The sequence below is a fragment of the Isoptericola sp. Y581 genome, from assembly GCF_059445475.1.
Genome location: NZ_JCAIUK010000008.1, coordinates 1 through 222,395 on the forward strand (window position 1 = coordinate 1; position 222,395 = coordinate 222,395).

The 222,395-nt window shown below is 73.2% G+C and carries 219 protein-coding genes and 2 pseudogenes (1 of these 221 running past the window's edge); 128 read left to right on the top strand and 93 right to left on the bottom strand.

The features are described from left to right. Positions 1-91: 91 nt before the first annotated feature. From AC1C2W_RS15460 to AC1C2W_RS15470, 3 genes are all read left to right on the top strand, one after another. Positions 92-625 (top strand): barstar family protein, encoded by a 534-nt coding sequence (locus AC1C2W_RS15460; RefSeq protein WP_495413598.1) that lies wholly within the window; start codon positions 92-94, stop codon positions 623-625. 439 nt (positions 626-1,064) lie between these two features. Next, on the top strand, positions 1,065-1,379 hold the full coding sequence (locus tag AC1C2W_RS15465) for a hypothetical protein (RefSeq protein ID WP_495413599.1): 315 nt from the start codon (positions 1,065-1,067) through the stop codon (positions 1,377-1,379). 339 nt (positions 1,380-1,718) lie between these two features. Beyond that, a complete protein-coding gene (locus AC1C2W_RS15470; protein ID WP_495413600.1) occupies positions 1,719-2,213 on the top strand; it encodes a hypothetical protein in 495 nt (164 codons plus the stop codon). Positions 2,214-2,296: 83 nt separating this feature from the next. Here the strand turns inward: AC1C2W_RS15470 and AC1C2W_RS15475 are convergent, their stop codons facing one another. Further along, positions 2,297-3,040: a ThuA domain-containing protein gene (locus AC1C2W_RS15475; protein WP_495413601.1), complete on the bottom strand. Its 744-nt coding sequence runs from the start codon at positions 3,038-3,040 to the stop codon at positions 2,297-2,299. Further along, positions 3,037-4,143 (bottom strand): Gfo/Idh/MocA family protein, encoded by a 1,107-nt coding sequence (locus AC1C2W_RS15480; RefSeq protein WP_495413602.1) that lies wholly within the window; start codon positions 4,141-4,143, stop codon positions 3,037-3,039. Before AC1C2W_RS15480 ends, AC1C2W_RS15475 begins: the two co-directional genes overlap by 4 nt. Positions 4,144-4,419: 276 nt before the next feature. Between AC1C2W_RS15480 and AC1C2W_RS15485 the strand changes: the two are divergent. Further along, a pseudogene (locus AC1C2W_RS15485) lies at positions 4,420-4,551 on the top strand (AAA family ATPase); the annotation flags it as partial. Between the two features lie 415 nt (positions 4,552-4,966). Here AC1C2W_RS15485 and AC1C2W_RS15490 read toward each other — a convergent pair. Further along, complete coding sequence (locus AC1C2W_RS15490; protein ID WP_495413603.1) at positions 4,967-5,839, bottom strand: aminoglycoside phosphotransferase family protein; 873 nt, start codon at positions 5,837-5,839, stop codon at positions 4,967-4,969. Positions 5,840-6,303: 464 nt separating this feature from the next. Between AC1C2W_RS15490 and AC1C2W_RS15495 the strand changes: the two genes are divergently transcribed. Next, on the top strand, positions 6,304-7,050 hold the full coding sequence (locus AC1C2W_RS15495) for a dienelactone hydrolase family protein (RefSeq protein ID WP_495390844.1): 747 nt from the start codon (positions 6,304-6,306) through the stop codon (positions 7,048-7,050). Positions 7,051-7,095: 45 nt separating this feature from the next. On the opposite strand, the gene AC1C2W_RS15500 is transcribed toward AC1C2W_RS15495, so the two are convergent. Next, positions 7,096-8,178, bottom strand: a complete 1,083-nt coding sequence (locus AC1C2W_RS15500; protein ID WP_495413604.1) for a flavin-containing monooxygenase — start codon at positions 8,176-8,178, stop codon at positions 7,096-7,098. Between the two features lie 53 nt (positions 8,179-8,231). Between AC1C2W_RS15500 and AC1C2W_RS15505 the strand changes: the two genes are divergently transcribed. Next, positions 8,232-8,861, top strand: coding sequence for a TetR/AcrR family transcriptional regulator (locus AC1C2W_RS15505; protein ID WP_495390846.1), 630 nt, complete (start codon positions 8,232-8,234; stop codon positions 8,859-8,861). A gap of 76 nt (positions 8,862-8,937) precedes the next feature. Here AC1C2W_RS15505 and AC1C2W_RS15510 read toward each other — a convergent pair whose 3' ends face one another. The 4 genes from AC1C2W_RS15510 to AC1C2W_RS15525 form a co-directional block, all read right to left on the bottom strand. Next, a complete protein-coding gene (locus AC1C2W_RS15510) occupies positions 8,938-10,017 on the bottom strand; it encodes a sensor histidine kinase (RefSeq protein ID WP_495390847.1) in 1,080 nt (359 codons plus the stop codon). After that, entirely contained in the window at positions 10,010-10,702 is a 693-nt protein-coding gene (locus AC1C2W_RS15515; protein ID WP_495390848.1) for a response regulator transcription factor, read from the bottom strand. The genes AC1C2W_RS15510 and AC1C2W_RS15515 overlap by 8 nt, the downstream gene beginning before the upstream one ends. A 94-nt stretch (positions 10,703-10,796) precedes the next feature. Further along, positions 10,797-11,705: an NADP-dependent oxidoreductase gene (locus tag AC1C2W_RS15520; protein ID WP_495413605.1), complete on the bottom strand. Its 909-nt coding sequence runs from the start codon at positions 11,703-11,705 to the stop codon at positions 10,797-10,799. 40 nt (positions 11,706-11,745) lie between these two features. After that, on the bottom strand, positions 11,746-12,201 hold the full coding sequence (locus tag AC1C2W_RS15525) for a nitroreductase/quinone reductase family protein (RefSeq protein WP_495390850.1): 456 nt from the start codon (positions 12,199-12,201) through the stop codon (positions 11,746-11,748). Between the two features lie 85 nt (positions 12,202-12,286). Between AC1C2W_RS15525 and AC1C2W_RS15530 the strand changes: the two genes are divergently transcribed. Next, complete coding sequence (locus AC1C2W_RS15530) at positions 12,287-12,766, top strand: MarR family winged helix-turn-helix transcriptional regulator (protein WP_495413606.1); 480 nt, start codon at positions 12,287-12,289, stop codon at positions 12,764-12,766. A gap of 49 nt (positions 12,767-12,815) precedes the next feature. Here the strand turns inward: AC1C2W_RS15530 and AC1C2W_RS15535 are convergent, their stop codons facing one another. Further along, the gene (locus AC1C2W_RS15535; protein WP_495413607.1) at positions 12,816-15,344 is read right to left on the bottom strand and encodes a beta-glucosidase family protein; all 2,529 of its coding nucleotides are present in this window, start codon (positions 15,342-15,344) and stop codon (positions 12,816-12,818) included. Between the two features lie 432 nt (positions 15,345-15,776). Here AC1C2W_RS15535 and AC1C2W_RS15540 point away from each other — a divergent pair, with 432 nt between their 5' ends. Further along, the gene (locus tag AC1C2W_RS15540) at positions 15,777-16,064 is read left to right on the top strand and encodes a DUF6412 domain-containing protein (protein ID WP_495390853.1); all 288 of its coding nucleotides are present in this window, start codon (positions 15,777-15,779) and stop codon (positions 16,062-16,064) included. 130 nt (positions 16,065-16,194) lie between these two features. Next, positions 16,195-16,989, top strand: a complete 795-nt coding sequence (locus AC1C2W_RS15545; RefSeq protein WP_495413608.1) for a YidC/Oxa1 family membrane protein insertase — start codon at positions 16,195-16,197, stop codon at positions 16,987-16,989. 13 nt (positions 16,990-17,002) lie between these two features. Here the strand turns inward: AC1C2W_RS15545 and AC1C2W_RS15550 are convergent, their stop codons facing one another. Continuing rightward, the gene (locus AC1C2W_RS15550; RefSeq protein ID WP_495413609.1) at positions 17,003-18,004 is read right to left on the bottom strand and encodes a M15 family metallopeptidase; all 1,002 of its coding nucleotides are present in this window, start codon (positions 18,002-18,004) and stop codon (positions 17,003-17,005) included. 224 nt (positions 18,005-18,228) lie between these two features. Between AC1C2W_RS15550 and AC1C2W_RS15555 the strand changes: the two genes are divergently transcribed. Beyond that, positions 18,229-18,549 carry a DUF4235 domain-containing protein gene (locus tag AC1C2W_RS15555; RefSeq protein ID WP_495390856.1) on the top strand — a complete coding sequence of 107 codons (321 nt, stop codon included), beginning with the start codon at positions 18,229-18,231 and terminating at the stop codon, positions 18,547-18,549. A gap of 32 nt (positions 18,550-18,581) precedes the next feature. After that, entirely contained in the window at positions 18,582-19,376 is a 795-nt protein-coding gene (locus AC1C2W_RS15560; protein ID WP_495413610.1) for a hypothetical protein, read from the top strand. Between the two features lie 46 nt (positions 19,377-19,422). On the opposite strand, the gene AC1C2W_RS15565 is transcribed toward AC1C2W_RS15560, so the two are convergent. From AC1C2W_RS15565 to AC1C2W_RS15575, 3 genes are all read right to left on the bottom strand, one after another. Beyond that, positions 19,423-19,716 carry a DUF4287 domain-containing protein gene (locus AC1C2W_RS15565; RefSeq protein WP_495413611.1) on the bottom strand — a complete coding sequence of 98 codons (294 nt, stop codon included), beginning with the start codon at positions 19,714-19,716 and terminating at the stop codon, positions 19,423-19,425. Then, the gene (locus AC1C2W_RS15570) at positions 19,716-20,084 is read right to left on the bottom strand and encodes a cupin domain-containing protein (RefSeq protein ID WP_495413612.1); all 369 of its coding nucleotides are present in this window, start codon (positions 20,082-20,084) and stop codon (positions 19,716-19,718) included. The genes AC1C2W_RS15565 and AC1C2W_RS15570 overlap by 1 nt, the downstream gene beginning before the upstream one ends. A gap of 112 nt (positions 20,085-20,196) precedes the next feature. Further along, on the bottom strand, positions 20,197-20,814 hold the full coding sequence (locus AC1C2W_RS15575; RefSeq protein ID WP_495390860.1) for a TetR/AcrR family transcriptional regulator: 618 nt from the start codon (positions 20,812-20,814) through the stop codon (positions 20,197-20,199). 76 nt (positions 20,815-20,890) lie between these two features. On the opposite strand from AC1C2W_RS15575, the gene AC1C2W_RS15580 reads away from it, so the two are divergent. From AC1C2W_RS15580 to AC1C2W_RS15610, 7 genes are all read left to right on the top strand, one after another. Continuing rightward, positions 20,891-21,736: an alpha/beta fold hydrolase gene (locus AC1C2W_RS15580; protein WP_495390861.1), complete on the top strand. Its 846-nt coding sequence runs from the start codon at positions 20,891-20,893 to the stop codon at positions 21,734-21,736. 46 nt (positions 21,737-21,782) lie between these two features. Then, entirely contained in the window at positions 21,783-22,958 is a 1,176-nt protein-coding gene (locus tag AC1C2W_RS15585; protein ID WP_495413613.1) for an ROK family protein, read from the top strand. Between the two features lie 37 nt (positions 22,959-22,995). Next, positions 22,996-24,243, top strand: coding sequence for a Gfo/Idh/MocA family protein (locus AC1C2W_RS15590; protein WP_495413614.1), 1,248 nt, complete (start codon positions 22,996-22,998; stop codon positions 24,241-24,243). 75 nt (positions 24,244-24,318) lie between these two features. Continuing rightward, positions 24,319-25,224 carry a carbohydrate ABC transporter permease gene (locus AC1C2W_RS15595; protein WP_495390864.1) on the top strand — a complete coding sequence of 302 codons (906 nt, stop codon included), beginning with the start codon at positions 24,319-24,321 and terminating at the stop codon, positions 25,222-25,224. A 13-nt stretch (positions 25,225-25,237) separates the two neighbouring features. Further along, positions 25,238-26,197, top strand: coding sequence for a carbohydrate ABC transporter permease (locus AC1C2W_RS15600; RefSeq protein WP_495390865.1), 960 nt, complete (start codon positions 25,238-25,240; stop codon positions 26,195-26,197). Between the two features lie 11 nt (positions 26,198-26,208). Further along, positions 26,209-27,570: an ABC transporter substrate-binding protein gene (locus tag AC1C2W_RS15605; protein ID WP_495413615.1), complete on the top strand. Its 1,362-nt coding sequence runs from the start codon at positions 26,209-26,211 to the stop codon at positions 27,568-27,570. A gap of 35 nt (positions 27,571-27,605) precedes the next feature. After that, on the top strand, positions 27,606-27,908 hold the full coding sequence (locus tag AC1C2W_RS15610) for a hypothetical protein (protein WP_495413616.1): 303 nt from the start codon (positions 27,606-27,608) through the stop codon (positions 27,906-27,908). Here the strand turns inward: AC1C2W_RS15610 and AC1C2W_RS15615 are convergent. Beyond that, positions 27,871-29,019, bottom strand: coding sequence for a LacI family DNA-binding transcriptional regulator (locus AC1C2W_RS15615; protein WP_495390868.1), 1,149 nt, complete (start codon positions 29,017-29,019; stop codon positions 27,871-27,873). The genes AC1C2W_RS15610 and AC1C2W_RS15615 overlap by 38 nt on opposite strands. Before the next feature lie 168 nt (positions 29,020-29,187). On the opposite strand from AC1C2W_RS15615, the gene AC1C2W_RS15620 reads away from it, so the two are divergent. From AC1C2W_RS15620 to AC1C2W_RS15645, 6 genes are all read left to right on the top strand, one after another. Then, positions 29,188-30,009: a carbohydrate ABC transporter permease gene (locus AC1C2W_RS15620; RefSeq protein WP_495390882.1), complete on the top strand. Its 822-nt coding sequence runs from the start codon at positions 29,188-29,190 to the stop codon at positions 30,007-30,009. A gap of 3 nt (positions 30,010-30,012) precedes the next feature. Then, entirely contained in the window at positions 30,013-30,927 is a 915-nt protein-coding gene (locus AC1C2W_RS15625; RefSeq protein WP_495390869.1) for a carbohydrate ABC transporter permease, read from the top strand. Positions 30,928-30,986: 59 nt separating this feature from the next. Then, the gene (locus AC1C2W_RS15630) at positions 30,987-32,339 is read left to right on the top strand and encodes an ABC transporter substrate-binding protein (RefSeq protein ID WP_495390870.1); all 1,353 of its coding nucleotides are present in this window, start codon (positions 30,987-30,989) and stop codon (positions 32,337-32,339) included. Positions 32,340-32,397: 58 nt separating this feature from the next. Continuing rightward, a complete protein-coding gene (locus AC1C2W_RS15635) occupies positions 32,398-34,206 on the top strand; it encodes a glycoside hydrolase family 35 protein (protein ID WP_495390871.1) in 1,809 nt (602 codons plus the stop codon). A 45-nt stretch (positions 34,207-34,251) separates the two neighbouring features. Continuing rightward, a complete protein-coding gene (locus AC1C2W_RS15640; protein WP_495390872.1) occupies positions 34,252-35,481 on the top strand; it encodes an MFS transporter in 1,230 nt (409 codons plus the stop codon). 62 nt (positions 35,482-35,543) lie between these two features. Continuing rightward, positions 35,544-35,900, top strand: coding sequence for a DUF5808 domain-containing protein (locus tag AC1C2W_RS15645; RefSeq protein ID WP_495413617.1), 357 nt, complete (start codon positions 35,544-35,546; stop codon positions 35,898-35,900). A gap of 27 nt (positions 35,901-35,927) precedes the next feature. On the opposite strand, the gene AC1C2W_RS15650 is transcribed toward AC1C2W_RS15645, so the two are convergent. Continuing rightward, positions 35,928-36,806: a thioesterase family protein gene (locus AC1C2W_RS15650; RefSeq protein WP_495390874.1), complete on the bottom strand. Its 879-nt coding sequence runs from the start codon at positions 36,804-36,806 to the stop codon at positions 35,928-35,930. Positions 36,807-36,837: 31 nt separating this feature from the next. Next, entirely contained in the window at positions 36,838-37,200 is a 363-nt protein-coding gene (locus tag AC1C2W_RS15655; protein ID WP_495390444.1) for a nuclear transport factor 2 family protein, read from the bottom strand. A 269-nt stretch (positions 37,201-37,469) separates the two neighbouring features. On the opposite strand from AC1C2W_RS15655, the gene AC1C2W_RS15660 reads away from it, so the two are divergent. Next, complete coding sequence (locus tag AC1C2W_RS15660; protein WP_495413618.1) at positions 37,470-38,489, top strand: zinc-dependent alcohol dehydrogenase family protein; 1,020 nt, start codon at positions 37,470-37,472, stop codon at positions 38,487-38,489. 74 nt (positions 38,490-38,563) lie between these two features. Here the strand turns inward: AC1C2W_RS15660 and AC1C2W_RS15665 are convergent, their stop codons facing one another. From AC1C2W_RS15665 to AC1C2W_RS15695, 7 genes are all read right to left on the bottom strand, one after another. After that, positions 38,564-38,923 (bottom strand): LapA family protein, encoded by a 360-nt coding sequence (locus AC1C2W_RS15665; protein ID WP_495390446.1) that lies wholly within the window; start codon positions 38,921-38,923, stop codon positions 38,564-38,566. 80 nt (positions 38,924-39,003) lie between these two features. After that, positions 39,004-40,092: a fatty acid desaturase family protein gene (locus tag AC1C2W_RS15670; RefSeq protein WP_495413619.1), complete on the bottom strand. Its 1,089-nt coding sequence runs from the start codon at positions 40,090-40,092 to the stop codon at positions 39,004-39,006. A gap of 184 nt (positions 40,093-40,276) precedes the next feature. Next, positions 40,277-40,918: a LysE family translocator gene (locus AC1C2W_RS15675; protein ID WP_495413620.1), complete on the bottom strand. Its 642-nt coding sequence runs from the start codon at positions 40,916-40,918 to the stop codon at positions 40,277-40,279. Positions 40,919-40,927: 9 nt separating this feature from the next. Further along, a complete protein-coding gene (locus AC1C2W_RS15680) occupies positions 40,928-42,049 on the bottom strand; it encodes an NAD(P)/FAD-dependent oxidoreductase (protein WP_495413621.1) in 1,122 nt (373 codons plus the stop codon). Beyond that, positions 42,042-42,266: a helix-turn-helix domain-containing protein gene (locus tag AC1C2W_RS15685; RefSeq protein ID WP_495390450.1), complete on the bottom strand. Its 225-nt coding sequence runs from the start codon at positions 42,264-42,266 to the stop codon at positions 42,042-42,044. Before AC1C2W_RS15685 ends, AC1C2W_RS15680 begins: the two co-directional genes overlap by 8 nt. Next, on the bottom strand, positions 42,266-42,757 hold the full coding sequence (locus tag AC1C2W_RS15690) for a DUF2975 domain-containing protein (RefSeq protein ID WP_495413622.1): 492 nt from the start codon (positions 42,755-42,757) through the stop codon (positions 42,266-42,268). Before AC1C2W_RS15690 ends, AC1C2W_RS15685 begins: the two co-directional genes overlap by 1 nt. Positions 42,758-42,845: 88 nt before the next feature. Continuing rightward, positions 42,846-43,505 (bottom strand): hypothetical protein, encoded by a 660-nt coding sequence (locus AC1C2W_RS15695; protein ID WP_495390452.1) that lies wholly within the window; start codon positions 43,503-43,505, stop codon positions 42,846-42,848. A 79-nt stretch (positions 43,506-43,584) separates the two neighbouring features. Here AC1C2W_RS15695 and AC1C2W_RS15700 point away from each other — a divergent pair, with 79 nt between their 5' ends. After that, a complete protein-coding gene (locus AC1C2W_RS15700) occupies positions 43,585-44,823 on the top strand; it encodes a low temperature requirement protein A (RefSeq protein ID WP_495390453.1) in 1,239 nt (412 codons plus the stop codon). Here the strand turns inward: AC1C2W_RS15700 and AC1C2W_RS15705 are convergent. Beyond that, entirely contained in the window at positions 44,747-45,595 is an 849-nt protein-coding gene (locus AC1C2W_RS15705) for an alpha/beta fold hydrolase (protein WP_495413623.1), read from the bottom strand. The genes AC1C2W_RS15700 and AC1C2W_RS15705 overlap by 77 nt on opposite strands. Before the next feature lie 189 nt (positions 45,596-45,784). Here AC1C2W_RS15705 and AC1C2W_RS15710 point away from each other — a divergent pair, with 189 nt between their 5' ends. The 3 genes from AC1C2W_RS15710 to AC1C2W_RS15720 are packed head-to-tail and all read left to right on the top strand — an operon-like array spanning position 45,785 to position 48,814. Continuing rightward, a complete protein-coding gene (locus AC1C2W_RS15710; protein ID WP_495413624.1) occupies positions 45,785-46,363 on the top strand; it encodes a TetR/AcrR family transcriptional regulator in 579 nt (192 codons plus the stop codon). Then, entirely contained in the window at positions 46,360-47,601 is a 1,242-nt protein-coding gene (locus AC1C2W_RS15715) for an MFS transporter (protein ID WP_495413625.1), read from the top strand. The genes AC1C2W_RS15710 and AC1C2W_RS15715 overlap by 4 nt, the downstream gene beginning before the upstream one ends. Further along, entirely contained in the window at positions 47,594-48,814 is a 1,221-nt protein-coding gene (locus AC1C2W_RS15720) for an MFS transporter (RefSeq protein WP_495413626.1), read from the top strand. Before AC1C2W_RS15715 ends, AC1C2W_RS15720 begins: the two co-directional genes overlap by 8 nt. A gap of 4 nt (positions 48,815-48,818) precedes the next feature. Here the strand turns inward: AC1C2W_RS15720 and AC1C2W_RS15725 are convergent, their stop codons facing one another. Then, positions 48,819-49,238 (bottom strand): VOC family protein, encoded by a 420-nt coding sequence (locus AC1C2W_RS15725; protein WP_495413627.1) that lies wholly within the window; start codon positions 49,236-49,238, stop codon positions 48,819-48,821. A 142-nt stretch (positions 49,239-49,380) separates the two neighbouring features. After that, complete coding sequence (locus AC1C2W_RS15730; RefSeq protein ID WP_495413628.1) at positions 49,381-50,865, bottom strand: MFS transporter; 1,485 nt, start codon at positions 50,863-50,865, stop codon at positions 49,381-49,383. 106 nt (positions 50,866-50,971) lie between these two features. On the opposite strand from AC1C2W_RS15730, the gene AC1C2W_RS15735 reads away from it, so the two are divergent. The 6 genes from AC1C2W_RS15735 (at position 50,972) to AC1C2W_RS15760 (ending at position 55,932) form a co-directional block, all read left to right on the top strand. Next, positions 50,972-51,460, top strand: a complete 489-nt coding sequence (locus AC1C2W_RS15735) for a MarR family winged helix-turn-helix transcriptional regulator (RefSeq protein ID WP_495413629.1) — start codon at positions 50,972-50,974, stop codon at positions 51,458-51,460. Positions 51,461-51,581: 121 nt separating this feature from the next. Continuing rightward, positions 51,582-52,622 (top strand): YdcF family protein, encoded by a 1,041-nt coding sequence (locus AC1C2W_RS15740; RefSeq protein ID WP_495413630.1) that lies wholly within the window; start codon positions 51,582-51,584, stop codon positions 52,620-52,622. A 61-nt stretch (positions 52,623-52,683) separates the two neighbouring features. Then, a complete protein-coding gene (locus AC1C2W_RS15745) occupies positions 52,684-52,944 on the top strand; it encodes a hypothetical protein (RefSeq protein WP_495390462.1) in 261 nt (86 codons plus the stop codon). A gap of 13 nt (positions 52,945-52,957) precedes the next feature. Next, complete coding sequence (gene glmS, locus AC1C2W_RS15750; RefSeq protein ID WP_495390463.1) at positions 52,958-54,808, top strand: glutamine--fructose-6-phosphate transaminase (isomerizing); 1,851 nt, start codon at positions 52,958-52,960, stop codon at positions 54,806-54,808. A gap of 290 nt (positions 54,809-55,098) precedes the next feature. Next, positions 55,099-55,458, top strand: coding sequence for an AAA family ATPase (locus AC1C2W_RS15755; protein ID WP_495413631.1), 360 nt, complete (start codon positions 55,099-55,101; stop codon positions 55,456-55,458). 12 nt (positions 55,459-55,470) lie between these two features. Continuing rightward, on the top strand, positions 55,471-55,932 hold the full coding sequence (locus tag AC1C2W_RS15760) for a DUF4143 domain-containing protein (RefSeq protein ID WP_495413632.1): 462 nt from the start codon (positions 55,471-55,473) through the stop codon (positions 55,930-55,932). Positions 55,933-55,987: 55 nt separating this feature from the next. Here the strand turns inward: AC1C2W_RS15760 and AC1C2W_RS15765 are convergent, their stop codons facing one another. Continuing rightward, entirely contained in the window at positions 55,988-56,572 is a 585-nt protein-coding gene (locus AC1C2W_RS15765) for a hypothetical protein (RefSeq protein ID WP_495413633.1), read from the bottom strand. A 104-nt stretch (positions 56,573-56,676) separates the two neighbouring features. Beyond that, positions 56,677-57,474: an alpha/beta fold hydrolase gene (locus AC1C2W_RS15770; RefSeq protein WP_495413634.1), complete on the bottom strand. Its 798-nt coding sequence runs from the start codon at positions 57,472-57,474 to the stop codon at positions 56,677-56,679. Between the two features lie 84 nt (positions 57,475-57,558). Here AC1C2W_RS15770 and AC1C2W_RS15775 point away from each other — a divergent pair, with 84 nt between their 5' ends. Beyond that, a complete protein-coding gene (locus tag AC1C2W_RS15775) occupies positions 57,559-58,860 on the top strand; it encodes an MFS transporter (protein WP_495413635.1) in 1,302 nt (433 codons plus the stop codon). Positions 58,861-58,865: 5 nt separating this feature from the next. Here AC1C2W_RS15775 and AC1C2W_RS15780 read toward each other — a convergent pair whose 3' ends face one another. Beyond that, positions 58,866-60,596, bottom strand: a complete 1,731-nt coding sequence (locus AC1C2W_RS15780; RefSeq protein ID WP_495413636.1) for an HNH endonuclease signature motif containing protein — start codon at positions 60,594-60,596, stop codon at positions 58,866-58,868. Positions 60,597-60,862: 266 nt separating this feature from the next. Between AC1C2W_RS15780 and AC1C2W_RS15785 the strand changes: the two genes are divergently transcribed. Next, positions 60,863-62,002 carry an MFS transporter gene (locus AC1C2W_RS15785; RefSeq protein ID WP_495413637.1) on the top strand — a complete coding sequence of 380 codons (1,140 nt, stop codon included), beginning with the start codon at positions 60,863-60,865 and terminating at the stop codon, positions 62,000-62,002. 24 nt (positions 62,003-62,026) lie between these two features. On the opposite strand, the gene AC1C2W_RS15790 is transcribed toward AC1C2W_RS15785, so the two are convergent. Continuing rightward, complete coding sequence (locus AC1C2W_RS15790; RefSeq protein WP_495413638.1) at positions 62,027-62,887, bottom strand: hypothetical protein; 861 nt, start codon at positions 62,885-62,887, stop codon at positions 62,027-62,029. A 96-nt stretch (positions 62,888-62,983) separates the two neighbouring features. Here AC1C2W_RS15790 and AC1C2W_RS15795 point away from each other — a divergent pair, with 96 nt between their 5' ends. After that, positions 62,984-63,205: a hypothetical protein gene (locus AC1C2W_RS15795; RefSeq protein ID WP_495413639.1), complete on the top strand. Its 222-nt coding sequence runs from the start codon at positions 62,984-62,986 to the stop codon at positions 63,203-63,205. A 68-nt stretch (positions 63,206-63,273) separates the two neighbouring features. After that, positions 63,274-63,372 (top strand): annotated as a pseudogene (locus AC1C2W_RS15800) (oxidoreductase dimerization domain-containing protein); the annotation flags it as partial. Positions 63,373-63,478: 106 nt separating this feature from the next. Here the strand turns inward: AC1C2W_RS15800 and nhaA are convergent. After that, positions 63,479-65,302, bottom strand: coding sequence for a Na+/H+ antiporter NhaA (nhaA, locus tag AC1C2W_RS15805; protein ID WP_495413640.1), 1,824 nt, complete (start codon positions 65,300-65,302; stop codon positions 63,479-63,481). Between the two features lie 253 nt (positions 65,303-65,555). Between nhaA and rpmG the strand changes: the two genes are divergently transcribed. The 3 genes from rpmG (at position 65,556) to AC1C2W_RS15820 (ending at position 67,498) form a co-directional block, all read left to right on the top strand. Further along, positions 65,556-65,723 (top strand): 50S ribosomal protein L33, encoded by a 168-nt coding sequence (rpmG, locus tag AC1C2W_RS15810; protein WP_495390474.1) that lies wholly within the window; start codon positions 65,556-65,558, stop codon positions 65,721-65,723. Continuing rightward, positions 65,720-66,001, top strand: coding sequence for a type B 50S ribosomal protein L31 (locus tag AC1C2W_RS15815; RefSeq protein ID WP_495390706.1), 282 nt, complete (start codon positions 65,720-65,722; stop codon positions 65,999-66,001). The genes rpmG and AC1C2W_RS15815 overlap by 4 nt, the downstream gene beginning before the upstream one ends. A gap of 168 nt (positions 66,002-66,169) precedes the next feature. Further along, complete coding sequence (locus AC1C2W_RS15820; protein ID WP_495413641.1) at positions 66,170-67,498, top strand: glycoside hydrolase family 125 protein; 1,329 nt, start codon at positions 66,170-66,172, stop codon at positions 67,496-67,498. A 211-nt stretch (positions 67,499-67,709) separates the two neighbouring features. Here AC1C2W_RS15820 and AC1C2W_RS15825 read toward each other — a convergent pair whose 3' ends face one another. Next, positions 67,710-68,819, bottom strand: coding sequence for a GntR family transcriptional regulator (locus AC1C2W_RS15825; RefSeq protein ID WP_495413642.1), 1,110 nt, complete (start codon positions 68,817-68,819; stop codon positions 67,710-67,712). A gap of 183 nt (positions 68,820-69,002) precedes the next feature. Between AC1C2W_RS15825 and AC1C2W_RS15830 the strand changes: the two genes are divergently transcribed. Beyond that, the gene (locus tag AC1C2W_RS15830) at positions 69,003-71,579 is read left to right on the top strand and encodes a family 78 glycoside hydrolase catalytic domain (RefSeq protein WP_495413643.1); all 2,577 of its coding nucleotides are present in this window, start codon (positions 69,003-69,005) and stop codon (positions 71,577-71,579) included. An 88-nt stretch (positions 71,580-71,667) separates the two neighbouring features. On the opposite strand, the gene AC1C2W_RS15835 is transcribed toward AC1C2W_RS15830, so the two are convergent. After that, on the bottom strand, positions 71,668-72,861 hold the full coding sequence (locus tag AC1C2W_RS15835) for an alpha/beta hydrolase-fold protein (protein ID WP_495413644.1): 1,194 nt from the start codon (positions 72,859-72,861) through the stop codon (positions 71,668-71,670). An 80-nt stretch (positions 72,862-72,941) separates the two neighbouring features. Next, on the bottom strand, positions 72,942-73,226 hold the full coding sequence (locus AC1C2W_RS15840) for a UBP-type zinc finger domain-containing protein (RefSeq protein WP_495390479.1): 285 nt from the start codon (positions 73,224-73,226) through the stop codon (positions 72,942-72,944). 152 nt (positions 73,227-73,378) lie between these two features. On the opposite strand from AC1C2W_RS15840, the gene AC1C2W_RS15845 reads away from it, so the two are divergent. Both AC1C2W_RS15845 and AC1C2W_RS15850 read left to right on the top strand, forming a co-directional pair. Then, positions 73,379-75,106, top strand: coding sequence for an NAD(P)/FAD-dependent oxidoreductase (locus tag AC1C2W_RS15845; RefSeq protein WP_495390480.1), 1,728 nt, complete (start codon positions 73,379-73,381; stop codon positions 75,104-75,106). A 49-nt stretch (positions 75,107-75,155) separates the two neighbouring features. Continuing rightward, entirely contained in the window at positions 75,156-77,945 is a 2,790-nt protein-coding gene (locus AC1C2W_RS15850) for a cation-translocating P-type ATPase (RefSeq protein ID WP_495413645.1), read from the top strand. Here AC1C2W_RS15850 and AC1C2W_RS15855 read toward each other — a convergent pair. Further along, a complete protein-coding gene (locus AC1C2W_RS15855; protein ID WP_495413646.1) occupies positions 77,917-79,116 on the bottom strand; it encodes an epoxide hydrolase family protein in 1,200 nt (399 codons plus the stop codon). The genes AC1C2W_RS15850 and AC1C2W_RS15855 overlap by 29 nt on opposite strands. Positions 79,117-79,219: 103 nt before the next feature. On the opposite strand from AC1C2W_RS15855, the gene AC1C2W_RS15860 reads away from it, so the two are divergent. The 6 genes from AC1C2W_RS15860 to AC1C2W_RS15885 all read left to right on the top strand — a co-directional run bounded on the left by AC1C2W_RS15860 (position 79,220) and on the right by AC1C2W_RS15885 (position 84,173). Next, positions 79,220-79,828: a CGNR zinc finger domain-containing protein gene (locus AC1C2W_RS15860; RefSeq protein ID WP_495413647.1), complete on the top strand. Its 609-nt coding sequence runs from the start codon at positions 79,220-79,222 to the stop codon at positions 79,826-79,828. Positions 79,829-79,926: 98 nt separating this feature from the next. After that, on the top strand, positions 79,927-80,229 hold the full coding sequence (locus AC1C2W_RS15865; RefSeq protein WP_495413648.1) for a hypothetical protein: 303 nt from the start codon (positions 79,927-79,929) through the stop codon (positions 80,227-80,229). Between the two features lie 115 nt (positions 80,230-80,344). Next, positions 80,345-81,805: a basic amino acid/polyamine antiporter gene (locus AC1C2W_RS15870; RefSeq protein ID WP_495413759.1), complete on the top strand. Its 1,461-nt coding sequence runs from the start codon at positions 80,345-80,347 to the stop codon at positions 81,803-81,805. Between the two features lie 63 nt (positions 81,806-81,868). Beyond that, complete coding sequence (locus tag AC1C2W_RS15875; RefSeq protein WP_495413649.1) at positions 81,869-83,131, top strand: arginine deiminase; 1,263 nt, start codon at positions 81,869-81,871, stop codon at positions 83,129-83,131. Between the two features lie 29 nt (positions 83,132-83,160). Then, positions 83,161-83,649 carry an isochorismatase family protein gene (locus AC1C2W_RS15880; protein ID WP_495413650.1) on the top strand — a complete coding sequence of 163 codons (489 nt, stop codon included), beginning with the start codon at positions 83,161-83,163 and terminating at the stop codon, positions 83,647-83,649. 59 nt (positions 83,650-83,708) lie between these two features. Then, positions 83,709-84,173 (top strand): DUF2255 family protein, encoded by a 465-nt coding sequence (locus AC1C2W_RS15885; protein ID WP_495390487.1) that lies wholly within the window; start codon positions 83,709-83,711, stop codon positions 84,171-84,173. On the opposite strand, the gene AC1C2W_RS15890 is transcribed toward AC1C2W_RS15885, so the two are convergent. Then, entirely contained in the window at positions 84,140-84,379 is a 240-nt protein-coding gene (locus AC1C2W_RS15890; protein ID WP_495413651.1) for a hypothetical protein, read from the bottom strand. The two genes, AC1C2W_RS15885 and AC1C2W_RS15890, sit on opposite strands and share 34 nt — an antisense overlap. Positions 84,380-84,538: 159 nt before the next feature. On the opposite strand from AC1C2W_RS15890, the gene AC1C2W_RS15895 reads away from it, so the two are divergent. Continuing rightward, on the top strand, positions 84,539-85,093 hold the full coding sequence (locus AC1C2W_RS15895) for a sensor histidine kinase (RefSeq protein ID WP_495413652.1): 555 nt from the start codon (positions 84,539-84,541) through the stop codon (positions 85,091-85,093). On the opposite strand, the gene AC1C2W_RS15900 is transcribed toward AC1C2W_RS15895, so the two are convergent. Continuing rightward, on the bottom strand, positions 85,083-86,585 hold the full coding sequence (locus AC1C2W_RS15900) for an HNH endonuclease signature motif containing protein (protein ID WP_495413653.1): 1,503 nt from the start codon (positions 86,583-86,585) through the stop codon (positions 85,083-85,085). The two genes, AC1C2W_RS15895 and AC1C2W_RS15900, sit on opposite strands and share 11 nt — an antisense overlap. A gap of 160 nt (positions 86,586-86,745) precedes the next feature. Between AC1C2W_RS15900 and AC1C2W_RS15905 the strand changes: the two genes are divergently transcribed. Together AC1C2W_RS15905 and AC1C2W_RS15910 are read left to right on the top strand one after the other, a co-directional pair. Further along, on the top strand, positions 86,746-87,804 hold the full coding sequence (locus tag AC1C2W_RS15905) for a S66 family peptidase (protein ID WP_495413654.1): 1,059 nt from the start codon (positions 86,746-86,748) through the stop codon (positions 87,802-87,804). A 136-nt stretch (positions 87,805-87,940) separates the two neighbouring features. Next, complete coding sequence (locus AC1C2W_RS15910) at positions 87,941-88,174, top strand: hypothetical protein (RefSeq protein ID WP_495413655.1); 234 nt, start codon at positions 87,941-87,943, stop codon at positions 88,172-88,174. Between the two features lie 44 nt (positions 88,175-88,218). Here AC1C2W_RS15910 and AC1C2W_RS15915 read toward each other — a convergent pair whose 3' ends face one another. Next, positions 88,219-88,716 carry a MarR family winged helix-turn-helix transcriptional regulator gene (locus AC1C2W_RS15915; protein ID WP_495390494.1) on the bottom strand — a complete coding sequence of 166 codons (498 nt, stop codon included), beginning with the start codon at positions 88,714-88,716 and terminating at the stop codon, positions 88,219-88,221. Positions 88,717-88,832: 116 nt separating this feature from the next. On the opposite strand from AC1C2W_RS15915, the gene AC1C2W_RS15920 reads away from it, so the two are divergent. Then, positions 88,833-89,465, top strand: a complete 633-nt coding sequence (locus AC1C2W_RS15920) for an FMN-dependent NADH-azoreductase (RefSeq protein WP_495390495.1) — start codon at positions 88,833-88,835, stop codon at positions 89,463-89,465. A 22-nt stretch (positions 89,466-89,487) separates the two neighbouring features. Here AC1C2W_RS15920 and AC1C2W_RS15925 read toward each other — a convergent pair whose 3' ends face one another. Next, positions 89,488-90,087: a TetR/AcrR family transcriptional regulator gene (locus AC1C2W_RS15925; RefSeq protein WP_495390496.1), complete on the bottom strand. Its 600-nt coding sequence runs from the start codon at positions 90,085-90,087 to the stop codon at positions 89,488-89,490. A gap of 127 nt (positions 90,088-90,214) precedes the next feature. On the opposite strand from AC1C2W_RS15925, the gene AC1C2W_RS15930 reads away from it, so the two are divergent. The 4 genes from AC1C2W_RS15930 (at position 90,215) to AC1C2W_RS15945 (ending at position 94,277) form a co-directional block, all read left to right on the top strand. Further along, complete coding sequence (locus AC1C2W_RS15930; RefSeq protein ID WP_495413656.1) at positions 90,215-92,062, top strand: flavin-containing monooxygenase; 1,848 nt, start codon at positions 90,215-90,217, stop codon at positions 92,060-92,062. A gap of 3 nt (positions 92,063-92,065) precedes the next feature. Continuing rightward, positions 92,066-93,103 carry an SMP-30/gluconolactonase/LRE family protein gene (locus AC1C2W_RS15935; protein ID WP_495413657.1) on the top strand — a complete coding sequence of 346 codons (1,038 nt, stop codon included), beginning with the start codon at positions 92,066-92,068 and terminating at the stop codon, positions 93,101-93,103. A 49-nt stretch (positions 93,104-93,152) separates the two neighbouring features. Beyond that, entirely contained in the window at positions 93,153-93,809 is a 657-nt protein-coding gene (locus AC1C2W_RS15940) for a glutamine amidotransferase-related protein (protein ID WP_495413658.1), read from the top strand. A gap of 78 nt (positions 93,810-93,887) precedes the next feature. Further along, positions 93,888-94,277, top strand: a complete 390-nt coding sequence (locus AC1C2W_RS15945) for a nuclear transport factor 2 family protein (RefSeq protein ID WP_495390500.1) — start codon at positions 93,888-93,890, stop codon at positions 94,275-94,277. Between the two features lie 4 nt (positions 94,278-94,281). Here AC1C2W_RS15945 and AC1C2W_RS15950 read toward each other — a convergent pair whose 3' ends face one another. After that, positions 94,282-95,082, bottom strand: a complete 801-nt coding sequence (locus AC1C2W_RS15950) for an isocitrate lyase/PEP mutase family protein (protein ID WP_495413659.1) — start codon at positions 95,080-95,082, stop codon at positions 94,282-94,284. Between the two features lie 118 nt (positions 95,083-95,200). Here AC1C2W_RS15950 and AC1C2W_RS15955 point away from each other — a divergent pair, with 118 nt between their 5' ends. Continuing rightward, positions 95,201-95,563: a YidH family protein gene (locus AC1C2W_RS15955; RefSeq protein WP_495390502.1), complete on the top strand. Its 363-nt coding sequence runs from the start codon at positions 95,201-95,203 to the stop codon at positions 95,561-95,563. Between the two features lie 10 nt (positions 95,564-95,573). Further along, positions 95,574-95,918: a DUF202 domain-containing protein gene (locus AC1C2W_RS15960; RefSeq protein ID WP_495390503.1), complete on the top strand. Its 345-nt coding sequence runs from the start codon at positions 95,574-95,576 to the stop codon at positions 95,916-95,918. 194 nt (positions 95,919-96,112) lie between these two features. On the opposite strand, the gene AC1C2W_RS15965 is transcribed toward AC1C2W_RS15960, so the two are convergent. Next, a complete protein-coding gene (locus AC1C2W_RS15965; protein WP_495390504.1) occupies positions 96,113-96,532 on the bottom strand; it encodes a hypothetical protein in 420 nt (139 codons plus the stop codon). Between the two features lie 65 nt (positions 96,533-96,597). Here AC1C2W_RS15965 and AC1C2W_RS15970 point away from each other — a divergent pair, with 65 nt between their 5' ends. Next, a complete protein-coding gene (locus tag AC1C2W_RS15970) occupies positions 96,598-97,335 on the top strand; it encodes a metalloregulator ArsR/SmtB family transcription factor (protein WP_495413660.1) in 738 nt (245 codons plus the stop codon). A gap of 143 nt (positions 97,336-97,478) precedes the next feature. Continuing rightward, positions 97,479-97,757 (top strand): GlsB/YeaQ/YmgE family stress response membrane protein, encoded by a 279-nt coding sequence (locus AC1C2W_RS15975; RefSeq protein ID WP_495390506.1) that lies wholly within the window; start codon positions 97,479-97,481, stop codon positions 97,755-97,757. Between the two features lie 13 nt (positions 97,758-97,770). Here the strand turns inward: AC1C2W_RS15975 and AC1C2W_RS15980 are convergent, their stop codons facing one another. After that, positions 97,771-98,190, bottom strand: coding sequence for a transferase (locus AC1C2W_RS15980; RefSeq protein ID WP_495390507.1), 420 nt, complete (start codon positions 98,188-98,190; stop codon positions 97,771-97,773). 377 nt (positions 98,191-98,567) lie between these two features. Further along, on the bottom strand, positions 98,568-100,718 hold the full coding sequence (locus AC1C2W_RS15985; RefSeq protein ID WP_495413661.1) for a bifunctional lysylphosphatidylglycerol flippase/synthetase MprF: 2,151 nt from the start codon (positions 100,716-100,718) through the stop codon (positions 98,568-98,570). Positions 100,719-100,827: 109 nt separating this feature from the next. On the opposite strand from AC1C2W_RS15985, the gene AC1C2W_RS15990 reads away from it, so the two are divergent. The 4 genes from AC1C2W_RS15990 to AC1C2W_RS16005 all read left to right on the top strand — a co-directional run bounded on the left by AC1C2W_RS15990 (position 100,828) and on the right by AC1C2W_RS16005 (position 104,918). After that, positions 100,828-101,589 (top strand): GH25 family lysozyme, encoded by a 762-nt coding sequence (locus AC1C2W_RS15990; RefSeq protein WP_495390509.1) that lies wholly within the window; start codon positions 100,828-100,830, stop codon positions 101,587-101,589. A gap of 124 nt (positions 101,590-101,713) precedes the next feature. After that, positions 101,714-102,895, top strand: coding sequence for a VanZ family protein (locus AC1C2W_RS15995; RefSeq protein WP_495390510.1), 1,182 nt, complete (start codon positions 101,714-101,716; stop codon positions 102,893-102,895). Between the two features lie 10 nt (positions 102,896-102,905). Then, positions 102,906-103,316: a nitroreductase/quinone reductase family protein gene (locus AC1C2W_RS16000; RefSeq protein WP_495390511.1), complete on the top strand. Its 411-nt coding sequence runs from the start codon at positions 102,906-102,908 to the stop codon at positions 103,314-103,316. A gap of 117 nt (positions 103,317-103,433) precedes the next feature. Further along, on the top strand, positions 103,434-104,918 hold the full coding sequence (locus AC1C2W_RS16005; RefSeq protein WP_495390512.1) for a mannitol dehydrogenase family protein: 1,485 nt from the start codon (positions 103,434-103,436) through the stop codon (positions 104,916-104,918). Between the two features lie 85 nt (positions 104,919-105,003). Here AC1C2W_RS16005 and AC1C2W_RS16010 read toward each other — a convergent pair whose 3' ends face one another. Both AC1C2W_RS16010 and AC1C2W_RS16015 read right to left on the bottom strand, forming a co-directional pair. Beyond that, on the bottom strand, positions 105,004-106,113 hold the full coding sequence (locus AC1C2W_RS16010; protein WP_495413662.1) for a YihY/virulence factor BrkB family protein: 1,110 nt from the start codon (positions 106,111-106,113) through the stop codon (positions 105,004-105,006). Between the two features lie 83 nt (positions 106,114-106,196). Then, positions 106,197-107,153 carry a sugar-binding transcriptional regulator gene (locus AC1C2W_RS16015; protein WP_495390514.1) on the bottom strand — a complete coding sequence of 319 codons (957 nt, stop codon included), beginning with the start codon at positions 107,151-107,153 and terminating at the stop codon, positions 106,197-106,199. Between the two features lie 261 nt (positions 107,154-107,414). Here AC1C2W_RS16015 and AC1C2W_RS16020 point away from each other — a divergent pair, with 261 nt between their 5' ends. From AC1C2W_RS16020 to AC1C2W_RS16040, 5 genes are read left to right on the top strand one after another with little or no spacing between them, the layout of a single operon-like run. Further along, complete coding sequence (locus AC1C2W_RS16020) at positions 107,415-108,788, top strand: ABC transporter substrate-binding protein (RefSeq protein ID WP_495413663.1); 1,374 nt, start codon at positions 107,415-107,417, stop codon at positions 108,786-108,788. Beyond that, positions 108,785-109,738, top strand: a complete 954-nt coding sequence (locus AC1C2W_RS16025) for a carbohydrate ABC transporter permease (RefSeq protein WP_495413664.1) — start codon at positions 108,785-108,787, stop codon at positions 109,736-109,738. The genes AC1C2W_RS16020 and AC1C2W_RS16025 overlap by 4 nt, the downstream gene beginning before the upstream one ends. Before the next feature lie 2 nt (positions 109,739-109,740). Beyond that, on the top strand, positions 109,741-110,619 hold the full coding sequence (locus tag AC1C2W_RS16030; protein WP_495390517.1) for a carbohydrate ABC transporter permease: 879 nt from the start codon (positions 109,741-109,743) through the stop codon (positions 110,617-110,619). A 20-nt stretch (positions 110,620-110,639) separates the two neighbouring features. Further along, a complete protein-coding gene (locus AC1C2W_RS16035) occupies positions 110,640-111,638 on the top strand; it encodes an FUSC family protein (protein ID WP_495390518.1) in 999 nt (332 codons plus the stop codon). Continuing rightward, a complete protein-coding gene (locus AC1C2W_RS16040) occupies positions 111,635-112,129 on the top strand; it encodes a pyridoxamine 5'-phosphate oxidase family protein (protein WP_495390519.1) in 495 nt (164 codons plus the stop codon). Before AC1C2W_RS16035 ends, AC1C2W_RS16040 begins: the two co-directional genes overlap by 4 nt. A gap of 20 nt (positions 112,130-112,149) precedes the next feature. On the opposite strand, the gene AC1C2W_RS16045 is transcribed toward AC1C2W_RS16040, so the two are convergent. Beyond that, positions 112,150-112,884 (bottom strand): RDD family protein, encoded by a 735-nt coding sequence (locus AC1C2W_RS16045; RefSeq protein WP_495413665.1) that lies wholly within the window; start codon positions 112,882-112,884, stop codon positions 112,150-112,152. A 55-nt stretch (positions 112,885-112,939) separates the two neighbouring features. Next, positions 112,940-114,229, bottom strand: a complete 1,290-nt coding sequence (locus AC1C2W_RS16050; protein ID WP_495413666.1) for a PEP/pyruvate-binding domain-containing protein — start codon at positions 114,227-114,229, stop codon at positions 112,940-112,942. A 193-nt stretch (positions 114,230-114,422) separates the two neighbouring features. Between AC1C2W_RS16050 and AC1C2W_RS16055 the strand changes: the two genes are divergently transcribed. The 3 genes from AC1C2W_RS16055 to AC1C2W_RS16065 all read left to right on the top strand — a co-directional run bounded on the left by AC1C2W_RS16055 (position 114,423) and on the right by AC1C2W_RS16065 (position 116,345). Further along, on the top strand, positions 114,423-114,845 hold the full coding sequence (locus AC1C2W_RS16055; protein ID WP_495390522.1) for a DNA-binding protein: 423 nt from the start codon (positions 114,423-114,425) through the stop codon (positions 114,843-114,845). Continuing rightward, positions 114,842-115,483, top strand: a complete 642-nt coding sequence (locus AC1C2W_RS16060; RefSeq protein ID WP_495413667.1) for a transcriptional regulator — start codon at positions 114,842-114,844, stop codon at positions 115,481-115,483. Before AC1C2W_RS16055 ends, AC1C2W_RS16060 begins: the two co-directional genes overlap by 4 nt. 79 nt (positions 115,484-115,562) lie before the next feature. Further along, on the top strand, positions 115,563-116,345 hold the full coding sequence (locus tag AC1C2W_RS16065; protein WP_495390524.1) for a helix-turn-helix domain-containing protein: 783 nt from the start codon (positions 115,563-115,565) through the stop codon (positions 116,343-116,345). A 70-nt stretch (positions 116,346-116,415) separates the two neighbouring features. Here AC1C2W_RS16065 and AC1C2W_RS16070 read toward each other — a convergent pair whose 3' ends face one another. Beyond that, positions 116,416-116,811, bottom strand: a complete 396-nt coding sequence (locus tag AC1C2W_RS16070; RefSeq protein WP_495413668.1) for a DUF1330 domain-containing protein — start codon at positions 116,809-116,811, stop codon at positions 116,416-116,418. Positions 116,812-116,877: 66 nt separating this feature from the next. Here AC1C2W_RS16070 and AC1C2W_RS16075 point away from each other — a divergent pair, with 66 nt between their 5' ends. After that, positions 116,878-117,708 carry an SDR family NAD(P)-dependent oxidoreductase gene (locus AC1C2W_RS16075; RefSeq protein WP_495413669.1) on the top strand — a complete coding sequence of 277 codons (831 nt, stop codon included), beginning with the start codon at positions 116,878-116,880 and terminating at the stop codon, positions 117,706-117,708. Here AC1C2W_RS16075 and AC1C2W_RS16080 read toward each other — a convergent pair. Next, positions 117,650-118,027, bottom strand: a complete 378-nt coding sequence (locus tag AC1C2W_RS16080) for a DMT family transporter (RefSeq protein WP_495390527.1) — start codon at positions 118,025-118,027, stop codon at positions 117,650-117,652. The genes AC1C2W_RS16075 and AC1C2W_RS16080 overlap by 59 nt on opposite strands. 13 nt (positions 118,028-118,040) lie before the next feature. Further along, positions 118,041-118,355: a DMT family transporter gene (locus tag AC1C2W_RS16085; protein ID WP_495413670.1), complete on the bottom strand. Its 315-nt coding sequence runs from the start codon at positions 118,353-118,355 to the stop codon at positions 118,041-118,043. Positions 118,356-118,447: 92 nt separating this feature from the next. Here AC1C2W_RS16085 and AC1C2W_RS16090 point away from each other — a divergent pair, with 92 nt between their 5' ends. Beyond that, positions 118,448-119,023 carry a TetR/AcrR family transcriptional regulator gene (locus AC1C2W_RS16090; RefSeq protein WP_495413671.1) on the top strand — a complete coding sequence of 192 codons (576 nt, stop codon included), beginning with the start codon at positions 118,448-118,450 and terminating at the stop codon, positions 119,021-119,023. A gap of 7 nt (positions 119,024-119,030) precedes the next feature. Here AC1C2W_RS16090 and AC1C2W_RS16095 read toward each other — a convergent pair whose 3' ends face one another. Further along, positions 119,031-120,005 carry an ArsR/SmtB family transcription factor gene (locus AC1C2W_RS16095; protein WP_495413672.1) on the bottom strand — a complete coding sequence of 325 codons (975 nt, stop codon included), beginning with the start codon at positions 120,003-120,005 and terminating at the stop codon, positions 119,031-119,033. A 113-nt stretch (positions 120,006-120,118) separates the two neighbouring features. Between AC1C2W_RS16095 and AC1C2W_RS16100 the strand changes: the two genes are divergently transcribed. Then, positions 120,119-121,390 (top strand): MFS transporter, encoded by a 1,272-nt coding sequence (locus AC1C2W_RS16100; protein ID WP_495413673.1) that lies wholly within the window; start codon positions 120,119-120,121, stop codon positions 121,388-121,390. Between the two features lie 52 nt (positions 121,391-121,442). Here AC1C2W_RS16100 and AC1C2W_RS16105 read toward each other — a convergent pair whose 3' ends face one another. Together AC1C2W_RS16105 and AC1C2W_RS16110 are read right to left on the bottom strand one after the other, a co-directional pair. Next, a complete protein-coding gene (locus AC1C2W_RS16105; protein ID WP_495390532.1) occupies positions 121,443-121,853 on the bottom strand; it encodes a GntR family transcriptional regulator in 411 nt (136 codons plus the stop codon). Beyond that, positions 121,850-122,794: a hypothetical protein gene (locus AC1C2W_RS16110; protein ID WP_495413674.1), complete on the bottom strand. Its 945-nt coding sequence runs from the start codon at positions 122,792-122,794 to the stop codon at positions 121,850-121,852. Before AC1C2W_RS16110 ends, AC1C2W_RS16105 begins: the two co-directional genes overlap by 4 nt. Before the next feature lie 115 nt (positions 122,795-122,909). On the opposite strand from AC1C2W_RS16110, the gene AC1C2W_RS16115 reads away from it, so the two are divergent. From AC1C2W_RS16115 to AC1C2W_RS16130, 4 genes are all read left to right on the top strand, one after another. After that, positions 122,910-123,896 (top strand): CorA family divalent cation transporter, encoded by a 987-nt coding sequence (locus AC1C2W_RS16115; RefSeq protein WP_495390534.1) that lies wholly within the window; start codon positions 122,910-122,912, stop codon positions 123,894-123,896. Positions 123,897-123,983: 87 nt separating this feature from the next. Further along, positions 123,984-124,745, top strand: a complete 762-nt coding sequence (locus AC1C2W_RS16120) for a response regulator transcription factor (RefSeq protein WP_495413675.1) — start codon at positions 123,984-123,986, stop codon at positions 124,743-124,745. A gap of 6 nt (positions 124,746-124,751) precedes the next feature. Then, positions 124,752-126,170 carry a sensor histidine kinase gene (locus tag AC1C2W_RS16125; protein ID WP_495413676.1) on the top strand — a complete coding sequence of 473 codons (1,419 nt, stop codon included), beginning with the start codon at positions 124,752-124,754 and terminating at the stop codon, positions 126,168-126,170. After that, positions 126,167-127,174 carry a TAXI family TRAP transporter solute-binding subunit gene (locus AC1C2W_RS16130; RefSeq protein ID WP_495413677.1) on the top strand — a complete coding sequence of 336 codons (1,008 nt, stop codon included), beginning with the start codon at positions 126,167-126,169 and terminating at the stop codon, positions 127,172-127,174. The genes AC1C2W_RS16125 and AC1C2W_RS16130 overlap by 4 nt, the downstream gene beginning before the upstream one ends. Positions 127,175-127,231: 57 nt before the next feature. Here the strand turns inward: AC1C2W_RS16130 and galE are convergent, their stop codons facing one another. The 3 genes from galE to AC1C2W_RS16145 all read right to left on the bottom strand — a co-directional run bounded on the left by galE (position 127,232) and on the right by AC1C2W_RS16145 (position 131,525). Continuing rightward, entirely contained in the window at positions 127,232-128,335 is a 1,104-nt protein-coding gene (galE, locus tag AC1C2W_RS16135; RefSeq protein WP_495413678.1) for a UDP-glucose 4-epimerase GalE, read from the bottom strand. Between the two features lie 205 nt (positions 128,336-128,540). Beyond that, positions 128,541-130,721, bottom strand: coding sequence for a HelD family protein (locus AC1C2W_RS16140; protein ID WP_495413679.1), 2,181 nt, complete (start codon positions 130,719-130,721; stop codon positions 128,541-128,543). Between the two features lie 153 nt (positions 130,722-130,874). Next, positions 130,875-131,525, bottom strand: coding sequence for a CatB-related O-acetyltransferase (locus tag AC1C2W_RS16145; protein ID WP_495390540.1), 651 nt, complete (start codon positions 131,523-131,525; stop codon positions 130,875-130,877). A 187-nt stretch (positions 131,526-131,712) separates the two neighbouring features. Here AC1C2W_RS16145 and AC1C2W_RS16150 point away from each other — a divergent pair, with 187 nt between their 5' ends. After that, complete coding sequence (locus tag AC1C2W_RS16150) at positions 131,713-133,860, top strand: heavy metal translocating P-type ATPase (protein WP_495413680.1); 2,148 nt, start codon at positions 131,713-131,715, stop codon at positions 133,858-133,860. 58 nt (positions 133,861-133,918) lie between these two features. Here AC1C2W_RS16150 and AC1C2W_RS16155 read toward each other — a convergent pair whose 3' ends face one another. The 4 genes from AC1C2W_RS16155 to hpaD form a co-directional block, all read right to left on the bottom strand. After that, the gene (locus AC1C2W_RS16155; RefSeq protein WP_495390542.1) at positions 133,919-134,329 is read right to left on the bottom strand and encodes a Rid family hydrolase; all 411 of its coding nucleotides are present in this window, start codon (positions 134,327-134,329) and stop codon (positions 133,919-133,921) included. Between the two features lie 143 nt (positions 134,330-134,472). Then, on the bottom strand, positions 134,473-135,996 hold the full coding sequence (locus tag AC1C2W_RS16160; RefSeq protein WP_495413681.1) for an alpha-N-arabinofuranosidase: 1,524 nt from the start codon (positions 135,994-135,996) through the stop codon (positions 134,473-134,475). A 234-nt stretch (positions 135,997-136,230) separates the two neighbouring features. Beyond that, complete coding sequence (locus AC1C2W_RS16165) at positions 136,231-136,998, bottom strand: aldolase/citrate lyase family protein (protein ID WP_495413682.1); 768 nt, start codon at positions 136,996-136,998, stop codon at positions 136,231-136,233. After that, complete coding sequence (gene hpaD, locus AC1C2W_RS16170) at positions 136,998-138,005, bottom strand: 3,4-dihydroxyphenylacetate 2,3-dioxygenase (RefSeq protein WP_495390545.1); 1,008 nt, start codon at positions 138,003-138,005, stop codon at positions 136,998-137,000. The genes AC1C2W_RS16165 and hpaD overlap by 1 nt, the downstream gene beginning before the upstream one ends. Positions 138,006-138,106: 101 nt before the next feature. Between hpaD and AC1C2W_RS16175 the strand changes: the two genes are divergently transcribed. Both AC1C2W_RS16175 and AC1C2W_RS16180 read left to right on the top strand, forming a co-directional pair. After that, positions 138,107-139,030: a LysR family transcriptional regulator gene (locus tag AC1C2W_RS16175; protein WP_495390546.1), complete on the top strand. Its 924-nt coding sequence runs from the start codon at positions 138,107-138,109 to the stop codon at positions 139,028-139,030. Positions 139,031-139,136: 106 nt separating this feature from the next. Next, positions 139,137-139,811 carry a GntR family transcriptional regulator gene (locus AC1C2W_RS16180; RefSeq protein WP_495413683.1) on the top strand — a complete coding sequence of 225 codons (675 nt, stop codon included), beginning with the start codon at positions 139,137-139,139 and terminating at the stop codon, positions 139,809-139,811. A 43-nt stretch (positions 139,812-139,854) separates the two neighbouring features. Here AC1C2W_RS16180 and AC1C2W_RS16185 read toward each other — a convergent pair whose 3' ends face one another. Genes AC1C2W_RS16185 through AC1C2W_RS16210 form a run of 6 tightly spaced genes read right to left on the bottom strand, consistent with a single transcriptional unit; the run spans position 139,855 to position 147,438 of the window. Further along, a complete protein-coding gene (locus tag AC1C2W_RS16185; RefSeq protein WP_495413684.1) occupies positions 139,855-141,135 on the bottom strand; it encodes a DUF3500 domain-containing protein in 1,281 nt (426 codons plus the stop codon). Continuing rightward, positions 141,132-142,001: an ATP-binding cassette domain-containing protein gene (locus AC1C2W_RS16190; RefSeq protein ID WP_495413685.1), complete on the bottom strand. Its 870-nt coding sequence runs from the start codon at positions 141,999-142,001 to the stop codon at positions 141,132-141,134. Before AC1C2W_RS16190 ends, AC1C2W_RS16185 begins: the two co-directional genes overlap by 4 nt. Next, entirely contained in the window at positions 141,998-143,854 is a 1,857-nt protein-coding gene (locus tag AC1C2W_RS16195) for a dipeptide/oligopeptide/nickel ABC transporter permease/ATP-binding protein (RefSeq protein WP_495413686.1), read from the bottom strand. The genes AC1C2W_RS16190 and AC1C2W_RS16195 overlap by 4 nt, the downstream gene beginning before the upstream one ends. Further along, positions 143,851-144,795: an ABC transporter permease gene (locus AC1C2W_RS16200; RefSeq protein ID WP_495390551.1), complete on the bottom strand. Its 945-nt coding sequence runs from the start codon at positions 144,793-144,795 to the stop codon at positions 143,851-143,853. Before AC1C2W_RS16200 ends, AC1C2W_RS16195 begins: the two co-directional genes overlap by 4 nt. Beyond that, entirely contained in the window at positions 144,795-146,342 is a 1,548-nt protein-coding gene (locus AC1C2W_RS16205) for an ABC transporter substrate-binding protein (protein ID WP_495413687.1), read from the bottom strand. The genes AC1C2W_RS16200 and AC1C2W_RS16205 overlap by 1 nt, the downstream gene beginning before the upstream one ends. Before the next feature lie 49 nt (positions 146,343-146,391). Continuing rightward, complete coding sequence (locus AC1C2W_RS16210) at positions 146,392-147,438, bottom strand: amidohydrolase family protein (RefSeq protein ID WP_495413688.1); 1,047 nt, start codon at positions 147,436-147,438, stop codon at positions 146,392-146,394. Between the two features lie 381 nt (positions 147,439-147,819). On the opposite strand from AC1C2W_RS16210, the gene AC1C2W_RS16215 reads away from it, so the two are divergent. The 5 genes from AC1C2W_RS16215 to AC1C2W_RS16235 are packed head-to-tail and all read left to right on the top strand — an operon-like array spanning position 147,820 to position 151,709. Beyond that, the gene (locus AC1C2W_RS16215; protein WP_495413689.1) at positions 147,820-148,575 is read left to right on the top strand and encodes a dienelactone hydrolase family protein; all 756 of its coding nucleotides are present in this window, start codon (positions 147,820-147,822) and stop codon (positions 148,573-148,575) included. Between the two features lie 58 nt (positions 148,576-148,633). Then, positions 148,634-149,917 (top strand): FAD-dependent monooxygenase, encoded by a 1,284-nt coding sequence (locus tag AC1C2W_RS16220; protein WP_495390555.1) that lies wholly within the window; start codon positions 148,634-148,636, stop codon positions 149,915-149,917. A 26-nt stretch (positions 149,918-149,943) separates the two neighbouring features. Further along, positions 149,944-150,426, top strand: a complete 483-nt coding sequence (locus AC1C2W_RS16225) for a YybH family protein (protein ID WP_495413690.1) — start codon at positions 149,944-149,946, stop codon at positions 150,424-150,426. Continuing rightward, the gene (locus tag AC1C2W_RS16230; protein ID WP_495390557.1) at positions 150,423-151,298 is read left to right on the top strand and encodes a fumarylacetoacetate hydrolase family protein; all 876 of its coding nucleotides are present in this window, start codon (positions 150,423-150,425) and stop codon (positions 151,296-151,298) included. The genes AC1C2W_RS16225 and AC1C2W_RS16230 overlap by 4 nt, the downstream gene beginning before the upstream one ends. A 27-nt stretch (positions 151,299-151,325) precedes the next feature. Continuing rightward, positions 151,326-151,709 (top strand): RidA family protein, encoded by a 384-nt coding sequence (locus AC1C2W_RS16235; RefSeq protein ID WP_495413691.1) that lies wholly within the window; start codon positions 151,326-151,328, stop codon positions 151,707-151,709. A gap of 78 nt (positions 151,710-151,787) precedes the next feature. On the opposite strand, the gene AC1C2W_RS16240 is transcribed toward AC1C2W_RS16235, so the two are convergent. The 5 genes from AC1C2W_RS16240 to AC1C2W_RS16260 all read right to left on the bottom strand — a co-directional run bounded on the left by AC1C2W_RS16240 (position 151,788) and on the right by AC1C2W_RS16260 (position 157,725). Further along, positions 151,788-152,522, bottom strand: coding sequence for a VIT1/CCC1 transporter family protein (locus tag AC1C2W_RS16240; RefSeq protein WP_495390559.1), 735 nt, complete (start codon positions 152,520-152,522; stop codon positions 151,788-151,790). Between the two features lie 62 nt (positions 152,523-152,584). Beyond that, positions 152,585-155,347: a multicopper oxidase domain-containing protein gene (locus tag AC1C2W_RS16245; RefSeq protein WP_495413692.1), complete on the bottom strand. Its 2,763-nt coding sequence runs from the start codon at positions 155,345-155,347 to the stop codon at positions 152,585-152,587. An 82-nt stretch (positions 155,348-155,429) separates the two neighbouring features. Then, the gene (locus AC1C2W_RS16250) at positions 155,430-156,347 is read right to left on the bottom strand and encodes a cation diffusion facilitator family transporter (protein ID WP_495390561.1); all 918 of its coding nucleotides are present in this window, start codon (positions 156,345-156,347) and stop codon (positions 155,430-155,432) included. Then, positions 156,344-156,712 carry an ArsR/SmtB family transcription factor gene (locus tag AC1C2W_RS16255; RefSeq protein WP_495390562.1) on the bottom strand — a complete coding sequence of 123 codons (369 nt, stop codon included), beginning with the start codon at positions 156,710-156,712 and terminating at the stop codon, positions 156,344-156,346. The genes AC1C2W_RS16250 and AC1C2W_RS16255 overlap by 4 nt, the downstream gene beginning before the upstream one ends. A 68-nt stretch (positions 156,713-156,780) precedes the next feature. Next, positions 156,781-157,725 carry an oxidoreductase gene (locus tag AC1C2W_RS16260; protein WP_495390563.1) on the bottom strand — a complete coding sequence of 315 codons (945 nt, stop codon included), beginning with the start codon at positions 157,723-157,725 and terminating at the stop codon, positions 156,781-156,783. Between the two features lie 96 nt (positions 157,726-157,821). Here AC1C2W_RS16260 and AC1C2W_RS16265 point away from each other — a divergent pair, with 96 nt between their 5' ends. Continuing rightward, the gene (locus AC1C2W_RS16265; protein WP_495413693.1) at positions 157,822-158,478 is read left to right on the top strand and encodes a DNA-binding response regulator; all 657 of its coding nucleotides are present in this window, start codon (positions 157,822-157,824) and stop codon (positions 158,476-158,478) included. A 7-nt stretch (positions 158,479-158,485) separates the two neighbouring features. Here AC1C2W_RS16265 and AC1C2W_RS16270 read toward each other — a convergent pair whose 3' ends face one another. Then, positions 158,486-158,935 (bottom strand): GNAT family N-acetyltransferase, encoded by a 450-nt coding sequence (locus AC1C2W_RS16270; RefSeq protein ID WP_495413694.1) that lies wholly within the window; start codon positions 158,933-158,935, stop codon positions 158,486-158,488. A 114-nt stretch (positions 158,936-159,049) separates the two neighbouring features. Here AC1C2W_RS16270 and AC1C2W_RS16275 point away from each other — a divergent pair, with 114 nt between their 5' ends. Beyond that, complete coding sequence (locus tag AC1C2W_RS16275) at positions 159,050-159,460, top strand: hypothetical protein (protein ID WP_495413695.1); 411 nt, start codon at positions 159,050-159,052, stop codon at positions 159,458-159,460. Between the two features lie 19 nt (positions 159,461-159,479). Here AC1C2W_RS16275 and AC1C2W_RS16280 read toward each other — a convergent pair whose 3' ends face one another. After that, entirely contained in the window at positions 159,480-160,136 is a 657-nt protein-coding gene (locus AC1C2W_RS16280; RefSeq protein ID WP_495390567.1) for a response regulator, read from the bottom strand. Positions 160,137-160,252: 116 nt separating this feature from the next. After that, the gene (locus AC1C2W_RS16285; RefSeq protein ID WP_495413696.1) at positions 160,253-161,434 is read right to left on the bottom strand and encodes a sensor histidine kinase; all 1,182 of its coding nucleotides are present in this window, start codon (positions 161,432-161,434) and stop codon (positions 160,253-160,255) included. Between the two features lie 119 nt (positions 161,435-161,553). Here AC1C2W_RS16285 and AC1C2W_RS16290 point away from each other — a divergent pair, with 119 nt between their 5' ends. The 8 genes from AC1C2W_RS16290 (at position 161,554) to AC1C2W_RS16325 (ending at position 169,343) form a co-directional block, all read left to right on the top strand. Further along, positions 161,554-161,982 carry a hypothetical protein gene (locus tag AC1C2W_RS16290; protein WP_495390569.1) on the top strand — a complete coding sequence of 143 codons (429 nt, stop codon included), beginning with the start codon at positions 161,554-161,556 and terminating at the stop codon, positions 161,980-161,982. Next, a complete protein-coding gene (locus tag AC1C2W_RS16295) occupies positions 161,979-163,601 on the top strand; it encodes a multicopper oxidase family protein (protein ID WP_495413697.1) in 1,623 nt (540 codons plus the stop codon). Before AC1C2W_RS16290 ends, AC1C2W_RS16295 begins: the two co-directional genes overlap by 4 nt. A 96-nt stretch (positions 163,602-163,697) precedes the next feature. After that, on the top strand, positions 163,698-164,270 hold the full coding sequence (locus tag AC1C2W_RS16300; RefSeq protein WP_495413698.1) for a GNAT family N-acetyltransferase: 573 nt from the start codon (positions 163,698-163,700) through the stop codon (positions 164,268-164,270). A 75-nt stretch (positions 164,271-164,345) separates the two neighbouring features. Continuing rightward, a complete protein-coding gene (locus AC1C2W_RS16305; RefSeq protein ID WP_495390572.1) occupies positions 164,346-164,792 on the top strand; it encodes a helix-turn-helix transcriptional regulator in 447 nt (148 codons plus the stop codon). 5 nt (positions 164,793-164,797) lie between these two features. Beyond that, positions 164,798-165,208, top strand: coding sequence for a VOC family protein (locus tag AC1C2W_RS16310; protein WP_495413699.1), 411 nt, complete (start codon positions 164,798-164,800; stop codon positions 165,206-165,208). Positions 165,209-165,213: 5 nt separating this feature from the next. Further along, a complete protein-coding gene (locus AC1C2W_RS16315; protein ID WP_495390574.1) occupies positions 165,214-165,681 on the top strand; it encodes a nitroreductase family deazaflavin-dependent oxidoreductase in 468 nt (155 codons plus the stop codon). Between the two features lie 186 nt (positions 165,682-165,867). After that, entirely contained in the window at positions 165,868-168,258 is a 2,391-nt protein-coding gene (locus tag AC1C2W_RS16320; RefSeq protein WP_495413700.1) for an ATP-binding cassette domain-containing protein, read from the top strand. A gap of 293 nt (positions 168,259-168,551) precedes the next feature. Then, positions 168,552-169,343 (top strand): SDR family oxidoreductase, encoded by a 792-nt coding sequence (locus AC1C2W_RS16325; protein WP_495413701.1) that lies wholly within the window; start codon positions 168,552-168,554, stop codon positions 169,341-169,343. Between the two features lies 1 nt (position 169,344). Here AC1C2W_RS16325 and AC1C2W_RS16330 read toward each other — a convergent pair whose 3' ends face one another. After that, complete coding sequence (locus AC1C2W_RS16330; protein WP_495413702.1) at positions 169,345-169,944, bottom strand: GNAT family N-acetyltransferase; 600 nt, start codon at positions 169,942-169,944, stop codon at positions 169,345-169,347. 37 nt (positions 169,945-169,981) lie between these two features. Further along, positions 169,982-170,536, bottom strand: a complete 555-nt coding sequence (locus tag AC1C2W_RS16335; protein WP_495390582.1) for a GNAT family N-acetyltransferase — start codon at positions 170,534-170,536, stop codon at positions 169,982-169,984. Positions 170,537-170,618: 82 nt separating this feature from the next. Here AC1C2W_RS16335 and AC1C2W_RS16340 point away from each other — a divergent pair, with 82 nt between their 5' ends. Next, positions 170,619-171,863: a winged helix DNA-binding domain-containing protein gene (locus tag AC1C2W_RS16340; protein ID WP_495413703.1), complete on the top strand. Its 1,245-nt coding sequence runs from the start codon at positions 170,619-170,621 to the stop codon at positions 171,861-171,863. 32 nt (positions 171,864-171,895) lie between these two features. Continuing rightward, positions 171,896-173,059 carry a GNAT family N-acetyltransferase gene (locus tag AC1C2W_RS16345; protein WP_495413704.1) on the top strand — a complete coding sequence of 388 codons (1,164 nt, stop codon included), beginning with the start codon at positions 171,896-171,898 and terminating at the stop codon, positions 173,057-173,059. Positions 173,060-173,154: 95 nt separating this feature from the next. Here AC1C2W_RS16345 and AC1C2W_RS16350 read toward each other — a convergent pair whose 3' ends face one another. From AC1C2W_RS16350 to AC1C2W_RS16360, 3 genes are read right to left on the bottom strand one after another with little or no spacing between them, the layout of a single operon-like run. Beyond that, a complete protein-coding gene (locus AC1C2W_RS16350; protein ID WP_495413705.1) occupies positions 173,155-173,820 on the bottom strand; it encodes an MBL fold metallo-hydrolase in 666 nt (221 codons plus the stop codon). 18 nt (positions 173,821-173,838) lie between these two features. Then, the gene (locus AC1C2W_RS16355) at positions 173,839-174,816 is read right to left on the bottom strand and encodes an alpha/beta fold hydrolase (RefSeq protein ID WP_495413706.1); all 978 of its coding nucleotides are present in this window, start codon (positions 174,814-174,816) and stop codon (positions 173,839-173,841) included. A 57-nt stretch (positions 174,817-174,873) separates the two neighbouring features. Further along, positions 174,874-175,845, bottom strand: coding sequence for an endonuclease/exonuclease/phosphatase family protein (locus AC1C2W_RS16360; protein WP_495413707.1), 972 nt, complete (start codon positions 175,843-175,845; stop codon positions 174,874-174,876). 175 nt (positions 175,846-176,020) lie between these two features. Between AC1C2W_RS16360 and AC1C2W_RS16365 the strand changes: the two genes are divergently transcribed. Together AC1C2W_RS16365 and AC1C2W_RS16370 are read left to right on the top strand one after the other, a co-directional pair. Next, on the top strand, positions 176,021-176,566 hold the full coding sequence (locus AC1C2W_RS16365; RefSeq protein ID WP_495413708.1) for a hemerythrin domain-containing protein: 546 nt from the start codon (positions 176,021-176,023) through the stop codon (positions 176,564-176,566). 92 nt (positions 176,567-176,658) lie between these two features. After that, entirely contained in the window at positions 176,659-177,042 is a 384-nt protein-coding gene (locus AC1C2W_RS16370; protein WP_495413709.1) for a DUF3817 domain-containing protein, read from the top strand. A gap of 51 nt (positions 177,043-177,093) precedes the next feature. Here AC1C2W_RS16370 and AC1C2W_RS16375 read toward each other — a convergent pair whose 3' ends face one another. Next, entirely contained in the window at positions 177,094-177,690 is a 597-nt protein-coding gene (locus tag AC1C2W_RS16375; protein WP_495413710.1) for a dihydrofolate reductase family protein, read from the bottom strand. Positions 177,691-177,819: 129 nt separating this feature from the next. Here AC1C2W_RS16375 and AC1C2W_RS16380 point away from each other — a divergent pair, with 129 nt between their 5' ends. Next, on the top strand, positions 177,820-180,147 hold the full coding sequence (locus AC1C2W_RS16380; RefSeq protein ID WP_495413711.1) for a bifunctional metallophosphatase/5'-nucleotidase: 2,328 nt from the start codon (positions 177,820-177,822) through the stop codon (positions 180,145-180,147). A 72-nt stretch (positions 180,148-180,219) separates the two neighbouring features. Continuing rightward, positions 180,220-180,798, top strand: coding sequence for a DapH/DapD/GlmU-related protein (locus tag AC1C2W_RS16385; RefSeq protein WP_495413712.1), 579 nt, complete (start codon positions 180,220-180,222; stop codon positions 180,796-180,798). 78 nt (positions 180,799-180,876) lie between these two features. On the opposite strand, the gene AC1C2W_RS16390 is transcribed toward AC1C2W_RS16385, so the two are convergent. The 3 genes from AC1C2W_RS16390 to AC1C2W_RS16400 all read right to left on the bottom strand — a co-directional run bounded on the left by AC1C2W_RS16390 (position 180,877) and on the right by AC1C2W_RS16400 (position 184,632). Further along, complete coding sequence (locus tag AC1C2W_RS16390) at positions 180,877-183,057, bottom strand: hypothetical protein (protein ID WP_495413713.1); 2,181 nt, start codon at positions 183,055-183,057, stop codon at positions 180,877-180,879. Between the two features lie 164 nt (positions 183,058-183,221). Continuing rightward, positions 183,222-184,166 carry a hypothetical protein gene (locus AC1C2W_RS16395; protein ID WP_495413714.1) on the bottom strand — a complete coding sequence of 315 codons (945 nt, stop codon included), beginning with the start codon at positions 184,164-184,166 and terminating at the stop codon, positions 183,222-183,224. Position 184,167: 1 nt separating this feature from the next. Then, a complete protein-coding gene (locus AC1C2W_RS16400) occupies positions 184,168-184,632 on the bottom strand; it encodes an Lrp/AsnC family transcriptional regulator (protein WP_495390594.1) in 465 nt (154 codons plus the stop codon). Positions 184,633-184,745: 113 nt separating this feature from the next. On the opposite strand from AC1C2W_RS16400, the gene ddaH reads away from it, so the two are divergent. From ddaH to AC1C2W_RS16415, 3 genes are all read left to right on the top strand, one after another. Continuing rightward, a complete protein-coding gene (ddaH, locus tag AC1C2W_RS16405; protein WP_495413715.1) occupies positions 184,746-185,714 on the top strand; it encodes a dimethylargininase in 969 nt (322 codons plus the stop codon). After that, positions 185,711-186,841: an ornithine cyclodeaminase gene (ocd, locus tag AC1C2W_RS16410; RefSeq protein ID WP_495413716.1), complete on the top strand. Its 1,131-nt coding sequence runs from the start codon at positions 185,711-185,713 to the stop codon at positions 186,839-186,841. Before ddaH ends, ocd begins: the two co-directional genes overlap by 4 nt. A 138-nt stretch (positions 186,842-186,979) precedes the next feature. Then, complete coding sequence (locus tag AC1C2W_RS16415) at positions 186,980-188,386, top strand: zf-HC2 domain-containing protein (protein ID WP_495413717.1); 1,407 nt, start codon at positions 186,980-186,982, stop codon at positions 188,384-188,386. A 120-nt stretch (positions 188,387-188,506) separates the two neighbouring features. Here AC1C2W_RS16415 and AC1C2W_RS16420 read toward each other — a convergent pair whose 3' ends face one another. From AC1C2W_RS16420 to AC1C2W_RS16440, 5 genes are all read right to left on the bottom strand, one after another. Beyond that, positions 188,507-190,123, bottom strand: coding sequence for a M20/M25/M40 family metallo-hydrolase (locus AC1C2W_RS16420; RefSeq protein WP_495413718.1), 1,617 nt, complete (start codon positions 190,121-190,123; stop codon positions 188,507-188,509). A gap of 128 nt (positions 190,124-190,251) precedes the next feature. Continuing rightward, a complete protein-coding gene (rlmC, locus tag AC1C2W_RS16425) occupies positions 190,252-191,499 on the bottom strand; it encodes a 23S rRNA (uracil(747)-C(5))-methyltransferase RlmC (protein ID WP_495413719.1) in 1,248 nt (415 codons plus the stop codon). Positions 191,500-191,535: 36 nt separating this feature from the next. Continuing rightward, positions 191,536-192,402 (bottom strand): DUF1028 domain-containing protein, encoded by an 867-nt coding sequence (locus AC1C2W_RS16430; protein ID WP_495413720.1) that lies wholly within the window; start codon positions 192,400-192,402, stop codon positions 191,536-191,538. A gap of 10 nt (positions 192,403-192,412) precedes the next feature. Further along, the gene (locus tag AC1C2W_RS16435) at positions 192,413-192,844 is read right to left on the bottom strand and encodes a VOC family protein (protein ID WP_495390601.1); all 432 of its coding nucleotides are present in this window, start codon (positions 192,842-192,844) and stop codon (positions 192,413-192,415) included. Next, positions 192,841-193,464: a DinB family protein gene (locus AC1C2W_RS16440; RefSeq protein ID WP_495413721.1), complete on the bottom strand. Its 624-nt coding sequence runs from the start codon at positions 193,462-193,464 to the stop codon at positions 192,841-192,843. Before AC1C2W_RS16440 ends, AC1C2W_RS16435 begins: the two co-directional genes overlap by 4 nt. Before the next feature lie 302 nt (positions 193,465-193,766). Here AC1C2W_RS16440 and AC1C2W_RS16445 point away from each other — a divergent pair, with 302 nt between their 5' ends. Continuing rightward, on the top strand, positions 193,767-194,432 hold the full coding sequence (locus AC1C2W_RS16445; RefSeq protein WP_495390603.1) for a biliverdin-producing heme oxygenase: 666 nt from the start codon (positions 193,767-193,769) through the stop codon (positions 194,430-194,432). A gap of 160 nt (positions 194,433-194,592) precedes the next feature. Here the strand turns inward: AC1C2W_RS16445 and AC1C2W_RS16450 are convergent, their stop codons facing one another. Next, entirely contained in the window at positions 194,593-196,344 is a 1,752-nt protein-coding gene (locus AC1C2W_RS16450; protein WP_495413722.1) for a SpoIIE family protein phosphatase, read from the bottom strand. Positions 196,345-196,431: 87 nt separating this feature from the next. On the opposite strand from AC1C2W_RS16450, the gene AC1C2W_RS16455 reads away from it, so the two are divergent. Together AC1C2W_RS16455 and AC1C2W_RS16460 are read left to right on the top strand one after the other, a co-directional pair. Further along, positions 196,432-197,298 carry a CPBP family glutamic-type intramembrane protease gene (locus AC1C2W_RS16455; RefSeq protein ID WP_495390605.1) on the top strand — a complete coding sequence of 289 codons (867 nt, stop codon included), beginning with the start codon at positions 196,432-196,434 and terminating at the stop codon, positions 197,296-197,298. Between the two features lie 87 nt (positions 197,299-197,385). Then, positions 197,386-199,593 (top strand): SpoIIE family protein phosphatase, encoded by a 2,208-nt coding sequence (locus tag AC1C2W_RS16460; RefSeq protein ID WP_495413723.1) that lies wholly within the window; start codon positions 197,386-197,388, stop codon positions 199,591-199,593. Positions 199,594-199,596: 3 nt separating this feature from the next. On the opposite strand, the gene AC1C2W_RS16465 is transcribed toward AC1C2W_RS16460, so the two are convergent. Beyond that, positions 199,597-200,331, bottom strand: a complete 735-nt coding sequence (locus tag AC1C2W_RS16465; protein WP_495413724.1) for a DUF305 domain-containing protein — start codon at positions 200,329-200,331, stop codon at positions 199,597-199,599. 141 nt (positions 200,332-200,472) lie between these two features. On the opposite strand from AC1C2W_RS16465, the gene AC1C2W_RS16470 reads away from it, so the two are divergent. From AC1C2W_RS16470 to AC1C2W_RS16495, 6 genes are all read left to right on the top strand, one after another. Further along, positions 200,473-201,885 carry an LVIVD repeat-containing protein gene (locus AC1C2W_RS16470; protein WP_495413725.1) on the top strand — a complete coding sequence of 471 codons (1,413 nt, stop codon included), beginning with the start codon at positions 200,473-200,475 and terminating at the stop codon, positions 201,883-201,885. 672 nt (positions 201,886-202,557) lie between these two features. Next, positions 202,558-203,541 (top strand): ABC transporter permease, encoded by a 984-nt coding sequence (locus AC1C2W_RS16475; RefSeq protein ID WP_495413726.1) that lies wholly within the window; start codon positions 202,558-202,560, stop codon positions 203,539-203,541. A gap of 17 nt (positions 203,542-203,558) precedes the next feature. Continuing rightward, complete coding sequence (locus tag AC1C2W_RS16480) at positions 203,559-204,494, top strand: ABC transporter permease (protein WP_495413727.1); 936 nt, start codon at positions 203,559-203,561, stop codon at positions 204,492-204,494. After that, positions 204,491-206,575, top strand: coding sequence for an ABC transporter ATP-binding protein (locus AC1C2W_RS16485; protein ID WP_495413728.1), 2,085 nt, complete (start codon positions 204,491-204,493; stop codon positions 206,573-206,575). The genes AC1C2W_RS16480 and AC1C2W_RS16485 overlap by 4 nt, the downstream gene beginning before the upstream one ends. A 47-nt stretch (positions 206,576-206,622) precedes the next feature. Next, a complete protein-coding gene (locus AC1C2W_RS16490) occupies positions 206,623-208,383 on the top strand; it encodes an ABC transporter family substrate-binding protein (RefSeq protein WP_495413729.1) in 1,761 nt (586 codons plus the stop codon). A 118-nt stretch (positions 208,384-208,501) separates the two neighbouring features. Next, positions 208,502-208,639, top strand: coding sequence for a hypothetical protein (locus tag AC1C2W_RS16495; RefSeq protein ID WP_495413730.1), 138 nt, complete (start codon positions 208,502-208,504; stop codon positions 208,637-208,639). A 99-nt stretch (positions 208,640-208,738) separates the two neighbouring features. On the opposite strand, the gene AC1C2W_RS16500 is transcribed toward AC1C2W_RS16495, so the two are convergent. After that, positions 208,739-208,963, bottom strand: coding sequence for a DMT family transporter (locus tag AC1C2W_RS16500; RefSeq protein ID WP_495413731.1), 225 nt, complete (start codon positions 208,961-208,963; stop codon positions 208,739-208,741). Positions 208,964-209,017: 54 nt separating this feature from the next. Next, positions 209,018-209,878, bottom strand: a complete 861-nt coding sequence (locus AC1C2W_RS16505; protein WP_495413732.1) for an MBL fold metallo-hydrolase — start codon at positions 209,876-209,878, stop codon at positions 209,018-209,020. Between the two features lie 63 nt (positions 209,879-209,941). On the opposite strand from AC1C2W_RS16505, the gene AC1C2W_RS16510 reads away from it, so the two are divergent. The 9 genes from AC1C2W_RS16510 to AC1C2W_RS16550 all read left to right on the top strand — a co-directional run bounded on the left by AC1C2W_RS16510 (position 209,942) and on the right by AC1C2W_RS16550 (position 221,286). Continuing rightward, positions 209,942-211,348 (top strand): sensor histidine kinase, encoded by a 1,407-nt coding sequence (locus AC1C2W_RS16510; RefSeq protein WP_495413733.1) that lies wholly within the window; start codon positions 209,942-209,944, stop codon positions 211,346-211,348. A gap of 83 nt (positions 211,349-211,431) precedes the next feature. Then, positions 211,432-212,067: a response regulator gene (locus AC1C2W_RS16515; RefSeq protein ID WP_495413760.1), complete on the top strand. Its 636-nt coding sequence runs from the start codon at positions 211,432-211,434 to the stop codon at positions 212,065-212,067. Positions 212,068-212,855: 788 nt separating this feature from the next. Next, positions 212,856-213,287 carry a MerR family transcriptional regulator gene (locus tag AC1C2W_RS16520; protein ID WP_495413734.1) on the top strand — a complete coding sequence of 144 codons (432 nt, stop codon included), beginning with the start codon at positions 212,856-212,858 and terminating at the stop codon, positions 213,285-213,287. Then, positions 213,284-214,294: an aldo/keto reductase gene (locus AC1C2W_RS16525; RefSeq protein WP_495413735.1), complete on the top strand. Its 1,011-nt coding sequence runs from the start codon at positions 213,284-213,286 to the stop codon at positions 214,292-214,294. The genes AC1C2W_RS16520 and AC1C2W_RS16525 overlap by 4 nt, the downstream gene beginning before the upstream one ends. A gap of 102 nt (positions 214,295-214,396) precedes the next feature. Further along, complete coding sequence (locus AC1C2W_RS16530) at positions 214,397-215,335, top strand: ABC transporter ATP-binding protein (protein ID WP_495390618.1); 939 nt, start codon at positions 214,397-214,399, stop codon at positions 215,333-215,335. Further along, a complete protein-coding gene (locus tag AC1C2W_RS16535) occupies positions 215,332-216,597 on the top strand; it encodes an ABC transporter permease (RefSeq protein WP_495413736.1) in 1,266 nt (421 codons plus the stop codon). The genes AC1C2W_RS16530 and AC1C2W_RS16535 overlap by 4 nt, the downstream gene beginning before the upstream one ends. A gap of 214 nt (positions 216,598-216,811) precedes the next feature. Beyond that, positions 216,812-218,158 (top strand): cytochrome ubiquinol oxidase subunit I, encoded by a 1,347-nt coding sequence (locus AC1C2W_RS16540; RefSeq protein WP_495413737.1) that lies wholly within the window; start codon positions 216,812-216,814, stop codon positions 218,156-218,158. Continuing rightward, the gene (locus AC1C2W_RS16545) at positions 218,155-219,141 is read left to right on the top strand and encodes a cytochrome d ubiquinol oxidase subunit II (RefSeq protein WP_495390621.1); all 987 of its coding nucleotides are present in this window, start codon (positions 218,155-218,157) and stop codon (positions 219,139-219,141) included. The genes AC1C2W_RS16540 and AC1C2W_RS16545 overlap by 4 nt, the downstream gene beginning before the upstream one ends. A gap of 282 nt (positions 219,142-219,423) precedes the next feature. Further along, on the top strand, positions 219,424-221,286 hold the full coding sequence (locus AC1C2W_RS16550) for a hypothetical protein (RefSeq protein WP_495413738.1): 1,863 nt from the start codon (positions 219,424-219,426) through the stop codon (positions 221,284-221,286). Here the strand turns inward: AC1C2W_RS16550 and AC1C2W_RS16555 are convergent. Next, positions 221,257-221,982, bottom strand: coding sequence for a PadR family transcriptional regulator (locus tag AC1C2W_RS16555; RefSeq protein ID WP_495390623.1), 726 nt, complete (start codon positions 221,980-221,982; stop codon positions 221,257-221,259). The genes AC1C2W_RS16550 and AC1C2W_RS16555 overlap by 30 nt on opposite strands. 189 nt (positions 221,983-222,171) lie before the next feature. On the opposite strand from AC1C2W_RS16555, the gene AC1C2W_RS16560 reads away from it, so the two are divergent. Then, on the top strand, positions 222,172-222,395 hold the 5' end (the start) of the coding sequence (locus AC1C2W_RS16560; RefSeq protein WP_495413739.1) for a cation:proton antiporter. 1,693 nt of this gene lie beyond the right edge of the window; only the first 224 of its 1,917 coding nucleotides appear in the window; its start codon is at positions 222,172-222,174; its stop codon lies off the right edge, out of view.

The window sequence follows — 222,395 nt, forward strand, 5'->3', positions numbered from 1 at the left end:
ACCCGCCGGACGAACCGCAGGTCAGCGCACCGTCGCGCCGATCAGCTCACTGTCCCTGGTGAGAACACCTCTCTGTCGAGATACTCGTCTGGTGGTTCACTTCGACAGCGCCGCGGAGCGCGCTCCACAGCTCGACCTCGTCCTGCTGAGGAACGGGCCCGTCAGTCTCTTCTGTGACCTCGCGGTGCTCGAGAGGGCGTGTGCGACGCTGGCCTCGCTCGACTATCACGTCGTCCGCCTGGACGCCGGCTCCTGGGCTGATGGAAACACCATGCTCGACGGCGTCGCCGGAGCGCTGGAGTTCCCAGCCTACTTCGGCCGGAACCTCGACGCCCTCAACGACTGTCTCTCCGACGTGGCGTCCGGTGACTACGGCGTGCCAGCGGACTCCGCCGGACTCGTTCTCGTCCTCACCGGCTACAACGTGTTTGCGTCGGCGGAGCCGGCCGCGGCTCACGCCCTCGTCGACGTGTACGCGAGAAGTTCGCGCTACGCGATGCTGTTCGGACGGCGAATGCTGTGCCTTCTTCAAAGCGAGGACCCGCGCATCATGGTGCCCCCGGTCGGCGCGACAATCGTCTCCTGGAACCCCGCCGAGTGGCTGGACTCCACGCGAGGCCTGTGACCTGTGTAGCGGAACGCGCGCTCTTGAGCCGGGCGTGTCGCCGCTTCCATATTTGACCGGGCGGCCTGTACTGAATCCCCCGGGTTCGGTAGAGGCGCTCAATCCAGGAAGGATGAGAGTCTTGGCGGCACCGAAGAAGTACAGCGGGGAGCTGCGCGAGCGGTCCGCGCGGATGGCGTTGGACGCGATCGCGGTCAAGGGGCAGCGGATGGTCGTGATGCGCCGTGGGGCGGGCCGGCTGAGCGTGCGTCCGGTACGTCGATTGGTTCAACCACCGGCGCCTGAACGGCGAGATCGGACTCGTGCCCCCGGTCGAGCTCGAGGAGAAGTTCTGGTAGCACCACTACGCTCCAGGCAACCGGTCGAAGTTACGGCCGGAGCCAGATGAACCAAGCCTCTACCGAAACCGGGGCGATTCATGCCGCAGGGTGATGCGGACGTGGCCGTCGGCGAACGACCCCAGGTGGTGTGCCTGTGCGGCTCGCTGCGCTTCCAGACCCTCTTTGAAGCGGAGCGCCGACGGCTGACCGCCCGAGGCGTGATCGTGCTCGGTCCCGAGGCGATCAGCGAGGAACTGACGCCACCCAGGCGCGAGGCTCTGCGCGAGCTGCACCTCAGGCGGATCGACCTGGCGGACAAGGTTCGTGTGGTGAGCGAAGGCGGCTACGTGGGGGCGGCGACGCGCCGCGAGATCGCGTACGCCCGGGAGAAGGGCAAGGTCATCAGCTGCCTGGAGCCGACTCTCGCCCTGTGATCCTGCGGCATGCACGGCCTCAGCGCTCGGCTCGGCCGTAGGGTGCCGTGCATGTGCTGCACTCCCGCCGCCGAGGTCCTGGACGACGTGGCCCGCGCGGTCGGGGCAGAGGTCACTCTTCTCGGTCGCCTCCCCGGGGGCGTCAACGGGGGCGCCGTGCGCGTCCAGCTGGGCCGGCAGGGCAGACGCAGTGCTCAAAGCAGTGCCCCGGGCACACCCCGACCACCTGGACGAGACGTTGCGGGCCCAGCGAGTGTGGTCGAGCACATGCGGGGGCGCGGCTATCCCACCCCGGCCTGGCTCGGGGTGGGGGCCACGGCCACACACGTGTGGCATCTGATGGACTTCGTCGACGCGGCTCCCGCGCCCGAGCTGACCCCGTCCCTCATCGAGCAGCTGATGGAGATCATCGAGCTCCAGGCAGGCCAGGCCTCCGAGCCCTACGACCACTGGTCGTACGCCTGGCGGGTCGCCACCGGGCAGGAACCGGGACCCGCCGGGCCGGATCTCGACGAGACACCGGAGCAGTCGGGTCTTCGCCAGTCCCTGGCCAGGCTCCCGGAGTATTCCTCCGTGGTGTCGGCCTTGGTCGGGCGCGTGTGGCTCGTGTGTGCCGGCGCCCCACCACCGCCAGGGGCACCTGACATGGTCCACGCCGATCTCGCTACCCCCAGCAATGTCCTGGTCCGTGACGGAGCGGTGGTGGCGGTGCTCGCAGCGGCGCAGGTCCTCCACATGCTCGAGATTCCCATCCGCCAGGGGCACCACGACCTCGTCCCAGGGGTGGTCGAGCGCGGCCATCGCGCCCTCGACGAGCTGGACGCGCTGAGCTGACTGCCGCCTGTTGCTGCACGACTGGGGCCGGTGAGCGAAGCGCGCACCGGCCCCGGTACGCGTGTCCCGACGTGCCCTGTGTGTCAGACCGGCTGGGCCAGCCAGTCGTGGCGCGCGGGGTTGGTCACCTCGGGCACGAGGCGCTCCCCGTCGGTCGGGGCCGCCCAGCGCACGGCGTTCGCGAGCACCCTGCGGATCTGCGGGTGGAAGTAGACCGGGTACTCCTGGTCGCCGGGGCTGAAGTAGAAGACCCGGCCGCGGCCGCGCGTGAACGTCACGCCGGAGCGGAACACCTCTCCGCCCTCGAACGAGCTGATGAACACCACCTCGTCAGGGGTGGGGATGTCGAAGTGCTCTCCGTACATCTCCTGGTGCTCGACGACGACCGGCTGTTCGATGCCGGCGGCGATCGGGTGGCCGGGGGCCGTGGTCCACACCAGCTCGCGCTCGGCGTCGTTGCGCCAGGCCAGCGAGCACGTGGTCCCCATGAGGCGGATGAAGATCTTCGAGAAGTGACCCGAGTGCAGCACCAGCAGCCCCAACCCGCCGAGCACGTGGCGCTGCACCCGGGCGACGACCTCGTCGTCCACCTGGTCGTGCGCCATGTGCCCCCACCACAGCAGCACGTCGGTGCCGGCGAGCGACTCCTCGGTGAGGCCGTGCTCAGGGTCGGCGAGCGTCGCGGTGCGCACCTCGACGTCGTCCCCCAGCAGGTCGGTCAGTCCCGCGGCGATCGCGCCGTGAATGCCGTCGGGGTAGATCGCCCGGATCTCCGGCTGGGTCGTCTCGTGGACGTTCTCGTTCCACACGAGCACACGAATGGTCACGCGGCACCTCCGATGATGTTCAGGTTCTCGTCCAGGGCGACCTCGCGGCCCGCGGCCGCGGAGGTGTAGGCGGCGTCCACGATCTTCGCGCGGCTCAGCCCGACGGTGCCGTCGTGCTCGGCCCAGGTCCGGGGATCGCGCACGTGCTCGAGGAAGGTGTCGACGACCGCGACGTGTCCACGCCCCGCCTCGGCGGTGACCGGGGTGTCGAGCTGGTCTGCGCCGTGACCGGAGAAGATCGTCAGGCGCCCCGCCGGCGCGTAGTCGACGACGGACAGGTCGGCGCCGCCCTCGGTGCCGTACAGCGTGATGCCGAACTCGTCGGGGGTGGCCCGGTGCGTGGCCCAGCTCGTCTCGAGCACGACGGAACCGCCCCCCTCGAGGCGCAGCAGCGCGGTGGCCAGGTCCTCTACCTCGTAGGCCGACCCGGTGCCGTGCTTGACGTCGCCCGACCCGCCCAGGCCGCGGGGGCCGAGCTCGGCGTGGGTGACGGCGGACACCGCGGTCACGCGGGGCTCGCCCATCAGGTGCAGCGTCCAGTCGAGGACGTGGACGCCGAGGTCCACGAGCGGGCCGCCGCCGGCCATCTCGGCGTTGGTGAACCAGCTGCCCAGCGCAGGGATACCAGCCCGGCGCAGCCACATCGCCCTGGCGTGGTACGGGTGGCCGATGGTGCCGTCGTCGACGGCGGCACGGATGGCCTCGACGTCGCCGCGGCGACGGTGGTTGAAGGTGATCTCCAAGACGCGGCCCGCCTCGCGCGCGGCATCGACCATGGCCTGCCCCTCCGCCGCGGTCCGCGCGATGGGCTTCTCGCACAGCACGTGGGCTCCTGCGCGGAGCGCGCCGATGCTGATCGGCGCGTGCAGGAACGTCGGCACCGCGACGCTCACGATGTCGAGGTCGCCCCTCGTGACGAGCTCCTCCCAGTTCTCGTAGGTGGCGACGCCGTACTGCTCCGCGAGGGCGGTGCGAGCGTCGGCCTCCTTGCCCGCGACGGCCACGAGCTCGACACCCGCTGCCTCGTGATAGGCGGCCATGTGCTGTTGGCCCGCCCAGCCGAGGCCGACGACTCCCGCGCGGATGACACCGTTGTCTGACATGGGGCTTGGACTCCTCTGTCTGATGATGCGTGATGATTCGAGATCAGAATTTAATCAGGTTGTGAGGTTAGTGAAGGACGGACGACGGGTCAACGCCGCAGCCGGCGCGGTGGGCCGCAAGCACGAGCCCGGCCAGTGCACAGGCTCCGTCCGGGCGCCGCGCGGCATGATGCCCACGTGGACTTCTCGCAGCCGCCCGTGGTCCGGATCGCGCCGGACGCCGAGCGCCCACTACCCGCAGGCGTGTGGTCGCGTACCATTCCCGCCGTCGAACAGGTGCTGCGCGGCGGGCTCGAGCTCGCGCCGGGCGTGACGTTCCTGGTCGGGGAGAACGGCAGCGGCAAGTCGACGCTCGTGGAGGCCGTGGCGGTCGCCTTGGCCTCTCGCCCGAGGGCGGCACCGCGCACGGACGGCACCCGACCCGCGACTCCGAGTCACCGCTGCACCATGCCGTGCGGCTGCAGCGCGGGGTCGGGTCGGGGCGGCGGGGCTTCTCCTGCGCGCCGAGACGATGCACGGCTGGTAAACGTTCCTCGAGGAGCACCCGGGCCCGAGCGACCCGGTGTTCCACGAGATGAGCTACGGCGAGTCCTTCCTCGCCGTCTCGAGTCCCGGTTCGACGGGCCGGGCCTGTTCTGCCTCGACGAGCCCGAGGCCGCGCTGAGCTTCGCCTCGACCCTGAGCCTCAGAGGGGCGGTACTCGCCGGAGGCGCTGCAGGCGGCCCTGGAGGGGCTCGGCACCTACCTCGCCGGTCTGTTGGGGGTTGCCTGAGTCGACGATCCTGTGGGCAGCCTCAGTCGACCGGACGTCGGCAAGCCTCCATCAGACCCGGGGCGGAGCACCCAGTCGCTCGACCACGGCGTCGAGGGTGGGCCAGGGGGGTCCCGCATGCAGCAGACGGAGGAGCTCCTCCCCGAATTGCAGCCCGTTCGGGAACTGGTCCCCCTTCTCCCAACGCCACGCTGCAACCATGGCAAGCACGAGCTGACGGCAGTGGTCGAGGAGCTCGTGGTCGATACCCCGGTAGCGCTCGGAGACCTCTTCGGGGACGTGAGCAAGGTCGAACTCCACGGGTCCGCGGCAGCACGTCTCGAAATCGATGAAGAGCGGACCGTCGCGCGTGCTCAGGATGTTGCCTGGATGGGGCTCACCGTGGAGCAGCTGCTCGCGCCCGTTCTCATCGATCGCCTCGTGCAACCATCGGAGCCTGCTGCCGAGGAACGCACGCTCGACGTCGGATAGCTCAGGGGAAAGGTCCGGCTCGGCAACTATCCGTTCCGCCTCGGCGATCCGATCGGTGAAGGGTGGGAACGTGCCTTCGACGCCGCGCATCCCGGCGTGCAGGCGTTCCAACGCCTGGGCGTATTCGCCCGGGGCGACCGTAGGCGTCACCGGCTCGTAGTACACCCACAGTGTCACCGCGAAGCCGTCGCGGGTGTAGACCAGCGGGTCCACCCGAGGCTCCAGGGCGCCGACGGGAGCCCCGAGGTCGGCGAGCTGTCGAGCAAGCGCGACCTCCAGCTGCGCGACCTCCTGTCCGACACGAGCGACCCGAGCCATCACCCCACACGGCTTCAGGTGCAGTGCGAGCTTGTTGGAGTTGTGGAGAACGGTCACGTCGTCAGCCGGTAGACCCAGGGAGACGGCAATGGCGGTCGTCGCGTCGATCGCTCGCGCCAGGTATGGCATGTCCATACGACGGATCATGCCATCGTGACCCGGGTGGAGGAGGGCCTGCCCGGAGTCAGTCGAAGCACGGTGACCGGACCTCCAGCGCGGGCTCGGAAACGCAGCCATCCAGGGTTGAGGCGCAATGCCTTGCTGAACGCCGCGTCCCGGTCGGTGCCATGGAGGTCGACCACGGTGTACTGGCCCGTGCCTTCAGCCGCCTCGACGTCGACCACGGGTGTGGTGAGCGCGTTGTGTACGCCGCCGCGGTTGTCACCGACCGGATGTGAGGGCCGACGGCGCGGTGAGCAACGTCAGAAATGCGTTGCCGGGCCGTGGTGACCACTGCTAGCTTTCCGGAGGCCGTGCGAGAGGACGAGGAGGTGGTACCCGTGAACGCAGTAACGACATGGGTGCTCCCCTCCGGGGTCACGGTCGGGCGATAGGTCGTCCGGGAGCGCCGTCCACGAGCACTCCCGAAAGGCACGACCATGCACTTCACCTCCGAACAGCGCCTCGACGACGACGTCCTCGAACGCGAGTTCACCCTCGGCGAGATCCCCGGCATCCTGTGGACGCCCGCATCCGCCTCCGCAGCCGCACCGGTGCCGCTGATCCTGCTCGGCCATCCCGGCGGGACGAGCAGGATGTACCCCCGGCTGGCGGGCCGGGCCCGGCACGCCGCGGCGGACGGGTTCGCCACCGCCACGATCGAGGGCCCGGGCAGCGGCGACCGGCCCCCATCGGCCGACGCCGAGCAGGCCCGCGCCGACCTCCGCCGGGCGCTCGCGGCCGGTGAGCCGGTCGACGACGACGTCGTCGACCGGCTGGTCCTTCCGCTGGTCGAGCAGGCGGTCCCGGAGTGGCAGGCCACCCTGGACGCACTCCTGGCACTGCCCGAGATCGGCGGCCGGGTCGGGTACTCGGGCGGGGTGATCGCCGTCGGGGTCCGGCTGGCGCTGGTCGAGCCGCGCATCGCGGCCGCCGGTCTGTACGCCGGGAGCTTCGTGCCCCACGCGATCCTCGACGAGGCCCGTCAGGTCACGATCCCCGTGCACGTCCTGCTGCAGTGGGACGACGAATGGAACGACCGGCAGCAGGCGCTGGACCTGTTCGACGCTTTCGGCTCCCAGGAGAAGACGCTGCAGGCCAATGTGGGCGGGCACACCGGCGTCCCGGCGCACGCGGGGGAGGACGCGGGCAGGTTCTTCGTCCGGCATCTGGCGGGCTGGAGATGATCGCCGCGGCGCTCAGGGCGCTCGGTGCCGACTTCCTGACCCTGGTCAGGCTGAACCTGCTGCTGCTCTAGGTGCCGCCAGCGCCGCCGCGAGGAAACCGGCGTCCCGGCCCGCGCCGCCGATGAGCGTGGACGTGAGGCCGTACTGGAACGGCAGCCCCAGGAAGGCCAGGCCGTCGATCGTCGTGGAGACGCCGCGCTCGTGCCGGGGGAGGCCGAGCTCGTCCAGGGGCAGGTCGTCGATCCACCCGAACGCGGGCCGGTATCCGGTGGCCCAGAGCACGGCGCCGACGTCGAGCACGCGACCGTCGGCGAGCAGCGGCTTCCCGTCCGCCACGCCGGTCAGGCGCGGGCGGCGCTCGGCGCCGGCGTGGTCGAGGAGCCGGGGACTGATGCCGATCAGCGGGGCGCCCGAGGTCAGCATCCGTGGCGCGGCCCTGCGGCCGAGGGGGGTGGCGCGCGTGAGCATCCGATGCAGGAAGGCGAACCAGGCCCCGCCGGCGACGGCCAGGAGCGGGCGGGGGATCGCCGTCGTCGGCGTCCCCGCCACGGTGACGCGCCGCCCCGCGTGGGCGAGCTCGAGGCCGAGCTGCAGGCCGGAGGTGCCGCACCCGACGACGAGGACGTGCCCCTCGGGCAGGTCGTCCGGCCGCCGATACCGCGAGGTGTGCAGCTGCACGATCGCGCCGTCGAGCTCGGCGGCCTGGGGCGGGACCCGTGCGGTGCCGTCCCCGCCGGTGGCGACGACGACGCGCCGGGCCCGCCACGTCGCCCCGTCGGTGGCCGCGTCGGTGGCTGCGGAGAACCCGCCGCCGAGCACCGCCGTCAGGCGCGTGACCCGCGTGCGCGGGTGCAGGGGGACGTCGAAGCGCTCGGCGTACCCGTCGAGGTAGTCGGCGAACTCCGTGGCGGTGGGGCGCGCCCGGGGTGGTGCCGGGTACGGCAGCCCGGGCAGGCCGTCGAAGCGGGCGGGTGTGAACAGCCGCAAGGAGTCCCAGCGCTCCCGCCACGCGTCGCCGGGGGCGGCGCGCGCGTCGAGCACCTCGTGCGGGATCCCTCGCCGCCGCAGGTCGCGGCTCAGGGTCAGGCCGCACTGGCCGGCCCCGATGACCAGGACGTCGGTCTCCATCGCGCCACCAACTTAGAATCATCGTCAATTCAGTGGAATGCTATTCTACGTCCATGCCGTCGACGCCCACAAGACCCCCGAACCGTCGGCAGGCCCAGCGGGCCGCCACGCGGGAGGCCGTCGTCGAGGCCGCCGATCGTCTGTTCCGCCGGGACGGGTACGTCGCGACGACGATCGGCGCGATCTCGCGCGAGGCGGGCGCGGCCGTGCAGACCGTCTACAACACGGTGGGGGACAAGGCCGCGGTGCTCTCGGCCGTGCTCGATCGAAGCGCGTCCGGCCCGGAGGGTCGACCGGTGCTGGAGTTCCTCGGCGAACGGCTCGATGCCGCGGTCGACGCGGCGTCGGCGGTCGATGCGCTGGCCGACTGGTTCGCGGAGGTGAACCCGCGCACCATGCCCGTGAACCGCATCATCGACCAGGGGGCGGCGGTCGACCCGCAGATCGCCGAGCTGCGGAAGCGTCGCGGCCAGCAGCGGCTGGAACGGTACCGACAGGTCGAGACGCTGCTGCGCGAGCGCGGCCGCCTGCGCGCCGGTCTGGACGCGGACGCGGTGGGCGCCGTCGTCTGGTCCATCGGCTCGCCCGCGACCTACGAGGCGCTGGTCGTGCAGGCGGGCTGGTCGCTCCGCAGGTATCGCGATTGGGCGGAACGGACACTGGCCGCGGCCCTCCTGGAATGACGACGACGGCGTTCTCGAGAAATCCTGAGAAGCTCTGGCGGTCGGCGGAACCGCAGCTGATCCTGCGTCGGGCGGTTCACGGCGCGGCGGGCAGGTGCACCGAGACCCGGAGCCCGCCGCCGTCCCGGGCGATGAGGAAGAGTGCCCCGTCGTGCGCCCGGGTAATGCTCTTGACGATCGCCAGCCCGAGGCCGACGCCGGCCTGGTCACCGTGGATGCGCTCGGTGCCGCGCTGGAACGGCTCGGTGAGCGTCGATACCAGGCCCGGGGCGAGCCTCTCGCCGGTGTTCTCGACGGTGAGCACGACCTCGGCGGCGCGGGTCGTGGTGTTGACCCGCACGGTACCGCCGGCGGGGACGTTGTGGACGATCCCGTTGTGCACGAGGTTCGTGGTGAGCTGCAGCAGGAGCGCCTCGGACCCGAATGCCGGGGTGACTTCGCCGGAGGTCTCGAGGGTGATGCCCCGCTTCTCCGCGAGGGGGAGGAGCGTCTCGGCGGCCTCTTCCGCGAGGAGCGACAGGTCGACTCGCTCGCGGGTGAACGCCCGCTGGTCGGCGCGGCTGAGCAGCAGCAGGGCCTCGGTGAGGCCGATCGCCCGGGTGCTGACGGCGGTGAGTCGTTCGATGAGCTCGTCGGTGTCGCGATCGGGGTCGTGGCGGGCGACGTCGAGCAGGGTCTGCGTGATCGCCAGCGGCGTGCGCAGCTCGTGGGAGGCGTTGGCCGCGAACCTCCGCTGCTCGGCCACCTGCGCCTCCAGCCGCGCCAGCATGGTGTCGAAGGCGTCGGCGAGCTCGCGGAACTCGTCGTTGGTGCCCGGCAGCCGGATGCGGTGGGAGAGCGACCCCGTCGTGGCCGTGTGCGTGGCGCCCGTGATGCGCGTCAGCGGGGCGAGCATGCGACCGGCGAGGATCCAGCCGCCCAGCAGGCCGAAGACCAGCAGGGCGACCAACGCCCAGCCCACCCGCGGGGCGAAGGCCGCCGTCAGGTCGGATCGGTTGGGGACGAACCGGCCGAGAGTCCTGATCTCGCCGTCGGGCACGTAGCGCAGGAGGAACACCCACACGACCGTGAGGAGCAGCGCGCCGGCGACCATGAGGAACGCGGCGTAGCTGAGGGTGAACTTGAGCCGGACGCTCGGCCCGGAGGCCCTAGCCATGTCCGCCGTCGTCGTCTCCGGCCGGCCCGGTCTCGATGCGGTAGCCGACGCCGGGCACGGTGGCGATGACCCACGGCTTCCCGAGCCGCTTGCGCAGCGCCGAGACGGTGATGCGCACGGCGTTGGTGAACGGGTCGGTGTCCTCGTCCCAGGCCCGCTCGAGGAGCTGCTCGGTGCTGACGACACCGCCCTCGGCGCCGACGAGGACCTCGAACACGGCGAACTGCTTCCTGGTCAGCGCGACGTACCGGCCGTCGCGATAGACCTCGCGGCGGAACGGGTCCAGGCGCACGCCGGCGATTTCCCGCACGGGCGGCCTGATGTGGGCGCGGCGACGGTCGAGCGCCCGGAGCCGGAGCACGAGCTCGCGCAGCGCGAACGGCTTGGTGAGGTAGTCGTCGGCGCCGAGCTCGAACCCGGAGGCCTTGTCGTCGAGACGGTCGGCGGCGGTGAGCATGAGGATCGGCATGCCGCTGCCAGACGCGACGATGCGCTCGGCGATCTCGTCGCCGGAGGGGCCGGGGACGTCGCGGTCGAGGACGGCGATGTCGTAGGCGATGATGCTCAGCATTTCCAGGGCGGTGCGGCCGTCGCCGGCGGTGTCGGCAGCGATCGCTTCCAGGCGCAGGCCGTCGCGGACGGCCTCGGCCAGGTCGGGCTCGTCCTCGACGATCAGCACGCGCACGCCCCCGATGCTACGAGGCGACGCAAATCGCTCGGGCTATCGGGAAGCCGGGCCACGGCGCCGGGACGATCGATCCTCGCCGCCGATCCCCTGGTCAGGCAGCGTCGACGACCAGCACGACCTTGCCGCGCACGCGACCGCCCTCGCCCTGGCGGTGCGCCTCCGCGACCTCGGTGAGCGGGAAGGTCCGCGCGACCGGGAGCGCGAAGCGACGGGACTCGATCAGCTCGCCGATCTCGGCGAGCACGTGGAGCGCCCGGCCGGTGTCGCCGCGGCTGAACCGCACGCCGTGCTCCTGCGCGCCGCGGAAGTCGGCGATCGTCACGACTCGCTCCGGGCCGCCGGCGAGCCCGATGAGCTCGGGCAGGACGCCGCTGCCGGCGGCGTCCAGCGCCAGGTCGACGCCGCCGGGCGAGAGCGCGCGCACCCGCTCGACGAACCCGTCGCCGTAGGTGACGGGCCGGGCGCCCAGGGCGCGGAGGTAGTCCTGGTTCGTCGCGCCGGCGGAACCGATGACGTGCGCGCCGCGCGCCACCGCGAGCTGGACGGCGGCGCTGCCGACGGTCCCGGAGGCGCCGTTGACGAGCAGCGTGCTTCCCTCGACGACGCCGAGCTGGTCGAGCGCGCGCGTGGCGGTCTCGATGGCGGCCGGCAGCGCGGCGGCCGCGGGGAAGTCGAGCGGCGGAGGGATCCGGGCATAGCTGGACAGCACCGCGAGCTCGGCCTGGGCCGCACCGTCGGAGGAGAAGCCGAACGCCCGGTCGCCGACGGCCACGTCCGTCACGCCCTCGCCGAGCTCGTCGACCACCCCGGCGGCCTCGTAGCCCAGCGTCTGCGGCAGCTCCTCGTCCATCTCGCCCTGGCGCCTCTTCCAGTCGCTCGCGTTGACGCCCGCCGCGCGCACCGCGACCCGGACCTCGCCGGGGGCCGGGTGCGGGTCGGGGAGGTCGACGATCTCGAGGACGTCCGGGCCCCCGAACTGGTGGAACTGTGCTGCCTTCATCGTCGCTCCGATACCTTGCACAGCCTCGTGGTCGTGCGCGTCAGCGCCGGGCGAGGCGGATGACGGGCAGCTCGCGGTCCGTCTTCTCCTCGTACCGGGCGAACCCGGGCGCCGTCGCCTTGATCGTCGTCCAGACGGCGGCGCGCTCCTCGCCGTGCAGCTGGGTCGCCGAGACGGGGATCTTCTCGCCCGCCACCTCGATCGTCACGCGGTCGGGGTGGGCGGCCAGGTTGTTGTACCAGGCGGGGTTCTTCGGCGCGCCGCCGGCGGAGGCCACGATGATCCAGGTGTCGTCCTCACCCGGGAACGACGCGACCGGGACGGTCCGCTCCTCGCCGCTCCTGCGGCCGATCGTCGTCAGCGCCAGCGCGTCCCCGCCGCCGGCCTTGCCGCCCTTGGAGCGGATCCGGTTCGCCATGCGCCGGTTCATCCAGGCGAGGAGACGCCCGCGCGGCTGCCGTGCGCCGCGGGTGCCCTGGGGGTGGGTGAAGGTCATCGTTTCCTCCGTCGTCGGTCGTCCGTCCGTACGCGCTGACGACTGTACAGGGCACGAACTATCTGTGGTGTGTACCGTTGGCCCGGTGAGCGAGACGACCGGCCGCAAGGATCCCTGCCGGCCCGGCGCCGACCCGCTCCCGGCGCTGGTCGAGCTCGCCCTCCTGGTCAAGGCGACGGTCGGCGGCGTCGCCGAACGGTACGAGCTCACCCCCGCCCAGAGCCGGATGCTGTACGTCCTGGCCGCCGAGGGCCCGCTGCGGATGGCCGACCTGGGCCGGCACCTGGCCGTGGAGAAGGCCGCGCTCACCGGGCTGGTCGACCGCGCGGAGCGGCGCTCGCTGGTGGAGCGCCGAGCCGTCCCGGGCGACCGCCGCTCGGTCGACGTCGCGCTGACTGACGCCGGAGCCTCGGCGTTCGCCGTGTTCCGGACCGACGTCACCGCCGCCCTCGACGCGATGCTCGACCGGCTCTCCGACGACGAGCGGGCCGCCTTCCAGCGGATGACGGACACCGTCGTCGTCGGCGCGGCGGAGGGGTGCCCGGCGACGAGGGCGCCGTCGTGACGACGGCGCCCTCGTCGATGTTCTCCTCTCGTCGTGCGACGGTCAGGTGTCAGCGCCCGCCGCCGTGCCACCCTCCCCACCGCTTGCCGACGCGGATCTCGCCCGTCTCGCGGATGTCCGTCGACGACGAGCCGACGTAGACCGGGACGGTGCCGCGCGGCGTGGTCCACCGGTCACGGTCGACGTCCCAGTACGCGAGGGACTCCGGGTCGAGCGTGACGGTGACCGTCCGACGCTCGCCCGGCCGGAGGGTGATCTCGCGCCATCCGGCGAGGGCCAGCGGCGCAGTGTCGACGCGCTGCGTGGGCAGCTCACCGACATACACCTGGACGGTCTCGGTGCCCTTCACCTCGCCCGTGTTGCGCACCCGGACGGAGACCGCAACGTCCTTGTCCCGGTGCCTCGTGCCGCCGTGGTGGTCCATTGCCGTGCGCAGCCTGCTGTAGTCGAACGTCGTGTACGACAGGCCGTGCCCGAACGGATAGCTCGGCTGGATGCCGAGCGCCTCGTAACCCCGGTACCCGACGAAGATGCCCTCGGTGAACTGCTGGTCGAGACCGTCGCCGGGGTACTGCTCGGGGCTGCTGACCGGTGTGGACTGCTCGTCGACGGGGATGGTCACGGGCAGCTTCCCGGAGGGGTTGACATCGCCGAACAGGAGCCGCGCGATGGCGTTGCCCTGCTCCTGGCCGCCGTACCAGTTGTGCAGCACAGCGGGGACGGCGTCCTCCCAGTCGGAGGTCTGGACCGCGGCACCCGCCGTGACGACCACCACCGTGCGGGAGTTGGCCGCCGCGACCTGACGGATGAGCTCGGCCTGGTCGTTCGGCAGGTCGAGCGTGGGGCGGTCCCCACCCTCGGTGGAGTAGTCGCGCACCACCACGACCGCGGCGTCCGCGTCCGCCGCGGTCTCTGCCGCGTCGGTGATGCCCGGCTGGACGAAGCCCTCGGGGGGAACCCAGCCCAGCTTGAATGCGGCGCCGGAGTCGGTGCCGGACGCTCCGATCGCGAACTCGGCGCGCACGTCGTACTGCGCGCCCGCCTCGAGCGTCACGTCGGCCGTGGAGATGTTGGCGGACAGCGGGTCCGCCGTCGGCTCCGTCGTGAGCACGGCGACGTCGTCGAGGTAGACGGTCGACGTGCCGTTCGAGGTGACCGAGAGCTGATAGCTCCCGTCCACCGGTGCGGTGAGCGTTCCCGTCCACCGGATCGACGACGTGTTGTCGTTGGTCTGCGTCGGGAAGTGCGGCGACGCGGAGTTGAAGCCCGGGTTGAAGTAGAAGCCGCCGTTGATGCCCGCGTACGGCTCGGTCCGGTCGAGCGCCGGAGCCCCGGACAGGTCCGGGTTCGCGAAGTACTCGACCCGGAACCCCGGTGCGCCGTCGCCGGCGGAGGTGAGGACGTCGGACGGGATGGGGTCGGGACCCGCCAGCAGCGCCGTAGAGGTCACGGGGTCGGTCCCCGGGACGTGGGTCACGGTCGCGCCGGCGGCACGGTCAGCGATCCCGTCGAGGGGGCTCACGGAGTATGTCGGCAGGACCTGGGAGCTCCCCCCGCCCTGGACGGTCGCGTCGGCGTCCGTCCCGATGACGGCGATCGAGTCCTCGTCGTCCAGGGGCAGGATCGGACCGTCGTTCTTCAGCAGCACGCTGGCCTGCTCGGAGACCTCGCGCGCGAAGCTGCCGTTCTCCTCCTCCGGCAGCGGTCGGACGGTCGGGGGCTCGTCGAAGAGCCCGAGACCGAACATCGGTCGCAGGATGCGCAGCACGGCGTCGTCGATCCGGGACATGGGCACCTGCCCGGAGCTCACCGCGTCGACCAGCGGCGCGCAGAAGAAGCAGTCGTTCCCGCCGTAGTTGCCGGGCATCTCCTGGTCCAGCCCGCCCTGGATGGACGCCTCCGTGCTGTGGGTGGCGCCGTAGTCGCTCATGAGCCAGCCCTCGAACTCGAGCTGGACCTTGAGGATCTCGTTGAGCAGCACGTCGTTCTCGCACGCGAACGCGCCGTTCACCTTGTTGAAGGAGCACATCGCGGAGCCCGGGTGGGCCTTGTCGATCGCGATGTCGAAGGGACGGGTGTAGATCTCCTGCAGCGTCCGCTCGTCGAGCACGGCGTTGCCACCGAGGAGGCGGTTGGCCTCCTGCGTGTAGACGTTGTAGTGCTTGATGTCCGCGACGACGGGGTTCTCCTGGATGCCGCGGGTGATGGCGGCGCCCATCAGGCCCGAGACCAGCGGGTCCTCGCCGAACGCCTCGAAGGCCCGGCCCGCCAGCGAGACGCGCGCGATGTCCATCGCGGGCGCGAGCAGCACGTTGTGGCCCGTGCGGTGCGCCTCGTCGCCGGCGCGCAGGCCGTACTCCTCGGCGAGGTCGGTGTCCCACGTGGCGGCCAGTGCGAGCGGCGAGGGCAGCTCGGTGGCCCGTTGGTCGTTGACGCCGGGGTTGGCGATCCGCACGCCGGCGGGGCCGTCGGCCATCGTGAGGGCCGGGATCCCGAGCCGCTCGATGGGGGCGTTGTAGAAGCCGTAGAAGTTGTTGAGCTCCCCGTGCAGCATGTCGACCTTCTCCTCGACGGTCATCTGCCGCAGGAGTGCCCGGGCGCGACGGTCCGCGGACCGCGAGTCGTCCCACCATCTCTGGCCGTGCGAGGAGGAACCTCGCTGGAGCTGGGCAGTGGAGGAGGGCGATGGAGAGGCCGTTCGAGCGGCCTGGTCTGCCGTGGCTGTTGCCCCGAGGGGGAGGAGCAGACCGACGGCGCACGTGATGCTGAGGGCCGCTGCTCGTAGCGACCGGTGCGTTCGCGAGGGAGTCATGCGAAACACTTCCTTGTGTTCTCTGGGCGACTCGCCGCCGCTCCCCGGCGTCCGGCGAGCACTTCCAGTAGACGCCGCCACCGGGTCCTCGCAACCCCCGGTGGCGAGGCTTGCCGGGGCACGGCGATGCGCCCCCCGGGGGCAATCGTGAGGTGGCACGGCCGCCCACTTCGGCCGTGCGCGACGAGGGGAGACGGGGTGGGCGACCCCCTGCTCGCGCTGGTGCGCGACGCGACCGCGTCGCTCGCGCTCCTGCTCGGCACGCAGACCCTGACGACGGTGCTCGTCCTGGTCGGGGCGACCACCCTGGCGGCGGTCGCGCTGGCGTTCGTCGCCCGCGCGACGACGGCCGCCTCGCTCGGCGTGGCGCCGGTGGGGGCCCACCGCACGCGGCACGACGTCGACGAGCGCCCGTTCGTCTCCCAGAGCGACCCCCATGCCCCCGGCCGGCCGCGGCCCAGGGCGCCAGGCGCCGTCCTCGGCTGATCGCCCGGCCCGGGACACCTGACCTTCGACGCCCGACCGTCGGCGCTGCGCGCACGCGCAGCGTGCCCTGCCTCGTCCCCCCGGGGTGATCGGCGAACGCGTACCCAGCCGTTCGACCGAGGACACCACCATGGACCTGTTTGCCTTCCCGCCCGTCGCCGCCGTGCTCGACACGGCCTACCGCGCCCTGATGGCGCTGTCGCACCTGCTCGAACCCGCCCTGGGCGTCACCGCCGCCGCGGTCGCCGTCGTCGCCGTCACGCTGGCCGTGCGTGCCGTCCTGATCCCCGTCGGCATCTCGCAGGCCAAGGGCGAGCGCACCCGGGCGCGCCTCGCGCCCCGGCTCGCCGAGCTGCAGCGCCGCCACCGGAACGACCCCGAGAAGCTGCAGCGCGCGACGGTGCAGCTCTACGCCGACGAGGGCACGAGCCCGTTCGCCGGCTGCCTGCCGATGCTGCTCCAGGCGCCCGTCGTCGGCGTCATCTACGCGCTGTTCATCCATGGGCAGATCGCCGGGCACGGGAACGCGCTGCTCGGCCACACCTTCTTGGGCGTGCCGCTCGGGTCGAGCCTCGTCGGCGCGATCTCCGGCGGCGCGGCCGCCCTCTCGACGATCGCCGTGCTCGGGGCGCTCGTGCTCGCCGTCGCGCTCGTGGGTGAGCTGACGCGGCGGGCGACGCTGCCGGGCGGCCCGCTGGCCGCGCCCGCGGCGCCGGTCGCGACGTCGGCCTCCCCGGCCGGCCCACCCCACCCGCTCGCCGGGCCGCGCGGGAAGCGCGCGCTCGGTGCGCTGCAGTTCGTGACGGCCGTGATCGCGTGCTTCGTGCCGCTCGCCGCGGGGCTCTACCTGCTGGTGACGGTGGCGTGGACCCTGGGCCAGCGGCTGGTCCTGCGGCGGCGGTACCCGCTCGAGGTCCGGGCGTAGCCCGCCCGGTGGGTCAGGAGCCGCCCATCTGGGCGACGGCTTCCATCCACTCCCAGTGCCACGGCTCGTACTTGGACCCGCCGGACCGGGCCCAGTCGGGGTTGTCCCACCCGAACGCCGGGGCGTTCGCGGCGAGCCAGTCCCAGCGGCCGCCCGCGTACGACTCGGCGCAGATGTCCACGGCGAGGCCCCAGCCGTGGTTCGACGTGCCCGGCGTGGCCGCGAGGTACCCCTTGGTGGCCTTCGTCGAGACCTGCTGGGAGTAGCTGCGGTAGCCGTCCGTGATGCACATGGCCTCGCCGAACTGCGCGATGTACGCCTTGTTGAGGTTGGCCAGGGCGACTCCCGCGTCGGCGCGCGCCTGGGTGTGCCCGTCCCAGAGCACGCACAGCTCGCTGCTCGGCACCTGGCCGTTCGACCCGAGCGACGCGGCCTCGCCGTCGCAGCCGGGCAGGACGGGCGGCGGGGGCGCCGGGGCGATCTTCCCGCCGTCCAGCGTCTCGACGGCCATGCGCGCGTCGTCGGCGACACTGACCTGGGCGCCGCCCCCGACGGCGCCCGCCCCGGGAGCGGTGCGTGCCTTGCTGCGCGACGCCCCGCCGTCGCGGTCGTCGGCCGCGGCGGCCGCGGTGATCGCCTCGAGGGTGCCGGTGGTGGGCCGGTCGTCGGCCTCCGGCGCGGCGGCCTGGGGCGCGGCCGTGGTGAGGGCCGTCGTCGTGGCGACCGCCACGGTCAGCCCGATCCCGATGCCCGCCCAGCGGCCCGGCGTACGCGTGCGGGCGGTCTTGGCGGTGGTCGTCCGGGTGGTCGTCCGGGTGGTCGCCCGGGTGGTCGCCCGGACCGCCTGGGGGGCGGGCTTGGTGGCGGAGGCGGGGGCGGCCTCGGTGGCGCGGCGTCGCGCAGGGGCCGGGTGTCGGCTCTTGCCGCCGCGGCCGGGGTCGCGGCGGCTCGGGGCGGGTACGCCTGGGGTGCGGAGGTCGGTCGGGGAGGCCGGCGCGGCGTGCTCGTGCGTCATCGTGCCGTCCGCCCGCGGTGGCGGGTCGAGCCTGCGGCGCCGTGCTGCGTGGTGCCCCGGAGTACCTGGGTTGTCATGCGACCTCTCTTGATACCTGAACCGCCACCGGGCAGGAACGTATCGCATCGACCCACCAAAAGTCACGAAACGATTACGGACCGGTCGTGACGGGCGGCGCGCCGGTGTCCCGTGCGTGATGCGTCGACCCGGCCTAGCGTCGAGGGATGAGCGAGGACACGAGTAGCGACGCCCGCGGCGAGAAGAGCGGCGGCAAGGCGGCGAAGATCCTGTACCGCCCCATCGGCATCGTGAGCTCGATCGTGGGCGGGATCGTCGCGGGCCAGGTCTTCAAGCAGGTGTACAAACGGGTCACGCCCGGCGACCGTCAGGACGCGCCGAAGCCGCTGGAGTCCGAGTACCGCCTGCGCGAGATCCTCGTCGCGGCCCTGCTGCAGGGCGCGATCTTCTCCGTGGTGAAGGCGATCATCGACCGGGGTGGGGCGCGGGCGTTCGAGAAGTGGACGGGGGAGTGGCCGGGCGACTGACGGCGACGGCCCGCGCGTGCTTCGATGGCTCGATGGCCGCCGACGACGCGCGCACCCGCCCCGCCGACCGGGCGTGGCGGCGGCTGCCCGCGGACGCCCGGGCGCTCCTGGAGAGCGACCTGCCGGGCACTGACCTGCGCACGCTGCTGCTCGACGTCGCGGCCGCCCGCGCCGCCGCGACCCGGCCGGCCGACGTCCTCGCGCAGTGGCGTCGCGATCGCATGGTGCGACCGTCCGCCGCCGACCCGCGTCGCCTGTGGCAGCTGGAGGCCCGGCTGTGGGAGGCCCTGCCGGGCGAGTTCGAGGCCGTCGAGCCGGCGCCCGTCGCCCCGCTCGCGACGGCCGCTGCGCTCGGCGGTGTCAGCCAGCACCGGGTGGTCGCGACGACGCGGCTCACCGAGGTGGTGAGCGACTCCAGCAACGTGCTCGCCGTCGAGGCGGCGGACGGCCGGTCGGCCCGCCCGCGCGACGCGGTCGTCCACCTCGCGGCGATTCGCGCGTGGCAACGGCTGCTGGGCGCCACGGCCGCGCACCTCCGGCCGCGGATCGAGGTCACCGTGTGGGACGACGGCGCGGTGGCGGAGCGGGTCGCGGACACCGTGCTGCCCGCCGTGCGCGACGGCGCCGTGCGGGTGGTCGAGGACTCGACCCGGGAGCGCGCCCGCGGCTACTACGCCGGTGTCGTCGTCCGGATCGTCGCCGAGGACGGACGCGAGATCGGCGACGGCGGCCTCACGACCTGGACCGCCCAGCTCCTCGCCGACCGCAAGGAGCGGTGCCTCGTCTCGTGCGTCGCCACGGAGCAGCTGGTCACGCCGGCCGCGTGACGTCCGGCGCGCCGGATCAGCAACGGCCCTCGACGAGCACGCCCTCTCACCAGTCCGCGGGGCGCGAGTCCTTGCCGTCGAGCCACAGCCGGTCGCTCGAGTCGCGGTGGGTGCCGTCCGTGCCGACGTGTTTGCTGCTGATCCGGTCGCCCTTGGTGATGACGTGCACCACGGCCATCGCGTGACCGTGGCCGAGGGCGTAGGTCTCCTTGAGCCACGCGGCGACGGGCGTCGCCTTGCTGCCCGGGCCGAAGCCCAGCTCGGCGGCGGCCTCGACGAGCTGCCGGGGCGTGAGGCCGGTCTTGGTCTCGACGTTGTCGAGGTAGGACTGGAACGACATCAGCGGCTCTCCTTGCTCTCGGTGCCCTTGTTCTGCTGGATCATCGTGGCGGACGCGTGGATGCACCTCATGCGCAGCGCGTCGGCGCCGGTGTTGGTGAAGCCGTGCCAGACGTCGGGCCCGACGACGGCGGTGTCGCCCGCGTGGGCGACGACGGTCTCGTCGCCGATCCGGATCGTGGCCTCGCCCTCGAGCACGGACCACGTCTCGGAGTAGGGGTGCCGGTGCAGGTCGGGGCCCTGGCCGGGGTCGTTGGTGACCAGGAAGAACGAGACGCCCGAGCCGTGCGGGCGCCCCTCGAAGCGCAACGTGCGCGAGCCCGGGATGCGGATCGTGTCGGCGGGGATCACTGAGGCCACTGAGACCATGACTCCTCCTGCGTGTCGGTCGACGTCGGGGCGACGTCGTTGCGGCAAGCCTCGCGAGGAGCCGGCGGGGCCACGACCCTTTCGACGAGGGTCGAAGGGGTCGGCGCAGACCTCAGCGCGCCGCCTCGACCAGTGCGGCCATGCTGCGGCCTGCGGCGCGCATCGGCTCCGGGTCGCGGGTGGTGCGGCTGAGCAGGAACGCGCCCTCGACGACCATGACCATGGCCAGCGCCAGGTCGCGCGCCCGGTCGGGGGCGACGTGCCGGGAGAACCAGGCGGTGCCGCCCTCGACCCAGTTGGCGAACACGTCCGCGGCGGCCTCGCGCAGCGGCTCGTGGGTGCTCGCCACGTCGAGCGCCATCGTCGCGACGGGGCACCCGTCGGCGTAGTCGCCGGCGACGAGGTCGCGCGCCGCGGAGTCGAAGGCGTGCACGACGGCCTCGACCGGGTCGTCGCGCTCCTCCAGCAGGCCGAGCACGAGCGTCATGAACTGCGGGCCGGTGGTGCGGATCATGTCCTCCGCCAGCGCGTCCTTGCCGCCGGGGAAGAAGTGGTAGATCGACCCGAACGGCGCGGCGGCGTCCGTGGCCACCTGCTTGAGGCCGGTCCCGGCGTACCCGCGCCGCGCGAACAGCCGCGCCGCCGCGTGCCGGATGCGGGTGCGGGTGCCGGCGCCGGCGGGGGGCTCCGCGAAGAGCGGGGGCTGGTTCGAGGGGGTTGCCGTGGCCATGGCGCCAGCCTACGGTGGACTGACTAGAACGATCTATCAACAACCCTGTCCATCGCGTGACTCCGAAGGGATCGACATGGCCGTGGTCGAGCTGGAGGCAGGGCCCGTCGCCTACGAGGACACGGGCGGCGAGGGGCCGGTGGTCGTGCTCGGCCACGGCCCACCGATGGACTCCCGCACCTGGCGCAAGGTCGTGCCGCTGCTCCCGGGGTTCCGCGTGATCACGCCGACCCTGCCGCTCGGCGGGCACACCACGCCGATGCACCCCGACGCCGACCTGTCCCAGCGCGGCACGGCGCGCCTCCTCGGTGACCTGCTCGACGCCCTCGACCTCGAGGACGTCACGCTGGTGCTGAACGACTGGGGCGGCGGGCAGTTCCTGATCAACGACGGCCGCACCGACCGCATCGGCCGGCTGGTGCTGGCCGCGTGCGAGGCGTTCGACAACTTCCCGCCGGGCCCCGCCAAGGCGCTCGGCACGGCTGCCGCGATCCCCGGCGGCATGTGGCTCACGCTGCAGCTCTTCCGGGTGCGCGCGTTCCGACGCATGCGCAGCGGCTACGGCGGGATGTCGGTGGTCGGCATCCCGGACGACCTCCTCGTGGACTGGTTCGCACCCGCCACGCGCGACCGGCTGATCCGCCGCGACTTCGCGAAGTTCGCCCGCGGCGCCCCGAAGCGCGACGAGCTCCTGCGGCTCGCGGCGGGCTGGCGCGACTTCACCAAGCCCGTGCTGGTCGTGTGGACCGACCAGGACCCGCTCATGCCGCCCGAGCACGGGCCGCGGCTCGCCGCCCTCTACCCGGACGCGCGCCTCGAGGTGCTCGCGAACTGCGGCACCCTCGTCGGCGAGGACCAGCCCGAACGCTTCGCCCAGCTCCTCGCCGAGTTCGCCGTGCAGGAGGTCTCGCCGCATCTCTGACGTCCTTTCATTGACAGGGTGAAGGAATAGACGCCAGAGTGTCCGGGTGCAGCGCCGCTCAGACGTTCCCCGCCTCGGCTCGCTCGGGCCCTCCGCCCGGGCGGTGGTGCGCGCCCTGCTGCTGGCCGGGCCGCTCTCCCGGGCGGAGCTCGCGCGGCGCCTGGAGCGCTCCCCGGCGAGCCTCACCAAGATGACGCAGCCGCTGCTGGCAGCCGGCCTGATCTGCGAGGACACAGCCCCGCTCGCCGAGAGCCGCGGGCGCCCGGGCGCTCCGCTGGTGCTGCAGGCCTCGCGGCACCTGTTCCTCGGCATCAAGGTCACCGCGGGTGAGCTGTACGCGGTGCGGGCGGACGCCTCCGGACGGGTGGAGGCGAGCGGGCACCGCGTGCTGGCCGACATCGATCAGGCGACGGTCGTGGCACAGATCATTGAACTGGTGAAGGAACTCGGCGACGCGGGGCCGATCCAGGCGCTCGGCATCGGCCTGGCCGGCCAGATGTCCCGGTTCGACCACGCCGTGCGCGGCAACGGCTACCTCGGCTGGGACCAGGTGCCGCTGGCGCGGTTGCTGGAACAGGCCACCGGCATCCCCACCGTCCTCAGCGGGGACGCCCGGGCGCTGACCGCCGGGGTCCAGTGGTCCGGACCGGGCCGGGGGATGAGCGACTTCGCGGTGCTGACCGTCGGCGTCGGGGTCGGCCTGGGCATCGTCGTCGAGGACAAGGTGCTCGCGGGCCCCACCGGCAAGGTGGGCCTGGTCGGGCACCAACGAGTCTCCGACTCCGGCCCGCTGTGCGCCCGTGGGCATCGCGGCTGCGCCTCGGCCTTCCTCACCACGAGGGCCATCACCCAGGGCATCGGGGTGCCGCTCGGCCGCGCCGACCTGGACCTGGACGCGGCGCTCGGGCTCGCGGAGGCGGGCGACGACGTCGCCCTGCGCGTCTTCGCCGACGCCGGCCGCGCCCTGGGCGCGCTGATCGCGCAGCTCGTGAACGTCCTCGGCCTGCCCGCGGTGATCCTGGCCGGAGACGGGCTGGGCATGCTCGCCCATGCCCGGCCCGCGATGGAGGCCGCGATCGCCGAGCACCTCCACCCGAATGCCACCGCGCCGGAGGTGGTGGCCTTCACCTCCGGCTTCGACGAGTGGGCGCGCGGCGCGGCCGTGGTCGCCTGCCAATGGATGCTCGTCGACCCGCCCACCCGTCACCCCGAACCGGCCTGACCCACCACCCATGACCCACGACTTCCAGGAGGAAGCCTTGACCGCACTGCCCCTCGACCCCACCGCCCCGCTCCAGAAGGACGCCGGCTCGATCAGCATCGGCATCGTCGGCGCCGGCCAGTTCTCGCGGAGCTTCGCGACGCTCTGGGACCTGCACCCGAACGTCGACCGGCTCACGATCACCGACCTGGTGCCGGAGCGGGCCAAGTCGCTGGCGGACCGCTACGAGCGTGCGACCGTGGTCGACAGCTTCGAGGAGATGCTCGACTCGGACGTCGACGCCGTCGCCATCTTCACCCAGCGCTGGACGCACGCACCCCTGGTGCTGGCCGCGCTGGAGGCCGGCAAGCATGTCTACTCGGCGGTGCCGATGGCCACCGAGATCACCGACATCGAGGCGATCATCGCCGCCGTCGAGCGCACGGGCCGCACCTACATGATGGGCGAGACGAGCTACTACAACCCGGCCACCGTCTTCATCCGCGAGAAGGTGCGCGAGGGCGCGCTCGGCCAGGTCTTCTACGCCGAGGGCGACTACGTCCACGACATGGACCTCGGCTTCTACGCCGCGTACCAGTACAGCGGCGGGGAGAACTGGAAGTCCACCGCCAGCTACCCGCCGATGCTCTACCCGACCCACGCGATCGGTGGCGTCCTCGGCGCCCTGCCTACCCGCGCCGTCAGCGTGAGCTGCCTCGGCGTGGAGGACCGGCGCGGGGACGGCGTCTTCGACCGGGAGGTCAGCCAGTTCGGGAACAGCTTCTCCAACGCCACGGCGCTCTTCGAGCTGTCCGACGGCGGGGCGATGCGCACCAACGAGATGCGCCGCGTGGGCTACCCGTCCCACATCCGGGAGTCGCGGTTCCGCTTCTTCGGCACCGAGGCCAGCTTCGAGCAGCTCGCCCACCAGAGCGTCTGGAACGACAAGGAGACCTCCACGGACGTTTCCGCCGACTTCGTCCCGGTCCGAAGCGGGGCCGACGAGGCCGACCTCGCGGACGTCGACCCGGCGCTGCGCGAGGCGTTCACCTCGGGGTCCACGCCGGTGCACGACCGTTCTCGGCTGCCCGCCTCCTACGCCGACGCCCCGAACGGGCACGAGGGCTCGCACCACTTCCTCGCCGACGACTTCGTGCGCGGCGTGGTCACCGGTGAGCACCCGCCGGTGGACGCCTGGCGGTCCGCGGTGTTCACCGCGCCCGGCATCGTGGCGCACGCCTCCGCGCTCGCGGGCGGCCAGCGGCTGCCCATCCCCGACTTCGGGAGCCGGCCCGCGCGCGACTGAGCGCACCCGGCCCGGCGTCATCGACGACGCCGGGCCGTTCGAGCACCGCCTGCAACGAAGCAAAGGAGGTATCTCATGTCAGCACCGTCCGTCCCCAGGGAGCGGATGGGACGACGCCGGGACGACACCCGGCTCGCCCTGGCGTTCATCCTGCCGGCCGCCATAGGGCTGGTCGTCTTCTACTTCTGGCCGCTGGTCCGCGGCATCTGGCTGAGCTTCACGTCCTGGGACCTGCTCAGCCCGGCCGAGTTCGTCGGCCTGGACAACTACCGGACCATGGTCGCGGACCCGGTGTTCTGGAACGCCGTGCGGGTCACGCTGCTGTACGTGGTGATCAACATCGTGCTGCAGACCGCGGTGGCCCTGGTGATCGCGGTGCTGATGCAGCGGCTCAGCCAGTCCACGCTGCTGCGGTCGCTCGTGCTCGCCCCGTACCTGGTCTCCAACGTGGTCGCCGCCCTGGTGTTCCTGTGGATCCTCGACTTCCAGCTGGGCATCGGCAACCAGGTGCTGGAGTGGATCGGGCTGGACCGGATCGGGTTCTTCACCTCCGACGCCTGGGCCATCCCGACCATCGCCGTGGTGAACGTCTGGCGACACATGGGCTACACGGCCCTGCTGATCTTCGCCGGCCTGCAGACCATCCCGCACACCACGTACGAGGCGGCCAAGGTCGACGGCGCCTCGGAGACGCGGATGTTCTTCGGTATCACCCTGCCGCTGCTGCGCCCGATCCTCGGCCTGGTGCTGATCATCTCGGTGATCGGCTCGTTCCAGGTGTTCGACACCGTGGCGGTCACCACCAACGGCGGGCCGGTGGACGCCAGCCGGGTGCTGCAGCTCTACATCTACGACAAGGCGTTCGCCCAGTTCGACTTCGGGTACGCCTCCGCACTGAGCGTGGCCATGCTGCTGATCCTGGTGGTGGTCACCTTCTTCCAGTACCGCGTGACGCGGGCCGGCCAGACGGACCTGAACTAGGGAGGCGGCGACCATGACCGAGACCAAGGCACCAGCCGAACCCACGATCGTCGAGGCGACCGCCCCGCACCACGAGGCGCCCCCGCGACGCCGCCGTCGCCGACCCAGCCCCGGCCGGGTAGTGGCGTGGGTGGTGATGATCCTGCTCCTGCTCGTCACGCTGTTCCCGTTCTACTGGATGCTGCGCACGGCGCTGTCCAGCAACGGGGCGCTGTACGCCAACTCCACCTCCCTGCTGCCGGTCGACTTCAGCTGGGGCGGGTTCGAGCGCGTCTTCGGGCTGCAGACCACGGAGGAGGCCATCGCGCAGGGAGGCTCTGGGGCCTCCATCGACTTCTGGCTCTACCTGCGTAACTCGGTGGTGGTGGCCACCGTGGTCACCGCATGCCAGGTGTTCTTCTCCGCGATGGCGGCGTACGCGTTCGCGCGGCTGCGCTGGCGGGGGCGCAACCTCGTGTTCAGCGTCTTCCTGCTCTCGCTGATGGTTCCGGTGATCTTCACCCTGCTGCCGAACTTCATCCTGATCAAAGAGCTGGGGCTGATCGACTCGCTGCTCGGCATCATGCTGCCGGGGCTGTTCATGACCCCGTTCGCCATCTTCTTCCTGCGGCAGTTCTTCATGAACGTCTCCACCGAGGTGGAGGAGGCCGCGCTCATCGACGGCGCCAGCAAGATCAGGGTGTTCTTCGCGATCATCATCCCGATGTCCGTGGGACCGATCGCGACCATCTCGATCCTGACCTACATCGGGTCGTGGAACGACTACTTCTGGCCGCTGATGGTCAGCTACACCGACGAGTCCCGGGTGCTCACCGTGGCCCTGGGCAACTTCAACGCGCAGACCCCGCAGACGGGGCCGGACTGGGCTGGGCTGATGGCCGCGACCCTGGTGGCCGCGCTGCCGATGATCCTGCTCTTCCTCGCGTTCGCGAAGCGGATCGTCAACTCCATCGGCTTCAACGGGATCAAGTGAGGCGGCAGATCGTGCACACATATCGCAAGGCCGGGGCCCTGGCCGCGGGACTGGCTGCCGGCGCTCTCGTCCTCGCCGGGTGCGCGGGGCCCGCCACCGGCGGTCCCGGCACCGCGGAGGACTCCGTCACCCTGGACTACTGGCTCTGGGACGCCAACCAGCTGCCCGCCTACCAGCGGTGCGCGGACGAGTTCGAGGAGCAGAACCCGGACCTGCAGGTGCGGATCAGCCAATACGGCTGGGGCGACTACTGGCGCAAGCTCACCGCGGGGTTCGTGGCCGGCGCCGGTCCGGACGCGTTCACCGACCACCTCACCCAGTACCCCAGCTTCGCCAAGAAGGGCCTGCTGCGGGACCTGAACACGCTGGAGGCCACGGCCGACGTCGACTACGCCGGGTTCCAGGAGGGCCTGTCCGACCTCTGGGTGGGCCAGGACGGCGCGCAGTACGGCATGCCCAAGGACTTCGACACAGTCGCGATGTTCTACGACAACGCCGTCATCGCCGACGCCGGGCTGAGCCCGGAGGACCTCGAGGGCCTCGACTGGAACTCGGAGGACGGCGGCACCTTCGAGAAGCTGCTGGCCCACCTCAGCGTGGACGAGAACGGGGTGCGCGGCGACGAGGAGGGCTTCGACCCCGACCACATCGCGGTCTACGGCCTTGCCTCGAACGGGTCGGGCGGCACCGCCGGGCAGACGACCTGGTCCTGGCTGGCGGGGGCGACCGGCTGGACGTTCACCGACGCCGACGTGTGGGGCACCGAGTACCACTTCGACGACCCGCGGGTGCAGGACTCCATCGGGTGGCTGTTCGGCCTGGTGGAGAAGGGCTACATGGCGCCGTATGAGGAGGTCGGCACCGAGCCCAACCCGCAGCAGGCCCTCGGCTCGGGCCGCGCGGCGATCTCGCCGAACGGGTCCTGGATGCTCGGCACCTACGCCGGCCTGGAAGGCGTGGACCTGGGCATCGCCTCCCTGCCGAGCGGCCCCGTGGGCCACCCGGTGTCGATGTACAACGGCCTCGCCGACTCTGTCAGCGCCCAGTCCCCGAACCCCGAGGAGGCCGCCCGGTGGGTGGAGTTCCTCGGGTCGGACGACTGCCAGCGGCTGGTGGGGGAGGCCGGCGTGGTCTTCCCCGCGCGGCCCGCCGGTACCGAGGCGGCGATCGAGGCGTTCGGCGACCGTGGCCTGGACGCCTCGGTGTTCACGGACCTGGTCGAGAAGAATCAGACGCTCTTCCACCCGGTGACCGAGCAGTACGGCGCGATCGACGCGATCATGACGCCGATCATGGACGAGATCTACATCGGCGACCGGGACGTCAGCACGCTCACGGAGGTGAACGACCAGATCAACGGGCTCCTGAAGTGAGGTCGAGGTGAGGACGGCCCCGCTACGGTGACGCCGTGCCCCGCAGCAGCCGTGACCGCACCGTGGAGTTCCGCCTCGCCCCCGACGACGTCTCGGCGATCCGGTTCGGCGTCTCGCCCGGCCACGAGCTCGCGCACGCGATCCGGGTGCTCGTGCAGCCGCACTACCACCCGCTGCAGTGGGGCTGGCTGCGTCGAACGCGCGGGCACGCCCCCGCCCGCGCGTTCGACCTGCTGCGCCTTGGGGGAGGCGCTGGTCGGGGGCTGACGCCGCGCCGCGACCGCCGCGGTTCCCGGTCGTTCAGCGCGGGGCTGGTCCCGTGCTCTGCCGCACGATGAGCCGCACGGGCACGGTCTCGTGCGTGCCGCTCAGGTCGACGCCGTCCCGCACCTGCCGCAGCAGGAGGTCCACGAGGCGCTTGCCGATCCGGGCGAAGTCCTGCTCCACCGTGGTCAGCGGCGGCCACAGGTGCTCGGCGAGGGTGATGCCGTCGAAGCCGACGACGGACACGTCCTGCGGCACTCGCCGGCCCGCCTCGTGCAGCGCGTGCAGCACGCCGGTGGCGGTCTCGTCGTTGGCGCAGAAGACGGCGGTGACGTCGGGGTCGGCGGCGAGCGCCCGGCCCGCCGCGTACCCGGTCCGCGCCGACCAGTCGCCGTGCAGCGGCTCCGGGACGGGGCGGACGGCCGCGCGCAGCGCGTCGCGCCAGGCGTCGGTGCGGCTCTGCGCGGGTACGGAGTCGTCGGGCCCGGCGACGTGGTGCACGGTGCGGTGCCCCAGGCTCAGCAGGTGCTCGACGGCGAGCCGGGCGCCGGCGGCCTGGTCGGCGCGGACCGCGGGGTGGCGCCCCACGAACCGGGAGTCGGACACGACCACGGGGAGCTGCGGCGGCAGCACCAGCGTGTCGGGGGTGGCGGTCTCGGCGCGCACGATGACGAGGCCGTCGATCGCCTGGTGCGAGAGGCGCGCGACGGCCGCCGACACGTCGTCGGGCGACGGGCTCTCGAGGTCGACGATCGTGACGGTGTAGCCCTCGGCCCGCGCCGCCTCCACGACGGCCTCGACCGTGCGGGACTCGCCGGTGCGGGCGAGCCGGTGGGCGATCACCCCTAACGTGCGGAAGCTGCCGTAGCGCAGGGCGCGCGCCGCGTTGTTGGGGGCGTAGCCCAGCTCGGCCATGGCGGCGAGGACGCGGTCGCGCGTCGCGGGCCGCACGTTGTCGAGGCCCATGGACACGCGCGAGACCGTCTGCGAGGACACGCCGGCGAGCGCCGCGACCTCGGCCAGCGAGGGGGCCGACCGCGGGCGCGCCCCGCCCCGGGAGCGCTCGTCGCGCGCCCCGCCCACCCCCGCCGTCTCCGCCGTCGCCGCCATCGCCGCCCCCGTCCGGTCGTCGTCGCCCCGAGCCGTACCGCCAGGGCTGTGACCTGCGGTCGGCTTGACATCCATGCAACCCCGCGACACTCTAATGCGGCCAGGATGTTTACGTAAACATTCGGCCCGTCCCCTGGGAGTAGCTTCGTGACCGCAGACGCTTCGGCTTCCGCGCCGTCCCTCGTGACCGCCGTGCGCCGCAGCCGTCGCCGGTGGACCGGCTGGACGTTCGTCGGGCCGTTCATGCTCGTCTTCGCGCTGGTGTTCCTGGCCCCGATCGCCTACTCGCTGTACCTGTCGGTATTCCGCACGCAATTGGTGGGCGGCACCACCTTCGTGGGTCTGGACAACTATGCGCAGGCGCTCCAGGACCCGCGGTTCTGGGAGGGCCTCGGCCGCGTGTCACTGTTCCTGCTGGTGCAGGTGCCGATCATGCTCGGCCTCGCCCTGCTCGTGGCCCTCGCGATCGACAGCGGCCGGCTGTACGGCAAGAGCTTCTTCCGTATCTCGATCTTCATGCCGTACGCGGTGCCCGCCGTGGTCGCGTCCCTCATGTGGGGGTTCATGTACGGCACGCGGTTCGGTCTGGTGGGCAACATCAACGACGCCCTCGGTATCAGCCTGCCGGACCCGCTGTCCCCGGACCTGGTGCTCGCGTCGATCGGCAACATCGTCACGTGGGAGTTCGTCGGCTACAACATGCTGATCTTCTACGCCGCGCTGCGCGTGATCCCGCACTCGCTGTACGAGGCGGCGGAGATCGACGGGGCCGGCCAGTGGCGCGTCGTCGGGGCCATCAAGCTGCCTGCCATCCGCGGCGCCCTCGTCATCGCCACGATCTTCTCGATCATCGGCAGCTTCCAGCTGTTCAACGAGCCCAGCATCCTGCAGTCGCTCGCCCCGAACGTCATCACGACGTCGTTCACGCCCAACCTGTACGCCTACTCGCTGTCGTTCTCCGGCCAGCAGTACAACTACTCCGCGACCGTGGCCATCATCATGGGCCTGATCACCATGGTGATCGCCTACGTGGTGCAGCTGCGCGGCATGCGCAAGGAGGCGTGACCCGTGTCGACGCTGACCGCTCGCCCGGCCCGCCCCGCGCCCCGGCTGCGCACGCCCCGCCACCACTCCGTCGCCCGACCGCGGCGCAGCCCGCTGCTCACCGTGCTCACCGCGGTCGTCCTGGTGTACTCGCTGTTGCCGCTCGCGTGGCTGCTCATCAACGCCACGAAGACGCAGGAGAGCCTGTTCTCCTCGTTCGGCCTCTGGTTCGCCGGCGACTTCTCCCTCTGGGAGAACATCCGCGCCACGCTGACCTACGACGACGGCGTCTTCGTGCGCTGGCTCGGCAACACCGTGCTGTACGTGGTGGTGGGCGCCGGCGGGGCCACGTTCCTTGCGATCCTCGGCGGCTACGCCTTGGCGAAGTTCGACTTCCCCGGCAAGCGCGGCGTCTTCGCCCTCGTCATCGGCGCGGTGGCCGTGCCCGGCACGGCGCTCGCCGTCCCGACGTTCCTCATGTTCAGCCAGATGGGGCTCACGGACACGCCGTGGGCCGTGATCATCCCGACGCTGATCTCGCCGTTCGGGCTGTACCTCATGTGGACGTTCGCCGCCGAGGCGGTACCCGGCGAGCTGCTCGAGGCCGCTCGGATCGACGGGGCGGGGGAGTTCCGCACGTTCTTCCGCGTGAGCCTGCCGCTTCTGTCCCCGGGGATCGTCACCGTGCTGCTGTTCACCATGGTCGCGACCTGGAACAACTACTTCCTGCCGCTGATCATGCTGCGCGACTCGTCGTGGTACCCGCTCACGCTCGGCCTCAACGCCTGGAACGCGCAGGCAGCCACGGCCGGCGGTGAGGCGGTCTTCAACCTCGTGATCACGGGGGCGCTGCTGACGATCCTGCCGCTCGTGGTCGCCTTCCTGCTGCTGCAGCGCTTCTGGCAGTCCGGCCTGGCCGCCGGGAGCGTCAAGGAATGACCTCCTGGCGCAGGCTCAACCACCGATTTTCAGCGTCTGACGACGAAGTGAGGAAACCTATGAACACACGATCCCGCCACCTGACGCGCGGCGCCGCTCTCGCCGGGGTGCTGGCCCTGGGCCTCGCGGCCTGCGGCTCCTCGGACGACGGAGGGACGGGCGGGGGCGACGACGTCGCGCCCGTCGACACCGCCGCCGTCCTCGAGAAGGGCGGGGAGATCACCGTCTGGTCGTGGGAGCCCACGCTCGAGGACGTGGTGAAGAGCTTCGAGGAGCAGTACCCGAACGTCACGGTGAACCTGGAGAACGTCGGCACGTCCAACGACCAGTACACGGCGCTGCAGAACGCGATCGCGGCCGGCGACGGCGTGCCCGACGTCGCGCAGATCGAGTACTTCGCGGTGTCGCAGTTCGCCATCTCAGAGGCGCTCACCGACCTTGCCCCGCTCGGCGCGGCCGAGCTGGACGACACGTTCACCATCGGGCCGTGGAGCTCCGTGCAGAGCGGAAAGGGCACCTACGGCCTGCCGATGGACTCGGGCCCGATGGCGCTGTTCTACAACGAGGAGGCCTTCGACGAGTACGGCGTCGACGTGCCGACCACGTGGGACGAGTTCCTCGAGGCTGCGCGCTCCATCCACAAACAGGACCCGAACGCCTACATCACCAACGACAACGGCGACGCCGGCTTCACTACCAGCATGATCTGGCAGGCCGGCGGGGAGCCCTACACGGTCGACGGCACCGGGGTGTCGATCGACTTCAGCGGCGACCCGGGCACCCAGAAGTTCGCCGAGGTGTGGCAGAAGCTCATCGACGAGGACCTGCTCGCCCCCGTCGGCTCGTGGAGCGACGAGTGGTACCAGGGCCTGGGCGACGGCAGCATCGCGTCGCTCGCCACCGGCGCCTGGATGCCCGCCAACCTCGAGTCCGGCGTCCCGCAGGGGTCGGGCAAGTGGCGCGTGGCCGAGCTGCCGCAGTGGGACGTCAGGGAGCACGCGTCGGCCGAGAACGGCGGCTCCTCGCTGACCGTCCCCGCGGCCAGCCAGAACACCGAGCTCGCGTACGCGTTCGTCGACTACGCCACCGCCGGCGACGGCGTGCAGACCCGCATCGACGGCGGCGCGTTCCCCGCCACCACGGCCGACCTCGAGTCGGACGAGTTCCGCGGCACGGAGTCCGAGTACTTCGGCGGGCAGAAGATCAACGAGGTGCTCGCCGACTCGGCCGCCGACGTCGTGGACGGCTGGAACTACCTGCCCTTCCAGGTGTACGCGAACGCGATCTTCAACGACACGGTGGGCAAGGCGTACGTCTCCGACACCACGCTGACCGACGGGCTCGCGACGTGGCAGGAGCAGTCGACCACGTACGGCAACGGACAGGGCTTCACGGTCAACGAGCAGCCGTAGTCCCGGCGAGAGCCCTCGCAGCACCCGACCCGGAGAGGTGGCACGCACGTTGCCCACGTTGACGACGTTCGAGATCGGCGAGCGGGACTTCCTGCTCGACGGCCGCCCCTTCCAGGTGATCAGCGGGGCGCTGCACTACTTCCGGGTGCACCCGGACCAGTGGGCGGACCGGATCCGCAAGGCCCGGCTCATGGGGCTGAACACGATCGAGACGTACGTCGCGTGGAACTTCCACGCATCCGAGGCCGACGAGTTCGACCTCACGGGGCGTCGCGACCTGGGCCGCTTCCTCGACCTGGTCGCCGCGGAGGGGCTGCACGCGATCGTGCGGCCTGGCCCGTACATCTGCGCCGAGTGGGACGGCGGCGGGCTGCCGGCCTGGCTCTTCGCCGGCGATCCCACCGGGCAGCCCGCCGGCGTGCGCCGGTACGACGCGCGGTTCCTCGAGGCCATCGGCACGTACTTCGCGCGGCTGCTGCCGGTGGTCGCCGAGCGGCAGGTGACGTGCGGCGGCCCGGTGCTCATGGTGCAGGTGGAGAACGAGTACGGCGCGTACCCGGGCGTGCCCGCCGACGAACGCACCCGCTACCTGCGTGCGCTCGTGGACCTGACCCGCGAGCAGGGCATCGACGTGCCCCTGTTCACGTCCGACCAGGCCGACGACGAGCACCTGTCGCGCGGCGGGCTGCCCGAGCTGCACAAGACGGCGAACTTCGGCTCGCGGTCCCTCGAGCGGCTCGCCGTGCTGCGCCGCCACCAGCCCACCGGGCCGCTCATGTGCACGGAGTTCTGGGACGGCTGGTTCGACTCGTGGGGCCTGGAGCACCACGTCACCGCCCCGGAGACGACGGCCCAGGACCTGGACGACCTGCTGGGCGCGGGCGCGTCGGTGAACCTGTACATGTTCCACGGCGGCACCAACCTGGGCCTCACCAACGGGGCCAACGACAAGGGCACGTACCTGCCCATCACCACGTCGTACGACTACGACGCACCGCTGTCCGAGCACGGCGCCGCGACCGCCAAGTTCCACGCCCTGCGCGCGGTGATCGGCAAGCACGCCCCGGTGCCGGACGAGCTGCCGACCGAGCCGGGCCCGGCGCCCGAGCTCGACGTCGTCCTCGAGGGCCGCGTGCCCCTCGCCGACGTGCAGCACCTGCTGGCGCCGCGGGGCGCCGTCCGGTCGGACGGCCCGCCGCCGACCATTCCGACGATGGACGCGCTGCGGCACTGGTCGGGGTTCGCCCAGTACTCCACGACCGTCGAGGCCGACGACGCTGTGCTCGTCGTCGACGAGGTGCGCGACCGCGCGATCGTCGCGCTCGACGGCGACCCGGTCGGCGTGCTCGACCGCGCCACCCACGCGTACTCCCTCCCGCTCCCGCGGCGGTCCGGCACGCTGACGCTGCTCGTCGAGGACCGGGGCCGGGTGAACTACGGCCCCCGCATCGGCGAGCCGAAGGGGCTGATCGGGCCGGTGCGCACCGCGACCCGGGAGCTCACGGCCTGGGAGGCGATGCCGTTGCGGCTGCAGGAGGCACCGACGCTGCTGACCGACGCCGCGTGGACGGGCGGCGCCGACGACACCGCGCCGTTCGCCGGGCCGTCGTTCCACCGCGGCACGTTCGACTCGGTGGCGGGCGTCGACCACTTCCTGCGCCTGGACGGCTGGTCCCGCGGCCTGGCGTGGGTCAACGGCGAGCTGCTGGGCCGGTACTCGAGCCAGGGGCCCACCGAGACGCTCTATGTGCCCGGGCCGCTCGTCCGGGCGGGCGGCAACGAGCTGCTGCTGCTCGAGCTGCGCGGTGCGGCCGGGGCGCGCGCCCGGTTCGTCGCCGCACCCGACCTCGGCCCGACGGAGGCCTGAGCCGCGCCGACGACCCGGACCTGCGCGCACGATAGATTGCCCGGGATGCGCCGCCCCGCCCCTGAGTCCTCGTCGTCCGTCGCTCGCGTCCCGGGGTTCCGGCCGCTGCTGGCGATGTCGGCGCTGGGCTTCTCGGGCTACGCGCTGCTGCTGCCCGCCGCGCCGCTGTGGGCGGTGCACGGCGGCGCGGGCGAGGGCGGCGCCGGCCTGGTCAACGCGGTGCTCATGCTGGCCACGGTGCTCACGCAGACCACGGTGCCGTGGCTTCTGCACCGGGTGGGCTGGCGGCTCACGATGTCCGTGGGAGTCGTCCTGCTCGGCATCCCGTCGCTGCTGTTCATGGCCACCGACCACCTCCCGTGGCTGCTCGCGTTCTCCGCGGTGCGCGGCATGGGGTTCGCCGTCCTGACCGTCTGCGGGTCGAGCGCCGTCGCCGCCCTGGTGGACGGGCCGCGGCACGGCCGGGCGATCGGGCTCTACGGCCTGTCGATCGCCTTCCCGCAGCTGGTGCTCCTGCCGAGCGCGGCCTGGGTCGCCGAGACCCTCGACTTCGGCGTCGTCTTCGCCCTCGGCGCCCTGCCGGTGCTCGCGGTGCCATTCGCGGTGTTGCTGGGCCGCCGGCTCGACGCCGTCGACGCGGACCGCGCGGCCGAGGACGCCGCGGCGCCCGCCGTGGTCGACCAGGCTGGTGCGGCGGTTCGACGACGTGGGCGCACCCTGCTCGCGCTGGTGATGCCGTCGCTCGTGCTGCTCGCGGTGACGACGCCGGGCGGGGCGCTGCTGACCTTCGCGCCGCAGTTCGCCGGCGGCGCGGGCGGGGGAGCTGGCGCCGCCGTGGCGGGGCTGCTCGGCTTCACGGCCGCGACGGCGCTGGCCCGCTGGGGCGTGGGCGGGTTCGCCGACCGGTTCGGGCCGCGCGTGTTCCTCGCGCCGCTGCTCGCCGTCTGCGCGGGCGGGCTGGCGCTGTGCGCGTGGGCGATCGCGGCGGGCGGCGTGCGGCCGGCCGTCCTCGTGCTGGGCATGACGATCGTCGGCGTCTCCTACGGCAGCCTGCAGAACCTCACCCTCGTCGCCGCGTTCGCCGCCGTGCCGCAGCGGCAGCACAGCACCGCGAGCGCCGTGTGGAACATCGGGTTCGACGCCGGCACCGGGCTCGGGTCGCTCGTCGTCGGGTTCATCGCCGCCGGGACGAGCTTCTCCGTGGGGCTGCTGACGACGGCGGCGGTGTGCGTCGTCGCGGCCGGGGCCGTACTGCTGGGCCGGCGTCTCCGCTGAACTTGCCCCCCGCCGGGTGCAGGATGGGTTCGGGGGCAGCGACGCGACGGGCGGAGGCCGAGATGGGCAAGCAGCGGCACGGCAAGGAGCAGGGCAAGGAGCACGGCAAACAGCACGGCCGCAAGAAGGGCGGGCCGAGCCTGTACCAGCTGGTGATCCTCGGCCTCGCGGTCGCGGCCGTCACCAAGGAGCTGCGGAAGGACAAGGACGAGCGCACCTGGCACGGCACCGTCGCGGGCTTCGTCCCGTACGAGTTCCGGATGCCCACCGTCGAACGCATCCGCGAGCGGGTGTGGGATCCGGACGCCGAGCACCTGCTCGGCCCGCACGTCTTCGGCGTCGGGTGGACCGTGAACGTGGGGCGCGTGGTGGAGCTGGTACGGCGTCGGATCGACGACGGGCGCGAAACCGCTGGTTGAGCTTGTCGAAGCCAGGTTTCGACAGGTTCAACCAGCGAGGGACCGGACGACAAGCCCCTGCGCGAGGGCGCCGAACGAGCCGTGGACGTCGTGCAGCACGCTGCTGGTGAGGCCCGTGCCCGTGGCGCCGAAGGTGACCGTGGTGTCGAGGCCCAGCCACTCGCCCTCGGGGGCGCGGTGCAGGTGCGCGGCCAGGTCGAGGTTGGGGAATGCGACCTGGCGCGGGTCGGCGCGCACCGACATGCCGTTGGCGAGGTCGAGCAGCCCGACGGTCCGGGCGAGGCCGCCCACCTCCTCGTCCTCGACGAGCGCGTGGTCGGTGCGGACCCAGACCGTGCCCCGGCCGGGCTCGGCCAGCGTGCGGCGCACGTCGATCGACTCGACGAAGGCGCCCGGCCAGTCTTCGCTAGGCTTCCACGCCGCGTGCTCGTCGGGCCCCGGCACGGGCGCGGGTGCGCCGCCCGCCAGGTCGGCGGTGTCGCCCACGGCAGCGAGCCACGCGCGGAGCGTCACGACCGTGCGACCGCCGCAGGCCACCGTCGCCTCCACCAGCTCGACGCCGCGCCCCGGGCGCAGCACCCGTACGTCGGTGGTCATCTCCTCGAGCCGGTACGGGCCCCAGATGTCGAAGGCCAGCCGCGTGGCCGCCAGCTCGTGCCGGCCCCGCGCCGCGCGGTCGAGCTCCACCAGGTGCGTGAGGAGTCCGAGCGTCGGCGCCACGTGCTGCTCGTCGGTCTTCCACGCCCCGCCCACGTGCTCCGTGGGGTGGAACGTCGTCGCGCCTGTGCGCAGGAAGTAGGCCATGGTCCGTCCGTCCTTCGTGGGGAGAGACGGCCATCCTGCCAGGGCCGCCGGCCTGCCGGGGCCGCCGGCGACGGCAGCGTCCCAGAACGGTGCGCCGCGCATGGCCCACGTCTGCAGCAGGCTCCGGGAACACCTAGGCAGGCTCACCGGCTGGTACGAGCGTGGCAGCCAGAACCAGCCAACCCTCATCTGCACGCACCCAGAGGCGCGTGTAGATCAACCGCGCGGAAACGGCGGTGCCGCCCTGGATCGCATCCACGGCGGCGACCAGCCTGGTCACTCCGCTCAAGGCGTCCTCCTGGACGTCTAGCGATTCCTCCTCCAGGCGGGTGATCTGCAGCAAACCCGAGCGGTAGCTCTCCAGGTCGTCTTCCTTGGAGAAGACACCGTCTGGGCCGGCGCCGACGCAACGAGGATGCAGCAATGCCTCCAGTGCGTTGACGTCGCCGGCACGCTGGGCGGCTTGGAGCGCGTGCTCTGCAGCGAGAAGACTCATCGCCCGAGTTTACGTACCGGGACCTGTACCTGCCGGCGCTGCCCGCGCTGACGGCGGAGCGCGGGGCGGCGACGTCGGTCGCGCAGCTCACGGTGACGGCGTGCCTCGTGGGTCTCGCAGTGGGGCAGCTGGTCGCCGGGCCGCGTCGCGCTCCTCACTCTGGCGGCGCGGCCGCGGCCCGCCGTCGACACCCCCAGCCCGGACCCCCGCGTTGCTACCGACACGGAGCTCGCCCACTCTTGAGACGACCGAAGGAACGGAGTACCACCATGCGCGGAGTCATCCTGCACGCCCCCGGCGACGTACGGGTCGAGGAGCGCGAGGACCCGACGATCGTCGAGTCCACCGACGCGATCATCCGGGTCACCTCGACCTGCATCTGCGGGTCCGACCTGTGGCCCTACCGCGGGGTCGAGCCCGTCCACGACGCCGTGATGGGACATGAGTACGTGGGTGTGGTCGAGGAGATCGGCGCCGACGTGCAGACCGTCAAGGCGGGCGACTTCGTCGTCGGCTCGTTCTGGGCCTCGGACAACACGTGCGAGATCTGCCGGGCCGGATACCAGGCCTACTGCGTGCACCGGGTGCCCATGGGCTCCCTCGGCACCCAGTCCGAGCGGGCCCGCATCCCCCTGGCGGACGGCACGCTGGTCGCCACGCCTGGGATGCCGGACGACGACCTGGTGCCCTCGCTGCTCGCCGCCTCCGACGTGCTCGGCACCGGCTGGTTCGCCGCCGTGGCCGCCGAGGCGGGACCCGGCAAGACCGTCGCCGTGGTGGGCGACGGCGCGGTCGGGCTGCTCGGCATCCTCGCTGCGAAGCAGCTCGGGGCCGAGCGCATCATCGCGATGTCGCGGCATGCCGACCGGCAGGCCCTGGCCCGCCGGTTCGGCGCCACCGACATCGTCGAGGAGCGCGGCGACGCGGGCGTGGCACGGATCAAGGAGCTGACGGACGGGCTCGGCGCCCACTCGGTGATCGAGGCCGTCGGCACGCAGGAGTCGATGATGCAGGCCGTCCACTCCACCCGGCCCGGTGGCCACATGGGCTTCGTCGGTGTCTCCCACGACGTCGCGCTGCCCGGCGACGACATGTTCATGGCGGGTATCCACCTGCACGGCGGCCCTGCCCCCGTGCGCCGCTTCCTGCCCCAGCTGGTCCAGCTCATCTGGGACCGGAAGATCGACCCGGGCCAGGTCTTCGACCTGACCCTGCCGCTGGACCAGGCCGCCGAGGGCTACGCGGCCATGGACGAGCGCAGGGCCACCAAGGTCCTGCTCACCGTGTGACGCGCACGAGACCCACGACCGCAGCTCTCGCGGGCGGCGTCGCCCTGCTCGGCCTCCTCGCCGGGGACGAGCGCTCAGTCGCCCTGGTGGAGGTGCCGTCGCAGCTGGGCGATGCGGACGGTGCCGATGACGAGGGCGATGATGCCGACGCCGACCCCCGCGATGAGGAGGGCGCCGGCGAGCGGGACGGTGCCCCGCATCCCCAGGAACGAGACCAGCACCAGCTGGGTGTTCTGGAGCATGAAGACGATCAGCGCGACCAGCACGACCGCCGCGATGCAGGTGCCGACCCAGACGGCGCCGGCACGGCTGCGCGGGGCACGTTCGGTACGGCGGGTGCTCGCGCGGGTGTCGCGAGGCCGTGCGCTCGTCCCGGACGGCGGCTTGCGGGGGTTCCCGTTGGTCGCGGACGCGACCGGGGGTGTGGTGGCCATGACGGCCTCCCAACGGTTCCGGGCCCGCGCACCTCGGGTGGGGGGCACGTTCGCCGCGGATCCTTCGATCGTACGCTCGGTCAGCGGCCGAGCTGGGCTGCGAGCGGGCAGGCGAACGGGTCGCGCGCCCGGTGCTCGACGTCGTTCAGGTAGCCGACGACGATCCGGTAGGACGTGAAGAAGCCGACCTCGGTGTAGTCGACGCCGAGGGTGGAGCAGTACTCGCGCACGAGGGGCTGCACGCGCCGGAGGCTCGGTCGCGGCATGCTCGGGAAGAGGTGGTGCTCGATCTGACGGTTGAGCCCGCCCATGAAGAAGTCGACGACGAGGTTGCCGCGGATGTTGCGCGACATGAGCACCTGCCGGCGCAGGAAGTCGACGTCGGCGTCGGCCGGGACGATGGGCATCCCCTTGTGGTTCGGGGCGAAAGCGCCGCCGAGGAGCACGCCGAACAGGCCGAGCTGCACGGCGAGGAAGGTGCCCGCGATGGCGGGCGGCAGCAGCACGACGAGCACGGCGACGTAGAGGACGAGGCGGACCAGGAGTAGCGGGGCCTCCACCCCGCGGTGCGGCACGGCGCCCCGGCCGAGCACGGTGCGCACGCTCGCCACGTGGAGGTTCAGACCCTCGAGCGTCAGCAGCGGGAAGAAGAACCAGCCCTGCCGGCGGGCGAACCAGCGGCGCCATCCCTGGCGGCTCGCCAGGACCGCTGGCGTGAAGGCGATCACCCCGGGCGAGATGTCCGGGTCGCGCTCCTCCTGGTTCGGCGCCGTGTGGTGGGCGTCGTGCTTCCTGGTCCACCACGCGTGGCTCAGGCCGACGAACACGTTCGCCAGGATGCGGCCGGTCCAGTCGTTCCACGCCCGCGACCGGAAGATCTGGCGGTGCGAGCTGTCGTGCCCGAGAAACGCCAGCTGCGCCAGGACGACGGCCAGCGCCGCGGCGAGCAGGAGCTGCCACCAGGTGTCGCCGAGCAGCACGATTCCGACCCAGACCAGGGCGAACGCGGCGACCGTGGCGAGGAGCCGCGTCCAGTAGTACGCGTAGCGTCGCCGGTGCAGACCCGACTCGCGCACGACCTTCGCCAGCACCGAGTAGTCGCGCGTCACCCGGCGGGCGGGGTTGCGGCGGGTCGTCTCGGCCGCCGGCCGGTCACTCGGGCTGGTCATCGTCTGCCTCGGCCCCGCCGTCGTCGTCCCACCGCGCCAACGACCGCGCTCTCGACGCGTCCTCGTCGGTAGCGGAGGGCCGTCCCTCCGTCCGCGAGCGTTCTTGATCGGCCTCGTACGGGCCGATTCGTTGATCCCCCACGATTCGACGCTACACCCGGGGACCGGGCGCGTCCCGGGAAGGTCAGGCCTTGTTCTGCGCCAGCGCGAGGCTGCCGGCCAGCCCGATCATCATGCCGCCGCCGGTGGCGCGGATCGCCGACAGACGCCGCGGCGACCGCGCGAACCACTCCCTTGCCGACCCGGCCAGCAGCGCCCAGGCGCCGTCGCACACCAGCGCGATCACCGTGAACACCAGGCCGAGCACCAGCATCTGCACCGGCACGCCGCCGCCGTGGAAGTCGACGAACTGGGGGAGCGCGGCCACGAAGAACACGATCGTCTTGGGGTTGGTCGCCCCGACGACGAAGCCCTGCCGCAGCAGCGTCCACGACGAGGCGTGCCGCGCCCTGGCGTCCGTCGCCGCGTCGATCCCGCCGCGACGGTGGCGGATCGCCTGGACGCCGAGGTAGGCGAGGTAGCCGGCGCCGAGCAGCTTCACGACGGTGAACAGGACTATCGACTGGGCGACGACCGAGCCGACGCCCAGGGCGACCGCAGCGATCGGGACGAGCGCCCCCAGCTCATTGCCGAGCACGCTCAGCAGCCCGCCCCGGCGGCCCAGCGACAGCGACCGGCCGACCACGAACAGCACGCTCGGGCCCGGGATCGCGATCAGGATCACCGAGGCGAGGGCGAAGGCGAGGAGGGAGTCCGTCGGCGGCACACCGGCAATCTAGCCCCGCCGCGTGTCGGGGAACGACCCGTGCCCGAAGAGGATGCGCCGGGCAGCGGCGCGGCCGGGCGGGGTGTGCAGCAGCGCGAACCCGGCGGTCGCCGCGGCCCGGGTGCGCACGAGCGAGAGCCCGTGCCGCATGGTGAGCCGCCCGCGGAACCGGGCGCGCAGGGCGGCGCCGTCGTACCGGGCGAGCGCGCGGGCGTCGCCGGTGCGCAGGGCCTCATCGAGGACGTCGACGGCGTGCGCGGACAACCGCAGGCACGGGTCCAGGCCGCCGGCGGTGAGCGGGGAGACGGCGCCGGCGGCGTCGCCGACCAGCAGCCCGTCGGGGCCGGCGATGCGCCGCAGCAGCCCGCCGACGGGGATGGGGCCGGCGCGCCGCTCGACTGACTCGGGCCGGACGATGCCCTCGAGACCGGGCGCCGTCGCGACGAACCGCCGCAGCGCCTCCCGCATGCCGTGCGGGAACCGGTCGGCGTACCCGGCGACGCCCACGTGGGTGTGCCGGCCGTCGTCGAGCACCCAAGCGAGATAGCCGGGCGCGAGGCGCGGGTCGAGCACGCAGTGGAATGTCGGCACCGTCGCGGAGTCTCGCGGCGGCAGCTCGAAGACCTCCTCGGCGCCGATCAGCAGCTCGCGGTTGCGGTCGAGGCCGAGCTCCCGCGCGACGACCGACCGGGCGCCGTCGGCCCCGACGACGTACCGCGCCCGCACCGCGACCGGGCCGCCGGGCCCGTGCAGCAGGTGGGCGCCGTCGCGCCGGCCGAGGTAGCGGGTGCCCAGCTCGAGCCGCACGCCCGCGGCGACCGCCTGCGCGGAGAGCGTCACGTACAGCGGGGCCATGTCGCCCACGCGGAACTCGTCGTGCGGGCTGTCGAGGGTCACCGGCCGGCGCAGCGACGGCGGGTAGAGCATCATGCGCCGGATCGGCGGGCCGAGGTGCTCCGGCGGCAGGTCGAAGTCCTCCAGCGTGCGACGCACGAAGATCCCCGTGGTGCGCACGGTGGCGTCGAGGCGGGTGCGGCGCTCGGCAAGGACGACGTCGTGCCCCCGTCGGGCGAGCTCGTTGGCCGTCCACAGCCCGGCCAGCCCGGCCCCGACGACGAGGACGTCAGGCATCGGGGTCGGCACTGTCGTCCACCCACTCGAGCAGGTCGCCCGGCTGGCAGCCGAGCACCCGGCACATGGCGTCGAGCGTGGCGAAGCGGACCGCCTTGGCCCGGCCGTTCTTGAGCACCGCGACGTTGGCCGGCGTGAGGCCGACCCGCTCCGCGAACTCGCCCACGCTCATCTTGCGGCGGGCGAGCTCCACGTCGAGACGCACGACGATGGGCATCAGATCACCCCGTCGAGGTCGGTGCGCAGGGAGGTGGCCTGCCGCAGCAGTGCGCGCAGCACTACCATGAGCAACCCGACCGCGGACCCCACGACGAGCACCACGAGCAGCAGCCCGGCGAGGGTGTCGAGCCCGTCGGAGACGACGAGCAGCACGAACATGACGAGCCCCAGCACCCAGGCGGCGGCGACGGCGGTGACGATGCCGTTCACCCAGGCGAGCGCGTGTTCGGAGAAGATCCGGTCGTCGCGCACCATCGTCAGCAGCCGCCAGGTGCACAGGATCACCACCTCGACGCACGCGAGCACCACCATGGTGAGCACGAGGAGCGGCCAGCGCAGCGGTGCGAGCACGGCCGACTCCTGGGCCATGCGGGCGAAGCCCGGCGGCAGCACCGCCACCTGGGTGACGACGAGGGCGGCGAACGCGGCGACGAGCAGCACCCGGAGCGGTCCGACGAGGCGCTGGGTTCGTGACATCTGGCGTGGCATGCGGACGAGCCTGGCGTCATCGCCTATCGAAAGTCAATAGATATCGATCGCTTCACAGGTCCTGTGCAGGATCTCCGCCGACGGGGAGCTAGCCGTCGAGCAGGCCGCCGTCGAGCAGCCAGTGATAGCGCAGCCGCAGCGCGCGCTCGGTGCTGGCCACGAGCGTGGCCACCAGGAGCGCGACGTTGAGCCACGACGGGAGCTGGACGGGGGAGGTGAAGGTGCCGACGTTCTCCGCGACGGGTGGGATCTGCGAGATCTGCTCCACGATCTGCGGCACGCCGAGCACCAGGGCGAGCAGGAGGACGACGGCCGAGGTGAGCCCCATGGCGCGGCTCAGGTCCGGGTGCTCGCGTTCCAGGCGCTGACGGCGACCCTCGGCCGACGCGGGGTCGGGCACGAGCTGCCGCTCGAGCCCGTCGTGGGTCACGTAGTGGCAGCGCCGTAGCCCGTAGCCGCTGGTCACCACCTGCACGGTGCCGCCGGTCACGGGGAACTCGGCCGGGAGCCTGGAGGTGGCCTGGTGCAGGCCGTCGCGGTAGAGCCGCGCCCGGACCTCGCCGTCGTCCGAGTCGCCCCAGAGCCGGACGTCCACCGACCACGTTCCCGGCCGTCCGTCCTCGCCGGTGACGTGGAGATGGAGCAGCGCGCGAGAGAACGGCTGCCACCACCGGAAGCGCTTCAGGGCGTGCCCGTCCCCGGGCTTGACGCGTCGAGCGGCACGCCGCCGCCTGCGGTCCGAGAACATCCCGGAACGGTAACAAGCCTGCGCCGGGTGCACGATGGCTCGCGGACCCCGGCCTCGACGTCCCACGGAGGACTGAGCGATGAGTACGCCCGAGACATCTGCCCGCTCGCGCCTGTTGCCGATGCGGGCGCGCGACCCGCACGAGCCGGGCCGGACGGCGAGCACGTTCGAGTTGTTCTTCGACCTCGTCTTCGTGGTCGCCGTGAGCACGGCCGCCGTCCAGCTGCACCACGCGCTCACCGAGGGGCACGTCGGTGCCGGGCTGGCCGCCTACGGGATGGTGTTCTTCGCGATCTGGTGGGCCTGGATGAACTTCACCTGGTTCGCCACGTCGTTCGACACCGACGACTGGCTCTACCGCGTGCTCACCGTGGTGCAGATGGCCGGCGTGCTCGTGCTCGCGGCGGGGATCGAGCCGGTGTTCGTCGACCGCGACTTCACCGTGGTCGTCCTCGGGTATGTCGTGATGCGCGTGGCGATGATCGCTCAGTGGCTGCGCGCCTCCGGCGCCGACGGGCCGACGCGCGGCGCGACGCGCGCCTACGCCGCGGGCATCGCCGTCGTGCAGGTCTGCTGGCTCGCCCTCCTGGTGCTGCCCGAGGGCGTGCAGGCGGCGGCGTGGATCGTCCTCGCGGCGGCCGAGCTCGCCGTCCCCGTGGTCGCGGAGCACCGCGGCCGGACGCCGTGGCACCCGCACCACATCACCGAGCGGTACGGCCTGTTCACCCTGATCCTGCTCGGCGAGAGCCTGCTCGCGTCCTCCAACGCGATCATCGAGGCGCTGCACGACGACCAGGACCTCGGCTCCCTGATCTCCATCGCCGTGCTGACCGTCGTCGTCACCGCCGCACTGTGGTGGATCTATTTCTGGCCGCCGCACCATCGCGCCCTCGGCGCCGGTGGCCGGCTGAGCCGTTCGCTGCGCTACGGCTACGTGCACTACTTCGTGTTCGCCGCGGCGGGCGCGTTCTCCGCCGGCATCGAGGTGGAGATCGACGCCCTCACGGGGCACTCCGAGCTGAGCGACGTGGGCGCGTCGTTCACGGTCACCGTCCCCATCGCCGTCTTCGTGCTCGGCATCTGGTGGATCGCGATCCGGGACAACGCCGACCGCGTCGTCAACACGGTGGTGCCGCTGGGCGCGCTGCTCGTGCTCTTCGACCCGGTGGTGCCGATCCCCGTCACGCTCACCGCGGTGATCATGGTGGCGATCGTCGTGGTGCTGGTGCTGCACCCGCCGCTCAGCGCGTCGCGACCTCCGCGAGGAGCGCGGCGGCGGGGGCGGGGCGCACCAGCCAGCCGAGGTGGCTCGAGCTGAGCGTGCGCACGTCGTACGGGTTGTCCGGCGTGAGGGCGTCCGCCTCGCGGATCAGCCGGTCCTGCATCGCGACCGGCATGCTCACGTCCTCGCTGAGCCGCACGTAGGTGCGGGGGACCGTGCCCCAGGTCGCGGCCTGCGCCACGTCGTCGGAGGTGCCCGTGTCGAGGTTCTCGTCCGGCTGGAACGTGGTGAGGAAGGTGCGGAACTCGTCGTCGGTGCCGTCGGCGAGGAACGAGTGCTTGAGCCCGGCGAGCACGTCCGGGTCGGCGGTGCGGAAGTTGCACCGCAGCAGCCCGACGTCGGCCGGGTTCGCGGCGGCGGCCCCGACGATCGCGGCCGGGTCGAAGGTCGCCATCTCGGGCTCGGCGGTGTAGGCCATGGCGTCGAGCTCCACCGGTGCCCAGGCGGAGACGTAGACCATCCGGTCGACGAGGTCGGGGCGGGCGTTGGCGACCGCGGTCAGGGTGAGGCCGCCGCGGCTGTGGGCGACGGCGACCACGGGCCCGTGCTCCTTCGCCCGTTCGAGCACCTCGACCACGCGGGCGACGTTGTCGGCGAGCGTCACGCCCTTGATCGCGCCCGGCGTCGTCGCGAGGCCGCCGAGGTCCTGCGGCGCCTGGTACGCGGCGGGGAACGTGGCCTCGAAGCCGTGCCCGGGCAGGTCGACGGCGAGCGAGCGGACGCCGCGCAGGGCGAGCTCGGCCTGCAGCGGCGCGAACGAGAACGAGTTGGCGAAGGCCCCGTGGACGAGGACGAGAGTCGGATGCACGAAAGGGATGATAGCGACGCTCCGGGCGGCCACCAGTGGGTCCGGCACGCCGACGAGCGCTGTGTACGATCGTACGCATGACCGCGGACCACTTCGCCGGCGACCCCCACACGAACCACGAACGCATGCTCGCGGGCGACCTGTATGTCGCGGCGAAGCCCATCACGCTGGGCGACAACGAGCCGGCGCGTGCCTGAGCGTCGCGCGCGCCGCACCGATCCCGGGCGTCGCGACCGGATCATCGACGCGTGCCTGGACGTCATCGCGGAGCACGGCGTCGCGGGCACGTCGCACCGCCGGGTCGCCGCGGCGGCGGACGTCCCGCTCGGGTCGATGACCTACCACTTCGACGGGATGGAGGAGCTGCTGCGCGAGGCGTTCGGACGGTTCGCCCAGCAGCTCGCCACGACGTTCGAGCAGCGCATGGCCGACGCGGCGGACCGCGAGGCGGCGGTCGACGCCGTCGTCCGGCTCATCACCCGCGACGTCTTCGTCACCCAGCGCGACCTCGTCCTCACCCACGAGCTCTACACCCTGGCGGCGCGCGAGCCCGGCTACCGCACGCTGACCTACTCCTGGATGCGCAGCAGCCGCGCGGCGCTCGAGCGCCACTTCGACCCCGCGACGACGCGCATCCTGGACGCGCTCATCGAGGGCATGACGATCCACCGTGCGCTGGACACCGAGCCCGCCGACGACTCCGACGTCGTCGACGCCGTCCGGCGCGTCGCGCACGCACCCGAGACCACCCCGAGGGGCATCCCATGAGCACCGGCACGACGACCCGCCGGCCCGACCAGGTGGCCCGCCGCGCACGCGTCGCGGTGGCCCTGCTGTTTCTCACGAACGGCGCCCTGTTCGCCAACCTGCTGCCCCGGTACCCGCAGATCAAGGCGGACCTGGACCTGAGCAACACCGCGTACGGGCTGGCGGTCATCGCCTTCCCCGCGGGCGCGATCGCGTCGGGCCTCTTCGCGGGGATGCTCGTGCGCCGCGTCGGCTCCGCCCGGGTGGCGGTGCTCGGCACGGTCGCCACGAGCGTCGGCGTGCTGTGCGCCGGCGTCGCGCCGGCGCTCGCGGCCTTCGTCGTCGCGCTCTTCGCGGCCGGGGCGATGGACGCCCTGACCGACGTCGGCCAGAACGCGCACGGCCTGCGGGTCCAGCGGCGCTACGGCCGCTCGATCTTCAACTCCTTCCATGCCCTGTGGTCCGTCGGGTGCGTGATCGGCGGCGCGATGGCGGCCGGGGCGATCGCGCTCGACCTGCCCCGCGGCGTGCACCTCGCGATCACCGGGGTGCTCTTCAGCGCGGTCGCCCTCGTCGCGCTGCGCTTCTGCCTGCCGGGCGTGGACGGCCGGGTGTCGGACCGTGCGCCCGACGCACACGAGCCGACGCCCGGCCGTCTGGCCGGTCGGCTGCCCGGTCGTCTGCCCGGTCGCACGATGCTCGTGCTGGCGGCGTTCGTGCTCCTGGCGATCGGCGGCACCGTGGTGGAGGAGGCCGGCAACTCGTGGGCCGCCGTCTACCTCTCGGGCTCGCTCGGCGCGGCCGGGGCGGTCGCGGCCACCGCGTTCGTCGCGTTCATGGCCGCACAGTTCGTGGGGCGCGCGACGGGCGACCGCCTCGTCGACCGCTTCGGCCAGCGCGCCGTGGTGCGCGCCGGGGGCGTCCTCGTGGCGGTCGGGATGGGCCTGGCGCTCGCGTTCCCGTCCGTGCCGGGCACGGTGGCAGGCTTCGCGACGGCGGGCTTCGGCGTCGCCACGGTCGTCCCCGCGGCGATGCACGCGGCCGACGAGCTGCCGGGCCTGCGAGCCGGCACCGGGCTGACCGTCGTCACCTGGTTGATGCGCCTGGGGTTCTTGCTCACCCCGCCGATCGTGGGCGTCGTCGCCGACGCCACCAGCGTGCGCACCGGCTTGCTCATCGTCCCCCTGGCGGCCGTCGTCGTCGTGACCGCAGCGTCCGCCCTGGGCGGCCGCCGCACGGAGGTGCCGCACCGTGGCTGACCCGTTCCGCCGTCATCGGCTGTCGCTGTTCGCCTTCACGCTGCTGGTCGGGCTGGGGATGTCGTCGTGGATCACCCGCACCCCGGCCGTGCGGGACGCGCTCGACGCGTCCACCGCCGGGATGGGGATGATCCTGTTCGGGCTGTCCGTGGGCTCGATGACGGGCGTGCTGTCGGCGGGGCCGATCGTCCGCCGCCGCGGCGCCCGGCCCGTGATCGCGGTCGGCACCCTGCTGGCCGTCTGCGGCGTCGGGGTCATCGGCCTGGCTGCCGCAGCGGGCCTCGCCGCCGGTGCGTTCCTCGGCCTCCTGCTCGTGGGGCTGGGCGGCGGGCTGGGCGAGATTGGCCTCAACATCGAGGGCGCGGCCGTCGAGGCGGCGAGCGGGCGGTCCGTGCTGCCCGCGCTGCACGGCAGCTTCAGCCTCGGCACGGTGATCGGGGCGCTTGTCGGCATCGCCCTCACCGCCGTGGACTTCCCGGTGGTGTGGCACCTGCTCGGGATGGCCGTGGTGATGGCGGCGCTCGCGTCCTGGGCGCTGCCCGGCATCCCGGCCGGCACGGGCAAGGTGTCCCGGGTCGTCGGGGCCACCGCGGGGGATGCGCCGACGGGGCGCCGACCCAGCGTGTGGCGCGACTCCCGGCTCGTGCTCATCGGCGTCGTCGTGCTCGCGATGGCGTTCGCCGAGGGCTCCGCCAACGACTGGCTGCCGCTGCTGATGGTGGACGGCCACGGCGTCTCGGAGACCCAGGGCTCCCTCGTCTTCGCGGGCTTCGCCGCGGCGATGACGGTGGGCCGGTTCTGCGGCGGCCCGGTGGTGGAGCGCTTCGGCCGGGCCGCGGTGCTGTCGGTCAGCGCGGTGTGCGCGATCGTGGGCGTGCTCGTCGTCGTCTTCGCGCCCAGCCCGGTCATGGCGGGCATCGCCGTGGCGCTGTGGGGCCTGGGTGCGTCGCTCGGGTTCCCCGTCGCGATCTCGGCGGCCGGCGACGACCCCGAGCGCGGCGCGGAACGGGTGAGCGCCGTCGCGACGAGCGGGTACCTCGCGTTCCTCGTCGGGCCGCCGCTGCTCGGCTTCCTCGGCGAGCACCTGGGGCTGCGGCAGGCGATGCTCGCCGTCGTCGCGCTGCTTGTCGTGGCGGCCTTCGCCGCCCGCGCGGCGAACCCGCGCCCGAGCGACCCGGCGACCGTCGAGGACCTCGAGGCCGCCGGGCGCTAGCGGGTCAGGCCTGCCCGGCGGCCGCGAGCTCGGCGTCGCTGTGCAGGATGCAGAACTCGTTGCCCTCGGGGTCGGCGAGCACCACCCACCCGCCGCCGTCGGACCGCCGGCGGTCCGCGACCTGCGTCGCGCCGAGGGCGAGCAGGCGCTCGACCTCCTCGGCCTGGGTGCGGTCCGTGGGCCGCAGGTCGAGGTGCGCGCGGTTCTTGACCGTCTTGGGCTCGGGCACCTCGATGAACAGCAGGCGCCCGTGGCTCTCCGCGGGGGCCTCGTGGCCGGCGGGCGGCACGATCATGCACTCCTCGTCCCCCGGCTCGTCGGGCTCGCCCGGCACGCCCGTGTAGCCGAGCACGGCGGCCCAGAAGACGGACTGCGCGTAGGCGTCGCGGGCGTCGAACGTCGTGTGCGAGATGCGTGAGGTCATCCAGGTATCAGAGCACGACGTCGCGCCCGCGAGCCAAGCGAATATCCGGTGCCTCAGCCGAACCTGCTATCGGCCGAGCCTGCGGTTCCGCTTCGGGCGGGCGCCTCGTCCCTCGGCACCCACCCTGCGCTGCACCTCCGTCTCAGCCGACCAGCGCCGCCTCGTCCTCCGGGGCGGCCCGCAGGTGCCGGCCGCCGTCGTCGTGGGCCTTCCGCTGCCGGGGGATGAGCAGCACGATCAGGGCGCCGCCGGCCGCGGCGAGCGCGCCGACGATGAAGCAGAGCGTGAACGCGCCCTGGGCCGGGATGGCGGGTGTGCCGGGTGCCAGGACGATGGTCTGGCTGGTGAGGATCATCGCCATGACGGCGCCCGCGACGGTGGTGCCCATCGAGCGCATGAGGCTGTTGAGCCCGACGCTCGCCGCGGACTCGGAGGCCGGGACGTTGTTGAGGATCAGCGTCGGCATGGCCGCGTAGCCGATCCCGACGCCCGCGGACGCGACGCACGAGGCGAGCAGCAGCTGCCACGGCGCGTTCATCATGAACACCGCGACGACGTAGCCGAGCGCCAGCACCCCGGCGCCGATCGAGAGGGTGGAGCGCCCGCCGAGCCGGGTCAGCATCCGGGAGGACAACGGCGTGAAGAGCATCATCACGATACCGCCGGGGGCCATCCACAGGCCGGCCTGCAGGATCGTCTGGCCGAGCCCGTAGCCGGTGGCCTCGGGCATCTGGAGCAGCTGCGGCACGACGATGGACTGCGCCATCATGCCGAAGCCGATGAGCACGGCGGCGATGTTCGTGAACAGCACGGGCTTCTTCGCGCTGGTGCGCAGGTCGACGAGCGGGTCGCGGTGGCGCAGCTCGTACCAGCCCCACAGGAGCAGGACGGCGATCCCTCCGCCGATCATCCCGAGCGTGCTGGCCTCGGCCCAGCCCCAGTCGTTGCCCTTGGAGACGCCGACGAGCACGGCGACCAGGCCGACGGCGAGCCCGAGGGCGCCGACCACGTCGAGGCGGCCCGGGTGGCCGTCGCGCACGTGCGGCACGACGATGACGGTGAGGGCCGCCATGATCACGGCGAGCGCGGCGGACACCCAGAAGAGGGTGTGCCAGTCGAAGTCCTGGGCGATCCATGCCGCGAGCGGCAGGCCGAGCGCGCCGCCGACGCCGAGCGTGGCGCTGATGCCCGCCACGGCGGTGTTGCGCAGGTGCGGGGGCGCGATCTCGCGGACCATGCTGATCGCGACGGGGATGTACCCCATCGCGATGCCCTGCAGCACACGGCCCACGAGGACGGGGCCGACGGAGTCGGACACCGCGCACACGAGCGAGCCGATCACCAGGATGCCACCGGAGATGGCCATCACCGGCTTCTTGCCGTACATGTCGGCGAGCCGGCCGGTGACGGGCATCGCGACGGCGCCGCCGAGGAGCGTCGCGGTGACCACCCAGGAGGCGTTGCTGGCGGAGGTGCCGAGCAGCTCCGGCAGCTCGCTCTGGATGGGGATGACGAGCGACTGCATCAGGGCTGCGCACAGGCTGCTGAAGCCGAGGACGAGGATGACGGCGACCGCGCGGCGGTTCGTCATCAGCCCCGACGCGGAGGGGCTGGGGGAGGCGTTCATCAGACCTTCGATCTTTGTGTAAATTACATATCCAGCTGTGTATGCTACCTACATATCACCGATCCGCCAACCCGCTCGGGCCGCGACCGACCGCCAGGAGGCCCCGATGACGCCCGCCACCTCGTCGTCCACCAGCACCCGCGACCGTCTGAGCGAGCTCCCGCTCACCCCCGACCGGGCCGTCGCGTCGCTGCTCTACCGGCTCGACCTGCACCGGCGCGTCGCCGAGCACCGCAGCCCCCTCGGCACGGCCGACGGGCGGCTCCTGTGGCTGCTGTCGGACCGGCGCCCGCGCACGCTGCGCGAGATCTCCGACACCCTCGGGCTGGAGCAGTCGACCGTCAACCGGCAGGTCAACGCGGCGATCGACGCGGGGCTGCTGCACCGGTTCACGGAGCTCGGCCGCCCCGCGCGGCTCATCGAGCCGACCGAGCAGGGGCTCGACGCGTTCGAGCAAGCCACGTCGGTCGCGCTCGACGCCTTCGGCGGCGGCCTCGACGCGCTGGGCGAGCGGGGGACGGTGCGGTTCCTCGAGTTGCTGGAGGAGTTCGTCGGCGCCTACGGCGAGGCGGTGCGCGGCGGGCATCCCGACTGACTGACGCCCGCCTATCCTCGTGTGCGGCCCTGTCCCGACCCAGGAGGCACCGCATGGCGCACGGCACGACCAGGCACTGCTCGACCAGGCACGACGCACCCGCAGCGCGGCGGGTGCGCGCATGAGCGCCGACGACGGCGCGGTCGTCTCGGCGGCCCTCGCGACGGCCTTCTGGGGCGTGTGGCTCGGCAGGTCGCTGCGGCAGGACCGGCGGCGGTTGCGCAACGGGTTCCTGCTCATCGCGGTCGTGTACACCGCGGCGGGGCTCGCCACCTCGCTCGTATCCCTGGTCCCCGGAGGCGCGAACGCCCTCGGCTGGGTCGTCTTCGCGGTCACGGGGGTGCTGGCCCTGGCGCTGCTCGCGCTGCCGGCGTTCCTGGTGCTCAACGGCGTCACCATGGTGCGTCGTGAGCGCCGCAGTCTCGGCAACCTGCTGTCCCTCGTGGCCGGGCTGGTGTTGCTCGTCGCCCCGGTGGCCGTGGTGGCGCTCTTCCTGTTGCGGGAGTCGTGGTCGTGGGGCCTGGCGACGGCGGTGCTGCTGGCGACGGCGTGGCTGGGGTTCACGTTCCTGGGCTTCGCCGCCCAGACCGTGCTCTATCGGCGATTCGCCGCCCGGGTGGAGGCGAACGGCGTGATCGTGCTGGGCTCGAGGGTGGTGGGTGGGCGCGTGCCGCCGCTGCTCGCAGCGCGGTTGGCGACGGCGGTGGGGGCCGCGGAGCGGCTCGGGGCCGTGCCGATCGTGCCGTCCGGCGGCCAGGGCGCGGACGAGGAGCGGCCCGAGGGCGTGGCGATGGCCGCGTGGCTGGCCGACCGGGGCGTGCCCGCGCAGCAGGTGCTGGTGGAGGACCGGGCCCGCACCACGCGGGAGAACCTCACGTACGGCGTGGCGCTGCTGCGTGGTCACGGCGTGGACGGCCCCTACCTCGTGGCGACGAACAACTACCACGTGCCCCGCGCGGCGCTGGAGGCGATGGACCTCGGCCTCGACGTGCACGCGGTCGGCGCCCCGACGGCGGGCTACTTCTTCCCCAGCGCGTATCTGCGCGAGTTCATCGCCGTGCTGCGCCGCCGTCCGGCCGTCCACGTCGTCGCGGCCGCGCTGATCGTCGTCGCCGGGGCCGGCGCGACCCTGGTCGGAACGACGATCCTGGTCGGCGCCTAGGTTCCTGCCCGATTTCGGGCAGATTCTGGCTGCTCACATCTCGCGGGTGCATGATGTCCGGGTGATCGACGCCGAGCTCGTCGCCCGCATCGCGACCTCCACGGGCCTGTCCACCTCCGAGGCAGCGCGCGTGGTCGAGGACGTCCTCGCCTGGTACCGCGAGCCGGTCGAGGAGTACGTGCGGCGCCGGCACGCGTCGTTGCGCACCTACGGGTACCGCAACGAGGAGATCTACGCGCAGATCGCCGCCGAGCTGCGCGACCGCCTCGTCGCGGCTCCGGAGCTCACCGAGCGCCAGGTCCGTCGCGCCATCTACGGCTAGGAGCACCAGTCCCATGTGCGGAATCGTCGGCTACGTCGGCCCCCAGCAGGCAGCACCCGTCCTCGTCGAGGGCCTCACGCGACTGGAGTACCGCGGCTACGACTCGGCGGGCATCGCCGTGCTCAACCCGCGCTCGACGGCGCACCCGTCGCGCGTCGTGCGGGCCAAGGGCCGCGTGCGCGAGCTTGAGGCCGCCCTCCCGGCACGGCTGGCCGGCACCACCGGCATCGGGCACACGCGGTGGGCCACGCACGGCGTGCCCAGCGAGGCCAACGCCCACCCGCACACGTCGTTCGACGGGCGCGTGCACGTGGTGCACAACGGGATCATCGACAACTTCGCGGTGCTGCGCTCGCGGCTCGCGGGCGAGGGCGTGGAGCTCGCGTCCGACACCGACACCGAGGTCGTGGCGCACCTGGTGGCGCGCGAGCTCGCCGGTCAGGACGGTCACGGCCTCGGCTTCGAGGACGCCGTGCGCGCCGCCGTCGCGCAGATCGACGGTACCTACGCCCTCGCGGTGCTCGACGTCGAGAACCCCGACCGCGTCGTCGTGGCGCGCAACGGCTCGCCGTTGCTGCTCGGCGTGGGTGACGGCGAGATGTTCGTGGCGTCCGACGCCTCGGCGATCGTGCGGCACACCAGCCAGGTGGTGCTGCTCGACGACGGCGACTTCGCCTCCGTGACGTCCGACGGCTTCCGCACCTTCACCGCCGACGAGGAGCACACCGCGCGCTCGGCCGTCACCATCGACCTCACCGTCGAGGAGCTGGAGCTGGACGGGCACGCGCACTTCATGCACAAGGAGATCCACGAGCAGCCCGAGTCCGTGAAGCGGATGCTCTCGGGGCGCCTGGACGACCGGTTCGGCACCGCCAAGCTCGACGGTCTCAATCTCGACCCCCGCGAGATGCGTCGCTTCACGCGCGTGAAGGTCCTCGGCTGCGGCTCCGCGTACTACGTGGGGCAGCTCGGGGCGTCGATGATCGAGGACCTGGCCCGTATCCCCGCGGACGCCGAGCCGGCGAGCGAGTTCCGCTACCGCAACCCGATCATCGAGCCGAGCACCCTCTACGTGGTGGTGAGCCAGTCCGGCGAGACCGCGGACACCCTCTTCGCCGTCCGCGAGATCCAGCGCAAGGGCGGCACCGTCGTCGGGCTCGTCAACGCCGTCGGGTCGTCCATCGCCCGCGAGGTCGACGGCGGGGTCTACCTGCACGCCGGCCCGGAGATCGCCGTCGCCTCCACCAAGGCGCTCACGCACATGTCGGTCGGCTTCGCGCTGCTGGCGCTCGCCCTCGGCCGCGTGCACGACCTGTCCCACGCCGACGGCAAGCGGATCATCGCCGGGCTGCGCGCCATCCCGGGGCAGATCGCGCAGATCCTCGCCGACGAGGAAGACCTCGCGACCGCCGCCAAGGAGCTCGCGCCGTCGCCGAGCCTGTTCTTCATCGGCCGGGTGCGCGGCTACCCCGTCGCCCGCGAGGGCGCGCAGAAGTTCAAGGAGATCACCTACCGCCACGCCGAGGCGTACCCGACGAGCGAGCTCAAGCACGGCCCGCTCGCCCTCATCAGCCCCGAGCTGCCGACGGTCGCCATCGTCCCCGACGACGACCTCCTGGAGCGCAACATCACCGCCGCGCAGGAGATCCGCGCCCGCGGGGGAGTCGTCGTCGCGATCACCCACCCCGGCGTCGAGCTGGGCGACGCCGTCACCCGGCGCATCGAGGTGCCGCGCAACGAGGTGGAGCTCGACCCGATCCTGCTGACGATCCCCACCCAGCTGCTCGGCTACCACGCGGCCGTCGCCCTCGGCGAGGACGTGGACCGGCCGCGCAACCTGGCGAAGTCGGTCACCGTCGAGTGACGACCGCTGGTCGAGCCTGTCGAAACCGGGACGACCGCTGGTTGAGCCTGTCGAAACCGGGACGACCGCTGGTTGAGCCTGTCGAAACCCGGATCTCGACAGGCTCGACCGCCGGTTCGCGGTGCGCACGCCGCTCCCGGCGAGGCCGGCCCGGGTCAAGTTCCGTTCGCGGGACGGGTTCCGCTCGGCGCCAAGGGGTGCAAATGAAGCAGCAGTTGTTACCTCTGCACGCGATTCCTCGGATCGCGCAAGATCTCGTCCGACGTCGTCTCGAATCGACGCCCTCCGTCGTGCTCCTGGGGCCCCGCCAGGCCGACGCCGATGCCTACCTCCGCTCGCAGGCGCCGAGGCTCGCAGTGCTCGAGGAGGTCCAGCGGGTACCGGCGCTGACGGAGACCTTGCGAGGGGTGATCGACGACAACCGGAGGTCCGGCTTCCGTGCCGGGCAGTTCCTCCTGCTCGGTTCGGCGGCGCTCGACCTGCTCCAGCTCTCGTCCGAGAGCCTCGCGGGCCGCGTCTCATTCGTGGGGCTGGGTGGCGTCAACGTCGACGAGGCGCACGCTGCGGGAATCGACCCTGATGCCCTCTGGGTTCGTGGGGGATTCCCGGACTCGCTCACGGCGACGGACGACGCCGCGTCCCTGCAGTAGCGGTACGACCTCGTGCGCTCGTACCTGGAGTGGGACGTGCCGATGTTCGCCCCGCGGATCCCTGCCACGACGCTCCGACGACTGTGGACGATGCTCGCGCACTCGAGCGGCGGACAGCTCAACGCCAGCGCGCTCGCCCAGAGTCTCGGCGTCAGTGGCCCCACGGTCACCCGGTACGTGGATCTGCTCGTCGACCTCGGTCTGGTCCGGCGCCTTCAGCCCTGGCACGCCAACATCGGGAAGCGGGTGACGAGGTCCCCCAAGGTGCATGTCAGGGACAGCGGGCTGTTGCACGCGCTGCTCGACATCAACTCGCACGACGCCCTGCTGGGTCATCCGGTCGCGGGGGCCAGCTACGAGAGCTTCGTGGTCGAATGCTTGATCGATGCGGTCGGCGACCGGTACCAGCCGTTTCACGACGTCCACCCGGGGGAGGACGAGTACTCGGCTCGTGGGCCGTTGTCATCGGCCTGAGGCGCCTCGTCGAACAGCTGCGCGTTTCCTGAGCGTCGACACGGATCGGGGCGGGTCAGGCGGGGTCGGGCTGGTCCTCGATCTTCACGTCGGAGAGCTCGGGCGTGAAGGCGAAGAGCGCGCCGTCGACCGTCCCCACCCACCAGCCGTCGCAGTCGAACGTGGCGTCCTGCTCCTGCCCGGCGGTCCACCAGCCGGCCTTGAGCGTGGAGTCGGTGCGGTAGTCCTCGGGCTTCAGGTCGCCGCGGGTGGGCTCGGCGGCGAGAGGGTGGGCGTCGTCCACCGGCCGGCACGTGTCGGGCAGCTCGGTCAGATCGGCGTCCATGGTGAGGATGACCTCGTCGCCCGTGGTGCGGAAGACGCCGCGGACGTCGGACGCGCCGTCGGGCACCCACGCGGGCAGGCCCGCGTCGTCCTTGCCGTCCTTGCCGCTGTCGTACGTGAAGGCCCTGGTGTGCCCGGCGTTCCGCTCGCTCAAAGCCTGGGTGATGCCCGCGCAGGCGCTGGTGGAGATGATGACGCCGGCCGCGAGGGCCAGCAGGCCGACGGCGCGGTAGCGGCGCTCGGGGGTGGTGGTGAGGGGCGTGGTCTCGTTGCTGGTCTCGATGCTGGGCTCGGTGCTGCTCTGCTGCTGCGTCATGCCGACGACGCTACGAACCCGCAGGTCACGCCGTCGTCGGCCCGTGAGCGGAACCTGCCGCCCCGCGCGTACGACCGGGGGAGGAGGACGAACTCAGGGGTGGCTCAGGGTTTCGCCGGGGTCGCGACGCCGTCGAGGAACCCGCGCACGAGCGGCGTGGCCAGCGCCTCGCCCTCGTGGAAGTAGGCGTGCCTCAGCCCGGGCAGCACCTCGACGAGGGCTCCCGGGATCCGCTCGCCGAGCAGGCTCGCGTTGGCCGCGGGCGCCAGCACGTCGTCCGCCCCGTGCAGCACGAGCGTGGGCGCCAGGACGTCGGGCAGGTGGCGCCAGGCGTCGTGACCCTGGCTGGCGCGCAGGTGGTCGCGCCGGGCCTGCGGCGTCATCGACGGGTCGCCCTCGACGGTCGTCGGGCCGGGGTGGTCGGCCAGCCACGCCGGGGTGTACATGAGCTCCAGCAGGGCGCGGCGGGCGGCCCGGCGGTCCGGCTGCGCCACCGAGCGGCGCACGTCGAGGGACCGCTCGACGGCGTGCTCGCCGCCGGGGGTCGTGCAGCCCAGCACGAGCCGGTCGAGCCGGTGCGCGTGGTCGATCGCGAACCACTGCGCGACCCGCCCGCCCATCGACGTCCCGTACACGTCGGCACGCTCGAGACGCAGGTCGTCGAGGACGGCGGCGACGTCGCCCGCGAGGCGCCGCGTGGTGAGCGCGGGGTCGGTGGGCGCCGAGTCGCCCGTGCCGCGCCAGTCGAGGGTGACGGTGCGCCGGCCGGTGCCGAGCCCGTCGCGGACCGGGTCCCACCAGCGGTGCGAGTTCGCCTGCCCGGCGAGCAGCACCAGCGCGGGGCCCTCTCCCCGCACCTGATAGGCGATCGATGCGGAGTCGTCGGCGATCGCGTGCGGCATGGTGCCCACCCTAGGGACGCCGGCAGCTAGGCTCCCTCGGGCACCCTCGACGGCCCGCGTCGAGCGACGCCCAGGAGGCCGACGATGGTCCCGCCCGAGGAGCCGACCGCCCGTGCGGCCGCCCGCATCTCCGCCGACGACGACGCGCGTCGCGCCCTGCAGCGGCGGACGCTGACGGTCGTCGTGGTGAGCCAGGTGCTCGGCGGCGCGGGGCTGGCCGCCGGGATCACCGTGGGCGCGCTGCTCGCGCGGCAGATGCTGGGCAGCGACAGTCTCGCCGGGCTGCCCACGGCCCTGTTCACGCTGGGTTCGGCGCTCGCGGCGTACCTCGTCGGCCGCGTGACCCAGCGCGCGGGGCGCCGCGTCGGGCTGGGCCTGGGCTTCGCCGCCGGCGGCCTGGGGGCGATCGGGGTGGTCGCGGCGGCCGCGCTCGACGCGGTGCCGCTGCTGTTCGTCGCGCTCTTCGTCTACGGCGCCGGCACGTCGACCAACCTGCAGGCCCGGTACGCGGGCACGGACCTGGCGGCGCCGGACCGGCGGGCCACCGCGGTCAGCGTCGCGATGGTCTCCACCACCCTGGGGGCGGTCGCGGGGCCGAACCTCGTCGCGCCCCTTGGCGGGCTGGCGACGTCGCTCGGCCTGCCGGCGCTGGCCGGGCCGTTCCTGCTCGCGGCCGTCGCCTTCGGATCGGCCGGGGCCGCCCTGTTCGTCTTCCTGCGGCCCGACCCGTTCCTCGTCGCCCAGGAGCTCGCGCGGGCCGAGCGCCTCGCGGCGCCCGGCCCTGCGGCGTCGGCCGCCCCGGGCGAGGCGCGGGGCGGGGTGCCCGCGGGTGTGGTGGTCGGCGCGGCGGTGATGGTGCTGACCCAGGTCGCGATGGTCGCGATCATGACGATGACGCCGGTGCACATGAGCCTGCACGGGCACGGCCTCAGCGAAGTCGGCCTCGTGATCGGCATCCACGTCGCCGCGATGTTCCTGCCCTCGCTCGTCACCGGCATGCTCGTGGACCGCCTGGGCCGGGTGCCGATGGCGGCGGCCTCGGGCGTGACCCTGCTGCTCGCGGGGATCACGGGTGCCCTCGCCCCCGCGGACTCGCTCGGCCTGCTGATCCTGGCGCTCGCACTGCTCGGCCTGGGGTGGAACTTCGGGGTCATCGCCGGGACGGCGCTCATCGTCGACGCGACCTCCCCGGAGACGCGCGCACGCACCCAGGGCTCGGTCGACGTGCTCATCGCGCTGGCCGGGGCGGGCGGTGGCGCCGCGTCGGGGGTGGTCATGGCGGGCACGAGCTACGCGACGCTCGCCCTCGGCGGCGGGATCCTGTCGCTGCTGCTCGTCCCCGTGCTGCTCCTCGCGAGGTCGCGCGGCCGCGCCGCGACGGCCTGACGCGGTCAGGGCGGGGGGTCCTCGTCGTCGAGCCGCTTCCGTACGAGACCGGGGTCCTCGGGGCGCGCGGCCGCCTGGGGTGGTCGGATGTACGGGTGGCCGGTGGGGGCGACCCACCTGGTGACTCCGGTCGCGGGATCCCGGGTGACACGCCATCCGCCGATCGTCTTGGCCCGATGATGGGTGCGACAGAGGGCGTGCAGGTTCTCGCCGCGGGTCTGCGGCCCGTCGCCCATGGGGTCGAACGGTTCGACGTGGTCGAGGTCGCAGCCCGTGGCCGGAACGCGGCAGCCGGGGAACGTGCAGGTCACGTCGCGCGCGACGACGGCCGCCCGGAGCGCCGCGCTCGGCCGGTACGCGTGCGAGGACGTGTCGGTGAGGACGCCAGTGCCGGGATCGGTGAAGACCCGCTGCCAGACGGCGTCCGGGTCGCCGGCGATCGCCCGGGCCATCCCCGCCGGGATCGGGCCGTACCGGTCGAGCGATGCCGGGAGGTCGTCCGCACCCAGCAGCGTCGATGCCGCGATGCTCACGCGCACGCCGGCCCCGCGCGACACTCGGCTCGTCGTCGCTGCTCGGCCCCTCGCCACCCCTTGATCCGCGATGGGCTCCCGGCCTGTCGTCTGCGCCGGGCCGGCGTCGTCGTGCGGGCCGGTGGCGACGCGGCCACCGAGCATGCCGGCGAATGCGTCGGCGCGGCACTCGTCGAGCCTGCGCTCCTCGCCGGGGCCGCGTCGCATCGCGAACGCGACCTCGTCGACGGCCGCGAAGGCGCGCGCCGCGTCGTCCGCGGGCAGGTAGGCCGTCAGATAGGCCATCGCGTCGTCGACGGGTTCGAGCCGCACGAACCTCTCTCGCCGGGCGGACTCGTGCCGTTCGTCGGCACCGTCCGGGTCGACCTCGATCTCCGCGCGCCGCATACGGGCGCGGATCTGGGACGCGGTCAGGTGCTCGACGTCCGGCAACAGCTCACGGACGGCAACCCGGCGCAGATCGTCGGGCAGCCGCCCGGCGGAGACGAGCACCTCCGCCTTGCGCCGGTCCACCAGCCCGCCGGCCAGGGCGTCCGCGACCTCGGGCAGGCGGGCCGCCCCGTGGGCCACGGTGACGTGCGATTCCGCGGCGCGCCGCGACAGGCCGAGCCGCGCGGCGACGCCGTCGGCGACGAACTCATGACCCGAGGTGTTCCGGGTGCGCTCCAGCAGCTCCGACAGGGCCCGCGCGGAGCCGGCCTGTGCCCACGAGGCGACCCGCTCCCACGCGGCCAGCACCTCGACCACGGTGTGGTCGTCCAGGTCGGCGAGCTCCAGCGACGCCAACCGCTCCGCGAGCCGGAGGCCGGGCTCCCCGCCGAGCTCCGCGATCAGCTCGCGCCCCGGGTCGGATGGCGCGAGCGACTCCTCCGTGACGCCCTCGTCCGTGACGCCCTCGGGCTCCCGGGCGAGGACGAACGAACCGTCCAGATACCTGCACGCCGCCGGCCCGGCCGACGGTGCCAGCCCAGCCGACGACGCTGGCCCGGCGCCGTCGTGCGCGGCGACCGCCAGGGCCCGCAACGCGCGACCGGCATCGAGGATCCGCCCGAGCACGCTCTCGACCGCCGACCCCGCGCCCGGCATCGGCGCGACAAGCCCGGGCGCCGGCGCGGCCACGGTGGCGGTGCCGCCCGAGCCGGCAGCACCACGGCGCCGGGTGACAGCGGGGTCGCCCGGGCTACGGGAATCGACATCGAACATGTGTTCGATTCTACCGCCGCCGAGCGGCCTCGACAAGACCTTGCGGCAGCCGTGCTCGACCCGCTGCGACGCCCGAGACTGCCGGTGTGGGCCGGCTGCTAGGGTCGCCGGCGTGAGTCCCGAGGCTTCCAGACGCTGACCGCAGGTCGGGCCGCACCCGCATGGGTGCCGTGCTCCCTGCGTCCGTCGACCCACTCACCCGAGCACCCGCGCCGCGACGCCCTCGCGCGCCCGCCTCCGCGCTGCTCCGACGTCTGGAAGCGCCCATGCCCGTCATCGTCAGAATCCTCGCCCTCGCGGCCTTCGCGCAGGGCACCAGCGAGTTCATGCTCGCCGGTCTGCTCGTCGACATCTCGTCCGACCTCGGGGTCACCCTCGCCACGACCGGCGCCCTCACCTCCGCCTATGCCGCGGGGATGGTCCTCGGCGCGCCCCTGATGGCGGTCGCCGCCGCCCGGGTGCGCCCCGGACCGACCCTCCTGGCGTTCCTTGCCCTCTTCGCCGCCGCACACGTGGCCGGGGCGCTCACCTCGTCGTTCGCCGTGCTGCTCGCCACGCGCGTCGTGGCCGCGTTCGCCAACGCAGGGTTCCTCGCCGTCGCGCTGTCGACCATGCGCCTCCTGGTGCCGCCGGAGGCGACCACGCGTGCCGTCGCGGTCCTGCTCTCCGGTACCACGATCGCGACCGTCGCCGGCGCCCCGGCCGGGGCGCTCGTCGCGCAGGCGCTCGGCTGGCGGGCCACGTTCGCGGCGGTCGCCGCCCTGTGCGTGCCGGCCATGGCCGCCCTCGCGCTGCACCGTTCGCCCGCCGCCGGGCGGGCGCCCCTCCGGTTCGAGCCGGGCGCGGAGCTGCGCGCGCTCCGGCACCCGACGATCGTGCGCGCGGTGGTGCTGGCGGTGCTCGTCAACGCGGCCACGTTCGGCGCCTTCACGTACCTGGCCGTGATCGGTGCGGGGGCGGGCCTCACCGGTGTCGGCGTGCCGCTCCTCCTTGCGGGGTTCGGCGTCGGCGCCTTCTTCGGGGTCAGCGCCACGGGACGGTGGGCGGCACGACAGGAGTGGCGGTGGGTCGTGGTGGGCTGCGCCCTGCTCATCGTCGTGTGGGCGGCCTTCGCCCTCGCCGCCGCACTGCCGTGGGTGGTCGCGGCCCTGCCCGTCGTGGCCGGGGCGGTCTCGTTCGCGGTCGGGTCGTGCCTGGTGGGCCAGATCGTGCGCGAGGCTGCCGGCGCGCCCGTCCTGGGCGGCTCCGCCGCGACTGCGGCACTCAACCTCGGAGCGCTCGCCGGCCCGCTGGTCGCCGGCGCCGCACTGGGCGTCGGCGGTCCCACGGCCGTGCTCTGGTGCGCGGCGGCGCTCTGCGCGCTCGCGGCGCCCGTGGCGGTCGGCGGGGTCGGCGGGGGTCGCTGACACGACTCGGGCCGAACGCCCCGGTCAGGACTCCGGCTCGACGGGGCCGTCCTCGCCGGCAACCAGCTCGCCGCAGCTGGTCGCCTGCGCCGTGACGACGACCGGGTCGTCGGGGCCCGCGTCGCTCGTCACGGTCGACTCCTGGCCGTTCGACGCCGTCATGGCGCCGTCGTCCAGGTCCACGAACGTGCGCGTCACCGCGAACGCCTCGCCGTCGGCCGAGGTGGCGTTCAGCCCTGCGAGGTGCAGCGCTCCGTCGACCTCGGTGCAGCCGACGCCCGTGCCGTTGCCGGTGAACCCCTTGTCGAAGGTGTATGCGCCGCCCGCGAGGCTCTGGGTCGCGGCGAGATCGCAGTCGGACGCGGTGAACAGCAGCACCTCGCGGCCGGTGTCGACCAGCGCGACCGGGGCCGTACCGTCTCCCGCGGCGACGACGTTCACGACGGCAGACGCGCGCTGCGGGCCCGCCGAGTCGATCGCGACGGAGAACGTGGCGCCCGAGGCGGTGGTCATCCCGAACCGCCGGTCGGCCCCGCCGGTCAGCCACGCCGTGTCGGGCTCTCCGTCGCCGTCGATGTCCACCACCTCGTGGGTGTCCGCGCCCTCCGGCGTGCCGTCGTCGGTGGCGTCGCAGCCGGCGGCGCCCGTGGTGCTCGGAGTGGGCTCCGCCGCGTCCTGCGACGGCGTCGCGGTGGGAGACGGCGCGGTGGGAGACGTCGCGGTGGGGGACGGCGACGCGGCCGGTGCAACGCCGTCGTCGCTCCGGACGACCAGCCAGGCGACGACCGCGACGACCACCACCGCCACGAGGACGACCACCCGCCAGGCCCAAGGGTTGCCGGGTGCGGGTGCGGGTGCGGGGGTCGGGGTATCGGGAGTGCTCATGTTCCCCAGGCAATCACTGTCAGGCAGGGTCGTGCACCCCGTGCTACCTGGCGTGCAGGGATCGGATCTCGTCGGCGAGCTCGGGGGCCGGGCCGCGTGTCGGTACGCCCCGGGGCGACGTCGCCCACGGGGCGCGCGCTCACCGGGCCGGGCGCGGCGCCCCACTCCCGCAGCCACCCGGTGAGCTGCGCGGTGCTCGACGCGTACACGATCGGGCCGATGCCCACACAGGCGTGCGCGGCGCTGCACATCGGGCAGTGCTCGCCGGAGGTGCACACGACGGCGGCACCCGGTCCACCGGACGGCCGGTCCGGGTAGCCGTGCGGCAGGTGGCCGAGATGGCGACGGTGCCCCGGGCCAGGATCGTGCACGACACCCGCGGCCTGATGAAGGCGTTCGTCGACGCCGAGACGGACGAGGTGCTCGGCGTGACGATGCTCAGCCACGACGCGCACGAGACGATCAACACCCTGGCCTTCGCCATGCGCCATGCGCCATGGCGTCACGGCCATGCAGCTGCGCGACGAGGTCTCCACCCACCCGTCGATGACCGAGGCCCTCAACGACCTCTTCGCCCACCTGGCCTGACCGTCACGACCGACGTCGCGCGGCCGGGTCGTCCTCGTGCGCCTCGAGCGCGGCGATGAGGGTCCGCGCGTCGTGCGGGCCGCGGTGCCGCACGCCGTCCAGGAAGAACGTGGGAGTGCCCCGGGCCCCGCTCGCGCTGGCGCTGTCCTCGTCTTCGCGGACCCGGGCGTGCAGGACCCTGTCGCCCATGTCGGCGTCGAACCGCTCGAGGTCGAGGCCGATCTGGGCGGCGTGCTCGCGCAGGTCGTCGGGCTCCAGGCGGGACTGGTGCGAGAACAGCTGGTCGTGCATCTCCCAGAACCGGCCCTGCCGGTCCGCCGCCTCCGCCGCGACGGCCGCCAGGTAGGCGTGCGGGTGCACGTCCTCGAGCGGCAGCTGGCGCACCACGTACCGCACGCGGTCGCCGAAGTGGGCGCCCAGCTCGGCGCCCATGCCGGTGGTGCGGGCGCAGAACGGGCACTCGAAGTCGAGGTACTCGACCACGGTGTGCGCGGCGTCCGCGTCGCCCATCACGTGGTCGCGCTCGGCGTCGATGGGCGGGGTGAGCGTGACCGGCAGGTCGGCGCTGGCCTCGCCGTAGCGCACGCGTGCCACCGTGAAGATCGCCCACCCGAGCACGGTGGAGACGACCATCGCGATGAGCACGCCGACCGTGGCCGCCTGCGCGTCCGCCGGGTCGTCGAACGCGAGGTTCACCACGAGCAGCGACACCGTGAACCCGATGCCGGACAGCGCGGCCCCGCCCATGACGCTGCCGGGCCCCACGCCGTCGGGCAGCGTGCCCAGTCGGGCGCGCAACGCCCCCCACGTGCCCAGGGTGACGCCCACGAGCTTGCCCACCACCAGTCCCGCGACCACGCCCCAGGTGACGACGGAGCCGAGCGCCGCGCCGAGGGCGCCGCCCCGCAGGTCGATCCCCGCGTTGGCGAGGGCGAAGACCGGGACGACGACGAGCGACACCGGGCCGCGCAGCACCTCGTGCAGGCGGTGGTTCACCGAGATGGAGCGGGCGAGGCCCACCTGCACGCTGCGGGCGACGCTCGCGCTGGGCGACTGCCAGTAGTTCCGGAACAGGCTCTTGGCCTGCAGGACGTCGGAACGGCGCGTCGCGATCGCGGGCACCAGCAGGCCCGCGAGCATCCCCGCGATCGACGGGTGCACGCCTGCCTGCACGGTGGCCCCCCACAGGACCACGACCACCAGCACGTACGGCGCGCTGCGCCACTCCCTCATGCGGCCCAGCAGCCACAGCACGCCGAGGCAGGCCGCGGCGACCACCAGCGGTGCGATGCGCACGTCCTCGGAGTAGACGACGCCGATGATGCCGACGGCGAGGAAGTCGTCCACCACCGACACGGTGAGCAGGAAGACGCGCAGCTGGCTCGACATCGTCGGGCCGACGAGGGCGAGCACGCCGAGCAGGAAGGCGGTGTCGGTGCCGACGACGACGCCCCAGCCGCCCGGGTCCTCGTGGCCGGCGACGGCGAGGAAGACGAGCGCCGGCACGACCACGCCGAGGGTGCCCGCCACGAGCGGCACCAGCCGCTGGCTGCGCTGCCGCAGCGACCCGATCGCCAGCTCCTGGCGCACCTCGAGGCCGACGACGAAGAAGAACAGCACCATGAGCCCGTCGTTCACCCAGTGGTGCAGGTCCATGTCAAAACGCAGGACGCCGACGTCTACCTGGATCGGCAGCGCCCAGAGGCTCTCGTACGCCCCGGACAGCGGCGAGTTCGCCCAGAGCACCGCGAGCAGCGTCACGGCGACCAGCAGCAGCGCGGCGCCGGACTCCGTGCGCAGGCGCTCTCGCAGCGCGAGTCCTGGCATGCACGTCTCCCGTCAGTGGTGGATGGCGGGTCCGCGAGGAGCCTACGTCGGCACCGACCCGTGGGCTCGAGGGAAGAGGTCTCCGGGGACCGCGCCGGGGGAACACCCGTCTGGCGGATCGTGTTCCCGGGGCAGGTGGCGATACCTCGCCGCCTGGCCGGGGTCGTCGGGAATCAGGAGCACCTGCGGTGGGTTAGGGAGAGAGCGGCAGTTGAGAACGGTTCTCAGTTCTGCCACGTGAGGAGAACGTCTGATGGCCACCCGCACCGCACTGCGCCCGATCATCAAGCTTCGCTCGACGGCGGGCACGGGCTTCACCTACGTCACCCGCAAGAACCGCCGCAACGATCCCGACCGCGTCGTCCTGCGCAAGTTCGACCCGGTCGTCCGCCAGCACGTCGATTTTCGTGAGGAGCGCTGATGAAGAACATCCACCCCACCTACGGTCCCGTCGTCTTTCGGGACACCAGCTCGGGCACCGCGTTCCTGACGCGCTCGACGCTGGCCGGCGACGCGCCCTCCGGCCCGGGCCACCCCACCCGCGAGATCGAGTGGGAGGACGGCCGCACCTACCCGGTGGTCGACGTCGAGATCTCGAGCGCCAGCCACCCGTTCTGGACCGGGGCCTCGCGCGTCGTGGACACCGAGGGCCGCGTCGAGAAGTTCCGCCGACGCTACGGGCAGCAGGCCGCTCGATGACGCCTCGCTGGCATGTGGCCGCGCCCCTCCTGACCGCCGCACTCCGGGGCGTTCCGGAGGGGCGCGGTCGTTCTCACCCGGTCGATTCCCGCCCGGTCGTTCCTGCGCGCGTCTCGCTCCTGGTATGTTCCACGTATTAGATATACCTAAACGATGGAGCATTTCCCGATGGAGCTGAGTACCACCGCCCTGCTTGACGACCGCGTGCTGGACGACGTGACCGCGCGCGTCGCCGACGCGTTCGACGCCCCGACCGCCGAGATCTTCGCGGAGGCGCTCCGGCGCACCCTGCGTGACGCGGTGACGCTCGAGCCGGACGGCACCGCGTTCGTCCTCACAGGCGACATCCCGGCGATGTGGCTCCGCGACTCCGCGGCCCAGATGCGGCCGTACCTGGCGCTCCTCGGCCTGGACCCGCAGCTGGGGGGCACCGCCGCCGCCCTCGTGCGCCGGCAGAGCCGGCAGATCCTCCAGGACCCCTACGCCAACGCGTTCAACCGGGGGCCCGACGGCGCCGGCCACCAGGCCGACGACACGGCGATGACGCCCGGGGTGTGGGAGCGCAAGTACGAGGTCGACTCGCTCGCGTTCCCGCTCCAGCTCGCGCACCAGCTCTGGCTCGGCACCGGGCGCACCGACCACCTCGACGAGGCGTTCCGCGATGCGGCGGACCTCGTCGTCGCCACGCTCCGCACCGAGCAGGACCACGACGCCCGGTCCACGTACCGGTTCCAGCGGGCCGACTGCGTCCCGAGCGACACCCTGGAGCGCGACGGGCAGGGGTCGCCCGTGGGCGTCACCGGGATGACGTGGAGCGCCTTCCGCCCCAGCGACGACGCGTGCGCCTACCACTACAACGTGCCCGGCAACCTGTTCGCCGCCGCGGCCCTGCACGACCTCGCGGAGCTCGCCCGCGGGCCGCTGGACGACCTGGCGCTCGCCGCCCGGGCCGACGACCTCGCGACCGATCTCGACGCGGCCACCCGCCGGCACGGCGTCGTGGACCACGCCGAGCACGGCCCCGTCCTTGCCTACGAGGTCGACGGGCTCGGCAACCACCTGCTCATGGACGACGCGAACATGCCGAGCCTGCTCTCGCTGCCGCTCACCGGCGGCATCGCCCTCGACGACCCCCTCTACGTCGCCACCCGCGCGTTCGTGCTCGGCGACGACAACCCGACGTACGTGCGCGGCGCCACCGGCGACGGCCTCGGCAGCCCGCACACGCCCCCGCGCTACGTGTGGCCCATCGCGGCCGCCGTCCGCGGGCTGACCTCGACCGACGTCGCCGAGAAGCGCGCCGTCGTCGCGACCCTGTGCGCCGTGAACGCGACGCGCGGGCGCATGTGCGAGGCGTATCACGTGGACCACCCCGAGCAGTTCACGAGGGAGTGGTTCAGCTGGGCGGACTCGATGTTCTGCGAGCTCGTGCTCGACGTCGTCGGGTACCCCGTTCCCGGGGCTCCCGGGACGGAAGTGTTACGGCACGTCGCATAGGCGGCGTGCGGATCGGCGAAGGAGGCGATCTGAACCATGACGGTGACGACGGCGGCAACGGCGCCGCCGGGCCGGGAGGCGGCATCCGCACCCCCGGCCCAGGTACGACGCAGACCCGCGAAGCAGTGGCGGATCCAGGAGCGATGGGCGCGCCGTCCTGGACCGAGCCCGGGACTGAGCGACCCCGCGAGGTAGTTCCAGATCCCCCGAACTACCTCGCGGGGGCCGGGCCGGTGGAGCCGCCCTCGACGATGCGCACGGGGATGGTGTCCTGCGCGAGGTCGCCCGGCTCCGCCAGCTGCCGCTCGATGAGCTCGAAGGCGCGGGTGCCGATGGCGTGCTGGTCCTGCTCCACGTGGGTGAACGGGATGGCGGCGTCGACGAACTCCGGCGGCGCGTCGAAGCAGATGATCGACAGGTCTTCGGGCACCGGCCGGCCGAGCCGCTGCGCGGCCTGCAGCACGAGGCGCGCCGAGTGGTACTCCGTCACGACGCACGCCGTGAGGTGGGGGCGGGCGTCGAGGAACGTCACGAGCCGGTCGACGTCGTCGTCGGGCGTGGTGCGCGAGCCGGGGACCACGGAGCGGACGTCGGAGAACACCTGGGCCTCCTCGAGCCGGACCTGGTGCGCGGCGTGGGCGGCGACGACGCCGCGGCGGCGCTCCTCGAGGGACGAGACCGAGCTGGGGGACTCGACGAGGGCGATCTCGGTGTGCCCGAGGTCGAACAGGTACTCGGCGGCGAGCCGGCCGCCCGTGACGTTGTCCGAGGTCACGGTGCTGACGGGGACGCCCTTGAGGGTGCGGTCGACGATGACGATCGGGAAGCTCCGGCCGACGAGCGTGGCGACGGTCGGGGGGAAGAACTGCGACGACGAGGGCAGCAGCACCAGGCCGTCGATCCCGCGGGCCAGCTGCTCCTCGATGAGGCGTTCCTCGAGCTCAGCGTCGCCGCGCGAGGTGGCCACCACGACGTGCGCCCGCTGGGTGGACGCCTGGAGGATGCCGCCGAGCAGGTGCGAGCCGAACGCGTCGTCGAAGCCCGGCACGATGTACCCGACGAGGGGGAGGCCGGAGGACGGGGCGTCCCCGCCGTCGTCGTCCGGGGCGGCGGAGACCACGATCGTGCCGATCCGCGGGCGGCGGGTCACGAAGCCCTCGTCGCGCAGCATGTCGAGGGCACGCTTGATCGTGATCGCGCTGACGGAGAACTCCTCGATGAGCTCGGCCTGCGTGGGCAGCCGGTCACCGACCGTCAGGTCCCCGTCGACGATGCGCGCGCGCAGCGCCGCGTGCACCTGGGCGTACAGCGCGTCGGTCAAGCCAGCTCCCGAGATCAGGCCGGACGGATCAGGCCGAATGATTATGGTCCGGCTCCATTGTGAGGCACGGCGGCCCGACGGGAACCTTGGTCGGCTCCGCACCCCTCTGATACGTTTCAATTCACCCGTCGACGGGTGCTATATGTCCCCGATGGCGGGTTTGTCCCGCAAGGAGGCGCAACGATGCGCATCGAACGGCTCGTGGCGGAGTACGGCGCTCCCGACCTGGGTGTCGGCACGGCCGCTCCCCGGCTGTCGTGGACGCGCAGCGGAGGAGACGGCGACCAGAGCGCGTACGAGCTGCGCCTGCAGACCGCCGCAGGCGACCCCGAGGTGGTCGCCGGCGCGGGGCCCGAGCAGGTGCTCGTCGCCTGGCCCTTCCGGGGCCTGCGCTCGCGGGAGCGGGTCGAGGTCCAGGTGCGCGCCCGTGCGGACGACGCGTGGTCGGCGTGGAGCGAGCCCCTCGTGATCGAGGCCGGCCTGCTGGCGCCGGAGGACGTCGAGGCGCGATTCATCAGCCCGCGGGACGTCGGCGGGCTCGACGGCGGCGCGGTGGTGCTGGCGCGCGACCTCGAGCTGGACGGCACGGTGGCGAGCGCCCGCCTGTACGTCACGGCACACGGCGTCTACGACGCGTGGATCGGCGACCGCCGCGTGGGCGACCACCAGCTCGACCCGGGCTGGACGGCGTACGACTCGCGGCTGCGCTACCAGACCTTCGACGTGACCGAGCACCTGCGGGCGGGGGCGACGCGGATCGCCGTCGGCCTGGGCAACGGCTGGTACCGCGGGCAGCTGACGTGGTCCCTGCAGCGCGACTCGTACGGCGACCGGCTCGGCCTCCTGGCCCAGCTGGAGATCACCTACACGGACGGCCGTCGGCAGACGGTCGTCACCGACGAGCGGTGGCGGGCCGGCGCGACCGGCGTGCTCGCGGACGACCTGTACGACGGCCAGACGACGGACCTGCGGGTCCCGCTCGCGCCCGACGCCCGCGCGGACGGCCCGGTCGACGTGCTCGACGCCGACACCGGCCGCCTCGTCGCGCCGACGGGACCGCCGGTACGCGAGGTCGCGACGGTGCCGGGGCGTGAGGTGCTCACCTCGCCGAGCGGCGCGCAGATCGTCGACTTCGGCCAGAACGTGGTCGGCTGGGTGCGCCTGCGCGTGACGGGGGAGGCCGGCGCCACGGTCACCCTGCGGCACGCCGAGGTGCTCGAGGACGGCGAGCTGGGCGTGCGCCCGCTGCGCGACGCGAAGGCGACGGACACCTACGTCCTCGCCGGCGGGGAGCAGGTGCTCGAGCCGCGGTACACGTTCCACGGCTTCCGGTACGCGGAGGTCACGGGCGCCGAGGTGGCCGCCCAGGACGCGGAGGCCGTGGTGGTCAGCTCCGACCTGCGCCGCACCGGCTGGTTCGAGTGCTCCGAGCCGGACGTGAACCGCCTGCACGAGAACGTCGTATGGGGGATGCGCGGCAACTTCGTCGACGTGCCCACCGACTGCCCGCAGCGGGACGAGCGGCTCGGGTGGACGGGCGACATCCAGGTGTTCGCGCCGACGGCCAGCTTCCTGTTCGACGTCGGCGGGTTCCTCGGCTCGTGGCTGCAGGACCTCGCGGCCGACCAGCACGCCGACGGCGGCGTGCCGATGACCGTGCCGGACGTGGTGCACGAGAACGTCAGCGGGTCGCGGCCCGGGGACGAGGGCCAGACGCCGGGGGCGGGCTGGGCCGACGCCGCCGTGCACGTGCCGTGGACGCTGTACGAGCGCTACGGCGACGTCGGCGTGCTGGAGCGCCAGTACGACTCGATGCGGGCCTGGGTGGACAAGGAGCACGCCCTGGCCGGCGACACCCTGCTCTGGGACACGGGCTTCCAGTTCGGGGACTGGCTGGACCCGGACGCGCCGCCGCACGACGCGGCCGCCGCCAAGGCCGACCCGGCCGTCGTCGCGACGGCCTACCTGGCGCGCAGCGCCCGTCTGCTGTCCCGCACGGCCGAGGTGCTCGGGCACGAGGCCGACGCCCGGCGGTACGGGCAGCTGTCCGACGACGTCGCGCACGCCTTCCGCGAGGCGTACGTGGGGGCGGACGGCACGGTCCGCAGCGACTGCCAGACCGTGTACGCGCTGGCGATCGTGTGGGGCCTGCTGGCCACCGACGAGCAGCGGCGGGGCGCGGGGGATCGGCTGGCCACGCTGGTCCGGGAGGCCGACTTCCACGTCAGCACGGGGTTCCTCGGCACCCCGGTGATCCTGGACGCCCTGTGCGAGGCCGGGTACCCCGAGCTCGCGCACGCGATGCTGCTGACCCGCACCAACCCGTCGTGGCTGTACCCGGTCAGCATGGGCGCCACCACGATCTGGGAGCGCTGGGACTCGATGCTGCCGGACGGGACGATCAACCTGGGCGACATGACGTCGTTCAACCACTACGCGTACGGCGCCGTCGCCGACTGGCTGCACCGGCGGGTGGCCGGGCTCGCCCCCGCCGCGCCCGGCTACCGGGAGGTCACGGTGCGGCCGCTCGTGACGGGTCAGCTCGACCACGCGTCGGCCGGCTTCGACAGCCCGTACGGGCCGGTCGGCGTCACGTGGCGGCTCGACGGCGGCCGGTTCGAGCTCGAGCTCGACGTGCCGCCCGGGGTCACGGCGCACCTGGACCTGCCGCTGGACGAGCCGGCCCGCAGCGTCGGGCCCGGGAAGCACCACGTGGCCGGCGACCTCGTCCCGGTGGGGAGCCCGCTGCCCGCGCGCTGACGGCCGCGCACCGGCGTCCCGGCGGCGGCGGACACCCGCACCGCCTCGTCCGGGTGTCGACGCGCAGCAGCTCCGGGGCCGTGCGTGCTCAGGGCCTGAGCAGCTCGGCCGCGGCCTCGACGGTGCGCGGCACCCACCACGCCCAGTCGTGCCCGCCGGTGACCACCTGGCAGGTGACGTCCGCGCCGCGGACGGCGAGCTCACGGCCGAGCGCCTCGGCGGCGGCGGGCCCCTCGTACCGGCCCACCTGGAGGCGCAGTCGCACGCGGGCCGCGGCATCGGCCAGCGGCTCGACGAGCGCCCTGTCGGGGTAGCGCCAGAGCGACGGCGACTGGGCGACGGCGCCGCCGACGACGTCGGGGTAGCGGGCCACGACGAACAGCGCCGACAGCGCGCCGAGGCTCGACCCGGCGACGACGGTGCGGCGGGGGTCGGCGTCCACGCGCCGGCCGCCGACGCCCACGGCCCGCAGGCGCGGCACGAGGCGCTCGCCGACCCAGCGGGCCACGCCTCCCGGCACACCGAGCGCCGCGGCCCGGTCGGGTCCCGAGCCGACCATCACGACGGTGACGGGCGGGAGGGCGCCCGCGGCCACGGCGTCCGCGAGCACCCGGGCCGTGCCGAGCCGCTCGGCGTGCGCCTCGCCGTCGAGCAGCACGAGCAGCGGGAGAGGCTCGGCGGGCCGGTCGTGATAGTCAGGCGCCCACCACCACGCACGCGGCTCGTCGCCAGGATCCGAGCCGACGATGGGCAGCCGCGCCGGCACGGCGGTTGTGTCGCCGAAGCCGCCCAGCCAGGGCCGGTCGCCAGCACCGGGCAGCCGCACCACCGAGCCGGGCATGCCGCGTCCGGCGTCGTGCCCCTGCCCGACGGCCGGGTCGGGGATGCCGCGCGTGCCGGGGTCGCGCAGGCCGCGCGACCACCACCCGGGCTCGTCGTCGCCTTCGTGCACGAGGAAGCGGTAGCTCGCCTCCCAGTCGTCGGGGACGTCGAAGGTGCCGTGCCACCACCCGCCGGGCGCGCGCACCAGGTCGCAGGCGTCATCGCGCTGCGGCAGCCACCACCCGCTCGCGGCGAGCGCGACCGCACGCGCGCCGGGGGCGTGCACGCGGAACGTCACGTGCGCCCGCCCGCCGGGCCGCAGCGCGACCGCGGGGCCCGGCCGGCCCGCGGGCACGGGCTCGGCGACGCGCTCGACCGTCACGGTGTCGCGGCCGGCGGGCCGGGGCAAAGGCGTCCAGCGGTCCCAGCTGGTCGCTGTCCCAGCGATTGTCCTGGTCATCCGATCATTCTCACCCTCAGACCTGCACCACGAGCGGGTCGTGTCATTCTCGGCGTCGTGGGGTGGTTCACACCGCCGTGTCAGATCGCGGGCATCTGCCGCCCGGGGATCGACACCTCGTCCACGAAGCAGTAGCCCCAGTACTCGCCGGGCTCGATCGAGTGCATCACCGGGTGGCCGGTCGCGTGGAAGTGCGCGGTCGCGTGCTTCGCCGGCGACGAGTCGCAGCAGCCGACGTGCCCGCACTCCAGGCACGCACGCAGGTGCACCCATGTGCCGCCGACGGCCACGCACTCGGGGCACACGTCGGTGGCCTCCGGTGCGACCGGGACGATCTGGCCGATGTGCACGCAGGTGTCCGTCATCTCAGGTCCTTGTCGGTTCGGGAGTCGTTCGGGAGTCGTTCGGGGGTTGTCCGGATGTCGTCCGCCCGTGGTTCGGGTGCCGCGCCGGGGCGGGGCCCGTCCAGCCTGGCCCCGGGGAGCGCGCCCGGCAAGGCGCCGCCTACGCTGACCGCATGTCCGAGCACGCCGAGTCCTCCGACGACCGCCCCGTGATCCTGCTCGTCGCGGCCGACCACGCGGACGTCGCCGAGCAGGAGCTGCGCGCCCGCTACGACCGCGACTACCGGATCGAGTGCGCGGGCACGGGCGCCGAGGCCCTGGACCTGCTGCGCGACCTGGTCGGGGCACGAGTACCCATCGCGATGGTCGCCGCCGAGAACCGGCTGCCCGACGGCGGCGCCATCGAGCTGCTGCACCAGGTCCCCGCCGTCGTCTCGACCGCCCGGCGGGTGGCGCTGCTCCCGACCGAGGAGTACGCCGACGCCCTCGACGCGATGCGCGCCGCCGCACTGCGCCGTGACATGGACACGTTCGTGGGCATCCCGCGCGGCGCGCGCGACGAGGAGTTCCACATCGCCCTGGTGGAGCTGCTCTCCGAGTGGGGCTGGTCGGTGGCCCGGCCCACCGTGACGGCCACCGACATCGTCGCGCGGAGCGGGGACCGCACGGCGGCCGCGATCCGCGACCTCGTGGAGCGACTCGGCATCCCCAACCGGATCCTCGACCCGGAGGGCGACGAGGGCCGGGCGATCGTCGAGGCCGCCGGCCCGGACGCGGCGCTGCCCGTCGTCCGGGCGATGAACGGCCGCGTCCTCGCGGGGGCCACCCCGGCCGCCTTCGCCGAGGCGATGTACGGCGGCTTCGACTCGATCCCCGAGGGCTCGGTGGCGGACGTCGTCGTGGTGGGCGCCGGCCCGGCCGGGCTCGCGGCGGCCGTCTACGCGGCGTCCGAGGGGCTGTCGACCGTGGTGCTGGAGCGCGACGCCATCGGCGGACAGGCCGGGTCGAGCTCGATGATCCGCAACTACCTCGGCTTCCCGCGCGGGATCTCGGGGATGCGGCTCGCGCAGCGCTCCCGCGTGCAGGCCGGCCGCTTCGGCGCCCGCTTCTACACCGGGCGCCCTGCCGGACAGATCGAGCCCGGCCCGGCGGACGAACCCGAGCACCACCACGTGCACGTCGACGGGATGCAGATGTGCGCCCGCACCGTCGTCCTGGCGACAGGCGTCTCCTACCGGCGGCTCGGGGTGCCCGGCATCGACGACCTCGTCGGCGCCGGCGTGTACTACGGCGCGGCCAGCTCGATGGCCCGCGAGATGCAGGACCGGGACGTGTGCGTGGTCGGCGGCGGCAACGCCGCCGGGCAGGCCGCCGTGCACCTCGCGAAGTTCGCCGGCTCGGTGTCGATCCTGGCGCGGCGGTCGGGGCTCGCCGAGACGATGTCGGACTACCTGGTGCGGGAGATCGAGGCGACGCCGAACATCGCGGTGCGCCCGCACACGGCGGTGGTCGACGGCGGGGGCGACGGGCGCCTGCAGTGGCTCTTCACCGAGGACCTGGACACCGGCGAGCGGTCCAAGACGCACGCGGACGGCCTGTTCTGTCTGCTCGGCGCCGAGCCGGACTGCGGCTGGCTTCCCGACGACCTCGCCCTCGACGACCACGGCTTCGTGCTCACCGGCCGCGACGTGCCCCAGGAGTCCTGGGTGGACGGCCGCCCGCCCGCGAGCCTCGAGACCACCCTGCGCGGCGTGTTCGCCGTCGGCGACGTGCGCACCGGGTCGATGAAGCGCGTCGCGTCCGCCAGCGGCGAGGGGGCGTCGGTGCTCCCGCTCGTGCACGCGCACCTCGCCTGGCTGCGCGAGCAGGAGTTCGGCGGCGGGCCCGAAGTGCCTCGCTGACCTGTGCGGTCGTCGCGCGCGAACGGGCGATCGCGAGTGGAATGGCGCCATGGCACCTGCGCAGGACATCGCCTCCGACCTCGCGCCGTGGTCGCTGCCGCCCGAGGCGGTGCTTGCCGCGCTCGATGCCGACGACGGCGGGCTCGCATCGTCCGACGCGGCGGCACGGCTGGAGCAGGTGGGGCCCAACCGGCTGCCGCCGCCGCAGCGCGACCCGCTGTGGAAGCGGATCCTCGTGCACTTCGACGACGTGCTGATCTACGTGCTGCTGCTCGCGGCGGTGCTCAAGGCGATCCTCGGTGACTGGGTGGACTTCACCGTCATCCTCGCCGTCGCCGTGATCAACGCGGCGATCGGCTTCATCCAGGAAGGCCGGGCGGAGAGCGCGCTCGACGCGATCCGCACCATGCTGTCCGTGCACGCGGAGGCGCGGCGCGACGGCGCGTGGGCGAAGGTGGAGGCCGAGGGCCTGGTGCCGGGCGACGTGGTGCGGGTGCGCTCCGGCGACCGCGTCCCGGCGGACGTGCGGCTGCTGAGCGCCACCAACCTGCGGGTCGAGGAGTCGGCGCTCACCGGCGAGTCCGTGGCGGCCTCCAAGCGGGTCGACGCCGTCGGCCACGACGCGGGGGTCGGCGACCGCACCAGCATGCTGTTCTCCGGCACCCTCGTGGCGGCCGGCCAGGGCGTGGGCGTGGTGACCGCCACCGGGTCGGCCACGGAGATCGGCCGCATCCAGACGATGATCTCCGAGGTCAGATCCCTGGAGACCCCGCTGACCCGCCAGCTCGACAAGTTCGGCAAGGCGATCGCCGTGATGATCGTCGTGATGGCCGTGGTGATGGTGCTCATCGGGCGGCTGGTGCACCACTTCACCGTGGCGGAGCTGGTCTCGGCGTCGATCGGCTTCGCCGTGGCCGCGGTGCCCGAGGGCCTGCCCGCCCTCGTGACGATCACGCTGGCCCTGGGCGTGCAGCAGATGGCGCGACGTCGGGCGATCACGCGCAAGCTGCCCGCCGTCGAGACGCTCGGGTCCGTCACCACCATCTGCTCCGACAAGACCGGGACGCTCACCAAGAACGAGATGACGGCGCGAACGGTCCGCACCGGGGGCCGGGAGTTCGCCGTCTCGGGGGCCGGGTACGCGCCCGAGGGCGAGATCACGCTCGCGCAGGGCGCCTCGCCGTCGGCCCGTCCCTCTGCCACGCATGACGTCGCGCCCCGGCGCGCCGACCTCGCGGGCGACCCGGACCTCGCGGCCGTCGCGACGGTGATGATGCTGTGCAACGACGCCCGCGTGGTGCCCGGCGGGCCGGAGGGCGGGTCGGACGGGGGGCCGGAGGGTGGCGCGGGCTGGCGGCTGGTGGGCGAGCCGACCGAGGGCGCGCTGCGCACGCTCGGCATGAAGGCGGGGTTCGACACCCGCGGCTGGTCCCGCGTGGACCTGGTGCCGTTCGAGTCCGAGAACAAGTTCATGGCCACCCTCGACCGCGACGCCGACGGCGGGCTGCACGTGCACCTCAAGGGCGCGCCTGACCGGGTGCTGGACCGGTGCGCCACCCAGACCGGCCCGACCGGCGCCGCCGAGCCGCTCGACCGCGCGTTCTGGGAGGCGCAGATCGACGCCATCGGCGGCCAGGGCCTGCGCGTGCTGGCCGCGGCCCGGCGCCGCGCCGACGCCCCGCCGGTCGAGCTTGCCGAGACCCTCACGGACCTCGAGCTGTGCGGCCTGGTCGGCATCGTCGACCCGCCGCGACCCGAGGCGATCGACGCCATCGCACAGTGCCGCGAGGCCGGCATCGCCGTCACCATGATCACGGGCGACCACGCGGGCACCGCGGTCGCGATCGGCCGGGAGATGGGCATCGTCCCGGCGCCCTCCGAGGGCGCCGAGGCGCCGCCGGTGCTCACGGGCCCCGAGCTCGAGGCGATGACCACCGAGCAGCTGCGCGCCGTCGTGCGGGACGTCCACGTGTACGCGCGCACGAGCCCGGAGCACAAGATCCGCATCGTCTCGGCGCTGCAGGCGCACGGCGAGGTGGTCGCGATGACGGGCGACGGCGTCAACGACGCCCCGGCGCTCACGCAGGCCGACGTCGGCGTGGCGATGGGCATCAAGGGCACGGAGGCCACCAAGGAGGCCGCCGAGGTGGTGCTCGCCGACGACAACTTCGCCACCATCGAACGGGCCGTGGAGGAGGGGCGGCGGATCTACGACAACATCCGCAAGTCGGTGCTCTTCCTGCTGCCCACCAACGGCGCGCAGTCGCTGGTGATCCTCGTGGCGGTGCTGTTCGGCCTCACGCTGCCGCTCGCGCCCGTGCAGGTGCTGTGGATCAACATGATCACCGCGGTGACGCTGTCGCTGGGGCTGGCGTACGAGAAGGCCGAGCCGGACGTCATGGGGCGGCCGCCGCGCGACCCCAGGGCGTCGATCCTGGACGCGGTGTTCCTGCGGCGCATCCTCATCGTGTCCCTGCTGATCGGCGGCGCCACGATGGTCGTGTTCTACCTCGAGCGGGCGCAGGAGGCGCCGCTGGCCGAGGCGCAGACGACGGCCGTCACGATGCTCGCCCTGGGCCAGCTCGCCTACCTGTTCAGCTGCCGCTTCCTCGACCGGTCGAGCCTCACGCTCGACGTGCTGCGGGGCAACCGGGTGATTTGGATCTCCGCGGTCGCGCTGATCGCCCTGCAGTGCGTCTTCGTCTACGCGCCGTTCATGCACTCCTGGTTCGACTCGGCGCCCATCGGCCTCGCCGAGTGGGGCAAGACCCTCGCCGCGGCTGTCGTCGTCTTCCTCCTCGTCGAGGCGGTCAAGGCGCTGGGTCGCCGCCGCCACTGACGCGAGGGGCGGCCAGCACTGCCGCGAGTCCTTCCTGCAGGTCCTTGACGAAGTAGCCGGGCACCTCCAGCGACGGGAAGTGTCCCCCGGCCTCGGGCGTCCTCCATCGGACGATCTGTCGGTAGCGCTGTTCGGCCCAGGGGCGCGGACACTTCTCGACGTCGCGGGGATACATCGTGAGCGCCGCCGGGACGTCGACCCGGAGGTCGGGGTCCAGCGAGTTGTGGCTCTCGTAGTAGATGCGGGCCGCCGAGGCGCCGGTCCGCGTCAGCCAGTACAGGGTGACGTCGTCAAGCACCCTGTCCAGGGAGATCGTCTCGAACGGGCTGTCCTCGGTGTCCGACCACTCGGCGAACTTGTCGAGGATCCAGGCGAGGAGCCCGACCGGTGAGTCGACGAGCGCGTAGCCGATCGTCTGCGGTCGGGTCGCCTGCTGCTTCGCGTACGCCCCGCGGCGGCGCCAGAAGTCACGGGTCTCCTCGGTCCACTCGCGCTCGAGGGCCGTCAGCCCGTCCGTCGTCAGCCCGGGCGGCCCCTCCGCGAACGTGGTGTGGATGCCGAGGACGTGCTCCGGGAACCGGCCGGCGAGCACCGTGGTGATGTTCCCGCCCCAGTCGCCGCCGTGGGCGAGGAACCTGTCGTGGCCGAGCCGTCCCATCAGCTCCACCCAGGCGGCCGCGATCTTCTCGGTTCCCCACCCGGTGGTGGCCGGCCTGTCGCTGTAACCAAAACCCGGGAGCGACGGGACCACGACGTGGAACGCCGGCGCGGCTGCGTCCTTCGGATCTGCCAGCTCGTCGACGACATCGATGAACCGGACGATGCTGTCCGGCCAGCCGTGCGTCAAGAGCAGGGGAGTGGCGTCTTCCCGCGGGGAGCGGCGGTGCAGGAAGTGGATTCCCAGGTCGTCGATGGTCGTGCGGAACTGGCCGATCTCGTGGAGGCGCTCTTCGAACGACCGCCAGTCGTACCCGGTGCGCCAGTAGTCCACGACGTCGACGAGGTCGGCGAGCGGAACGCCCTGGTCCCACCGGCGAGGGTCGGGCGCCGGGCGGTAGACCGTCTCCGCCTCCGGCAGCCGCGCCGCGGCCAGCCGCGCGCGCAGGTCCTCGAGGTCGGCCTCCGGCGCGTGGGCTTCGAACGCCTGCACGTCGTGGGTCGGGCTGGGCATGAGACCTCCTGGTCGTCGCGGGAACCGGCGAGCATCGATGCGAACCGGCTAAGACGGTTCTACCAGCCGTTCGCCGCGGCGTGCAACCGGCTATGGTGGTTCCGTGCCCGCAGAGTTCCCTGACTTCCGCCTCGGGAGCGTGTTGGCGACCAGCTTCACGGCGACCCTGACGGAGCGTCGTGGCGACCCGGTGGAGCGCATCCCCACGCCGCAGCGGCTCGTCGACTGGCTGGCGGTGAACGGCCTCGCCGTGGACTCCTGCACCACCGCCCAGCTCGACCTCGCGCGGGAGCTGAGGGAGTCGATCCACGCCGCCGCGACAGCGGCCGCGACCCACGACGCGCTCCCCGCGTCCGCCGTCCACGTCATCAACGAGCGCAGCGTCCAGGGCCGGGCCGCGGCCGTCCTGACGTTCGAGGGCGGCCGGGTGTGGCGACTCAGCTCGGCGTCCCGCGTGGAGGATGCCCTCGGCGTCATCGCCGCCGACGCGATCAGCATCATCTCCGGCGAACGAGACGGAAAGCTGGCCCTGTGCGCGTCGCCGACGTGCCAGGCCGCCTTTTTCGACACCAGTCAGAGCCGCACCCGCAGGTGGTGCGACATGAACACGTGCGGGAACCGGCAGAAGAAGGCGCGCTTCCAGGCCAACCAGCGCAAGCACGGGACCGCCGCGCGGGCGGGCGTCGCACCAACCCCTCGCGTGCCCGTCTGAGCCGAACCATAGGCCTGGCCCCGGCGCCGGCCAGGTGTCAGCAACCCGTTCCCGGCCTACGTCGTCCTGACCCGACGCCTACAGGCAGGAGCGCCATCATGACCAGCGCGTCCGCAGGCAGGGAGCACCACCAGCGCCGCGACCAGCTCTCGCCGGGCCAGCGGGCCGACCGCCTCAAGGAGCGCGTGTACGTCACCATCGCGGCGCTGGCGGTGGTGCTCGTCATGCGCGGCCATGCCGAGGGGATCGAGCCCGGCCGGGCGGCGTCCACCCTGCTCATCACCGTCGCCGCGGGCGATCGCGGGGTGGTCGGCGCGGCCGGCCGGGCGGGTCTTCTCCCCGGCTGGACCCGGGAGTGTCGGTCCCGGCGGGCGACCTGGTGGCCGTCGTCGACCGGTTGACACGACGGCCGTCTCGGCGCGCGGACCTGCCCTGATGGTGCAACGATCGGCCGCAGCAACAGCGCTACCACGCCCCGGTGACGACCAGCCGCCGTGACTTCAGGAGGACATGAAGATGGCGCACGAGGGCACCGCGACGTCGGCGAACGCCACGACGAGCGGGACGACGAAGGTCTCGCTGCTGACGCTGACGGCGATGGTCGTCGGGTCGATGGTCGGCGCCGGTGTGTTCTCGCTGCCGCGCCGGTTCGCGCAGGAGACGGGCGTCATGGGCGCCCTCATCGCGTGGGTGGTGGCCGGCGCGGGCATGCTGATGCTCGCGTTCGTCTTCCAGCGCCTCGCGATGCGCAAGCCCGACCTCGACGCCGGCGTCTACGCCTACGCGAAGGCGGGCTTCGGCGAGTACACGGGCTTCTTCGCCGCCGCCGGCTACTGGGCCAGCGCGTGCGTCGGCAACGTCGTCTACTGGGTGCTCATCACGTCGACGCTGGGCCAGTGGATCCCCGCGCTCGGCGAGGGGGACACCGTCCTGGCGCTCGTGTGCTCCGCCGTCGGCCTGTGGCTGTTCTTCCTGCTGGTGCGGCGCGGGATCAAGGAGGCGACGGCGATCAACCGGATCGTCACGGTCGCCAAGCTCATCCCGATCATCGTCTTCGTGCTGCTCGCGCTGTTCGTCTTCGACCCGTCCGCCTTCGCGGAGAACTGGGGCGGGGCGGACTACGCCGGCTCCCTGTTCGACCAGGTGCGCGGCACGATGCTGGTGACGGTCTTCGTGTTCCTCGGCGTCGAGGGGGCGAGCGTCTACTCCCGGCATGCGAAGCGCCGCGAGGACGTCGGCCGCGCCACGATCCTGGGGTTCGTGAGCGTGCTCGCGATCTTCGCGTCCGTGACCATCGTTTCCTACGGCATCATGCCGATGGGCGAGATCGCCGAGCTGCGCCAGCCGTCGATGGCGGGCGTGCTCGAGGCGGCCGTCGGCGACTGGGGCAGCGTCTTCGTCGGCGTCGGGCTGATCATCTCGGTGCTCGGCGCGTACCTGGCGTGGACGCTGATGGCGGCCGAGGTGCTGTTCGTGGCCGCCAAGGACCGCGACATGCCCCGCTTCCTCGCCCGCCAGACGGACCAGGACGTGCCGGTGAACGCCCTCCTGCTGAGCACGTCGCTCTCGACGGTCGTGCTGGTCCTGACGTACTTCTCCGAGGACGCGTTCGACTTCGCGCTCGACATGACCGCCGTCATGACCCTCATCCCGTTCCTGCTCGCGGCGCTCTACGCCGTCAAGCTCCGCGCGACGCGCGAGACCTACGACGGCGCTCGCCCCGCCACGCTGCGCGGGGACATGGTGGTCGCGGTGCTCGCGACGGCCTACACCGCGTTCCTGGTCTTCGCGGCCGGGATCGGCCTCCTGCTGGTCTCGTTCATCTTCTACGCCCCGGCCACGATCCTGTTCGTCATGACGCGTCGCGAGCAGCGGCGCAAGGTCTTCACCCCCGCCGAGCTGACCCTGTTCGTGGTGGTGGTCGCCATCGCGGTGGTCGCCGTCGTCGGGCTCGTCACCGGGTGGATCTCGATCTGACCCCACCGCGCCGTCACCGGCTCGGCACTGTCGTCATCTCCGCCGACGAAAGGTTGCTCTCCCATGACCACCGCCCCGTCCACGCAGACGTCCCGCGCCCACGGCGTCCACTCGGAGGTCGGCCGGCTCCGCAAGGTGCTGGTGTGTGCGCCGGGCCTCGCGCACGAGCGGCTCACGCCCACGAACTCCGACGAGCTGCTGTTCGACGACGTCATGTGGGTGGAGTCCGCGCAGCGCGACCACCTGGACTTCGTGAACAAGCTGACCAACCGGGGCGTGGAGGTCGTGGAGCTGCACGACCTGCTGGCGCAGACGATGGCGATCCCCGAGGCCCGGGACTGGCTGCTGGACCGCAAGGTGGTGCCGAACCGCGTGGGGCTCGGCCTCGTGGACGGCACGCGGGCGTACCTCGAGTCGCTGACGGAGCGCGAGCTGTCCCGGTTCCTCGTCGGCGGCCTGTCGACGCACGACCTGCCCGCCGAGTTCCGCTCCGACTACGTGAACCTGGCGCGCGAGTCCACGGGCACCCCCGAGTACCTGCTGCCCCCGCTGCCCAACACGCTCTACACGCGCGACACGACGTGCTGGGTCTACGGCGGGCTCACCCTCAACCCGCTGTACTGGCCGGCGCGCAAGGACGAGACGCTGCTGATGAAGGCGATCTACGCCTTCCACCCGGAGTACGTGGGCTCCACCGTGTGGTGGGGCGACCCGGAGCAGGACTGGGCCCAGGCGACCATCGAGGGCGGCGACGTCATGCCGGTCGGCAACGGCACCGTGCTGATCGGCATGAGCGAGCGCACGTCGCGGCAGGGCATTTCCCAGCTCGCCAAGGCGCTCTTCGACGCGGGCGCGGCCGAGCAGGTCGTGGTGGCCGGGATGCCGCGCCTGCGCGCGGCGATGCACCTGGACACCGTGTTCACGTTCGCGGACCGCGACCTCGTGACCGTGCACCCGACGATCGTGAACGGCATCCACTCCTTCACCCTGCGCCCGTCCGACAAGACGCCGGGCGTCGAGGTGACGGACGAGGGCGACACCCCGTTCGTCGACGTCGTGGCCCGGTCGCTCGGGCTGCCGCGGCTGCGGGTGGTCGAGACCGCCGGCGACGCGTACGCGTCCGAACGCCAGCAGTGGGACTCCGGGAACAACGCCGTCGCGCTCGAGCCCGGCGTCGTGTTCACCTACGACCGCAACACGCTGACCAACGCCGCGCTGCGCCGGGCCGGGGTCGAGGTGATCACGATCGTCGGCGCAGAGCTGGGTAGGGGCCGCGGCGGCGGGCACTGCATGACCTGCCCGATCGTGCGCGACCCGCTGGACTGACGGGCGGGTCGCCGCCAGTATGTCCCCCCATGACGACAGCGCTGGTGCTCATCGACCTCATGCCCCGCATCGTGGGGCTGCCCCTGGAGCCGTACTCGGGCGAGGACGTGCTGCGCCGGTGCCGGCAGCTCGCCATCGCCGCCCGCGCCCGCGGCGAGGTCGTGGCCCTGGTGCGCGTCGACCGCCCGGGGGTGGACGAGCAGCCGCCGGGCAGCGACCTCGTGGAGGGCCTGGCCGAGCCCGACGACGTGCTCGTGGTGAAGCACGCCGTCGGCGCCTTCCACCACACCGACCTCCACGGCCGGCTCCAGGCCCGCGGGGTCACCTCGCTGGTGCTCGCGGGCCTGGTCACCACCATGGGCGTCGAGTCCACCGCCCGCTCGGCATCCGACCTCGACTACGAGCTGGAGTTCGTCGAGGACGCGATGTCCGGCCTCGCCGGGGACGAGCACGAGATGGCGGTGCGCCGCACGTTCCCGCGCTTCGGCCGGGTGCGCACCACCGCCGACTACCTCTGAGCACGAACTCGCACGAACCGGGCGGAATACCCGTGGCCCAGGTCACTGTTCGACCCGTCGTGACCCTGCTGACGCGCGCCGCCTCGTTCCTGCACGAACTCGACATCCTCGACACCCTCGCGGCCGCGACGGCCGTGCAGGTCGTCTCCGCGCGCGAACCCGGCCGGCCGCAGCGCGGCTGGGTGGTGCAGCTGGGTCACGACCTGTACGTGCGCTCGTCGCCCGACGCGGTGCGGCATGCCGGTGGCGGGCGGGCGCACCTCCAGATCGACGGCACCCGCCAGCCCGTCGTGCTCGCCGAGGTGGCGCCGGAGCTGCACTCCCTGCTCGACGACGCTTACGTGGCGAAGTACGGCCGCTGCGCGCCGGAGAAGGTCGGCGAGGTCACCTCCGACCGCGCCGCCGCGGGCACGTTCCGTGTGCGGCTGCGGCGGCCGTCCTGGTCGGAGCGGCTCGAGGCCGCGCTCGACTCCGCGCGCGCGTGGCGCGGTCAGCGCGCCGAGGTGCCCTGCCCCACCTGCTGAGGTCGGAGGGCGGCGAGCGGCGCCGCCTCCTCGAGGCGGGCGTCGAGCATCCGCACCGTGGCGTCGACGGTGGCCAGCGTGGACGCGTCGTGCGAGACGAGGAGCGTGGCGGCGCCGGACTCGCGGGCCAGGCCGGTGATGAGCTCGACCACCTGCGTGCCGCGCTCGTGGTCGAGCGCCGACGTGGGCTCGTCGACGAGCAGCACCTCGGGCCGCCGGACCAGGGCGCGCGTGGGGTCGCCGCGTGGTGCGGCTGCACGACCGGTCGGTCGAACCCCCCGCGGGGCCTGGTGGCCGGACGCCGCGTGGGTCGTCGGCCTCGTGGTGCCGTGGGTGGTGCTGCTGTGGCTCTCGCCGGCGGCGCTGTGGATCGCGTTCCCGCTGATGCTGCTGCAGATGCACGTCCTCGGGCCGCACCGCGGTGTCGTCGCGGTGGCGCTGACGACGGTGCTCGCCGTGGCCGCCGGCGGCGCACGGTCGAGGAGCTGACGCAGGCGCGCCAGCACCTCACCCAGGCCGAGCGGGAGCGCGCGGTCACGGACGAGCGCGCCCGGCTGGCCCGGGACATCCACGACACGCTCGCGCAGTCGCTCTCCGCCATCGAGCTGCTGCTGCGGGCCGCCGACGACGCCATCCGCGCCGACGACGAGCGGGCGTGCACCCTCGTCGGCCAGGCGCGCGACGCGGCGCGGGACCGCCTCGCCGAGGCGCGCCGCGTGGTCCGGGACCTCACCCCGACCGACCTCGAGCGCACCACGCTGCTCGCGGCGCTGCGGACCATGGCAGACCGGACGGTGACCGCCTACAACGACACCAGCGGCATCGATCTCACCGAGGCTGCGAGCGTGAAGATGCAGCTCAACGCCACCAGGACCTGGCCGGCGACATCTGCACAAGGTCAGTCTTCCGTCACCGGGTGACGGCGCGTGCCGAGTGCCGCTCAGCACGGGAGTCCGGCAGGCCAGATGCGTCGAGCGGGGCGGGATCGGCGGGCGAGATGAGCGTGCGGCCGGTGAGGTCGACAGGGTCGGCGACGGGGTCGCGGGACACGCGGCCGGTGGGTGACGTCCAGACGAGCGTGCCGTCGGCGTCCTGCCGGGCGTGCCAGCGCGTCTCGTGCTTCAGCACATGGTGGCGACGACAGAGATGCGCCAGGTTGCCCGCGACGGTGCGACCGCCGTCGGCCCACGCGACGGTGTGGTCGACGTCGCAGCGGACGGGCGGGCGGGTGCACCCCGGGAAGCGGCACGAGCCATCGCGCGAGCGTAGGTACGAGCGCAACGCCGCCGGGACGGTGTAGGTGCCGGCGTCCGTGGTCTGGGCCGCACCGGAGAACGGATCCACCAGCAGCCGACGCAGCGACGGAGCCTCGGCCGTCAGAAACGACGCCATCCCCGGGTCGATCGGGCCGTGCCCGGCCAGCTCTGCCGGGTCGTCCGACCGGCCAAGCAGCGCCAGCACGGGCACCGTGACCTGTACGCGCGGGGCGATCCTTCGGGCGTGGTCGGCGAGGTCTGGCACGAGGCCCGCGGACAGCTCCGCAGCCAAGTCGGTGGCCGGGTCAGTGTCGACCGCCGGCGGGCCCGAGGTGTCCGGGGCGCGTGTGTCCTCGGCGCCGGCGAGCAGCAGGGCGGCGCACGCATCGGCACGGAGCTGAGACAGGGTGCGGTGGTCTCCCACCTCCCGGGCAGTGCGGGCGGTGGTGGTCAGGCGGTCGAGGGCGGCGTGGGCGGTGGTGGCTGGCAGGTAGGCGCTGAGCCAGGCCATGCCGTCGGCGGCCGGGTCGACGAACACGGCGCGCTTCGCCGCCGCCTTCGCGTGCCGTGCTGTGAACGGCTCGGGGTGCGCGCGGTCCCGGGCCCGGCGCAGGCAGGTACGGAACTGGGCCAGGGTCGTCGTCGCCGCCCGGGGTAGGGCCTCGGCCTGCACGGCCGCCCTTGCCTGGGCGTCGGGGAGGTCGGCGAGCACGTCGGCCATCGCCGTCGCGTGGCGGGCGCCGATCCGCCCGCGGCGAAGCTCGGCGAGCGTGGCCGACCCCGACGAGGTCAGGGTCTGCGCCGTCTCGACCAGGTGCTCTGCCTGCTGCTCGCCGACGTGCAGCGTGGTCGCGACGTCCGCCGCGAACGCCCGCCGTGCCAGCTCGTGCTGCCGGGACGTGCCCGCGCGCAGCACCCGGAGCTCCTCGCCCGCCAGCAGGTCAGGCTCGCACCGGACGGCCGCGCGGCGCGTCCGCTCCACGGCCAGGAGCTTCTCGCCCTCCAGGGCGTTGATCCGGGCCTGGACCCGCGCCACGTCTTCGAGCGCGGCCGAGACGTCGTGCACGGTCGTCGGGCCCGTGGGCGAGAGCATGTCGTCCCACGGCGTCGTGACGACCGGCAGGTCGTCGACGACGCTCTCGAGCACTCCGGTCATGCGTCGTCCACCTCCTCGTCGCGACCCACGCAATCGAACACATGTTCGACTCTAGCGGTCGGACGATCATCGCACCAGGCCCGATGCCCGCCTGTGGACAACCTGTCGCCGGCAGGAATCGCGTTGCCCGCTGCGCCGACGGTCGGGCAGAGTCCCGGTCATGACGATCCGCTACCCCCGACCCCTGCGCCCCGGCGACACGATCGGCGTGACCGCGCCGTCGTCGGGCGTCCCTGCCCCGCTCCAGGGCCGGCTGCGGCACGCCGTCGAGGTCGTGCGAGCGCAGGGTTATGACGTCCGGGTCGGCGCGACCGCGACGGGGGAGGGGATCGTCAGCGCCCCCGCCGACGTCCGCGCCGCGGAGCTCACGACCATGCTCACCGACCCGGCCGTGCGCGCCGTGGTGCCGCCGTGGGGCGGGACGCTCGCGGTCGACCTGCTGGGGCGTCTCGACTGGGAGGCGCTCGCGGCCGACCCGACGTGGCTGGTCGGCTACTCGGACGTGTCCACCGTGCTGCTGCCGCTCACGCTGCGCACCGGCGTCGCGACGCTGCACGGGCAGAACCTCATGGACACCCCCTACGACGTGCCCGACGGCCTGCTGGGCTGGTGGGACGTCGCGGCCGCGGAGCAGTCCGACGCGCCGGGCGCCGCGCTCGTGCAGCGGTCCCCGCGCCGCTTCCGGTCCGACGGCTGGGACGACTGGGAGGCGCACCCCGACGCCTCGACCTGGACCTTCGACGACGCCGGGTCGTGGCTGCGGCTCGACGCCGGCGCCGGCGCCGAACCGGACGCGCCGGTCGACGTCTCCGGCCGGCTGATCGGAGGCTGCGTGGACACGGTCGCCCTCCTCGCCGGCACGCCGTACGGCGACGTGCCGCGGTTCGCCGCCGAGCACGCGCCCGAGGGCCTGGTCGTCTACCTGGACATCTGCGAGTGGCGCGCGGACGACGTCGGCCGGGCGATGTGGGCGATGCGCCACGCGGGTTGGTTCGACGCCGCGCACGCGGTGCTGGTCAGCCGCACGCACGCCCCCGCGGCCGACGGCTTCACCCAGCACGACGCGGCCCGCGACGCGCTCGGCGACCTGGGGATCCCGGTGCTCGGCGACGTCGAGTGCGGGCACATGCCGCCGTACCTGGCCCTGGTGAACGGCGCGCTCGCGCGCGTGCAGCACGGCCCGGACGCGTCGGTGATCACGCAGCACCTCGTGGCATGAGGGCACGGGTCGCCCGCGCGAGCGGGTGAGATTCCGGAGCGTCATCTGGGCGTCGTGGGGCGTTCACCTGCGGTTCCGATCCTGAGGCAAGGATCCGGACGGGCGCAGTCCGCGCCCCGACGAACCGGAGGAACACATGACGAACGGAGCGACCTCCCGCCACCACGACCCTGGGGCCCGCGCAGCGCGGGCCCTCGCGGGGTGCGCCGCCGCGGGCGCCCAGGACGCCGCGACCCCGGCCTCCGCGACCCCGGCCGCCTCGTCAGCCTCCGCGGTCCGTACGGCCGTGCCCGTCGACGCGGCCGCGGCGGCCGGGCTCGCCGGGGTGCTCGCCGGGACGACGGGGGTCGTGCTCGACCTCAGCTCCTGAAGGGCGGTGACGGCGCCCGCGGGCGCCGGCAGTCCGGGAGGGCCTCAGCAGTCGGGGAGCATCCTGGCGACCTCGGGAGACGCCTGCGCCACGATCGCGCGGGCGGAGTCGCCCAGGGTGGCGAGCTGCTCGGGAGTGAGGGCGTCGACGACGAGTCGGCGGGCCTCGGCCACGTGCCCGGGCGCGGTCTCGCGGAGCTTCTCCGCGCCCGCCTCGGTGAGAACCGCGGCCGTGCGCCGCCCGGCCTCGTGGCACTCGCGGCGCTCCACCCAGCCCGCGCGCTCGAGGCGGGTCACCGCGTGCGACAGCCGCGACGGCGAGACCTGGGTGAGCGCGGCGAGGTCGGTCATGGGCAGCAGCTTCCCGGGGGAGGTGTCCAGGCCGACGAGGACCTGGTACTCGAACGTGTTCATCCCCGCGTCGCGCTTGAGCTGGGCGTCGAGCGCGGCCGGCAGGGTGAGGAGGAGGGCCATGAGCGCCTTCCAGTCCTGCGACTGGTCGGCCGTCAGGGACGGCACAGCGGTGTCCGTCGTCAAGGTCATGCCCTCGACCCTACCCGTGCCCTTGAATGTTCAAGTCGGTGTGGGTTAACGTTCGCCTTGAACATTCAAATGGCGCCCCGGGCAACCGGCGGCGCACCTTCGCGAGGAGCACCCGCATGACCGTTCTGCGTATCGACGCGAGCATCCAGGGCCCCCGGTCTTCGAGCAGCGCGCTCGCCGACCACGTCACCGAGCAGATCGCCGCCGCGCGCCCGGACGAGACGGTCCGCACCCGGTACCTCGGTGCCGACCCGCTCCCGGCGCACGCCTGGGCGGCCGCCATCGCCGGCGCGCAGCTCCCCGAGGCGGAGCGCAGCCCCCAGGAGGCCGAGTCGATCGCGCTCGCCGCGGAGCTGGTCGAGGAGCTGCGCGAGGCCGACGCCGTCGTGCTCGCCTTCCCGCTCTACAACTGGGGCGTGTCCCAGCACGTCAAGACGTGGGTCGACCTGGTCATCGCCGGGGCGGGCGCGGCCGCCACCCTGCTCGACGGCATCCCGGTCGTCCTGCTCACCACGCGCGGCGGGGCCTACGGCCCCGGAACGCCCAAGGAGGGCTGGGAGCACAGCATCGGCTACCTGCGCCGCATCCTCGAGGACGTCTGGGGCGCGGACCTCACCGTGATCGAGCGCGAGCTGACCCTGGTCGGCGTCAACCCCGCGATGGACGGGCTCGAGGAGCCGGCCGCGCTGGCCCGCAAGCAGGCCGAGGAGGCCGCCGCCGCGGCCGGCCGCGCGCTCGCCACGCGCTGAGCAATGCTCGGACGGGCCGCGGTCAGGAGTCCTGGCCGCGGCCCCGTCGCGTCCCGGGAGCGCGGAGCGGCTCCGTGGTGAACAGCCCGCGGTGCAGGATCTCGCGCACCTGCTGGCCGCGCGGCGCGTCTGTCGCGCGGTCCTCGACCGCGAGCGCGGACATCGCCATGGGCAGCGCGAGCATGACGTGGCGGGTCGTGACCCCGGGATGGACGACGCCGGCCGCCAGACCGCGCTCGAGGAGCGGGTCGAACGTCTCCGCGGTGCGCCGCGCGAGGTCATGGAAGTCGGGGGTCTCGCTGTGGGCGATGAGCAGGGCGAGCGAGGGTGACGCCACCTGCACGTCGAGCACGAAGTGGAAGAGGTCGACCACGTCGTCGTCGCTGCCGGTCAGGTCGGCGGCGCGGGCCTCGATGTCGGCGACGTTCTGCTGCAGGACGGCGGAGGCGAGCGCCTCGCGGCTGACGAAGTGGCGGTGCAGCGTGGTGCGGCTGACCCCGGCGGCGACGGCGATCTCCTCGAGCGGCGCGTCGGGGCCGAGGGCGGCGAAGGTGCGGCGCGCGGCGTCGACGAGGAGCTCGCGGTTGCGCGTCGCGTCCCGTCGGGTCGGTGCCTCGGCCATATGGCGAGGGTAACGAGGGCGGTCGGCCCAGGCCCGGAGGCAGAAACGTACGTTGATGTACGGTTTTGTTGCGGGAGGTGACACCGCCCCTCGCGCCCGACTTCGTGCCACCGACGAGAGGCCCGACTTGACCGCCACGACGACACCCCCGGCCCTGCACGCTGACCTGGGCTTCGACCCCGACGCCCTGCGCGAGAAGTACCGGCAGGAGCGCGACCGGCGTATCCGCCCGGACGGCAACGCCCAGTATCGCCGGGCCGCCGGCGAGTTCGGGTACTACGCGAAGGACCCCTACACCCCGCGGGCCGAGCGCGAGGCGCTCACCGACCGCGTCGAGGTGCTGGTCGTGGGCGGCGGCTTCGGCGGCCTGCTCACGGGCGCGCGGCTGCGCGAGGCCGGTGTCGGGTCGGTGCGCATGATGGACGAGGCCGGGGACTTCGGCGGCACCTGGTACTGGAACCGGTACCCGGGCATCCACTGCGACATCGAGTCGTACGTGTACATGCCGCTGCTGGAGGAGACCGGGTACGTGCCGCGGTGGCGGTACGCCCCCGGCGAGGAGATCCGGCGGCACGCCGTGCGGATCGCCGAGCAGTACGGCCTGTACCGCGACGCCGTCTTCCACACCCGGGTCACCGAGCTGACGTGGGACGAGGACGCCGCCGAGTGGCTCGTGCGCACCGACCGGGGCGACGCGATGCGCGCCCGGCACGTCGTCGTCTCCTCGGGCACGCTCTCCCAGCCGAAGCTGCCCGGTATCCCCGGCATCGAGGACTTCCGCGGCCATACCTTCCACACCAGCCGGTGGGACTACGGCTACACCGGCGGGGGCGGCGACGGCGGACTCACCGGCCTGGCGGACAAGCGGGTCGCCGTGGTCGGCACCGGGGCCACGGGGCTGCAGGCCATCCCGCACGTCGCCCGCGACGCGCAGCACCTGTTCGTCTTCCAGCGCACGCCCTCGTCGGTGGACGTGCGCGACAACCGCCCCACCGACCCGGAGTGGGCGGCCTCGCTCACTCCGGGCTGGCAGCGCGAGCGCATGGAGAACTTCCTCGCGATCCTCGCGGGCGAGGAGGTCGACGAGGACCTCACGCGCGACGGCTGGACCTCCACCGCACGCCTGCAGCGCAAGATGATCAGCGGCGCCGTCGACACGACGCTCGACCCCGAGGAGCGAGAGCGGCTCGACGAGCTCGCGGACTTCGCGAAGATGAACGAGATCCGGGCCCGGGTGGACGACGTCGTCGACGACCCCGCCATCGCCGAGGCGCTCAAGCCCTGGTACCGGTACATGTGCAAGCGCCCCGGGTTCAGCGACCAGTACCTGCAGGCGTTCAACCGGCCGGACGTCACCCTCGTGGACACCGCCGACCACGGCGGGATCACGCGGATGACGGAGACGGGCGTCGTCGTGGGGGACCCGGGCACGGAGGTCGAGTACGAGGTGGACTGCGTCGTCTTCGCCACGGGATTCGAGACGGGCGTCTCCGGCGTGGTGTCGGGCACGCTCCCGGTGCACGGCCGCGGCGGCACCCCGCTGCTCGAGGCGTGGGGCCGCGGCCCGCGGACCCTGCACGGCTTCTACTCCCACGGCTTCCCCAACCTGTTCCACCTGGGGACCATGCAGAACGCGAACTCCGTGAACTTCGTGCACATCCTGTCCGAGCAGGCCGGCCACATCGCCGCCGTCGTCGCCGAGGCGCGCAAGGCCGGCGCCCGCTACGTCGAGCCGACGGCGGAGGCCGTGCAGGGCTGGTGCGACACGATCGCGGAGGTCGCCGTGGACAACGTCGACTTCCAGGCCGAGTGCACGCCCGGCTACTACAACGCCGAGGGCAGGCCGCGCTCTCGTGTGAACGGGTTCAGCCCCGGCCCCGTCGCGTTCCACCGGGTGCTCGCCGAGTGGCGCGAGGGCGGCATGGACGACGTGCTCGTGATGCCCGCGGGCCAGGTCGACCGGGCGGAGGGCTGACCGGTGCGCAGCACGAACAGTGACCGCTCCGGCCGCCCGATCGCCCTGGCGGTGACGGCTGCCCTCGCGCTGCCGCTGGCCGGGTGCGCGGCGTCGCCCGGTGGGTCCGAGGAGGGGGCGGCCGCCGTCCCCGAGCAACAAACCGCCGAGCGCGTGCTCCAGGTGACCTCGGTGCACGACGAGACGGGGATGACCCTGCTCGAGGGCCCGACGTTCGGCGAGGACGGCAGGCTCTACCTCGTCGACGTCACCGCGCCCGCGGGCGACCCCAAGGTGATGGCGATCGACCTGGGGTCGGGCGACGTGAGCCCGGTGTTCACCGACGACTCCGGGGTGTACACGTCGGCACAGTTCGGCCCGCACGACGGGCGGCTGTACCTCACCGACTACGCCGGCGGCCGGGTCATCAGCGTCACGCCCGATGGCGAGGACCCGCAGGTGGTCGCCGAGGGCGAGGTCGACGGTCGCACGACGCAACCGGACGACCTGACGTTCGACGACGCCGGGAACATGTTCGTCACGGACTCGGCGTACACGACGTACCCCGACGCCGAGGCGTCGGGGCGGGTGCTGAGGTTCGACCGGGACACCGGCGAGGCGACCGTGCTTGCCGACCACCAGCCGAACCCCAACGGGATCTCGTTCGACCTCGACGGCGGCGCGCTCTGGGTCAGCCAGCTCGACGCGAACCACATCGACCACCTCATCCTCGACGAGGGCGGAACCGCCGTGACGTCGGGGCACACGGCGATCCACGTCGACGGCGGCACGACGCAGACCGACTCCAACGCCGTCGACGCGGCGGGGAACGTCTACCAGGGCGTGCACGGCGAGCCGCGCATCCTCGTCTACTCCCCGGACGGCACGCCCCTGGCCACGATCGCCGTCCCCGCGGCCGACGAGGGCCTCGAGTCGGCGACGAACCTCGCCATCCGGCCCGGCACGACGGACGCCTACGTGACCGTGAGCGGACCCGCGGGCGGCTTCGTCTATCGGTTCGACGCGCTGGCCGAGGGGGTGCGGCAGTCCAACGGGGGCTGACGCGGCGCCCGCCCGAATGCGTGGCGGCCCGTGCCGGTACGGTGCGGCGATGACCATCGCGCTGCTCGGCGACCACGGCGACCACACCAGCCACCGGGAGCTCGACGCCCTCGTGCCGCGGCTCGCGGACGAGCTCGGCGTCGAGGCCGTGTGGGTGCCGACCGACTCGCCGTTCGACGTCGCCGCGTACGACGGCCTGTGGCTCGTGCCCGGGTCGCCGTACGCGGACGACGCCGCCGTGCTGCGCGCGATCACCGCGGCCCGCGAGGGCGGCGTCCCGTTCCTCGGTACGTGCGCCGGCATGCAGTACGCGGTCGTGGAGCTCGCCCGGAACGTCCTGGGCGGCCCCGCGAGCCATGCCGAGGCCGACGGCGAGGCCGACGACAACGTCGTGGCGGCCCTCGCCTGCTCGCTGTACGGCGAAGAGCGCGTCGTGACGCCGGTCGCGGGCACGCGGTTCGCGTCGTGGGTCGCCGAGCCGTTCGTCGGCATGCACTACTGCCGGTACGCGCCGACGCCGGAGGCCGTGCGGGCCCTGGAGCGCGCGGGCGTCGTGGTCGGCGCCGTCGCGGACGACGCCGGCGCCGAGGTGCTCGAGCTGACCGGCCACCCGTTCTTCGTGGCCAGCCTCTTCCAGCCCCACCTCGGCGCGTCCGCGGGCCTGCCGATCCACCCGCTCGTGCGGGCCTTCGTCGAAGCTCTCTGAGCGCGCCCGGCCCCGGGTCGTCAGCGCGCGGCCCGGGGGCGATGATCGAGCGGTGGGCCCGGCGGACGGAGGTCCGGGATGGGCGAGTACGGCACCGACGACGACGCCGCGGACTTCGCGGCGCTGCTGCGACGCTGGGGCGCCGCAATCGTGGCGAACGACCCGGGCGCCATCGAGGAGTTCGTCGACCCCGGCTGGACGATCGTCGGGGTGGACGGCGAGGTCCAGGAGCGCGCCGGCTTCCTCACGCTCGTCGCCTCGGGGGACCTGGTGCACTCGGAGCTGTCGTCCGAGCTGATCGCGGTGCGCGTGCACGACGACGTCGCGGTCACGCTCGGGCGGGGCGTCTCCGCGGGGACGTGGCGCGGGTCGCCGTTCCGCGACGAGGAATGGTCGGTCGACACGTTCGTGCACGACGACGCCCGGTGGCGCTGCGTGCACACGGTGGTGCTCCCGGCGGGCCGGTGAGGTCTCAGGCGTGGAACGCGCGCCCCATGACCTCGCGCGCTGGGCCCGTGCGGTCGAGGAAGCCGACGTCGCCCGCGAGCAGCTCCCGCGCGGCGGTGACCAGCCCGGACAGGGCGTCCCACGCGAACGTGCCGCCCACGGAGATCCGTGCGACGCCCGCCTCCGCGAGCTCGGCCGGCGTGGGCCCGCCCGCCAGCAGCAGGGCGTTGACCGGCCGGTCGACCTCGCGGCACAGCGTCGCGATCTGACCGGCCTCGCGCAGCCCGGGCGCGTAGAGGACGTCTGCGCCGGCCTGCTGGTACGCCTGCAGCCGGTCGATCGTGTCCGCCAGGTCGCCGCGGCCGTGGAGGTGGTTCTCGCAGCGCGCGGTGAGGACGAGGCCGCCGCCCGACGCTTCGGCGGCCGCCGCGACCCGCTCGACGGCGAGGGAGCGGTCGTAGATCGGGTCGTCGGTGCGACCCGTGTGGTCCTCGATCGAGCACCCGGCCAGGCCCGTCCCGCGCGCGTCGGCCACGGTGCGCGCGACGTCGGCGGGGGAGTCGGCGAAGCCGTTCTCCAGGTCGGCGCTCACCGGCAGGTCGACGGCGGCGACCAGCGCCGCGGCGTTGTCGAGCGCCTCGGCACGGGTGACGGCGCCGTCCGGCCGCCCGAGCGTGGCCGCGAACCCGCTGCTCGTCGTCGCGAGCGCGGTGAACCCGAGAGAGGCCAGGATCCGCGCGGAGCCGGCGTCCCAGGCGTTGGGCAGCAGCAGCGGGTCGCCCGGGCGGTGCAGGGCGAGGAAGGCGGACGCGACGGGGGACGACATGCCGCCGACGCTAGCCACGGCCACCGACGCCCGGCCCGGGGCCTCGCCCGCGGCGGGGACGGTCGCTAGGCTCGGGCCTCGTGACGTGCCGATCCGACCGCGGCGCCGGGAGCGCCGCGTGAGCCGCGAACGCTTCCCGCGCTGGGTCTACGAGAAGGGCACGGAGCCCGACCCCCGGTTCTCCCTCGCGAACGAGCGGACCATCCTCGCGTGGATCCGCACGTCCCTCGGCCTCATCGCGGGCGGCACCGCGCTCGAGGCGCTCGACCTGCCGATGGAGCCGCGGCTGCGGTTGGCTGCGGCGATCGTGCTGCTGGTGGCCGGCGCCCTCGTCCCCGTCGTCTCCGCGATCGAGTGGGCGCGCACGGAGCGCGCGATGCGCGAGCACGGGGCGCTCCCCGGCGCGCTCACGGGGTTCGTGCTGGTGGTCACCGTCTGCGTGGTGGGCATCCTCGTCCTGCTGGCGCTGCTGCTGCGATGACCCAGCAGCGATGACCTCCGACCCGCCGCTCGTCGGCCCCGACCGCGACCGCGGGCTCCAGGCGGAGCGTACGGCCCTCGCCTGGCGCCGCACGCTGCTGTCGTTCGCCGCCGTCTGCCTGGTCGCGGTCCACGCCCTCCCCGGAGTCGAGGCGCCCCTGGCCCTGGCGCTCGTCGCCGCGCTCGCGCTGGCCGCCGTCCCGCCCCTGTGGTGGTTCACCAGGCGCCACGCCCGCCACACGAGCCAACACCTGGCCAGCGACGAGCCGCGGCTGCGGCACGGCCGCCGCATCGCCCTCGTCTGCGCGGGCACCTGCCTGCTGGCGGTCGTGGGCCTCGTGCTGGTCCTGTCCTGAGCGGTCGCCGGGCTGCCGACCCGGCTGCCTCGACGCACCCGGTTCGACGACACCGAGGGACCGTGCGATCTCGACGTCGGACAACGTCGCGAGGGGTCCTCGCCGGGGAGTTGTATCACTCCGTGCAGGAGTGCCGGGGAGTTATATAGCTCCCCAAGCCGCGGGCATCGCACCGTGACCTGAACTGCCGTGCGTCAGCTGGTTGCGCTGGTCCACTCGGCGGCGACCTGGGCGCAGGCCTCCCGGTGGGCGGGGTCGACCACGAGCACGAGGCTCCCGGCGTGGTCGCTGTACTGGACCTCGACGTTCACGCCGGCGTCGGCCAGGAGGCCCGCGACGGTACCGAGCTGGCCGGGGGTCTCCTGGTCGAGGCGCAGCGTCACGACGTCGCGCGCCCGGGCCGCGCCGAGCCCGGCACGCTCGACGGCGGCCAGCGCCGCGTCGCCGTCGGTGACGAGGTAGTGCGCGACGGCGGTGCGGCCCGTGGCGAACACCCCGCCGCCCTCGAGGCTCACGCCCGCGGCGCCGAGGGCGCGTCCGAGGGCGGCGAGGGCACCGGGGCGGTGTTCGAGGACGACCTCGAGGTCTTGCAGGCGGGCGGTGGGTTGCGTCATGCGCCGGACCCTAGGCCGGGAACGGTTCGGCGATGGCCGAACCGTCGTCGTCCTACGGTGGACGGATGAGCGGACGGACGAGTGCGGGCGCGGGCCGGGGAGTGACCGGCGTGGACTTCACGGTGATCGGGCAGGCGCTCGCGGCGCCGGTGCGCTCGACGGTCCTCAACCTCCTGATGGACGGGTCCAGCCGCCCGGCGAGCGAGCTCGCGACGGCGGCGGGCGTGCGGCGCTCGACGGCGAGCGAGCACTTCGCGGCGCTGGTGGAGGCGGGGCTCGTCGTCGCGGAACCCCGCGGCAGGCAGCGGTTCTACCGGCTCGCCGGCGCCGGGGTCGCCGCCGCGCTGGAGGCGCTCGGGGAGCTGTGCCCCCCCGCCCGGTTGGTGAGCCTGCGGCAGTCGGGGGAGGCGCGCCGACTGGCGCGGGCCCGGCTCTGCTACGACCACCTGGCCGGCCGGCTGGGGGTGGCGCTCCGCGACGCGATGGTGGCGCGGGGCTGGCTCGACGGCGACGGGCTCGCCGTCACCGCCGACGGAGAGGACGGCCTGGCTGCCGAGGGGGTCGATGTCGACGCGCTCCGCCGGGCCCGACGCCCGCTCGTCCGTGCCTGCCCCGACTGGACCGAGCGGCGCGAGCACCTCGCAGGCGCCCTCGGCGTCGCCGTCGCCGGCCGGTTCCTCGAGGCGGGGTGGGTGGAGCGACGCGGGACGACGCGCGGGCTGGTCGTCACCGACGCCGGGGTGGCCACGCTCGCCGATCGCTGGCACGTGGGGCGGACGGAGCTCGACGTCGACCGGTCCTGAGGCGTGTGCCGCGGACGGTTGCCCGTGACATCGCGACGCCGTCACCAGCCCCGACGGGCGCGCTCAAGGGGCGGGCACGCAGGAGTGGCCGTAGGTTCGAGGCGGACGCGGCGCGCGTCCGTCCTTAAGAAAGGAGCAGCACCGTGACCATCTCCGGCATCATCACCGCGATCATCGTCGGCGCCATCATCGGGGCCCTCGGGCGGCTGTTCGCGCGCGGGAAGCAGAACATCTCGATCATCGCGACCATCCTCGTGGGGATCGTCGCGGCACTGCTGGGCACGTGGATCGCGGACCTGATCGGCGTGAACGACACAGACGGGTTCGACTGGTGGGAGCTGCTCTTCCAGATCGTCCTGGCCGTGATCGGCGTGTCGATCGTCGCCGGGATGGGGGGCCGCAACAAGCCGCGGCAGCCCTGACACCAGTCGGGGCCTATGCGGCGGTGCCGAAGTCCTTGCGGCGCCGGGTGCCCTGCGCGACGGCGCCGTCGGGGACGATCGCGTCCTGCGGAACCATCGTGCCGGCGGGGACGCGGCTGTCGGCGCCGAGCCGGGCACCGGAGCCGATGCGGGCGTCGTCGCCGACCACGCTGCGCACGCCGACGTGCACGTTCTCGTCCACGCGCGCGCCGCGCCCGACGACGGCGTCCACGTCCACCCAGCTGAAGCTGCCGACGCGGGCGTGCGCGCCCACGCGGGCACCGGCCTCGACGTAGGCGCCGGCCTTGATGGTGGCGTCGGGGTGGACGCTCGCGTGGGGCGAGACATAGCCCTCGCCGTTGTCATGCCGGAGGTAGCGGGTGAACCGCCCCGGCTCGTACTCGATCTCGACCTTTCGGGGGATGCGTCGCAACGGTGCTCCTCGTTCGTCGTGCTAGGGGTCTTGTGACATAACGCGCAAGGGGGCCGGGGTGTTCCCGAACGATGGCCCCGGGCACTTCGACGAGCCGTGCGGGGAAGAGGCATCTTCGACAGATCGGGCCGGTCGCCGGGTGGGCGACCGGCCCGCGACGGGTCGGGTTAGCGCTTACGCGCCTTGACGTCCGTCTCGGCAGTCCTCTCGCGCTTCTGCGCGCGTTTCTCCTTCAGACTGAGCGACGGTTGCTTCTTCGAGCTCTTGGCCACGTGAGTTCACCTCCACTCGCCTCCAGGTGGGTCGTGAACCGGGCACCATAGCAACTTCCGGGCGACGATGGGCGATCCCCGCGTCTCCGCAGGTCCGAGGCTGCCTCAGCCGCGGGACGACCGGGACGACCGGGCGGAGCGGGCCGCTGCCACCAGCTCGCGGGCGCGGGCGTCGGGCAGGTAGCACCGCACCAGCGCGAGGCCGACGAGCGGCAGCGTCGCCGGCTCGGTCACGACCAGGTAGAGCGGCACGTTCCGCGGCTGGAACTTCAGCTTGAAGCGGTGCAGCGACTCGAACCCGTACAAGGGCTCGAGCCGCTCCGCGAGGCGGTCGAGGACCGCGTCGAGACCCGCGGGGGAGGGCTCGTCCCCGCGCGCGAGCGGGCTGCCGGACAGGGAGGCCACCTGGATCCCCTCGTCCCGGAACTCCGTGAGGGCGGACCCGATGAGCAGCTCCATCGTGTAGCGGAACGAGTCGGGCGCGCGCCGCATGACGTCGAGGGTCCAGGCCGCGACCTCGCCGCCGGGCGCGTGCACGGGCAGCCAGCTCGTCACCCCGTGCACCCGCCCCTCGCCGTCGACCGCGAGGCCCACCCGCACCTCCGGGTCGAGGGCCTCGCGGACCCCGCCGAGCGTGAAGGCCATCTCCGGCAGGTCGCTGTCGCCCAGCCAGGCCTTGGAGATCGCCTGCACCTGCGCGAGCGTCTCGGGCGGCTCGTCGGCCAGCCGCACCAGCCGGTGCTCGACGCCGTGCTTGGTGGCCTGGTTGAGCGCCGTGCGCACGTCCTGCCACTTCTTGCCCCGGAACTCCAGCCCCGGCAGTTCGATCACGGCCTCCTGGGCCACGGGCACCAGCGTCCAGCCGCGCGCCCGCCCGATCGACGCGACCTCCTCGCTCGCGGAGACGAAGCACGACCCGGACCCAGCCGCCGTCGCGGACTCGACGAAGGCGTCCACCAGCTCCGCGCGGCCGCCGGGGCCGTCGCCGACCGGGTCCGTGAGGACGACGACGACGCCGGCGTGGGCCTGGTAGGCGACGTACCCGTCGCGGCCCTCGGGCGTCCAGCGCTCGCTGCCGTCCCAGGTCGTCATCCAGGACAGCCGTTGGCTCGCCCCGAGGCGCCGGAGCGCGGCCCGCGCGTCGTCCTGGTCGAGGTAGGCCGCGGCCGGCGGCCGCGCGTGGCGGCGGGCGCGGAACGACGACCGGCGCACGACGAGCAGGGTCAGCGCGCCGGCGTCGAGCAGCAGCATGAGCACGTACAGCGGCTCGACGCGGTCGGCCGCGGCGGTGGTCACGACGAGCAGCGCCTCGGAGACCGCGCCGAGCACGGTGAGCACCACCGCCACGAGCCACCAGGCGCGCCGGCCGCGCAGTAGCCCGACGGCCAGCACCAGGTCGATGACGACCACGAGGATGCCGGTCGGCCAGTCGTCGCCCGCCATGGCGCCGAGCGGGCCGACCGTGGGCCCGGCGGCGAAGCTCGTGAGCATCACCAGCAGGGCCGAGATCGCGAAGTACCCGGCGGCCGCCCCCCGGTCCCGCTGCATGCGCCCGGCGCGGGTGCGGCGGCCCAGTCTCGCGCCCAGCAGTGGGCGGGCGATCACGAGCCCGGCCACCCAGCCGACGAGGTGCTCGACGTCCGCGATCCCGCCCTGGGCCACGAGGAGGATCAGCACATAGGCCGCGATCAGGGCGCTCACGCGGAACCGCCACGGGGGCGCCAGGCTCAGCACCGCCACGGTCACGGCTCCGACGACGCCCGCGCTGAACCCGACGTCGCGCACCCCGGCCAGGCGGTCCGCCCAGCCCCAGTCGGTGCGGGCGAGGAGCGCGATCCCGCCCGCCGTCCCGACCACGCCCACGAGCTGGCAGGTGACCGTCGCGATGACCGCGCGCCGGGTCCCCAGCCGATGCTCCGCCCAGCCGACGAACACGAGGAACACCCCGGCGACGGACAGGTAGCCCCGGGGATCGAGGGCGAAGAGCGAGCCCGTGACGGGAGTCCACCAGCGGCCCTCGGCGAAGGCTGGGGCGCCGAAGGCGACGTTCTGGAACCACGAGTGGTCCGCGAACGGCGACCACAGCGCGCCCGTGACGACGCCGAGGACGAGCACCACCCCGATGACGCCGAGCGTGAACGGGATCCGGGCCGCCGTCCGGAGCAGGCGTGTCGGTGTCGAGGCGGCCGGGCGTGGGGCCGCGGGTTCACCGGCGGCGTCGGAACTGGTGGCGTCGGAACTGGTGGCGTCGGACACGTAGCTCCCCTGCTCGGATGGGTGCATCATCCCGTGGCCGGCGCCACGGCGCCCGTCCGGCCGGCACCCTGGTTGGCCGCGCACGGTGCCGATCCGGGAGGATCGGCGGGTGAGTGTCGCGAGGACCGGCAGACGCCGGCTGAGATGGGGCCTGGGCATCGCCGGCGGCGTGGTCGTGCTGCTCGCGCTGCTCGCCGTGCTGGTGTGGAACGGGGTGCTGTGGCCCAACCGGTTCGCGGCGGACCGGTACGCCGTGCGCGGCGTCGACGTGTCGGCCTACCAGGGGGAGATCGACTGGCCGGTGCTCGCCGACCAGGACGTCGACTTCGCGTTCATCAAGGCCACAGAGGGGTCGAGTCACGTGGACGAGCGGTTCGCCGCCAGCTGGGACGCTGCCCGTGACACCGACCTCCTGGTGGGTGCCTACCACTTCCTCAGCTTCGAGAGCCCCGGCGCCGACCAGGCGCGGCACATGATCGACACCGTGCCCGCCGCCGCCGGCTCGCTCCCGCCCGTGGTCGACGTCGAGCTGTACGCAGAGTTCGTCGCCGACCCGCCGTCGGGCGACGAGCTGCGCGGCATCCTCGACCCGATGCTCGCCGCCCTCGAGGAGCACTACGGGGTGGCCCCGATCATCTACACCACCCAGCAGATCCGGGCCGACTACCTCGGTGATGACTACGACGACTTCCCCCTGTGGATCCGCTCGGTCGCCAGAAGCCCCGAGCTGCCGCGGCGGGACTGGGAGTTCTGGCAGTACTCCGACCGCGACACCCTGCCGGGGTACGACGGCGAGGAGGACCACATCGACATGAACGTCTTCGACGGCACCCTCGACGACCTGCGCGCGATGACCCTCCCCGCCGGCTGAGCTCGTCGAGCTCGTCGAGCTCGTCGGTCGAGCCTGTCGAGACCACGACTCGGTCTCGACAGGCTCAGCCAGCGAGCGGTGGCTCGACAGGGGTGATCATCGCTGCGGCGACTAACGTCGCTGCGTGCAGCAATGGACCTGGCAGGCAATGATCGGCGTGACCTTCGGGGTGCTCGTGTTCTTCGGGGTGCTGATCCCGGTGCTCCTGATGCAGCAACGTCGGTACGGGCGGCTCGACGCGCGGCGGGTGCTGGGGGCGGCGGCGCTCGCGGTGTACGTCGTGACCCTGGTCGCGTACACACTGCTGCCGCTGCCGTTGGGCGACCTCGCGCAGTGGTGCGCCGCCCACGGCGTGGCCGGCGCCGAGCTGGCGCCGCTGCACTCGCTCGACGACATCCGTCGGGACACGGCGGGGCTCGGCACGCTCGCGACCCTGCGCAGCACGGCCGTCCTGCAGGTGGCGTTCAACGTGCTGCTGTTCGTGCCGTGGGGCGTGCTGGCTCGGCGCTACCTCGGCTGGGGCGTGCTCGCCTCCACGGTGTCGGCGCTGCTCGTGTCGGCGGCGGTCGAGAGCGTGCAGTTCACCGGCGTCCTCGGCCTGATCCCCTGCTCCTATCGCGTCGCCGACGTGGACGACGTGCTGGCCAACACCCTCGGCGGCCTGCTCGGCGCGCTCGTGGCGCCGGTCGTGCTGCGCTGGATGCCGCAGGCGCGGGAACTGGCGGCGGCACGCCTGGATCCCCGGCCGGTGACGTTCTGGCGCAGGGTCCTCGGGATGGCGGCCGACCTGGCGGCGGCGACCGTCCTGGGGGTGGCGCTGCAGCTCGCGTGGCGGGTGGGGCTCCTCGTCTCCGGCCGGGACCTCCCGTCGACCACCACCTGGGCCGACGCGCTGCTCGTCACGGTGCTGCCGGTCGTGTTCGTCTTCGGGCTGCCGCCATGGTTCGGGTCGGGGGCGTCGCTCGGTCAGCGGGCGGTGTGGCTGGAGCCCCGCTGGCCCGACGGCGACGGGAAGCTCGCGCGCGGCTCGCGGGGGCAACGCGTCGCCCGCGGGTACGCGCTGCTCGGGCTGTACGGGCTGCTGGGGATCGTCGAGGCCGTGCCCCCCGGCGACGCCTCGAACGCGTGGGCGGGCACGCTGCAGCACGCGGTGGCCCTCGCCGCGCTGGTCGGCGTGCTGGCGACCCGCGACCGGCGCGGGCTGTCCTGTGCGCTGACCGGCGCACGGCTGGTGGACTTCCGGACGGGTGACGGTGGTGTGCGGCAGACCGGCACGGCGCCCGCCGTGGGAAGAGCGGCCGGGTGATACTGCCCGGATGGCCGACTGGAATCAGCAGATCATCGAAGAGTTCCGCGCGAACGACGGGTCCGTCACAACCATGGGGATCGGGCGCAGGCTGGTGCTGCTGCACCACCGGGGCGCGCGCTCGGGTACCGAGCGCGTAGTCCCCCTCGGGGCGATCCGTGACGACGAGAAGTCATGGCTCATCGCGGCCTCCGCGGCGGGCAGCCCCGCGAACCCCGCGTGGTACCACAACCTCCTGGCCCACCCCGAGGTGAGCATCGAAACCCCGGACGACGGCGTCGTCGAGGTGCGCGCCGATGAGCTCCTGGACGACGCCCGGGACGAGGCCTGGGCCCGGTTCAAGGCGATGTCCGACGGCATCGCAGGGTACGAGCGCAAGACGTCGCGGGTCATCCCGGTGGTGCGCCTCACGCGTCGCTGAGCCGGCTCGCCTGGACGCACCTCCGACGGCGCGTGCTCATCTGTGCCGTTCAATGTGCTCGTCTGTGCTCGTTTGCTACGTTGGGGTTCCCGCACCTCGACCGAGCAAGGACGCACCATGACTGCACTCAGTGCCGACACCGTGGCCTCCCTGGCGGACGGCGACCTGCCGCTCGCCGTGCCGGCGTACGACCGCTCGCGGCTGCGCGCCGGGATCGTCCACCTCGGGGTGGGCGGGTTCCACCGCGCGCACCAGGCCATGTACCTGGACCGGCTGATGAGCCGGGGCGAGGCATTCGACTGGGCGATCTGCGGCGTCGGGGTGCTGCCGCACGACGCCCGCATGCGCGACGCCCTCACCACCCAGGACGGCCTGTACACGCTGGTGCTCAAGCACCCGGACGGCACGCTGGAGGGGCGCGTCATCGGGTCGATCGTCGAGTTCCTGCTCGCCCCCGACGACCCGGAGGCGGTGCTGGAGAAGATGGCGTCGCCGGAGATCCGCATCGTCTCGCTCACCGTCACCGAGGGCGGCTACAACGTGAACCCGGTGACGGGGGAGTTCGACGCTGCCGACCCGGCCGTGCAGGCGGACCTGCAGCCCGGCGCCGTGCCCGCCACGACGTTCGGGCTGGTCACCGAGGCGCTGCGCCGTCGTCGTGACCGCGGGATCACGCCGTTCACGGTGCAGAGCTGCGACAACATCCAGGGCAACGGCGATGTCGCGCACCGCATGTTCGCGGCCTTCGCCCGGCTCAAGGACGCCGACCTGGCCGCCTGGATCGAGGAGCACGTGCCGTTCCCCAACTCGATGGTGGACCGCATCACGCCGGTGACCACGGACGAGGACCGTGCCATGGTCGCCGAGCGCTTCGGCGTCGACGACGCGTGGCCCGTGGTCGCCGAGCCGTTCACGCAGTGGGTGATCGAGGACCGCTTCGTCGGCGGGCGGCCGCGCTGGGAGACCGTCGGCGCGCAGCTGGTGGACGATGTCGAGCCGTACGAACTGATGAAGCTGCGCCTGCTCAACTGCAGCCACCAGGCCCTGTGCTACCTCGGCTACCTGGCCGGCTACCGGTACGCGCACGAGGTCTGCGCCGACGACACGTTCGTGCGGTTCCTGCGCGACTACATGGCGCGCGAGGGCGAGCCGACGCTGAAGCCCGTGCCCGGCGTGGACCTCGAGGAGTACGAGGCCACGCTGATCGAGCGGTTCGCGAACCCGCACGTCCGCGACACCCTGGCCCGGCTGTGCGCCGAGTCGTCCGACCGGATCCCGAAGTGGCTGGTGCCCGTGGTGCGGGCCAACCTCGCCTCGGGCGGCGAGATCCACCGCTCGGCCGCCGTCATCGCGGCCTGGGCGCGGTACGACGAGGCCGTCGACGAGCAGGGCGAGCCGATCGAGATCGTCGACCGTCTCGCCGACCGGCTGAAGACCGCCGCGGCCCGCCAGGGCGACGACCCGCTCGCCTTCGTCCGCGACGAGGAGCTCTTCGGCGACCTGGCGTCCGAGCCGCGGTTCGTGGCGGCGTACACCGCGGCACTCGACTCCCTGCACACGCTGGGCGCGCGGGCGACGGTGGAGGCGCTCGTCGCCGGCTGAGCTTGTCGAACCCACGACTCGTCGGTCGAGCCTGTCGAGACCACGACTCGGTTTCGACAGGCTCAACCAGCGGATCTCGACAGGCTCAACCAGCGTTGCCGCGGGCGGCCGCCTCCCGCACGGCCCGCGCGTCGGCGACGGCATCGGCGCGCTTGGCGGCCTTCTTGTCGCTGGCGCGGGTGTCGCGCGGCGGGAGCTGGACCTGTTCCTCGGCCGCGATGCCGTCGTTGAGCTCGCGGCTGCGTTCGATCTCGGCGTCGAGCTCCGCCCCGAACAGCAGCACGAGGTTGGTGATCCACAGCCACAGCAGGAAGACGATGACGCCCGCGAGGATGCCGTACGAGCCGTAGTCCCCGAATCGGCCGACGTAGAACCCGAACGCCGCCGACGCGATCGCCCACACGACGATCGCGACCACCGCGCCGGCGCTGATCCAGCGGAACCGCGGGTGCTTCACGTTGGGCGTGAAGTGATAGAGCATCGCGATCACGATCACCACGAGAATCAGCGCGACGGGCCACTTGGCGATGTTCCAGACGGTGATCGCGACGTCGCCCAGCCCGACCGCCTCGCCGACGGACCGGGCGATCGGCCCGGAGAGCACGAGGCTGGCGACGACGAGCGCCACCAGGACCACGACGACGAGCGTCAGGGCGAGCATCGCCGGCCGTAGCTTCCAGATCGGGCGACCCTCCGCGATGCCGTACACGCGGTTCATGGCCCGGCCGAAGGCGCCCACGTACCCGGAGGCCGACCACAGCGCCAGCACGAGGCCGACGACGAGCGCGACGCCCGCGCCGGTGGAGTTCGCGGCCGTGTCGACCAGGGGCTCGACGATCGCGACCATGTCCGCAGGCAGGAAGTCCTCGACCATGGTCATCACCGAGTCGATGGCCTTCTCGGCGTCGCCCACCAGGCCGAGGATCGACACGAGCGCCAGCAGCGCCGGGGCCGAGGCCAGGACGGCGTAGTACGTCAGCCCGGCCGCGAGGTCGGTGCACTGGTCGGCTCCGAACTCGCGCAGGGTGGCCTTGAGCGCCCGGCCCCCCGAGGGTCGGGGCGCGTCCGCGGGGGCGCGCGGCGTGTCGGGGACGTCGGTGCCGCGCTGGTCGCCGGGCCGGTCGCCGGGCCGGTCGCCGGGCCGGTTGTCGGGCAGGTCGTCGGGCCTGGAGCGATGCTCGCCGGTCTCGGTCATGGTGGCCTCCCTTGCTCACCCTCAGGCTCGGCGCAGCCGCGGGTGCCCGCAACGCGAACGACGGGAGCGACCTGGGACAACGCTCAGTCGGCCGTGCGGTCCGCCTCGGTCGCGAGGCGTTCCATCTCGAGGGCCGCCGCCTCGTCGCACACGAGCACGGTGGCGATGCCGCCCAGCACCGCGCCGCGCAGGCCGGCCCCGGCCTGCGCGCCGTAGCCCACGGCCACCACCTCGGGCGTGCGTACCAGCTGGTCGAGGCTGACGCCGACGACGCGGCTGTCGAGCGGCGTCACGACGCGCCTGCCCTCGGCGTCGAAGAGGCGCCCCGAGCACTCGGCGACGGCGCCGCCGGCGGCCGCCGCGCGCCGCTCGTCGCCCGTGACCTGGGGGTACACGGTGGAGCCGGTGTCGGTCCAGGCGCCGACGGCGATCACCGCGAGGTCGAGCGCGTCGGCGCGGTCGAGCGCCGCCGCGATCTCCGGCTGCCGCCGCATGCCGGCGGCGGTGGCCGGGTCGCTGACCAGCAGCGGCGACCACACCGGCCACGTGCGCACGCCGGGCATGGCGCGGAAGGTCTGGATCAGCCCGAGCGAGTCGCCGGCGCCGCTCACCGGCAGCGCCCCGACGAGCTGGACGACGTCGCACGGAGGCAGCGTGCCGAGGTGGTGCACGGCCTCCTCGATGGTGCGCGACCAGGAGACGCCGATCGTCGTGCCCGGGCGGGCGCGCTCGCCGAGCACCGTACCGAGGGCCTGGGCCACGGCCGCCCGCGCGGTGTCGAGCCCGGTCCCGGACGGCACGACCACCACCTGTCGGGCGCCGAGCCGCTCGGCGAGGCGGGCGGCTCGGTCGCCGTCCAGGTGGGCGGGCGGTGAGATCTCGATGCGCACGACGCCGGTCTCCCGCGCCTCGGTCAGGAGGCGTGCCACCTGGAACCGCGAGATGTCGTGCTGCTGGGCGATCTCCACCTTGGAGCGGCCGTCGATGTAGTAGTCGCGGCTCACCTCCACCAGGAGCCGGGCGTGCTCGGCGTCGGTCACGGAACCACCCTTCTGATCGCTGGTTGAGCTTGTCGAAACCGGATCGCTGGTTGAGCTTGTCGAAACCCGATCGCTGGTTGTGCTTGTCGAAACCCGGTTCGCGGTCTCGACAGGCTCGACCGACGTGTGAGCGCCAAGGCCTTGCTCACCTGAGCATAACGAACTACTGTCCAGACAGATGAGCGCAGCGCCGCATCTCATCTGTGCGCCAGGCTCTCGAACGGACCACTGCTCGAACCGACCAGCGACGTGAGGACAGCGATGTTCGGATCACGAACCCGGCGCAGATCCCTGGCCGCTGCGGTGAGCGCCGCCGCCATCGGGCTCGGCCTGACGGCGTGCGCCGGCGCCGGCGCCACAGGCGGGGGAGACGGCGAGCAGATCGTCGTCGCCATCGTGTCCAACCCCCAGATGCAGGATGCGATCTCGCTGCAGGACGAGTTCCGCGCCGAGCACCCCGGCATCGACGTGCGGTTCGTGAGCCTGCCGGAGAACGAGGCCCGCGCGAAGATCACCGCGTCCGTGGCCACCGGCGGCGGCGAGTTCGACGTCGTGATGATCTCCAACTACGAGACGCCGATGTGGGCCGAGAACGGCTGGATCGAGAACCTGCAGCCGTACGCCGACGCCACGGAGGGCTACGACCCCGACGACTTCGTGCCCAGCGTGCGCGAGGCGCTGTCGGTGGACGGCGACCTGTACTCGGTGCCCTTCTACGGGGAGTCGTCGTTCCTCGCGTACCGCAAGGACCTCTTCGAGCAGCAGGGCCTGACCATGCCCGACCGACCCACCTGGGACGACGTGCGCGAGCTGTCGGCGGAGCTGAACGACCCGGCCCAGGACTTCTCAGGCATCTGCCTGCGCGGCCTGGCCGGCTGGGGCGAGGTGATGGCGCCGCTGACCACCGTGATGAACACGTTCGGCGGCCAGTGGTTCGACGAGGACTGGAACGCCCGGCTCGACTCGCCCGAGGTGAAGGAGGCCGTGCAGACCTACGTCGACACGGTGCGCGAGAACGGGCAGCCCGGCGCCGCGACGTCGGGCTTCGGCGACTGCCTCACCCGCTTCGCCCAGGGCAACGCCGCCATGTGGTACGACGCGACCTCGATGGTCTCTTCCATCGAGGACCCGGCGTCGTCGACCGTGGCGGGCAAGACCGGGTACGTGCCCGCGCCGGTCGAGAAGACCGACGCCGCCGGCTGGCTGTACTCGTGGTCGCTCGCGATCCCGTCCACCAGCGAGCACAAGGACGCGGCCTGGGACTTCGTCTCCTGGATGACCGACAAGGACTACATCAAGCTGGTCGGCGAGCAGCTCTCCTGGGAGCGGGTGCCGCCCGGCAGCCGGCTGTCGACATACGAGATCCCGGAGTACGCGGAGGTCTCCGAGGCGTACGCCGACGCCACCCTGACGGCCATGAACGAGGCCACGCAGGACGCCACCATGGTGCAGCCCGTCCCGTACCCGGGCATCCAGTTCGTCGGGATCCCGGAGTTCCAGGACCTCGGCACCCGGGTGGGCCAGCAGATCTCGGCCGCCGTCGCCGGTCAGAAGACGGTGGACGCGGCGCTCGAGGAGTCCCAGCGCTACGCCGAGACCGTCGCCGAGACCTACCGAGAGAGGGGCGAGCGATGACCGCCGTCACCGCGCAGGCCGGGAGCCTCCGCCGCGCCCAGGCCCAGCGGGCCGCGCGGTCCGACAAGCACCGGTACTCGCGCGCCGAGCGCTGGCGCCGCCGTGGGCCGCTGCTGCCCGCGCTGATCTTCACGATCGTCGTCACGCAGATCCCGTTCCTCGTGACGATCTGGTACTCGCTGCGCTCGCGGAACCTGTTGAACCCGGAGTCCGACCAGTTCGTCGGGCTCGCCAACTACGCGGACATCGCCCGCGACTCGGTGTTCCGCCAGACGGCGCTCAACTCGGTGGTCATCACCCTCGGGTGCGTGCTCGTCGCGATGGTCCTGGGGATCGTGCTGGCGATCCTGCTCGACCGCCCGTTCCGCGGCCGCGGGGTGGCCCGCACGCTGCTCATCACGCCGTTCCTCATCATGCCGGTCGCGACCTCGGTGCTGTGGTCGATGGCGATGCTCAACCCCACGTACGGGCTGGTCAACTGGACGCTCGGGCTGGTGGGTATCGACCCGGTGGACTGGACCTCGACGTACCCGATCGTCGCGATCCTCATGGCCCTCGTGTGGCAGTGGACGCCGTTCATGATGCTGCTCGTGCTCGCCGGGCTGCAGGCCCAGCCGAAGGACGTGCTCGAGGCCGCCGCGATGGACGGCGCCGGGTGGTGGCGCACGTTCGGCTCGATCACGCTGCCGCAGCTGCGCCGGTACATCGAGCTGGGCGTGCTGCTCGGGATCATCTACGTGGTCAACACGTTCGACCAGATCTACCTGATGACCGCCGGCGGCCCCGGGACGGCGAGCGCCAACCTGCCGTTCTACATCTACCAGCGCGCCTTCCTCGGCTTCGACGTCGGGCAGGCCGCCGCGATGGGCGTGGTCGTCGTCATCGCCACGATCATCGTCGCCTCCCTCGCGCTGCGCCTCATCTTCCGCAGCTTCGACGTCAAGGAGTGAGCATGACCGCCACCGAAACGGCCACGCGCACACCCGCCCCGCGTCCCTTGCCCGCGCGCACCGAGCGCCGGCGCGGACGCGTCACCGGCGGCCTGCTCACGACGGTCACCTGGATCCTCGCGCTCGGGTTCTTCTTCCCCGTCCTGTGGATGGCGACGACGGCCTTCAAGCAGGAGAGCCAGGCGTCGTCGAGCCCGCCCACCTGGTTCTTCAGCCCGACGCTCGACCAGTTCCGGGCGGTGATCGGCGAGTCCGGCACCTATGTCGCGAACTCGGCGATCGCGACCGGGGTGTCGACGGTCCTCGTGCTGATCCTCGGCATCCCCGCCGCGTACGCGCTGTCGATCCGGCCGGTGGAGAAGGTCAGCGACGTGCTGTTCTTCTTCATCTCCACCAAGATGCTGCCGGTCGTGGCCGTCATCGTGCCGATCTACGTCATCGCCGGGCAGCTCAAGGTGCTCGACAACATCTGGACCCTCGTCGTGCTGTACACGGCGATGAACCTGCCCATCGCGGTGTGGATGATGCGCTCGTTCTTCCAGGAGATCCCGGCCGAGGTGCTCGAGGCCGCCGCCGTCGACGGCGCGGGGCTGATGAAGACCCTGCGCTCCGTGCTCATCCCGATGGTCGCGCCCGGCATCGCCGCGACGGCGCTCATCTGCGTGATCTTCGCGTGGAACGAGTTCTTCTTCGCGCTCAACCTCACCGCGTCGCAGGCTGCCACCGTGCCGATCTTCATCGTGTCGACGATGACGAGCGAGGGGCTGTTCCTCGCGCGGCTGTGCGCCGCGGCGCTGCTCGCATCGCTGCCGGTGATCCTCGCCGGCTGGATCGCGCAGAAGCAGCTGGTGCGCGGCCTGTCGATGGGCGCGATCAAGTAGGGCCAGGCACCCTGGGGTACATGGCACCACCGGCACCTGTGGCCCACCCGTCCCGGCGCCGGCTCCTCGCGGCGGCGCTGGCTGCCGTCGCTCCGGCCGTGGTGCTGGTCGTGGCCGCACCGTCGTTCGTGCTGCCGTACTACCTCGGGATGCTGCCGGCGACGACCGCCGCGCTCGCCTCGCCCCGGCGGCCGTGGGCGGTCGCGACGGTGACCGGGCTCCTGGCACTGGTGGCGCCGCTGGCGGGCCGGCAGGTGTGGACGGCGACGCTCCTCGTCGTGCTCGTCTCGGCGGCCCTGGGCCTCGCGTCCCGCCGGGGTTGGACGGCGGGCGGACCGCCGGCCGCGACGACGGCCGCCATCCTCACGGTCTCGCCCGTGGCGGTCGGGGCCGCCGACCCGCGCACGCTCGCCGGGTCGTGGCCGGTGGCGCTCACCGTGCTCGCGGGCGGGCTGTGGACGGCGCTGCTGGTCGCGGTCCTCACCCGTGACGCCCGCCGCCGGAGCGAGGTGCCGGCGACCGCGCCGGAGACCGCGTTCTACACGGGTGCCCTCGTGCTGCTGACCGGGGTCGGCACCTGGTGGGCGATGACCTACTACCCGGACACGCACTCGTGGTGGCTCCTGCTCACCTTCTACGTCGTCCTGGTGCCGCGCACGGGCGAGATCTCGTCGCGGGCCCTCGCCCGCGCGGGCGGCACCGTGCTCGGCGGGCTCGTCGCCGCCGGCCTCGCGGAGATCGCCCCGCCCCATGCCGTGGTCATGACGCTGGTCGTCGTCGGAGGCGTCGCGACCGTGGTCGCCTACCTGGTCGCGCCGATGTGGGTGTTCGCGGCGCTGCTCACCGTGACGGTGATCGCCGTCGCTCCCGGCGGGCCGGCCGTCGCCGGCGTGGGCGAGCGCGTGCTGCTCACCGTCGTCGGCGCCGGGGCGGCGGCGGGCGTGCTGATACTGGTGCGCGCCGTCCGCGATCGCTGGGGCGACGAGTTCCGTCGCCCCAGCCGGTCTGCCACGACATGACCAACACCGGAACCCTGGACGCACGCTTCAGCGAGGCCGCGGAGCCGACGCCGTGGCGGGAGGTCGAGGCCGCGCTGACGGCCGCGACCCTCTACCGGCTCACGACCGTGCGGGCGGACGGTCGCCCGCACGTCACGCCCCTCGTGGGGCTGTGGACCGACGACGGCTTCGTGTTCTGCACGGGCCCCGACGAGCAGAAGGCCCGCAACCTGGCCGCCGGCCCGCACGTGGCGGTGACCATCGGGTCGGAGGCGTGGGACGACGGGCTCGACGTCGTCGTCGAGGGCTCCGCCGTGCGGGTCACCGGCGAGGCGGAGCTGCGGCGCCTTGCCGACGCGTTCCGTGCCAAGTACGGCGACGCCTGGGACTTCGAGAACGACGACGAGTCGTTCGACCCGCGCGGCCAGCGGGCGCTGGTCTTCCGCGTCGTCGCCGACAAGGTCCTCGCGTTCGCCAAGTCCCCGCACGGGCAGACGTCGTTCCGTCCCTGATCTCCCGCGACCCCGCGGGGTCAGTGCGCGGTCGTCCAGGGCGCGGCCGACGCGACGTCGGCGCGGGGAATGGACCACCAGGGGGCGTCCGCACGGGAGGCATCGGCCAGGCCGTGGGCCACGCCCATGGTGACGGCCGCGGCGCACAGCACGAGCGCGACGGCGCCCGTCAGGCGGCGGGGCCAGCGCAGCCACGGCGCCCGCACGTCGCGGGCGGCGCGGAGGCGTGCGACGCCGGGGTGCGGCTCGGGTGTCGTCGTGCGCACGGCGACGGTGCCGAGCAGGGAGTCGGCGAAGGTGCGGCCGTCGCGGCGGAAGGCGGAGCGCATGTAGCCGATGAGGAAGATCGCGTCGAGCACGTGCGCGAACCAGCGCTGCACGGTACCGGACAGCCCGATGGGCCGGCCGGAACCGTCGTCGACCACCGCGACGTGCGCCACCCGCTTGCCCGGCGTCATGCCGGTGTAGGCCTGGAGGACGCCGAGCGCCAGCAGGGTCCCGGCCGTCCACGCCGCACCGCCGCTCCCGCCGGTCCCGCCGGGTTTGCCCAGGCCGGGCAGCGCGGCGAGCGTCGGCCCCGCCCCCGTCGCGAGGAAGACCACCGCCGCCACGAGCGCGGAGTCGAGCAGCGTCGCGAGAACGCGGAGCCCCCACGGTGCGCACGGCCGCTCGTCGGTGAAAGGCCCGATCGCGTCGTCGACGGCAGCCCGGGGCCCGGCCAGGCCCGCCGAAGGGCGCGGTCCGGTCGGGGTCATGGCCGGATGCTCCCACGCCGTGGACGGCGCGTCCACGGGCGGCCTGGGGCTGGCGTCAGTCGTGACCTGGGGCGACGTCCACCGTGCCGGCGTCGCCATCCACGGTGACGGTGCCGGCGTCGCGCAGGGCCTCGCTCGCGGCGGGCACGCCGAGCACCGCCGGCAGCCGCAGCTCGCGCGCGACGATCGCCGCGTGCGAGAGCAGCCCGCCCGTCTCGGTGACGACCGCCGCCACGATGCCGAACAGGGGCGTCCACGCCGGGTCCGTCTCCCGGCACACGAGCACGTCGCCCGGGCGGACGGCGGTGAAGTCGTCAGGGCCACGCACCACCCGGGTGGGCCCGCTGGCCCGTCCGCCGCTGCCCGCCGTCCCCGTGAGGACCCCCCGAGTGTTGTGAGCGCGCGTTTGGCCCACCTCGGTGCTCGAAACAGGGTCATCCGCGTGCTCACAGCGGGGGGCGGGGAGGGCGGCCGTCACCGGGCGGGCCTGGAGCAGCCACACCGTGCCGTCGTCGTCCACCGCCCACTCCACGTCCTGCGGGCCGCCGAGCAGGTGTGCCACGCTCTCGCCGAGCGCGGCGAGGCGGAGCGCGGTGGCGTCGTCAAGGCAGGGGTGGTCCTGATCGGGGGTGTGGACCTCGCGGGTGGTGGTGCCGGTGAGCATGCGGTGGGCCACGTCATGGGCGGAGCGGTCGACCCGGGTGCGCTTGGACCTCGTGCGGCGGTCGGCGATCTGGCCGTCGACGACGGTGAACCGGTCGGGGTCGACGGCGCCCTGCACCACGCTCTCGCCGAGCCCCCACGACGCCTCGATCACGGTGCGCCCGTCGCCGGTGAACAGCACGCCGGCGGCGCGGGCGTCGACCAGGCGCTGCACCAGCACCGTGACTCCCGGCCCATCGAACGGCTCGTCGGACGGCTCGTCGGACGGCTCGTCGGACAGCCCGCCGGGCGGTGCACCGGCGCCGGGCTGTCGCGTCGCGGAGCGGTAGGCGACGGCGCGCCGCCCGGAGGCCGAGGCGCGGCAGGCGCGTACCGCGGCGACGACGGCGTCCGCCCCGACCACCCCGAGCACGCTGTCGTACTGCCCCGCCGCCGAGGCCGCCGGACCGTCCTCGTCGGCCGCCGACGACCGCACCGCCAGGGCCGCGTCGGCGGGTGCGCCGGTGCCCGTCAGCTCGTCGAGCCCGGCGAGGACCGCCGCGGCCAGGTCTTCGTCGACGACCGCGGCGGGCACGACGAAGCCGTCCGGCACGGGAAGCCCGAGCCGCCGCAGGCGCGCGAGCGTCGCGGCCTTGCCGCCGTGCGCCGCGGTGGCGGCGTCCAGGGGAACTGTCAGGGTCACGCTCCACCTCCGTCCCCGTGCGTCATCCATGAGCCCTGCGTCGACGACGTTCCCGGACGGAGGTCGAGGGCCGGGCGCCCACCTTTGTCCCCGTGCGTCGCCTTCCGCCGCCCGGAGAGTGACGTGCGGGGACGAAGGCTATCGTCATCAACAGCACGTTGACAACGGGATGTTGATGGTGCACGGTCGCGGGATGGATCGCAACCCCCACGACGCCGACCACGCCACGGACCAGCACGCGGCGGACGCCGAGGCCCGGGGCCGCCGCACCCTCCTCGACCTGGGCGCGGACGCGCTGAAGCCGCGCCCGTGGCAGCCGGCGTCCGTGCCACCGTCCGCGACGGACCTCGTGCGCCACTACCTGTGGCGCTCCGCCCGCGGCGAGCTCACCCCCGAGCAGGACGCCGCGGGTGCGCTCGCCGCGCTCGCCCTGGTCCCGGCGGCGCGCGCCGAGGCCGACCAGCTCGAGACGGCGGCGCTGTTCTCCGCGCGGGCGGCCGGTCACACCTGGGGGCGGATGGCCGCGGCGATGCGGCTCGGCTCGCCCCAGGCGGTACAGCAGCGCCTCGACCGGCTGGTCGCACGGTCGGGGGAGCGGTCGGGGGAGTCGTCGTGAGCGCCGCCTCGGAGCCCGGGCTGCTCGTGCTGCACGCCGTGCGCGTGCTCGGCACGGCGGACGACGCGGCCGCGGCCGCGCGTTACGGTCTGGACGTCCGCGTCGTACGAGAGACCCTGCTGGACCTCGAGGCCTACGGTCACGTGACCTGGGCGGAGTTCGCCGGGTCGGGCGGCTGGTCGCTCACCGAGCGCGGCCGAGCCGAGGACGGGCGCCTCGTCGCGGCCGAGCTGGCGGGCGACCCGACCGGGCGCGCCACCACCGTCGTTCGCGAGGTGCTCGACCCCTTCGACCCGCTCAACGGCCGCCTGCGGCAGGCGTGCACCGACTGGCAGCTGCGACCCGGTCCCGCGGGCCGGCTCGACGTCAACGACCACGGCGACGCCGTTTGGGACGGGCGGGTGCTCGACGAGCTGGCCGACGTCGTCGACGGGGTGCGGCCGCTGCTCGCGCGGCTTGCCGCCGTCCTCGACCGGTTCGCCGGCTACGACGAGCGGCTCGACGACGCGCTGGCCGCGGCGATGGGTGGTGACGGCTCGCGGGTGGCCGGGGTCGGCGCGCGGTCCGTGCACGGGGTGTGGATGGAGCTGCACGAGGACCTGCTCGCCACGGCGGGGGTGTCGCGCGGCCGGACGTGACCGCTCGGTACGTCCGCAGGACTGCCTCGAACATCGGTCGCGCCGTAGAGGCGGGACGCGGGCTCCCTACACTCCGGGCATGACCTCACCGGTGCCGTTCCCGTCGGTCGGCAGCGAGCTGCGCCGTTGGCGCGAGCTGCGATCCCTCAGCCAGCTCGCGCTCGCCACCCAGGCGGAGGTGAGCACCCGGCACCTGAGCTTCGTCGAGAACGGACGGTCCCGGCCGACGCCCGAGATGATCGTCCGGCTGGCCGGGGCGATGCAGGTGCCCTCGGGCGAGCAGAACCGACTTCTGCTGGCCGGGGGTTTCGCTCCTCGCTACCCGCACCGGGCCACCGACGACGAGGCTCTCGCGCCGGTGATGGCCGGGCTGCGGTCCCTGTTGGACGCCCACAGGCCGTACCCGGCCCTGCTCCTCGACGACCACTGGGACGTCGTGGACGCCAACGAGCCCGTCGATGCGCTGGTCGCCGGCTGTGACCCGCGTCTGCTGGAGCCGCCGCTGAACGTGATCCGGCTCTGCCTGCACCCGCGAGGCCTCGCGCCGCGCATCCGCAACCTGCCCACTTGGCGCGCGCACCTGCTGCACCAGCTCGAGCAGCGCATCGCCCATACCGGCGGGGACCCGGACCTGGTCGAGCTCCAGGACGAGGTCACCGCCTACCCCTCGGGCGGAGGGCCACCCGCCCGACCGTCGGTCGACCCCGTCGTCCCGCTGGAGATCGAGGGAAGCGACGAGGTGCTCCGCCTCTTCAGCGTGGCCAGCCGGATCGAGAGCGCCTCCGACGTCACCCTCGGTGGCCTCCATCTCGAGACCTTCCTGCCCGCCGACGACCGCACCCGGCAGCTGCTGGGTCGGTGACGGGACGCGGATCGACGCCGGTGCGCCCGCCCACCGAATTCGCCGAGCACCCGGCCCGGCGCGGCCTTGGTCAGGCCAGGGCGGCCCGCATCGCCTCCGCGGCGCCGGTCGGGTCATAGCTCGCCGGGACGCCCTCGACCATGATGATGTCGCCCTCGATGTGATCCGAGCGCAGCGGTGCGATCTCCTGGTACGCCGGTGAGGCCCACCAGTCGCGTGCTTCGTCGATCCCCGGGAAGCCGATCATCACCACGTGTCCGGGCCAGCCGCCCTCCTTGACCTCATGCTGCGTCGCGTGGACGAGGAAGCGGCCGCCGTGCGGCGCGAAGGTCCCGGCGATCCTCTCCATGTACTCGGCGATCTCCGGGTGCGGAGCAGCTTCGTACAGATGCGCGATCACGTAGGCAGCCATGGCGACGTCCCTCCCTCTCGTGGAGCCGCCCAGGTGAATGGCGGCGAGGCCCACGCTGCCCGACGTGAGGCGGTCGTGCCATGACTTGCGAGGTCATGCGCACGATCGGCCACTACGATCGTGAGAGCTCGCGGCCGCCGTGCCGCCGGGCCGATCCCGTCCCCCGAGGAGGCCACCACCATGCCGAGCGTGCCGAGCTCCACCCGCGTCGCCGTCGTCACCGGAGCCAGCAGCGGGATCGGGGCGGCCAGCGCCCGGGCGCTGGCCGGGAGCGGGTTCGACGTCGTGCTGGGTGCGCGGCGTCTCGACCGCCTGGAGCAGGTGGCGGCCGAGGTCGGCGGCGCCGCGATCGCGCTCGACGTCACGGACGACGCGTCAGTCGAGGCGTTCGCGCGGGCGGTCGACGAGCGGTTCGGACGCTGCGACCTCCTGGTCAACAACGCGGGCGGCGCGCTGGGCTCGGACTCCGTGGCGGACGCCGACCTCGCCGACTGGCAGCGCATGTACGACATCAACGTGCTCGGCACCGTGCGCGTCACGAAGGCGCTGCTGCCGAGCCTGATCGCCAGCGGCGACGGCCAGGTCATCACCATCGGCTCCATCGCGGGCCGCGAGCCCTACAAGGGCGGCGCCGGCTACAACGCGGCCAAGCACGCCGAGGCGGCGCTCACGCGGGTGCTGCGCCTCGAGCTGCTGGGCCAGCCGGTGCGGGTCAGCGAGATCGACCCCGGCATGGTGCACACCGACTTCTCGCTCGTGCGCTTCAAGGGCGACCAGGAGCGGGCCGACGCCGTCTACGCGGGCGTCGAGCCGCTCACGGCCGACGACGTCGCCGACACCGTGGCGTGGATCGCCACCCGGCCGTCACACGTCAACGTGGACCAGGTGCTGCTCATGCCGCGGGACCAGGCCGCGGCGCAGGTGGTGCACCGTCGCGAGGCGCGTCCCTGACGACCTTGAGCCCGATGGCGCACACGATGATCCCCGCGAGGAACAGGATCTTGAGGAGCGTGACGGCCTCGGTGCCGCTGAACATCGCCCAGGCGACGGTCAGCGCCGCGCCGATGCCGGTCCAGATCGCGTAGGCCGTGCTGATCGGGATCTGCTTGGCGGCGTAGCCGAGGCCGAGCATGCTCAGGGCCAGCGCCACCACGAAGAGCGCCGTGGCCCCGGGGTTCGAGAACCCGTCGGACGCGCCGAGCGCCGTGGCCCAGACGGCCTCCAGCACGGCGCTGACCAGCAGAATCGCCCATGCCGTCCGAGCTGTCATCCGAGCTGCCATCTCAGCTCACCACCTTGAGTCCGACGACGCACCCGACCAGGCCGGCCAGGAGCAGGGCCCGGGCGACGGACAGTCGCTCCTCGCCCCGGGCGATCGCGACGACGACCGTCAGCACGGCGCCGACGCCCACCCATACCGCGTAGGCAGTGCCGACGGGGATGGTCAGCATCGCGTGCGCCAGCCCCCACATGCTCAGGGCCAGCGCGACCAGGAAGACGACGGTCGGCACCACGCGCTTGAAGCCTCTGGACGCGCTCAGGGCCGTGGCCCAGACGGCTTCGAGGACGCCGGCGGCGATCAGGATCAGCCAGTCCATTCCTGCTCATCTCCCTTCGACGGTCGTCTTCGCACGAGCGTGCGATGATGAACTTTCTAACACACTTCGCACGACTGTGCGAACATGGCGGGGTGCCGCAACGACTCGACAGGGACGAACGCCAGCGCCGGGTGTCCGAGGCCGCGTGGCGCGTCCTCGTGCGCGATGGTCTCGAGGCGCTGTCCGTCCGCAACGTCGCCGCCGAGGCCGGCCTGCCGCAGAGCTCGCTGCGCTACACCTTCCCCACCGTGGCGAGCGTGCGCGAGCGCGCGGTGGCGCTGGTCCTCGAACGCCTGGAGGAACGGGTCGACGCCGTCGACCTCGACAGCGCCGGCGGGCCGCGCGCGCTGCTCGCCCAGCTGCTGCCCCTCGACGCCGAGCGGCGCATCGAGATGGAGGCCTACCTCGCCCTCGGCACCGCGGCCATGACAGACCCGGCCCTGCGCGCCGGGCACCGCGACACCCAGGACGCGATCCGCGGGGTGTGCGCGCGGGCGCTCGCCGCGCTCACCGGCCGTGCCGCGACCGACCTCGAGGTGCGCGGGCTGCACGCCCTCGTCGACGGGCTGGCGCTGCACGTGGTGCGGCAGGACCCGGGCGACGACCCCGGATGGGCGCTCGACGTGCTCGACGCGCACCTGGCGCGTGTCGTCGTCGTCCCGCGCTGAGCCCGCGTCAGGTCGTCGAGCCGCCCACCAGCGCGTCGCCCACCTCGGAGCGCAGGTAGAGCACGGACCGGCCGGCGCGCGCGGAGGTGAGCAGGCCCGCGTCGCGCAGCACGCGCAGGTGCTGGTTGACGGCGCTGGTGGTCACGTCCAGGCGCCGGGCCAGCTCGGTGGACGACGCGGGGTGCTCGAGGGTCGTGAGCAGCCCCGCCCGCGCCCGGCCCAGCACGGCCACGAGCGCCGCGTCCGCCACGTGCCGCTCCGCCTGCCACAGCGTGCCTTTGCCGCGCGCACCGTACATGATCATCGGCGGCTCGTCGGCGGAGATGGGGGCGGACGCGCCACTGGTGAACAGCGTGGGCACCAGCGTCAGGCCCTCGCCGGTCGTGGCCCGTCGCAGATCCTTCGTCGAGCTCCCGAGCCGCGCGCTCACCACGCCGTCGGCGAAGGACACGCGGGGCGAGAGGTCGGCGAACATCGCGCCCGCGCCGTGCGCGGAGATCACCGCGCCGCGGTGCACGACATCGGCCTGGAGCACGGCGCGCATCCGCGGCCAGTACGGCGCGAAGCACGCGTCCCAGTAGGCGGTCAGCGCATCGAGCAGCCGTCGCCGCACGCGGGGGAGCAGGTCGCGGAGCGGAGCGGGGCGGCCGCCAGGGTTCAGGGCGGCGAGCTCGCGGGCGACGACGTCGTCCGCGGTCGCGGCGACGACGGCCAGCTCGTCGTCGATCCGGGTGAGCGGACTGCGCGGGCGCGGGGTGAGGAAGTCCGGCGTCCACAGCACCTCGTTGGTCAGCGCGAGCAGCATCTCGCCGTCGAGACGCGAGCGGGCCTCCTGGGTGTGCCGCAACCACGGCAGGTGGAGCGGGTAGCGGCCCGGTTCGCGCCAGGTGCGCAGCGACAGGACCAGCTCGTTCAGCGGGGAGACGGCGAACCGCACGTCGGCGAGGTCCATACCCGCCAGCTCGTAGCGCATCCATCCCATCAGCGCGTCCGTCCCCGTCGTTCGTGCCGCCGCTCGTCCCAACCCGTGAGCATAGGTGAAGGGCAGCGCTACATCCTTTCGTGCCGGGCGCCGGGGCATCGCCTACTGGTGCCGTGATCCAGACCCTCTTCCCACGGGACCCCGTGGCCCGCGCCCTGACGTTCTCGACCATGGCCTTCGCCACCTCGACCGGCGTCTTCTACACGGTGTCGGTCCTGTACTTCACGCGCGTGATCGGGCTGTCGGCCGGCACGGTCGGGCTCGGCCTGGGGATCGCGGGCGGGGCGGGCGTGGTCGGGTCGTTCCTCGCGGGGCGCTGGTCGGACCGGCGCGGCGCGCACCGGGTCCAGGTGTGGGGCCTGGTGGCGCAGGCGGTGGCGCTCGCGGCGTACTCGTTCAGCGCCGACGCCGTGACCTTCACCGCGGTCGCGGTCGTCGTCAGCGCGGGCCGCGGCGTGCAGGCCACCGCGCGGCAGGCGCTGCTCGCCCGCTGGTTCACCGGTCCCGAACGCGTCGAGGTACGCGCGCGGCTGCGGGTCGTGACGAACGTCCTCATCGGGCTGGGCACGCTCGCCGCAGCGGTTGCCCTCCTGCTCGACACCGCCGCGGCGTACCGCACCGCGATGGTCGCGACGGCGGTGCTGCTGCTGCTCGCGGTCGTCCCGCTGGTACTTCTGCCGCGCCGGGTGCCAGACCTGGCCGCGCGGCTGCTCGCCGACGCTCCCGCCCCCACGCCCGGCGCCGACCCGGCGCCCGCGACCGTCGCCCCGCACCCGCTGCGCGACCGGACGTACGTGGCGAGCGTCGTCCTGAACGCCGTCGTGGCCATGCAGTTCGGCGTCATGACCGTGGGCGTGCCGCTGTGGGTCGCGACCACCGACGCCCCCACCGCCGTCGTGTCCGCGCTGCTGGTGGTCAACACCGCGATGGTGGCGCTGCTGCAGGTGCGGGCGTCGCGGGGCACGCACGACGTGCGGGGCGCGGGCCGGGCCGTGCGCCGCGGGGCCGTGCTGCTCGCGGCGGCGTGCGTGCTGTACGCGGCGGCCGGGCACGGGAGCCTCGTGGCGGCGACGGCTCTGCTGGTGCTCGCCGCCGTCGCGCACTCGCTCGGCGAGGTCATGTCCGAGGCGGGCGGCTGGGGGATGGCGTTCGAGCTCGCCGACCCGCGTCGTACCGGCGCCTACCAGGGCCTGTCGCAGACCGGCTACGCCCTGGCGGGGATGGCCGCGCCGGTGGTCGTCACCGCGCTGCCCATCCGGTTCGGCACGCCCGGCTGGCTCGTGCTGGGGGCGATCTTCGTCGCGGCGGGCGTGGGCGCCGCGGCCGTGGCGCGGCGCGCCGCGGACGCCCGGCCGGTCGAGGAGGCAGTTCAGGTCGGCAGTTGAGGCGCAGGTCGGCAGTTCGAACTGCCGACCTGAACCCGAACTGCCGACGTGATCACGTCCTGACGGCCCTGCTTGCCAGCGACGAGGAGGGCGCCCGTGACAGCACCAGCTCCGCTGCGATGGCGTCGCGGACCTGGGTGTCCGTCAGGCCGTGGTCGCGCGCCAGCTGGACGAAGCGGCGCGCGGCACCGGTGACGGCGGAACGGTCGAGAGCTGCCGGGGGAGCGGTGACGAGCGTGCCGACCCGGCGGCGCGAGCGCACCAGCCCGGTCGCCTCCAGGTCGCGATAGCTCCGGGACACCGTGCCCGGGGCGATGCCGAGGTCGTTGGCGAGCGCACGGACCGTCGGGAGGCGTTCGCCGTCGGCCAGGGTCCCCGCGGTGATGAGCGCGGCGAGCTGGGAGCGGAGCTGCTCGTAGTGCGGCACCGTCGACGTCGTGTCCACCCCGACGGTGAGCGTCATGACCGTGCCCCCTCGGCCGAGGGGCGTGTCGTCGCCGTCGGCATCGGGTCGCGAACGGGCCATGCTGCCGCCAGCACCGTGCCGAGGCCGACGGCGACGGCGATCCAGAGGGTGATGTCACCGATGACGACGAAGCCCGGCGCGGGGGGTCCGGACGTCCCGTCGACGCCGGGGCTGCCGAGCCCGAGCATGCGCAGCGACAGCCCGGCCAGGCCGAGGACGCCCGCGAGCGCGAGGCCGAGGACGAGCTGCGCCACCCGGGCGCCACGACGTGCCATCCGCCGTCGGAGCCACATGTCCCACGTCTCGTCGACGTCCCAGACGGCAGGCCGTAGGGCCACGAGCCGGAGGACCGCCTCCGTCAGCGCCGCAGCGACGAGCGCCGCCACGAGGATCGGGACGGTCCAGAGCCAACCGGGGAACGGGCCCACAGTGTGCACGATCCGGCCCGCCTCGATGCGCGAGATGGTGCGGGGCCCGGACGCGGCGAGGCCGAGGACGACCGTGACGACGGCGAGCGCGCCCACCACGATCCACACGCGTCGTCGTGCCCAGGTCGCGACGACGTCCGATGTCGTCCGGGTGACCAGGCGTGCCTGCCGGCTCTCGCCGCGGGGCCTCGGCCACGTGAGCTCTCCGACGGCGCTGACGCCGAGGAACCCCCAGAGGCCGAGCAGCGAGAGGACGGCGATGGTGCGCGTCGGGATCTGCACCGGCAGGAGGACGACGGCCCACAGCACCGGGGCGGCGAACCCGACGGCGAGGAGGGCGAAGGCCGTCGCACTGGTGAGGGTCGCGTGCCGCACGGCGCGGATCCCGGCCGCAGTCGGTGCAGTCGTCCGACGGCCGTCCCACCAGAGCAGGGCAGCTGCGGCGAGGGCCGCCGCGGCGAGCAGCGCCCCCGGCGAGAGGGGGGATCCCCCGATGACGATCCAGTTCACGGACGGCTCCGTTCGGGCGTATGTCTGACTATTGATCATGAACTATGAACTTTAAACCGAGCCTCGTCAAGAGGTCCACCGCGCAGACCTGTCCTGTTCGCCCGAGAATGCGGGAGTGACGGACGACGAGACCTCAGGAACCGGATCCGCGGAGTGGTTCGTCGGGACGCACGGCCCGCCGGTCGACGCCGCCGACGACGCGCACGCCGCGCGCTGGGTGCACGCGACGGACAAGCGGGCGTTCCTCGACGCGGCCGCGGCGATCGACCCGGCGCTGCACGAGCGTCTCAGCGGGGTGCACGCCATCGCGCGGGAGCTGCCGCGGCGCCCGACGGCCGCGGTGCGGTGGCTCGACGACGACTGGGTGGCCGTCGTCACCCCGACCGTGTGGTTCACGGAGGACGACCGCCAGGCGCACACGGGCGAGCTCGGCATCCTCGCCGGGCCGGACGCGGTGCTGACGTACGAGGCCGGCGGCGCGAGGGTGCACGAGCGGGCGCTCGAGCGGCTGCGCGGTGCGGGCTCGACGCACGGCGAGGGGGCGCAGCGGATCGCGCTGGCCATCGTGCTCGGCCTGGTGGGGGAGGCGTCGGACGTCGAGGTGGAGCTCGGGGACGCGGTGGCGGACACGGAGCGGATCGTCTTCGATCCCGACGTGGAGGACCCGGTGCAGCGGATCTACGACCTCAAGCGCGAGATCACTGAGGCGCGACGGGCGCTGCTGCCGATCGCAGCGGAGCTGCCGGAGCTTACCGACACGAGCGACTCCCATCGCGTCGTCGCGGACGGGCGCTCGCTGGATCGCGTCGCGTCGACCGTCGAACGGGTCGACCGCCACCTCGACGCCCACGACGACCTGCTCTCCGACATGCTGCAGGTACACCTGTCGCAGGTGTCCGTGCGGCAGAACGAGGACATGCGGAAGATCTCCGCCTGGGCGGCGATCCTGGTGTATCCCACCGTGGTGGCCGGCATCTACGGCATGAACTTCACGCACATGCCCGAGCAGCACTGGCTGCTCGGTTACCCGTTCGCGCTGGCGCTCATGGTGGTGGGCTGCGTGGTGCTGTATCGCGTCTTCCGGCGCGTGGGGTGGCTGTGACGCCGCGGCTGCCGTCTCGCGGTCCGGTCGAGGTCAGGGCCCTCCGCTAACCTGTGCGCTCCAGGCGCCCGGCGGAGGGACGGTCCCGTGCAGCTGCTCGTGGTCGAGGACGACGATCATGTCGCCGGCGCGCTCGTGTCCGTGCTCGGGCGGCACGGCTACGAGGTGGTCCGGGCGCGCGACGGCGCGTCCGCGCTCCAGGCGTTGAGCCCGGGCACCGACCTGGTGCTGCTCGACCTGTCGTTGCCCGACATCGACGGCTTCGAGGTCTGCCGCCGCATCCGCCGCGTCTCCGACACCCCGATCATCATGGTCACCGCCCGCACCCGCCTCGACGCCCGCATCCGCGGCCTCGAGCTGGGCGCGGACGACTACGTGACCAAGCCGTACGACGTGCGTGAGGTGCTCGCGCGCATCGACGCCGTGCTGCGCCGCGGCCGCGGCCGCGAGTGGGACGGCCCGCGGGCGGACGCCGCGGCGGCCCGGGTGCGGGTGCGCGGAGTCGTGGTGGACCTGGCGCGCCGCGAGGTGCGCCGTGCGGTGGGCTCGACCGTCGAGCTCACTCGCAAGGAGTTCGACCTGCTCGCCCTGCTGGTGCGGCAGCGCGGCTCGGTGCTCACGCGCGAGCGCATCCTGCGCGACGTGTGGGGGTCCAGCTGGAAGGGGCTCGGCCGCACGTTGGAGGTGCACGTCGCGTCGCTGCGCCGCAAGCTCGGCGAGCCGGACGTGGTCGAGACGGTGCGCGGCGTGGGCTACCGCGTGGCCGCGCCGGACGGTGCCGACAGCGCCGACAGCGCCGACAGTGCCGGAGGTACCGAAGGTGCCGCGCACGGCGGCGCGGGGGCCTAGGCGTCGATGCGGACCCGGCTGGCGATCATCCTCTTCGTGCCGTGCGTGCTCGTGCTGGCGCTGCTCGGCGCCGCGTACGCGGGCAACGTGGCGCGCGCCAACCAGCAGGAGGTCTACCTCGACCGCCTCGCGGACGCCGGATACCTCGTCATCACGGCCCGCCAGTCGCTCGCTGCCGACGCCCCGGAGATCGTCAAGGGCGACCTGGACCGCTACCGGGAGGTGTACGGCGTCGACGCGGCCGTCGTCGACCAGTCCGGCGCCACGTGGGCCTCCAGCGGGCTCGACGTCGAGCAGGTCGAAGAGCGGCAGGCGGCCCTCGCCGGACGGCGCGGCGAGTCGGTGCTGAGCTCCCTGCCGTGGAAGGCGGCCCGGGTGGTGGTGGCGGAGCCGGTGTACGACGGCGGAGACCTGGTCGGCGCGGTCGTCACGGTCTCCGACGCGGACGAGGTGTCGCGCAGCATCTGGTCGAGCTGGGGGATCCTCGTCGCGGCCGGCCTGGTGATGTGCGTGCTCGCCGTCGTCATCGCCCATCGCACCGCCGGCTGGGTGCTGCGCCCGGTGCGGGCGGTCGACACGGCGATGGGCGAGATCGGCCGCGGCCGCCTCGACGCGCGCATCCCGCCGTCGGCGGGCCCGCCCGAGCTGCGGGAGGTCATCACGCGCTTCAACGCGATGGCCGCGCAGGTGGAGCACTCCATGAACCGGCAGCAGGAGTTCGTCTCGAACGCCTCGCACGAACTGCGCAACCCGCTCAACGCCCTGATGCTTCGGGTCGAGGACCTGGCCCTGTCGACGCAGCCCGAACACGCTACCGAGGTGGCGCACGTGCGCGCCGAGGCGGTGCGTCTGGCGCACATCCTGGACGCCCTCCTGCTGCTGGCCGACGACGCGAACCTCGCCACCGGCGCGCACCCCGTGGACGTGACGGAGCTGGTCGCGCGGCGGGTGGACGGGTGGCGGGTGCTCGCCGTCGGCCGGGAGCTGCACGTCGAGGGCCATGTCGAGGGCCACGGCGAGGCCTGGGCCGAGGTGAACGAGATCGTGCTCGAGTGCGCCTTCGACGCGGTGATGGACAACGCGGTGAAGTTCTCCCCGGAAGGCGGGCGGGTGGACGTCACGGTGACGGCGGTGCCCGACGGCACGACGGGCGAAAGCACGGAGCACGGACCCGTGGGGGGCCTGGTGGAGATCGCCCTCCGCGACCAGGGTCCCGGCGTGCCGCAGGAGGAGCTTGAGCGGCTCGCGGAGCGGTTCTGGCGCTCGCCCGGGCACAGCACGGTGCGCGGCTCGGGGCTCGGCCTGGCGATCGCCTCGGAGCTGCTCGCGACCGGCGGCGGCGGGCTGCGGCTCTCCCTGCCGGACGGCGGCGGCCTCGAGGTGCGGCTGCGGGTGCCGGCGCTGCCTGAGGGCGGCGCGTCGTGAGCGCTCTGGTGGTCGCGTCGACCCGCGCCCACCGCGCCCACCGCCCAGCGGCGCCGCTCGCCGCTGGGCTGCTCGCGCTGCTGGTGCTGGCGGGCTGTGTCGGGGGCGAGGCCGCCGACGACCCGTGGGAGGGGCAGCGCCCCGACGCGCTCACTGTCTCTACCGGCGGCTCGACCGGCATCTACCACGGGTACGGCGTCGGCCTCGCGGAGGCGCTGGAGGAGCGCTACGGCGTGCCCGTCGAGGTGACCGAGACCGGCGGGTCGGTGGAGAACCTGGAGAGCCTGGCGGCCGGCACGTCGCAGATCGCGTTCAGCGCCGCGGACGCCGCGCGCGACGCCGTGGCCGGCGACGGCGAGTTCGCCGAGCCGCTCGACGTGCGCGCCCTCGCGCGCATCTACGACGACTTCGTGCACCTCGTGGTGCCCGCGGACTCGGACGTCCGCACCCTCGCCGACCTGCGGGGCAAGCGCGTCTCCCTCGGCGCGCCCCGTTCCGGCACCGCGCTGATCGCGAACCGGGTGCTCGCGGCCGCCGACCTGCCCGCCGAGAAGCTCACCGGCTCCAGCCTCGGCCTCGACGAGTCCATCACGGCCCTGCGGGCAGGGGAGATCGACGCGTTCTTCTGGTCCGGCGGCCTGCGCACCCCCGGACTGACGGCGCTCGTGGACGACACCCCGGTGCGCCTGGTGCCCCTCGGCGACGTGGTCGAGGAGGTGCGCTCCATGTACGGCAGCGGCTACCGGCACGGCATCGTGCCCGAGGGGATGTACGGGTCCCCGGCGGCGGTCGAGACCCTCGCCGTGCCGAACTTCCTCATGGTGCGCGCGGACATGCCCGCGGCGGAGGCCCGCACGCTGGTGTCCACGCTGTTCGACGCACGGTCCCAGATCTCCGCGCAGGTGCCGTCGGCGGCCAACCTGGACCGGGTGCGGGCGATCTTCACCGACCCGGTGGAGCTGCATCCCGGCGCGCTGCGGTACTACCGGGCCACCAAGGACTGATCTACCGGGATTGATCTACCGGGATTGATCTACCGGGATTGATCTACCGGGACTGATCTACCAGGACGAGACGGCGGGGACCTGGGAGACCAGCCGCAGCCGGTGCCCGACGCCCCCGCGCCATGGGGTGGTGGGGGCGAGCGTGGCCGGGTACCCGGCCGGGTTGCGCTGGTGCCAGCGCCAGTGGTCGAGACAGATGTCCTCGACGCTCCGGGTGGCGCGCCAGCCCAGCTCCGCGTCGGCGCGGGCGGCGTCGGCGTACGACACGGCGACGTCGTGCTCCCGGCGGGGCGCGACCCGGTACGGCACCGTGCGGCCCGTGACCGACTCGAAGGCCCGGACCAGCTCGAGGACGCTGGTGGGCCGGCCGCTGCCGAGGTTCCAGGTCGACAGCGGGCGGTCGGTGTCGTCGAGGGCGGCCAGCGCGGCGACGTGTCCCGCGGCCAGGTCGTCGACGTGCACGTAGTCGCGCATCACCGTGCCGTCCGGGGTGGGATGGTCGTCGCCGTGCACCACCAGGTGCTCGCGCCCGGTCGCGGCCTCGGCGATCGCCGGGAGCAGGTTTGCCGACGCCCCGGCGTGGTCGGGACCGATCGTCGCGGACGGGTGTGCGCCCGACGCGGTGAAGTGGCGCACCACACCCACGCGGACCTTCGGGCCTGCGTCGGCCACCACGTCGCGCAGGATCTGCTCGTTCATGGCGTGGCTGCGGCCCACCGGGTCGGTGGGCGCCAAGAGGGCGTCCTCGCGGTGCGGCAGGTCGCGGCCCTCCCCGTACACGCCCGACGACGACGACACGACCAGCCGGTTCACGTCGTACCAGGCCATGCACCGCAGCAGCGTGAACGTGGTGCCGAGGTTGGTCTCGTAGCAGTCGAGCGGTCGCGCGCCGCGCGCGCCGCCGCAGGCCTTGACCCCCGCGAGGTGGATCACGGCGTCGAAGCCCTCGGCGTCGAAGAGCCGCTCGAGGGCGTCGATGTCGGCGGTGTCGAACGCGTGCACGGGCACGGGCCGGCCGGCCAGGACCTCGACGCGCTCCAGAGCGGCGGGTGCACCCCGGGAGAAGTCGTCCACGACGACGACGTCGTGCCCGGCCCCGATCAGCTGGAGCACCGTGTGGGACCCGACGTACCCGGCGCCTCCGGTCACCAGGACGCGCATGGTGGTTCCTCACTTCACAGCGTTCGCGGCGGAGATGTCGCCCCATCATCATCGTGTCCCGGCGCGCAGACCCGCAGGCGATTTGAGGAACGTCAGAGGCTATCCCCTCGCTGGTTGAGCTAGCTCCCGCTGGTTGAGCTAGCTCCCGCTGGTTGAGCCTGTCGAAACCCGGTTTCGACAGGCTCAACCAGCGATCACGACAGGCTCAACCAGCGATGGTGACCTGGCCCAGCTCTTGCGTGCAGCGGGTCAGTGCCACGTACAGGCCGTTCCAGCCGCGTGGCTCGGCGGCGATGCCGTCGGGGTCGACGACGACGGCCGCGTCCCACTCCAGGCCCTTCGCGTCGGTCGCGGACATCGCGGGGATGCCGGCCGGCAGCGCGGCGCGGAGTGCGTCGAGCCTGGTCAGGGGGGCGACCACGCCCACCGTGCCGCCGTCGTACCGGTCGCCGAGCTCGGCGACGGCGGCCGTCACGGTGTGCGTCCAGCCGCTCTCGTCCGCCTCCCGGCGCCACGGCGCGACCGCGGCGGACCGGACGGCGCGCGGCGGGTCGTTGCGGCTGCCGGCCCGCCGCAGTACCGGGCCGGTCAGCTCCATGACCTCGCGCGGCGTGCGGTAGCAGATGGTCAGGTCGGCCCGCCGCCAGCGGTCGCCGAGGGCGTCGCCCACGGCCTCGCCCCAGTCGGTCTGCCGGTGCGCGGACGAGGCCTGGTCGATGTCGCCGACGGCGGTGACCGACCGGGTGGGGCAGCGGCGCACCACCATGTGCCACTGCATCCCGGACAGCTCCTGCGCCTCGTCCACCACGACGTGCCCGTACGTCCAGTCCCGCGTGGCCGCCGCGCGCCCGGCGACGAACGCGCCGTCGTGCCCGCCGTCGTGCCCGCCGTGGCGGGCGTCGTGGTCGGGGGAGCCGAGGAGGTCGGCGAGGGCGTCGAGGAGCGGGACGTCGCTGCCGGCCCAGCCGTCGTCGGCCGGCTCACCGGCGACGTGCGCCACCTCGGCGTCGGTGAGCTCGGGTGCGTGGGTGCTCAGCAGGTCGGCGTCGTGCAGCAGGTCGGCGAGCTCCGCGGCGGGGTCGCGACGGGGCCACCAGGCGTCGAGGGTCGCGGCGACGCCCGGGTCGACGGCGATGCGCGCGCGCAGCGCCTCGAGGTCGTCGTCGGAGAGCACTCCATCGACGTCGGACCCGGTAGCACCCGTGGCGGCCGCGCGGTCGTCCGAGGCGGCGAGCCTGGCGTCGAGTCGTCCGAGCACGTCCTCGAACCCTTCCTCCGCCCGGGCGAGCAGCTCGGCCTGGTGGTCCGCCACCGCGTCGGTGAGCAGGTCGTGCACCCGGTCCATCACGCGTTCGCGGGAGTGGTGGTACGAGCCCGAGCCGGCCGCGGCCCGCCGGGCGGCGTCCGTCTGTGCCGCGGACAGCACGTACTCCTCGCCGTCGAGCACGAGGGTGAGCGCGCCGTCGGCGGGCTCGAGCGACGACACGAACCGGCGCAGCACGGGCAGCCAGAGGGACCGGCCCTTGATCTCGGCGACGTCGCGGGACTCAGCGCGGGTGGGCCGGACGCCGGGCACCAGCGTGTCGCAGGTGGCGGAGACGACGGCCGACTCGCCGAGCGCCGGCAGCACCTGGGCGATGTAGTCGAGGAACCGCTTCGACGGCCCGAGCACGAGCACCCCGCGCTCGGCCAGGTGCGGGTGCGCGAACAGCAGGTACGCGACCCGGTGCAGCGCCACCACCGTCTTGCCGGTGCCCGGGCCGCCCTGTACCACCAGCGGCGTGCGGGCGTCGGCGCGCACCACGTCGTCCTGCTCCCGCTGCAGGGTCGCGACGGCGGTACCCATTCGCCCGGTGCGGCGCTCGTCGAGCGCGGCGAGCAGCGCGCCCTCCCCGACGAGGCCCGAGTCGTCCAGGCCGCCGTCGAGCGGCTCGTCGTCGACGCCGACCACCGAGCGCCCTCGGGTGCGCACGTGCCGCCGGCGACGCACGCCCTGCGGGTCCACGGGCGTGGCCGTGTAGAACGGGCGCGCCACGGCCGCGCGCCAGTCGACCACCAGGGGCTCGTCGTCCTCCGTGGCGCCAGGCAGGCCGACGCGGCCGAGGTGCCGCACGCTGCCGTCGTCGCCGTCGATGCGCCCGAAGACGAGCCCCTGGTCGGCGTGCCGCAGCTCCGCCCGCCGGCCGCGCAGCCGGCCGATCCGGGCGGCGCCGGTGGCGTCGTCCGGGCGGGCGGAGGCCAGGGTGGTCTCGAGCTCGTCGAGGAGGGTTCTGCGCCGCTGCCAGGCGGCGTCGAGGACGAGCTGCTCCTCTTCCATCGCGCTGCCGACGGCGTCGGCGGCGGTCACGGTGGTGGTGGTGGAGACCTGCGGTGCGGGCTGGGGCACTGGACCTCGATTCGTACGTTGTACGGGAGACCACCGCGCAACGTCGGGCCCCGCGGGATTGTTCCCGCCTCACTGCCGAACATGCGATGGCGCGCGGTATGACGTCGGATGTCGCGCGCAGCTGCATGTTCGGCAGGTGTCGATGGCCGACGATCAGGGTGCGTCGGCCCGCCGCTCCAGCTCGGTGGGCGTGCCCGCCATGATCGTCGCCGCGTGGGCGGTGATGCGCTCGACGGGCCAGTCCCACCAGCGCACGCGCAGCAGCCGCTCGACGTCCTCGTCGTCGAACCGGGTGCGCACGACTCGCGCCGGGTTGCCGGCGACGACCTCGTAAGGGCCGACGCCCTTGGTCACGACGGCGCGCGCGCCGATCACGGCGCCGTCCCCGATCGTGACGCCAGGCAGGATCGTCGCCTCGCGGCCGATCCAGACGTCGTTGCCGATCACGGTGTCGCCGGGCTGCTCGATGGCGAGGAACGCGTCGAGCGTCGCGTCGGCCCATGCGCCGCCGAACATGGTGAACGGGTACGTCGACGGGCCCGCCATCGGGTGGTTGCCGCCCGGCATGAAGAAGGCCGCGCCCGGGGCGATGGTCGTGAAGCGGCCGATGACGAGCCGCTGCGGGCCGTAGAGGTAGTGCACGTTCGCCTGCTCGAACGGCGGGCGGGTGCCCTCGTCGTCGTAGTAGGTGTACTCCCCGACCTCGAGGAACGGCGATGTCACCTGGTTCTTGAGGAAGATGACGTTGGTGAGGTCCTCGCGGCTGCTGGGGGTGAGTCGGTCCGGGTCGGGGACGTCGGTCATCGGGCTCCTCGTCGCTCCGTGTCGCGTGGGCATGGGCATCTTGCGATCATGCCCGGGAGGCGCTGCGAGCCGTCGGAACCCGTGTCTGACCGGCGTCCGTGTCCCCCATTGCGGAATACCCTCTGGAGGTATAGCTTATGCAGCATCGATACCCCATAGGGGTATGCGCGGCGAGAGGCGGACGGGCATGATGGCGGAGAACCAGCACGCTGAGCACGACGCGCACGCGGGTCACGACCAGCACGCCGGTCACGATGCGCACGCCGGCCACGACCAGCACGCCGGGCACGACGCGCACGCGGGCCACGGCGATCACGTAGGCCAGTTCCGCCGGCTGTTCTGGATCATGCTGGTTCTGGCGGTGCCGACCGTCGCGCTGTCACCGATGTTCGCGATGGTGCTCGGCTACGACCTGCCCGGCGCGACGTGGGTGTCGTGGGTCTCGCCGGTGCTCGGCACGGTCATCTATGTGTGGGGCGGCCGCCCGTTCCTCACGGGCGCGGTGTCGGAGCTCAAGGCCCGCAAGCCCGGGATGATGCTGCTCATCGGGCTGGCCATCACGGTCGCGTTCGTCGCGTCGCTCGGCGCGAGCCTCGGCGTCCTCGACCGCCAGCTCGACTTCTGGTGGGAGCTGGCGCTGCTGGTCGTGATCATGCTGCTGGGGCACTGGGTCGAGATGCGCTCGCTCGCCCAGACCACCTCCGCGCTCGACTCGCTCGCTGCGCTGCTGCCCGACGAGGCCGAGCGCGTCGAGCACCGGCCGGACGGGGAGCAGGTCGTCACCGTCGCGCCGTCAGACCTCCGCGTGGGCGACGTCGTCGTCGTCCGCCCGGGCGCGAGCGTGCCCGCGGACGGCCGAGTGGTCGACGGCCGCGCCGAGATGGACGAGTCGATGGTGACGGGCGAGTCGCGCACCGTGGCCCGCGCCGCGGGGGACGCCGTCACCGCCGGCACGGTCGCCACCGACTCCGGCCTGCGGGTCGAGGTGACGGCCACCGGCGACGACACCGCGCTCGCCGGCATCCAGCGGCTCGTCGCCGAGGCGCAGGCGTCGTCGTCCCGGGCCCAGCGCCTGGCGGACGTCGCCGCCGGCTGGCTGTTCTGGTTCGCCCTCGGCGCCGCCGTGATCACCGCGATCGCGTGGACCGCGCTCGGCATGCCGGACGACGCCGTCGTGCGCACCATCACCGTGCTCGTCATCGCCTGCCCGCACGCGCTCGGACTGGCCATCCCGCTCGTCGTCTCGATCGCGACCGAGCGCGCCGCCCGCGGGGGAGTGCTGGTCAAGGACCGGCTCGCGCTCGAGAGCATGCGCACCGTCGACGCCGTCCTGTTCGACAAGACCGGCACCCTGACCAAGGGCGAGCCGACCGTGTCCGACGTCGTCGCCGCCGACGGCGCCGCGGGCGGGCTGGACGCCGACGCCGTGCTGGCGCTCGCCGCCGCGGCCGAGGCGGACAGCGAGCACCCGCTCGCCAAGGCGATCGTGCGGGCCGCGGCCGACCGCGGGCTGGCCGTGCCCCGCGCAGCCGACTTCTCGTCGTCGCCGGCCGTGGGCGTGACTGCCACCGTCGACGGCCACGAGGTGTGCGTCGGCGGGCCGCGGCTGCTCGAGTCGCTGTCGGTCGAGTCGCTGGTTGAGCCTGTCGAAACCGGGTCTCGACAGGCTCGACCGGCGGGGGTGGCTCAACCGGCGGAGGACGACGGCGCGACCGTGCTGCACGTGGTGCGCGACGGCGTCGTCGTCGGCGGGCTGAAGCTTGCGGACGAGGTGCGGCCGGAGTCCGCCGAGGCGGTCGAGGCGCTGCAGCGGCGGGGCGTGCAGGTGGTGATGATCACCGGCGACGCCGAGGCCGTGGCCCGGTCCGTGGCGCGCGAGCTCGGCATCGACCGGTACTTCGCGGGCGTGCGCCCGGAGGACAAGTCGGCCCGCGTCGCCGAGCTGCAGGCGGAGGGCCGCAAGGTCGCGATGGTCGGCGACGGTGTCAACGACGCCCCGGCGCTCGCCCAGGCCGACGTCGGCATCGCGATCGGCGCCGGCACCGACGTCGCCATCGCGTCGGCGGGCGTCATCCTCGCCAGCGACGACCCCCGGTCCGTGCTGTCGGTCATCGAGCTGTCCCGCGCCAGCTACCGCAAGATGAAGCAGAACCTCTGGTGGGCCGCCGGGTACAACTTGATCAGCGTGCCGCTCGCCGCGGGCGTCCTCGCGCCGATCGGGTTCGTGCTGCCCATGTCGGTGGGCGCCCTGCTCATGTCGCTGTCCACCGTGGTGGTGGCCCTCAACGCGCAGCTCCTGCGCCGCCTGGACCTCCGGCCCGAGGCGTCGTCCTGAGCCCGTCGAAGGGTCACGAGCGCGAGGTGCTGGGCCGCTGACGCCGGGACGACCGCACTCACGCCTCCGGCGGGAGAGCGGCGGTCAGGTCCACCTCGACGAGCTGCCCGGCGAAGCCGAGCTGCGCCACGCCCAGCAGGGTGCTGGCCGAGGTGAGCGCCGGGGCCAGCGGCGAGCCGGACAGGCGCTGCCACACGGCGCCCAGTTCCGACTGCTCGTCGCTGCGCACGTAGACGACGGACCGCACGACGTCCCTCGGTGCGGCGCCTGCGGCGTCGAGCGCGAGCAGTGCGTTGGTGACAACCTGGTCGACCTGGGCGCCCAGATCGCCGGCGCCGACCAGCCGTCCGTCGGCGGCGAGCGGGCACTGGCCCGCCAGGTACGCGGTACGGCCCGCCTCGACAACGGTGACGTGGTGGTAGCCGGGCGTGGCGTGGAGGCCGGCGGGGTTGCGGCGCGTGATCGTCATCCTCGGAGTCTCGCGGGCGCCGGGCCGTCGGTCGACGGGAATTCGCGTCTCGCCACACCCGGTCATCTGGCCGACTTACTGGGCCGACACGCCGCGGCCAAGCATGCGACCACAGGGCAGACAGGCCGATGGTTTCGACAAGCTCAACCAGCGAGGGTGAGACGCACCGTCGCGAACGACGCGGGCGGCAGCTCGGCGGTCAGCACGCCGCCGGTCAGGCGCACGCCGTCGAGCGCGCGTGGCGTGACGGCGTCGGGCGCGTCGAACGTGTTGTGCGAGGCCGGGTCGTCGGCGGCGAGCACCGTGGCGACGGGGTCGCTCACCGCCTGCCCGCGCAGGTCGATCCGCACCGTCGAGGCGGCGTCCGGGTCGAGGTTCGTCAGCGACACCAGCACCGCGCCGTCCTTCGTGGACGCCGAGGCCGACACCGTGCCCACGGGCATCCCGTCGACGTCGTGCGTGGCCCGCGCCGCGCGCTCGCGGACCGGCAGGCTCGCGGCGTCGTGGTGCCCGGCGCTCATCGCGAAGGCGTGGAACGTGGGCGTCTTGATCATCTTCGTGCCGTCGGTGAGGAGCATGGACTGCAGCACGTTCACCGTCTGGGCGATGTTCGCCAGGCGCAGCCGGCGGGCGTGGTCGTGGAAGGCGTCGAAGTGCACCGTCGCGACCAGGGCGTCGCGCATCGCGTTCTGCTGGTACAGGAACCCGGGGTTGGTGCCGGGCTCCACGTCCCACCAGGTGCCCCACTCGTCGAGCGCGAGGGCGATCTTGGCCTGCGGGTCGTAGGCGTCCATGACGGCGGAGTGCCCGGCGAGGATGCGCCGTACGTCGAGGGCCTTCCGCATGGTGGCCCAGTACTCGTCGCGGCTGAACCGCGTCGCGGAGCCCTTCTCGCCCCACGTGCCGGCGAACGTGTAGAAGTGGAACGACACGGCCTGCCACAGGTCGCGCGGGTCGGCGTCACCGAGCGTCGCGACCTGCTGCATGAGCGTCTCGGTCCACGCGTAGTCGTCGTCCGACGCGCCCGCGGCCACCCGCACCAGGCGGTTGCCGCCGTGGTCGCGCGCGTACGTCGCGTGCTGCCGGGCCAGCGAGGCGAACTGGTCGGCCCGCAGGTTGCCGCCGCAGCCCCACGGCTCGTTGCCGATGCCGAAGAACGCGACGCCCCACGGCTCGTCGCGGCCGTGCTCCCGGCGCAGGCGGGCCATGGGGGAGTCGTCGCCGCGGGTCAGGTACTCGACCCAGTCGGCGGTCTCCTGCACCGTGCCCGAGCCGACGTTGCCCGACACGTACGGGGCGGTGCCGAGCAGCTCGCACAGCGCCATGAACTCGTGCGTGCCGAAGGAGTTGTCCTCCACCACGTCGCCCCAGTGGGTGTTGACGATGCGCGGCCGGTCCGCCGTCGGGCCCACGCCGTCGCGCCAGTGGTAGGTGTCGGCGAAGCAGCCGCCGGGCCACCGCAGGTTGGGGATCTGCAGCTCGCGCAGCGCCTCGACCACGTCGGTGCGGATGCCACCCACGTTCGGGATGTCGGAGTCCTCACCCACCCAGAAGCCCTCGTACACGCACCGGCCCAGGTGCTCGGCGAAGTGGCCGTACAGGTGCCGGCTGATGGTGGGGCCGGGGACGTCGAGGTCGACGACGGCGTCGAGGGCGTTCTCGGGCACGGCAGGTCCTCCATCGATGCAGGCAGTGGTCAGACCTTACCCGCGAGGTAGTCCGAGATCCCGCGAGGTAGTCCGGCGGTCTCAACCGGCTCCCCCTGTCCGCGAGGTAGTCCGAAAATCGCCGAGGTAGTTCGCGAGGCCGCGAGGTAGCGCACTACCTTGCCGAGAATCGAACTACCTCGCCGAGAATCGAACTACCTCGGCGATTTTCGGACTATCTCGCGGGATCCTGGACTACCTCGCGGGATCTCGGACTACCTCGGCGCGACCGAAGCGGGCGGCGAGCGCCGCCGTCCCCTGCGAGAGCAGCGTGACGTCGGCGCCGACGAGGGCGAACGACGCGCCGGCCGCCAGGTACGAGTCCGCGACGTCGGGGTCGAAGGCGACGACGCCCACGGGGACGCCGGCGCCGCGGACGGCGTCGACGGCGCGGACGGCGTCGACGGCGCGCAGCACGGCCGCGACGACGTCCGGGTGCGCCTGCCGGCCGAGCAGCCCCATGGACGCGGCGAGGTCGGACGGGTCGAGGAACACGCCGTCCACACCCTCGACGGCGGCGATCTCCGCCGCCGCGGCGGCGGCCTCGACGCTCTCGACCTGCACGACTAAGGTCCCGACACTGCGCGATGCCCGCACGGCCTCGGCGGCCGCCCGGGCGTCGGCGGCGGAGCCGACGGGCACGACGACGTCCCGCGTTCCGAGGTCGAGCACCCGCCGGAGCGTCGCGCGGTCGCCGGCAGGCACGCGCACGACCGGCGTCACGGGATAGCCCTGCACCGCACGGAGCTGGGCGAGCACCGACCGCGGGCCGTGCTGGTCGTGCTCCGTGTCGATCAGCAACCAGTCCAGCCCGGCGTCGGCGCAGATCTCTGCGACGAGCGGGCTGCCGCTGGATACCCACAGCCCGGCGAGGGGGCGGTGCGCCGCGGCGAGGGCGGCGCGGAAGGCCCCGGCCGGGGCCCCCGGCCCGGGATCGCCGGAGAGCGGGCCGCCGTCGCGCATCAGTGCAGGCCCAGGTAGGCCTCGAGCGTGGGCGGGGTGGCCTGCAGCAGCGGCTCCAGCACCGGCTGGCCGGGGAATTCGCTGGCCTCGAAGAACCACCGCTCCGACGCCGGCATCCCCCACTGCTGGGCACGACGCGGGTTGCTCACGTCCCAGCGCAGCGGCTCGCTCTCGAGGTCGATGAACTGGTAGTGCGTGGTGAAGAGCTCGATGCGGTGCTGGTCCGGGTCCCGCACGTAGAGGAACAGCGCGTTGCTGATGCCGTGCCGCCCCGGCCCGCGGTCGATCTCCTGGCCGAAGCCGAGGGAGCCGGTGACGTCGGCCGCGTGGATCAGCGAGGCGGCATCGGGCACGGTGTACGCGAAGTGGTGCAGGCGCGGGCCGCGGCCGTTGGTGAAGACGAGGTCGTGCGTGTTGCCCTTCACCTCCATCCAGGTGCCCCACAGCTCGTCCGTGCCGGCTGCTTCCGAATACTCAGCCGTGTACTCCGACATCCGCATCCCGAGCCCGGTCCAGAAGTCGGTGGCGGCCTGCACGTCGTGCGTCACGGCCTGGAAGTGGTCGAGCCGCTGCGGCGCCCCGGCGGTGAAGTCGTGGAAGTCCGCCATCTTGCGCGGCACCAGGTCCATCGAGGACGTGATCTCCATGTGGGTGCCGACGGCGTCGCGGAACCGCAGGGTGGGGCCCTGGTGGTCCCGCTCCACGCGCTCGTGCTCGACGCCGGTGGCGGCGAAGTGTCGCTCGGCGGCGGCGACGTCGGCGTCGGTGCGCACGCGCAGCCCGACGCACAGCGCCCTGGCCTCCGCGGCGCGCTCGAGCACGAGGCTGTGGTGGGCGTCCTCCTCCAGGCCGCGCAGGTAGACCGCGTCGTCGGTCTCCTCGGTCACGACGAGCCCGATGACGTCGCGGTAGAAGTCGCGGCTGGCCTCGAGGTCGGTGACGCCGAGCGCCACGTGGCTGGCCCGCGTGATGGTGAACGGGGGGGCGGGGTTGGTGGTGGGGAGCATCTTCGGAGTCTGGCAGCGGGGGTGCCGCGGGAGTACTACCGATGTCCTCTCGCAGGCATAGGGCAGAGGTATGGCGGAGGGTGGTGCCTATCATCGGGGCTATGGAACTGCGTCATCTGCGGTACTTCACCGCCGTGGTCGAGGCCGGGTCGATCACCGCGGCCGCGGCTCGGCTACACATCTCGCAGCCGCCGCTGAGCGTCGCCATCTCCCAGCTCGAGGCGGACGTCGGCGTCCGGCTGCTGGTGCGCACCTCGCGTGGCGTGGAGCCCACCAGCGCGGGCCGCTACCTGCTGGACGCGTCGTCGCGCGTGCTGGGCGAGATCGACGACATGACCGCGGCCCTCGGGCGGTTCGGCGCCGGGACGGCCGGCTCTCTCACGGTGGCGGCCGTGCCCGTGCTCATGTGGCACCGGCTGCCGGTGCTGCTGCGGGCGCATGCCGAGGTGGCGCCCGACGTCGAGGTGCGGCTCGTGGACCCGCCGCCGTGGACGGCGATCGACATGCTGCAGCAGCGCACGGTGGACCTCGCCGCGGTGATGGTCGCCGACCCGCGCCGGTTCGTGGCCCGCCACCGCGGCGTCCTGGACGTCGTCGACTGGGGCGAGGTGCCACTCGTCGCCGCGCTGCCTCCCGAGTGCGTGGACGCCGGTGCCGACCCGGACGAGCCGTTGTCGCTGCACGCGTTCGACGGCGAGGTGCTGCTGCTGCCGCGGCGCACCGCGGCGGTGCCGAGCCTGCCGGAGGCGGTGGAGGCGGCGCTGCGCCGGTACGGCGTCACCCCCGCCGCCGTCCGCACCGTCGAGACGATCCAGTCGGGGATCCCGCTGATCGAGGCGGGCGCCGCCCGGGCGATCCTCCCCGACCCCGACCGTGCGAGCCTCGGGCGGTTCGACCTCGCCGTCCGGCGGCTCGAGCCCGACCCGGCCGGCCTGCGCGCCCTCGTCCTCACCCGCCCGGGCGCCGCCGGTCGTGACCCGAAGGTCGCGCGGCTGCTCGACACGATCACCGCCGGACCAGCATGAATCATGTGCGATCTTCGATATGATTCCTCCGACGATTGACGACGGTGCCGACCCGCCTCCGCGACGACGCGGAGGGGTACCGCGCACCCACTCCGAGGAGGCAGCTGTGGCCGTGGCGGCAAGCAAGGCGGATCAGTGCTACGAGATCCTGCGCCAGGGCATCATGCAGGGCACGTTCGGGCCCGGCCATCGCCTGGTGATCGACCAGCTCGTGCGCGACTACGGGATCAGCTCCGTGCCCTGGCGGGAATCGCTGCGGCGACTCGAGGCCGAGGGTTGGGTGGACATCGTGCGCCACGCCGGCGCCGTCGTGAAGACGTTCGACACCGGGTCGTGGGAGCGCACGATGCAGCTCCTGGCCCGCCTTGAGGGCTACGCGACCGCGCTGTCCGCGCCGCACCTGTCCGCCGAGGACCTGGAGCGGGCCCGCACGCTCAACAAGCAGATGGCGGAGGCGCTGGCGAACTTCGAGCCGGCCCGGTTCGGCGCGCTCAACCGCGAGTTCCACCAGCTGCTGTGCTCGCGGTGCGACGACGAGCGCCTCGCCGGGCTCGTCGAGGACGAGTGGACCCGGCTCGAGCTCATCCGCCGCTCGGCGTTCTGGTACGCCCCGGGCCGCGCGTACGCCTCGCTCGCCGAGCACGACGGCCTCGTCGACCTCATCGAGGGCGGCGCCGACCCGGAGATGATCGAGACTGCCGCGCGCCGGCACGAGCTCAATACCGTCATCGCGATCGCGGAGCACGAGGCACAGCTCGAGCGCGAGAACGCCGCCGGTTGAGCCTGTCGAAACCAGCGGGTGGTCTCGACAAGCTCGACCAGCGTCAGTCGGCGAGCTGGGCCACGTACGCGCGGCCGTAGTCGTTGCCGTTCGGCAGGCGCAGCGTGGTGTGCACGTGGAACCGGGCGGGTAGCTGGTTGCCCAGCCACACGCCCGCGTGGTGGTCCAGCTCGGCGAGGACCACGGGGCTGTGGATGCGCAGGTAGAACGGCTGCGTCCCGTCGGTGGCGCCGTACCAGGAGACGTGCGTCTCGTCGCGGTACGCGTCCACGTCGTCCAGCGTGAGCTCTCGCTGCGGCGCGGCGAGCAGCAGGTGGAAGTCCTCGACGACGGCGCGCACCACGCCCCACTGCTCGTCGGTGAGCTCGGACGCTCGGATGCCCTCGTACGGCACCACGCGGTTGTCGCGGAAGGCGCCGGCGACGTGCCGCTCGTCCGCCGGGTGCAGCCGACCCTCGGGCATCGCCGGGTCCAGCACGGACTCGTAGACCACGGCCTCGGCGCGCTGGGCGGGGGTCCACGACGACGCGAGCTCGAGCGCCAGCTTCTGCCGCGCGGCGAACAGGGGCGGCCGGGCGCCGTCGGACTCCGCGGGCTCGGCGCCGAGGAACACCGGAGCGACGACGTGCCGCCCGGCCACGGAGACGAAGTGGACGGCCACGTGGTGGCCGAAGAGCTGCCACCCCCAGGCGCCGTCGGGCGAGGGCTCGCCGAAGAGCGAGACCCAGTAGCTGCTCTCGTTCATCAGGCCGGGCAGGTCGGTGAGGTCGCCGAGGAACGCGTTGAGCTCCATGGCCTCGCGCACGCGCTCGTAGCCCGCGGGGCTCAGCGATGCCTCGATCATGGCGAGCACGGCGTCGACCGCCTCGGCACCCAGCTCCTCCAGGCGGAGCCCGACCTCGTGGATGACGAACTCCGGGTTGCTCCACGCCCGCCACTCGGGCGCACCGAGCTCGTGGGCGAACGTGACGCGCTGGTCGTCGTCGAGCAGGCCCAGCAGGCGCTCGGCCGCGCGGGCCGGCTCGGGGTCGGCGGGCGTCACGGGCCGCAGGCGGTGCACGTCGCGCACGGCGCCGTCGGTGGTGATGCCGACGAACGGCTCGTCGTACAGCGCCCGCCACGACGCCAGCAGCTCCTGCACGAAGCCGGGCTCCCGCTTGCGTGCCGAGAACTCCGCGTAGCCGAGGCCGCGCCACTTCGCCAGCACGGAGTCGTCGAGGTTGTAGAGGTGGTCGCGGTAGGTGTCCTCGGCGAACGTCACCTCCGCGTCGCGGCCCGTCACGCGGGCCGTGGAGAAGAAGTCGTCGAGGTGCTCGTCGGTCATGCTGCTGCCTCCTGGGCGGTTGCGGCGCGGCGCGCGGCGCGCTCGGCCCGGCGCTGCTCGCGGCCGTCCGGGTGCGAGGCGGGACTGGCCGCGAGCAGCGCCTTCGTGTACTCGTGCTGCGGCGCGTCGAGCACGCGCCGGGTCTCGCCCTGCTCCACGAGCTCCCCGCGGCGCAGCACGCCGACGCGGTGGGAGACGTGCCGCACGACGCCGAGGTCGTGCGTGATGAACAGGTAGCTGACGCCGTTCGAGGCCTGCAGCTCCATGAGCAGGGAGATGATCTGGGCCTGCGTGGACAGGTCGAGCGCGCTCACGGCCTCGTCGCACACCACGAGCCGCGGCTCGAGCACCAGCGCCCGCGCGATGGCGACGCGCTGCAGCTGGCCGCCCGACAGCTCCGACGGGTAGCGCGACAGGTGCGCCGCGGTGAGGCCCACCTGCTCGAACGCCTCGACGGCGCGCCGTCGTCGCTCCTCGCGGGTTCCGAGGCCGTGTCGGGCGAGCGTCTCGGTCACGGCGCGGCCCACGTGGTGGCGCGGGTTCAGCGAGTCGCCCGGGTCCTGGTACACCGCCTGCACGTCGCGCCGGTACGACAGGGGCGTGCGCCGGCCCAGCGCGGCGACGTCCTGGCCGTCGACGAGGACCGCGCCGCCGCTGACGTCGGCGAGGCGCAGGATCGCCCGCCCGGTGGTGCTCTTGCCCGAGCCGGACTCGCCCACCAGGCCGTACGTCTCGCCCGGTGCGATGGTGAAGCTGATGCCCTTGACCACCGTGAGGGTGCGCCGGCGCCACCCCGCGGCGCCCGCGACGTCGTAGTCCACGCGCAGGTCGCGGACGTCGAGCAGGGGCTGCTGGGAGTCGTTCACGCGATCACTTCCACGTCGTGGTCCGCCGTCGGGTGCGCGGCGAGCAGCGCCGCCGTGTACGGGTGGTTGGGGCGGTCGAAGAGGGACACGACGTCGTCCACCTCGATCAGCTCGCCGCGGTAGAGCACGGCCACGCGGTCGCACGTCTCGGCCGCGACGCCCAGGTCGTGCGTGATGTTGACGATCGCCATGCCGAGCCGCTCCCGCAGGTCGAGCACGAGGTCGAGCACCTGGCTCTGCGTGGTGACGTCGAGGGCGGACGTCGCCTCGTCGAGGAGGAGCAGGTCCGGCTCGCCCGCCAGGGCGATGGCGATCGCCACGCGCTGCGCCATCCCGCCCGAGAACTGGTACGGGTACTGGCCCAGGCGGCGGCGCGCCTCGTCGACGCCTACGAGGTCGAGCAGCTCGGCGGCCCGCGCCCGCGCCTGCGCCTTCGTCAGCGGGTGGTGCGCCCGCAGCACGTCGACGAGCTGGCGGCCGACCGTGTGCACGGGGGAGAGGTTGGCCTGCGGGTTCTGCAGCACGACGCCGATGCCCGTGCCGCGCACCGTGCGCAGCTCACGCTCGGAGCACCCGGTGAGCTCCGTGCCGTTCAGGCGGATCGACCCCGCGGCGAGGCGCACCCCCGGCGGCAGCAGCCCCAGGATCGCCTTCGCCAGCATCGACTTGCCGGAGCCGGACTCCCCGAGGAGGCCGAGGATCTCGCCGCGCGCCACGCGCAGCGACACGTCGTGCACCAGCGTCACGGTGGTGCCGTCCGGGCGGTCGGCGACGATGGTCGCGCCGCGCACGTCGAGGACCGCGGTGTCGCTGGTTGAGGTTGTCGGCCCGCTGGTTGAGCTTGTCGAAACCCGGGCCTCGACGGGCTTGGTTTCGACAGGCTCAACCGGCGAATCGTCGGTCGAGCCTGTCGAGACCACCGGCGGCAGGACCCGGCCGAGGACGGCGGTGCGGCGCAGCGACTTGCGGCGGCCGGAGAGCGCGTCGTTGATGCCGTCGCCCAGCAGGTTGAACGCGAGCACGGTGAGGACGATCGCGACGCCCGGGGCCACGGCCATGAAGGCGTGGTCGGCCTGGTGCTCGGCGGCGACGCCGAGCATGCCGCCCCACGACGGCTGGTCGTCGCCGAGCCCGAGGCCGAGGAACGACAGCGCCGCCTCGACCTTGATCGCCGACCCGAGGAAGACGGCGCCCTGCACGGCCAGCGGCCCGGCCAGGTTGGGCAGCACCTGGCCGAAGACGATCTGACGTTGGCGTAACCCCGAGACCTGCGCCGACTCGACGTACAGCTTCTTGCGCTCGGTGAGCGTGATGGCACGGGTCATGCGGGCGAAGTTCATGCAGAACACGAGGCCGATCGCGAGGATCAGCACCGCCATCCCGCGCCCGAGGATCGCGATGACCACGAACCCGACCATGAGGCCCGGCAGCGCGTCCGCGATGTCGAGGCCGCGCGAGCCGACCCGGTCGTACCAGCCGCCCTTGAAGCCGAGCACCAGCCCGATCGGGACGCCGATGAGCATCGCGAGCAGCACCGAGCCGCCCGCCACCAGCAGCGCCGTCCGGGCGCCGTAGATCACCTGGCTGAGCAGGTCCTGCCCTAGGTCGTCCGTGCCGAGCAGGTGCGCCGCCGTCGGGCCGGACAGGGGGGCGTCGAAGTCGGTCGCCTCCGGCGCGTAGGGGGCGAGCAGCGGCGCGGCGAGCGCGACGACCACGAGGACGGCCAGCACGACGACCGCGAAGAGCGTCGAGGGCTGGCCGCGCAGGCGACGCCACGCCTGCCCGGCGCTGCGTGCCTGCGTGCCGGGGGGCGGCTGGTCTGCGGGCGGGCCGACGGTGACGGCGTTGCTCACTGGGGCCTCGCTTGAGGATTGATCAGGCCGTAGCTGATGTCGAGGACGAGGTTGACGACGATCACCAGGACGGCGGTGATGAGCACGACACCCTGCACGACAGGGAAGTCCTGCCCGATGACGCTGGTGAGCATGAGGCTGCCGAGCCCGGGCAGGGCGAACACCTTCTCGACGACGAAGCTGACGCCGATGAGGATGGCGAACGTGACGCCCGTCGAGGCGAGCACCGGCACGAGGGCGTTCTTCACTCCGTAGCGGGTGATCTGCAGGCGGCGGGAGATGCCCGCCGCGGTGAGCGTGTCCGCGTAGGGCGCGGCCATCGAGGTGACGACGGCAGCACGCGTCTGGCGGGCGATGATCGCCCCGCCCGTCACGCCCAGGGCGAGCGACGGGAGCACGATGCCCTGCAGCCAGGCGAGCGGGTCGGCCGTGAGCGGCGTCCAGGCGACGATCGGGATCCAGCCGAGCTGCACGGCGAAGACCGTGGTCAGCAGCAGGCCGAGCCAGAACTCGGGGATGGCGAGGCCGAGCACCGTACCGCCGGTGACCAGGCGGTCGGCCAGGGTGCCGGGGCGGGTGCCGGTGAAGACGCCGGCCCCCACCCCGAGCACCAGCGCGACGACCATGCCGCCCAGCACCACCGACAGGGTTGCGGGGAGGCGCTGGGCCAGGAGGTCGGTCACGGGCATGCCCGCGCGGAACGAGCTGCCCAGGTCGCCGGAGAACAGCGCGCCGAACCACTCGACGAACCGTTCGACCGGCGGCCGGTCGAGGCCCAGCTGAGCCTCGACCTGCGCGATCGCCTCAGGTGTGGCCGACGTGCCGAGCATCGCGGCGGCGGGGCTGCCGGGCACCAGGTACGTCAGGGAGAACACCAGGATCGAGATGATCACCAGCTGCGGGACGGCGAACAGCAGCCGGTAGGCGACGAGCTTCCCCATCAGTTGGCTGGGCGCAGGGCGCGGAAGTTCACGAGGTTCGTCTCCCACGGCTGGGTGGGCGCCTCGACGCCGGTCACGGTGGTGGTGTTCCAGGCGAGCAGCTCCTCGCCGGCCACGTGGGCGCAGGTGAGGGCCTCCTCGGAGATGATCTTCGTGACCTCGGCCCACAGGGCGCCGGCCTCGTCGCCGGTGCCGGCCGCGATCGCCGCGTCCGCGGCGGCCTTGAGCTCGTCGCTCTCGACGCCCGACGGGTTGCCCGGCGCGTCGGCGGCGAACCACGCCTGGTACCAGTCGAACGGCGTCAGCTCGTCGTTGCCGCCGAGGCCCAGCGGGTACTTGCCGCTGTTCCACTCCGAGAAGTACTGCGGCGGCGGCGCGCTCTGCACGCTGACCTTCATGCCGATCTCGCCCATCTGCTCGGCGTAGATCTTCATCTGGTTCTCGTTGAACACGGTGGCGAGCATCTCGGCGTCGACCGGCGGGTTGCCGGCGGAGTCGTAGAGCTTCTGCGCCTCGGCGGCGTCGTGCGTGTACCCGGCGATGTCGGGGTTGTAGCCCTGCTCGCCCTCGGCGAAGTGCTGGGTGCGCACCGTCCAGTCCGGCTCCAGCTCGGCCAGCACCTCGGTGTCGATGGCGGTGCAGGCAGCCTGTCGCACGGCGACGTCCTCGAACATCCCACCGGGCCCCCGGTCGAAGAACATCGGGTTGTTCCGGATGGCCGGGTACGACAGCCGGTCGACGCCGGGGGTGCCGTCGATGGTGCTGAACTGGCTCGTCTCCGTGTCGGTGAGGTCGATCTCACCGTTGGCCAGCGCCGCCGTGGCGGAGTTGTCCTCGGGGATCGCCACGATCTGCACCGTCTCGAAGCCCACCGGGTCGCCCCAGTAGTCCTCCGCGGGGCCGAAGACCAGGCGCGTGCCCGGCACCGACGCGGCCTCGTCGTACGCCCACGGCCCCGTCCCGACCGGGACCTGCGCGATGGTGCCCGCCTCGATCGCCTTCGGGCTCGCCATCGGCGCGGCGCGAGTCGTGAGGGTCGTGAGCAGCGACGGGGTCGGCTCGACGAGGTTGAGCTTCACGGTGTGCTCGTCCACGACGTCGATCGACTCGATCACCTGGAACGGCCCCGCGTACGGGCCGGGGGTGCCTTGCACGGTCTCGAGGCTCACCTTGACGGCGTCGGCGTCGAACGGCGTGCCGTCGTGGAACGTGACCCCCTCGCGCAGCGTGAGCGTCAGGGCGGCGTCGGTCTGCTCCCACTTCGTCGCGAGGACGGGCTCGATCTCCCCGTCGTCACCGAGCGCGACCAGGTTCTCGTACGGCACGCGCAGGAAGCCGGCCTCCATCTCGGCACCCGGCGCCCAGCTCTCCGGGAACCCGCCCCAGTTGACCCGCAGGACGGAGCCCGCGACCGTGCCGCTGCCGGCGCTCGCGGTGGCGCCGTCCCCGTCCGCCTCGCCGGTCGAGGCCGTGCAGGCGCTGAGGGCGAGCGTGAGGATCGTCGCGGAGGCCAGGCTCCGCACGAGGAACGATGTCGTCTTCGACATGATGGGGGCGCCTCCTTGCGCCGGCATGCACGGTGAGGGGAAAGCGGGCCTAGATCGGGAGGTCGAACAGGCGGACGGCGTTGCCCGAGAGCATGAGTTCGCGGTCCCCGTCGCTGACCTCCAGCTCGTTCTTGACGAACTCGACTCCCTGGCTCATCCAGCCGTAGAACACGGGGAACGAGGAGCCGAACAGCAGGTGGTCCGCGCCGTTGATCTTGACCGCGGCCTCCACCTGGTCCTTGCCCCACGAGTGGGGGTGGGTCATGTCGAAGAAGAGGTTGTTGTCCAGGTAGCGCTGGATCTTGTCGCCGCCGGTCGGGTCGAGCCGGGTGAGCGACTCCTTCTTGTTCGACGCGTGCGGCGTGAGCAGCGCCTGGTTGGCGAACCAGTTGCCGCCGAACATGGTGTGGACGAACCGCAGGCCGGGCATGCGGTCGAACATTCCGCTGAACAGCTCGCGCCCGACGGCGGTGGCCTGGTCGACGATGCGGCCGTACTCGCGCCGCAGGTTCGTGTAGTCGACCACCGAGCGCCACTCGACGGGCAGCGGCGTGTGGTGCGCGATGACCGGGATGTCGAGCTTCTCGATCTCCCGGAAGTACGGCTCGAAGACCGGGTCGTCCAGGTAGAGCTGGCCGTAGTGGCACGAGACCTGGACTCCGACGGCGCCGAGGTCGATGCAGCGCTTGAGCTCGTCGATGTTCTCCTTGCCGCCCCACGGCGGCACGCAGGCGGTGAAGAACAGGCGCCCGTTCGACCGCTTGACGATGTCGGCCGCGTTGTCGTTGACCGCCTTGCAGGTCTCGAGGTCCAGCCATTCCTGCCACACCGGCACGCGCATGATGCCGTAGTCGACGCCGGCGTCGTCCATGGCCGCGAGCTTCGCCTCGGCCGAGTAGTCGCCCTCGACGTAGTTGAGGTTCTGGTGGCCGGCCGGCTTCTCGAGGATGAGGTGCTTCTTGCCGCTCTCCATGGTCTCGACGCGGGCGATCTCGCCGAACCCGCGCGGGGCGCTGTTCAGGAAGCCGCCCAGGATCTTCGGGTTCGTGAAGAGATCCTCGGGCAGGTGGTGGATGTTGATGTCGACGACGGTCATGTCGTGGGCTGCTCCCTCGCGGTCGTTCCTGAGCACCTCGGTGTGCTTCGCCAACGACCGGGCCGATTGGCCGGATCGTGTCCGAAATCATATGCAGATCGGGGAGGGCTGATCAACCCTGCTCGGCGGTCGTGGTCTCACGACCCCGTCTCCCCGGTCGTCTCCTCTGGCCTTGTGTGGCCCCAGAACAGCACTGATCGCGACCCGGGTCAAGATCCTCATGCAGCTCCACACTTGAAATCGTGTACGAAGTGTCCCTACGATCGGCGCACGCTTCACCGTCGAGCGAGGGTTCACGCCCCGGCGACGTCGCCGGGGATTTCACCCGCGCCGTCCCGGTCCGCGACCTCCTCGACCCCCACAGCACACGGAAGGCGGCTCATGGGAGACCTGGTCTCGCGCGACGTCGAGTACACCCACGACGGCACCCGGATGGTCGGGCACCTGTGCGCGCCCGACCGGGCCACGCCGGGCCCCGCCGTCCTGCTCGTCCACGACGCCTTCGGGCTGGGCGACGACATGCTGACGATCGCCCGGCGCCTCGCCCGGCTCGGCCTGGCCGTCTTCGCCGCGGACGTGTGGGGCGACCGCACCCGGCCGACGGCCGAGCCCGAGATCGGGCCGCTCATCGGCGGCATGGTGGCCGACCGGCCCCGGTGGGTCGCGCGCGTCGCCGCTGCCCACGAGGCCGCGGTCGCGCAGCCCGAGGTGGACGGCGACGCGCTGGCCGCGCTCGGCTACTGCTTTGGTGGGTCCTCCGTGCTCGAGCACCTGCGCACGGGCGGTGACCTGCGGGGAGCCGTCGCCGTCCACGCCGGCCTCGACCTGCTCGACCCCGCCGCCGGCTGGAGCGCGTGCGACCCGACGTCGCGCGTGCTGCTGTGCACCGGCGCGGACGACCCGATGGCGACCGCCGACCAGCGCGCCACGCTCCAGGGATCGCTGACCGGAGCCGGCGTCGACTGGGAGCTCGACCTCTACGGCGGCACCGTGCACGCGTTCACGAGCCTACGGGCGCGGTTCTCTCCGAACCCGTCCGTCGTCGCGTACCAGCCCCGCAGCGCCGAGCGCGCGTGGGCCGCGACCACCAGGTTCCTGCGGGAGCTGTTCCCCGACCTGCGCCCGGCCGACGCCTGACGCTCCACGACCCGTCGCGACCGACGTCGACCGCGACGACCGAGAGAACGAGGACCACATGCCCGACCCCCAGCTCGACATCGCCATCATCGGCGCTGGCCCGGCGGGCCTGGCGGCCGCGCTGCGACTGCACCAGCGCGGTTTCCGCCCCCGCATCTACGAGACCGTGCCGGAGCTCCGGCCGCTCGGCGTCGGCATCGACGTCAAGGTATACGGCACCAAGGAGCTCGAGGAGCTCGACCTGCTCGAGGAGTTCCGGGCCATCTCGGTGGACGCCCGCGAGTCGATCTTCTACAACAACCACGGCCAGGAGATCTACGCCGAGCTGTGCGGCGTGCACATGGGCTACCTGCACGAGCAGCGCTTCGTGCACCGCGGCTATCTGCAGATGCTGCTGTACCGCACGGTCCTCGAGCGGTTGGGGGCGGACGCCGTCGTGCAGGGAGTGCGCACCCTCGGCTACACGCAGGACGGCGACGGCGTCACGCTCGACGTCGAGCACGCGGACGGCACCCGCGGCCAGGTGCGCGCCGACGTGGTGGTCGCGGCCGACGGCATCAACTCCGTGGTGCGCCGGCAGATGCACCCCGAGAGCGCCGATCCGCACTACTCCGGCATCACGATGTACCGCGGCACCACGCTGATGGAGCCGTACCGCGACGGCCACACGATCCTGCACATCGGCGCCCCGCAGATCGCGACGATGATCGTCTACCCGATCGCCGACGACTTCGAGGGCACGGGCAAGACGCTCGTGAACTGGGTGGTGGAGCGCGAGCGGGACCAGACGGTCGAGGACTGGAACGCCGTCGGCGACGTCGCCGAGATCGTGCCGCTCTTCGACACCGTGAAGCTGCCGTTCCTCGACGTGCAGCAGATGCTGCGCGACGCCCGCGAGGTGTACCTGTTCCCCCTGATCCGGCACGATCCGCTGGAGCGCTGGACCGACGGCCGCGTGGTGCTGGTGGGCGACGCCGCCCACGCGATGTACCCGCGCGGCGGCAACGGCGCGTGCCAGGCGATCGTCGACGGCGCGGTCCTCGCGGAGAAGCTCGCCACCATGGACGACCCGGCCGAGGCGCTCGAGGCCTTCGCGGCCGAGCGGCTGCCCAAGGTGAACGGGATGGTCATGGCCCACCGCGGCGAGGGGTACGAGGTGATCCGCCGCATGGTCGCCGACCGCACGAACTGCGAGCCGTTCGACGACATCGAGCAGGTGCTTCCGCTGGCCGAGGCCGACGAGATCTTCAGCAAGTACCACGCGATGGTCGGCCAGCCGCGCCCCGGCTACGGCGACGGCGAGACGACCGGATTCCGCACCGACCACGCGCTGACGCGCTGACCCCCGACAAACCAGGGAGGACAGGCATGACCCCCACACCCGCCCCCACGGTGCGGCCCGCGGACGACGCGACCCGCGCGGAGATCCTGGCGGTCGAGGACCGGCGCCGCGCGGCCCTGCTCGCCGTCGACCTCGACGCGCTCGACGCGATCTTCGACGACTCGCTGGTGCACGTCCACGCGCCCGGCCTCGTGCACACCAAGGCCCAGCTGCTGGAGCACGTCGCCACGCGGCAGGCGTACCTCGACATCGACCGCGGGGAGCTCACGGTGCGGGTGGTGGGCGACGTCGCCGTCGTGACCGGGCGGATCGTCAACCGCATGCGCGCGCCCGACGGCGGCGAGCGGGTGCTCGCCGGGGTCGTGACGCAGGTGCTCGCCCGCGGCGACGACGGCTGGCGGTTCGTCAGCTTCCAGATGACGCCCGACGGCGAGCAGGCGTGGGGCGCGCTGCCCTCGGAGCGTGCGGGCTCGACGACGGACTCGACGACGGAGGGAGACGAAGGATGAAGATCGCACGGTTCCGCGTGGGCGACGGCCCGGTCCGCCTGGGGCGCGTCGACGGCGACGTCGCGGCCCCGGACACCCTCACGGTCACGGACGTCTCCGACGTCCCCGGTGTTGGCACGTCGCTGCGCGCGATCCTGCCGGAGCTCGACGCGCTGCGCGGCCCGATCGCCGCCGCGACCGGGGAGATCCACGCGCTGTCCGACGTCGTCCTCGAGGCGCCCGTGGACGATCCGCAGAAGTACCTCGGCATCGGCATGAACTACGCCGCGCACGCCGAGGAGGCGCGGCAGGCGGGCATCCCCACCCCCACCAGCCAGCTCTGGTTCAACAAGCAGGTCTCGTGCATCGTCGGGCCGCACGCCGGCGTTGTGAAGCCCGACGTCTCCGACGAGCTGGACTACGAGATCGAGCTCGCCGTCGTCATCGGCCGCCGCTGCAAGCACGTGCCGGCCGCCGACGCGCGGTCCGTCATCGCGGGGTACCTGGTGGCGAACGACGTGTCCGTGCGGGACTGGCTGGTCAAGCGTTCGCCCACGTTCACGCTGGGCAAGTCGTTCGACACGCACGGCCCGCTCGGCCCCTGGCTCACCACGGACGACGAGGTCGCCGACCCGCTCGACCTGGGGATGCGGCTCACCGTGAACGGCGCGGTGCGGCAGGACTGGCGCACCGACGACATGATCTATGACGTGTACGAGCAGATCGCCTACCTCACGCAGGTCATGACGCTCGAGCCGGGGGATGTGCTCGCCACCGGCACGCCGTCCGGCATCGGCGCACCGACCAGGAACTTCCTCAAGGTCGGCGACGTCGTGCGGGCGGAGATCCAGGGCCTCGGTGCCCTCGAGAACACCGTCGTCGCGGAGGGATGAATCGTGGGTGTCAGGAGGGCCCGGCGCGTGATCGTGGAGGTCCCCGGGTTCGGGCACGCCAACCCGGTCCCGGCCGCCAGCCGGATCGGGCCGTTCCTGGCCTCCGGGGCGCTCACGGGTCGTGACCCGGGGACCCAGGAGCTGCCGGCGGGGCTCGACGCCCAGTGCGCGAACGTCTTCCGGCACGTGCGCGCCCTGATGGAGGCCGCGGGCGGTGGCACGGGCGACATCCTCAAGCTGACCGTCCGCCTCGCCGACCCCCGCGACCGGGGGGCACTCAACCGGGAGTGGACGGCGATGTTCCCCGACCCGGCGGACCGCCCGGCGCGGCAGGTGATCGCCGCGACGCTCGACGGCGGCGCGCTGATCCACGCCGACCTGCTCGCCGTCCTCGCCGTCCCCGCTGGTTGAGCTTGCGCCGTCTGAGCCCCGAGCCATGCGCCCCGGGCGCCCCATGCGCCCCGGGCGCCCGGTCGCGGGGTCGGGTGGCTAGACCACGCCGGAGGTGCCGAGCAGCGAGCCGAGTCCGAACGTGACGCCGAGCGCGAGCGCGCCGCCGATCACGACGCGAGCGACGGCCCGGGCGCGCGACGACCCGCCGATCCACGCGGCGATCGAGCCGGCGGCGCCGAGCGCGGCGAGCACGACCACGAACGTGCCGCCGATCTTCCACGGCTCGGGGAGGAACAGCACGGCGAGCATCGGCAGGACGCCGCCGGACAGGAAGGCGAGCAGCGACGCCCAGGCGGCGTGCCAGGGGCTGACGACGTCGTCCGGGTCGATGTTGAGCTCCGCGGACAGGTGGGCGCCGAGGGCGTCGTGGTGGGTGAGCTCGGTGGCGACCTGCCGCGCCGTGCCCTCGCTCAGCCCCTGTTGGCGGTAGAGGCCGACGAGCTCGTCGAACTCCTCCTCGGGCATGGTCGCCAGCTCGTGCTTCTCCTTGGCGATGAGCGCCTTCTCGCTGTCCGACTGGCTGGAGACGGACACGTACTCGCCCAGCGCCATGGAGATCGCGCCGCCCACGAGGGCTGCGAGCCCGGCAGTGAGCACCGGGGCCCGCTCCGGCGTCGCTCCGGCGACGCCCACGACGACGGCCGCGACGGAGACGATCCCGTCGTTGGCGCCGAGCACGCCGGCGCGCAGCCAGTTGAGCCGTTGGGCGAGGCCGCCGACGTGCGGCTCGTCGGGGTGGCCGGTCGGTTCCATGTCGACGGAGGAGGACATGTGCACAGCACAGCACAGCATCGCGCGGCGGGGGACACGAGCACCAGGCGGCCGGGGTGTCGTCAGGGGGCGGAGACGTCGAACACGCCGCGGGCGCCGCGCTCGGCGTCGGCCATGACGTGCGTGACGAACGGGTAGTGGCCCGCCTCGGGGAAGACGGTCTCGATGAACCCGCCCTGCGCGGGCTGCAGCGCGAGTGCCTGCGACCCGCCGTCACGGCCGTCGGCGGGGCGGTCGGAGGTTCCGAGCAGGTACGCGCCCTCCGCCCAGGTGCGGTCGAACTGCGAGCCGATGACGTGGAACGACGACGGCCGGTTCGGCCCGGCGTCCAGCACCCAGACCCGCACGCGCTCGCCGGCCGTCGCCTCGAGGGGACGCGCGGCGTACTGGTCCGCGTAGCCGTTGAACACCACCAGGTCCTCGCCGTCCGCGGCGAGCGCGTGGTCCACGTCGACGGTGCCGCCCAGCGGCCCCAGGTACAGCTCCGACTGCACCAGGAGGTAGCTGCGGTCGACGTCGGGCAGGTCGTCGGGCTCGATGACGACGGCGCCCGCCATGCCGTTCGCGATGTGCGCCGTCATCGGCATCGTCGAGCAGTGGTACATCCACACGCCCGCGCGCTCGGCGGTGAACCGGTAGACGAGGGACTCGCCGGGCGCGATGGTGCGCATGGGGTCGTCGGGAGCGAGCGACGAGGCGTGGAAGTCCACCGAGTGCCCCATGCTGCCGTGGTTGACGAGGGTGATCTCGAAGATGTCGCCCACCCGGCCGTGCAGGGTGGGGCCGGGCGCCGCACCGCCGAACGTCCACAGCGTCTGCGTGACGCCGGGGGCGACCTCGACCTCCTTCTCCACGATCTCCAGCGTCTGCCGGTGGACGGTCGGGCGTCCGTCCGCGCGCGGGGCGGGCAGGTCGGGCAGCGCGGCGTCGCGCGCGGTGAACCCCGCCGGCGGCTCGGCGCCCGGCACCACGTCGTCGGCGGCGGACGACGCGCCGTCCCCCGCGGGGTCGGTCGCGTCGCCGCCGGTCATGTCGTGCCCGGACATCCCGCCGGAGCCGTCGTCGACCGCGCTGCCTGTCGCGTCGACGTCGAACGTCATGCCCATGGCGCGGTGCCCGGCGATGGAGCACCAGCCGTCCACGGCCCCGGTCACGACGCCGACGTCGACGGTCGCGGACTCGCCGGGTGCGAGACGACCGGTGCCCTGGCCGGTCGCCAGGACGAGGTCGTGCACGTCCGCGCCGTCGGTGTTGGTCACCTCGAGCACGAGGTGCGTGCCGGCCGGCACGGAGACGGTGGCGGGCCAGAAGCGCATGTCGCGGGCCTCGACCTCGACGGTGCGCGACTCGCCCGTGGCGGCCGCGGGCGCCTCGGCGCCCGTCGTGCGGCCGGCCGCTGCGGCCAGGGCGCCGCCGACGGCGTTCTGGTCCAGGCCCGCCCCGAGCGCGACGACGGCGGTCACGGCGACGAGGCCCGTCACGGCTTGCACGGTGCGTCGTGGGCCGCGGGCCGTCCCGGCCACCGGAGCGGCGTCGGGCTGGGCGGCGTCGGGCTGGGCGGCGTCGGGAGTTCCGGCCGCGTCGCGGCGGGCGGCACGCATCGCCAGGACCATGAGCGGCAGGAACGCGGCCATGGCGGCGAGGTAGAGCGTGGAGGCGAGCACGCGCACGAGCGAGGCAACGGGCAGCGCCGTCACGACGAGCGCGCCGTGCGCGGCGATGAGGCGGAACCAGCCGCCGCGGTCCATGACGGCGTGCGCGGCCTTCGCGGCGGCAGGCCCGCGGGATACGGATACCGGGACGAGGTGCGACAGGGCGCCGAGCAGCACCGGGGCGGCGACGCCCGCGGCGAGGTACGGCGCGACGTCGTCGAGCGTCGTGGCGGCCACCGCCCACCCGCCACCGCCGGCGGCGCGGACGGTGCCGCTCAGCAGCACGACGAGCAGGGCGACGAGCCAGACCATGCCGACCCCCACGGACGCCGCGGCGAACGTGCGCGGCGGCCGCCGGCGGGCGGTGCGCGCGAGCGGCACGAGCAGCAGCAGCGCGCCCGCGAGGTAGGCGGCGAGCCCGGCCGCCGTCACCCACAGGAGGTCCGTGACGGCGCCGCCCGCGGCCGCCACCAGGCCCGCGACCAGCACGGGCAGGGCGCGGCGGGCGGCGGGCAGCGAGGCGTCGTCCATGCGGGTGCGCAGCAGCGTGGGCCACAGGGTGACGAGGGTGCCGAGGATGGTCAGGCCCATCCAGCCGAGCACGTTGAGCTGCGCGTGGGCGAGGCGCACCTGGGCGGAGGCCGCCGAGGGCAGGCCGTGCGCCAGCAGGGTGCCGAGCACGGCGCCGAGCGGCAGCATCGCGGCGGCCGCCACGTAGTAGCGCACCGTCGTCGTGAACCGGCCGCCGAGCGAGCCGCGCAGCCGCCGGTACAGCGCCGCGCCGTGCCACCCGGCCGCGCCGGCGACGGCGGCCGCGCCCGCCACGGTCACGGGCCACCAGCCGGTGAGCACCCCCACGACGACCAGCGCCGTGCCGCCGTTGAGGAGCACCAGTCGCGCCGTCTGCCGCCGCACGTCCGCCTCGGTGGCGCGCGCGTGCAGCAGCGCGAGCGTGAAGTGCTCCGACCACACGAGGATCGCCTGGCTGATCGCGCCGAGGAACAGCAGGTGCAGCATCAGCCAGCGCGGTGCCGCCAGCCACGGGTGCACGAGGGCGGCGACCACCACCAGCAGGAGCCATACCACCACCGGCAGGTCACGCCACGGCCGGAACCGCTTGGCGGGGGGCTGCGGCTGCCCGGTGGCGATGAGGGGGAGCTGGGTACGGGGCACGCCGACGCCTTTCAGGAGATGACGCTCGGAGCATAGGCGTCGCCTCCCGGGCGCCGGTATGACGGCCGACACACCGGCGGGCTCAGGCGTGGGTGGGGTGCTCGTGCTCCGGGTGGGTGTCGGGCTCCACCTGGAAGGTGGAGTGCTCCACGGACACGTCGAAGTGGGTCGCGACGCACTCCTGCAGCTCGTCGAGGATGCGCCCGGCGTGCCCGTCGGTGAAGCAGCCGGAGCCCACCACGACGTGCGCGGACAGGATGGGCAGCCCGGTGGCGATGAGGGAGGCGTGCACGTCGTGCACCTCGCGCACGTGCTCCACGCGGAGCAGGTGGGCGCGCACCTCGTCCAGGTCGAGCCCGGGCGGGGCGGACTCCAGGAGCACGGAGCCGGCGGCCCGCAGCAGGCGCACGGCCCGCGGCAGGATGAGGGCCCCGATGAGCAGGGCGGCGACGGAGTCCGCCCGCTGCCAGCCCGTGGTGGCGATGACGATCGCCGCGATGATGACGCCCACGGACCCGAGGGCGTCGTTGACCACCTCGAGGAACGCGGCCCGCAGGTTGAGGTTGGCGTCCCGCCGGCTCGCCAGCACGGCCATCGACGCGAGGTTGCCCGCCAGCCCGATCACGCCGAAGACGACCAGCTGGGTGGAGGGGATCTCCGGCGGGTCGGCGAGCCGCAGCACCGCCTCCACCAGCACGTACACGCCGACGGCGAGCAGCACCGCCGCCTGGGCCAGCGCGGCCAGCACCTCGGCGCGGCGGTACCCCCAGGTGCGCCGGGCCGACGCCGGCCGCAACGACAGGTGTGCCGCGAACAGCGCGAGCGCCAGCCCGCCCGCGTCGGTGAGCATGTGGGCGGTGTCGACCAGCAGCGCGAGGCTGCCGGTGAGGAACGCGCCCACGGCCTGCGCCACCAGGATCGCGGCCGTGATGCCGAACGCGATCGCCAGCCGCCCCCGGTGGTCGGCGGCGACGTGTGCGTGGCCGTGGTCGTGACTCATGCGGCGTCCGCAGGGGCGCGACCCGGGTGCGCGCCGGCGGCGCAGGTGCAGTCCGGTCCGCAGCAGTCGGGGTCGACGACGAGCGCGAGCCGCAGCATGTCGCCGAGGGCGTGCGCGAGGTGCGGGTCGGCCAGCCGGTACTCGGTGCGGCGACCCGACTGCTGCCCGACGACGAGCCCGCAGCCGCGCAGGCACGCGAGCTGGTTGGACATCACCTGCCGGGAGACGCCCAGCGACTCGGCCAGGTCGGACGGGTACGCGGGCGCGTCGCGCAGCGCGAGCAGGATGCGCGTGCGGGTGCCGTCCGACAGGGCGTGCCCCAGCCGCGCGAGCGCCGCCGTGTGCGTGAGGGTGACCGTCTCCATGTGCCCGACGGTACACGGCGACCTGTACTCCCGGGGGGGTGCGAAGGGGGAGGGGGGCGGCCCGCGCCTCAGCGAGCGGCCGGGGCGATCCCGTCGAGGGCGGCGAGGTCCTCGTTGGTCAGGCGGAGGGCTCCGGCGGCGACGTTCTCCTCGAGGTGCGCGACGCTCCCGGTGCCCGGGATGGCGAGCATGTGCGGCCCGCGGTGGAGGGTCCAGGCCAGGCGGATCTGCGCCGGGGTGGCGTCGTGGGCGGCGGCGGCGACCTCGACCACCGACCGGCCGGCGTCGTCGGCCGCGGCGCCGGGGACGGCGCCGGCCACGGACGCGGCGACGGAGAAGAACGGCACGAAGGCGATGCCGCGCTCGCCGCACAGGTCCACCAGCGCGTCGTCGACGCGGTTCGTCAGGCCGTACTGGTTCTGCACGCACACGATCGGGGCGATCTCCAGCGCCTCGGTCAGCTGCTCGGGCAGCACGTTGGAGATGCCGATGTTCCGCACCAGGCCGGCGTCGCGCAGCTCGGCAAGGGCGCCGACGTGCTCGGCCACCGAGCCGGGCTCGGTCGTGAGGCCGGCGCCCCAGCGCAGGTTCACGACGTCGAGCTGGTCGAGGCCGAGCTGCCGGATGTTCTCCTCGACGTGGCTGCGGAGCTGGTCGGGGCGGGCGTACGGCTCGAACGCGCCGTCGCGCGACTGGGAGGCGCCGATCTTCGTGGTGATCACCAGGTCGTCCGCGTACGGCTGGAGGGCCGCACCGATCAGCTCGTTGGCCGAGCGGGTGGGGAAGAAGTAGAAGGCCGCGGTGTCGATGTGGTTCACGCCGAGCTCGACGGCGCGGCGCAGTACGGCGATCGAGTCCTTGCGGTCGCGCGGCACGGGGTTGCCCAGCGTGCCGATCAGCCGCATCGCGCCGTAGCCGAGCCGGTTGACCGTGCGGTCGCCGAGGGTCCAGGTGCCCGCCGCGGCGGCGTCGGGCGTGGTGCTCGTGGTGGGGGTCGTGGTCTTCGTCGTCATGCAGCCAGCATCGATCGGCCCGTGCCGGGGCCCATCACGATGGCAGCTTGTTGCCGACCGTGGCAGGTGCCTGCCACGGGGAGCAGAATCGATCCCATGCAGACCGGCGAGGCAGTCACCATCGTGCGCGGCGACGAGGAGCTGCTCGCGCGCACGTCGCGCCTGTTCGCGACCGCGACCGAGATCATGTGCGCCGCGAACGACCTCGGCACCTGGACGATCACCCACATGTCGGACGAGCTCGACGCCCTGGCCCGGGCCCGGCGCGGGCAGGTGGACGTGCGGAAGGTCTACCGGCCGGGGGTGCTCCTCGACCCGGTGTCGGCGCAGGGGGTGGCACGGGTCCGCGAGGCGCACGGAGCCCAGGTCCGCATCACCACCGACGAGGTCAACGAGACCATCCTCTTCGACCGGCGGGTCGCGATCCTCGCCGGGAACGTCTCCGCCGGGCGACGCAGCTACAGCGTCATCACACAGCCCGAGACCGTGCAGGGCGTCGTCTCGCTGTTCGAGGCGGTCTGGCGCTCGGCGACGGACGTCGACGTCTACGACGCGAGCATCGCCGAGATCCGCCGGCTCGCGCCGCAGGTGCTGGACCTGCTCGGGCAGGGCGTCAAGGACGAGGCGGCGGCGCGGATGCTGGGCCTCGGCGTGCGCACCTACCGCCGCCGCGTGGCCGAGCTGATGGACGCACTCGGCGCGGAGTCGCGGTTCCAGGCCGGCGTCCGGGCGCGCGAGCTCGGCCTGGTCTGAGCCCTCGTCAGCGGGTAGGGCGCCACGAGAACAGGGTCTTGGTGTGCATGGTCGCGCCGAGACGCACGTAGAACCGGTGCGCCGCCTCGTTGTCGGTGCGGGCGCCCCACACGACGGTGAGCTGCTCGGGCGCGGCGAGGTCGGCGACGGCGAGCATCAGGTCGCGGCCGACGCCGCGGTCCCGGGCGTCGGGGCGCACCCACAGGTCGTCGAGGGCGATGACGTCCGCGGCCGACCAGAGGTGGAGACGGCGCGTGGTCGAGGCGTACCCGACGGGACGGTCGCCGTCGAAGGCGAGCAGCACCCGGACGTCCGGGTGGGCGAGGGCGGCGCGCCAGTCGGCGGCGGTCGCGTCGACGTGGTCGCCCTGGTGGGCGGCGATCTCCCGCACCAGCGTGTCGACGAGTGCGGCGTCGTCGGGGGTGGCCGGTCGGATGGCGACTGCCGCGGTGGTCATGGGCTGCCCTCAGGTCGGGGCGCGCCGCACGGGTCGGCCGTCGAGCTCCCGGGCACGCCGATTTCTCGAACACCAGCGTACGAGTTCAGGTGTGGGGGCGGCAACCCTTCACGTGTGGTCACGGCGGGGGCGACGGGAGCCTGGTCCGAGTTCGACACCGTCGCCACGGTCGCCCCCATCCTCGACGGCCTGGGCAACGCGGACGACACCTCGGGCACCCTGCCCGACGGGTCGCGGTTCAGCGGTCACAGCCTTCGCCTCTACGACCCGGCCCGTGACGTCTGGCGGATCTGGTGGGCCTCGACGAGCAACCCTGGTGAGCTGGACGCGCCCGTCGAGGGTCGGTTCGCCGACGGCGTCGGCACGTTCGTCGGGCCGTTCGAGCACGACGGGCGGACGGTCGTCGCCCGGTTCCGCTGGGTCGACCTCGACTCCGACCACCCCCGTTGGGAGCAGGACTTCTCCTTCGACGACGGCCGCAGCTGGTCGCCCGTGAACTGGGTCATGACCCACACCCGCGCCTGAGCGGACGCCGACGCACCCTTCATCCGCCGGGGCGCACCAGCCCCGTCTCGTAGGCGAGCACGACGAGGGCGGCGCGGTCGCGGGCGTCGAGCTTGGTGAGCAGCCGGCTGACGTACGTGCGGGCGGTGGCGGGGCTGAGGTACAGGTCGCGGGCGATCTCGTCGTTGGTGAGGCCGCGGCCCACGCGTTCCAGCACCTCGCGCTCGCGGTCGGTGAGGCCGGCGAGGGCGTCGTCGTCGAGGCGGCGCGGCCCGGCCGCGACGGCGCGCAGCACGGCGGCGGTGACGGCGGGGGAGAGCAGGGACCCGCCGGCGGCGACCGTGCGGATCGCGGCGCGCAGGTCGCCGGGGGAGACGTCCTTGAGCAGGTAGCCGACGGCGCCCGCGCGGATCGCCTCCGTCACGTGCTCGTCCTCGTCGAACGTGGTGAGCACCAGCACGCGGACGTCGCGCAGCGCGGGGTCGGCGGCGATCGCCCGCGTCGCCTCGATGCCGTCCAGGCCCGGCATCCGCACGTCCATCAGCACGACGTCGGGCCGCAGCTCCCGGACCCGGGCGAGTCCGGTGCGCCCGTCGGCCGCCTCGCCGACCACGCCGATGTCGCCGTCGAGCTCGGCGAGCGGGCGCAGCCCGGCGCGCACCAGCTCCTGGTCGTCGACCAGCACGATCCGGATCATCCGCCCAGTGTGCCGGTGCCCGCGCGACGGTGCGGCAGTTCCGGCACGGTGCGGCAGTTCGAACTGCTGCACCGTGCCGAAACTGCCGCACCGTCGTGTTCGGGGGGCAGCCGGGCTCAGCCGGGGTGCGCCGGGAGCTCGGCGACGACGGCGAACCCGCCACCGGGTGCGTCCCGCGCGTCGAGCGCGCCGCCCAGCAGGCCGGCCCGCTCGCGCATCCCGGCGAGACCGGCGCCGGCCGAGATCCGCGGCCCGGCGCCATGACCGTCGTCCGCCACGGACAGTCGCAGCACGCCGTCCGCGACGGCGGCCTCCACGCGCACGCGCCGCGCTCCGGCATGGCGCACCACGTTGGTCAGCGCCTCCTGCACGATCCGGTACGCGGCCGCGTCGGTCGCGTCGGACACCGCCCCCGGCCGCACCGTCACGGCGGCCTCCACGTCCAGGCCCGCCGCCCGGGCCGGCTCGAGGAGCGCGTCCACGCCGCGCAGGCCGGCGACCACCGGTCGTCGTGACGCGGCTCCCGCCGGCCCGGGCCCGCGCAGCACCTTGACGGTGGCCCGCAGCTCGTCGAGCGTGCCGGACGTCGCCTCCCGGACGTGCGCGAGCGCGCCCCGTGCGGCGTCGTCGTCCCGCCCGACCGCCTCCGCCGCGACGCCCGCGTGCAGAGCGACCACCGACAGGTTGTGGCCCACGGTGTCGTGCAGGTCACGGGCGATGCGCAGGCGCTCGTCCTGCAGCCGCTCCGCAGCGGCGTGCGCCTCCTCGGCGGCGGTGAGGTCCCGGACCAGCGCGGTGCGCTCGCGGGAGTCGCGGGCGAGGCGGACGGCAGCGCCGAGGCCCACCGCCGCGGCGGTGAGGGCGACGTTCGTGACCAGGTCGTAGGAGGTCAGGTAGGCGCTGGGGTCGGTCTCGTCCAGCCGGAAATAGGTGGCGACGGCGATCAGCACGACGCCCGTGCCGACGGCCCAGCCCATGCGGCCGCGCTCGGCGGCGGCGTAGAGCGCGGCGACGGCCGGCAGCACCATGCCGATCGGGGCGAAACCCAGCGCGTAGTAGGCGCACACGCCGAGGAACGTCGCGACGAGCATCACGCGCGGGGCCCGTCGGCGCAGCAGCACCAGTGCGCCGAAGCCCACGGCGAACAGGAACGCCGCCGGCCCGGTGCCGCCCATGCCCTCGCCGTCCGCGGCGATGACGACGGCGATCACCAGCGTCGTCGCCAGGGCCAGCACGGCGTCGGTCACCCACGGGCTCGGCGGCGCGGGCATCCCGGCGGACCGCATCGACGAGGTCATGCCGCCAGGCTAGGTGACGCCACCCCGGGGTGGGTCAGGGTCGGTGTCGCCCCGGGGCGACACCAGGAGACGCTCCCGGGCCGATGTGGCGGGCAGGGCTCCGGCGGGATCGTCGAGCCATGACCTCGAACCAGCCCCTCCCGCAGACCTCCGACCCCAGGCCGACGGCCGGCATCTCCTGGCCGCTCGTGGCCGGGCTCGCGTCGATGGCGCTGCTCTGGCCGCTCACCGGGCTCGCCGGCATCGGCGGCTCGGGCGCGCCGCGCGCGCTCGGCATCATCGCGATCACCGCCGTCGTGTGGATCGGCGTGGTCGGGTTCGGGCGCGTGCCGCGGCCCGTGCTGACCCTGACCATGACGGGCCTCGCGTTCGGCGTCGTCACCATCCTCGTGTCCACCCTCTTCGGGGGCGCGGGCATGGGCGGTGGCGCCGCGTGGACGGCGATCCCCGCACTGGCGATGGACGCCGGCTGGGGCGCGCTCGCCGGCGTGATCGCGCTCGGCATCCAGCGGGCGTGGGGCTCGGCAAGGCGGGACGACGCCCGATGACCCGGGGGACGACTCGCCGGTCGCGGCACAGGCGGGGGACGGCGGCGGCGCTCGCAGCCGTCGTCGCGCTCCTGGCCGCCGGGTGCGGCGGCATCCCCGGCTCGGTGACGTCGGTGGACGAGCCGGAGTTCACGCGCGAGCTGCCGATCCCGCCGCTCGCGGAGTCGGAGGTCGTCGACGGGGTGCGCACGTTCCACCTGACTGCCCAGGAGGGGACGACGGAGCTGCTGCCCGGCGTCCAGACCCGGACCTGGGGTTACGACGGTCCCTACCTCGGCCCCACGCTGCGGGCCGAGCGCGGCGAGAAGGTCGCCGTCGAGGTGGCCAACGACCTGGACGCCACGACCAGCGTGCACTGGCACGGCATGCACCTGCCCGCCGCGATGGACGGCGGGCCGCACCAGCCGGTCGAGCCCGGCGGGACGTGGCGCCCGGCCTGGACGATCGACCAGCCCGCCGCGACGCTCTGGTACCACCCGCACCCGCACGGCGAGACGGAGGAGCACGTGTACCGCGGCCTCGCCGGGCTGTTCCTGCTCGACGACGACGCCTCGCGCGCTGCCGAGCTGCCGCAGGAGTACGGCGTCGACGACGTCCCCGTCGTCGTGCAGGACAAGGTGCTCGACGACGACGGGCAGCTCGAGCTCAAGGACGACGGCGGCGAGCCGGGCACGCTCGGCGGCACGGTCGTGACGAACGGCGTCGCGGGCGCGTACCAGCAGGTCACGACCGAGCGGGTGCGGCTGCGGCTGGTCAACGGCTCGACGGCGCGCACCTACGCCTTGGGCTTCGAGGACCGGGACATGGACCTCGTCGCGACGGACGGCGGGCTGCTCGACGCCCAGGTACGCCTGGACCAGGTGCGGCTCGCGCCGGGGGAGCGGGCCGAGGTGGTGGTCGCGATGTCCCCGGGCGAGACCGCCCGCCTGCACTCGTTCGAGGCCGACCTCGGCGGCGTCGCCGTGCCGTTCGCGATGGGCGGCAACGACGCGTTCGACGTGCTGGAGCTGCGCGCGGCGGATGAGCTCGCGCCGTCCCCGGAGCCGTCGTGGGAGCCGTCGGAGCACGCCGACGACGACGCGCTGCACGAGGAAGAGGCCACCGTGCACCGCACGTTCGACCTCGACGAACGCACCATCAACGGCGAGCTCATGGACACCGGGCGCATCGACGAGGTCACGACCGTCGGCGACACGGAGGTGTGGGAGGTGCGCAACACCATCCCCATGCCGCACAGCTTCCACGTGCACGACGTGCAGTTCCGGGTGCTGACGATCGACAGGATGGCGCCGCCGCCCGAGCTCGCCGGCCCCAAGGACACCGTCTACCTGGAACCGAACCGCACGTACCGGCTGCTGATGCGGTTCGACGACTACACCGACCCTCGGCTGCCGTACATGTACCACTGCCACATGCTGCTGCACGAGGACGAGGGGATGATGGGCCAGCTGCTCGTCGTCGAGCCGGGCTCGGATGCGCAGCCAGGGCCGTCGGAGCACCTGACCGGGCACCTGACCGGGCACGCCGACCACGCCGATCATGCGGGCGCGACGGCGAAGGTCGTGGGGGACGGGTACGGCCCGCGGCGGTCCGTCGCGGGCCACGACCACGCTGGTTGAGCTTGCGCCGTCCTGAGCTTGTCGAAGGGTCGACACCGTGATCCGGGTTTCGACAAGGTGCTGGCACGGCGCGCGGCGCGGTGCCAGGATCGCGAGATGCCCACGCTGCTGCCCGTGACGTTCGCGCCCTTCACCGACCCCAAGCAGCCCGTGCTCGACGTGCCCGCGGCGCGCGCGATGCTGCGCCCCTGGCGCCCGGTCGACGACGCGCCCGCCGTGCGCGCGGTGTACGAGGACGAGGCGATCAGGCGGTGGCACGTGCGCACGCTCGACACGGACGACGAGGCGCGCGAGATCCTCGAGGGCTGGCGTCGCGGCTGGGAGAAGGGCACCGAATCGAGCTGGGCGGTGGCCGACGCCGCGGACGACACCGTGCTGGGCCGCATGGTCGTCAAGACGTTCGACCCGCACGGGGTCGGCGTCCTGGCCTACTGGACGGCCCCGGGCGCCCGCGGCCGCGGGGTGGCGCCGGCCGCGCTCGCGGCGGCGTCCCGCTGGGCCTTCGGCCGGGGCTTCCACCGGCTGGAGCTGGTGCACTCCACCGCCAACCCGCCGTCGTGCCGCGTGGCCGAGAAGGCCGGCTTCGCCGCCGAGGGCGTGCTGCGCGAGTCCGTGCGCCACGCCGACGGCTGGCACGACATGCACCTGCACGCGCGGTTCGCGGAGTGACGCCGACCGAACACCACCGTCGGGGCAGCCGCGGACCGCTGGGCGGGTGTCGGAGGGCCGTGGAAGCATCGCACCGTGACCAGCAGTGACGCCGACCACCTGCGCGACCTCGCGCTGCTGCGCCGCGTCCGCGACCGCATGGACCGGGAGTTCGCCCAGCCGCTCGACGTCGAGGCGCTGGCGCGCGGCGTGCACGTGTCGGCCGGCCACCTGAGCCGCCAGTTCAAGCAGGCGTTCGGCGAGTCGCCGTACAGCTACCTGATGACGCGGCGCATCGAGCGCGCGATGACCCTGCTGCGGCGGGGCGACCTCAACGTCACCGAGGTGTGCTTCGCCGTGGGGTTCTCCTCGCTGGGCACGTTCAGCACGCGCTTCACGGAGCTGGTGGGCATGTCGCCCAGCGAGTACGCCCGGCGGGCCCGGTCGGCGGGGGCGGGCGAGCTGCCGTCGTGCGTCACCAAGCAGGCCACCAGACCGATCAGGAATCGAGAAGCGCCGGCCACGGACGTGCATCTAGCGTGAAATCCATGGACATCACCATTCACACCACGTTCCTCCCGCACACCGATCCGGAGGCCTCGCTGGCCTTCTACCGCGACCTGCTCGGCTTCGACCTGGCCATGGACGTCGGCAAGGGCGAGATGCGCTGGCTCACGTTCGTCGCGCCGTCGCAGCCCGACGTCCGGCTCGTGCTGAATCCGCCCGCCGCTGACCCCGGCATCACCGAGGACGAGCAGCGCACCATCCGCGAGCTGATGGCCAAGGGCAGCTACCAGTCGATCATCCTCGCTACGAAGGACCTCGACGGCACCTTCGAGCGGCTCCAGGCCGCCGATGCCGAGGTCGTCTCCGAGCCCACCGAGCAGCCGTGGGGCGTGCGCGACTGCGCGTTCCGCGACCCCGCGGGCAACATGGTCCGCATCGACGAGGTCCGGTGATCGCCATGACCTCGACGGAGCAGGCACGACGCCCGAAGGGCACTCCCGGCGCGCTGTCGCTGTGGATGCAGCGCAAGGCGAACGCCTCGACGGCCGCCAAGATCCGGCGCAAGGGCGCGCAGATGATGGGCATGGACCTGCTGGTCCTGCACACGGTCGGGCGCCGCACCGGCGAGCCGAGGGAGAACCCCCTGGCCTGGTTCGACGACGGCGAGGGCGGCCGGCTGGTCGTCGCCTCCGGCGGCGGCAGCCGCAACCCCGGCTGGTTCGCCAACCTGACCGCGCACCCGGAGCAGGTCGCCGTGGAGCTGCACGGCGGCGGCACCGTCCCGGTGACGCCGCACGTGCTCGACGACGCGGAGCGGGCCGTGGTCTGGCCCCGCATCGCCGCCGCGGCCCCGACCATCGACAAGCACCAGCGCAAGAGCGACCGGCCGTACCCGGTCGTCCGACTCACGCCGGCCGAGGCCTGACCGCCGTGTGCATCCCGGGCCTCAGGCCCTCCATGGTTGAGCCTGTCGAGACCTCGCCGGTCGAGCCGCCGGTCGAGCCTGTCGAGACACCGCTGGTTGAGCCTGTCGAAACCAGGTGTCGACCCTTCGACAGGCTCAGGACGGCGCAGGCTCGACCGGCAACTCGACCCGAAGGAGATACCCCAGGTGACCGCCACGGAATCCCCGAGCACCACGTCGTCCCACGCCGCCGACGCGCACGACGTCATCCGCGTGCAGGGCGCGCGCGAGAACAACCTGCGTGACGTCGACGTCGAGATCCCGAAGCGGCGGCTCACCGTCTTCACCGGGGTCTCCGGGTCGGGCAAGAGCTCGCTGGTGTTCGCGACGATCGCCGCCGAGTCGCGGCGACTCATCGACGAGACGTACTCGACGTTCGTGCAGGGCTTCATGCCGTCGCTGCCGCGCCCGGACGTCGACGTGCTTGAGGGCATCACCACCGCGATCCTGGTGGACCAGGAGCGGATGGGCGCCAACGTGCGGTCGACGGTCGGCACCGTCACCGACGCGAACGCCATGCTGCGCAACCTGTTCAGCCGCATCGGCGACCCGTACGTGGGGCCGCCCACGGCGTTCTCGTTCAACATCCCGACGTCGACGGCGAGCGGCGTGTTCAGCACGGACAAGGCCGAGGGCAAGACCGACAAGAAGGTCGTGCGCAACCAGGTGTACCTGGGCGGCATGTGCCCCGAGTGCGAGGGCCGCGGCACGGTCTCCGACCTCGACCTGTCCGTCATCGTCGACGAGTCGAGGTCGTTGCGCGACGGCGCGATCCTCGTGCCCGGCTACAAGGCGGACGGCTGGATGGTTCGGGGCTTCTCCGAGACGGGCCTGCTCGACGGCGACAAGCCGGTCCGCGACTACACCGACACCGAGCGCCACGACTTCCTGTACCGGGAGAAGGAGAAGATCAAGGCGCTGGGGATGAACATGACCTACCAGGGCCTCATCCCCAAGCTCCGTGAGTCGATCTTCAGCAAGGCCCCCGAGTCGCTGCAGCCGCACGTCCGAGCGTTCGTCGAGCGGGCGGCCGTGTTCGTGCCGTGCCCGGCCTGCGGCGGCTCCCGGCTCAACGAGTCCGCCCGGTCGGCCAAGGTCAACGGCGCCAGCATCGCGGACGTGTGCTCGATGCAGATCACGGACGCCGCCACCTGGGCGCGGGGCGTCGACGACCCGGGCGTGGCCCCGCTGATCGGGAGCCTGCTGCACCTGTTCGACAAGTTCGTCGAGATCGGCCTCGGGTACCTGTCGCTGGACCGGCCCGCGGGCACGCTGTCCGGCGGCGAGGCGCAGCGCACCAAGATGATCCGGCACCTCGGGTCCGCGCTGACCGACGTCACCTACGTCTTCGACGAGCCCACCATCGGCCTGCACCCGCACGACATCCAGCGGATGAACTCCCTGCTGGTCGACCTGCGCGACAAGGGCAACACGGTGCTCGTCGTCGAGCACAAGCCCGAGGCGATCGCGGTCGGCGACCACGTGATCGACCTCGGCCCCGGCGCCGGGACGGACGGCGGCACGGTCTGCTTCGAGGGCACGGTCGAGGGCCTGCGCGCTAGCGGCACCCTCACAGGCCGCCACCTCGACGACCGCGCCCAGGTCAAGGAGTCGGTGCGCACGCCGTCGGGCGCGCTGGAGATCCGCGGGGCGTCGCAGAACAACCTGCGGGACGTTGACGTCGACGTGCCGAGCGGCGTCCTGACCGTCGTCACGGGCGTCGCCGGCTCCGGCAAGAGCTCCCTGATCCACGGCAACCTCGCCGGGCGCGAGGGCGTGGTCGTCGTCGACCAGGGTGCGATCAAGGGCTCGCGCCGCTCCAACCCCGCCACGTACACCGGCCTGCTCGAGCCGATCCGCAAGGCGTTCGCCAAGGCCAACGGCGTCAAGCCCGCCCTGTTCAGCGCCAACTCCGAGGGCGCGTGCCCCACCTGCAAGGGCAACGGGCGCATCTACACCGAGCTCGGCTTCATGGAGACGGTCGAGACGCCCTGCGAGGACTGCGGCGGCAAGCGGTTCATGGCCTCGGTGCTGGAGTACCGACTCGGCGGGCTGAACATCGCCGAGGTGCTCGACCTGTCCGTGGCCCGCGCGCACGCGTTCTTCCGCGAGGGCGAGGCGAAGATCCCCGCTGCGCACAAGATCCTGGCGCACCTGGAGGACGTGGGCCTCGGCTACGTGAAGCTCGGCCAGCCGCTGAACACCCTCTCGGGCGGCGAGCGGCAGCGGCTCAAGCTCGCCATGCACATGGGCGACCCCGGCGGCGTGTACATCCTCGACGAGCCCACCACCGGCCTGCACCTGGCCGACGTGGAGAACCTGCTCGGCCTCCTCGACCGGCTGGTGGACGCCGGCAAGTCCGTCATCGTCATCGAGCACCACCAGGCCGTGATGGCGCACGCCGACTGGATCATCGACCTCGGACCGGGCGCCGGGCACGACGGCGGCAAGCTCGTCTTCGAGGGCACGCCCTCCGACCTCGTGGCCGCGAGGTCCACCATCACGGGCGAGCACCTGGCGGACTACGTCGGTAGCTGAGTCGTCGGCAAGATCCGCCGGTTGAGCTTGTCGAAACCCGGTCTGTGGTCTCGACAAGCTCGACCGACGAGTCGTGCTGCCGTGGGCTGCGAACACCGAGGTGACCTTGGCGAGCTGGGGGCTGCTGCACGGATGGGTGACACCTGACCTGTGGTACCTGGTGAAGGTTGTGTCCGTGCGGTCCGGCGCTGGGCGGGGCTCGTCCGAGGCCTCGCGCCACTCGTCACGTCCTTGCCCGTCACGTCGTCGGAGGTGCAGGACGCGCGGACAGCGCGACGACGGAGGAGGACGGCATGGGACGGATCGTGGTCACCGGCGGAACGGGGCACCTCGGCAGGCTCGTGGTGCCGCGGCTGGTGCGGGCGGGCGAGGAGGTGCGGGTCGTCAGCCGCAGCCCGCACGCGGCGGGGGACGGCGTGCGGTACGTCGTCGCGAGCTGGGAGACGGGCGAGGGCCTGACGGCGGCCATGCGCGACGCGGAGGTCGTCGTGCACCTGGCCGGCGACCAGCTGCACAACGAGGCGACGGCGACGGCGCTGGTGCGCGCGATCCGCGAAGCGGGCACGCGGCCGCACCTGGTGAACATCTCGGTGGTGGGCGCGGAGAAGGTGCCGGTGCGGACCGGCTTCGACCGTCGCGCGCTCGGCTACATGCCGAGCAAGCTGGCGCAGGAGCGGGTGCTGGAGCGCTCCGGGATCCCGTGGACCAACCTGCGGGCCACGCAGTTCCACGAGCTGGTGCTCATCGCCGCCCAAGGCCTCGCGAAGCTGCCCGTGGTGCCGACGCCCTCGGGCTGGCGGGCGCAGCCGATCGCGGCCGACGAGGTGGCGGCGCGGCTCGTGGAGCTGGCGCTCGGCGAACCGCAGGGCCGAGTGCCCGACGTGGCCGGCCCGGAGGTGCACACGTTCCGGGCGATGGTGCGCGGCTACCTCGACGCCGTCGGCTCCCGGCGCCCGACCGTGCCGGTCCGGGTGCCGGGCGGCGCGTCCCGCGCGTACGCGGCGGGTGCCAACCTGGCCCCGGACCGTGCGGTCGGCAAGCAGACGTGGGCGGAGTTCCTCGCGGAGCACGTCGAGCGGCGGTGACTCACAGGTCGACGCGCATCACCGCACGGCGTGACGTCGGGCGGCTCACCTCGCGGAACCCCGCGGCCTCGAACACCGACGCCACCCCCACGTACAGCTCGCCCCACGAGTCCTTGTAGTCGGGCCCGATCACCATCGGGTAGCCCTCGACGGCGCGCGCGCCTCGCGAGCGGGCGTGCTCGACGGCGGCGGCCGTGAGGGCCGCGCTGATCCCGCGCCGCCGATACCCGGCGCGGGTGACGAAGCAGACCACGGCCCACACGCCGTCGTCGTCCTTGTCCTCCTCGCGGCCCGACCAGGGCACCCGCGCCGTGCGCAGCCGGACGTACGCGGTGCGGGGCTCGACGGCGCACCACCCGGCCGGCTCGCCGTCGAGGTAGGCGATCAGCCCGCTCGTCGTGTCGGCGTCCGGATCGCCGCAGTGTGTGTCGCGGCGCAGCTCGGCCTCGCGCTCCTCGCGGGCGGACTCGCGCCACTCGGCGGAGGGGGTCTGGAACCACCGGCACTGGCAGCGCGCGGCCTCGCCGCGGGGGCCGAAGACGGCCTGGAGGTCGTGCCAGGTGGCCTCGTTGGCGGGTCGGACGACGATGTCGGACGTCATCGCCCCATCGTGCACCGCGAGCTCGTCGCGGGTGGGGTCAGCCGGCCTTCCGGTCCGCGGCGAGCAGGCCGTAGACGAGCGTGTCGGTCCACTCGCCCTTGGACCACCAGTCCTGGCGCAGGTAACCCTCGCGGTGCATCCCGACCCGCTCGCACAGCCGGGCGGACGGCGCGTTGCGGGCGTCGAGCTGCGCCACCACGCGGTGCATGCGGTAGAAGTCGAAGGCAAGGTCGAGGACGGCGCGCGCGGCCTCCGTCGCGAAGCCCTGGCCGGTGTGCTCGGGGTGGAACGTCCAGCCGATCTCGCCACGCGAGACGGTGTCGCCCGTCGTCCACAGGGAGACGTCGCCGATCACCTGGCCGTCGTGCTCCACGATCAGCGCGAGGGCGGAGCCGGGGCCGTCGATCCCGGTGCGTGCCAGGCGCTTGGCGAGCTGGGTCTCGCCGTCCGCGGGCGTCCACGGTTCCTCGAGCAGGTAGCGCGCCACCTCCGGGTCGGAGTAGTAGGAGAGCAGGGGCTCGAGGTCCTCCGGCCGGTACGCGCGCAGCACGAGCCGACCTGTGGTCACCGGTAGGGGTGTCTCGGTCGTCACGGAGAGGCACCCTAGCCTGCCGCGCTCGCCGGCACGCGCCGAGGGGTGGCGGGCCGCGGCACCGGGCGGCGATCCTGGGCGGATGACGATCGCGCCGCGCCAGCTCAACCGGGCCACCCTTGCCAGGCAGCTGCTGCTGCGCCGGGAGCCGTTCCCTGGGCCCGGCGGGACCACGACGGCGGTGCGTCGCCTCGTCGCGCTGCAGGCCCAGCACCCCGCGTCGCCGTACCTCGCGCTGTGGAACCGGGTGGCTGACTTCGACCCCGCGGACCTCGACGCCGCCTACGCCCGCCGGGCGTTGGTGCGGGGCACGCTGCTGCGCATCACCCTGCACACCGTGGGCGCCGCGGACCATCCCGGGTTTCGCACGGCCATGCAGCCCACCCTGCGCGGCGCCCGCCTGGGCGACCGCCGGTTCACGGACACCGGCCTCACGCCCGCGGACGCGGACGCGCTGCGGCCCCGGCTGCTCGAGCTGCTCGACCGGCCGCGCCCGGCGGACGAGCTGGTGGGGTGGATCGACGCGATCCACCCCGAGGGCGGCAAGCGCGCCTGGTGGGCGCTGCGGCACTACGGACCCTTCGTGCATGCGCCCACCGACGCCCCGTGGTCGTTCGGGACGAAGGTCGCGTGGCTGCCGGCGCCAGGTTTCGAGTCGGTGGCGGTACCGGACGTCGAGGACTCCGTGCCGGCGGAGCTGGACGGCGAACCCGACGCCGCCCTCGTGCCCTTGGTGCGGCGCTACCTGGAGGCATTCGGCCCGGCGTCCGTGCTCGACGTCGCGCACTTCCTCACCGTGCAGCGGGCCCGCGTGCGCGCCGCGGTGGCGGCGCTCGGCGACGAGCTCGAGGTGCTCGAGGGCCCCGACGGCATGGTGCTCCTCGACGTCCCGGGCGGCCTGCGCCCGGCGGCGGAGACCCCGGCGCCGCCGCGGCTGCTGGGCATGTGGGACAACGCCCTGCTCGCCTACCTGGACCGCAGCCGCCTCATCCCCGCCGAGTACCGCCGGGTCGTGACCCGCCTCAACGGCGACATCCTGCCGACCCTGCTCGTCGACGGGTACGTGGCGGGTGTCTGGCGCACGGTCGACGACGCCGACGGGGCGCCGTGCGTCGAGGCACGTGCGTTCACACCGTTGCCCGACGCCGTGTGGGCGGCGCTGGCCGACGAGGCGGCGTCGCTGCTGGCGATGCTCGGCGACCGGGACCGGCACCCGTACCGCCGCTACGACCACTGGTGGGCGAAGCTGCCGGACGCCGCGCAGGTGCGGCGCCTGCCGGGCCCGGCCGCCAGTTCGATGGCTGCTGGCGGCGCAGAATTGGCGTGACGGCGCCGCGGCCCGCGACGCACCCTGGGGGCATGAACACCGCAGCGGCCACACCGACGTGGCGCCTCGTCGACCCGCCCCGGCCGGACACGCTCGACGTCTCGGAGGCCTGGGCGTACCACGGCATCGCCGAGCTCGAGCGCACCGTCGCGCTCGCCGACCTCGGTCACGACGACTTCCCGCCCCGCGCCGTCGACCTCCTCGTGGGCGACCGTCACCAGGAGCACCTGCGCCGCCACCGCCTCGTCGCGGTCGAGGACGGTCCCGGCGCCCCCGGGGCGGCGCCGCGCGTCGTCGGGCACGGGGTCCTCACGTTGCCCGTCACGGACAACCGCCACCTCGCCGTCGTCCGCATCGCGGTGCTGCCGTCGCACCGCGGGCGGGGAATCGGCTCGGCGATCGCCGACCGGCTGCGGCGGATCGCGCTCACCGAGGGGCGCACGACCGTCGTCGCCGAGGTCGAGTTCGCCGAGGAGCCGCCCGCCGACGCCCCGGACGCCGTCGTGCCGCGGGAGGGAGACGGCCTCGTGTCCGCCGACCTGCCGGGGATGCGGCTCGCGCGTCGCGCCGGGCTGGGGCTCGAGATCGTCTCGCGACGCTCCGTGCTCGACGTCCCCCTCCCCGACGAGGTCGTCGAGGGGTTCGTGGCCGAGGCCGCCGCGCACGCGGGCGACGCCTACCGCCTGCACACCTGGCAGGACCCGGCGCCCGAGGCGTGGGTCGACCAGCTCGCCGCCCTCGAGCAGCGCCTGTCCGAGGACGAGCCGAACGGTGGCCTCGCCCTGGAGGTCGAGCAGTGGGACGGGCAGCGGATCCGGCTCGAGGAGGCCAAGCGCGCCGAGCGCGGGCAGGGCGCGCTGGTGACGGTGGCGGAGCACGTGCCCACCGGCACCCTCGCGGGGATGACGCTGTTCATCTGGGACGCCGATCGCCCCGAGCTCACCGAGCAGGACAGCACCGTGGTGCTGCCCGAGCACCGCGGGCACCGGCTGGGCATGCTGCTGAAGGCCGTGAACCTGCGCGAGCACACCCGGCTGCGCCCCGACACCCGCCGCATCTCCACGTGGAACAACGAGACGAACGCGCCGATGCTCGCGATCAACGTGGCGCTCGGCTTCCGGCCCGCCGGCGGCTCGGCCGACCTGCAGGCGTCCCTCGCCGACGTCGTGCCGACGCGGCGCCTCGCCGCTGATTGAGCTTGTCGATACCCGCTGGTTGAGCTTGTCGAAACCCGCTGGTTGAGCTTGTCGAAACCTGGTCTCGACAGGCTCAACCGACGGCTTCGACGGGCTCAACCAGCGCTGGGGACCTCGAGGCCCTCGCCGTGCGCGAGGCGGCGGTACTCGACGCCCGCGAGCCCGCCGACGATGCGGTCGACGAGAGCCCAGCCGGCGTCGTTGAGGATCGCGTCGTGGATGGGGACGGCGACGCGGGGCGCCACCTGCCGCACGTAGTCGACGGCCTCCCCGAGCTTCATCCAGGGCCCGGCGACGGGCAGCGCCAGCACCTGCACGGTCGCGCCCTGCGGCGCGGGGGTGAACGAGTCGCCCGGGTGCAGCACGGCGCCGTCGACGAGGAACGCGACGTTGGCGGGTGGCGGCATGTCGGGGTGGATCGTGGCGTGCACGTGACCCAGGGCCTGCACGGCGAAGCCGGCCGCCGTGAAGGCGTCACCCCCGGAGACGGCGTGCAGCCGGTCGGCGGGGGCGCCTGCCTCCCCGAGCTGGTCGACGACGGGCCGTGGGGCCCACAGCTCCAGGGCCGGGTCGGCGGCGAGCGCCGGCACCACGCGAGGCAGGTCCACGTGGTCGGCGTGCTGGTGGGTGATCAGCACCGCGGCGGCGCCGTCGAGCATGTGGGGGTCGGTGAACGTGCCGGGGTCGATGACGAGGGCCTGGCCGTCGCGCTCCAGGCGGACGCCGGCGTGGCCCCAGGTGGTGAGGGTGGTGGTCGACATACCGCCATCCTCTCCCCGCTACCGGCGCGGGTGCTCAGTGGTGCGCTCAGTGGTGCGCTCGGTGGTGTGCTCGAGGAGCGCCGGGAGCAGCACGTCCCACGACGACGGCGGCGGCGCCTGGTGGCCCATCCCCTCGAGCAGCAGCAGCCGGGCGCCGGGGATCGCCGCGGCGAGCGCCGCCCCATGGCCGGGGAACAGCGGGTCCTCGGTGCCGTGCACCACGAGGGTGGGCACGCGGACGTCCGCGAGCGTGCCCGCGAACGGGCCGCCGCCCTCTGCCGCGAAGTGGTTGGCGCCCGCGGTCGGGTCGATCGAGCGCTCGGCGGCGCGGGTCGCGACGGCGCGGGTGCGCGCCTCGTCGAAGTCGCCCCGGCCGGTGAGCGCGCGGTCCTCCGCGACGGCGGCGTCGATCAGCGCGGCCGTGTCCGCGGGATCGGGGGCGGGGCCGTCCCAGAGCCCTGCGAGCTCGGGTGCCGACGGCGGGAGGTCCGCGTCGTCGGGGCCGCGGACGGCGCGGCTCGTGGCGACCAGCGTGACCGACGCGACACGGTCCGGGTGCTCGAGCGCGAGCTCCTGAGCGATGACGCCGCCCATCGACAGGCCGACGAGGTGCGCGCTCACAGCGCCGACGGCGTCGAGCACCCGCAGCGCGTCCTCCGTGAGGTCGCGGCCGGTGTAGTCCGGCTCGCCGGGCGGGCGGGTAGTGGACCGGCCGGTGTCGCGGTGGTCGTAACGGACGACGTGCCGCCCCTGTGCCGCGAGGGTTGCGCAGAGGTCCGCCGGCCACCAGTCCATCGACGACCCGACGCCGCCGACCAGCAGGACGGTCGGGTCGGCCGGGTCGCCGACGGACTGGAAGCACAGCCGCACCCCGTCGCCCGTTGAGCCCGCGCCGTCCTGAGCCTGTCGAAGGGCCGAAATCTCGGCGAACCTCTCCGGGCCGAGCGCGTCGCCGCTGGCGGGACCGATGCCCGCTGCCCCGATCGTGGATCTCATGGGGGTCGGACGCCGGCGGGCCGCCGAACTCATCGACGACGGGGTGCGGGCCGCGGGTCAGGGGAGCCGCAGCAGCGCCTGCATCGGCGTGTGGTCGCTGGGGTAGCGGCCGTTCTTGGTCCAGGTGTTGATGGCGGCGGCGAGTACCTGCGTGCCGGGGGTGGCCAGCAACCAGTCGATGCGCTCGCCGTCGGGCACGGGCTCGCCGTAGTTGGGGAACGTGCCCACCGCGGGGGTGAGCTGCTCGTCCGCGGAGTCCCATGCGTCGAGCAGGCCGCCGTCGGGGACGAGGACGTCGTAGGGCGCGGAGGCGCCCGCGGGCACGTTGCAGTCGGCGGTGAAGACGACGGGCAGCCCGAAGCCGGCCACGAGGTCGCGCACCACCTCGGCGCTGCGCACGCGCGCGTTCTCGGACTCGTGGTCGAAGTGCGAGTTGACGTGCACGAACTCGGACCCCGTGCGCTCGTCGCGGAAGCGTGCCCAGGTGACGATGCGGGTCACCGAGTTGCCCCACGTGGCCGAGCCGATGACGTCGGGGGTGTCCGACAGCCAGAACTGGTCCCACCACAGAAGGGTGAGGCGGCGGGCGTCGTAGAAGATCGCGGAGTGCTCGCCGTCCGCCCCGCCCGACCGCCCGTACCCGACGGTGCGGTAGTGCGTGCCGAGGCCGTCCTCGACGACCACCAGCTGCTGGAACTCCGCCTCCTGCACGCCCAGGATCGTCGGCTGCTCCAGCGCGAGGAGCGCCGTGACGAGCGGCGCGCGGTCGGGCCAGTGGTCGGGCTCGCCGGGCTGGGTCTCGTCCTCGCGGTCCAGGCGGATGTTGAAGCTCATCGCGTGGATCGTGGATCCCTTGGCAGGGCCGATCAGCGCTCCCTTGCCCGGCTTGGCGGTCGTCGCGGCCGTCGCCGCCGAGGCGCTCGGGGCGGCGAGCGCGCCGGCGACGCCCAGGGCGCCGAGCGTGCCCGCGGCGGTCAGCGCGCCGCGTCGGGTGATGCCGGTGGGAGCGTCGGAGCTGCGGTGATCCATGTGGTCCTCCGTGTCGTGTGCGGGGTCGGGCTGCTGGTCGTGCTGGTGGAAGCGTGTTTGTTGCCTGACCATCCCATCGGGGGCGGGCGACCGCGCGGCGACGCGCGGGTGGACGCCGGGCGGCGAGGCCGTGACCAGGGGTTCGACCGCCCCGCGTTGCTATCGTGGGCGCATCGTGCCCAACCAGAACCCCAACCCGAACCCGAGCCCCGACCCGTCTTCCGACACCGCCCGCCTCGTCGCGTGGGGCCAGGAGCTGCTCGCCGTCCACGGCCGCCTGCGCGACGCGCTCGAGGCGGCGCGCGAGGCGGTCGCCGCCCCCGACGCCGACCCGCGCCGCCTGCCGGGCCTGTACTGCCACGGCTTCTGCCGGGCCCTCGAAGGCCACCACCGCGGCGAGGACTCCACCGTCTTCACCGCGTTGCTCGAGCTGCGGCCGGACCTCGCCGGCCTCGTCGCCGAGCTGCAGCGCGACCACACGATGCTCGACCACCTGCTCGGCGAGCTCGCCCGTGCCGTGGACGCCGGCGCCGACGCCGCCACGCTAGAACGTCACCTCGACGGCATCGACGCCGTCATGGAGACCCACTTCCGGTACGAGGAGAAGCGGCTGGTCGACGTGCTCGACGAGCCGGCCGTCGCCGCGGCGCTCGCGGGCGCCGACCGGCGCTCGGCGTACGGCCCGCTCGCGAGTCCGACGGATCCTGATGGCAGGCCGTGATCAATCCGGCAGCCCGTCGTCCTGGATCCGTCCCGAGCCGCGGTCTGATCACGGCAGACTGGTCCGACCGCCCGCACCACGAGAGGCCCGCCATGCCTGCGCCGTCGCCCACGTCGACCACGCCGACAACCCTGTCGTCCACCCGCCCCCCGCTCTCCCGCGCCGGCCGCGTGTTCGCGGTCATCGCCGTCGTCGAGGCGTTCACCTGGGCGGGCCTGCTCGTGGGGATGTTCCTCAAGTACGTCACCGGGACGACGGAGGCGGGCGTCTGGCTGTTCGGGCGCCTGCACGGCGCGGCGTTCGTGGCCTACGTGGTGATCACGCTGGTCGCGGCGGTGCTGCTGCGCTGGGGCTGGTTCCGCACGCTGGTCGCCCTGGCCGCCGCCGTCCCGCCCCTGACGACGCTGCTCGCCGAGCGCTGGCTGCGCCGCACCGGCCACCTGAGCGCCACGCTGGTCGAGCCTGCGCCGTCCTGAGCCTGTCGAAGGGTCGAAACCGACACCGCAGGCGGTGCGGTGCCGCCGGGCTCAGCGGTCGACGGCGAGCTCGAGCTGCAGCGCCCCTGACCCGGTCGGCGTCGAGCTCGTCACGCGCCAGCTCGACGGCGTGAGGCCGTCGTCGAAGAGCGGCCGGCCCCCGCCGGAGATCTCGGGGCACAGCAGCAGCCGCAGGCGGTCGAGCTGCCCGGCCGCGACGAGGCGCCGGATGAGCACCGGGCTCGACATGACCCACACGTCCGCGCCCTCGCGCTCGCGCAGCCCCGCGACGACGTCGGCGGGGTCGTCGGCCACGACGCGCGACCCGGACCAGGTCGCCTCGGTGAGGGTCCGGGACACGACGATCTTCTCGACGTCGTTGAGCCAGCGGGAGAACTCCCGGCTGCGCGGGTCCGCGCTCTGGTCGTCCGCGACCGCGGGCCAGTAGGAGCCGAAGCCCTGGTAGTTCGACCGGCCGAGCAGCACGGTGGTGCTGGCCCGCATGAGGTCGAGGAGGTTCTCGAAGGCCTCGTCGCTCACGGCGTGCTTCGCCACCCAGCCCATGTCGTTGTCGCCGCCGGGCCCGTTGACCCGGCCGTCGAGCGAGACGGAGATGTTGCCGACGACGGTGCGCGTGTCCTGTGCCATCCACCGAGGGTGGCACCCGCGGGGGCGCGGCGGGAGGGATTTCCGAATCGTTATCCCCGAGGCCACGCCGGTGTCGTACGACGCCGCTAGCGTGGCCTCGGTCACCACCGCATACCCAGGAGCGCACCCATGTCTCTCGCCCGTCCCTCAGTACGACGGCGGACCGCCGGCGTCGCGAGCCTGACCCTCGCCTTCGCGGGTCTGGCGGCCACCGGCGCCGTGTCGGCCAGCGCCGACCCGATCGTCGACGTGCAGATCCTCGCCACCAACGACTTCCACGGTCGCATCCAGGAGAACGGCGCCGAGGCCGGCGCCGCGGTGCTCTCCGGCGCGGTGCAGCAGCTGCGCGGGGAGAACCCCAACACCGTCTTCGCGGCGGCGGGCGACCTCATCGGCGCCTCCACGTTCGAGTCGTTCATCCAGCACGACAAGCCGACGATCGACGCCCTCAACGCCGCGGGCCTCGACGTCTCGGCGGTGGGCAACCACGAGCTCGACCAGGGCTACGACGACCTGGTGAACCGCGTGATGGCGCCGTACGACGCCGACACCAACCCGTACGGCGGCGCGCAGTGGCAGTATCTCGCGGCCAACCTCAAGGTGAAGGCGACCGGCGACGACGCCGTCCCCGCCACGTGGATCAAGGACTTCGGCGACGTGCAGGTCGGCTTCGTCGGCGCGGTCACGGAGGAGCTGCCCGCCCTGGTCAGCCCGGCGGGCATCGCGGACCTCGAGGTGGCCAGCATCGTCGACACCACGAACGAGGAGGCCGACGCGCTCAAGGCCGAGGGCGCCGACGTCGTCGTCCTGCTGGTGCACGAGGGCGCGGAGTCCACGGACTGCGCGTCGATGCCGACGGCGGACAACGCGTTCGCGAGCATCGTCAACGACGTGAGCCCCGAGGTGGACGCCATCGTCTCCGGGCACACGCACCTCGCCTACGACTGCGCGTTCCCCGTGGACGAGTGGGCCGGCGAGGCCGTGACGGACCGCCCGGTCGTGTCCGCGGGCCAGTACGGCTACAACCTCAACCAGCTCACCTACTCGGTGGACGCCGCGACCGGCGACGTGGGCGGGGTCGAGACCGCCGTCCTGCCGCTCGCCGGCAACTACCCGGCCGACCCGGACGTCACCGCCATCGTCGACGACGCCGTCGCCGAGGCCGACGTGCTCGGGGCCGAGCCGCTGGGCGAGATCGGCGGCGCGTTCAACCGCGCCAAGCTCGCCGACGGCGCGGAGAACCGCGGCGGCGAGTCCACGCTCGGCAACCTCGTGGCCGAGGTGCAGCGCTGGGCCACGGAGGCCCCGGAGTCGGGCGAGGCGCAGATCGCGTTCATGAACCCGGGCGGCCTGCGGGCCGACATGGTGGGCTCCGGCACGGACGCGTTCCCCCGCACGCTCACGTACAAGCAGGCGGCGGGCGTGCAGCCGTTCGCCAACACGCTCGTCAACATGGACCTCACGGGCGAGCAGATCAAGGCCGTCCTCGAGCAGCAGTGGCAGCGCGACGCCGACGGCAACGTGCCGTCGCGCCCGTTCCTGCGGCTCGGCGTCTCGGACGGGTTCACGTCCACGTTCGACGCGAACCGCGACGAGGGCGACCGCATCACCGGCATGTGGCTCGACGGCGAGGCGATCGACCCGGCCACGTCGTACTCCGTCACGGTGAACTCGTTCCTCGCCTCGGGCGGCGACAACTTCCGCGCCTTCGCGGACGGCGCGGGCGCCCGCGACACCGGCAAGGCTGACCTCACCGCCTTCGTCGACTACATGGCGGCGCACACCGCCGACGAGCCGCTGGCCGTCGACCCGAGCCAGCGCGCCGTCGGCGCCTCGTTCCCGACCGACGCCCCCGAGGCGTACGAGCCCGGCGCGACCGTCGCGTTCGACGTCTCGTCCTGGTCGATGTCGGCCCCGGGCGACGTCACCGACCCGGAGCTCACCGTGTCCCTCGGCGACCAGGTGCTCGGCACCGCCGCCGTGGACAGCACCGCCGGCGCCACGCCGGAGGACACGATCGGCACGGCATCCGTGAGCGTCCAGCTCCCGGCCGACGCCCCCGCCGGCGCCACGTCGCTCACCCTCACCGGCGCCGCGACCGGCACCGAGGTGACCGTGCCGATCGAGGTGGCCGAGCCCGCCCAGGCCACCCCGACGCTCACCGTCGACGCGCCCGAGACCGTGGTCGCCTGGTTCCAGGCGCCGCGCATCGACGTCTCGGTCGAGACCCCGGACGGCACGCCCACCGGCAAGGTCACCGCGGTGATCAAGGGCAAGAAGGTGGACGCCGACACGCTGAACAAGAAGGGCGACGCCGCGCTGCGCGTCGGCCCGTTCGCGCCCGGCACCGTCGAGGTGGAGCTCCGCTACTCCGGCAACGACGCGACCGAGGCGGCCACCACGACCACCACCATCCGGGTCAAGAGCCTGTGGGAGATCATCTTCGGCGGGCGCTGAGTCGTCGATGGGCGCTGAGTCGGTGGGGACCGAGCCGTGGGAACCGTCGGTGGCCGCTGAGAGGATCGCGCGGTGACCAGCGAACGGATCATGCCCATCCATGACCCCGAGGTGCCGACCGCTACCGAGCGGCACCTCGGGGCCGAGTTCACCGCGATGTCCCAGCGGGTCCTGGAGGTCACGGCGCTCACGTCGCGGCTCAACGTGCTCCCGTTCGAGGACGACGCGGGGAAGGCGGCGCTGTTCGAGCAGATCCTCGGGCGCTCGCTCCCCACCGGGGTGACGATCTACCCGCCCTTCTTCACGGACCACGGGCTGCGCCTGGACCTGGCCGAGCGGGTGTTCGTCAACCAGAACTGCACGTTCCTCGACTACGCCGGCATCCGGCTGGGCGCGGGCACGATGGTGGGCCCGCGGGCCACGTTCATCACGATGAGCCATCCGGTGGACCCGGCCGAGCGGCGGCTGTACCTCACCGGCGGGCCCATCGACATCGGGGAGAACGTCTGGATCGGCGCGGGCGCGACGATCCTGCCGGGCGTCAGCATCGGCCGGGACGCCGTGGTCGCCGCCGGCGCGGTCGTGGCCGACGACGTACCGGCTCGCAGCCTCGTCACCGGCACCAAGGCCGGCGTACGCCGCGCCTGGTAGGTCGCCCGCCGGAGCGGTAGCACCACGACGAACGGCCCGGCTCGAGTTCCCGAGCCGGGCCGTCCGTCGTCCTCCCGGCTACCCGCGCCGGCGGAGGTGGAGCGTCAGGGCCACGACCCCGCCCAGGAGTCCGAGCGCCAGCAGCAGCCCGCCCGCCAGTGCCGCGGGGTCGGCGAGGCTCGTCTCGACCTCCGTGCGCATGGTGGTGGTGCCGTCCGCGAGCTCCGTGGTGCCCGCCGCGAGCGTGGCCGCCCCGTCGGCGAGGTCGGTGCTGCCGTCCGCGAGCTGTGTGGCGCCGGTGGACAGCTGGCCCGCGCCGTCCGCGAGCTCCGTCGACCCGTCCGCCAGCTCCCCGGCGCCCTCGTCGAGGTCCTGTGCGCCGGTGCTGAGCTGCTTGGCACCGGCTGCGGCGTCGGTGGCGCCGGTCGCCAGCTCGTCCAGACCGTCGACCAGCCTGCTGGCTCCTGCCTCCGCGTCGCCGATCTTCGAGGCCAGTGTCGCCGAACCGGCGGCGAGCTCTGGCAGGTTACCCGCGAGCTCGGCAGCGCCGTTGGCAACGCTGTTGGTACCCAGGGCGACCAACCATGAGCCCCCGGCCACCTCGTCGGCACCGGATGTGAGCTTCGCCGTCCCGTCCGCCAGCGAGAGGGCACCGGTGTCGGCTTCACCCATCCGCGTCGCGAGCGTCGACGTGTTGGCCGCGAGAGTCGTGTTGCCTGTCGAGATCTGCAGCGCGCCGTCGTTCAAAGTGACGCTCTTGCCCGCCAGGTCCGTCATTCCTGCGTCGAGGCGTGCGGAGCCCGAGGCGACACTGATCGCGCCATCAACGGTCTTCTGGGCTCCCTCCTGCAGGTGGCCGCCGCCTTCAAGCACGGCGTCGACACCACCGCTGACGCGGGCGCTGCCGTCGGCGAGGGCTCCCGCCCCCATGGCCACCTTCGTCGCTCCGGCGACGAGGCCGTCCTTGCTCGTCAGACCCGCAGCGAGGCCCGCCGCGCCCTGGCGCACGGCATCAGTTCCGGCGACGAGACCGTCGTCGCCTTGCAGCGCCGCGGAGAGTGCAGCGGCACCGTCGCTGCCCTTCGCCACGCCGTCGGCCACGTTCGATGCACCCCCGGCAAGCTTCTCGGCCTCCACGGCGAGCGCCTCGAGGCGTCCCTTGGTCTCCGAGTCCTCCGTGGCGGCGGCCAGCTTCGCGAGACTGTCGGCGAGGCCGCTCGTGCCCGCGGCGACCTGTGCTGCCCCGGACGAGGCGCCCTTCAGGCCGTCGGCAAGCTGCACGGTCGCGCCACCCACCTGCGCCGCACCGGTGGCGGCCGCAGCCGCACCCTTTGAGAGTTCCGATGCCCCCGCGGCAACGGCCTGGGCGCCATCAGCGAGGGCGTCGGCGCCGCCGACCAGGTCTTGTGCTCCGGTCGCGACCTCGCGGGCACCGTCGGCAAGCTCACTGCCCTTGCCGACGAGCTCGTCGATGCCTTGTGACAGCGCGCTGACGCCGCCAGAGAGGTCGGCCGCGCCGGTCGACAGGTCGCCGGAGCCAGTGGCGAGCTTCGCGCTCCCCGTGACCATGGCGCCGGTCCCCGTTGCGACCTGACCCGCTCCCGACGCGAGCGTGTCGGCGCCGTCTGCGATGGCCGCCGAACCGGCCGAGAGCCGACTTGTGCCCTCGGCGAGCGCGCCGGCGCCCTTCGCCGCTTGGTGGTTGCCATCCCGGAGCGCGAACGCCCCGCCGGCGAGCGAGAGGGCGCCGTCGGCCGCCTGCCCGGAGCCCTCGGCAAGCAGGCCGGCTCCGTCGTTCGCTCGCGCGGCGCCGTCAGCGATCTCTCCGCTGCCTGCGTGGAGCTGGACGGTGCCGTCGTGCAGCGTGACGATCCCGGCGGACGCCTGCGTCGTGCCGGGGCTCAGTCGGTCGTTGAGTCCCTCGGACAGCTCGGCCGCACCGGTGGCCAGCCGGGCCGACCCGGAGGTCAGGTCGTCGGTGCCGTCGACGAGGCGGGTGGTTCCGGCGGCGAGCTCCACAGCCCCGTCGGACAGCGTGCTCGCGCCGTCGGCGACCTGGGCGCTGCCGTCGGACAGTCGGGCCGCGCCGTCGTCGACCTGCACCGCCCCGGCGTCGAGGCGGGTGGTGCCGTCGGCGATCTGGCCGTCCATCAGCACGAGGACGACGAGCGCGACGAGCGCTGCAATCGCGAGCGCGGCGACCGCGGCCGCGGCCGAGACGAACGGGCCGTGCGGTCTGCGACGCGCGGGGGTGGTCATGGTCATCGGAGCCTCACTCCAGTCCGCGTCGTCGTCGACGCAGTCCCAGCACGGCACCGGGCCGTGGCCCATCGCCGTCGACGGGTCTGGAGGGAGCCTACTGATGCAGCCTCAATAGTGGCGACGGAGGCGGGTAACGATTGGGACACGCCGCGGGTGAAGTTTCAGCCCCAGCCGCAGGCGTCGTGCACGAGGCCGTAGGTCGCGGCGCGCTGCTCGTCGGTCATAGGCACGTAGATGACGGGCTGCCGGGCGCCCTCGACGTCCGCGGTGACGGGCAGGAACGTGCCGCGCTTGTCCTCGGCCACCACGTGCGGGTCGCACCGCGCGGGGACGAGGTCGAGCACGACCTTGCCGTCCGCCTGGCCGGCCAGGTCGTCGCCCGACCAGGCGTCCCCGGCGGCGGGGGAGAGCAGCGTCGTGCCGGACACCCGCACGAGCTCGACGGCCGGACCGTCGGGCACGGGGTCGACGGCGAGCGTCACGCGCCCGCCGGGCTCGGTCCCCGTCCCGGTGCGTACCTGGGCAGTCTCCACCGCGGTGACGCGGAGCGTGACGCCGGACTCGACCAGCCGCTCGGCGCACGCCTCCGCGTGCACGGCGGCGAGACGGCCAAGCGGGTCGGTGACGCCGACCTCGACGTCGACACCCTCCGAGGCCGACCCGTCCTCGCCGGGCGCCAGCCGCACGGTGGCGGTGGCGACCTCGGTCGTGGTGGCTGCGCTGCCGGCGAGCGCGTCCGGTGCGTCCGCGTCGCAGTCCACCTCGCCGAGCCGCAGCCGCACGTCGCGGCCCGCGCCGGGGGCGAGGGTGCGGACGTGCGGGTCGCCGTCCGCGCCGCTGGGCCCGAAGCCGGGTGCGTCGAGCGAGCCGCCGAGCAGCGTCACGGTCCGGCCCGAGCCGTTGACCACGCGCAGCGAGGCCGTGCGGTCCGCGTACTGCATGCGGTCCTGGCGCAGCTCCGCGCTCAGGTGCTCGGCGACGCCGTCGGGCAGGTCGGGTGTGTCGGGCCCGGTGCCCGTGCAGGCCGCCAGCAGGCCCGCCAGTGCCACGACGAGCGTCGCGGCGGGCACGACGACGAGCGCGGCCGCGCGGCGTCCGGGGCGCACGTCACGCCTCGCCCGAGGGCGGCGACCCCGCCCGCGCGGGGCGGTCGATGACGCGCGTCATGACCAGGGACGTGCGCGTCTTGTCCACGCGGGCGCTGCCGCGGATCGCCTCGACCGTGCGCTCGACGTCGGTCATGCCGCCGGCCATGATCTGCACCATCGCGTCGGCCTCGCCGGTCACGGTGTCCACCCGCACGATCTCGGGGATCGTGGCGAGATCGCGGCGGAGCGTGGCGGGGGAGACGTTGCCGCGGCAGAACAGCTCGACGTACGCCTCCACGCCCCAGCCCAGCTCCTCGGGCGCCACCCGCACCGTGAAACCGGTGATCTCGCCGCGCGCGAGCATGAGGTCCACGCGGCGCTTGACCGCGGGCGCGGACAGCCTCACCTCGGCGCCGATGTCGGCGTATGTCGCCCGTCCGTCGCGCAGCAGGTGTCCCACGATCTTCCGGTTCACCGTGTCCATGACCAGTCCATGCTCGGATTCTTCAGCTCCCGCGCACGATCCGCCAGGTCTACCGCGAGGACGCGCAACGAATCGCGCATCCCGCGCAACGACCGCGGCCCTAGCGTCCGGCTATGACGGCCCTCACCTCACCGACGACGACGTCGGTCTCAGCGCCCCAGCCCGACCTGGCTCCCGCTCCGGCCACTACACCGGCCACCGAGCGCACGGCGACCCCGCGGCACTACCTCATGTGTCCGCCCACCTACTTCGACGTGGTCTACGAGATCAACCCCTGGATGGACCTCGGCGTGCCGGTGGACGGCGCGCGCGCGGTCGCGCAGTGGGAGCGGCTCCGGGCCACCTACGAGGCGCACGGCCACCGGGTGGAGGTGATCGACCCCGTGCTGGGCCTGCCCGACATGGTGTACGCCGCGAACGGCGGCGTGGTGGTGGGCGGCCGGGCGCTGGCGGCGCGGTTCACGTTCCCCGAGCGCCAGCCCGAGGGCGCGGCATACGAGGCCTGGTTCGCCGGCGCCGGGGCCCTCGGCGTCACGAGCCTCGGCCAGGCCGCCGAGCAGGACGAGGGCGAGGGCGACCTGCTCCTCGCCGGCGACGTCATGCTGGCCGGCACCGGGTTCCGCACCTCCCGCGCCGCGCACGCCGAGGTCGCCGAGCGGCTGGGCGTCGACGTCCTGACGCTCGAGCTGGTCGACCCGCGCTTCTACCACCTCGACACGGCGCTGGCCGTGCTCGACACCGGCACCTCGCCGGCGACGATCGCCTACCTCCCCGAGGCGTTCAGCCCCGCGTCGCGGGCGGTGCTCGCGGAGCGATACCCGGACGCGATCCTCGCGACCCCCGAGGACGCCGCCGTCCTCGGCCTCAACGTCGTCTCCGACGGCCGCCACGTCTTCCTCACCGACCGGGCCACCGGGCTGCACGCGCGGCTGCGCGAGCGCGGCTTCGAGCCAGTCGGCGTCGACCTGTCCGAGCTGCTCAAGGGCGGCGGCTCGGTCAAGTGCTGCACGCTCGAGCTGCGGACCGCACCCCCCACCCCGACCCGCCCGAGCACCACCACGCCAGCGGAGGCCCGCGCATGACAACCGTCCCGTTCCTCGACGTCGCCTCGACGGCGCGGTGGGTCGCCCACCGCGGGCCCGAGGCCGTGATCGGCCGCCTCGTGGACGCCCTCGCCGCCGACTTCGCCCGCTGGCCCGACCTCGACAAGCGCCCCCGGATCGCTACCCACTCCCGCGAGGGCGTCATCGAGCTCATGCCCACCTCCGACGACGTCACGTACGGCTTCAAGTTCGTCAACGGCCACCCGCGGAACCCGGCCCGCGGCTTCCAGACCGTCACCGCGTTCGGCGTCCTCGCCGACGTGCGCAACGGCTACCCCACGTTCCTCGCCGAGATGACGCTGCTCACCGCCCTGCGCACCGCGGCGACGTCGGCGCTCGCCGCGCGGCACCTGGCCCGGCCCGGCTCCCGCATTCTCGCGCTGATCGGCACGGGGTCGCAGTCGGAGTTCCAGGCGCTGGGCATGCGGGCCGAGCTCGGCGTCACGCACCTGCGGGCGTGGGACACCGACCCGGGTGCGCTGGCCAAGCTCGCGCGCAACGCCCGCGCGCTCGGGTTCGAGGTGCATGAGGCGGCGAGCGCGGCCGACGCCGTCACGGGCGCCGACGTCGTCACTACTTGCACCGCCGACAAGACGAACGCCACCGTGCTCACCTACGAGATGGTCACCGCCCTCGCCCGCCCGGGCGTGCACGTCAACGCCATCGGCGGCGACTGCCCCGGCAAGACCGAGCTCGACCCGGCGATCCTGCGTGCCGCCGAGGTGTTCGTCGAGTACGAGCCGCAGACCCGCATCGAGGGCGAGATCCAGCAGACGCCGGACATCGCCGTCACCGAGCTGTGGGAAGTAGTCGCCGGGCGCCGGGACGGTCGCCGCGCCGGCGACGACGAGACGCTCACCGTGTTCGACTCCGTGGGGTTCGCCGTCGAGGACTGGGCCGCGCTCCGGTTCGTGCGCGACGACGTGCCCGCCGCGCTGCTGCAGCACCTCGACCTCGTCGCCGAGCCGGACGACCCCAAGGACCTGTTCTCCCTGGTGCGCGCGGGCGAGCAGGACGATCTCGCCTCAGGGCGGCAGGCCCTCGACCGGCTGATGGGTCTGGCCGGCCGCGGGCACGCCGAGCCGCTCGCGACCGTGCGCGGCTGACCCCTAAACGGCGCCGTTCCGGGCCCCGGGACGGCGCCGGGATTTGCTTTCGCCCCGTGGGTCGCTGCGATCATTGCCCCCGGCGCGCATGTCGGCGCGCCGCGAGACCGCTGGAAAATGCTGGGACGGGGGCGTCGCGTGACCGCGATCCACGGCGACGACGCGCCCGAGGGCCGGTCCGCCGTCGACGACGTGATCCGGCGGATGCGGGCCGCCGCCACCAGGGCCGGGCGCGACGGCGGACCCGGCGCCGCCGGCACCGCGGACCCGGACGTGCTGCGCACCGTGCTCGCCACCCTGCCGCACGACGACCAGCGGTTGCTGTGGGACCGGCACGTCATGGGCCGCGACCTCGGCGCCATCGCGACCGAGCTCGGCCTGTACGGCCGGGCGGTGCTGCGGCGGCTCGGGCGGGCGGAGCAGCGGCTCGCCGCGGCGTTCGCGGCGGCGCACACCCGTGCCTGCCCGCCGGGGTGCGTCGACACGCGGCAGTCCCTGCACGCCTACGCGCGGCACCGGCTCACGCCGGGGCGCCGCACCACGCTCGAGAGCCACATCTTCGGCTGCGACGGCTGCATGCGCGCGTTCATCGACGTGCGGGAGGCACACTGGGCGCTGCGCGACGCCGGCCCACTGCTGCTCGCCGGCACGGTCGCGGGCGGTGCGGTGGCCCCGGTGGTCGTGGGGGCGCTGGGCGCTGGGACGGCGGGGGCCGGGGCCCTCGCCTTGGTCCGCCCCGTGGGCACCGCGCTCGCGGTCGCGTGGGAGTGGGTCCGGGTGCTGGCGCTGCGGCGCACCCACCTCGGCAAGGTCGGGCTGATCGGCGCCGGGGCCGTGGCGGGCGTCGCCGTGGCTGCCGTCGCGGTCGCCGTGAGCGGCGGCGGTGGCAGCCCCGTGGCGGCCCCGCCCGTGCCGTCGGCCACATCTTCCGCCGCGGCGCCCGCGCCCGGCGGCGAGCCGACGCCGGCGGCCCCGCCCGAGCCGACGCCCGGCGGCACGTCCGGCCCCGCGCCGACGCCGGAGCCGACCGAGCCGTCCACCGACGACCCGATCTCCCCGACGACGACCCCCACGGGGGCGCCGGGCACGGAGCCCACGGAGCCGGCGCCCACGTCGACCACCCCCGTCCCCGCGCCGAAACCCACTGGGACCTCGGAGCCGACGTCCACGCCGACGTGGTCGCCCACGCCCACCGCGACGTCGTCGCCCACCGCCACGCCTTCGCCCAGCCCGACTCCGACGCCCGACCCGACGCCGACCGACGAGCCTGACCCCGTGCGCACCACGGTCAACGCCGAGGTGCCGGGGCTGCGCGGGGTCTTCCGGGTGGACGTGTCCGACCCGGACACGCAGCAGGTCGTCGGCGTCAAGTCCGGAAACAGCTGGGTCCGGGCACGCGAGTGCGACGGCGGTGGCTGGTATATCGCCTCGAAGCGCAACGACGAGGCCGACGTGAGCGTCGAGGTCGAGGCGCCGCCGGGCGTGCCGCCCGACGTGATCCTCGACCGGACCGGGATCTGGCCGGGCTGGCTGAGCTCCTGCTGACGCCTACCGCTGGTTGAGCCTGTCGAAACCGACCGCTGGTTGAGCCTGTCGAAACCGACCGCTGGTTGAGCCTGTCGAAACCCGGTTTCGACAGGCTCAACCAGCGAGGAGAGCGACGCGTCAGCGCCGGTCGAAGCCGTGCGCCCCGCGGTCGTGGCCGTGACCATGTCCACCACCGTGCCCGTGCCCGTGGCCATGCCCGTGGCCGTGACCGTGGCCATGACCCGGACGGCCGGGCTCGACGCCGTTGATCGCCTCGGTGCTCCAGGCGAGCTGCTGGGCGGCGTTCCCGATGGCGCGGGACATGATGTCGAGCGCCTCGAGGTTCACGTTCGCCAGGTCGTCACCGACGGAGTGATAGTTCTGGTCGAGCGCCTCGCCGGCCGTGCCGCCGAAGATCGCGGCCTCCTCGTCCGTCTTGATGGCGTCCGCGCCGGTGAACAGGCCTGAGGCCGGCACGCCGTTGCTGATGAACGCGTCGTAGTCCGAGCGGCCGGAGAACTCCGAGTCCACCCACGGCTGGTCGATCGCGTCGAAGTAGTCCGTGAGAAGCGCCTCGGTCGCCACGGAGCCCTCGGGCACCGTGACCGGGGCGGGGAAGGTCGACTCGTTCGCGTCGTACACGCCGATCGTGTAGTTGGGGGAGCCCACCATGTCGAAGTTGAGGTAGGTCGCGATGTCGTCCAGCGCCTCCGGGTCGTTCGCGACGAGATCGTCCACGTAGTGCGTGGAGCCGACGAGCCCGAGCTCCTCGGCGCCCCACCACGCGAACCGCACGGTGTTGTTGAGCTTCTTGCTCTTGTTCAGCTGGACGGCGGTCTCCAGGATCGCCGCCGAGCCGGTGCCGTTGTCGTTGATGCCCGGGCCCTCCGGGACGCCGTCGAGGTGGGCGCCCAGCATCACCACGTTGTCGTCGCGGCCCTTGCGGGTCTCGGCGATGACGTTGAACGTCTCGGCGGTGCCGATCTCGGCCTGCAGGTCGAACGACGCCTGCACGGCGGGGTCGGCCGCGAGCACCGCGAGGATCGACTCGCCCTCCGCCTGCGTGACGCCCACGGTGGGCGCGTACCCGTCGTTGCGCTCGCCCAGGGTGCCGTTGAGCGCGCCGATCTCGTTGTTGTAGATGATCAGCCCTGCCGCGCCGGCCTCGCCCGCGGCGAGGGCCTTCGCCCCGAAGGTGCAGGCACCGCGCTGCACGACGGCGATCTTGTCGGTGGCATCGACGCCGGCCCACGAGTCGTCGTGCGGGGCCTCGGGGTCGTCGCTGGCCGGGCAGCCGTCCACGATCGCGGGCTGCACCAGGCCGGCCGTCACGCCGTCGTCGGGCGTGGACGTGGAGTACGTCATCGCCGCAGGATCGAACGTGGCGCCCGGCACCGCAACGGCCAGATCGAGGACGTCGAAGGTGTCGAACTCGAAGTACTGCCGCTCCGGTGTGAACCCGGCCTTGCGCAGGGTCTTCTCGACGTACCGCGCGGATGCCTCGTAGCCGTCGGAGCCTGCGGCACGGTTGCCGTCGTTCTCGTCGGCGATCTCCTGGAGCTCCTCCAGGTGCCGGAAGACGCGCTCGCCGGTGACCTTCTTGGACAGGTCCGGGCCCGGGACGTGTGGGCCGGGGCCGTGCCTGCCCGTGACCACGGACGGCGCCGCCGTCGCGGTGGGGGTGAGGGACGCCGCGACGACCAGCCCGCTGAGGGCGGCAGTCGCGACGGCCGTGGTGAACATCTTTGTTCTCACGGTCGACCTCCTGATGGGTGACCCCGCGAGGCCCGGGTCGGGCCCCGACACACAGCGCGACGTTGCGGGGTGCGGTTGGCGTGAGCGTAAGCCTCAGCGGGCGTCCAGGAAACCCAGACGGCGCAAGCTCAACCGACGAATGGCGCCCGTTCGAGGAGTACGAGGACCTCGTAGTGGCTGGTCTGCGGAAACATGTCGAGCAGCCGTGCGCGGCGGGGTCGCAGCGACGGCATGCGCGCGAGATCCTCGGCGAGCGTCACGGCGTTGCAGCTGGAGTAGAGCACGTGCGCGACGTCGGACTTTTCGAGCCGGTGCGACAGGTCGGCGCCGATGCCGCGCCGCGGCGGGTTGACCACCACCAGCTCGGGCGCGTCGCCGCCGCGGGCGAAGGCGGTCGCGTCGCCGGCGGCGAAGCGCACGTCGCGCACGGCGTCGGCCCACCACGCGGCGTCGTGCCCGCCGACCGTGGTGCCCGCGGGCAGGTGGGCGAGCTCGTCCCGCGTCACGCCGGCGCTGGCGATCGCCTCCGCAGAGATCTCGATGCCGGTGACGGCACGGCCCGGCGCGGCGCAGTGCAGCGCGAAGCCGCCGACGCCGCAGTACAGGTCCCACAGGGAGGCGGGCGCCACCTCGCCCACCCACTCCCGCGCCTGCGCGTACAGGGCGGTGGCCACGGCGGTGTTGGTCTGGAAGAAGCTCTGGGGGCGCAGGTGCAGCGTGATGCCGTCGAGCCGCATCGGCAAGGACTGCCGCTCGGTGAGCACGATCTCCTGCTCGCCCTCGAGGACGGCGGCGTGCGCGGGCTGCACGTTGACGCTCACGACCGCCACCTGCGGCAGCGCGCCGAGCAGCCACGGCAGGTGCTTGCGGATCCGGGCGACGGGCTCCTGGCTGCGCAGCACGAACCGCACCATGAGCTCGCCGTCGGCGGAGAGAGTCACGAGCACGTGCTTGAGCTCGCCCCGCCAGGCCGACTCGCGCGGGGTCTCGCGGCGCCGGGGCCCGCGGGACGGCGCCGTCGCGTCGTACGGCTGGAGCCGGGCGCGGGTGATCAGCTCGGCCAGGACCGGGAACGACTCCTGCAGCGCGGGCGGGTACAGGCCGCAGTCGGTGAGGTCGATGCCCTGCCCGGCGAAGGGCCCCGACGTCGAGCCGAGGATGCCGAGCACCGGGTCGTCGACCGTGCCCGTGACCACCATCTTCGCCTTGTTCCGAAACCCGGACTCCGGGCCGGTCACCGGCGGCAGCCAGGCGATCCGGTCGTCGGCGAGGAGGGCCGCCACGTGCTCCTGCTTCTCACGCACCTGCGTGGGGTACGGCGTCGCCAGCAGGGTGCACGAGTGGCAGCGGCCGGCGTCGAAGTGGGGGCACTGCACCCGCCCATTGTCTCCCGGGCAGTGGGGCTGAGGCGGTCAGCCCTCCCCGGCCTGCTGGAGGAGTTCCTCGACCGCGCCGGGATCGATGTCACCCGTCGCGGCAGCGCGTCGCAGGCGTGCGGCGGTCCGAGGCTCCGACACCAGCAGCGCGCGGGCGTGGGCGACGGCGTCTTCGACGGCCCCCGACCGGACGAGGGCCAGGAGCAGCGCGCCGAGGCAGACCGGGTCCTCGGGCGCGAGCGCATGAGCTGCCCGCACGTCGTCGAGGTCGCGGTACGCACCGTGCCGCCGCCGGGTCCGCTCGAGGGCGGCGTGCGCCAGGTGCACCTCATGGAGGCGCTGCAGCTCGGGGACTGGCCGCGGGTGCCGGTCGACCCGGAGGTCCTCGGTGCTCGGCCCCTCGACCACGAGCGCGGCCGACATCCGCCCTCGCAGGTCGCCTCCCCGCTCGTCCGACGCCGCCAGGGCGGCGAGCAGGACCTCCGGCAGCGTCGCCCGCCCCAGCATGGGGGCCGCGTCGCGCAGCGCGGTATCCGCCACGTCGGCGCGCTCCATCAGGTTCGCGATCACCAGCAGGCCCGGCACCTGGGCGACTGCCACGTGCGCCTCGAGCGCCGGGCCGTTGTGGACCGCGACCGCGCACGTGGAGTCGACGACTCCGAGTTGGGAGGCAGCGGGAAGGCCCGCGACCACGCCGTCGACGATGTCCTGGGCTGACTGGCCCGCGAGCAGGCCTTCGCGGACGGTGTCCCGTACGTGCAGCGGAGTCTCGCCCTGGACGGCCGCGGCGCCCTTGCCGCGGACGACCACGGGGACCCGCGCGCCTACCGCGAGGACGAAGCTCGCGGTTGCGACGCCGACGTCGCCGCTCGCGGCGTCGCGCGCCAGCACCGTGAAGGTCATCGTGCGACCTCTAAGCGACGAAGATGCAGAACGGGTGGCCAGCGGGGTCGGAGTAGACCCGCAGCGGCTCCTCCGGGTCGTCGGACCGATCGTGCAGCAGCCGCGCCCCGAGGGCCAGTGCGCGCTGGTGCTGGCGGTCCAGCTCGGCGACGTCGGGCACGGTGGTGTCGAGGTGCAGCTGCTGCGGGACGGTCTGGTCTGGCCAGGTGGACGGCGTCAGCGTCTCCACCTGCTGGAATGCGAGCTGCGCGCCGCCGGGGTTGCGCAGCACCAGCCAGTCGGCGCCGCGCGGGTCGGGCCCGCCGTGAGCGGGCGGCTCGTCGCCGGGCCGGTAGGCGAGGCCGAACATCTCGCGGTAGAACTCTGCGAGCCCCCGCGCGTCGGTGGTGTCCACCACCACCTGGAGGATCGTGGGGACGGCGGGCTGGTGGGCGTCGGTCATCGGACCTCCTCGGGGAACTGCTGGGCGATGCCGCGCAGGGTCACGGTGAACGCGGCGTAGTCGAAGCCCTCCGCCAGGTTCGAGTTGTCCGCCCGGAGTCCGGCGGCGCCGTCGGCCTGCTCGCGCAGGATGTCCGCGTGGCCCGCGTGCCGGTGCAGCTCTGCGATCACGTGCACCAGGATCTGGTGCAGCGTGACGTCGTGCCGGTCGGCAGGCCACCAGCCGACGCGCCCGGGCGCGTCGAGTGGCAGCGCCTCGATGGTCTCGTCCGCGAAGTCCCACGCCCGCCGGTACAGGCCGACGATCTGCTCGACCGACTCGTCGGCGGTCGCGAAGAACTCCGCCTGCAGCGCGTCGGCGTCGGCGTCGGGGGCGTCGGCTGCCGCCAGCCAGGGTGTCTCGTCCGGGCGGGGCCACGGACGCCCGAACACCCCGCCGAAGTAGCCGATCTCCACCGTTGCCGCGTGCTTGATGAGCCCGAGCAGGTTGGTGCCCGTCGGGGTGCGGGGCAGGCGGGTCTCCCGCTCGGGCAGACCCTCGACCTTCCACAGCAGCGCCTCGCGGGCGGCCTGCAGGTAGCGGCGGAGCACGGGCTTGGCGTCCGGGGGCGTCGTCGTCATCGCCCCAGCGTGCCCGCGCCCACCGACATCCCGCGACCCCTTTCTCCGAGGTAGTTCAAGAATCGCCGAGGTAGTCCCGAACTACTTCGCCGGATCTTGAACTACTTCACCGGATCTTGAACTACCTCGCCGAATTTCGAACTACCTCGCGGTTCCCACCCACTACCTCGCTGGGATCCAGGACTACTCGGCAAGAGGTAGGCAAGGCTTACCTTGCCTGCTACGGTGACGCCACGTCGTGACGAATTGTCACGACGTCGCGCCGGGCGTCCGGCGGTTCTCGACCTGGAGGTCCCCTGACGATGTTCACGGAGGTTGCGCTGCTCTCAACCCTGCTGCGAGAGGGGACGCGCGCCGAGCACACGCGGGCGGAGTCCGAGGGGTTCGTGGAGCGTCTCCTCGCCGGCCGGCTCGACGTCGCGGCGTACGCGGACCTCGCCGCCCAGCAGCTCGCGGTCTACACGGCCCTGGAGCGGGGCAGCGCGCGGATGCGGGACGACGCGCGCGGGCGAGGGCTCGTCTTCGACGAGCTGACCCGCGTGCCCGCCATCGAGCGCGACCTCGCACACCTGTACGGTCCGCAGTGGCGCGACGTCGTCCGCATGCTGCCGGCGACGGAGCGCTACGTCGCGCGCCTGCTCGCCGTCACCGAGGACGTGGCGTGCTACGCCGCGCACGCCTACACGCGCTACCTCGGGGACCTCTCGGGCGGCCAGGTCATCAAGCGGATGCTCGAGCGCCACTACGTGCTCGACCCTTCGACCGGCTCAGGGGAGTCCGGCGCGGGTCTGGAGTTCTACGCGTTCCCCGAGATCCCCAAGGCCAAGCCGTTCAAGGATCTCTACCGCGAGCGACTGGACGCGCTGGACCTCGACGACGCCGAGGTCGACCTCGCGGTCACCGAGGCCCAGGAGGCCTTTCGGCTGAACCGCGCGATGTTCGTCGAGCTGGGCGTCGCACACCCCTGACCGCGCCTGCCGAGGCTCTACCGGCCCGACCCGAACTACCTCGCCGAGATTCGAACTACCTCGCCGAGATTCGAACTACCTCGCCGAGATTCGAACTACCTCGCGGGGATTCGAACTACCTCGCGGGGATCCGAACTACCTCGCGGGGATCCGGACTATCTCAGCGGACTCGGGCGGCGAGCACGGCCACGTCGTCGCGCTGCAGGCCCTGCACCATCCGATCCACGAGCCGCCGGGGCAGCTCGGCCGTCGGGCAGCCGGCCAGGTCCTGCAGCGTCCGGTGCAGGTCGCGGGCGCGGGCGGTGGAGTCGACGGTGCGCGACTCCACGAGCCCGTCGGTGTACAGCAGCAGGGTGTCGCCGGGGGAGAGCTCGGCGGAGTGGTCGTGGCGCGGGGCCGTCGGGTCGACGCCGAGCATGAGGTCCGGGTGGCCGGGCAGCTCCTCGACGGTGCCGTCGGCCCGGATCACGGCCGGGCGCGGGTGGCCCGCGCTCGCCCACCAGACGCGGCAGCCGCCGTCGGCCGCCCCTGGCTCCTCGCTGCCGGTGCGGTCCAGCCGGGCGACGACGGCGGTGCCGGTCGCCGTCAGCGCCAGGCCTTGGTTGGCGCGGTCGAGCTCGCCCAGGAGCCGCGCCGGCGGCACATCGTGGCACCACACCAGCGTGCGCAGCATCGAGCGGAGCTGACCCATCCGGGCGGCCGCCTGCATGTCGTGCCCGGTGACGTCGCCGATCATGAGCACGCTCGAGCGGGGATCGAGCACGACGGCGTCGTACCAGTCGCCGCCCACCTTGTCGGTGCTGGTGGCCGACGCGTACGTCGAGGCGAGCTCGAGGTACGGCACGGGGGGGAGGTCGGTGAGCATCGCCGCCTGGAGCGTGGTCGCCACACGGTGCCGGTCCTCCAGCACGCGGACGCGTACCAGGGCCTGGGCCACGCAGGTCGCGAGCGTGACGGCCGTGCGCCTGTTCTCGTCGCCGTGGTCGTGCGGGCCGTGCCAGACCAGCACGACGATGCCGAGCAGGCGGTCGTCGGTGACCATCGGCAGCAGCGCGAGCCCGCCGAGCGACGGGACGACCCACGGGGCGAGCGACGGTTGGTCGCGTAGGGCCGCAGCGCCGTCGCGATAGAAGGTGGGTCGTCGGGTGCGGGCCACGGAGGCCACGGCGGGGTGGTCGAGGCGCCACTGCCGGGGCAGATACGGGTAGGCGCCCTCGCGCTCGACGAGGGTGAGCGTCGCGCCCGCCCCGTCGGCGAGGACGAGCGTGGCCCAGATCGTCCCGAGCCCCTGGCCGGAGGCCCGCAGAGCGTCGACGACCTCGTCCAGGGTGGTCGCCTCGGCGAACCGGCCCGTGAGGTCGAGGAGCATCCGGGTGCGTCGGGTGGCGTGCACGGCGACCTGCTGGATGCGGTGGGCGCGATGCCGTTCCAGGCGCAGCCGCAGCTCGGCGGTGCAGGCGGCGGCGAGGTCGGCGAGGGTGGCGAGGTCGGTGGAGCTCCACGCGTGCGCCTCCTGGTCGAGCGCGCACACCGTGCCGACTGCGGTGCCGTGGCGGTCGTAGATCGGGAACCCGGCGTATGCGCCCATGCCCAGCTCGGTGACGGTCGCGGTTTGCGACAGGCGCGGGTCGGCGCGCAAGTCCTCCACCACCAGCGGGCCGCCCCGGCTGATGGTCTCGCCGCACAGCGGTTCGGTCAGGGTGGTGCGCCGGGCGGCTTGGTAGGGCTCGGGCAGTCCGAGGGCCCCGGGGTACACCTGCGCGTCGGGCAGGACGATCGTCACCAGCGCGGTGGGCACCCCGAGCTGGCGCTGCACCAGCCGGGCGAAGCGGTCGAACGACGCGTCTGCCGCGGCGCGGGCCAGCCCGGCCGCCTCGAGCGCCTGCGCAGGGTAGGAGTAGGAGGTCGTCATCGCGCCGCGCCCTCGTCCCCGCTGTGCGCCCGTCGACCCGCGACCATGCTCGGATTGTTCCACGGGGACGGCTATCCTCGCCGGACGATGGACATCGCCGCCCGCACCCCGACGTCCGCCTCCTCGACGCGGCGGACGGTGCTGCGGCTCGTCGCCGCGGCGCTCGTATCGGCGTCGGCGGTCCTCCTGTTCGCGGTGCACGTACGCCCGGTCGCGTACGTGCCGCTGGTCGCGGGCGTCGGGCTGGGACTCCTGGTGGACCGGCGGCTGGGCCGCGACCTGGCGCTGATCGCCGTCGCGCTCGGCATCATCTCCACCATCTCGCTCGAGGCGGACCTGTCCGATGCCGGGATGGCGCGCTTCGCCGTCGTCCTCTCCTTGGCGGTGCTGGTGCCGTGGGCGGCGTCGCGGTACCTGTTCCGCGACCCTTCGACAGGCTCAGGGGGGACCGGGCCAGGGGTGGTGCGCTTCCCGATCGCGACGGGGCGACGCTGGTCGCCGGGGCAGTACGTGTACCTGGCGATCGTGGTGCTGGTGGGCTACCTGGTGCTGCCCTGGTACTTCCTCGGGTCGGGCGCGTACCTCAACTGGCCGGCGCTGGAGGGCGGGGAGGACATCGCGCGGCTGTTCGTCGGCGTCAACGCCGTGGGCATCTGGGACGAGCTGTTCTTCGTGTGCACGGTGTTCGCCCTGCTGCGGCGCCACTTCGGGGTGTGGACGGCGAACGCCCTGCAGGCCGTGATCTTCGTGTCGTTCCTGTGGGAGCTCGGCTACCGCGAGTGGGGGCCGCTGCTGACCGTGCCGTTCGCGCTGGTGCAGGGCTGGATCTTCGCCCGCTACAAGAGCCTGCCGTACGTTGTGACGGTGCACCTGCTGTTCGACGCCGTGGTGTTCGCCGTGCTGGTGCACGGCCACCACCCCGAGCTCTTCGACGTCTTCGTCACCGCGCCCTGAGCCCTCCCCGGGCGACGTGTTGAGCGCGAGGCGGTCGCCGTGGGAAAGTGCGGCCCCGGGCGATGTGCGGAAATGAGCGAGGCAACGATGGACGACCCTGTGGACGACGTCGACCTCGAGGCCTGTGCCACGGAGCCCATCCACGCTCCCGGGGCCGTCCAGCCGCGGGGTGTGCTGCTCGTGGTGGACGACGACATCGTGGTCCAGGCGTCGGCGAACGCGCCCGACCTGCTGGGGCGGGACCTGCCCGACATCCTGGGGCACCGCCTCGACGCCACGGTGGGTGACGCGGCCGGACTGCTGCGCCATGCCAGGGCGCTGGAGCCCCGCCCCCTGTCCGAGGTGCTGCGCCGGGTGACTGTCGACGGCCGCCCGTGGATCGCCGCGACGCACCGGACCGCCGAGGGCACGGTCGTCGTCGAGCTCGAGCCCAGGGACGAGGACGCCGACCCGGGCGACGGGTACCGCACCGCCTACGCCGTGCTCGGCAGGGCTGCTACAGCCGGTTCCCTGCGTGAGCTCTACGACCTCACGGCGCGCGGGGTGCGGGAGGTGACCGGCTTCGACCGGGTCATGGTGTACCGGTTCGACGTGGACCACCACGGCGAGGTGGTCGCCGAGGACCGCCGGGACGATCTCGAGCCGTTCCTCGGGCAGCGCTACCCGGCGTCCGACATCCCGCCGCAGGCGCGCGCGCTGTACGAGAAGAGCTGGCTGCGGCTCATCTCCGACGTCCGGTCCGAGCCGGTGGCCCTCGTGCCGGTGCTGCACCCGGTGACGGGGGTGCCGGCCGACCTCACGTTCGCCGGCCTGCGGGCCGTCTCGCCCGTGCACATCCAGTACCTGAAGAACATGGGAGTGGGTGCGTCCATGTCGATCTCCCTGCTCGACGGCGGACGACTGTGGGGCATGGTGGCCTGCCACCACGGGGGCCCGCACACCCCCTCGCTCGAGGTGCGCGCGGCGGCGGAGGCGCTCGCCTCCGGCCTGTCCCTGCAGATGGTGGTGCACGCCGCGGCCGACCGGGCGCAGCGCGCCCGCCGGGTGACCAACGCCCTGGAAGTGCTGGTCGGCGCCAGCGACGGACCGATCGCCGAGGTGGTCGCGCGGCCGGAGCTCCTGCGGGTGCTCGGCGTCGACGGCGCCCTGGTGCGCACCGGCGGCACCTCGGCGACGATCGGCACGGTGCCGGCCGCGCTCGACGCCGTCGTCGAGGCCGTGCAGTCGGCGAGCCCGCCGCGCCACGAGGACGGCGGCGGCAACCCCGTCTTCGCGACCCACGAGCTGCGGGCCGATCATCCGGCGCTGGCCGGGCTCGGCGAGGTCGCGGGCGCGCTCGTGGCGCCCCTGCCCGACGGCGACCTGCTGGCGCTCTTCCGCCGGGAGATCACGCGCGAGGTGACCTGGGCCGGCGACCCCCGTGCTAAGACCGTGGTTCGCGAGGACGACGGGGCGGTGCGCATCGGCCCCCGCAGCTCGTTCGCGCGGTGGCGGGAGATCGTGCACGGCACCAGCGAGCCGTGGTCCGGAGACGACGTCCGTTCCGCGGTCGTGGCTCGCCGGACCGTCGTCGAGGCGCTCTACCGCCGCACCCGGCCCGACCTGGGCGCCGCCCTGGTGCTGCAGCACTCGTCGCTGCCCGCCACGCTGCCCGCCCCGCCGGGCTGGCGACTCCAGGCCCGCTACCGCCCGGCCCACGGCGGGTCCGTGGGAGGCGACTGGTACGACGCGTTCGACATGCCGGACGGGCGCGTCGCCCTGGTGATCGGCGACGTCGCAGGGCACGGCCTTCCCGCGGCGTCCGCGATGAACCAGCTCCGCAACGGGCTGCGGTCGCTGCTATTGACGCACGGCGAGGTGGGGAGAGCCGTCGGGGCGCTCGACCATCTCGCCCGCACGCTGCTGAGCGGTGACATGGCGACCCTGTTCGCCGCGATCCTCGACCCGGGCGCCAGGACGATCGAGTACGTCTGCGCGGGCCACCTCTCGCCCCTGGTCGTCGACGGCCACGGCGCGCAGTGGGTGGACGTGGTGCGGAACCTGCCGATCGGCGCCATGCCCGCGGTTCCCGAGGTCGGCCGGCTCGAGCTGCACGAGGGTCAGTCGCTGCTGCTCTACACGGACGGGCTCGTCGAGCGGCGCGGTACGTCCCTTCGGGCCCGGCTGGAGGAGCTCCGTGCCACGGCTGCGCTGACGCTGGACCTCGAGGTGCTCGAGCACAAGCTCGCGGGCCTGGAGTCGGAGGACGACTCGACCACCCTGCTGGTGACCGCGTCCGGGCCCGCGCGGGGCTGACGCTCAGCCGGCGAGCTCGTCGAGCAGCCGGGACATCCGGTCGATCTCCGCGATCTGGTCCGCCGCCACGTTCCCGGAGAACTCCTGGACCGTCTCGTCCCGCCCGGCGGAGCCGACGTCCTCGACCATCTCCAGCGCACCCGCGTGGTGCTTGATCATGCCCTTGAGAAAGAGCCGGTCGAACTCGGTGCCGTCGGCGTCCGCCAGGGCTGTCATCTCGGCGTCGGTCAGCATGCCGGGCATGGAGTCGTGGTCGTGGGCCTGGGGGGCGCGTGGCCCGCTCCCGTCCGACGGCGCCGTCGACGACGTCGGTGAGGCGACCGCGGGCACCGGGAGGTCGTGGTCCTCGAGCCAACGGCTCATGTACTGGATCTCGCCGTCCTGCGTCAGGCGGATTCGATCGGCGAACTTCGCGATCTGCGCCGACGTCGACCGCCCGGGAACCAGCTGCGCCATCTCCACGGCCTGGGCGTGGTGGCCGATCATCCGGGTCATGAAGTCGGCATCGGCGTCGGTGACCACGTCGGCGTCACCCATGCCCTCGTAGTCCTCGGGTGCGATCGTCCGGGCGGGTTCGCCGGGCTTCCCCGGCGCGAGCACCGCCGATGACGGCGTCGAGGTCACCTCGGGTTCCGCGGCGGTGCACCCCGCGGCGGTGAGCCCTATGGCAAGGACGAAGGCGCAGGTCAGGACGGCGCGACTGCCGCTCGTGTGACGGAGCCGGGGGTCTGTGGTCACCTGTGGATCCTCTCCTGAGGTTGTTGCCACCGCGTTAAAAGATGCCCGCACACCTGGTTGGGAGGATGCTTCCAGGCGACACTCAGTGTGACCCAACAAGGAGGTGTGGCGCCTGTGCGTCGTCCAACCCTGAGTTCACGGATGAGAAGTTCACGGGCGAGGGGCGCCGCCGGCGTCGCCCTCTCGCTGGCCCTGACGGCCGGAGTGCTGGGGCTCGCGGCCCCGGCATCAGCGTCCGACGCCCAGTCCGATGCGTTGGAGCCCGACGTCCTGCCGGGCGAGGTGGCGTCGTCGAACATCGAGCACCTCAGCAACAACCCGAAGAACGGCGCCCTGCAGGGCACCGGCTCTGACCTCGCGTTCCAGGGCAAGTACGCCTACGCGGGCAACTACGACGGCTTCACCGTCTACGACCTGTCCGATCCCGAGGAGCCCGTCCAGGCGCTCCAGGTGTACTGCCCCGGCTCGCAGAACGACGTCTCCGTCTACGGCGACATCCTGGTGCTCTCCACCGACTCGTCGCGCAGCGACGACTCGTGCGCCTCGACGACCCGCCCCGCGACGGAGAAGGGCTCCTGGGAGGGCATCAAGGTCTGGGACATCTCCGACCCGCTCGAGCCCGAGTACGTCAAGGCCGTCGAGACGGCGTGCGGTTCCCACACCCACTCGCTGGCGCCGACCAAGAACGGCAAGGACCTGTACGTCTACGTCTCGTCGTACAGCCCGAGCTCGTCGTACCCCGACTGCCGCCCGCCGCACGACATCATCTCGATCGTGAAGGTCCCGGTGAAGAACCCCGCGGCGGCCAAGCTCGTCGGCACACCGAACCTCTTCCCGAAGGGCGGCTACGAGGGCGACCCGGATCGCAGAGCCTCGGCGACCTCCGGCTGCCACGACATCACCACCTACGCGAAGTACGACCTCGCCGCCGGAGCGTGCATGGGCGACGGCATCCTGATGGACATCAAGGACCGCGCCCACCCGAAGGTGATCAGCACGGTCCGCGACACCGAGAACTTCGCGTTCTGGCACTCGGCCACCTTCAACAACGACGCGACCAAGGTCGTCTTCACCGACGAGCTCGGCGGCGGCGGCCTGGCGACCTGCACCGGCGAGTATGCACCGGAGCTCGGCGCCAACGGCATCTACGACATCGAGAAGGTCAAGAAGCACGGCGGGAAGAACGGCAAGAAGCTCGCGTTCCAGAGCTACTACAAGATCCCGCGCATCAACGACAGCACCGAGAACTGCGTGGCCCACAACGGCTCGCTGATCCCCGTCAAGGGCAAGGACCTCATGGTCCAGGCCTGGTACCAGGGCGGCGTCTCCGTGTTCGACTTCACCGATTCGTCCCACCCGACCGAGGTCGCCTGGTTCGACCGCGGCGCGGGCATCTCCAGCGGTGGCTCCTGGTCCACCTACTGGTACAACGGCTACGCCTACTCGAACGACCTGGGGATCGGTTTCGATGCGTTCGACATCGACGACTCGATCGACGGCAAGGCCAAGACGAACCTCAAGTCGCTGAACCCGCAGATGCAGCAGAAGTTCTGAGCCTCTGAGCCCGGCTGATCGCCGGGCCGGTAGACGTGGCACGACGGCGGCCGGTCACCCTCGCGGGTGGTCGGCCGCCGTCTTGTCTTGGTGCGGGGCTCGCTGGAGCGCGAGCACGGCCTCGCGTGGGTCGTGAGGGACCCGATCCTCGACTGCCTCGGCTGATCGGACCTCCGACCTGCGACGATGCATGTCAGACGGTCGCCGGGAGCCATCTCAAGTGGGTCCCGGACGGTGTTCCGGGGAGGTTGTTGCCCCGCGCGCCGATCGTGACCAAATTGAGACGTCGGCCGTAAATATCAAGCATGACCTGGGATGATGCCGGAGAGTTTGCGGCGTACCGCACTCCCGCCCCCCTCGGGACGGTGAGACGGTGCCGTGCTGGTGACACGGCGGGGGGTAACCTCCGAAAACAGTTGCGCAGATCACTCTGTCTCGTCGTCGAGGTCGTCGAAGCCCTCGGACGGACTCAGGGATCTGCGCTTCGTATCGTCATCCGGCGTGCCGGGCAGAGCTGATCATCGGCCTGCACGGCCGCCACCGATTCGTGGGCCACTGGCCCCCAGCAGCACAGGGAAGCTTCATGCACATCGTGCCTTTGGCCGCGCGGCGGTCTCCGTCGGAGCTGGTCGGTCCGCGGGTGGCGCACCGCGGGCCTGGCGGCACCGTCTGATGGGGCGCTTCCTGCTGCGGCGTTCCGCCAACTACGTCGCGATGCTCTTCGTCGCCGTCTCTGCGACGTACCTGCTGGCCTCGGCGTTCATGGACCCCCGGTCCAACTATCTGTCGCGCAGCCCGAGGCCGCCGATGGACTCGATCAACGCGTCCCTGACGGCCGCGAACGTCAACGACGAGGACCCGCTGCTGCTGCGCTACTGGCGCTGGCTCACCGACATCGTGCTGCACTGGAACTGGGGCCTGAGCCCGGACCAGTCGCCGGTCGGCGACGCCGTCGCGAGCCGGATCGCCGCGTCCACACAGCTCGTCCTTCTTGCCACCGTCCTCGCGATCGTCATCGGTGTCGCCATCGGCGTGTACACCGCGATCCGTCAGTACAAGTGGCAGGACCGAGTGCTCGGTGGCTTCGGCACCTTCTTCCTCGTGATCCCGACGGCGGTGCTCGCCCTCTTCGTCGTGATCGGCGCCATCTACGTCAATGAGTGGCTCGGCTTCCGTCTCTTCTACGTCACCGGCTTGCACAGCTATGACGGAGACAGCTTCCTGCCCTGGCTGCTCGACTTCGCCCAGCATCTGATCCTGCCCACGATCGTGCTGACCATCATCGGTGCCGTCGGCTACCACCTGACCCAGCGCACGTACCTGCTGGACACGATGAAGGCCGACTACGTGCGCACGGCGCGGGCCAAGGGACTGCCGCTGAACGTCGCGATCCGTAAGCACGCCCTGCGCACGTCGCTCATTCCGACGGCCGTCAACGTCGCGTTCTCGATCGCGACGGTGTTCACCGGCGCGGTCATCACCGAGACGATCTTCGCGATCAACGGCCTGGGCCGGTACTTCGTCACGACGATCATCAACAACGACATCAACGGTGCCACGTGCATCGCAGCCTTCGCGGGCGTGTGCACGCTCGTCGGGGCATTGCTGGCCGACCTCATCGTCGCCTGGCTCGACCCCCGCATCCGGATCAGCTGAGAGGAGCTGGACGCACCATGGCTGACTCCGAGCTGACCGTCACCTCCGCCGCCGTCCTGGCCGCCGACGACGAACAGAGCACAGGCCTGCGCCGCACGGGGCGCTTCACCCTGATCGCCAGGCGATTCGCCCGCCGGCCCTCCGCGCTGTTCGGCGTCGTGATGCTGGTCCTGCTGGTCGCGTTCGCGATCGTCGGGCCCAAGATCGCGCAGTGGGGATACGACGAGCCAGACTTCCTCGCCCTCGCGCAGGCGCCCGGACCCGAACACTGGCTCGGGACGACGACGGGCGGGTCGGACGTCTTCGCGCTCGTCGCGCGCGGCCTCGGCCGCTCCCTGGCGATCGGCATCCTGTCCTCCGTCGCGATCACGGTGATCGCCGCCGTGATCGGCACCACCATCGCCTTCTTCGAGGGCTGGGTGGAGCGGGCCGGCATGTGGGTTCTCGACATGCTGCTGGTGGTCCCGTCGTTCCTGCTCATCGCGATGATCGTCCGGTCCTCGTCGGGCTCCAACGGCTGGCTCTGGCTCACTCTCGGCATCACGCTGTTCGGGTGGATCGGGTACGCCCGCGTGCTGCGCACGCTCACCCTGTCACTGCGCGAGCTCGACTACGTGCACGCCGCGAAGTACATGGGGGTGCGTTCGTTCACGATCATCCGCCGCCACCTCATCCCGAACCTCGGCTCGGTGCTCATCATCCAGACGGTGCTCGGTGTCGTCAGCGCAGTGAACTCCGAGACGGCGCTGTCGTTCCTCGGGCTCGGCATCAAGGCGCCTGACACGTCGCTCGGTACCATCCTGCAGGCGGGGCAGAGCGTGATACTCACCGCGCCCTGGGTACTCATCGCCCCGTCGATCGCCCTGGTGCTGCTCACCTTCTCGGTGCAGCTCATCGGCGACGGCCTGCGCGACGCCATCGACCCGAACTCGCGGTCGGGAGGCCGAGCATGAACCCCGTCCTGAGCGTGCGAGACCTCCACGTCAGCTTCGCCTCCGAGGCGGGCGCCGTCCGCGCGGTGCGCGGCGTGAACTTCGACCTGCTTCCCGGCCGCACGCTCGGCATCGTCGGCGAGTCCGGCTCCGGCAAGTCCGTGACGTCCTTGTCCATCATGGGCCTGCTCGACGAGAACGCCCGCGTCGAGGGTTCGATCCGGCTCAAGGGGACCGAGCTGCTCGGGCTGAGCGAGCTCGAGCTCTCGAAGTACCGCGGCAACGAGATGGCGATGGTCTTCCAGGACCCGCTGTCTGCGCTGACCCCGGTGTTCTCCATCGGGGACCAGATCGTCGAGGCGCTCGACCTGCACCAGGACCTGAACCGCAAGCAGGTGCGGGAACGGTCGATCGAGCTGCTCGACCTGGTCGGCATCCCGAACCCGGCCGAGCGACTCAGGGCGTACCCCCACCAGTTCTCCGGTGGCATGCGCCAGCGCGTGATGATCGCGATCGCGATCGCGAACGACCCCGACGTCATGATCGCGGACGAGCCCACCACGGCCCTCGACGTGACGATCCAGGCCCAGGTGCTCGACGTCCTGAAGAAGGCGCAGCGGGAGACCGGCGCCGCGGTCGTCATGATCACCCACGACCTGGGCGTCGTCGCGGGCGTTGCGGACGACGTTCTCGTCATGTACGCGGGGCGGCCCGTGGAGCAGGCGCCGGTGGACGAGCTGTTCGCGCGACCCGCCATGCCGTACACGATGGGTCTGCTCGGAGCCGTGCCCCGTCCCGATCGAGGCGAGAACCGGCGCCTCATCCCCATCCAGGGCAACCCGCCGTCGCTCGTCGACCTGCCCACCGGCTGCCCCTTCGCTGCGCGCTGCCCGCTGGTCGAGGACCGCTGCCGCACGGTCGAGCCCGACCTGCTGCCCGTCACCGGCCGGCCCGAGACACTCGCCGCCTGCGTGCGTGCCGACGAGCTGGCCGAGCAGGGCGTCACGTTCGACGACGCCTACGTGGTGGAGGAGGCCGCGGAGTCGACGCTCGATGCCGTCCCCCGCGAGGAGCGCGAGGTCGTGCTGGAGGTAGAGGGCCTCCAGCGGCACTTCCCGCTCACCAAGGGCGGCTTCCTACGCCGCCGTGTCGGGACGGTCAAGGCTGTCGACGGCGTGACGTTCGACGTGCGCGCCGGGGAGACCGTCGCACTGGTGGGCGAGTCGGGCTCGGGCAAGACGACGACGCTGATCGAGATCATGAAGCTCGAGGCGCCGCAGGGCGGCCGGGTGGCCGTGCTCGGCAAGAACCTCGCGGATCTGCGCAGGCCGGAGCGGGCGGCCTTGCGCCGCGATCTGCAGATCGTGTTCCAGGACCCGATGAGCTCGCTCGACCCGCGGATGCCCATCTACGACGTGCTCGCGGAGCCGCTCAAGGTGCACGGTTGGTCGCGAAAGAAGACCAACGACCGCATCGACGAGCTGATGAAGCTCGTGGGCCTCAACCCGGACCACGTCGACAGGTTCCCGTCGCAGTTCTCCGGCGGGCAGCGCCAGCGCATCGCCATCGCGCGGGCGCTGGCGGTGAGCCCCCGGCTCATCGTGCTGGACGAGCCGGTCTCCGCCCTCGACGTGTCGATCCAGGCGGGCGTCATCAACCTGCTCGAGGACCTGCAGGCGCAGCTCGGCGTCGCGTTCCTGTTCGTGGCGCACGACCTGTCCGTGATCCGGCACATCGCCAGCCGCGTGGCCGTGATGTACCTGGGCCAGGTCGTGGAGTCCGGACCCACGGAGGCCGTGTTCACCACGCCGCGCCACCCGTACACGCAGGCGCTGCTGTCTGCGGTCCCGCTGCCCGACCCCGCGCTGGAGCGCGGCCGCAAGCGCGTGGTGCTCGAGGGTGACCTGCCCAGCCCGGCCGAGGAGATCCCCGGCTGCCGGTTCGCCAGCCGGTGCCCCGTGCGCGCGGCGCTGCCGGCCGAGGATCAGCACCGCTGCGACTCCCTGTTGCCGGTGCTCACCGGCAGCGACCAGCTCGCCGCCTGCCATTTCCCGCTGACGCCAGCGGCCACACCAGACGTGCGGGAACCCTCCCGCGCCTGACCCGTCCGGGTCATCTACCCAGCGGTAGACGCTTCTCAAGGAGAACCATGACAACGATCCGCAAGAAGGGGGCCGGCGCGGTCGCTGCTGCCGCAGTGCTCGCGCTCGCCCTCACCGCGTGCGGCTCCGGCGGCGAGGACGAAGGCACCGCCGAGGGCAACGGCGACAAGAGCGTGACGACCGAGGCGGCCGACGGCGTCCCCTCGTCGTACAAGGGCGAGCTGCCCAAGCCGGAGGCCGGGAAGGCGTACAACAACCCGCAGGAGCGCGACGCGGTCGAGGACGGGGGCACGTTGACCCTGCCCACCGCCGAGATCACCCCGAACTGGAACGGGTTCTCCGTCGACGGCAACACGCGGTACATGGCCGATTTCTGGAAGATCTATCAGACATCGCTGTGGGACTACGACGCCGCCGGCAACCCGGCGCCGAACCCCGACTACCTCTCCAACGTCGAGGTCACCTCCGACGACCCGCTGGTCGTCACGTACGACGTGAACCCCGACGCTACGTGGAACGACGGCACGCCGATCGACTGGACGGCCTTCGAGGCCACCTGGAAGGCGCAGTCGGGCAAGAGCAAGGGGTACAACCCGGCCTCCACCACCGGCTACGACCAGGTGAAGTCGGTGGAGAAGGGCAAGGACGACAAGCAGGTCGTCGTCACCTTCGACACGCCCTTCTTCCCGTACCAGTACCTGTTCATCAACCTGCTGCACCCGGACAGCCTGGACGCCAAGACGTACACCGAGGGCTGGGTCAACGACCCGCGCAACGAGTGGGCGGCCGGCCCGTTCATCGTCGACTCGCAGGACGAGACGCAGGCCACCTTCGTGCCGAACCCCAAGTGGTGGGGCGAGACACCGAAGCTGGAGAAGATCGTCTACAAGCAGATGGAGGATGCTGCCGCGATCAACGCGTTCCAGAACGGTGAGGTCGACGCCACAGGTGTGGCCGCTGCCGACCGGCTCAAGGTGGCGCGGGGCATGGACGACGTGCAGATCCTCATCAACTACGCCCTGTCGACCGGGGTCTTCACGCTGAACGCCAAGGCCGAGGCGCTGGAGGACATCGCGGTCCGCAAGGCCGTCACGCAGGCCACCGACGTCACCAAGCTCGCCGAGATCGACTTCCAGGGTCTCGGCTGGGAGGAGGACCCTGCCGGGTCCGAGGTGATGTCGCCCATCCAGGACGGCTACGAGAACAACATGCCGGCCGACGCCGCGTTCTCCGTGGACAACGCCAAGGCCACGCTCGAGGGCGCCGGCTACGCGCTCAACGAGAGCTCGGGGTACTACGAGAAGGACGGCAAGCCCGCCCACCTCAAGTACACCTTCTTCGGCGACAGCCCGACGCAGACCGCCATGGCGAACGCCGTGCAGGCGATGCTCAAGGCGGCCGGCATCGAGGTGGAGCTGGACAACCAGGACTCGTCGAAGTTCTCCGACGTCGTGGTCGGCGGCAAGTACGAGATGCTCATCATGGCCTGGTCGTCCTCCGACCCGTACGGCTACAGCACCTCAGGCTGCCAGCTCTATTGCTCGGACTCCGACTCGAACTTCACCTACATCGGCACTCCGGAGATCGACGCGGCGATGAAGAAGCCGGGCACCATCGAGGAGATCCCTGAGGCGGTCGCTGCCTTCAACGAGGCGGAGAAGGAGGCGCTGGAGCAGTACGGCACCTTCCCGATCGACTTCGGCCCCGAGATGACCGGCGTCAAGAAGGGTCTGGCCAACTACGGTCCGCTCACCTCCGGCTTCGAGGGACTGGCCCCGCACCCGGAGAACTGGGGCTGGCAGAACTGACGCACCGCGCCGCAGGTTGAGCCTGTCGAAACCCTGGTTTCGACAGGCTCGACAGGCTCGACAGGCTCGACGGGCGGCTGACGACGCCGCCACGGCCACCGGCCGTGGCGGCGTCGTCGTGCCCGCAGCCGCCGGGAACTCAACGGTGGCGGCGGAGTGGCGCTTCGACGAGCGGGACGGCGACGGCGACGAGATGCGCTGCACCACGGCCGCCTGCAGGGCGATGAAGACGATCCCCAGCAGGCCGCCGGAGTAGAGCAGGAGGTCCGGGGGGAACGCGCCCGCGGGCGGGCCCCCTCGACGACGAGCGACACCGTGAACACGACCAGCAGCGCCGCCGTCCCCACGAGGAAGCTCACGAACGTCGCCGCCCGGCCGACCGCCCGGCGCGGGAGAACGGGAGGGCGGCGGTGAGCAGCACCAAGCCGGAGCCGAACGACAGCGCCGCCGTGCCGAACGCCGTGCCCGTCTCGGTGGCGACGGTGCCGTTGACGCGGCTCTGCAGCGCGGCGGCGACCCCCGCGACGATCGCCAGCCCGACGCCGATGGCGCGCTGCCGCCCGGTCGCGATGGTTGCCACGGCCGCCATTGTCCCCGTCGGTCGGGCGTGTCGAGACCCGGTTCCGGCGAGGAGTCAGGTGAGGTGGTCGAAGTCCCCGCGCACCCACGCGGCGTGACGCTCGGCGGAGCGCAGCACGATGTCGCGCGCGTCGGCGGGGATCACGCCCTCGAAGTTGTTGTAGAGCCGCTCGAACGGTCGGCGGGCGACGTGCTCTGCGACCCGCGTCACGACCGCCCCCGACAGCGGGATGCGGTTGGGGTAGCTGCGCATGAAGCTCACGGACGTGCGGTCGGGGTTGGCGAAGATCGTGTCGCCGGACAGCAGCACCCCGCGCCCGTCGGCGCCGTCCGCCCAGTGCACGACCGCCGAGCCGGGGAAGTGCCCGCCCGGCTGGCTGAGCACCACGCCGGGCAGGACCTCACGCTCTCCCGACCACGTCTCGATGACGGCGTCGGGGCGCGCCACCCAGCCGGCGTCGGCCTCGCTGACCAGCACCGGGACATCATGGCCCGTCGCCGCGGCGATCCGCCGGCTCCACTCCACCTGCACGCCGAACATGTGCGGGTGGCTGGCCGCGACCACGACGTCGCCGCCCCCGGCCGCGTCGACGACTGCCGCGACCACGCCGTCGTCGACGAAGCCCAGCGGGTCCCACAGCAGCGCCCCCGCGGAGGTGCTCACCACCTTGGCCCGCTGCCCGATGCCGACCCCGGGCGCGGTCTGCAGCCCGAGCAGGCCGGGTTCCAGCTCGACGACCTCGACGGCGCGGCCCTCGGCCGCCAGCTCGTCGAGGGTGGTCCAGGCCTGGCCGGCGGCGGGCACCCACTGCCGCTCGTCGGCGCAGATCGCGCAGACGTCCGGGCGGGAGGCGTGCTCGACCGCGCAGGTGCGGCAGATCCAGAACTCATCGGTGGTCGACTGATCCGTGGCCATGTCGACCAGACTTCCACCTCGAGGCGGAGGCGCCCAGCGCTTTGCGCTCCCTAGGCTGGGCAGGTGCCGCAGGAGACCACGAGTATGACCACGCGCCTCTCCGACTGGTGGGGGATCGGCTCCGGCTGGGAGCGCATCCCCGCCGACCCGTCGCGCGCCTACCGGAACGACCTGTGGCTCGGCGCGGCGTTCGTCGTCGTCACGGTCGTGGGCACCGAGCTGGCCCGCAGCTTCGGCAGCTTCGTGGGGGTCGACACCCCCGCCTGGGGCCTGTTCGTGATCGCCGCCGCGGGCGCCGTCCCGCTCGCGTGGCGTCGCCGGTACCCGCTGACGGTGCTTGCCCTGGTGTACCTGCACTTCCTCGTCGTGGGCCTGACCGTCCCGATGGTGACGGCGGTCGCGCCGCTGCAGGTCGTCTACTTCGTCGCGCTGTTCAGCGCGGTGGCGTGGGCGCGGGACCGGCAGGCGATGACGGTCGTCGTCGGGGCCGCGCTGCTGGCGATGTTCCTCTGGCTCGCGTGGCAGTTCGCGGCGGGGGCCGGCGTGCAGGGGATCGTCGACCAGCTCGACCTGGACGTCCCGCACCCCGGCCTGATCAGCCCGGGTATCGCCATGGTCGCCTACACCTGGCTCTTCAACTTCGCCTACTTCTACGGGGCGGTGGCGGGCGGCCAGCTCATGTGGCACGCCGCGCGACGCCGCGAGCAGCTCGAGGAGCAGGCGGAGACGATCGAGCGCCAGACGTTGGAGCTGCAGCGGCAGGCGGTGGTGACGGAGCGGCTGCGCATCGCCCGCGAGCTGCACGACGTCGTCGCGCACCACGTGTCCGTCATCGGCATCCAGGCCGCCGCCGCCCGCCGGATGCTCGCCCGCGACCCCGAGGCCGCCGCCGTCCCGCTGGCCACCATCGAGGGGGAGTCGCGCGAGGCCGTGACGCAGATGCGCGGGCTGCTCGGCACCCTGCGCGGGGTCGACCCCGGCCCGGACGACGGGTCGCGGGCCGGGGGCGCGGCCCCGGAGAGCCGCGCCCCCGAGCCGGGGCTCCCCGACATCCCCGGCCTCGCTGAGGACGCCGGCGGGCTCGACGTCGAGGTGCGCGTCGTGGCGGACCCGGGCGCGGTCGACGGGGTGCCCGCGCCCGTCGGCCTCAGCCTCTACCGCACCGCGCAGGAGGCGCTGAGCAACGTGCGCAAGCACTCCACCGCGCGGCGGGCGAGCGTCGTCGTGCGGGTGGACCGGCGTCCGGTCTCGATCGGTCAGCCGGGGGCGGAGCGGTTCCGCCACGGGTTCGCCGAGGTGGAGGTGCTCGACGACGGTCGTCCGCGCCCGGGGTCCACCGGGACGGGGATGGGCCTGATGGGGGTGCGCGAGCGGGTCGCCACGCACGGCGGGCTCGCCGACGTCGGGCCGCGCGTCACTGGCGGCTACCGTGTGCGGGTGCGCCTGCCCCTGCCCGAGAACCGCCCGTGACCAGCGTCGACACCCCCGGCGGCGGCGCACCGACCCGCGTGCTGCTCGTCGACGACCAGCGCCTCGTGCGCTCCGGTTTCGCGATGATCCTGTCCGTCGAGCCGGACGTCGAGGTGGTGGGCGAGGCCGCCGACGGCGCCAAGGCCGTGGAGCAGGCGCGGGCGCTGCGCCCCGACGTCGTGCTCATGGACGTGCAGATGCCCGTGATGGACGGCATCGAGGCCACCCGCCGGATCGTCGTCGCCGACCTTGCCAAGGTGCTCGTGCTCACCACGTTCGACGACGACGCCTACGTCGACGACGCGCTGCGCGCCGGCGCGTCCGGCTTCCTGCTCAAGAACTCCGACGCCGACCGGCTGGTCGACGCCGTCCGGACCGTCGCGGCCGGGCACGCGCTGCTCGCCCCGGAGGTGACGCGGCGCGTCATCGAGCGGATGGTCTCCGGCAGGCCGTCGGTCGAGGCGGTCCGGTCGTCGGTCGGTCCTGTCGAGACCCGGGTTTCGACAAGCTCGACCGGCGGTGGCGGGCTCGAGCAGCTCACTCCGCGCGAGCGGGAGGTGCTGGTGCTGGTCGGCCGCGGGCTGTCGAACGCGGAGGTCGCCACGGAGCTGTTCCTCGGCGAGGCCACGGTCAAGACGCACGTGTCGAACCTGCTGGCCAAGCTGCAGCTGCGCGACCGCGTGCAGGCCGTGGTCTTCTACCACCGCACGCTGACGTAGCGATCCCTCACCGTCCTGCGCACGGACGTGCGGGACGTGTGACGTCGACAGCACGTACGGCCGGTCCGGAGCCCACGGGCGAGTAGTCCAGCCCTCGCTGGCCAGGAGCCGGCGCACCTCCGCGACGACCACGCCCCGGGTGACGTCGCGCCCCGTGAACCGCAGCAGCACCGCCCCGCGGCTCGTGAGCCCGTTCTGCCGACGTCGGTCGCCGAACAGCGCCTCCGGCGTTGTGTGGGTGTCGCGCCCGTCGAGCTCGGCGAGGAGCAGCCGGCCACCCGGCAGGATCCACGCCAGGTCGGCGCGTGCGAGGAACCGGCCGTCGGCGTCGTGGACGACGAGCTGCAGTGCGTCGGGGCGGGCAACCCGCGTCCGCGCAGGCCAGCCGCGTCGCGGTCTCGATCGGCGACTCCGCCCGCGGGTCGGACTCGTCCCACCATGAGGTTGCACGGGCGGCACCGCGCCGACCCGCAGAGGACGCGGCTCCACTCGTCGCGACGCACGAGCAGGGCGACGTGCCGGTCGGTGAGGCCGTGTTCGTGACACTGGCCCGAGGACACCAGGCCCTCCTGCCTGGCGGCGACAGCGCGGAGGCGCCCGGGGACGACGAGGCGACGATGCATCCGTGCAGCAGACCGGGGTCGGGCCGGCCTGGCAGCCGTCATCCACAGCCCTCGTCGGTCGACGTAGCGATCTCTCGCCGTCCTGCGCCCGGACGCGAAGAAGTCGCTACGTCGAGAGCGGAAGTTCCTTGCGCTGGAGTGCACTCCAGCTCCTACGGTCGACCCATGACGGCAGTGGAGACGGAAGTCACGCTCGGCATCCGCGACGTGGCCGCGCACAGCGGCCTGAGCGTGGACGCGCTGCGCTGGTACGAGCGCGAGGGGCTGTTGCCCCCGACCCCGCGTGGGACGGACGGGCGACGGCGCTACCCGGAGCGGCTGGTGGTCTTCGTGGGGCTCGTCGTGGCGCTGCGGCGCACCGGGATGCCCGTCGCCGACGTGCGCGAGTTCGTGCGCATGTCCGAGGCCGGCGCCCGCTCCCACGGCCGTCGTCTGGCGCTGCTGGAGAAGCAGCGCGCGAACATCCGCCAGCAGCAGGCCCAGCTCGCGCAGGACCTGGCCACGGTCGAGCACAAGATCGACCACTACGGCGAGCTGATCGCCGCGGGGCTCGACTGCGACGGCCTGCCCGTGACCCCCGAGAGGAACGACTCATGACCACGACCACCCCGCGCACCACGCTCGGCGACGGCCTCACCACCTCCCTGCTCGGCTACGGCGCGATGGGCCTCGCCCAGGTCTACGGCGAGGTGGACGAGGCGGACGCGCTCGCCACGCTGCACCACGTCCTCGACGCGGGCATCGACCTGATCGACACCGCCGACCTGTACGGCGCGGGCTCGAACGAGCGGCTGATCGCGCGGCTGCTCGCGGACCGTCGCGACGAGGTCACCCTCGCAACCAAGTTCGGGATCGTGCCCGAGGACGACACGTACACGCGCATGGGCGTGCGCAACGACACGGCGTACGTCGCCGAGGCGGCCGACGCGAGCCTGCGCCGCCTGGGCGTCGACGTCATCGACCTGTACTACCTGCACCGTCGCGACCCGCGGGTGCCGGTCGAGGAGGTCGTCGGGGCGATGGCCGACCTGGTGACGGCGGGCAAGGTGCGCCACCTCGGTCTCTCGGAGGTCACGGCGGCGGAGCTCCGCGCGGCGCAGGCCGTGCACCCGATCGCGGCGGTGCAGAGCGAGTGGTCGCTGTGGAGCCGCGACGTGGAGCGTGCGGTCGTGCCGACGGCGGCTGAGCTCGGGGTGGGCTTCGTGCCGTACTCGCCGCTCAGCCGCGGGTTCCTCACGGGCACCCTGGGCGGCGCGGAGATGCCGGCGGGGGACTGGCGCAGCAACCTCGAGCGGTTCCGCGGGTCGGCGTTCGAGGCCAACCAGGCGCTGGTGGCCGTGCTCCGCGGCATTGCCGAGGAGCGGGGCGCGACGCCGGCCCAGGTCGCGCTGGCCTGGCTCCGCCGCCAGGGGGAGGTGCTCGGGCTGCCCGTGGTGCCGATCCCGGGCTCCCGCCGCGCGGCCCGGGTGGACGAGAACCTCGCGTCGTTGCGCCTGGAGCTCGACGACGAGGCCGCGTCCGCGCTCGGCGAGCTGGCCGACGGCGTGGTCGGTGCCCGCTCCGACCGGTCGAACCCGGACTGGGTGTCCGAGACCCGCGAGTAGGCGCCTGAGCAGGAGAGACGCCGTCTCCGCCCAGGGGCGGAGGTGGCGATCTCCGTCGTAGGGCGGATCCGCGCGGCCCCGCGGCTGCCTAGCGTGGACGCCATGACCAGCCTCACGACTCCCGCAACACCCGCCGGGCGGGCACACCGTGCCGACGCCGCCCTCGAGGTGCGCGGCCTCACGCGCACCTTTGGCGACCTGACCGCCGTCGACGACGTGTCGTTCACCGCCCCGCCCGGGCTGCTCACCGGGTTCGTGGGCGGCAACGGCGCGGGCAAGACCACGACCATGCGGATGATCATGGGCGTCCTCGGCCCGACCGCCGGCGAGGTGCGGTTCGGCGGGAACCCCGTGACGCGGGGCGACCGGCGCACCTTCGGGTACATGCCCGAGGAGCGCGGCCTGTACCCCAAGCAGCCGGTGCTCGACCAGCTCGTCTACCTGGCGCGGCTGCGCGGCATCCCCGCCGCCACGGCCAAGAGGGAGGTGCTCGAGCACCTCGAGCGCCTGGGGCTCGGCGACAGGTCGAAGGAGCACGTCGAGAAGCTGTCGCTCGGCAACCAGCAGCGCGTGCAGATCGTCGCGGCGCTCATGGGGGCCCCGCGCCTGCTGGTGCTCGACGAGCCGTTCAGCGGCCTCGACCCCGCCGCCGTCGACGGGATGGCGGACCTGCTGGCCGAGCACTCCGCCCGCGGCGTGCCCGTGCTGTTCAGCTCGCACCAGCTCGACCTGGTGGAGCGGCTGTGTGAGCGGCTCGTGATCCTCAAGGCCGGGCGGGTCATGGCCGACGGCCGCCCCGCCGACCTGCAGCAGGCGGGCCGGGTGCGCCACCGCCTCGTGACCGGCGGCGACGCGGGCTGGGTGCGGGAGGTGCCCGGCGTGCACGCGATCGACGTCGACGGCCCCGTCGCGCTGCTCGAGCTCGCCGACGACGCGACCGTGCAGCGCCTGCTCGCCACGGCCCTTGAGCGCGGCGGCGTCCGCGAGCTCACTCCCCTGAAGCCCACGCTGGCCCAGATCTACCGCGAGGTGACGGCATGACCACGACCGCCACGACCCGTCCGGATGCGCAGGGTCTCGACCCTTCGACCGGCTCAGGACGTCGCCCGCTCGACCGACAGGGCGAGGAGGGCACCCGCGGCGCCTGGCTCGTCGTGATGAACCGCGAGATCGTGGTGCGCGCCCTCAACAAGACGTTCCTCGTGGGGCTGCTCGTCTCGGTCGCGATCATCGCCGTGCTGGCCGCGTTCATGGCGTGGCAGGGCAGCAAGACCGACAGCTTCACCGTCGCCGTCACCGCCGGGGACACGGTCGCCACCGCGGCGGTCGAGACGGCCGGGGCCGTCCCCGAGGAGCAGGGCGGCGGCGCCGAGCTCGAGGTCGTCGAGGTGGCGGACGGCGACGCCGCCCGCGCCGCGCTCACCGACGGCGACGCGGACGCCTGGCTGCACCCCGCTGACGGGGGCTGGGTGCTCACCGGCCAGTCCGACCCCGACACGACGCTGACTGGGCTGCTCACGGCGGGCGTCGCGGAGCAGACCCTCGAGGACAACGCCGAGGCCGCGGGCACCACCACCGCCGAGCTCACCGAGGGCGGCACCCTGTCCACCGACCGGATCGACGGCGACGCCGTCGACTCGCAGACGCTGTTCTTCGCGTCGCTCGCCCTGGCGCTGCTGTTCTTCATCGGCGTCATCGGCTCGGGCCAGATGATCGCGGGCAGCGTGGTGGAGGAGAAGCAGTCGCGGCTCGTCGAGATCCTGGCCACCGCCGTGCCGCTGCGGCAGCTGATGGTGGGCAAGATCCTCGGCAGCTCGGTGGTGGCGCTGGCGCAGAACGTGGTGTTCGCGGCCGTCGGCCTGGCTGCCCTGTCGTTCACGCCGACCGCGTCGATCCTGCCGGCGCTGTCGACGTCGCTCGTCTGGTTCGTGCTGTTCTTCGCCGTCGGCTTCCTCGGGCTCGCGGCCCTGTACGCGGTGGCCGGGGCGCTCGCGTCCCGCGCCGAGGACCTGCAGCACACCACCACGCCGATGACGATGGCGGTGATGGGCATCTACTTCCTGACGTTCTCGGCCAGCGGCACCCTCGAGACCGTCCTGTCGTACGTGCCCGTCGCCAACGTCGTGTCGATGCCGGTGCGCGTGCTGTCCGGCGACGCCCTGTGGTGGGAGCCGATCCTGTCGCTGCTGATCCTCCTTGCGTTCGCCGTCGTCGCGCTCCTGGTGGGCGAGCGCGCCTACCGCGGGGCGCTGCTGCAGACCGGCGGGCGCCTCAGCTGGAAGCGCGCGCTCACGGCGTCCTGACCGAGTTGTCAGGGCCAGAGGGAGGTATTGGTGTACCTGGCCCTGACAACTCACGGCGGCTGCGACCTGTCAGGATCACGCGCACGTATCCATGCGCGTGGTCCTGACAACTCGCGGGTGGGGTAGGGGTGTCCCCCGAAATCGCTCAGGGTTACCCCCCGAACCTGCCCGGAGGCGCAGAATTCCGGGCCTCCGCGGGTCTAGCGTCGCACTTATGACCGCCGTCGACGCCGCCCGCCTGCAGTTCGCGCTGCTCGCCGGGACCCACTTCCTCTTCGTCCTGGTGACGCTGGGGCTCGGGCCCGTCGTCGCGATCCTCCAGACGCGGTGGGCGGTGGCGCGCGACGCCGGCAAGGCCGCGACCCTCGAGACCGCCACGCGGTTCTGGGGGCAGCTGTATCTCGTCAACTACGCGCTGGGCATCGCGGCCGGCATCGTCATGGAGCTGCAGCTCGGCCTGCACTTCCCGGGCCTGCTCGACGTCGCGGGCGGGGTTTTCGGCGCCCCGCTGGTGGTCGAGACGATGGCCGCGTTCTTCCTGGAGTCCACGTTCCTCGGGCTGTGGGTGTTCGGTTGGCACGTGCTGCCGCGGTGGGCGCACACCGCCGCGTTCTGGGCGGTGGTGGCGACCGGCTACCTGTCGGCGTTCACGGTGATGGTGGCGAACGGCTTCCTGCGGAATCCCGTGGGCTTCGAGATGGTGCACGGCGTCGCCCGGGTGACCGACGCCGCCGCGCTCATCACCAACCCGGCGGCGATCCTGTCCGCCCTGCACGTCCTGGGGGCGTGCCTCATGGCGGGCGCGTTCCTGCTGGTGGGCGTCAGCGCGTGGCACCTGCGCCGGTCGCCGTCCCGCCTGCCGGGCATCGTCGCCGCGGGGCGGCCGGGCGCCGTCATGTCGCCGGAGAACGACGTGTGGCGACGGTCGCTGCGCATGGGGCTCGTCACCGGCACGGTCGGGTCGTTCCTCGCGATCGGGTTCGGCTACGGCCAGTACTCGTACTTCGACGCCGGGGCCTCGGTCGCGAACGCCCCCGGCGTGATCGGCACCGCGTACGCGGTGATGCAGACGGTGGCGTTCCTGACGTTCCTGGGCGGCGTCGTGATGCTGCTCCTGTTGCCGGGCAACGTCCTGTTCCGCATGTGGCGGCCGCTGCGCGTCGCCCTGTTCGGCACGCTCACCGTGCTGCTGCCGCTGCCGTTCGTCACCGGCCTCCTCGGCTGGGTGGCGCGCGAGGTGGGCCGGCAGCCGTGGGCGATCGAGGGCGTGCTGCGCACCGAGGACGCCGTCTCGGACGCGTCCGCCGGCGTCGTCATCGCCTCGCTCGTGGTGCTGGTCGGCACCATGCTCACGCTCGCCGTCGTCGACTGGTCGGTCATGGCCCGGCTCTCCCGGCGGGGCGCCGCGCGGCTCACCCTGGGCGCGCCGCCCGGGGAGGCCCTGCGCGACGGCCCTGAAAGCTCGTCGCCCGTCGACGGCCGCCCCGACACTGACGACGCGTTCGACCCCGCGGTCGACCCCGACCGCACCGAGATCCTCACCTTCGGAGGTACACGATGAACGCGCTCGGCTGGGGGCTGCTGCTCGCCGTCCTGCTCGCGGGATGGGCCGTGCTGGACGGCGCGGTGCAGGGCGGGGCGCAGCTCGTGCGCGGACTCGGTGGCCGGGACGACCCCCGACGCCGCGTGGTCCTCGCTACCGTCGCGCCGTTCCTGCTGCTCGGCGAGGTGTGGCTGGTCGCCGTGGCGGGGGTGCTGCTCGCAGCGTTCGGGCACGTCGAGGCCGAGCTCTGGGCCGCCGCGTACCCCGTGGTCGTCGCGCTCCTCGTGGCGTGGGTGACCCGCGACGCCGCGCTCTGGCTGCGCAGCCGGCTCACGTCGCCGCGCTGGCGGCGCGGCTGGGACGTCGTCGGGCAGGCGGCGAGCGTCGCGCTCCCGGCGGCGTTCGGCGCGCTCTCCGGTGTGGCGTGGGTGCTGCTCTCGGGGGTGCTCTCGCAGGCCGCGGACGGCTTCACGGCGGCCCAGGGCCTCGTGCTCGGCGTGCCGGTGGTGACGGCGGGGCTCGGCGTCGCCGCGGCCCGGGTGCACGGCGGCCTGGTCGTGGCCGCGCGCGCGCCCGTCGCGATCGCGCAGGAGGCCCGACGGCGCGTGCGCCGCGCTCTGGTGCCGGCCGCGGCGCTCACGACGCTGGCCGCGCTCGGCGCGCTGGGGATCGCCGCTCTGGGCACGGCGTCGGCGCTGCTGGCCGCGGTGCTGCTGATCGCGGCGGCGTGCGTGGCGCTCGCGGCCCGGTTCGACCTTGACAACGGCCTGCGGCGCAGCGGCGTCGTGCGCTGGGCGGGGCCGGTGCTCGCCGTCGTGCCCGTGGCGGCGACGGCGGCCGTGGTGGGCCCGGCCGTGATCGCCCTCGCCGCCCCCGTTGCCGTGCTGCACGGCCTGACGTGGCCCGTGCTCGGCGCGTTCGCGGCCGTCCTCGTGGCGCAGGCCGTGAGCTGGCGGGTGCTGGTGCGGCCGCTCGGGCCCCGCACCGCCGTCTTCCTCTGAACCCTCTGACGTGGGCTCTGACGCGGACGACACGCCGGGGCAACACCGACGAAATCGTCGCCGCGCAGCATGGGGGTGAGCGGCCGACCGCGCCGCGAGCATGAGGCCCACGACGCCTGTCCCGACGCCCGTCCCGATGCCCACCCTCATGCCCACCCTCATGACGAGGCGCACGATGGCGCCGGCGGCCCCGCCGTCGCACGCCGCCGGACCATTCGACCGGCGGTACTTCGCCAGGGCACGAAGACGGCAGGATCCGGCCGCCAGGCTTAGGTTCGAGAGGTGGCCCGACGACGTGGCGCCGGCCGTGACGCCTACACGTTCGACCTCGAGCCCGACGGCGACGAGGGGGCCGACGTTGCCGCCGTCGTGCGGAGCACGCGGACGGCGCGGATCGCGGACACGCCGGCGGAGACGACTCCAGGTCGGCACCGGCGGCGCGGCGAGCGCCCGACGGACACCCTGCTGATCGATCTCGATCCTGCCGAGGGCCCGGCCGACGACGCCGCCGACGACGCCGCGGCCCCCGCGGAGGGCTACCTCGGCGGCATGTCGGGACCGGCAGGGGGTGTCGACGGGCTGCGGCGTGCCGCAGACCGGCTGCGCCGGGCGCTGCGGGGGCGTCGGCTGGTCGCCGCGGTGGTGCTGGTGGCGGCCGCGCTCACGTTCGTCGTCGTGGACACGGTGGGCGACCGTAGTCGCCTCGCCGCGCTGCGGGACGCGCCCGGTGGCGTGGTTGACCTGACCGACGAGCCGCGCGAGGTGTGGCGGGTCGGGGCGGAGGGCCGCGCGCACGGCGGGCTGGTGGGCGTCGTCGACGGCCTGGTCGTGGCCCAGCACCAGGACGCGCTGCTCGGGCTGGACGTCGAGACGGGGGAGCAGCGCTGGCAGGTGGAGCTGCCCGACGGGTCCAGCTCGTGCGGGCCGGGGCCGGGCACGCAGACCCGGTCGGGCAGCGTCTCGGTCGAGCCCGTGGAGGAGCTCGTGTGCGTTTCGGCGACGGCGGGCGCCGACGGTGCCGATGGTGCCGATGGTGCCGATGAGGGCGCCGGGGACGACTCGCACGAGCGCAGCACGGTGACCGTGGTGGCCGCGGACGGCACGGTCGCGGCGACCCGTGAGGTCGCGGCCTCGCACGCGATGCTCTTCCCGGGCTCGGGCGGTGGGCTGGTCACGGTCGCGTGGGTGGGCGCCGCCCGCCCGGTGGACCCGAGGGTGGCGGACGACGTGATTGCGGGCACCGCCGATGCGGGGGCGATCCCCGACGGGTACGACCTGCGGGTCCGGCTCGAGGACGCGGCCACGGGTGACGCCCGCTGGGAGCACACGGTGCAGTTCGACGGCGCGGTGGACCCCGCACTCTGCGTGCGCTGGTCGGAGGACGGCACGACGTCCGGGGTGGACCTGCGCGGCGGCGTGCAGGCGATGGTCACCGACAAGCTGGTGTGGCTGGGAGGCTGCGGCATCGACGCCTGGTTCACGCCGGGCGGCGAGCGTCTGGACCGGCCGGGGGACCCGGGGACGTTCGAGGGGTTCTCGGTGGAGCCGCTGACCGGCGGCGGCTACGTGGCCCGCGTCGACGCGGACGCGGCCGCCCCGCAGGACGCCACCGACCGCCTGCTGCGCGGCGACGGCAGCGAGGTGCGGGAGGTGCGGGGCCGCTACCTGGTGCCGTTGAGCACGGACGGCGGCGGGGACGGGGTGCACCTCGAGCGTCGTCGGGGCACCACCGTGGCGACGGACGACGACGGCGACGAGCTGTGGAAGGACGACGTGCGCAGCACGAGCCTGCTGGTGCGTACCGCGCAGGTCGCGGTCGTGGTGGACGAGGGGCGCCGCGTGCACGGACTGGATCTCGGCACGGGTGAGGTGCTGTGGATGCGCGAGGACCTCGTGGAGGGCCTCGACGCATGGGGGGCCTACGGGCCGCGCTTCGTGGAGGCGGCCTTCACCGACGGGCGGCTGGCCGCTTTCGTCGTGCCGGACTACACCCGTAGCGACGTCGTGCACTGGGTCGCGCTCGACGCCGCTACGGGTGTGCAGTTGTGGCGGGTGGAGCTGGGCGGCGACGGCTGGGGCGTTCAGCTCGCCGTCGACGGCCGGCTCGTGCGGTGGTCACCGGCCGAGATCGTCGGACTCGGCTGACGGCTCCTCGGTGCCGGGGTCGGCGTCGTTGTCGACGCCGCTCTCGGTACCGGCGTCCTGCGGGCCGGCGAGGATCAGGTAGACCTCGCGCCGCGCCCGGTCGAGCACGGCCGCGGCCGCCTCGGCCTGCGCGCGGTCACCGGCGCGGGCCACCTGTGCGACGGCGCCGCCCAGACCGCGCATCGCGACGTGCAGCTCGTGGCCCTGACGGCGCGGGTCGTCGGCCACCTTCTGCCACGGGTTGCCGAGCTCCTCGCGGTGCTCCTCCACGTACGCGCGGCCCTCGTGGGTGAGCGACGCGAGACGGCGCCCGCCGTCCTCCGTCACTGTGACGAGGCCCTCGTCCCGGAGCTGGGAGATCGCCGGGTACACGGCGCCGGGGCTGGGCCGCCAGCGTCCGTCCGTGCGCTCGGAGAGCTCGGTGATGACCTGGTAGCCGTGCATCGGCCGCTCGACGAGCAGCAGCAGCAGGGCGGCGCGGATCTCGCCGCGCCCGGCGCGGCGTCCGCCGTGGTGACCGCGCGGGCCACGGGGTCCGCCGGGGCCGCCGAAGCCGGGGCCGAAGCCGGGGCTGAAGCCCTCGGCGCCGGGGAACTCCCCGCGCCGTCGGCGGTCGCCGCGCGGGTCGGAATGCCGGTCGGAGGACCGGGGGTCGAAGGATCGGGGGTCGAAAGAGGTGTCTCGTGGGGTTCGCATGAGAGATGTCCTTGCTGTCTTGGATGGATGACGACACGTCTAAGATCTGTCTTGGATGGGTGACGACACGTCTAAGATAGAACGCGATATATCGTTACGCAACGAGTGCCGATGTGATGTGGGTCACGTCCGTACCGCCTTGGTGACGGCCCCAGGAGAACGCGAGGAGGTACGCCTACGTTGGTCGCCATGGAGGTGCTACTCGTCGCGGTCACCGCTGCGATTGTCGTCATCGGTGTCACTGCGCTGGCGCCCCGGGCCGGGGTGGCCGCACCCCTGGTGCTGGTGCTGATCGGTGTCGCCGTGAGCTTCGTGCCCGCGATCCCGGGCATCGAGATCGACCCCGAGGTGGTCCTCGCGGGGGTGCTGCCCCCGCTGCTCTACGCGGCGGCGGCGTCGTTCCCGTCCATGGA

Coding starts and splice junctions, on each gene's coding strand:
- AC1C2W_RS16290 (WP_495390569.1), top strand. CDS start 161,554: ATGACCTCGAACCAGCCCCTCCCGCAGACCTCCGACCCCAGGCCGACG.
- AC1C2W_RS15665 (WP_495390446.1), bottom strand. CDS start 38,923: ATGGCCACCACACCCCCGGTCGCGTCCGCGACCAACGGGAACCCCCGC.
- AC1C2W_RS16520 (WP_495413734.1), top strand. CDS start 212,856: ATGACGGCAGTGGAGACGGAAGTCACGCTCGGCATCCGCGACGTGGCC.
- AC1C2W_RS16255 (WP_495390562.1), bottom strand. CDS start 156,712: ATGGAGACGGTCACCCTCACGCACACGGCGGCGCTCGCGCGGCTGGGG.
- AC1C2W_RS16285 (WP_495413696.1), bottom strand. CDS start 161,434: ATGACCTCGTCGATGCGGTCCGCCGGGATGCCCGCGCCGCCGAGCCCG.
- AC1C2W_RS16210 (WP_495413688.1), bottom strand. CDS start 147,438: ATGACCGTCGTCGACATCAACATCCACCACCTGCCCGAGGATCTCTTC.
- AC1C2W_RS15905 (WP_495413654.1), top strand. CDS start 86,746: ATGACGATCCGCTACCCCCGACCCCTGCGCCCCGGCGACACGATCGGC.
- AC1C2W_RS16480 (WP_495413727.1), top strand. CDS start 203,559: ATGGCTGACTCCGAGCTGACCGTCACCTCCGCCGCCGTCCTGGCCGCC.
- nhaA (WP_495413640.1), bottom strand. CDS start 65,302: ATGCCAGGACTCGCGCTGCGAGAGCGCCTGCGCACGGAGTCCGGCGCC.
- AC1C2W_RS16295 (WP_495413697.1), top strand. CDS start 161,979: ATGACCCGGGGGACGACTCGCCGGTCGCGGCACAGGCGGGGGACGGCG.
- AC1C2W_RS15785 (WP_495413637.1), top strand. CDS start 60,863: ATGCCCGTCATCGTCAGAATCCTCGCCCTCGCGGCCTTCGCGCAGGGC.
- AC1C2W_RS15650 (WP_495390874.1), bottom strand. CDS start 36,806: ATGCGCGGCGCACCGTTCTGGGACGCTGCCGTCGCCGGCGGCCCCGGC.
- AC1C2W_RS16525 (WP_495413735.1), top strand. CDS start 213,284: ATGACCACGACCACCCCGCGCACCACGCTCGGCGACGGCCTCACCACC.
- AC1C2W_RS15960 (WP_495390503.1), top strand. CDS start 95,574: ATGACCTCCGACCCGCCGCTCGTCGGCCCCGACCGCGACCGCGGGCTC.
- AC1C2W_RS15500 (WP_495413604.1), bottom strand. CDS start 8,178: ATGGAGACCGACGTCCTGGTCATCGGGGCCGGCCAGTGCGGCCTGACC.
- AC1C2W_RS15735 (WP_495413629.1), top strand. CDS start 50,972: ATGACGCCCGCCACCTCGTCGTCCACCAGCACCCGCGACCGTCTGAGC.
- AC1C2W_RS15915 (WP_495390494.1), bottom strand. CDS start 88,716: ATGACCTTGACGACGGACACCGCTGTGCCGTCCCTGACGGCCGACCAG.
- AC1C2W_RS15555 (WP_495390856.1), top strand. CDS start 18,229: ATGAGCGAGGACACGAGTAGCGACGCCCGCGGCGAGAAGAGCGGCGGC.
- AC1C2W_RS16535 (WP_495413736.1), top strand. CDS start 215,332: ATGACCACGACCGCCACGACCCGTCCGGATGCGCAGGGTCTCGACCCT.
- AC1C2W_RS15470 (WP_495413600.1), top strand. CDS start 1,719: ATGGACTTCGTCGACGCGGCTCCCGCGCCCGAGCTGACCCCGTCCCTC.
- AC1C2W_RS15770 (WP_495413634.1), bottom strand. CDS start 57,474: ATGCCGCACGCGATCGCCGACGACTCCGCATCGATCGCCTATCAGGTG.
- AC1C2W_RS15510 (WP_495390847.1), bottom strand. CDS start 10,017: ATGGCTAGGGCCTCCGGGCCGAGCGTCCGGCTCAAGTTCACCCTCAGC.
- AC1C2W_RS16040 (WP_495390519.1), top strand. CDS start 111,635: ATGACCAACACCGGAACCCTGGACGCACGCTTCAGCGAGGCCGCGGAG.
- AC1C2W_RS15965 (WP_495390504.1), bottom strand. CDS start 96,532: ATGACGCAACCCACCGCCCGCCTGCAAGACCTCGAGGTCGTCCTCGAA.
- AC1C2W_RS15725 (WP_495413627.1), bottom strand. CDS start 49,238: ATGACCTCACGCATCTCGCACACGACGTTCGACGCCCGCGACGCCTAC.
- AC1C2W_RS15525 (WP_495390850.1), bottom strand. CDS start 12,201: ATGACCTTCACCCACCCCCAGGGCACCCGCGGCGCACGGCAGCCGCGC.
- AC1C2W_RS15845 (WP_495390480.1), top strand. CDS start 73,379: ATGTCCGAGCACGCCGAGTCCTCCGACGACCGCCCCGTGATCCTGCTC.
- AC1C2W_RS16530 (WP_495390618.1), top strand. CDS start 214,397: ATGACCAGCCTCACGACTCCCGCAACACCCGCCGGGCGGGCACACCGT.
- AC1C2W_RS15580 (WP_495390861.1), top strand. CDS start 20,891: ATGGCCGTGGTCGAGCTGGAGGCAGGGCCCGTCGCCTACGAGGACACG.
- AC1C2W_RS16300 (WP_495413698.1), top strand. CDS start 163,698: ATGCCCACGCTGCTGCCCGTGACGTTCGCGCCCTTCACCGACCCCAAG.
- AC1C2W_RS15920 (WP_495390495.1), top strand. CDS start 88,833: ATGACCGTTCTGCGTATCGACGCGAGCATCCAGGGCCCCCGGTCTTCG.
- AC1C2W_RS16240 (WP_495390559.1), bottom strand. CDS start 152,522: ATGTCCTCCTCCGTCGACATGGAACCGACCGGCCACCCCGACGAGCCG.
- AC1C2W_RS16205 (WP_495413687.1), bottom strand. CDS start 146,342: ATGTCGAAGACGACATCGTTCCTCGTGCGGAGCCTGGCCTCCGCGACG.
- glmS (WP_495390463.1), top strand. CDS start 52,958: ATGTGCGGAATCGTCGGCTACGTCGGCCCCCAGCAGGCAGCACCCGTC.
- AC1C2W_RS16455 (WP_495390605.1), top strand. CDS start 196,432: ATGGACATCGCCGCCCGCACCCCGACGTCCGCCTCCTCGACGCGGCGG.
- AC1C2W_RS16095 (WP_495413672.1), bottom strand. CDS start 120,005: ATGGGATGGATGCGCTACGAGCTGGCGGGTATGGACCTCGCCGACGTG.
- AC1C2W_RS16310 (WP_495413699.1), top strand. CDS start 164,798: ATGGACATCACCATTCACACCACGTTCCTCCCGCACACCGATCCGGAG.
- AC1C2W_RS15730 (WP_495413628.1), bottom strand. CDS start 50,865: ATGAACGCCTCCCCCAGCCCCTCCGCGTCGGGGCTGATGACGAACCGC.
- AC1C2W_RS16430 (WP_495413720.1), bottom strand. CDS start 192,402: ATGACCTTCACGGTGCTGGCGCGCGACGCCGCGAGCGGCGACGTCGGC.
- AC1C2W_RS16280 (WP_495390567.1), bottom strand. CDS start 160,136: ATGATCCGGATCGTGCTGGTCGACGACCAGGAGCTGGTGCGCGCCGGG.
- AC1C2W_RS15820 (WP_495413641.1), top strand. CDS start 66,170: ATGGAGCTGAGTACCACCGCCCTGCTTGACGACCGCGTGCTGGACGAC.
- AC1C2W_RS16555 (WP_495390623.1), bottom strand. CDS start 221,982: ATGCGAACCCCACGAGACACCTCTTTCGACCCCCGATCCTTCGACCCC.
- AC1C2W_RS15550 (WP_495413609.1), bottom strand. CDS start 18,004: ATGACGCACGAGCACGCCGCGCCGGCCTCCCCGACCGACCTCCGCACC.
- AC1C2W_RS15945 (WP_495390500.1), top strand. CDS start 93,888: ATGGGCGAGTACGGCACCGACGACGACGCCGCGGACTTCGCGGCGCTG.
- AC1C2W_RS15620 (WP_495390882.1), top strand. CDS start 29,188: ATGCTCGTCTTCGCGCTGGTGTTCCTGGCCCCGATCGCCTACTCGCTG.
- AC1C2W_RS16505 (WP_495413732.1), bottom strand. CDS start 209,878: ATGGCCACGGATCAGTCGACCACCGATGAGTTCTGGATCTGCCGCACC.
- AC1C2W_RS16105 (WP_495390532.1), bottom strand. CDS start 121,853: ATGACGCTCACCGTCGGGGTGGACACGACGTCGACGGTGCCGCACTAC.
- galE (WP_495413678.1), bottom strand. CDS start 128,335: ATGCGCGTCCTGGTGACCGGAGGCGCCGGGTACGTCGGGTCCCACACG.
- AC1C2W_RS15535 (WP_495413607.1), bottom strand. CDS start 15,344: ATGACCGTCGAGGAGAAGGTCGACATGCTGCACGGGGAGCTCAACAAC.
- AC1C2W_RS15595 (WP_495390864.1), top strand. CDS start 24,319: ATGTCAGCACCGTCCGTCCCCAGGGAGCGGATGGGACGACGCCGGGAC.
- rpmG (WP_495390474.1), top strand. CDS start 65,556: ATGGCCACCCGCACCGCACTGCGCCCGATCATCAAGCTTCGCTCGACG.
- AC1C2W_RS15865 (WP_495413648.1), top strand. CDS start 79,927: ATGACCAGCGCGTCCGCAGGCAGGGAGCACCACCAGCGCCGCGACCAG.
- AC1C2W_RS15480 (WP_495413602.1), bottom strand. CDS start 4,143: ATGTCAGACAACGGTGTCATCCGCGCGGGAGTCGTCGGCCTCGGCTGG.
- AC1C2W_RS16325 (WP_495413701.1), top strand. CDS start 168,552: ATGGGACGGATCGTGGTCACCGGCGGAACGGGGCACCTCGGCAGGCTC.
- AC1C2W_RS16540 (WP_495413737.1), top strand. CDS start 216,812: ATGACCGCCGTCGACGCCGCCCGCCTGCAGTTCGCGCTGCTCGCCGGG.
- AC1C2W_RS16150 (WP_495413680.1), top strand. CDS start 131,713: ATGATGGCGGAGAACCAGCACGCTGAGCACGACGCGCACGCGGGTCAC.
- AC1C2W_RS16080 (WP_495390527.1), bottom strand. CDS start 118,027: ATGACAGCTCGGACGGCATGGGCGATTCTGCTGGTCAGCGCCGTGCTG.
- AC1C2W_RS15850 (WP_495413645.1), top strand. CDS start 75,156: ATGGCACCTGCGCAGGACATCGCCTCCGACCTCGCGCCGTGGTCGCTG.
- AC1C2W_RS16175 (WP_495390546.1), top strand. CDS start 138,107: ATGGAACTGCGTCATCTGCGGTACTTCACCGCCGTGGTCGAGGCCGGG.
- AC1C2W_RS16440 (WP_495413721.1), bottom strand. CDS start 193,464: ATGACGACGACGCCCCCGGACGCCAAGCCCGTGCTCCGCCGCTACCTG.
- AC1C2W_RS15575 (WP_495390860.1), bottom strand. CDS start 20,814: ATGGCCACGGCAACCCCCTCGAACCAGCCCCCGCTCTTCGCGGAGCCC.
- AC1C2W_RS15660 (WP_495413618.1), top strand. CDS start 37,470: ATGCGCGGAGTCATCCTGCACGCCCCCGGCGACGTACGGGTCGAGGAG.
- AC1C2W_RS16265 (WP_495413693.1), top strand. CDS start 157,822: ATGCAGACCGGCGAGGCAGTCACCATCGTGCGCGGCGACGAGGAGCTG.
- AC1C2W_RS16400 (WP_495390594.1), bottom strand. CDS start 184,632: ATGGACACGGTGAACCGGAAGATCGTGGGACACCTGCTGCGCGACGGA.
- AC1C2W_RS16515 (WP_495413760.1), top strand. CDS start 211,432: ATGATCCTGTCCGTCGAGCCGGACGTCGAGGTGGTGGGCGAGGCCGCC.
- AC1C2W_RS15765 (WP_495413633.1), bottom strand. CDS start 56,572: ATGACGCAGCAGCAGAGCAGCACCGAGCCCAGCATCGAGACCAGCAAC.
- AC1C2W_RS15670 (WP_495413619.1), bottom strand. CDS start 40,092: ATGACCAGCCCGAGTGACCGGCCGGCGGCCGAGACGACCCGCCGCAAC.
- AC1C2W_RS15505 (WP_495390846.1), top strand. CDS start 8,232: ATGCCGTCGACGCCCACAAGACCCCCGAACCGTCGGCAGGCCCAGCGG.
- AC1C2W_RS15835 (WP_495413644.1), bottom strand. CDS start 72,861: ATGACCAGGACAATCGCTGGGACAGCGACCAGCTGGGACCGCTGGACG.
- AC1C2W_RS16145 (WP_495390540.1), bottom strand. CDS start 131,525: ATGACCGACGTCCCCGACCCGGACCGACTCACCCCCAGCAGCCGCGAG.
- AC1C2W_RS16390 (WP_495413713.1), bottom strand. CDS start 183,057: ATGACCACCCCCGCGCGTCGCAGACCGCACGGCCCGTTCGTCTCGGCC.
- AC1C2W_RS16270 (WP_495413694.1), bottom strand. CDS start 158,935: ATGACCACCGCGGCAGTCGCCATCCGACCGGCCACCCCCGACGACGCC.
- AC1C2W_RS16155 (WP_495390542.1), bottom strand. CDS start 134,329: ATGACGATCACGCGCCGCAACCCCGCCGGCCTCCACGCCACGCCCGGC.
- AC1C2W_RS16020 (WP_495413663.1), top strand. CDS start 107,415: ATGTTCGGATCACGAACCCGGCGCAGATCCCTGGCCGCTGCGGTGAGC.
- AC1C2W_RS16025 (WP_495413664.1), top strand. CDS start 108,785: ATGACCGCCGTCACCGCGCAGGCCGGGAGCCTCCGCCGCGCCCAGGCC.
- AC1C2W_RS15685 (WP_495390450.1), bottom strand. CDS start 42,266: ATGCCCATCGTCGTGCGTCTCGACGTGGAGCTCGCCCGCCGCAAGATG.
- AC1C2W_RS15680 (WP_495413621.1), bottom strand. CDS start 42,049: ATGCCTGACGTCCTCGTCGTCGGGGCCGGGCTGGCCGGGCTGTGGACG.
- AC1C2W_RS16125 (WP_495413676.1), top strand. CDS start 124,752: ATGCGGACCCGGCTGGCGATCATCCTCTTCGTGCCGTGCGTGCTCGTG.
- AC1C2W_RS16200 (WP_495390551.1), bottom strand. CDS start 144,795: ATGGGGAAGCTCGTCGCCTACCGGCTGCTGTTCGCCGTCCCGCAGCTG.
- AC1C2W_RS15910 (WP_495413655.1), top strand. CDS start 87,941: ATGACGAACGGAGCGACCTCCCGCCACCACGACCCTGGGGCCCGCGCA.
- AC1C2W_RS16225 (WP_495413690.1), top strand. CDS start 149,944: ATGACCCCCACACCCGCCCCCACGGTGCGGCCCGCGGACGACGCGACC.
- AC1C2W_RS16475 (WP_495413726.1), top strand. CDS start 202,558: ATGGGGCGCTTCCTGCTGCGGCGTTCCGCCAACTACGTCGCGATGCTC.
- AC1C2W_RS16000 (WP_495390511.1), top strand. CDS start 102,906: ATGGCCGACTGGAATCAGCAGATCATCGAAGAGTTCCGCGCGAACGAC.
- AC1C2W_RS15715 (WP_495413625.1), top strand. CDS start 46,360: ATGAGCACCGGCACGACGACCCGCCGGCCCGACCAGGTGGCCCGCCGC.
- AC1C2W_RS15780 (WP_495413636.1), bottom strand. CDS start 60,596: ATGTTCGATGTCGATTCCCGTAGCCCGGGCGACCCCGCTGTCACCCGG.
- AC1C2W_RS16380 (WP_495413711.1), top strand. CDS start 177,820: ATGTCTCTCGCCCGTCCCTCAGTACGACGGCGGACCGCCGGCGTCGCG.
- AC1C2W_RS15630 (WP_495390870.1), top strand. CDS start 30,987: ATGAACACACGATCCCGCCACCTGACGCGCGGCGCCGCTCTCGCCGGG.
- AC1C2W_RS15940 (WP_495413658.1), top strand. CDS start 93,153: ATGACCATCGCGCTGCTCGGCGACCACGGCGACCACACCAGCCACCGG.
- AC1C2W_RS15950 (WP_495413659.1), bottom strand. CDS start 95,082: ATGTCGTCCCCCGTCGCGTCCGCCTTCCTCGCCCTGCACCGCCCGGGC.
- AC1C2W_RS16490 (WP_495413729.1), top strand. CDS start 206,623: ATGACAACGATCCGCAAGAAGGGGGCCGGCGCGGTCGCTGCTGCCGCA.
- AC1C2W_RS16250 (WP_495390561.1), bottom strand. CDS start 156,347: ATGAGTCACGACCACGGCCACGCACACGTCGCCGCCGACCACCGGGGG.
- AC1C2W_RS15870 (WP_495413759.1), top strand. CDS start 80,345: ATGGCGCACGAGGGCACCGCGACGTCGGCGAACGCCACGACGAGCGGG.
- AC1C2W_RS15740 (WP_495413630.1), top strand. CDS start 51,582: ATGAGCGCCGACGACGGCGCGGTCGTCTCGGCGGCCCTCGCGACGGCC.
- AC1C2W_RS16445 (WP_495390603.1), top strand. CDS start 193,767: ATGTTCACGGAGGTTGCGCTGCTCTCAACCCTGCTGCGAGAGGGGACG.
- AC1C2W_RS16165 (WP_495413682.1), bottom strand. CDS start 136,998: ATGCGCGACGGCGGCCCGCTCTCCGGCGATCCCGGGCCGGGGGCCCCG.
- AC1C2W_RS16045 (WP_495413665.1), bottom strand. CDS start 112,884: ATGACCCCGACCGGACCGCGCCCTTCGGCGGGCCTGGCCGGGCCCCGG.
- AC1C2W_RS16315 (WP_495390574.1), top strand. CDS start 165,214: ATGACCTCGACGGAGCAGGCACGACGCCCGAAGGGCACTCCCGGCGCG.
- AC1C2W_RS16350 (WP_495413705.1), bottom strand. CDS start 173,820: ATGTCGACCACCACCCTCACCACCTGGGGCCACGCCGGCGTCCGCCTG.
- AC1C2W_RS16010 (WP_495413662.1), bottom strand. CDS start 106,113: ATGACCGAGACCGGCGAGCATCGCTCCAGGCCCGACGACCTGCCCGAC.
- AC1C2W_RS16215 (WP_495413689.1), top strand. CDS start 147,820: ATGGGAGACCTGGTCTCGCGCGACGTCGAGTACACCCACGACGGCACC.
- AC1C2W_RS15700 (WP_495390453.1), top strand. CDS start 43,585: ATGAGTACGCCCGAGACATCTGCCCGCTCGCGCCTGTTGCCGATGCGG.
- AC1C2W_RS15790 (WP_495413638.1), bottom strand. CDS start 62,887: ATGAGCACTCCCGATACCCCGACCCCCGCACCCGCACCCGCACCCGGC.
- AC1C2W_RS16360 (WP_495413707.1), bottom strand. CDS start 175,845: ATGGATCACCGCAGCTCCGACGCTCCCACCGGCATCACCCGACGCGGC.
- AC1C2W_RS15775 (WP_495413635.1), top strand. CDS start 57,559: ATGGTCCCGCCCGAGGAGCCGACCGCCCGTGCGGCCGCCCGCATCTCC.
- AC1C2W_RS16345 (WP_495413704.1), top strand. CDS start 171,896: ATGAACACCGCAGCGGCCACACCGACGTGGCGCCTCGTCGACCCGCCC.
- AC1C2W_RS15970 (WP_495413660.1), top strand. CDS start 96,598: ATGAGCGGACGGACGAGTGCGGGCGCGGGCCGGGGAGTGACCGGCGTG.
- AC1C2W_RS15495 (WP_495390844.1), top strand. CDS start 6,304: ATGCACTTCACCTCCGAACAGCGCCTCGACGACGACGTCCTCGAACGC.
- AC1C2W_RS16230 (WP_495390557.1), top strand. CDS start 150,423: ATGAAGATCGCACGGTTCCGCGTGGGCGACGGCCCGGTCCGCCTGGGG.
- AC1C2W_RS16435 (WP_495390601.1), bottom strand. CDS start 192,844: ATGACCGACGCCCACCAGCCCGCCGTCCCCACGATCCTCCAGGTGGTG.
- AC1C2W_RS16260 (WP_495390563.1), bottom strand. CDS start 157,725: ATGACGACGAAGACCACGACCCCCACCACGAGCACCACGCCCGACGCC.
- AC1C2W_RS16330 (WP_495413702.1), bottom strand. CDS start 169,944: ATGACGTCCGACATCGTCGTCCGACCCGCCAACGAGGCCACCTGGCAC.
- AC1C2W_RS16035 (WP_495390518.1), top strand. CDS start 110,640: ATGGCACCACCGGCACCTGTGGCCCACCCGTCCCGGCGCCGGCTCCTC.
- AC1C2W_RS15880 (WP_495413650.1), top strand. CDS start 83,161: ATGACGACAGCGCTGGTGCTCATCGACCTCATGCCCCGCATCGTGGGG.
- AC1C2W_RS16355 (WP_495413706.1), bottom strand. CDS start 174,816: ATGAGATCCACGATCGGGGCAGCGGGCATCGGTCCCGCCAGCGGCGAC.
- ddaH (WP_495413715.1), top strand. CDS start 184,746: ATGACGGCCCTCACCTCACCGACGACGACGTCGGTCTCAGCGCCCCAG.
- AC1C2W_RS16545 (WP_495390621.1), top strand. CDS start 218,155: ATGAACGCGCTCGGCTGGGGGCTGCTGCTCGCCGTCCTGCTCGCGGGA.
- AC1C2W_RS15640 (WP_495390872.1), top strand. CDS start 34,252: ATGCGCCGCCCCGCCCCTGAGTCCTCGTCGTCCGTCGCTCGCGTCCCG.
- AC1C2W_RS15695 (WP_495390452.1), bottom strand. CDS start 43,505: ATGTTCTCGGACCGCAGGCGGCGGCGTGCCGCTCGACGCGTCAAGCCC.
- AC1C2W_RS15840 (WP_495390479.1), bottom strand. CDS start 73,226: ATGACGGACACCTGCGTGCACATCGGCCAGATCGTCCCGGTCGCACCG.
- AC1C2W_RS16485 (WP_495413728.1), top strand. CDS start 204,491: ATGAACCCCGTCCTGAGCGTGCGAGACCTCCACGTCAGCTTCGCCTCC.
- AC1C2W_RS15645 (WP_495413617.1), top strand. CDS start 35,544: ATGGGCAAGCAGCGGCACGGCAAGGAGCAGGGCAAGGAGCACGGCAAA.
- AC1C2W_RS15560 (WP_495413610.1), top strand. CDS start 18,582: ATGGCCGCCGACGACGCGCGCACCCGCCCCGCCGACCGGGCGTGGCGG.
- AC1C2W_RS16085 (WP_495413670.1), bottom strand. CDS start 118,355: ATGGACTGGCTGATCCTGATCGCCGCCGGCGTCCTCGAAGCCGTCTGG.
- ocd (WP_495413716.1), top strand. CDS start 185,711: ATGACAACCGTCCCGTTCCTCGACGTCGCCTCGACGGCGCGGTGGGTC.
- AC1C2W_RS15875 (WP_495413649.1), top strand. CDS start 81,869: ATGACCACCGCCCCGTCCACGCAGACGTCCCGCGCCCACGGCGTCCAC.
- AC1C2W_RS16450 (WP_495413722.1), bottom strand. CDS start 196,344: ATGACGACCTCCTACTCCTACCCTGCGCAGGCGCTCGAGGCGGCCGGG.
- AC1C2W_RS15615 (WP_495390868.1), bottom strand. CDS start 29,019: ATGGATGTCAAGCCGACCGCAGGTCACAGCCCTGGCGGTACGGCTCGG.
- AC1C2W_RS15830 (WP_495413643.1), top strand. CDS start 69,003: ATGCGCATCGAACGGCTCGTGGCGGAGTACGGCGCTCCCGACCTGGGT.
- AC1C2W_RS15925 (WP_495390496.1), bottom strand. CDS start 90,087: ATGGCCGAGGCACCGACCCGACGGGACGCGACGCGCAACCGCGAGCTC.
- AC1C2W_RS15490 (WP_495413603.1), bottom strand. CDS start 5,839: ATGGACATGCCATACCTGGCGCGAGCGATCGACGCGACGACCGCCATT.
- AC1C2W_RS16030 (WP_495390517.1), top strand. CDS start 109,741: ATGACCGCCACCGAAACGGCCACGCGCACACCCGCCCCGCGTCCCTTG.
- AC1C2W_RS15655 (WP_495390444.1), bottom strand. CDS start 37,200: ATGAGTCTTCTCGCTGCAGAGCACGCGCTCCAAGCCGCCCAGCGTGCC.
- AC1C2W_RS15600 (WP_495390865.1), top strand. CDS start 25,238: ATGACCGAGACCAAGGCACCAGCCGAACCCACGATCGTCGAGGCGACC.
- AC1C2W_RS16065 (WP_495390524.1), top strand. CDS start 115,563: ATGACCTCACCGGTGCCGTTCCCGTCGGTCGGCAGCGAGCTGCGCCGT.
- AC1C2W_RS15565 (WP_495413611.1), bottom strand. CDS start 19,716: ATGTCGTTCCAGTCCTACCTCGACAACGTCGAGACCAAGACCGGCCTC.
- AC1C2W_RS16055 (WP_495390522.1), top strand. CDS start 114,423: ATGGATCGCAACCCCCACGACGCCGACCACGCCACGGACCAGCACGCG.
- AC1C2W_RS15690 (WP_495413622.1), bottom strand. CDS start 42,757: ATGCCACGCCAGATGTCACGAACCCAGCGCCTCGTCGGACCGCTCCGG.
- AC1C2W_RS16185 (WP_495413684.1), bottom strand. CDS start 141,135: ATGACCGACGAGCACCTCGACGACTTCTTCTCCACGGCCCGCGTGACG.
- AC1C2W_RS15545 (WP_495413608.1), top strand. CDS start 16,195: ATGGACCTGTTTGCCTTCCCGCCCGTCGCCGCCGTGCTCGACACGGCC.
- AC1C2W_RS15900 (WP_495413653.1), bottom strand. CDS start 86,585: ATGACCGGAGTGCTCGAGAGCGTCGTCGACGACCTGCCGGTCGTCACG.
- AC1C2W_RS16460 (WP_495413723.1), top strand. CDS start 197,386: ATGGACGACCCTGTGGACGACGTCGACCTCGAGGCCTGTGCCACGGAG.
- AC1C2W_RS15520 (WP_495413605.1), bottom strand. CDS start 11,705: ATGAAGGCAGCACAGTTCCACCAGTTCGGGGGCCCGGACGTCCTCGAG.
- AC1C2W_RS16005 (WP_495390512.1), top strand. CDS start 103,434: ATGACTGCACTCAGTGCCGACACCGTGGCCTCCCTGGCGGACGGCGAC.
- hpaD (WP_495390545.1), bottom strand. CDS start 138,005: ATGCTCCCCACCACCAACCCCGCCCCCCCGTTCACCATCACGCGGGCC.
- AC1C2W_RS15570 (WP_495413612.1), bottom strand. CDS start 20,084: ATGGTCTCAGTGGCCTCAGTGATCCCCGCCGACACGATCCGCATCCCG.
- AC1C2W_RS16340 (WP_495413703.1), top strand. CDS start 170,619: ATGACGATCGCGCCGCGCCAGCTCAACCGGGCCACCCTTGCCAGGCAG.
- AC1C2W_RS15855 (WP_495413646.1), bottom strand. CDS start 79,116: ATGCCCAGCCCGACCCACGACGTGCAGGCGTTCGAAGCCCACGCGCCG.
- AC1C2W_RS16375 (WP_495413710.1), bottom strand. CDS start 177,690: ATGGCACAGGACACGCGCACCGTCGTCGGCAACATCTCCGTCTCGCTC.
- AC1C2W_RS16370 (WP_495413709.1), top strand. CDS start 176,659: ATGCCTGCGCCGTCGCCCACGTCGACCACGCCGACAACCCTGTCGTCC.
- AC1C2W_RS16220 (WP_495390555.1), top strand. CDS start 148,634: ATGCCCGACCCCCAGCTCGACATCGCCATCATCGGCGCTGGCCCGGCG.
- AC1C2W_RS16470 (WP_495413725.1), top strand. CDS start 200,473: ATGAGAAGTTCACGGGCGAGGGGCGCCGCCGGCGTCGCCCTCTCGCTG.